Genomic DNA, 224,817 nt, shown 5'->3' with positions numbered 1-224,817 from the left:
GAACTACTCAGCGGTCCAGGAACAGCAGCATGATCAGCAACGCGAGCAGGACCAGGTCCACGACGACGCCGGACGGCTTCGAGTCGTACCTGAGCCTGGTGACCGTGGCGCCGACCATCAGCAGCCCGAGGCCGACGGTGGCCGCGTGGGCGATCCACTCCCAGGTGATCAAGCCGACGATCAGGCCTGCCGCGCCCGCCCACTCCAGCGCGCCGATGGTCCGCCACAGCGTCCCGCTCATCCGGAAATGGTCACGTGCCTCGAGTGACGTCTTCGCTCCGAACAGCTTGCCCGCGCCCGTAGCTGCGAACAGCAGGGCCAGCACGATCGACAACGCGATGGTCAACGTCATCCGGCGAGCATACGGTTTGCGCGCACCCGTACCCTGTACCCACAGGCACCGATCCGGCCATCACCGGGGAGCCTCCGGAAGAACGGGTTCAGCGAACCTCAGTAGAACCGGACGGGACCGGCCCGTCACAGCCGAAGAACGAGAGGCTCGCCCGTCGCGGGTGAGCAAGCGGGGTGGTACCGCGGCCCGCCGAGCCACATCGGCGCGTGTCGTCCTCGCGTGTCCTTCATGACCGCGAGGAGCAGTGGAGATGGCCTACCCCAGGGCCGGAGCGAACGAGGTCCCGGCGCAGCCGTCCTTTCCGAACCTCGAGCAGGACGTGCTCGGGTACTGGAAGGACGACCAGACCTTCCAGGCGAGCATCGACCGCAACCCGGCCGGCGACAACGGCGACAACGAGTTCGTCTTCTACGACGGCCCGCCGTTCGCGAACGGTCTGCCGCACTACGGGCACCTGCTGACCGGCTACGTCAAGGACGTCGTGCCGCGCTACCAGACCATGCGCGGCAAGCACGTCGAGCGCCGGTTCGGCTGGGACACGCACGGCATGCCCGCCGAGTACGAGGCGGAGAAGCAGCTCGGCATCACGCAGAAGCACGAGATCGACGAGCTCGGCATCGAGAAGTTCAACGAGGCGTGCCGCACGTCCGTGTTGCAGTACACGGACCAGTGGCGCGACTACGTGACGCGCCAGGCCCGGTGGGTCGACTTCGACAACGACTACAAGACGCTCGACCTCGACTACATGGAAAGCGTCATGTGGGCGTTCAAGGCCTTGTGGGACAAGGGCTTGATCTACGAGGGCTTCCGGGTGCTCTGGTACTGCTGGCGTTGCCAGACGCCGCTGTCCAACACCGAGACCAAGATGGACGACGCCTACCGCGAGCGGCAGGACCCGGCCGTCACGGTGGCGCTGCGCCTGGAGTCCGGTGAGAAGGCCCTGGTCTGGACGACCACGCCGTGGACGCTGCCGAGCAACCTCGCCGCCGCCGTGCACCCGGACGTCGACTACGTGACCGTCGTCGGCTCTGACGGTGACAAGTACCTGCTCGCCGAGGCTCGTGTTGCCGCGTACGCGCGTGAGCTGGGCGAGGAGCCCGAGGTCGTCGCGCGCTTCAAGGGAACGGAGCTGGTCGGCAAGAAGTACCTGCCGCCGTTCGACTTCTTCGTGGGCCGCGAGAACGCGCACCAGGTGCTGACCGCGGACTACGTGACCACCGACGACGGCACGGGCATCGTCCACATCGCGCCGGCGTTCGGTGAGGACGACAAGGTCGTGACGGACGCGGCGGGCATCGAGGTCGTCGTGCCGGTCGGGCCGGACGGCAAGTTCACCGCCGAGGCGGGCCCGTACGCGGGCGTGCACGTGTTCGAGGCGAACAAGCAGATCATCCGTGACCTGCGCGAGGCAGGCCTGCTGCTGCGCCACGAGACCTACGACCACCCGTACCCGCACTGCTGGCGGTGCAACAACCCGCTGATCCAGCGCGCGCTGTCGGCGTGGTTCGTCGCCGTGACGCAGTTCAAGGACCGGATGGTCGAGCTCAACCAGCAGATCAACTGGGTGCCCGGCCACATCAAGGACGGCCAGTTCGGCAAGTGGCTCGAGAACGCGCGCGACTGGAACATCTCGCGCAACCGGTACTGGGGCTCGCCGCTGCCCGTGTGGACCTCGGACAACCCCGAGTTCCCCCGCACGGACGTGTACGGGTCGCTGGACGAGCTGGAGCGCGACTTCGGCGTGCGCCCGGACAACCTGCACCGGCCGTTCATCGACGAGCTGACCCGTCCGAACCCGGACGACCCGAGCGGCAAGTCGACGATGCGGCGCATCCCGGACGTGCTCGACTGCTGGTTCGAGTCGGGCTCGATGTCGTTCGCGCAGGTGCACTACCCGTTCGAGAACGCGGAGTGGTTCGAGAACCACTACCCCGGCGACTTCATCGTCGAGTACAACGGGCAGACGCGCGGCTGGTTCTACACGCTGCACGTGCTCGCGACGGCGTTGTTCGACCGGCCCGCGTTCCGCGACTGCCTGGCGCACGGCATCGTGCTCGGTGACGACGGGCAGAAGATGTCCAAGTCGCTGAAGAACTACCCGGACGTCAACGAGGTCTTCGACCGCGACGGCTCGGACGCGATGAGGTGGTTCCTCATGGCGTCGCCGATCCTGCGCGGCGGCGACCTGGTGGTGACCGAGCGCGGCATCCGCGACGCGGTGCGCCAGGCGGTGCTGCCGTTGTGGAACTCCTGGTACTTCCTCGCCTTGTACTCCAACGCTTCCGGGCGTGAGGGCACGTGGCGCGTCGACTCGAAGAACGTGCTGGACCGGTACGCGCTGGCGAAGACGCACGACCTCGTGCGCGACGTCCAGGCGGCGATGGACGTCTACGACATCTCCGGCGCGTGCCAGATGGTGCGCGAGTACCTGGAAGTGCTGACGAACTGGTACGTGCGCCGGTCGCGGCAGCGGTTCTGGGACGGCGAGCAGGACGCGATCGACACCCTGCACACCGTGCTGGAGGTCGTCACGCGCGTGGCGGCGCCGCTGCTGCCGTACACGACCGAGGTCGTGTGGCGCGGGCTGACCGGTGGGCGTTCGGTGCACCTGACGGACTTCCCGTCGGTGTCCGACCTGCCCGCCGACGACGCCCTGGTGGCGGCGATGGACGAGGTGCGCGACGTGTGCTCGACGGCGTTGTCGTTGCGCAAGGCGAACAAGCTGCGCGTGCGACTCCCGCTGGCGCGCCTGACGGTCGCTTCGCCGGTGGCCGGTTCACTGGAGGACTTCGCGGAGATCGTGCGCGACGAGGTCAACGTCAAGGAGGTCTCGCTGACCACCGACGTCGACGCCTACGGCCAGTTCCAGCTCGTGGTGAACGCACGCGCCGCCGGCCCGCGGCTCGGGCCGAACGTGCAGAAGGTCATCAAGGCCGTCAAGGCAGGCGACTGGTCCGAAGTGGACGGTCGCGTGGTGGCCGCGGGTGTCGAGCTGTTCGAGGGCGAGTACGAACAGCGTTTGGTGGCAACGGATCCGGCGGCCACGGCAGCGCTGCCCGGTGGTGCGGGCGTGGTCGTGCTCGACACGGTCGTGACGCCGGAGCTGGAGGCCGAGGGCGTCGCGCGTGACCTGGTGCGCGTGGTGCAGCAGGCGCGCAAGGATGCTCAGCTCGACGTGTCCGACCGGATCACGCTGACGCTGGAGCTGCCGGACGCGGTCCGTTCTGCGGTGGAGCCGCACCTGCCGTTCGTGCAGTCGGAGACGTTGACGTCGTCGGTGGTGTTCGGTGAGGGCACTTCCGAGGGGTCGGTCGGTGACGGGCTGAAGGTCAAGGTCGCGGTCGCCAAGGCGTAAGTACGGCGCTACAAGGCGGCGTGTGATGGGTTCGCCCGTCACACGCCGCCTTTTTGATGCAACACCTCGTGCCGAGGCGGACACCTCCAGCTGAACGGTCGATCTCTCGAGAGGGGTGGCACGTGGTTGCTGGGGGATGGCGCCTGACGGTGGGCGCCGCGGTGTTGATTTCGAACGTGTTGGTCGCACCCACCGCCGTACGGGCGGACACGGGGTGCGACTGGTGGATGAAGAGACTGCCGGTTCCGGCGGGTGAGTCCTCCGTCGGTCAGCTCTCCGGTGAAGGCGACTGGCTGGCTTCTGCCGGGGGCGAGTCGGTCGTGATCTGGCACCGCGAGGTCGCGCAGACGGTCGAGTTCCCCGTGTCCCGGTCCACCCCCGACATCAACCGGCACGGTGTGTTGATCAGCCACGGTGAGGACGGCGTGTGGCGTGGTGAGGAGAAGCTCGAGGAGCTGCCCGGCAGGGCGTCGACCGTGCACTCCATCAACGCCGACGGCGATGTGGCGGGCACGTCCGGAGGAGCGTTGGCGGTGTGGCCGGCGGGGTCGGTCTCGCCGCGGCTGCTCGACGGCACCGACGACGGACAGCAGTGGTGGCTGGGAGGAATCGACGATGAGGGCAACGTTCTCGGTGGCTACAGGTTGGACGTCCCACAGCGCCACTACGTGTGGAACCGGGAGGGCGAGCGCACGGAACTTGAGCCGCTGGAGGGGCACTACCAGACGTTCGCCACTTTGATTCGTGACGGCCGCATCTACGGGACGTCTGCGGCACAGGGTGACTGGCAGGGAACCTCTGTCGAGTGGAACCTGCGGGGCGAGGTCGTCCGCACCATGGAAGGCGGCCCCGTGTTCGCCGCCAACGACGCCGGTGACGAGGCCCTGCACTGGGAAGGGACCGCGGTGCGACGGGCGAACGGCCGTGTCGACCGGTTGTCCTACCCCTTCACCCTCGCCTTCCCGAGCGTGCTCGCCGAGAACGGTGACCTGTACGGCGGGCAGTACTACGAGGGTCCCGCCAAGGTGTTCTGCCGCTGACGCTTCATCACCACGCCGAACGCCCGCCGCACCAGCCGCACCCGGGGTGACCACCGCGCCGGTGCGGCGGGCTCGCGTCCGGCTGCTCGCTCGAAGTTGTCGAACAGGTCCTCCAGGCACGCGTCGTGCAGCCAGCGGATCACCAGCGCCCAGCGCAGGCGTGCCGCGAAGCCGAAGTCGCCGATGAGCTCGTGCCGCACGACCGTGCCCGACGCCGAGAGCGTGTGCGTGCCCGTGAGCTCGGTGAACTCGAAGCTGATCGACTCGCCGGGGGTGAACGCCGTGCAGCGGTAGCGGATCGGGCCGTGGCCGCCGTCCGCGCCGACGCCGAGCGGGCGGTCGAACTCCTGCTTGCCCCACGCGGGCGGCCAGAGCTCCTGGATCCGTTCGACGAACGGGCCCGCGGGCACACCGAGGTCGCGGACGTGGACGTTTCTGATCATGACTGAACCCCTTCCATACGCTGCCGTATGTTCTGAAACGTACGGTAGCGTATGGAAGCGTGGTGCGGAGGAATCGCGACGACTGGACTGAGACAGCGCTGAGAGCGTTGGCGGAAGGCGGGCTGGGCGCCGTCGCGATCGAACCGCTGGCGGCACGTGCGGGCGCCACGAAAGGCAGCGTCTACCACCACTTCCCGAACCGGGAAGCGCTGCTCAAGGCCACGGTCGAGCGGTGGGAGCGGGAGCACACCGAGAAGGTCATCGAGCTGGTCGAGGCCGAGGCGACCCCGCACGACAAGCTCAGGACGTTGTTCAGCACCGTGCTCGACCGCACTCGCAAGGGATCGGTGGAGATGGCGTTGCAGGCGGGCGCGGAGCACGAGGTGATCGCGCCGGTCCTCCAGCGCGTCACGCAACGGCGCCTGGACTACCTGACCGAGCTGTTCGAACAACTCGGGTTCGACCGCGAGCACGCGAAGAAGCGCGCACTGATCGCGTTCAGCCTCTACCTGGGACAGGTCCAGATGTGGTCGACGCTGCCCGGCCTCGTCGAACCGGTGCTCGACGAGGCCGTGCAGGTGCTAACGGCGCATCACGCGGCGGTCGCCCACAACGTGTAGGCGATCACGTCCGCGTTGCGGTCGAGAGCCGTGGCGTTGATGTTGGACGTGGTGTCGCAGGACGCGTGGTAGCAGCGGTCGAAGGCCTGGCCGGCCGTGCCGCCCCACTTCTGCGCCTGGGCCGCGGTCTTGCGGCCCTCGGCGCCGGTGAACGTGCCGCCGATCGGGATGCCCGCGCGGGCGAACGCCGCGTGGTCGGAGCGGCCGCCGACGCTGGTCAGCTCCGTCTGGACGTTGATCGACGTGAAGCCCGCCTGCAGCCGCTGCTGCAGCGCCAGCGAACCGGAGGGCTGACCGGAGGCGCTGTAGACGAAGTAGCCGGGGTTCGGCGAGCCGGTCATGTCGAAGTTCAGGTACGCCTTGATCTTCGACTTGTCGGTGGACGACAGGGAGTTCACGTAGTTGGTCGAGCCGATCAGGCCGCGCTCCTCGGCGCCCCACCAACCGAACCGCACGTGCTTCGTCGGCTGGAAACCGGTGGCCTTCATCTGGAGGGCGACCTCCAGGATGGACGCGGAACCCGAGCCGTTGTCGTTGATGCCGGGGCCCGCGGTGACGCTGTCGAGGTGGCCGCCCAGCACGACGACGTTGTTCGCGTCGCCGCCGGGGTAGTCCGCGATCAGGTTGTAGCCGGTGGCGCCGCCGTAGGTGAACGACTGCACCCGCGTGGTGAAGCCCGCCGCGTCGAGCTTGCTCTTCACCCAGTTCACCGAGGCCAGGTACCCCGGACGTCCGTGAGCGCGGTTGCCGCCGTTGGCGTTCGCGATCGACTGGAACTGGTTGAGGTGGGCTCGCACGTTCGCGACGTTGATGTTCGGTGCTGCCAGGGCCGCCGGAGCGGCTGCCTGTGCCGTGGTTGCTCCGGCCACCGTCAAGGCGGCCGCCAGTGCGATCAGGATTCTCATGGTTCAACTCCAGTGCAGGGTTGGGATTGAGCCACTGATCAACATGCTCCTGTGCGCATGAGCCCGGTAGAGGAGAACGGCGGGTTGTTGTGACGCGTCGGATTCGTCCAATTCGGTGGTGATCAACGAGAATGGTCCGGGTGGGTGACGTGACGGTCGTTCTGGGCGTCGGCGCGGCCGTGCTGCTGATCTCCGTGGTCGCGGTGCGCGTGTCGACTCGACTCGGTCTGCCCTCGTTGTTGTTGTACCTCGGCATCGGCGTGCTGCTCGGCGAGTCCGTGGCCGGCATCAGGTTCGACGACGCCGACCTCACCCAGTCCCTCGGCATCGCGGCTCTCGTGCTGATCCTGAGCGAGGGCGGGCTCACGACCCGTTGGCAGGCCGTGAAGTCCTCGCTGTGGTTAGGTGTCGCACTGTCCACAGTGGCCGTTGCGGTGAGCGTCGCCGTGACGGGAACCGCGTTGCACTTCCTGCTCGGCCTCGACTGGCGGATGGCGTTGCTGTGGGGCGCGGTGCTGTCGTCCACCGACGCGGCCGCGGTCTTCAGCGTCCTGCGGTCGCTGGGCGTCGGGGCGCGGCTCACCGGCGCGCTCGAACTGGAGTCCGGCCTCAACGACGCGCCGGTCTACCTCGCCGTCGTGCTGCTGGCGTCGTCGGACCGGATCTCGTGGACCGCACCGCTGCTCGTGGTCTACGAACTGGTCGCGGGCGCGCTCATCGGTGTCGCGCTGGGCTATCTCGGCGGCGCTGGGCTGAGACGTGCGGCGCTGCCCGCCACCGGCCTGTACCCGCTCGCCACCGTGGCGGTGTGCGTGATCGCTTACACCGCAGGCGATCTCGCGCACGCGTCCGGGTTCCTCGCCACCTACGTGGCCGCGCTGGTGCTCGGCAACGCCCGCCTGCCGCACCGCGCCGACACCCTCTCGTTCGCGGAAGGGCTCGGCTGGCTCGCGCAGATCGGGCTCTTCGTCCTGCTCGGCCTCTACGCGTCACCGTCGCGGCTGCTCGACGTGCTGGTCCCGGCGTTGATCGCGGGTGTGGTGGTGACGTTCCTGGCGCGGCCGCTGTCCGTCGTGCTCGCCGCGCTGCCGTTCAAGGTGCCGTGGCGCGAGCAGGCGTTCCTCTCGTGGTCGGGCCTGCGCGGCGCGGTGCCCATCGTGTTCGCGCTGATCCCGTTGATCCAGGGCGTTCAGGGCGCGCGCGAGCTGGTCGACGCGGTGTTCGTGCTGGTCATCGTGCTGACGGTGGTGCAGGGCACGACGTTGCCGTTCCTGGCGCGGCGCCTCGGCCTGGTGCGCGCGGGGGAGCCGCAGGAGGTGCAGGTCGACTCCTCGCCGTTGGACGAGCTGGGCGCCGAGCTGCTGCAGGTGCACATCCAGCGCGGGTCGAAGCTGCACGGCGTGTACATGTCCGAGCTGAGGCTGCCGACCGGCGCCACGGTGAGCCTCGTGGTGCGCGGCGGGAAGAGTTTCACGCCACAACCGACGACGCGGCTGCAGACCGAGGACCAGTTGCTCATCGTCACCACGGAAGAGGCGCGCGAGGCCGCTGAGCGGCGCGTTCGTGCCGTGGACCGGGCCGGTCGCTACGCCCGCTGGAAGGGCGAGACCGGCGAATAGTCGGTCTCCGAGGCTTCTCACGATGTGATCGGGTGTCGACGCGCTCGGTGACCCTCCGCTAACGTCGTCGGCAGGTCATGAGAGCCAGCGTCAAGCCCAAGCTTGCTGGCCGGCAACCCTCCAACCGCGGTGGGGTGCCCTTGGTGAGGACCTGGTCCGGCGCGTGGGGCGCCGGTCAAGCGCGGGCCTTCGCGACACGGGGCCCCTGGCCTCGGAGGCAGCTCGATGACGCTCGCGATCACCAAGACCACCAGCACTGCGGTTCCGGCTGTCGTCGGCGCTGACCTGCGCGTTCCACTGGTCACCGGAGAGCGCGTCACCTACGCCAACCTCGACCACGCGGCGAGCGCGCCGTGTCTGCAGGAGGTGCGCGACGCCGTCGACGAGCTGCTGCCCTGGTACGCCAGCGTGCACCGCGGCGCCGGGTTCGCCTCGCAGGTGTCGACCCGCGTCTACGAGCAGGCGCGTGACCGCATCCGCAGGTTCATCGGGGCGCACTCGTCCGACGCCGTCGTCTTCACCCGCAACACCACGGACTCGCTGAACCTGTTGGCGCGCAGCGTTCCCAAGAACACCGCCGTCGTCCTGTTCGACAGCGAGCACCACGCGGCGCTGCTGCCGTGGCGCGGTCCGAACGTTCAGCGCATTCCCGCACCGTCTTCGTCTGGCGCCGCGATCGTCGCGCTGGACCGGGCGTTGGCCGCCGCCCCGGTCGGCCCTCGGCTCGTGATCGTCACCGGGGCGTCCAACGTCACGGGTGAGCTGTGGCCGGTCGCGGAGCTCGCGAAGGTCGCCCGCCGGCACGGCGCGCGGATCGCGCTCGACGCCGCGCAGCTCGCCCCGCACCGCCCGGTCAACGCCCGTGAGCTGGGCGTCGACTACGTCGCGTTCTCCGGTCACAAGATCTACGCGCCGTTCGGTGCGGGCGTGCTGGTCGGTCGCGCGGACTGGTTGCAGCAGGCCCAGCCGTACCTGGTCGGCGGCGGTGCCACGTCGAAGGTGACCGACCACGGCGACCGGCTCGGCGTGGCCTGGTCCGCGGTGCCGGAGCGGCACGAGGCCGGCAGCCCGAACGTCGTCGGCGTGCACGCGCTCGCGGCGGCCTGCGAGATCCTGTCGCGGCACTGGGAGCAGACGGTCGCGCACGAGCAGGAGCTGCTGGCCCGCCTTCGTGAAGGGCTGCGCACGATCCCCGGCTTCCGCGAGCTGTCGATCCTGACCGACGTCGACAAGGTCGGTGTCGTGAGCTTCACGATCTCCGGCTTCGACGCGGGCTTCCTCGCGGCGGCGCTGTCCGCGGAGTACGGCATCGGTGTGCGGGACGGCGCGTTCTGCGCGCACGTGATCGTGGGCCGCCTGGTCAAGCAGGTCGGGTCGCACGAGGACCGTGCCGTGCGCGCGTCGATCGGCCTCGGCACGACGGTCGAGCACGTGGACCGGTTGGTCGCCGCGCTGCGCACTCTCGTCACCGAGGGGCCGAAGTGGACCTACACGCAGCGTGACGGACGGTGGGTGCCGGAGGACGACGGCCGAACCCTGCCGCCGTTCCTCGCGTAGTCCCTGTAGTGGACAATGACCTGGTGAGTGACGAGTCCAAGGCCGCCGAGAAGGCTGCTGCCGACCCTGCGGAAGAGCAGGTCAGCGCGCCGGAAGCGGTCGAGGAACCCGCGGCGGCACCGGACGACGCCACCGAGGAGTGGGCGGAGAAGGCTTCGGAAGAAGCCGCCGGGAAGGACTCCGGCGACGACGTCGTCGAGCCGGAGTTCTCGATCACCGGATCGCTGCCGGAGCCGAAGACCAAGACGCTCGCGGTGCTGGCGGGCGGTGTGCTGGCCCTGGATGTGCTCACCAAGGTCGTGTCCGTGGCGTTCCTCGAGGACTCCGGCCCCATCAAGCTGTTCGGCGGGGTGCTCTACCTGACGTTCGTCCGCAACCCCGGTGCCGCGTTCGGCCTGGCGGAGGGCATGACGTGGATCCTGGCGCTGATCGCGCTGGGAGTCGTCGGGTTCATCGCCTGGATCTCGCGCAACCTCCGCTCCCAGGGCTGGGCCGTCGGCCTGGGCCTGGTGCTGGGCGGTGCCGTGGGCAACCTGGTCGACCGCCTCTTCCGCGAGCCGGGGCCGATGCGCGGTCACGTGGTGGACTTCCTGTCGCTGTTCGACCCGTACGGCCGTGTCTGGCCCGTGTTCAACCTCGCCGACATGGCGATCGTCGGCGGTGGCGCGGCGATCATCGTCCTCGCGCTCAGGCGGCACGACTACGACGGGACGATTCACAAGGACGCTCCGGTGCCCGTGGAGTCCGACGGTCTGACGGAGCCGAAGTAGCTGGTCCTGATAGGTTCAGCAGGTTCTGCAAGGAGAAGAAGGTCGAGGCCCCGCGCGTGAGCGGATACCGAACGCTGCCGATTCCCGACGGTCTGGACGGCATGCGCGTCGACGCCGGCCTCGCGAAGCTGCTGGGTCTGTCCCGCACCGCCGTCGCCGCCATCGCCGACGCCGACGACGTGCTGATCGACGGCCGTGTCGTGGGCAAGTCCGACCGGCTGACCGCGGGCGCCATGCTCGAGATCACGCTGCCGGCGCCGCCGCAGCCGATCACCGTCCAGGCGATCCCCGTCGAGGGCCTGGTCGTGATCCACGAGGACGACGACATCATCGTCGTCGACAAGCCGGTGGGTGTCGCCGTGCACCCGTCGCCTGGCTGGACCGGCCCGACCGTGGTGGGCGGGCTCGCCGCCGCCGGTCACCGGATCGCCACGTCCGGCGCCGCCGAGCGCCAGGGCGTCGTGCACCGGCTCGACGTCGGCACCACGGGCGTGATGGTCGTCGCGAAGTCCGAGTCCGCGTACTCGGCCCTGAAGCACGCCTTCAAGGAACGCACCGTCGACAAGGTCTACCACGCGATCGTCCAGGGCCACCCGGACCCGATCAAGGGCACCATCGACGCGCCGATCGACCGGCACCCGAAGCACGACTACAAGTTCGCCGTGATGAACTCCGGCAAGCCGTCCATCACGCACTACGAGGTGATCGAGGCCTTCCGCGCGGCGTCGTTCGTCGAGGTGCACCTCGAAACCGGCCGCACGCACCAGATCCGCGTGCACTTCTCGGCTCTGCACCACCCGTGCGTGGGCGACCTGACCTACGGCGCCGACCCGACGCTGGCCAAGCGGCTCGGGGTGACGCGGCAGTGGCTGCACGCGCGCCAGCTCGGGTTCCACCACCCGGCCGACGGGCAGTGGGTCACGTTCACCTCGGAGTACCCGGAAGACCTGGCTTCGGCGTTGGAGAAGCTGCGCGAAGAGGGCTGATCGCGTCTGGGTGAATCACCGGTTGACGAGCTTTCGTCTGATGTTGATCGGTGCTCCTTGACAGTGCCAAAGCGGTCGTCGCCGCTGGGCCGCGACGGGTCGTCTGGCTCGGCGCGTACGGCACGGGTGCGTCCGCCCCGCTCGTGATGAACGGCGCATTCGTTCACCTCAGGTGGACGAATGCGCCGTTCATCACCTGGCCAGGTGCTTGGCGTGGGGCCTCGGCCCTGCGCTAGTCCTCGACGGTCCAAACGAGAGTGTTGAGGTCGACCTCGGGCCGGACGCTCCACCGCACCTGGATGACGTCGGTCGTGTCGGGCAGCACGAACACCGTGTGCCCACCGGCGGTCTCACCGGGCTGCACGCCCAGCTTGTGCGCCGGCCGCGACGACAGCGAGACGGGAGCCTTCGTGACGGTCTCGCCGGTCTTGGTCACCAGCACGAGGTACATGTCCGGCAGCGAGGTGTACGGCACCTGCGAGGTGTTCGTCACCTCGGTGTGCACCACCACGGCCCGTTCGCCCTCGGCGAGCTTGTAGCCGGCCGCCGTGAAGAGGAAGTCGGCCGGGTCCACGACCTCGACCAGCTGGATCGACAGGTGCGCGCCCTCGAGGCTCTCGGCTTCCAGGGCAGAGCCGATCTTGCCGGTGCGCGAGACGGGCCTGGGCTGCGGCTGGTCCGCGCGGACCCACCCGGCCGTCTGCGGAGGGCCCCAGGTGGCCTGGGGCTGGGCCGGGAAGGGCTGGCTCGGCGGGTTCGGCGGGCCGTAGGGGACCTGGTGCGGGCCGCTGACGTGGTGCGGGCCGCTCTGGTGCACGGCGTACGGGCCGGACGAGGGCGGGCCCATGTAGTTGCCGTACGCGGCGGCGTTGGCGAGCGCCCGGCGCAGCCCGTTCGGGTCGCACTCGACGCCCACCAGGAGCGGGAGGCCGCTGCCCGACAGGGTGATCAGTCGCATGGCGGCCTCGCGCGGGTCCATCCCCAGGCGCTGGGCGATCTCGTGCACGGCGGCTCGGCCCGACTCGGCCAGTACGGCGAGCAGGCGAGCGTCTACGGGATCAGGGGCCACCACGAATTGAACGCTACCTCCCGCTCGAGATCTCCGCGTCACCGCATGGCAAGTTGGAGATCACGGTGGCGGACCGCGGGTCGATGAGTGTCGTGGGCCCTGCGGCGAGATAGGGTTGGCGGATCCGGATTCGCGTCCTTCCCACGCGTCCGTTCGATCTCCTGGAGGTACGGTGTCGGACTCGTTTGTGCATCTGCACGTGCACACCGAGTACTCGATGCTCGACGGTGCGGCCAAGCTCAAGGACATGTTCGCCGAGTGCGAGCGCATGGGCATGCCCGCTGCGGCGATCACCGATCACGGCAACATGTACGGCGCCTACGACTTCTTCAAGCAGGCGACCGCGGCCGGGATCAAGCCGATCATCGGCATCGAGGCGTACATGGCGCCGGAGTCGCGGTTCAACAAGAAGCGCGTGCTGTGGGGTGACCCCGGACAGAAGGCCGACGACGTCTCGGCCAGCGGTGCCTACACGCACCAGACGATCTGGGCGCGCAACGACGAGGGCCTGCACAACCTCATGAAGCTGTCCAGCCTCGCCTCCACCGAGGGGCAGCTGGGCAAGTGGCCGAGGATGGACGCGGAGCTGATCGCCCAGCACTCCGCCGGGCTGATGGCGACGACCGGGTGCCCGTCGGGCGAGGTGCAGACCCGGCTGCGGCTGGGGCACGAGAAGGAAGCTCTCGAGGCTGCTGCCAAGTGGCAGGAGATCTACGGCAAAGAGAACTTCTACATGGAGATCATGGACCACGGCATCGAGATCGAGAGCCGGGTCCGCGGTGGGTTGCTGGAGATCCAGAAGAAGCTCGACATCCCGTTCGTCGTGACGAACGACTCGCACTACACGTACCCGACGGACAAGGAGACGCACGAGGCGCTCCTGTGCATTCAGACCGGCAAGACGCTGCAGGACCCGACGCGGTTCAAGTTCGACGGCACGGGTTACTACCTGAAGTCGCCGGACGAGATGCGCGCGGTCGACTCGAGCGACGCGTGGCAGGAGGGGTGCCGCAACACCCTGCTGATCGCGGAGAAGGTCGACACGACCGGCATGTTCGCGTTCAAGAACCTCATGCCGCGGTTCCCGGTGCCCGAGGGCCTGACCGAGGACCAGTTCTTCCGCGACGAGGTCTGGCGCGGCATGCACCGCCGGTTCCCCGACGGCGTGGACGAGGAGCACACCAAGCAGGTCGAGTTCGAGATCGGCGTCATCCTGCAGATGGGGTTCCCGTCGTACTTCCTCGTCGTCGCGGACTTCATCAACTGGGCCAAGTCCAACGGCATCCGCGTCGGTCCGGGCCGTGGTTCGGCCGCGGGCGCGCTGATCGCGTACGCGCTGGGCATCACCGACCTCGACCCGTTGCCGCACGGCCTGATCTTCGAGCGGTTCCTGAACCCCGACCGCGTCAGCCCGCCCGACATCGACATCGACTTCGACGAGCGCCGGCGCGGTGACGTCATCCGGTACGTGACGGAGAAGTGGGGCAAGGAGAACGTCGCCCAGGTCATCACCTTCGGTACCATCAAGGCGAAGGCGGCCATCAAGGACTCGGCCCGCGTCCTGTACGGCCAGCCCGGGTACGCCGTCGCCGACCGCATCTCCAAGGCGATGCCGCCCGCCGTCATGGGCAAGGACATCCCGCTGTCCGGCATCTTCGACTCCTCGCACAAGCGGTACGCCGAAGCGTCCGAGGTGCGCGGGCTCTACGACACCGACCCGCAGGTCAAGGAGATCATCGACACCGGCCGCGGGCTCGAGGGCCTGATCCGCAACGCCGGTGTGCACGCCTGCGCGGTCATCATGTCCGCGGAGCCGCTGACCGACCACATCCCGGTCTGGATGCGCCCGCAGGACGGGTCGATCATCACGCAGTTCGACTACCCGACCTGCGAGACGCTCGGCCTGCTGAAGATGGACTTCCTGGGCCTGTCGAACCTCACCACGATCGACGACTGCCTGCGCAACATCGAGCTCAACGGCAAGGGCAAGATCGACATCACCGACGGCAACCAGGTGCCGCTGGACGACAAGAAGACCTACGAGCTGCTGGGCCGCGGCGACACGCTGGGTGTGTTCCAGCTCGACGGTTCGGCGCTGCGCGACCTGCTGCGGCTGATGAAGCCGGACAACTTCGAAGACGTCTCGGCCGTCATCGCCCTGTACCGGCCGGGTCCGATGGGTGCGAACTCGCACACGAACTACGCGCTGCGCAAGAACAAGCTCCAGGAGATCACGCCGATCCACCAGGAGTTCGTCGAGTCGCTCGCGGAGATCCTGGACACGACCTACGGCCTGATCGTCTACCAGGAGCAGGTCATGGCGATCGCGCGGAAGGTCGCGGGCTACACGCTGGCTCAAGCGGACCTGCTCCGCCGCGCGATGGGCAAGAAGAAGAAGGAGATCCTCGACAAGGAGTTCGAGGGCTTCGAGAAGGGCATGATCGACCAGGGGTACTCGAAAGAGGCGATCAAGACCCTCTGGGACATCCTGGTCCCGTTCGCCGACTACGCGTTCAACAAGGCGCACTCCGCCACCTACGGCGTCATCGCGTACTGGACCGCGTACCTCAAGGCGAACTACCCGGCCGAGTACATGGCCGCGCTGCTCACCACGAACTCCGACAACAAGGACAAGTCGGCGATCTACCTCGCCGAGTGCCGCCGCATGGGCATCACGGTGCTCCCGCCGGACGTCAACGAGTCCGAGCGCGAGTTCGCCCCGGTCGGCGCCGACATCCGCTTCGGCCTCGGCGCGATCCGCAACGTCGGTGCGAACGTCGTCGACTCGATCATCAAGGCCCGCAAGGAGAAGGGGAAGTTCGTCGACTTCTCCGACTTCCTGCGCAAGATCGACGCCACGGCCTGCAACAAGAAGGTCGTCGAGTCGCTGATCAAGGCCGGTGCGTTCGACTCGCTCGGCCACCCGCGCAAGGGCCTGCACATGGTCCACGTGGACGCGGTCGACGCCGTGATGATCACGAAGAAGGAAGAGGCCAAGGGCCAGTTCGACCTCTTCGGCGGCGGTGACGACGGCGACGAGGACATCGCGGGCGTGTTCGACGTCAAGATCCCCGCCGAGCAGTGGGAGTCCAAGCACCAGCTCGCGCTCGAACGGGAGATGCTGGGCCTCTACGTCTCCGGGCACCCGTTGAACGGCGTCGAGCACGTGCTGGAGTCCTATTCGGACGCTTCCATCGCCCGGATCCTGGAAGGCGACGTCCCGGACGGCACGCAGGTCACCATCGGCGGCATCCTCGCGTCGGTGATGCGCCGGGTGAACAAGAACGGCGAGTCGTGGGCCTCGGCCCAGCTCGAGGACCTCGCCGGTGGCATCGAGGTGCTGTTCTTCCCGAAGAGCTTCATGGTGCACGGCATGTCGGTCGTCGAGGACGCGATCGTGCTGGTCAAGGCCCGTGTCGCCAAGCGGGACGACCGCATCTCGCTGATCGCGAACGACCTGGTCGTGCCGGACCTGAGCGAGATCGGCAACCGCGCGATGCGGCTCAAGATGCCGGCCACGAAGTGCCGGCCGGAGATCGTCACGCAGCTCAAGGACGTCCTGCGGGCGCACCCCGGCTCGACCGAGGTGCACCTCAACCTGGTCATCAACGCCTCGCGCAACACGGTGCTGAAGCTGGACGACGCGCTGCGGGTGGCACCGACGCCGTCGTTGATGGGCGACCTGAAGGCGCTGCTCGGACCGGGATGTCTCGGATAGCTGAGAACTGCTCGCGAAACAGTGGCGAGCGATGAGTTAACGGGGTTAACTGGGTGAGGTGACGACACTCACCCAGTTGCCCGCCGACTACGTCCAGAACCCGCACGAAGTGCACGACAGGTTGCGTGCCGAGGGGCCCGTGCGAGAAGTCCACCTGCCGCGTGGACTCAAGGTCTGGCTCGTGACTCGTTACGAGGACGCCAAGATCGCCCTGACCGACCCGCGCATCAGCAAGAACGTGCAGGCCGGGGGACACGTCTTCGAGCTGCACTCGCCGCCGGACGCGGAGCGCCGCCAGCCGGACAACAGCTTCGCGGCGAACATGCTCAACATGGATCCGCCGGACCACACCCGGCTGCGCAAGTTCGTGATGAAGGCGTTCACGGCCCGGCGGATCGAGCTGATGCGCCCGCGCGTGCAGGAGATCGCCGCCGAGCTCATCGCCGAACTGAACGACGGCGACGAGGTCGACCTGCTGGAGGCCTTCGCGTTCCCGCTGCCGATCACGGTGATCTGCGAGCTGCTCGGCATCCCGATCGACAACCGCGACGAGTTCCGCGAGTGGTCGAACACGCTGCTGTCCTACGGCACGCAGGAGCAGATCGCCGAGGCGTCCGGGAAAATGGCGCAGTTCCTGATCGGGCACGTCAACCGTGTCGCGAACGAGGAACCGGACGACACGTTCTTCTCCGCGCTCGTGCACGCGGACGAGTCGGGGGACCGGCTCAACCACGCCGAACTGGTGTCGATGGCCTTCCTGCTGCTCGTGGCGGGCCACGAGACGACGGTGAACCTCATCGGCAACGCCGTGCTGGCGCTGCTGCGCAACCCGGACCAGCTGCAGATCCTCAAGGACCGCCCGGAGCTGATCCCGGCGAGCACGGAGGAGTTCCTGCGGCTGGAGGGCCCGGTGAACATCGCGACGTTCCGCTACACGGCCGAGCCGGTGGAGCTGGGCGGCGTCACGATCCCCGCCGACGAACTGGTGATGGTGTCGCTGATCGCCGCGAACCGGGATCCGGCGAAGTACGAGAACGCCGACCAGCTCGACGTGACGCGGTCGGCGCAGGGGCACGTGGCGTTCGGCCACGGCATCCACTTCTGCCTGGGCGCGCCGCTGGCCCGGCTGGAGTTCGACGTGGCGCTGACGCAGCTGCTGGCGCGGTTCCCGAAGCTGGAGCTGGCCGCCGAGCCGGAGACGCTGGTGTGGCGGGACAGCACGCTGATCCGCGGTCTGCACACCCTGCCGGTGCGTCTCGCTTAGTGTTCGGTGCGTGGACGACCTGCTGAAGCTCGACCAGACGCACGTCTGGCACCCCTACGGCCCGATGCCGGGCACCCAGGAACCGTTGCTCGTCTCGGAGGCCTCGGGTGTCCGGCTGACGCTGGCGGACGGCCGGGAGCTCGTGGACGGCATGTCGTCGTGGTGGGCGGCCATCCACGGCTACCGGCACCCGGTGCTCGACGAGGCCGTCACGTCGCAGCTCGGCCGGATGAGCCACGTGATGTTCGGCGGGCTCACCCACGAGCCCGCCATCCGGTTGTCCGCGAAGCTCGTCGAGATCACTCCGGAGCCGTTGCAACACGTCTTCCTGTGCGACTCCGGCTCGGTGTCGGTCGAGGTCGCCGCCAAGATGTGTATGCAGTACTGGCGCTCGCTCGGTCGGCCGGAGAAGCGGCGGATGTTGACATGGCGCGGTGGGTACCACGGCGACACGTTCACGCCCATGTCCGTGTGCGATCCAGTAGGCGGTATGCATTCGCTCTGGCGTGGAATCCTGCCCGAGCAGGTTTTTGTAGACAGTCCACCGGCCAAATTGGACACTGCATACATTCAGCATGTGGCCGACACCATCGAGCAACACGCACACGAGCTCGCCGCGATCATCGTCGAACCGGTCGTGCAGGGTGCCGGCGGTATGCGATTCCACGACCCGCGTTACCTGCACGTTCTTCGTGAGCTCGCGTACACACACGACGTGCTGCTGGTGTTCGACGAGATCGCCACGGGTTTCGGCCGCACCGGCGAGTTGTTCGCCGCGGACCACGCGAACGTCAGCCCGGACGTGATGTGCCTCGGCAAGTCGCTGACCGGCGGCTACCTGTCGATGGCCGCCACCTTGTGCTCGTCACGGGTGGCGGACGGGATCAGCAAGGGCGAGGTGCCGGTGCTCGCGCACGGGCCGACGTTCATGGGCAACCCGCTCGCGTCGGCGGTGTCGCTGGCGTCGATCGACCTGCTGCTGTCCCAGGACTGGAAGAGCGAGGTCAAGCGCATCGAAACCGGGCTGACGAACGGACTAGCGCCCGCACGCGCGTTGCCCGGCGTTCGGGACGTGCGCGTGCTGGGCGCTATCGGTGTCGTGCAGCTCCATGAGCCCGTTGACATGGCACGAGCCACCAAGGCGGCTGTGGACGCGGGGGTGTGGCTGCGGCCGTTCCGCGACCTGATCTACACGATGCCGCCGTTCATCAGCACGGACGACAACGTGGCGACGATCTGTCAGGGCGTGATCGCGGCGGCGAGCTGAGTGTCGGTCGGCTCGACCAGGAACTCGCCGTTCGGGAGCACGACGACGGGGATCTGCTTGCGGCCGGAGATCTCGATCGCCTTGTCCCGCGCCGCGTCGTCGTTCTCGACGTCGACGTAGGTGAACGGCACGTTGTTGCGGGTCAGCCACGACTTGGCGCGGCGGCAGTCGCCACACCACTCGGCGCCGTACATCACGATCGGTTGCTCACTCATGGGATCACCCTATGCGCCCGCCGCCCCGTTGCTCGGCGCACGCGGGGACCCTGCGTGCGCTCTGAGTGCACGAAAGCTCCCCGCGTGCACTCCGTGAGCGGCCTGTGAGGCCCTGTGAACCCGGCAAGGCCTAAGGTGAGTGCCTGTGAGCGTGCTGGTGATCACCGGAACCGGGACCGAGGTCGGTAAGACCGCCGTCACCGCGGGCATCGCGGCGCTGGCCAGGGCAGAGGGACGGCGGGTCGCGGTGCTGAAGCCCGCGCAGACCGGTCTGCTGCCGGGCGAGCCGGGTGACGTGGCCGAGGTGGCGCGGCTGGCGGGCGACGTGACGACCCGTGAGCTGGCCAGATATCCCGACCCGCTGGCGCCGAACACCGCGGCCAGACGCGCGGGGATGGCCACCGTGCACCCCGCGGACGTCGCCAAAGCCGTGACGGAGCTCGACGAGACCCACGACCTGGTGCTGGTCGAGGGCGCGGGCGGGCTGCTGGTGCGGTTCGACGAGAGCGGGTCCACCCTGGCCGACATCGCGTGGGCGGTGAACGCGCCCGTGCTGATCGTGGCGCAGGCGGGGCTGGGCACGTTGAACGCGACCGCGCTGACGGCCGAGGCGCTGCAACGGCGTGGCATCGAGTCGCTCGGCGTCGTCGTCGGCAGCTGGCCGTTGCACCCGGACCTCGCCTCGCTGACGAACCTGGCCGATCTGCCCGACGCGGCGGGTGGCCCGTTGCTCGGCGCGCTGCCCCACGGTGTGACGAAGCTCGGTTCCGTGGACTTCCTGTCGGTCGCCAAGAGATCGTTTTCACCCTGGTTCGGCGGTGAGTTCGACCCGGAGACGTTCGCGGCTCAGTTCGCGGTCCAGTGACCTACATCGCTCCACGCTGAAGGATTCAGTGAGGCAGACTGCTCGCCAGGCCACAGGAGGAGGAGAGACCGTGACCGCAGCTCCGGAACAGATCGACGTGCTCGACGAGGCTCGTGAGCAGGTGCTCGAACGAGGTGTCGGACTGTCCGAAGCTCAGGTGCTCAAGGTGCTCGAGCTGCCTGACGACCGGATCCCCGAGCTCCTGGCGCTGGCGCACGAGGTGCGTGAGCGCTGGTGCGGCCCCGAGGTCGAGGTCGAGGGCATCGTCTCGCTCAAGACCGGCGGCTGCCCGGAGGACTGCCACTTCTGCTCGCAGTCGGGCCAGTTCCCGTCGCCCGTGCGCTCGGCCTGGCTGGACATCCCCGGCCTGGTCCGCGCGGCCAGGCAGACCCGCGACACCGGTGCGACCGAGTTCTGCATCGTCGCGGCCGTGCGCGGCCCGGACAAGCGGCTGCTCTCGCAGGTGCGCGACGGCATCAAGGCCATCCGCGAGGACGGCAACGACATCCAGATCGCCTGCTCGCTCGGCATGCTCACGCAGGAGCAGGTCGACGAGCTCGTGGCGATGGGCGTGCACCGCTACAACCACAACCTCGAGACGGCCCGCTCGCACTTCCCGAACGTCGTCACCACGCACTCCTGGGAGGAGCGCTGGGACACGTTGAGGATGATCCGCGACGCCGGCATGGAGGTCTGCTGCGGCGGCATCATCGGCATGGGCGAGTCGCTTCCGCAGCGCGCGGAGTTCGCCGTGCAGCTCGCCGAGCTGGAGCCGGACGAGGTTCCGCTCAACTTCCTCATCCCGAACCCCGGCACGCCGTACGAGAACTACCCGGTCGTCGAGGGTGCCGAGGCGCTGCGGACGGTCGGCGCGTTCCGGCTGGCGCTGCCGCGCACGATCCTGCGGTTCGCCGGCGGTCGTGAGCTCACGTTCGGCGACCTGGGCGCGAAGCAGGGCATGCTCGGCGGCATCAACGCGATCATCGTCGGCAACTACCTGACGAACCTCGGCCGTCCCGCGCAGCAGGACCTCGACATGTTGGAAGAGCTGTCGATGCCCATCAAGGCGTTGAGCCAGACCCTGTGATGACGACCGTGTTCTGTTCTTTCTGCGGCAAAGAGGAAGCCGACGGCGACCACGCGTTCTGCCGTCAGCGGCTGTCCGTGATCGACCCGCCGCGGTACTGCTCGGAGTGCGCGCGCCGCATGGTCGTCCAGGTGACCCCGGACGGCTGGGCGGCGCGCTGCAGCCGTCACGGAGAGATCACCTCGGCGCGGTAGTAACCTCTCGCGAATGGACGAGAAAGCAGCGCCGGTGCGCATCGAACCCGTGCCGGAGCCGCCGTACGTCTACGTCTACGTCCGGCCCCGGCCGAAGGTGGTCGTGAAGCGGGACCTGCTGCCGGGCCTGGTGGTGCTGCTGACGACGTTCGCGTTCGGGCTGCCCGCCGCGTACGTGTGGTCGTGGCTCGCCCCGGCCCAGCTCAAGATCGTCTCGGCGCAGGACAACAAGTTCTACCCGATCGGGGTCGAGAGCTACCACCGGCTCGACGCGCTGATGGTGTTCGTGCTGATCGGTCTCGGCGCGGGCGCGATCACCGGTATCGCGGTGTGGCTGCTGCGGCAGCGGCGCGGGCCGGTCGTGATGCTCGCAATGACGGCGGGTGCGTTCGCGGCGGCGTGGTTCGCGCAGTACCTCGGCGGATCGCTCGCGGCGGGCAGGTACCCGATGCCGTCGACGATCAAGCCGAACGACACCCTGCTGGTGGCGCCCGCTCTCGAGACGTGGTGGGGAATCCTGGCGTGGCCGCTGGCGGCCGCGCTGGCGTACGGCTGCTGTGCGGCGTGGAACGGCCTGGACGACCTGGGGCGGCGCCTCGGCTGAGGCACCGCCCTCGAGCGACCTACCCCACTCGGTAGGCGAAGTCCGGCATGTCGGTCACGAACATCTGACCCGGCGCGTGCGTGATCGCGAACGGCGGCTTCGACTTCATCAGCACCGCCTGCGGGGTCACGCCACACGCCCAGAACACCGGCACGTCACCGGGTTCGTGCTCGACGGCGTCGCCGAAGTCGGGTTCGTCGATGTTCCTGATCCCGAGCATCCGCGGATCGCTCGCGACCGGAGCCCCGTGCACGGACGGCATCAGCGCCGTGACCTTGTGCGCGATGTCCACAAGGGACTCCGGAATCCACCGCATCGACACGACCATCGGCCCGTGCAGCCGGCCGGCGGGCCGGCACTGGACGTCCGTGACGAACATGGAGACGTTCTTCTTCTGATCCACGTGCCGCAGCGGCACTCCCGCGCTCTCCAGTGCGGTCTCGAACGTGAAGCTGCAGCCGATCAGGAACGTCACCAGGTCGTCGCGCCAGTACTCGGTGGCGTTCTCGGGTTCTGCCGCGAGCTCGCCGTTCTCCCAGATCCGGTACCGCGGCGCGTGGGTGCGCACGTCCGCGTCCTGCTTGAGCGCGCTGACCGTCTCGCCGGCGTCCAGCACGTCGAGCACCGGGCACGGCTTCGGGTTGCGGTGGGTGAAGAGGAGGAAGTCGTACGCCCAGTCCTTGGGGATGGCGATCAGGTTCGCCTGCGCCTGTCCCGGTGCTTGGCCCGCTGTCGTCATTCCAGCTCCTTGTTCACCGTCTCCGGCAGCCAGAACAGCGCGATGACCGCGATCCCGTACGCCGCCGCCCCGAACAGCATGGCACCGCCGATGCCGAGTTTGTCCGCCATGAACCCGACCGCTCCGGGGAACAGCGCACCGAACGCGCGCCCGAAGTTGTAGGTGAAGCCCTGTCCCGTGCCGCGCAGCCGCGTGGGGTAGAGCTCGGACAGGTAGCTGCCGAAGCCGCTGAAGATCGCGCTCATGCAGAACCCGAGCGGGAAGCCGAGGAACATCACCAACGTGTTGGCACCGTTGGGAATCTGCGTGTACGCGACGATGAGCAGCGCACTGGCGACCGCGAACAGCGTGAAGGTCTTCTTGCGCCCCAGGTAGTCCGTCAGATAACCGCCGCTGACGTACCCGATCCACGCACCGGTGATGAGGAACGCGAGGTAGCCGCCGGTACCGATGATCGTGAGCCCGCGCCCGGTCTGCAGGAACGCCGGCAGCCACGTGGCGAGCGTGTAGTAGCCGCCCTGGACACCGGTCGCGAGCAGCGCGGCGAACAGCGTGGTCTTGAGGATGCCGCCCTGGAAGATCTTGGGGAAGGTGCCGCTCTCCTTGGGCTGCTCCTTGGTCTCCGGCGCGTCGTCGACGTTGCGGCGCACGTAGAAGATGAGGATCGCGGGCAGCGCACCCGTCCAGAACATGATCCGCCACGACCACGCCGGATCGGCCAGCGAGGCGACCAGGGTGTTGATGATGACGGCGAGACCCCAGCCCACCGCCCAGGCGCTCTGGATGAACGCCACGGTGCGCCCGCGGTACTTCGGCTTGCAGTACTCGGCCACGAGGATCGCGCCGGCCGCCCACTCGCCGCCGAAGCCCAGACCCTGCAGGGCGCGGAAGACCAGCAGCGTCTCGTAGTTCGTCGCGAAGCCGCACAGCACGGTGAAGAACGCGTACGCCGCCACCGTGATGATCAGCGTCTTGGAACGGCCGAACCGGTCGGCCATGATGCCCGCCACCGCGCCGCCGATGGCGCTCATCAGCAGCGTGCTCGTGCCCAGCAGACCGGCTTCGGCCTTGGTGAGGCCGAAGTAGCCGGTGATCGCGACCAGGCTCAGGGGCAGGACCCAGTAGTCGTACGAGTCCAGCCCGTAGCCGCCGAACGCGCCGATGAACGCGCGCTTCCCCTTCTGGCCGAGACTGCGGAACCAGGCGAAACGGCCTGTGTCCTCGGTCGTGGTCGTGCTCATGCGACACCTCGCAGCGTGGTGGAGGAGTGGTCGAGTGTGATGTGGCCCTCAGGGTAAGGATTGTTCAACAATCCCACAAGGCCACAATTCAACGATCCGACGATCGGCGGTGCTGGGGTGGGCTGGGTGCAGGGGCAGGTGCTGGGCTGCGGAGGTTGCCGAGTGAGCGCGTTGCGAGGACAAAGATGATCTTCGTTGAGGCTGGACGCACGGCGATCGGTAGCGGAAACGCGGTCGTAGTGGCAAAGATGGTGATCGTGACCGCACAAGGCGACTGGACTCTGTACCAGTGGCGGAAGGTCTCCTCGCTGCATGCAGAGGACGCCGCCGACGGCGACAAGAAGGGCCGATGCACCGGGACGATCCGCTCCTACGCCTACCGGTACTACCCACCGGCGTCAACGTTCTACGAGCGGTGCATCGGACTGGCGTGGTGTTCCGACTGCCGGGCTTGGTCGAGCGCAATGGTGCACGTACCCCGAGACAGAGTCATGGACGACCCGCTGGCCGGCCTCGCCCCCGAGGAGCGCGACAGGCTGCACCGCAAGGAACGCGAACTGGTACGGCATCTGGATCGCATGGTCCGGCGCGGACTGCTGTAGCAGTTCCTCATTGAGATCACCCCGGTGTCTTGCGGCATCTTCCACGTGTGGCGCGATAATCGATTTGATGTGGACTACGGTGGTTGACGAAACATTTCCGCCTCCGCCGCTCATCCTATGTGTGCATGTTGGATGAGCAGCTCATACGACCTGTCGAGGCGTATTCTCTTCAGGGGTGAATTTCTTCCTTTCGTGGACCATGTCCTGCGTCTTGGGTAGACTTTTTGCGGTGCGGCCGGCTCTGCCGCACACTGGGGAAGCAATTTGTTCAGGGGGAAATTGTGCGACGGTTTGTTTTTGCATTCCTGGGAATCTTGGCAGCAGTCGGTCTGATTTCGGCCGGTCCTGCGAACGCTTCGGTCACGTCCGGCTCCGGTGGCGTCTCCGCGGAGTGGTTCGGCGCTGAGCACGTCACGGTCAGCACCTCGACGAACTGGGGCGGCTGGGTCGACGGCAACGGGCCGGACAGCTACCAGGCCGTGGGCGTCTGCAACAACGGGACGGTCCGCTACGGCACGGTGAGGTGGGCCGGTGACCGCCGGGGTTCCTTCGTGTACTGCTCCAGCGGGTTCGCCGGGCGCTACTTCGCCAAGATCTACGCCTAGCGGTCTCGAACCGCGGCCGGGCGGCTCGTGCGGTCGCCCGGCTCAGTTCGGGTTCGGCACGTGCCCGAAGTCCGTCAGCGGCACCGGAACCGCCTTCAACGCGCTGAGGATCCCGGTCTCCCGGTGCAACATCCGCCGGACCAGCCGCAACCGCCGCGCCGGCGACCGCTCCTCCAGCAACCGCTGCCGGTCCTCCACCGGCAGCAGGCAGTCGGCCGCCAGCAGGTACGACAACGCGCCGAGGTCGACGTCGTCGTCCGGCGACGACCAGTCCTCCCGGTGCCACGCCGCGCCGCAGTACCGCTCGTGCGCCGCGCGCGCCCCGCGTTCCAGGATCGGCACGACCTCGCGCGCCGCCTCGGGCACCGGGGAGTCGTCGAGGTAGTCGACGTGCGCCAGCAGGTACGGCGCCGTCGTCGAGTCCACGTCCAGCAGGCGGAAGCGGCGCACTCCGCGCGTCACGATGTCGAAGCGGCCCTCGGGCAGCGGGCGGGCGTCGAGCAGGTCGGCCGAGCAGCCGATGTCGCGCAGGGAGCGGACGTTGTCGGCGCCCACCTCCCAGCCCTCCTTGATGCACACGACGCCGAACGTGCGGCCGAACAGCGAACCGGTCATCAGGTCGACGACCAGCTGCCGGTAGCGGGGCTCGAAGATGTGCAGCGGCAAAGACGCCCCCGGCAACAGCACCGTGCCCAGGGGGAAGAGCGGAAGCGTCTCGGCCACGCGTCCACGTTACGGGGTGCCACTCCCGCCCGCCGGACGGCCGGATCCCGGCGGCCTCAGCACGGCGAACGGATCGGTCACCTTGATTCCCTTGGCGCTGAACCGGAACAGGGCCGCCGGACGGCCGCCGGACGGGCCGGGGGGAGCCGTGCCGCCGGTCGGTTCCAGCAGCAGGCGGCGGGAGAGCACGCGCTGGAGGTTCGTGGCGGACACGCGGTAGCCCAGGGCCGCGGAGTAGTGGTCGCGCAGCAGCGAGATGGTGAACTCCGGTGGTGCCAAGGCGAAGCCGAGGTTCGTGTACGACAGCTTCGAGCCGAGCCGGTGCCGTGCCCGGTGCACGATCGAGGCGTGGTCGAACGCCATCGGGGGAAGCTTCTCCACGCAGTGCCACGACGTGTCCGCGGGCACCTCGGGGTCGACGTCCGAGGGGACGAGGCCGAGGAATGCGGTCGCCACGACACGTGGGCCGGGCACGCGGTCGGGGGCGCTGAAGACGGCCAGCTGCTCGACGTGTGACAGTTGTCGCACATCGACTTTTTCGGCCAGCTGACGGCGGATGGAGGACTCGACGTCCTCGTCCACCCGCAGCTCCCCACCCGGCAACGACCAGCGGTGAGTGTGCGGCTCCCGTGCGCGCTCCCACAGCATGACCTGGAGTGACGCACCTCTCACTCGCAGAACAGCTGCCAGAACTTCATGTCCCACGCCCGCCACTCGGCTGATACTATCGGCGACGTTTTCGACCAATAGGCGAAAACCTGGATCCGAGGAGGCAGCGATGGTCGCTACCGCAACCGTGGAGCGAACCGCGTCAGGTGTGTTCGGTGGAGTCGAGCCGGACGCGGCGTGGCGAGACGAGGTGTTGCGGCTCGCGAAGGAGCGTGACGCCGTCATCCTGGCGCACAACTACCAGCTGCCGGAGATCCAGGACATCGCCCACCACACCGGCGACTCCCTCGCGCTGAGCCGGATCGCGGCCCAGTCCGACGCGCAGACCATCATCTTCTGCGGCGTGCACTTCATGGCCGAGACCGCGAAGATCCTCAGCCCGGAGAAGACCGTGCTGATCCCGGACGAGCGCGCGGGCTGCTCGCTCGCCGACTCGATCACCGGTGCGCAGCTGCGCGAGTGGAAGGCGCAGCACCCCGGCGCGGTCGTCGTGTCCTACGTGAACACCACCGCCGAGGTGAAGGCCGAGACGGACATCTGCTGCACGTCGTCGAACGCCGTCGACGTGGTGCGCTCGATCCCGGCCGACCGCGAGGTGCTGTTCTGCCCGGACCAGTTCCTGGGCGCGCACGTCAAGCGCGAGACCGGCCGCGAGAACCTGCACATCTGGGCGGGCGAGTGCCACGTGCACGCCGGCATCAACGGTCCGGAGCTGGCCGAACGCGCCGCCGCGAACCCGGACGCCGACCTGTTCATCCACCCGGAGTGCGGCTGTGCCACGAGCGCGCTCTACCTGAGCGGCGAGGGCATCGTGCCGTCGGAGAAGGTCAAGATCCTCTCGACCGGCGACATGATCACCGCCGCGCGCAGCACGAACGCCCGCAAGGTGCTCGTCGCAACCGAGGTCGGCATGCTGCACCAGCTGCGCAAGGCCGCGCCGGAGATCGACTTCCGCGCCGTCAACGACCGTGCGTCCTGCACCTACATGAAGATGATCACGCCGGCCGCGCTGCTGCGTTGCGTGCGTGAGGGTCTGGACGAGGTGCACGTGGACCTGGAGACCGCCAAGCGCGCGCAGGGCGCCGTGCAGCGGATGATCGAGATCGGCCAGCCCGGCGGCGGTGAGTGATGGCCGCGCGCTGGGAGGCGCGGGCCGACCTGATCGTGGCCGGTACGGGCGTGGCGGGTCTCACCGCCGCGTTGCGGGCTCGTGAGCTGGGACTTCGCGTCCTGGTCGTCACGAAGGCCGCGGGCGACGACGGCAACACGCGCTGGGCTCAGGGCGGCGTCGCCGTCGTCATGGAGGACCAGCACGACCCCGGCGACTCCGTTGCGAAGCACATCGAGGACACGCTGACGGCGGGCGCGGGACTCTGCGACGACGCGGCGGTCTCGGCGATCATCTCGGACGGACCTGCCGCGGTCGCCCGGTTGCGCGAGCGCGGTGCCGTGTTCGACGCGAAGCCGGACGGCCTGCTGGAACGCACCCGCGAAGGCGGCCACAGCGCGTTCCGCGTCGTGCACGCCGGCGGTGACGCGACCGGCGCCGAGGTGGAACGCGCGCTGCTCAAGGCCACTGTGGACGGACGGGTTCCCCTGCTGGAGAACCACGTCGCGGTCGACGCGGTCAAGACGCCGCTCGGCGCGGTCGCCGGTCTGCTGGTGCTCGACGGCAACGGCGTGCCCGGCGTGCTCACCGCTCCCGCCGTGCTGCTCGCGACCGGTGGCATCGGCCAGATGTACCAGGCGACCTCGAACCCGTCCGTCGCGACGGGTGACGGTCTCGCGCTGGCTCTCCGCGCCGGTGCGCTGGCGGCGGACGTCGAGTTCATCCAGTTCCACCCGACCGTGCTCTACACCGGACGCGGCGCGCGGGGCCGATGCCCGCTCGTCACGGAGGCCGTGCGCGGCGAGGGTGCCGTGCTGGTCGACGCGACCGGCGCCCGCGTGATGAAGGGCGTGCACCCGCTGGAAGATCTCGCCCCGCGTGACGTCGTGGCGGCCGCGATCACCCGGCACATGGCGCTGGAGCCCGGTGGCGTCGACGACCACGTCTTCCTGGACGCGACGGCGTTGCACGACATGGCTTCCCGCTTCCCGACCGTCCACGCGGCCTGCGTGTCCGTGGGCATCGACCCGGCGGTGGACCCGATTCCCGTCGCCCCCGCGGCACACTTCGCCTGCGGCGGTGTGGTCTCGACCGTCGACGGACGCACCGGCGTCACCGGCCTGTACGCCGTCGGCGAGGTCGCTCGCACGGGCCTGCACGGCGCGAACCGCCTGGCGTCCAACAGCCTGCTCGAAGGCCTGGTCTGCGGCACCCGTGCCGCCGAGGCCGTGGCCGCAGACCTCGCGGTGGGGTTCATCGCGCCCGTTCGTGCGGTGGATCCCGTGCTGCCCACGGCTCCGGTCGCCGACCGGGACATGCTCCAGCGCGTGATGTCCCGTTACGCCGCGATCGGCCGTGACGCGGAAGGCCTCGCCGTCGTCGGCTCGGTGCTCGACGTGTCCACTGTGGACAAGCAGCTCGAGTCGCGCGAACTGGTCGAGGACGCGGCACTGACCCTGGCCGCACGCGCCCTGATCGCCGCGGCCCAGGAACGCACCGAGTCGCGCGGCTGCCACGTCCGCACGGACTTCGTGGAGCGGTCCGAGGCGTGGCAACGCAGTCAGCTCGTCCGGCTCACCCCGACCGGCCAGCCCGTGCTGGCCGATCCTGTTCTGGCAGAGGGTGTCGCATGACCATCGACTGGGACGACGCGAACCGGGTCATCCAGCTCGCGTTGGAGGAGGACCTCCGCTACGGCCTGGACGCCACGACGCTGGCGACCGTGCCGGAGAAGGCGGTGGCCACCGCGGAGATCACGCCACGCGCGTCCGGCGTGCTGTGCGGTGTTTCCGTTGCGCGGGCGGCGTTCCAGCGCTACCTGCCGGAGATCGAGGTGCTCTCGGAGGCCTCCGACGGGGACAAGGCGGTGCCCGGCGAGCCCGCACTGGTGCTGAGCGGCCGCACCCGCGGCCTGCTCACCGTCGAACGCACGGCGCTGAACCTGATCTGCCACCTGTCCGGCATCGCCACGCAGACCGCCCGCTGGGTCGACGCGATCGAGGGCACCGGCGCGGCGGTCCGGGACTCGCGCAAGACGTTGCCAGGACTCAGGCTGCTGCAGAAGTACGCGGTCCGGTGCGGTGGCGGCGTGAACCACCGGATGGGCCTCGGTGACGCGATCCTCATCAAGGACAACCACGTCGCCGCGGCGGGTTCGGTGGGAGCCGCGATCCGCGCGGCCCGTGAACACGCACCGGAACTGCTGATGGAGGTCGAGGTCGACAGCCTCGAGCAGCTCGACGAGGCGATCGCCGAGGGCGCGGAACTGGTGCTGCTGGACAACTTCACGCCGGAGCAGTGCGCTCAGGCCGTTGCCCGCCGGCCCGAGAACGTGAAGCTGGAGGCGTCCGGCGGGCTGACTTTGGATGTGGCGCGGGCATACGCCGAGACGGGCGTGGACTATCTCGCGGTGGGCGGTCTCACGCACTCCAGCCCCTCGCTGGACCTCGGCCTCGACCTGCGCTGAAAGCGCACGCGGGGAGCTTTCGTGTTCTTCTGCAGCACGGAAGGTCCCCGCGTGCGGTTTGCGGCGCGGGTCAGGACGGGTAGCGTCCGGAGGCGAACGGCAGATCCGGTTCGTCGGGGTCGATGGCCGTCATGATGCGCGATCCGATGGCGGCGAGTTGGCGGGCCTGAGCCTTGGTCAGCGGGTCGAACACCAGGCGCCGGACCTCTGCGACATGTCCAGGGGCGCTCGCCACCACCTTGTCCACGCCGTCTTCGGTGAGGATCGCGAGCGTGTAGCGCCCGTCCTCGGGATCAGGTGTGCGGCGCACCCATCCTTTCGCCTCCAGGCGGGCCACGGCCTGCGACAGGCGTGACAGCGAACCCTCCGCGAGCCGGGCCAGCGAACTCATCCGCAGCGTGCGGCCGGGCGCCTCCGACAACACGACGAGCACGGTGTACTCGAAGAACGTCACGCCCGCATCGCGGCGCAGCTGCGAGTCGAGAGCGGGCCACAGCCGTGCCATCAGACCTATCAGCGCCAGCCAGGAAGTCCGTTCCTCGGTGGTGAGCCAGCGCGGTTCCCCGGTCGTCGTCATGCCGGCACAGTACCTCAGATCACTTAACTGCTGAAGTGATCGTGTGCGCACTTCACTTGACGATTGAAGTGATCGACCTCTATGTTCACTTCAATCGTTAACTGAAGTCGCGACGGATCACGTTGGACGACAAGGGAATCCGCAAACCCGATCACCTTGCCTGAGGCAAGCGGCCTGTCTTGTTGTCCACCAGACGTCTACGTCGGTCCGCTCGGCGCACTCATCTGGTGACATCAACGTCACCACCTGACCGGTTGGGAGACCGTCATGAACGACACGTTCGTCACCATCAGCCCCGTCCGCCGTGGCGGTGTCACGATCGCGGTGGGCCTCGTCGTCGCAGCAGCCGTGGCCACCGCGTTGAACGCCGCCATCGCGACCATCGCCGTGGCTGCAGGTGCGTCCTCGCAGTTCCAGGCACTGCAGCTGCCCACCTACGCCACCTTCACCGTCATCGGCGTGCTCGCCGGCGCTGCGGGATGGGCCGTCGTCCGCGCCAAGACGCGCAACCCTCGGCGGGTCATGCGCGTGCTCGCCCCCGCCGTCGTGCTGGTCAGTTTCGTGCCTGACGTGCTCGTCGGCGTTTCCGGAGGGCTGCCCGGTGCCAGCTGGGGCGGCGTCGTGGCCCTGATGGTCATGCACGTCGTGGTGGCCGCCGTTGCGGTCGCCGTCTACGCGCGCATGTTGCCCCTGCCCGCAGACCGCTCCTGACGCCGGCGGCCAGTGCCTGACCTTCCGCCCCAACCGTCCCGAGCGGTGGATCTTCTGCTGATTGCGAAACGGAGTAGCAATGACCGCACGACTTGCCGTGCGCGCCGAGCGCGCCTTCGACGGGGAACGGTGGATCCGGGACGGTGCGCTCGTCCTGGCCGAGAACGGCCGGATCGTCGCCGTCGAACCGGCGACGGCTCCCGTCCCGTCCGGCTGGCAGGTGGTGGAGCACCCCGGCAGCACGTTGCTGCCCGGACTGATCGACGCACATGTGCACTTGAGCGGTGACGGTGAATCCGGTGCGTTGGACCGGCTGGCCGACTACCGCGACGCCGAACTGGACAGCGTCGTCGAGACCTCGTTGCGCGCCCAGCTGGCGGCCGGGGTCACGACGGTGCGAGACCTGGGTTGCCGCCGCTTCGCAGTGCTCGGCTGGCGGAACCGGCCGGGACTGCCCGCGGTCGTCGCGTCCGGGCCGCCGATCACTGTGGCTGGCGGGCACTGCGCGAACATGGGCGGCGGCGTGAGCGGCACCGCGCAGCTGCGGGCGGCTGTCGAGGAACGCGTCGAGCGCGGTGCTGACGTGGTCAAGATCATGGCCAGCGGTGGGGTCATGACGGCCGGCACCGATCCGTTCCAGCCGCAGTTCTCACTGGACGAGTTGCGCCTCGTCGTCGACCAGGCCCACGCCGCCGGACTGCCGGTCACCGCGCACGCCCACGCGCTGGCCGCGGTCGAACTCGCCGTCGCTGCCGGTGTCGATGGAATCGAGCACTGCACCTGTGGAAGCCGCGACGGGTTCCGGCTGCCGGCCGGACTGCTGAACTCCCTGGCCGCCCTGCGGATCGCGGTGTGCCCGACACTCGGCGGTGTCCGCGTCCCCAGCCCGCCTCCGCACCTGCTGGAGTTTCTGCGCGGTGTCGGTCTGCTGCCGGAACAGGAGCGGCATCGGGTGGCCCGCTTCGTCGAAGGCGGGGTCCGCCTCGTCTCCGGCAGCGACGCCGGTATCGGCGAGTTCAAGCCCCACGGTGTGCTGCCCACCTCGATCATCGCGCTGGCCGAGGCGGGAGCCGGGCTCGACGCGGCACTCGCGTCGGCCACCGCGGTGGCGGCGGACGTGTGCGGGCTCGGCCGGAGCAAGGGCCGCCTCCGCGCCGGATTCGACGCAGACCTGCTCCTCGTCGACGGCGACCCGTCCGGCGACCTGACCGCGCTGACCCGCCCCGCCGCCGTCGTGCTGGCCGGCCAACGGGTTTCCGGTCACGCCGGCAGTGCCGCACAGGATGCCGGCGTGCTCACCGGCAGCACGACGGCTCACGCACGCGACTGACCGCGCCGGAGCCCAGCGCTCACTCGAAGGCACAACCCGGATTCGGCTCGTCGCGCGACAGCGGCGTGCCGGCCGGGTTCACGTACAGCACCTCCAGCACCATCGGCTCGGTGCCGAGGTTGCGTCCGATGTGCACCTGGTGCGGGTGCTCGACCAGCGTGTCACCGCGGCGGTTCACGAAGGTCGTCGTGCAGTCGGACTCGGTCCGGGTCAGCACACCCTGCTTCACGAAGGCGTAGAGCGTGCCGTCGTGGTGGTGCCAGCCGGTGCTGCCACCGGCGTCGATGGTGATCTCGCGGAGGACGTAGTCGCGGTCACCGGCGGTCCACTGGGCGAGGATCTTGCCGGTCACCCCGCGCGAGGGCGTCGCGTTGGCAACGCCCGAAAACAACAGCAAAGCGGCCACTACAGCCGAAACGATGCGCATGAGGATCAACGTAGCCGTCGGTTCGCCAGCACGGGCAGCACCTCGCGTGCTTGTTCCACCGCCGCGAGATCGAGGTCCACGGCCGCGACGGACGGCTGCTCCGAGAGCTGCACGACCACGTTCCCGAACGGGTCGGCGACGGTCGAGTACCCGATCCCGGTCGGCGCGGACGAACCCAGGTCGCCGGGGTAGGCCTGCCCGCACGCCACGACGAACGACGTGCAGTCCAGCGCGCGCGCCCGCACGAGGAGCTCCCACTGCTCCTTCTTGCCAGGCCCCGCGCCCCACGACGCCCCGACCAGCACCGCCGACGCACCCTTGTCCGCCAGCGCCCGGAAGAGCTCGGGAAACCGGATGTCGTAACAGGTGGCCACGCCCAAGGTGACCCCGTCGACCTCGAAGGTCACGACGTCCGAACCGGGCGCGACCGTCCGCGACTCCTGGAACCCGAACGCGTCGAACAGGTGGATCTTGTCGTAGCCGAGGTGGATGTCAGGCCCGGTCACCAGCATCGTGTTCGTCACGCGGTCGCCGGACGGCGTGAACATGCCCGCCACCACCACGACGTCGTGCTGTGCCGCGATCTCGCGCACGGCAGACGCCCACGGACCGTCCAGAGGCTCCGCAACGGGCCCTAGAGGCACGCCGAAGCGGCACATCGTCGCTTCCGGCAGGAGGACGACCCGCGCTCCGTCGGCTCTGCGCACCGCGTCGCGGACGAACTCCAGGTTGGACCTGGGGTCGGTGGTGGAGCTGATCTGACTCACGGCGATCCGCATGGGGCTCACTGTAGGGTCCGACTCGTGCGTTCCCCACTGCTCCTCGTCGTGTTGCTGGCCGTCGCGGGCTGCACCGAGACCGCCACTCCCCGCCCGGACGGTGGGTCGAACGGCACGTCGATCGTGCTCGCCGACCGCGACGAGCCGGCGACGCTCAACCCGTTGCTCGGCTACGGCGCGCAGGGCGTGTCCAAGATCTACGACGGGCTCGTCGAGCACCGCCAGGACGGTTCGCTGGGGCCGCAGCTCGCCGCCGACCTGCCGGAACCGGCTGCGGACGGGCTGAGCTGGACGGTGAAGCTGCGCGGCGACGTGAAGTTCACCGACGGCAGCACGTTCGGGGCCGAGGACGTCGTCGCGACCTACACCGCCGCGCTGCAGAACCCGGTCAAGGAGCGGTTCAGCACGCTCAAGAGCGTCGAGCAGGTCGACCCGTCCACGGTCCGCTTCAACCTGACGCAGCAGCACGCCGCGTTCCCGCACCTGCTCGTGCTCGGGATCCTGCCCAGCGAGCAGGCGCGGCCGGACGGGCAGCCCGTCGGCACCGGCCCGTACAAGGTCACCGACTGGAAGAAGGGCGACCGGCTGCTGCTGGAGGCCAACGACAGCTACTTCAACGGCGTGCCGAAGGTCAAGAAGGTGACCGTCGTCTTCGTGACGGACGACAACCAGCGCGCGCGTCGCATGCAGGACGGCGAGTTCGACGGCACGGTGCTGCCGCCCAAGATCGCGGAGCCGTTCGCGGGGAAGTCCGGCCTGACCGTCCAGTACCACCGCAGCGCCGACTACCGCGCCGTGCGGCTGCCCGCGGCCAACCCGGTCACCGGCAACCCGGCCATCCGCCTCGCGCTGAACTACGCCACCAACCGCCAGGGCATGATCGACAGCTTGCTGGACGGCAAGGGCACCATCGCCTACACGCCCGTGCCGGACGCGTTGGCCGAGGAGTTCGACCCGACCGCGAAGTTCCGCTTCGACAAGACCGAGGCGGCCCGGCAGCTCGACGCGGCCGGCTGGGTCGCCGGCGGGGACGGCATCCGGGTCCGCGAAGGCGTGGCGGCCCGCTTCACGCTGATGTACCCGCTCGGCGACGACCTGCGGGCCGACCTGGCCACGGCGTTCGCGGCCGACGCCAAGGCCGTGGGCGTGGACGTGCAGCTCGCCGGTCTGTCGTGGGAGGCGATCCGGCCGCGCATGGGCCAGGACGCGCTGCTGTACGGCGAGGGCTCGCCGTTCGACCCGGACCTGATGCTCTACGACCTGCGCGGCCAGGGCAGCCCCGCCGCCGACGCGGCGCTGGAGAACGGCCGCAAGCTCATCGACCCCGCTCAACGTGCGGTGGCGTACAAGCTCTTCCAGCAGGCGTACATCGCGGCGCCGTCGATGGTGGTGCTGGTCTTCCCCGAGCACGCGTACGTGATGCGCGACTCGTGGAACGGCTACCAGGCCGTGGTCGACCCGAACTCCTACGGCGCGCTGGCCTGGGGGCCGTGGTGGAACCTGGAGAAGTGGGAGCCTAAGTAGTCCTGGCGTTGATCTCGCGGACGGCCTGCGCAGGGTCGTCAGCCCAGAACTCGACGCGCTCCACCTGCTTCGGTCCGGTCTTGCCGAGGTCGACCAGTTGCGGCTCGTGGAACGGCACCGACACGTTCGTCCTGGTCAGCGACTGGATGACGAGCGCGTCACCGATCACCTCGACGCTGCGCCGGCCCTTGTGGGTGCGCTCGGCGACCTGTGCCGCGCCGAGGTCCGCGGTCGGGATGCGCCAGTCGAAGAACCCGAGCTGGCGCAACCTCAGTTCGTCGGCGGAGACGGTGTGCGGCTGGCGGTGCAGCACGTAGAGAGCGCCCACACACACGACGGCGTTCAGCACGCCGAGCACGATCAACGTGATGAGCAGCCACGGGATGTCCAGGGCAAACGCGACCAGTGCGATCCCGACCGCCGTGATGATCAGGAACCGCAGGTACCGCGGGCGCATGCGCTTGCCGTAGGGGATCTCCACCATGGAGATGAGCCTATTTTCGCAGCGCGCGAACCATGCCGTCGGGGTCGTCGGTCCAGAACTCGATCTTCGTCACCTCGTGCACGCCACGGCGTCCGAGGTCGATGTCCTGCGGCTCGGTGAGGTCGACGCGGACGTTGGTGGAGTTGGAGATCTCCAGCACGAGCGTTCCGTCCACAACGGACCGGGTCTTGTTCAGCGACCGGCTGGTCAAGCCCTGCGTCACGGTTCCGATGGCGGCCAACGGGATCCGGTACTCGAACTCGCGCGCGTACCGCAGCCACAGGTAGTCGTCGTCGATCTCGTGCTTGAACCTGTGGAGCATCCAGAGCAGCCACGCGAGCAGGCCGGCGCTCAGCAAGCCGAACGCGAGCAGCACGGCCCTGAGCCAGAACCAGGGCACCACGAGGTCGACGAGCAGGATTTCCACGGGTGTCAGTACGAGGAAAACCCACAGGAAAGGTCTTAGTTGAGCGCTGTACCCGAACGAGCGAACCCCCATGCACTCCATGGTGGCAGAGTTGGGTGAGTGAGTGACCTGATCTTCTTGGACAGCGCCGGTTCGTCGATCCCGCCCGCTCCCGTCGTGGACGAGGTCATCGGGCATCTCCGCCGGGAAACGGAGATCGGCGGATACCGTGCCGCCGCGGAACGCCGGGACGATCTGGAAGCGGGTTACGGCGTCCTCGCCGAGTTCTTCGGGTGTCACCCGTCCGAGGTCGCTTTCACGGACAGTGCAACTCGATCATGGCTGGCGGCGTTCGACGCCGTGCCCCTGGAAGCCGGGGACCGAATTCTTGTCACCGAGGTCGAATACGGTGGCAATGCGATCCCGGTGCTGCGCCGAGCGGCGGAGACCGGGGCGAGTGTCGAGGTCATCCCTTCCGACATCCGCGGACAGGTCGATCTCGACGCCCTGAACCTTGACAACCGAGTCAAGCTGATCTCGCTCGTGCACGTGCCGACGAACAGCGGCTTGGTCAACCCGGTCAACGACATCACAGCGGCGGCTCGTGAGGTCGGTGCACTGGTGTTGCTCGACGCCTGCCAGTCGACCGGGCAGCTCGATCTGCGTGGCCTCGACTACGACATGTTGGCGTGTACAGGTCGTAAGTGGCTGCGCGGACCGCGCGGCACCGGTGCGCTGGTCGTCCGCGACGAGGTGCGGGAAAGGCTCCGGCCGCGGCTGGTGGACCTGCACAGCGGCGTCTGGACCGGGCCGATGGAGTACCGGCTGCGCGACGACGCTCGGGTGTTCGAGCTGTGGGAGTGCAGCATCGCCGACCGGCTCGGCATGATCGCGGCCGCGCGGTACGCCCTCGACAAGGGGCTGGACGTGATCGAGGCCGAGGTCGCGGATCGTGCCAAGCGTTTGCGCGAGGGTCTGCGGGCGATCGGCGGGATCACGGTCCGGGATCTCGGCGAACGTCAGGCGGGCATCGTCACGTTCACGTCGGACCGCGTGCCGGCGATGGAGCTGAAGGACCGGCTCTGGGCCGAGAACGTCGCCGTGACGGTGTCGCAGCGGGGTTCGACGATGATCGACATGACGAAGCGGGGCCTGGACGAAGTAGTGCGGGCGTCCCCGCACTACTTCGTCACTCCCGAGGAGATCGATCAGGCGCTGGACCGGATCAGCAGGATCCTCCGATGACCCGCTTCACGCAGTCCGAGTAGCTGACGAACAGGTCGACGGCGCGGTCGTTGCGAGACGTCTGCGCCGCGATGACCGTGTCACGCGGGTAGAAACCGTTGAGGCCGCCGCTGCTCGGGTACATCTCGTAGGTGTACGACCAGATCTTGTGGACGCCCCACATCCAGTCGTCGATGGTGCCGTCGGTGATGTACAGGTCGCTCGCCTGCTCCGGCGTGTAGCCGTTCAGGGCGGCCATCTGCCGGCCGAGCGTCTGGAAGGCGCGTGCCTCCTCGGCGTTGAGACCGGTGTCGGTGTCCGCGTTGGTGTAGCCGTACGGCCACAGCACGAGCTCCGAGAACGAGTGGAAGTCGATGTTCGTCTTGATCTGCTGGACGCCACCGACGACGCGCGAGTTCACGAAGTTCTTGATGACGTTGGTCTCCGGCGCGGAGAAGGCCGCCGTGCCGCGGTAGGTGTCCGACGTCGAGCTGCCGCTGGAACCGCCGCAGCAGCCCCACTTGTAGCCCCAGTTGCGGTTGAGGTCGGTGCCGTTGCCCTGGCGGTTCTTGCGCCAGCCGCGGAACGATCCGGTGGCGATGTCGTACTCGACGCCGTCCGGGTTCACCATCGGGATGAACCAGATCTCGCGGGTGTCCACCAGGTTCTTGATCGCAGGGGTGGCGTAGTTGTCGGTGTAGCGCTTGATGATCTGCAGGCACTGCTCGACCGTCAGGTGCTCACGGGCGTGCTGGTTGCAGGTGAAGATCACCTCGGGCTCGCTCTCGTCGGTCGCGACGTTGTCGCTGACCTTGAGGGCCCAGATGTCCCGGTTCTGGTAGCTCTTGCCGATGCTGCGCAGGCTCGCGAGCGTCGGGTGGTCGCGGACCGTCTGCTGCAGCTCCGCGGTCATCTCCGCGAAGTTGTGGTAGCCGGTGTAGCCCGACGGGAAGTCCTGGGTGCCGATCTGGCCGGGCTGCGGGTCCTTGAACTCGACCTTGCCGAGGCTCTTGAGCTGCTGCTCGAAGTCGCCGACGTACTTGAGCGGCAGCCCGGTCGCCTGCAGGGCCTTGTACTGGGACTTGTCCGCGACGACCGACATCGTGGTGAGCTTGGTCGCGCCGAGCACGTCGACGCCGGTCTGGGCGATCTGCGTGCGTTCGGCCGAGGTGTTCGCGGTGACTTCCAGCAGATAGCGGCCGGAATCGGCGGTGCTGGGCGTCGCCATGCCCGCGACCAGCACGGGAAGGCAGACTGCGAGCACTGCGGCGATCTTGCCGCGGCTCTTGCTGAACATCGTTCCTCCATCATCAGCAGGGGTTTGCGACGGAGTGGTGCTCGACTGAGCGTGGCTGTGCCGTCACGGGGTGAGGTAGCGCCGTTAGCGGGCTGACCGTTGACAGAATTCGGCAGGAACTACCCTGTAAGGCATGCTCAGCCGCATCGACCTGCGAGGTCGCACCACGACTCCTGCTCAGCTGCGCGCCGTCGTGCCGCGCGCCGAGATGGACGTGGACGCGGCGCTGCATCAGGTGCGTCCCATCGTGGAGGCGGTCGCGGCTCGGGGCGTCGAGGCAGCGCTGGAGTACACGGAGAAGTTCGACGGCGCTCGTCCCGCTTCCGTCCGCGTGCCCGCTTCGGCGATCTCGTCCGCTTTGGCGTCGCTGGACCCGGCCGTGCGCGAGGCGCTGGAAGAGGTGATCACCCGCACTCGCCGCGTGCACGCCGACCAGCGCCGCACCGACACGACGACGCAGGTCGTGCCCGGCGGCACCGTCACGGAGAAGTGGGTGCCGGTCGGTCGTGTCGGTCTCTACGCGCCAGGCGGTCTGGCCATGTACCCGTCGACCGTGGTGATGAACGTCGTGCCCGCGCAGATCGCCGGTGTGGAGTCGCTGGTGGTGTGTTCGCCGCCGCAGGCCGAGTTCGGTGGCCTGCCGCACCCGGCGATCCTGGCCGCCGCCGCACTGCTCGGCGTCGACGAGGTGTGGGCCTTGGGTGGCGCGCAGGCGCAGGCGCTGATGGCGTACGGCGGCGTGGACACCGACGGTGGCGAGCTGGCTCCGGTCGACGTCGTCACCGGTCCCGGCAACATCTACGTGGCGGCGGCCAAGCGGCTGCTGCGCGGTCTGATCGGCATCGACGCGGAGGCGGGGCCGACCGAGATCGCGATCCTCGCCGACTCGACGGCCGACCCGGTGCACGTGGCCGCCGACCTGATCAGCCAGGCAGAGCACGACCCGCTCGCCGCCTCGGTGCTGGTGACCGACTCCGTCGAACTGGCCGACGCCGTGGACGTCGAGCTGGAGCGCCAGATCAGTGCCACCAAGCACGTCGAGCGGATCCGCACGGCGCTGGGCGGCAAGCAGTCCGGTGTCGTGCTGGTGTCCTCTGTGGACGAAGGCGTCCGGGTCGTCAACGCGTACGCCGCCGAGCACCTGGAGATCCAGACCCAGGACGCGCGTGAGGTGGCGGGGCGGATCCGGTCCGCCGGCGCGATCTTCGTGGGCGCGTACTCGCCGGTGTCGCTCGGCGACTACTGCGCCGGCTCGAACCACGTGCTGCCCACGGGTGGCTGCGCGCGGCACTCGTCCGGGTTGTCCGTGCAGACGTTCCTGCGCGGCATCCACGTGATCGACTACTCCGAGGAAGCACTGCGCGAGGTCGCGGACAAGGTCGTCGTGCTGGCCAACGCGGAAGACCTGCCCGCGCACGGGCAGGCTGTCACAGCGAGGTTCTCTCGATGAAGCCTGTTGTCGGCGCGCGGGTGGAGCTTTCCGACCTGCCCCTGCGCGAGGATCTGCGCGGCCGCACGCCCTACGGTGCGCCGCAGCTCGACGTGCCGTACCGCCTGAACACCAACGAGAACCCGTACGCGCCGACGGACGCGCTGGCCGCGGACGTGGTCGCGGCCGTCGCGGAGATCGCGGGTGAGCTGCACCGGTACCCGGACCGTGACGCGGTGGCGCTGCGGGAGGACCTGGCGGCGTACCTGACCGAGGCGACGTCGGTGACGCTGACGTCCGAGAACGTGTGGGCCGCCAACGGGTCCAACGAGATCCTCCAGCAGATCCTGCAGGCGTTCGGCGGGCCCGGCCGGGTCGCGCTGGGCTTCGAGCCGTCGTACTCGATGCACCCGATCATCGCCGCGGGCACCCGCACCGAGTGGTCGCCGACGCCGCGCCGCCAGGACTTCTCGCTGGACGTGGAGAAGGCCGCCGCGGTGATCGCGGAGACGCGGCCGGACGTCGTCTTCGTGACGTCGCCGAACAACCCGACGGGGCAGTCGATCCCGCTGGACGACCTGCGCCTGCTGATCGCGTCCACGACGGGCATGATCGTGGTGGACGAGGCCTACGCGGAGTTCTCCCCGCAGAAGAGCGCGATCGAGCTGCTCGACGAGTACGGCTCGCGGCTGATCGTCTCGCGCACGATGTCGAAGGCCTTCGCGTTCGCCGGCGGCCGTCTCGGTTACCTCGCCGCCGCACCGGCCGTCGTCGACGCGCTGCAGCTGGTGCGCCTGCCGTACCACCTGTCGGCGCTGACCCAGGCGGCGGCGCGGGCATCGCTGCGACACGCCTCGGAAACGCTGGGCTCGGTCGCACTGCTCGCGGCCGAGCGCGACCGGGTGGTGTCCGCGTTGACGGACATGGGTTTCCAGGTCGTCCCCTCGGACGCGAACTTCGTGCTGTTCGGCTGGTTCGAGAACGCGCGCGAGGTCTGGAAGTCCTATTTGGACCACGGCGTGCTCATCAGGGACGTCGGAATCGCGGGTCACCTGCGGGTGACCATCGGAACGCCCGAGGAGAACGACGCTTTCCTCGCGGCCAGCAAGGAGGTCAGCCGGTGAGTCGTGTGGGCAAGGTGGAGCGCACCACCAAGGAGTCGTCGGTCTACGTGGAGATCGACCTGGACGGCACCGGCCAGGTCGAGATCAGCACCGGCGTGCCGTTCTACGACCACATGCTCACCGCGTTCGGCGTGCACGGCTGCTTCGACCTGATCGTCCGCGCCACCGGTGACACGCACATCGACGCCCACCACTCGGTGGAGGACATCGCGATCGTGCTGGGCCAGGCGCTGAGGGAAGCGCTGGGGGACAAGAAGGGCATCCGGCGTTTCGGCGACTGCTGGATCCCCATGGACGAGACCCTGGCGCACGCCTCGGTAGACGTCTCCGGCCGCCCCTACACCGTGCACCGCGGCGAGCCAGAGCAGTTCAACTCATTCGTGATCGGCGGCAACTACCCGTTCGTGCTGAACCGGCACGTGTTCGAGTCCCTGGCCTTCCACGCCCAGATCGCTCTGCACGTGCGCGTCGAGTACGGCCGCGACCCGCACCACATCGCCGAGGCCGAGTACAAGGCGATCGCGCGTGCCCTGCGCGCAGCCGTGGAGCCCGACCCGCGCGTCGGCGGCATCCCGTCGACCAAGGGCGTGCTCTGATGCCGAAAGAGGTCGTCGTCATCGGCCTGCTGGCCCTCGCGGGCTTCCTGGCCGGTGGCGTCTACTCGACGTGGAAGACCGCCAAGTTCATGGCGATCGTCCTGCTGGTGCTGCTCGTGGTCGCGGTCGTCGGCGCGGTTCTCTGGCTGATCTAGTCCCGAGCCCTCAGAATCGAGCGCGTGGGCGAGCCTGACTACGACGCGTTCATCTCGTACAGCCGAGCTCTCGACGGGACCCTCGCCCCGACGCTGCACCGCGGTGTCCAGCGGTTCGCGAAGCCCTGGTACCGGCTGCGCGCCCTGCGGGTCTTCCTCGACGACGCCAGTCTTTCGGCCAACCCCGGCCTGTGGACGTCGATCGAGGAGGCCCTCGGCAGGTCGCGGTGGCTGATCCTGCTGGCCTCGCAGGAGGCCGCCGCGTCGGAGTGGGTCGGCCGCGAGCTCGAGTGGTGGCTGGAGCACCGGTCCGCGCAGCGGATCCTCGTCGTGCTGACCTCCGGCGAGTACTCCCAGGCCGTGCCCGCCGCGGTCCGCAGGGCGCTGGGTGAGGAACCGCGCTGGGTCGATCTGCGCTGGTTGCGCGAGGCCGACCAGGTGGACGAGTCGAACCCGCGGCTGCGCGAGTGTGTCGCGGACATCGCGAGCGCCGTGCGCGGGGTGCCGAAGGACGACCTGGTCGGGGAGCACGTCCGTCAGCACCGCCGGGCCGTCCGGTTGGCACGGGGCGCGGTGGCGGCGTTGGCGGTGCTGATGGTGGGTGTGCTGGTCGCGGCGTTCATCGCGGTCGGCCAGCGCAACGACGCCGTCGCTCAGGCCCGCACCGCCACGGCCCGCGGTCTGGCGTCGGCGGCGGTTGCGAACCTGCGCACCGATCTCGCGTTGAGCCAGGTGCTGGCCGCCGAGGCGTACCGGGTGGAGCCGAACCCGCAGACGCGGTCCGCGCTGTTCTCCGCGTTGACCGCGTCGCCGCAGCTCGACCGGTACCTGCAGGTGGGTGGTGAGGTGTCCGCGCTGGCCGCGTCGGCGGACGGCAAAGTCGCGGTCGCGGGCACTCGGGACGGCCGCGTCGTGCGGCTGGAGCTGTCGTCGGGCCGGCGGGCCGAACAGAAGGTCGGGTCGCGTCCGGTGACCGCGGTGGCCGCCTCCGCGGACGGCGGTGTGGTCGCCGCCTTCGCCGCGGGTGGTGCGTTGCGTTGGGACGTTTCTGGCGCCACGCAAGCGATCGACACGCCCGACGAGCTGTTCGACGGTCTGGTGGCGGTCTCGCCGTCCGGACGCTTCACCGCCGTCTACAGCACGGTCAGGGTGGACGTGGACCTGGACGGGCGCACCCGCGGCCACCGGGTCCTCCACGACGGGCAGACGGGCCAGCGAGCTGAGCGGGGCGACACGACCTTTCCGCTGGACGCGCTGAGGATGCCCGGCGAGGACGTGCTGGTGGAACAGTCACTTCGCGACTCGGTCCGGCGTGATCGGGCGACCCTGGACGTCAGGGCGGCCGCCGAGGGCAACACGTTGCCGGCCAACGCTTTCTGGGTCGGGCTCTCGGGCAACGGCGACTACTTCGGCTACTCGATGGAAGGCAGGGGCAGTCTCTGGCGCACGACCCAGCCGACCGAGAACGTGGAGGTGCGGGGAGGCAGGGGCAACCCGTCCGCCGTGGCGATCACCAACGACGGTGCGCGCATGGCCGTCGCGGACACCGGCACGATCCACGTCTACGACACCACCGGCCCGCACGCGGGCGAGCGGACGCAGCTCGAAGGCAACACCGAGACGCCGTTCGCGGAGTTCCTGGGCGACAACAACCACCTCCTGTCGGCGTCACGCGACCGGCTGGTCGTCTGGGACCTGACTCGCAACACGCGCATCGGTTCCGTTCTGCCGACGCGGGTTCCGCTGTCGTGCAGGGCTTGTCCACCGCCGCGCATCTCCGAGTCGCACGGGAAGTTCGCGGTGGCGGTGAGCGGCGAGATCGTGGTCGGGTCGCACTCCGAGCCGGTCGCCTCCGGCAGCGTGTTCGGGCCAGTGGTGTGGAGCGCGGACGGCGACGAGGTCTTCGTCGTGACGGCACCGGAAGGCATCGGGGAGACCTGGGAGGTGCGCGACGGGCTGCGCCGGGCAACGCGGTGGAAGGGCGACGTCGCGGCCGACTTCGTCCTCGCCATGGGGGTGTCCGCGGACAACCGGCGGCTGGTCACCGTGAACGAGCGCGGTGACGTGCAGGTCTTCGAGGGCGACGAACTGTCTTCCGTTCGCACGATCTCGCTGGAACGGGCTGTGGAGCAACAGGGTTGGCCGCCCGACAGCCACATCGCTGCCGTGAGCGCGGACACGACGACCGCCGCCGTCGTCACGTCGGACTCGGTGGTGCTCATCGACACGACGACGGGCACGCGGCGCGACCTCGCCGGAGGAAAGGCCGACGCCGTGGCGTTCACCAGCGACGGCCTCGTGGTGCAACGGGCGGGCACCGTCGAGGTCTGGGACGCGACGGGTGGTTCACGGCGGCGCGAGATCCCGCGTGATCCGAGCTACCTGCCTGGCATCGCCGCCGACCCCGGTGCGACGCTGGCGGCGCAGCTGCGGCGGGACTACGTGTTGGCCGTGACCGACCTGGTCACGGGCGAGTTGATCGGCCAGGTGCCCGTCGCCGGCGAAGCCGAGAGGTTCGGGCGGGTCGGCATGGCGTTCGCGGGGGAGCACGCGGTCGTCACCGCGGTCTCGGACACCCCGCTGTTCCGGTGGGACCTCTCGGAGGAGAACTGGGTGCGCGCGGCCTGCGCGTCGGCGGGGCGTGACCTGACGACCGACGAGTGGCGGCGCTACGTCGGCACGTCGCCGCCCGACGACCTCACCTGCGGGTGAGCACCCAGTGGAACGTGGCCGGGTCCGGTTCGTGCATGGTCACCACGTCGTCGACGACGATCTCCATGTGCTCCGCCAGCAGCGTCCGGTTCCGCTCGGGTGTGTTGCTGCCGAAGAACATCTCCACGCCGAGCCAGGTCTCGGTGACGTCCGGCGTGCCGGTGCCGAGCGAGGCCAGGAACAGCCCGCCGGGCTTGAGCCAGCGCGCGATCTTCGCGATCAGCCCGGGCTGCTCGGCCCGCGGCACGTGCAGGATCGAGTAGAACGCGCAGATGCCGTCGAACGAGCCGTCCGGGAAGTCGAGCGCGGTCATGTCCGCCTTCTCGAACCGCGCCGCCGGCACGTTGGTGCGCGCGAGGTCGATCTGGTGCTGTGACAGGTCGACGCCGAGCACGTCGTGACGTTCGGCGAGCTTCTCCGTGCACGGAACGCCAGCGCCGCAGCCCAGTTCGAGGACTTGCGCCCCGTCGGGTAGCCGGCGGTCGAACTCCGCGAGGTAGTGCAGGCGCGGGTCGTCGGCGATGCGCGCCGACCAGGCGAGGTAGTGCTCCGCGGCGGCGTCGTAGCCCTCCTCGACGACGCGCTTCACGCCGGGCTCAGGTAGCGCGCGGGCACGTGCTGGGTGAGCCACACGCCGTTGGTGCTGAGCCGGAACTCGTGGCCGTCCTCGTGCATCGTCTTCGCGTCGACCGTGAGGATCAACGGCCGTCCGCGCCGCGCGCCGACCCTGCGCGCGGTCTCGCGGTCGGGGGAGAGGTGCACGTCGTGGCGCGACATGGGGCGCAGGCCGTCGCGCATGATGTCGTCGAGGAACTGCGCGACCGTGCCGTGGAACAGGGTGTCCGGCGGGGTGGCGGTGGGCAGGCCGAGGTCCACCTCGACGCTGTGACCCTGGTTCGCGCGGATGCGGTCGCCGTCGATCGTGAAGCGCTTCTTGTCGTTCCTGTCGACGACCTCGCGCAGATCGGCCTCGGTGACGCCGAGCGCGGTCAGCAGGTCGGCCACGGGCACCCAGCCCGCCGGGTCGAGGGTGAGGCCGACGCGCTCCGGCTTGTGGCGGAGCGCTTTGGACATCCGCTTCGAGAGGCGGATCATTCTGTCTTCTTCCATTTGCCCCTCAGGAAACCACACCGCGTCCAGCCGTTTAGAGCGTGCCGCCTTCGAGGACCGGCTTGAGCTTGGGCGCACCGGGTCCGTGCGAGGCCTGTTCGTCGTCGATGTTCTGCAACGCGCAGCTGCGCAACGACAGGCAGCCGCACCCGATGCAGCCGTTCAGCCGGTCGCGCAGGCGGAACAGGGCGTCGATGCGGGCGTCGAGCTCCGTCTTCCACGAGCGGGAGAGCCGTTCCCAGTCCGACTTCGTGGGAGTGCGGTTGTCCGGCAGCTGGGCCAGCGCGTCGCGGACGTCCTCCAGGCTGAGGCCCACGCGTTGCGCGGTGCGGATGAAGGCCAGGCGGCGCAGCACCGAGCGCTGGTAGCGCCGCTGGTTGCCCGCGGTGCGGACGGAGGCGATCAGGCCCCTGTCCTCGTAGAAGCGCAGGGCGGTGTGGGGAACGCCGCTGCGTTCGGCGACCTGGCCGATGGTCAGCATTTCCGGCAACTTGCTCACCGGATCATCGTAACCGCTTGACCTCCAGCTTGGTCGAGGTTGAACAGTTGGTGCCATGCAACGGATACCAGGGCTCTTCGCGAGGATGACCGGGGACGAGAAGCACGAGTGGGCGGCGGCCTCCACGATCGACGTGCTCTGGGTCCTGTACGACCGGGTCCTCAACGTCACGCCCGCCACCGTCGACGACCCCGGCCGCGACCGGTTCCTGCTGTCCAAGGGTCACGGACCGATGGCCTACTACGCGGTGCTGGCGGAAAAGGGGTTCATCGACGAGTCCATTTTGGACGACTGGACGTCGTGGGACAGCCCGCTCGGCCAGCACCCCGACCGCATCCTGGTGCGCGGTGTCGAGATCAGCAGCGGCTCGCTCGGTCACGGCCTGCCGATCGCCGTCGGCACCGCGATCGGGCAGCGGATCGCGAAGAGCGAGGGGCGCACGTTCGTGCTGGTCGGCGACGGTGAGCTGGACGAGGGCAGCAACCACGAGGCCATCGCGGTGGCGGCACGGCTGGGCGTCGCGAACCTCACCGCCATCGTGATCGACAACGACAACTCCATGCACGGCTGGCCCGGCGGCATCGCGAGGCGGTTCGCGGTCGAGGGCTGGCAGACCACCGAGATCGACGGCCGCGACCACGAGGCCATCTTCACCGCACTGACCGAGCCGCACGACCGCCCGCTCGCGGTCGTCGCCAAGATCGAGAAGAGCTACTGATGACCATGCGCGAGGCCTTCGTCCGGACGGTCAACGAGGGGATCGAGAACGACCCGCGGGTCACCGTGGTCACCGCGGTGATCTCCGCCGGCAACTTCCCGCAGGAGAACGAACGCGTCGTGGACGTCGGGATCCGCGAGCAGACCATGGTGGGTGTGGCGGGCGGTCTGGCGCTGGCGGGGCTGCGGCCGGTCGTGCACAGCTACGCGCCGTTCCTCGTCGAACGGCCGTACGAGCAGATCAAGCTCGACATCGGTCATCAGGACGTGGGCGCGGTGTTCGTGAGCATCGGTGCGTCCTACGACGACCCCGTGTGGGGCCGCACGCACCAGTCGCCGGGCGACGTCGCGTTGTTCGACACGCTTCCCGGGTGGACTGTGCACGTGCCGGGACATCCGGACGAGGTCACGCCTCTTCTGCAGCAGGCACTGAAGGACGACAACCGGGTCTACGTCAGGCTTTCACTGCACGAGAACACGCAGGCGTATCCGGTGGGTGAGGGATTCACCGCGCTGCGTCACGGAAAACGCGGTGTGGTGCTCGCCGTCGGCCCGATGCTCGACCGCGTCCTCAAGGCCGTCGACTCCGAGAACGCCGACCTCACGGTGTTGTACGCGTCGACGATTCGACCGTTCGACTCGGACGGACTGCGCAAGGCGGTGCAGGAGACGGACCACGCGGACGTGATGGTGGTGGAGCCGTACCTCGAGGGGACTTCAGCCCATCTGATTTCCGATTCGCTGCAACTAATTCCGCACCGTGTGCGTTGTATAGGCGTCAAACGACACGCAGAGCTCCGCAACTACGGCACGGCCGAGGACCACGACGCCGCGCACGACCTGGACGTGGTCGGGTTGGGTAGCGCTGTGCGGAGTTTCTTCAGGGGGTGAAGAAACATGTTCGCAGTCATGGGGGATGACTGGACCGGCGCGCCTTCCCGCGCCGTTTAGGACGATGCGGCCGCACGCGGCAGGGGCGTGCGGCCGCATCCTCCGTCTGGACGCTTTGCGGTACGCCCTCCTCCGCCCGCCGGGGCGAGGAGGAATGATGTTGCACGTGAGAATGCTGATCTGGACGCCGTTGAACGCCGCCGAGCTCCAGAAGGCCATGCACAGCGGCAACGTGGGTCCCGCGGCGCTCGTCCCGGTGCAGTCCGGCACGGTGCTGCTGCCTCCGCCCGGCACCAGGCTCAACGAGGCCGCGTACATGACGAACAGGGTGCGCAAGATCGCGGGTGGGGCCGCCCTCGCGGTGTGGAACGACGACGCCGCGTTTCTCTACCTCTTCACGACCAGCCTGGGCCGCGCCTCGATGTGGGGTTCGCGCGAGGCGATCCTGCGGTTGTCGGCCCAGGCCAAGCAGTCGGGCCCGGTCGGGATGTTCTTCGACCGCGCCACCGGGGGCCTCGTCAACCTGCGCGAGAAGGAGAAGTGGCAGCTCGACGCCATCGACAAGCTCGCGGTGCTGCACCCGGCGGCGGGCCGCAAGGCTCCGCTCGAACGCATCCGCGACTTCGAGAACGGCGCGAACGCGATCCCCGACTTCTTCCGGGCGGCGGGACTGCCGGAGGTCGCGCAGGTCGCCGAGCTGACCGAGCAGGGCCGTGCGGACATCGTGCTGCAGACGCTCGAGGCGCCGCACGCGCAGAAGTGGCCGCTCGCGTTGTTCCTGCCGTTGATCGTGCTGACGGCGTTGGTGACGATGCTGTTCAACATCCCGGCCGTCGTCTACTACGTCATCGGCGCGCTGCTCATCGTGCTGCTGGCCGCACTGATGGTCGCGCTCCGGCGGCAGCTCGTGCGCCGGAAACCGATCAACACCGTGTTGCCGGTCATACCGGTTACGCAGGGTGCCGTCCCCACCGACTAACCTGGTCGTCGTGGCACGTGTCGTCGTACTTGACTATGGCTCCGGCAACCTGCGCTCCGCCGAGCGCGCGCTTCAGCGGGTCGGCGCCCATGTCGAGGTGACGTCGGACCCGAAGGCCGCGCGCGAGGCGGACGGTCTGGTCGTGCCCGGCGTCGGCGCGTACGCGGCGTGCATGGAAGGCCTGAACTCGGTGCGCGGCGCCCGCATCATCGGCGAGCGCCTCGCCGGTGGCCGGCCCGTGCTCGGCATCTGCGTGGGCATGCAGATCCTGTTCGAGCGCGGCATCGAGCACGGCGTGCTGACCGAGGGCTGCGGCGAGTGGCCCGGCACCGTCGAGCGGCTCGAGGCGCCGATCGTGCCGCACATGGGCTGGAACACGGTCCGCGCGCCGGAGGGGTCGCAGCTCTTCGCGGGCCTCGACGAGGACACCCGGTTCTACTTCGTGCACTCCTACGGCGTGCGCAAGTGGGAGCTGGAGCCCGCGGACCACATCAAGGCGCCGCTCGTGACGTGGGCCGACCACTCCGGCGACGAGTTCGTGGCCGCGGTCGAGAACGGACCGCTGTGGGCTACGCAGTTCCACCCGGAGAAGTCCGGCGATGCCGGGGCGCACCTGCTGAAGAACTGGTTGACTAGCTTGTCGTGATCACACGACTGCTGACGGTGACCGCGATCGTGGCTGCCACCGTCGCCGTGCCCGGTGGCGCGCTCGCGGCACCGGCTCCGTTCCACGACACGTTCGACAACGCCGTGGACGCCGATCCGGCCTACGGCCTCAACGACAACCTCGTGCAGCGCCAGGGCACCGGTGCCGTCACGTACAGCCGGGTGTCCGGCAGGTGGAACACCGGTGACGTGCCACGGCCGTGGTTCGCGCAGGTCAACCACCCGAACCACCGCGGCAAGCTGTCGATGCACCTCGGCACCACGGCCGTGCGCCTCGATGCGCCGTCCACCGGGTCGACGATCTCGGCGACGCTGACGCCCGTAGCGGGTGACCGCACGTCCGGCGACTGGTCGTCGATCGCGCTGAGCTCGTCCGCGAACAGCTGGGGTTATGTGTCCAATGCGGACATCGACCTCGGCTTCCTGGTGCGCGCCAACGGAGGCGTGCAGGTCTTCCGGTCGGGGAGTCCGATCGTGACGCTGCCCGCGTTCGCCGCGGCCAGGAGCGACGGCTCGTTCGACGTGGAGCTGAAGCTGACCGGGCCGGAGCTCGGCCTGACCGTCAACGGGAACCACCGGGCGATCACGCTGGCCACGCCGGTGCCGACGGGCAGGCTGTGGGTCTACCTCGGCCGCTACTCCGACAACGACCAGACCGTCAGCCTCGTGGACGATCTCGACGTCGAGCGTCTGAACTCCGACGACCTGCGCAAGGCTCCCGGCTCGGATCTCCGCTACTACGGCTACTTCGCGGCGCGGATCACTCAGGCCGGCGGTAACCACCTGCCGGAGGTGCGCGGCCGCGGCAACCTCAACTGGGTCCAGATCAGCGACGTCGACACCTACCGCCCGGAGGTGCTGCAGGACTGTGCTCCGGCGGGTTGCGTCGTCTACACGGGCAACGAGTTCTTCGACTGCGACGCGGCCGGATGCCCGCTGCACCCGAACGCGGCGGCGCGCTGGCAGGTCCTCGCGGAGAAGGTGCGGCCGTACCTCGACCGTGTCGCCGGTTTCGTGCTGCAGGACGAGCCGTTCCACCACGGGGCGCGCTTCGCGGACGTCGAGTACTCGGCGCAGCAGATCAAGAACACCTTCCACGACAAGAAGGTCATGCTGATCGAGGCCGGCCCGAAGATCGACGACACCTTCACCGTGCCCGTCGCCGTCGACTGGGTCGGCTTCGACGAGTACTGCATCGGCTACGGCGAGCTCGAAGCCCGCATGGCCGAGCTCGAGGAGCGGGCGCCGGGCAAGGAGCTGTTCCTGCTGCCGGAAGCGGCACCCCAGTCGTGGTGCGCGGACAGGACCGATGCCGATCTCGAAAGCACCCAGTACGCGTACCTGGCTCTGGCGAAGGAGCACCCGCGGTTCGTCGGCATGATGGTCTTCGGGCCGTGGACGGGCGTCGGACCTGCCGCGACGGGACCGGGCACGCCTGTCCCGTCGAAGTTCCCGCGGGCCACCGACGCGCAGGAGCGCGTGGCAGCGCTCGTGCTGGGGGAAGCTAGGCTGAGCGGGTGACGTTCACACTCCTCCCCGCTGTTGACGTGGCCGACGGCAAGGCCGTGCGCCTCGTGCAGGGCGAAGCCGGTACCGAGACGAACTACGGCGAGCCGCTCGACGCGGCCCTGCAGTGGCAGCGCGACGGGGCGGAGTGGATCCATCTGGTCGACCTCGACGCCGCGTTCGGGCGTGGCTCGAACCGCGAACTGGTCGCCCGCGTCGTCGGCGAGCTCGACGTGAAGGTGGAGCTGTCCGGCGGCATCCGCGACGACGCGTCGCTGGAGGCCGCGCTGGCCACCGGTTGCGCCCGCGTGAACCTGGGCACCGCCGCGCTGGAGGACCCGGAGTGGTGCGCGAAGGCGATCGCCGCCCACGGCGAGAAGATCGCGGTGGGCCTGGACGTCCGCATCACCGAGCAGGGCCACCGGGTCAAGGGCCGCGGCTGGACGTCGGACGGCGGTGACCTCTGGGAGGTCCTCGACCGGCTCGACCGCGACGGCTGCGCGCGTTACGTCGTCACGGACGTGTCGAAGGACGGCACGTTGAAGGGCCCGAACCTGGAGCTGCTGAGCGAGGTCTGCGCCCGCACCGACGCCCCGGTGATCGCGTCCGGCGGCGTGTCCAGTGTGGACGATCTGGTCGCGCTGGCGAAGCTGTCGCGCGACGGCGTGGAGGGCTCGATCATCGGCAAGGCCCTGTACGCCGGTGCTTTCACGCTCCCGGAAGCACTTGCTGCGGTCCGTTGACGACCTTCTCGACGTGAGCGGCCGCGGCGGCGTGCGTGACACCGGTGTTGTGCAGCACGTCAGCCGCGGTCCCTTCTTCTTCGAGCAGCACGCCGAGCAGGATGTGCTCGGTGCCGATGAACATGTGACCCATCCTGAGTGCCTCGCGCACGGCCAGTTCGAGGGCCTTCTTGCAGTGCGTGGTGTACGGCTGCTTGTCCGGCCGTTGCTTGGCCTCGGTGTCGAGCCGGTTCAGCACGGCGATGCGCGTGCTGCCGTCGCCTGACTCCAGCTTCGAGATCGTCTTGGCCGCGAGGCCGCCCGACTCGTCGAGCAGGCCGAGCAGCAGGTGCTCGGTGCCGATCCGCTCGCTGAACCGCGCGTGGTGCCTCGCTAGCGCGATCACCCGGCGTGAGCGCTGGGTGTAGCGCTCCATCGACGGCTTGCTGAGCTCCGGCGACTCCTTGGGCACGAACCGCTTCTGCGCGGCCTGCTTCGTGACGCCGAGGCTCTCGCCGATCTCGGCCCAGCTCGCGCCGCCGCGGCGTGCCTCGTCGACGAAGTGGCCGATCAGGTGGTCGCCGAGCTCGTTCAGCTGACCGCTCATCTCGACGGCCTTCGCGAGGCGCACGAGGGAGTCGTCGGCCTCCCGGGCGACCGTGACGATGAGGTCGGTCAACTGGATCATGCCGTCAACTCTAGGTTGACGCTGAGCGTCGGGTCAACCTCAGGTTGACGCGGGCGTGATCTCGATGCCGATGGTGCCCGCGCGACCGCGGCGCAGCTTGCTGCCCGTCATGGTCAACCAGCCCATGAAGCCGTACTTCTTCACGATGCGCGCACGGACGTCGTCGCTCGCGTCGTCGTCGAGCAACCTTGCGCGCGCCTTGACCGACACGCCCTTCGGGTTGCCCTTGAAGTCGCACGCCCCGATCTCCACGTCCCCGCTGCGCCGGATCCGCTTGACCTTGCCGGTGTCCTTGGCGCTCCAGGCGTAGATCACGTCACCGCTGCCGGGCGCGACCCAGACCGGCGTGGGCACCGGGGTGCCGTCCTTGCGGAACGTCGTCAGCAGCAGGTACTGGCCCTGGCCCAACTCGGTGATCATGGTGTCCAGCGTAGTCCCGAAACGGCTGCTTGTAGGCTTTCCCGCATGTCAGTCGCTGTCCGCGTGATCCCCTGTCTCGACGTCGACCGGGGCCGGGTGGTGAAGGGTGTCAACTTCACGAACCTCGTCGACGCGGGCGACCCGGTCGAGCTCGCCAGGGCGTACGACGCCGAGGGTGCCGACGAGCTGACGTTCCTCGACGTGACGGCCTCCAGCGGTGACCGTGAGACCACCTACGACGTGGTGCGTCGCACGGCAGAACAGGTGTTCATCCCGCTCACGGTCGGTGGCGGCGTGCGCAGCCCGGAAGACGTCAACAAGCTGTTGCGCGCGGGTGCGGACAAGGTCAGCCTCAACACCGCCGCGATCGCACGGCCGGAACTGCTGCGCGAGTGCTCCGAGCGCTACGGCGCGCAGTGCATCGTGCTGTCGGTCGACGCGCGGCGCGTGCCCGGCGGCACCGGCTTCGAGGTCACCACGCACGGCGGGCGCACCGGCACCGGCATCGACGCCGTGGAGTGGGCGGCGCGCGGCCAGGAGCTGGGCGTCGGCGAGATCCTGCTGAACTCGATGGACGCCGACGGCACCAAGGCCGGGTTCGACCTCGAGCTCATCGAACTGGTGCGGCGCGAGGTCGACGTGCCCCTCATCGCGAGCGGCGGTGCCGGCGCGATCGACCACTTCCCGCCCGCGGTCGCCGCTGGTGCGGACGCCGTGCTGGCGGCCAGCGTGTTCCACTTCGGACAGCTCCGCATCAGCGAGGTCAAGGACGGCCTGCGCCAGGCCGGCGTCGTGGTCCGATGACCCCCGTCGAGGTGCGGGTGGCCTCGACGGTCGCGTTCGGCGGTGCGCTGGTGTTCTTCGCGGTCGGCCTGGTCCTGTGGCGCTCGACCGGCGACGCGGACGTGCTGAAGCTGCCGTCGTTCATCGCACTCGTCGAACTGCCCGTGGCGGCGGCGTTGTTGTTGCGCCTGCGGTTCATGCACTACCCGGCGATGGTGGTGTTCGTCCTCGTCACGTTGCTGCACCTGGTGATCGTGCTGGCCGACGGACCCGCGTGGGCCCGTGTGGCGTCCGGAGTGCTGTCCGTCGTGCACATCTACGGAGTGGTCCTGCTCAACACCGGACCCGCTCGTGAACACCTGGGAGGACCCCGTTGAGCAGCCCGCTCGATCCCACCATCTCCGCCCGGCTGAAGCGCACGCCGGACGGCCTGGTGTGCGCGGTCGCCCAGCAGCGCGACACCCGTGAGGTGCTCATGGTGGCGTGGATGGACGACGAGGCGCTGCACCGCACGCTCACGACCCGTCGCGCGACCTACTACTCGCGCAGCCGCCAGCAGCTGTGGGTGAAGGGCGAGACGTCCGGGCACACCCAGTACGTGCACGAGGTGCGGCTGGACTGCGACGGCGACACGCTGCTGCTGATCGTCGACCAGGTGGGCGCGGCGTGCCACACGGGGGACCGGACCTGCTTCGACGCGACGGTGCTGCTGACCGACGCCGGCTAGGGCCACTGTCGAAGTCGAGCGGCTCAGACAAACCGAACCTATTTTTTTGGCGCGAAAAGCACGTTCGGGCCGATAGATGGCCCGAACGTGCTTTTCGCGCCAAAACAACAGGCGCGGTTGTCCGGTGCGGTTAGTCCAGGTCGCCGGTCAGGTAGCGCTGCATGTTCGGCGCGATCGCCTTGACCACGGTCTCCACGTCCGTCGACGCCAGCGGTTCGAAGTGCACGACGTACCGGACGATGCCGAGCCCGACCATCTGCGTGGCACACAGCGTGGCGCGCAGCTCGCGTTGCTCGGCGCCGATCTCGGTGAGCAGGTTCTTGAAGATCGCGTTGACGAAGAACGACTTCAGCGCGTTCGCCACCTCGGGCTGGCTGGTGACGCTGCGGATCAGCGCGGCGAAGGTGCCGCCGCCGGTCGCGTCCCACACGGTGACGAACGTGCGGATGATGCGCTCACCCGCCTGCTCCACCGGGCCGTCGAGCAGGCGCTTGAGGATCTCGGAGGGGTCGAACGGGAGTTGCAGCACGGCCTGGGCGAACAGGCCCTCCTTGCCGCCGAACCAGTGGTTGACCATGGCCGCGTCCACGCCCGCCTTGGCGGCGATCGCGCGGACCGTCGCGCCGTCGTAGCCCTTTTCGACGAAGACCTCTCGTGCTGCTGCGATGAGGGCGGCTCTGGTGTCCTCCCCCGCGGCGCGGCGGCCTCGGCGTTTCTGGTTCACTTGCTCCACAGGGCCATAGTTCAACAGATGTTGAATTTATGCAACAATTGTCGGCATGGTGAGCGTCATCGGGGCCGTGGCCGCCGCTGGTCTGGGGGCCGTGAGTCCCACGCGTGAGGAGTTCCGCGAGCTCGCGGTCAACCGCCGGGTCATTCCGGTGGTCCGCAAGCTGCTCGCGGACGCGGAGACCCCGGTCGGTCTGTACCGCAAGCTGGGGGCCAACCAGTCCGGCACGTTCCTGTTCGAGTCGGCGGAGAACGGGCGCTCCTGGTCGCGGTGGTCGTTCATCGGCGTGAGGTCCTCCGCGGCGCTCACGGCGACCGGTGGTGAGGCGTTCTGGACCGGCACGCGGCCCGTTGGCCTGCCCGACGGCGGCGACCCGCTGCTGGCGCTGCGCGAGACGGTCGAGGTGCTGCGCACGGACCCGTTGCCCGGCCTCCCGCCCCTGACCGGCGGCATGGTCGGCTACATCGGCTACGACGCGGTGCGGCGGCTGGAGCGGCTGCCGAACATCGCCGAGGACGACCTGAAGCTCCCCGAGCTGGTCATGCTGCTCGCGACCGACCTGGCGGCGCTCGACCACCACGAGGGCACCGTCACGCTCATCGCGAACGCCATCAACTGGGACGACTCGCCCGAGCGCGTCGACGAGGCGTACGACGACGCGGTGCGCCGTCTCGACGAGATGACCACGGCGCTGCACACGCCCGCGCCGCCGACCGCGGCGGTGTTCACGCGGCCCAAGCCGGAGTTCCGGCGCCGGCGTTCGCAGGCCGAGCACTTCGAGGCCGTCGAGAAGGCCAAGGAGGCCATCCGGGCCGGTGAGGCGTTCCAGATCGTGGTGTCGCAGCGGTTCGAGATCGACACGGACGCCGACGCGCTCGACATCTACCGCGTGCTGCGCACGACGAACCCCAGCCCGTACATGTACCTGCTGCGGCTCGACGGGTTCGACATCGTGGGCTGCAGCCCCGAGTCGCTGGTGACGGTGCGCGACGGCAAGGCGACCACGCACCCGATCGCGGGCACCCGGTGGCGTGCGGAGGACCCGGAGGAGGACGCACTGCTGGAGAAGGACCTCCTCTCCGACCACAAGGAGCGCGCCGAGCACCTGATGCTCGTCGACCTCGGCCGCAACGACCTGGGCCGCGTCTGCAAGCCGGGTTCCGTGCACGTCGTCGACTTCTTCAAGGTCGAGCGGTACAGCCACGTCATGCACATCGTGTCGACCGTGACCGGTGAACTGGCTGAGGGCAAGACTGCCTACGACGCGGTCGCCGCGTGCTTCCCGGCCGGGACGTTGTCCGGTGCGCCCAAGCCGCGCGCGATGGAGCTCATCGAGGAGCTGGAGCCCACGCGGCGCGGCCTCTACGGCGGCGTCGTGGGCTACTTCGACTTCGCCGGGGACGCGGACACCGCCATCGCCATCCGCACCGCCCTGGTGCGCGACGGGGTGGCGTACGTGCAGGCCGGCGGCGGCATCGTGGCCGACTCGGACCCGCTCGCCGAGGACAACGAGTGCCTGAACAAGGCGGGCGCGGTGCTGGCCGCGATCGCCACCGCCCAGACGATGGCCCCAGCCGTTGAAAATTAGCCGCTCTGTCGGACGCAGTCCTCTGTGGATCGCCGCGCTCCTGCTCGTGGGCGCGGCGGGTGCCTTCTGGGGTGCGGGTTCGGTGCCGGTCGCGTTGCTCAGCCTCGCGTCCGTGGCCGCGGTCGTCGCGTTGAGCGGGGTGGCACGCCGGGTGCTCGGGGCGTTGCTGATCGTGGTCGGCATCGCGGCCGCGTTCTCCGGGCACTGGCTGGCGATCGTCGGCGGCGTGCTCGTGGCGGGCTCAGGCGTGCTTCAGGTGCTCCTGGGGGCGCGCATGCCGAAGATCGGGGTGGGCGGGCAGAAGACCCGCGCGCACGACCCCGAGACGGACATGTGGCGCGCGCTGGAGCGCGGAGATGATCCGACTGACGACAGGACGCCCGGCGGAGCTTCCTCGAACGAGTGAAGATCATTCATCGGCGTTCACGCATGTGACACGCGCACAACCCCGGCTAGCTGCGTGGACACCGAACCCCCGGTGGCTGGGTCGTTACTCCGCCGGGGTTAGCATCCCCATAGCGGGAAGGGGAGCAAGACTGTGACGGTTCTCGAGTCGATCCTCGAAGGTGTGCGTGAGGATCTCGCCGCTCGCGAGGCTCAGTTGTCCTTCGACGTCGTCAAGGAGCGCGCGGCCAGGACCGCCCCGCCGCTCGACGTGATGTCAGTGCTGCGCGGTCCGAACGTGGGTGTCATCGCCGAGGTCAAGCGCCGCAGCCCCTCCAAGGGCGCGCTGGCGGAGATCCCCGAGCCGGCCGAGCTCGCGGCCGCGTACGAGGCGGGTGGCGCGTCGGTCATCAGCGTGCTGACCGAGCAGCGCCGCTTCGGCGGGTCGCTGGCCGACCTCGACGCCGTCCGGCGGACGGTGAAGATCCCACTGCTGCGCAAGGACTTCATCGTGTCGCCGTACCAGGTGCACGAGGCGCGCATGCACGGTGCGGACCTGGTGCTGCTGATCGTGGCGGCGCTGGAGCAGAACGCGCTGGTGTCGCTGCTCGACCGGGTCGAGTCGCTCGGCATGACGGCCCTCGTCGAGGTGCACACGGCCGAGGAGGCCGACCGCGCCCTGGAGGCGGGCGCGTCCGTCATCGGCGTGAACGCGCGCAACCTCCACACGTTGGAGGTCGATAAAGACGTTTTCGGCAGGATCGCTCCCGGACTACCCTTCGAGACGATCAAGATCGCCGAATCGGGCGTGACCGGCCCTGGCGACCTGATGGCTTACGCCGGCGCGGGTGCTGACGCGGTGCTCGTCGGTGAAAGCCTGGTGACCAGCGGCGACCCCAAGGCCGCCGTGAACAAGCTGGTGACCGCCGGCTCGCACCCCGCGTGCCCGCGGCCCAGTCGATAACAGCGCTAGAGGAGCTATCCGATGGGCCAGTTCACGCCCACGCCGCACGATCCCGACGCACGTGGCCACTTCGGCCCGTGGGGTGGCCGGTTCGTCCCGGAGGCCCTGATCGCGGCGGTGGACGAGCTGGCCGCCGAGTACGACAAGGCCCGCCTGGACCCGGACTTCGTCAACGAGTTCAAGCGCCTGCTGAAGGACTTCGCGGGCCGCCCGTCCCTGTTGACCGAGGCCCCGAAGTTCGCGGAGCACGCCGGCACGCGGGTCTTCCTCAAGCGCGAGGACCTCAACCACACCGGTTCGCACAAGATCAACAACGTGCTCGGCCAGGCGTTGCTGACCAAGCGCATGGGCAAGAAGCGCGTGATCGCCGAGACGGGCGCCGGCCAGCACGGCGTCGCGACGGCCACCGCGTGCGCGCTGCTCGGGCTCGACTGCGTCGTCTACATGGGCGAGGTCGACACCGAGCGCCAGGCGCTCAACGTCGCCCGCATGCGCCTGCTGGGCGCCGAGGTCATCCCGGTGAAGTCCGGCTCGCGCACCCTGAAGGACGCGATCAACGAGGCGTTGCGCGACTGGGTCACCAACGTCGACGAGACGCACTACCTGCTCGGCACGGCGGCGGGCCCGCACCCGTTCCCGTTGCTGGTCCGCGACTTCCACCGCGTGATCGGCATCGAGGCGCGTGAGCAGATCCTCGAGAAGGCGGGCAGGCTGCCCGACGCGGTCGTCGCCTGCGTCGGAGGTGGTTCGAACGCGATCGGCATCTTCCACGGCTTCATCGACGACACCGACGTCCGGCTGGTCGGCGTCGAGCCCGGCGGGTCCGGCCTCGACAGCGGCAGCCACGGCGCCACGCTGACGGCCGGCACGCCCGGTTCGCTGCACGGCGCGATGTCGTACGTGATGCAGGACGACGACGGCCAGATCACCGAGGCGCACTCGATCTCCGCGGGCCTCGACTACCCCGGCGTGGGCCCCGAGCACTCGCACCTCAAGGACATCGGCCGCGCCGAGTACTTCCCGGTCACCGACGACGAGGCCATGCAGGCCTTCGCGTTGCTCTCGCGCACCGAGGGCATCATCCCGGCGATCGAGTCCTCGCACGCCCTCGCGGGCGCGCTCAAGCTCGGCCCGGAGCTCGGCCCCGACGGCTTGCTGATCGTCAACCTCTCCGGTCGCGGGGACAAGGACATGGACACGGCCGTGAAGTACTTCGGCCTCGCGGACGGGGGACAGGCCTGATGTCGGTGTCTGAGGTTTTCGCTTCCGCGCGTGCGGAGTCGCGTGCCGCTCTGATCGGTTACCTGCCCGCGGGCTTCCCGACGGTCTCCGGTTCCAAGGACTACCTCCATTCGATGGTCGAGTCGGGTTGTGACCTCCTCGAGGTCGGCCTGCCGTTCTCCGACCCCGTGATGGACGGCCCGACGATCCAGGCCGCGGCCGAGCAGGCGTTGTCCGCCGGGTTCCGCGTGCGCGACCTGTTCGACGTCGTGGCCTCCGTGGCCGACGCCGGTGGCCGTGCCGTCGTGATGACCTACTGGAACCCCGTGCTGCGCTACGGCGTGGACGCGTTCGCGCGCGACCTCGCCGCGGCAGGTGGCCTCGGGATCATCACGCCCGACCTCGTACCGGACGAGGCCGACGACTGGATGGCGGCTTCGGAAGCCCACGGCCTGGACCGCATCTTCCTCGTCGCGCCGTCGTCGACGGAGGAGCGCATCGACATGACCGCGCGCGCCTCCTCGGGCTTCCTGTACGCCACCGCGGTCATGGGCGTCACGGGCGCCCGCGACGTCGTGTCGTCCGCTGCCCCCGAACTGGTCGCGCGGGTCCGTGAGCACACCTCGATCCCCGTCGGCGTCGGGCTGGGCGTGCGGTCCGGTGCACAGGCCGCGGAGATCGCTGGGTTCGCGGACGGCGTGATCGTCGGGTCGGCGTTCGTGTCGGCCGTGGCCGAGGGTGACGGCGCCGTGCGTGCGCTGGCGGCGGACCTGGCCAAGGGCGTGCGGTCGGCTGCGGCGACCGTCTGATCCTCCTTTCTCGTGGAACCGCTCGGCCTTCGGGTCGGGCGGTTTTGCTTTGTGGTCGGCGGTGTGGGCTTTGCGGTTGGGGGCTGCGGGTCGGGCGATTCTGCTTTGCGATCGGCGCTTCGGGCCGGGTGGTTTGCTTGTGGAGTCGGCGCCGCGGTCCGGGCGAGGCTCAGCGGTGTGTGCCGCCGCGAGCGCACTGCTCGGCGCGGGCCGCCCAGTTGCCGTGTGCCGCCGCGAGTGCGCTGCTCGACGCGAGCGACCCAGTTGCCGCGTGCCGGTTCCGCAATCGAGCTCAAGCCGATGCGCCTCGACGCGAGTGGTGACCACGCACATCGCGGCAGCGTTTGCCGGTGCTGGCCTTCCGGGGCCGCCTGGCGTCCTCGATCGCGCATTCCCTGGTGAAACCGGCTCTGCAGCGCCGGCTTCACGTGTTGTCGGGTGGCGCGGTTTACAGCTTTGAACGGTTGAACACTGTGCTCGCCATCGAGTTGGTTGTCGGGATGGCGGGTATTCAGTTGTGGGTTCCGTGCCTCCTTTCGGACCCTTTACCTTCCTCCAACAGCATGACACACATTCGAACACCTGATCGAGTGAATCTCGGTCGATTGGGCTCAAAACCCCGTTCGACCACCTGCTTGACCTGCGATCGTGGCGCTATGCACAAGCCAGCTCCCACCACGGCGTGCCACACTGGTACTCGCCGGGCGGTTTTCGGAGGTGATGCCCTGTGGCGGCTCCAGCAGAAACGGCACCAGCCAAGTACCTGTTGCCGCGGCACGTGGGCCCCTGGTCACTCGACGACGTCCTGTCCCTGCCGGAGGACAACAGCCAACGCGTCGAGCTCGTCGACGGGATGCTTCTCGTGAGCCCGCTGGGGTCGTACGCCCATCAGCAACTGGTGGGCCGCTCGTTCGCCGCGTTGCTCAACGCCTGTCCGCGCGACCTCGAGGCGACCGTCGAGCTGAACGTCCTGCTTTCCAGCGGGCGATTGGTGATCCCGGATTTCACGGTGGTGAGGCCGAGGGAAGCGGGCGTCATGTTCCCGGTTTCCGACGTCGTGCTCGTCGGCGAGGTGTTCTCACCGAGCACAAGGCTGAACGACGAGGGCCTGAAGCGCAGCCTGTACGCCCAGGCGGGAATCCCGTACTACCTGATGGTCGATCCTGAGCCGGGAGTCGTCGAGGCGACGCTGCTCGAACTGCAGGGCGAAGAGTACGTCGAGATCGCGACCAGCGAGGACGGCGTGCTGGAGGTCGAGCGGCCGTTCCCGGTCACCATCAGGTTCTAGCTAGTAGTGCTTCGTAAGGTTGCACTGACCTGCAGGTATGCGAACGGATCGGCTGTTGGACGCGCACCGCGAGCTCTGCGGCGAGGTGGCGCTACCCGCTCTCGCGGCCACTACCAGCAAAGTTGGCAGTAGTTAGCGTGATCAGTAAACGATTACATTCGCCGCTAAGTACAGCCAACTGACGGACACGACACCGTGAGAGCGCGACTACTCGCGCTTTTGCTGCCCAGACTCCTGGTCGACCTGACAAAGCACTACTAGCTCACGAATCCGGCGCGCTGAGTCCGCGAATGCAGTCTGGTGAGCCGAGTCCTCCGGGCCCGCGAGCCCACGAACCCGGCCCAGACCGAGCGCACGACCTCGCCGGACCGAGCCTGCACACGCCGCACCCCACAGGCCCCCGCCCCAGCCATGCACCACCCACAACGCGCGAATCTGCGCCGCCAGCGCGTCCTCAGAGCACACGCGCGCACCGGCAAAACCCCTCGTCAGCCCAGGTGCGCGCATCACGACGTCGACCACCGCAGTCGATCTCCGGCACCACGCCCGCGCCACCGCCAGGGTTCGGGCCGGTAACGATCGTGCGTCCGAACGAGACCCACACGAGGCCACCGGTACGGTGGGCCACGTGTTGAACGGGTTGAACGCCGTCCTGGCCACGATCCCGAGCCCAGACCGTGGTGTTTGGTACCTCGGTCCGCTCCCCATCAGGGCCTACGCGCTGTGCATCATCGCCGGCATCATCGTCGCCATCTGGTGGGGTGAGCGCCGCTGGGTCGAACGTGGTGGCATCAAGGGTGAGGTCACCGACATCGCCGTGTGGGCGGTGCCGTTCGGGCTGGTGGGTGGGCGGCTCTACCACGTCATCACCGACAACCAGAAGTACTTCGGGCCGGGCAAGAACCCGCTCGCGGCGCTCGAGATCTGGAACGGTGGTCTCGGGATCTGGGGTGCCATCGCGCTCGGTGCGGTGGGTGCCTGGATCGGGTGCCGGCGCAAGGGCATTCCGTTGCCCGCGATGGCGGACGCGCTGGCGCCCGGCATCGTCGTGGCGCAGGCCATCGGGCGGCTCGGCAACTACTTCAACCAGGAGCTCTACGGCGGCGACACGACGTTGCCGTGGGGCCTGGAGATCTACCGCCGCGTCACGCCTGAGGGGCGTGAGGACGCGCTGGCCGGTGTCGCCATCGACCACACGCCGATTCAGGTCGTGCACCCGACGTTCCTCTACGAGCTGCTGTGGAACCTCGGTGTCGCCCTGCTGATCGTGTGGGCCGACCGCAGGTTCCGGCTGGGTCACGGGCGGGTGTTCGCGCTCTACGTCGCCGGCTACACGGCCGGGCGGTTCTGGATCGAGCTGATGCGGACGGACGAGGCGACGCTCATCTTCGGCACGCGGGTCAACGTGTTCGTGTCGGCGTTGGTGTTCCTCGGTGCGGTGGCCTACTTCGTCATCGCCAGGTCGCGTGGTGAGCGTGAGGACGTTGCGGCCCTGCGTGGCACTCCGGCTGAAGACGTCGAAGACACCGCAGCCGAACCGGCCGAGGAAGCCGACGTCGTCGAGAACAAGGACGACGCCGAGAAGAAGAACTCCACGGAGTCCGTCAACTCCCCGGAGACCGTCAAACCGGAGTGATCTGTGCGCGTGCTCGTCGTCGAGGATGACGACCGGGTGGCCAGAGGCCTGCTGACCGCGCTGCGGCACGCCGGCTACGAGGTGCATCGGGTGGCCACGGCCGCCGACGCGCTGCGTGCCGCGCCCGCCGACGTGGTGTTGCTCGACCTCGGCCTGCCCGACGGGGACGGCCTGGACGTGCTGCGCGAGCTGCGGCACCGTCCGGGCACCGCCGTCATCACCGTGACCGCGCGCGGTGAGGAACGCGAACGCGTGCTCGGACTGCGGGCGGGTGCCGACGACTACGTCGTGAAGCCGTTCGGCACGTCCGAGCTCCTCGCCAGGATCGAGGCCGTGTTGCGCAGAACCCGCACCCATCGGGCGGAACCGGAGAGCGAGGCGCCGGTCCAGGTCGGCGCGCTGGAACTCTCCCCGACGACGAGAGCCGTCACGCTCGCCGGGGAGCCGCTGTCGCTGACCCGCAAGGAGTTCGACCTGCTCGCCCTGCTCGCGGCCCGCAAGGGTGAGGTCGTGAGCCGCGACTTCATCGTCGACCAGGTGTGGCAGGCGCACTGGGAGGCGCCGTCGCGGACGCTGGACACGCACATCGCGGCGTTGCGCGGGAAGCTCGGCGGGCACGTCAAGATCGAGACCGTGCGGGGCGTGGGCTACCGGCTCGCCACGTGACGAGTCTCCGAGAGACATCCACAGGCACGTGCGGAACAATCGCAACCGATGCTCCGCCGACTGCTCGTCATCACCGTTCCGCTGCTCGTCGCCCTGGTCGCGGCGCTGGGCATTCCCTTGGCGTCCGCGGTGGTGCAGCGGGAAACGCAGACCACCTATCTCGACCGCCTCGGTGACGCCAGCAGGTTCGCCTCGCTCGGCGAGAGCGCGCTGCAGTCGGACCGGCTGGAGGCGCTGAGTCAGGAGATCCAGCGCTACGACGCCCTCTACGACGTCCCGGTGGCCCTGGTCAGCGCGGACAAGCGGATCCTGCTGGCCTCACGTCTCGGCTTCAACCCCACCGCCGACCCCGAGGTCACGAAGGCCCTCGACACGGCGCTGAACGGCGGCATAAGGCCCGAACCCGACTACACGGGCTGGCCGTGGCGCACCGGGCCGATGGTCGTCGTCGAACCGGTCGGCAGGGACAGTGAGGTGGTGGCCGCGGTCGTCACGATCTCGCAGACCCAGGGCCTGAGGCACGAGGTGCTGCGTCAATGGGGGCTCATGGCGCTCGCGGGCCTCGCCCCGATGCTCGCCGTGGTCGCCGCCGCCTGGCCGATGTCGCGGTGGGTGCTCCGGCCGGTCAGCAAGCTCGACGAGGCCACCGCCGCCGTCGCCCAGGGCAACCTCGACGTGCGGGCGGACGAGGTCGGCGGCCCGCCGGAGCTCCGCCGGCTCGCGAAGAGCTTCAACACCATGGTCGACGTCGTCGGCAGAGCCCTGAACAGGCAGAAGGCGTTCGTCGCCGACGCCTCCCACCAGCTGCGCAACCCGCTGGCCAGCCTCAGGCTCGCCGTGGACAACCTCGAACCGCACGTCCGGAGCGAGCACGGCAGGGAAGCGCACCAGATCGCGGTCGAGGAGGCCGAGGAGATGGGCCGCGTGCTCGACACGCTGCTCGCGGCCACGCGGCTCGACAGCGCCCGGCAGACCGAGCCCGTCGACATCGACCAGCTCCTCGCGACCCACAAACCGGCGTGGCAGGCGCTCGCGAGCCAGGCCGACATCACGTTGAAGATCGACATGCCGGCCGGGCTCACCATGCAGGAGCCGCCGGGCGGCCTGGGCAGCGTGCTGGACGAGCTCGTCAGCAACGCCATCCGGCTCGCCAACGCGACCGAGGTCCGGGTGACCGGCAGCCCCGGCGAGCTGCACGTCATCGACAACGGCGACGGCCTGAACGACGAGGAACGCGAGCAGGCGCTGCACCGGTTCTGGCGGGCCACCAAGCACCAGAACATTGCGGGCACCGGGCTGGGCCTCGCAATCTGCGCCGAGCTCATCGAGTCGGCGGGCGGCACGCTCACCCTGCACAACGCCCACCCCGGCCTGGACGTGAGGGTGGCCCTCAGCGCTTCACGGAACGGAACCACCGCATAGCGCCGTCGTGCAGCGGCACGAGGCCGGTGGCGATGCCGGTGCGCACGTTGATCCGCGACGCCTCCGGGTGGCCCTCCACGATCCGCGCCGTCTCGGTGAACACCGTGCGCGTCACGACCTCGACCACGTCCGCGCTCAGCGACTCGCGCGCCAGCAGCAGGTTCGGCACCGCGAACGTCGGGTTCGCCACCACGCCCTCGTAGGTGGTGCTGGGGATCGTCGCCGGGATGTACGGCCCCTTGTAGGCGTCGGCGAACTTGATGGCCTCCGCGGCGATGTCGATCAGCCGCACCTTGCCCTTGAGGTCGGTGATCGCGGGCGTCGGGATGCCGGTCAGCGCGAGCATCGCGTCCAGCGATCCGTCCGCGACCCGCCGTGACGCCTCCGAGTGCGCCATGCGTTCGGCCATTGTGGACACGTTGAACGTCTTGAGCATCCGCGTGGAGGTGAACTCCGTGCCGGAACCGGTGGGGCCCAACGAGATCCGCTTGCCCGCCAGGTCGGAGAACGTGTGGATCGGCGACGAGATCGGCACCGCGATCTGCATGAAGCTGTCGTAGAGCCGCCCGACCGCGCGGACGCTCTGCGGGTCGTCGATCGGATCCAAAGAGGACAGTGCGAGCTGTGCCTCGCCGGAGCGCAGCAGCTGGAGGTTCTCGACCGACGCCGCGGTCGGGATCGCCGTCACCTTCGTGCCGGGCAGCTGCTCGGCCAGCGCGGCTGCCAGCGCCCCGCCGACCTCGCGGAAGACCGCACCCTCCGGCCCCGTCGCGAGCACCAGTTCAGCGGGCGCGTCGACCCTGCGCGGGGTACACCCGGCGAGGGCCAGTCCGGCCCCTAGCAGAAGTGTGCGACGGCTGAGCGACACCGGCGAAGCCTAGCTGTTACGTCAGGGCTGTCTGAAGTTTCCTGACGTCGGCTTGTCGGGCCCTGTGGCGCGGCCCACCCTCCTACCAACGCGAAGTTCAAGGAGGAACCGTGGCGACCACGACCACAGGCCGCAAACCGATCTACAAGCACCTGTACTTCTGGGTGCTTGTCTCCATCGTGCTGGGCGCAGCAGTGGGCTTCCTGTTCCCGAAACAGGCGGCCGAGATGAAGTGGCTCGCCGATCTGTTCGTCAACCTCGTCAAGGTCGTCATCGCGCCGACCATCTTCGCGACGATCATCGTCGGCATCGCGGGCCTCGGAAACCTCGCCAAGGCGGGCGGGCTCGCACTGCGGACGATCCTCTACTTCACCGCGATGACCACGGTGGCGCTCGCCATCGGCCTCATCGTCGTGAACGTCGTGGCGCCGGGTCACCACGGCGGTGAGATCGAGCTCAACGCCAAGGCCGCGGACGCCACGCTGAAGTCGGCGGCGAGCGCGGAGACCGGTGTCACCGGCTTCATCCTCAGCCTGATCCCGAAGTCGTTCGTCAGCGCGTTCACGGACGGTCAGTTGATCCAGGTCCTCGTCATCGCGATCCTCGTGGCCGTCGCCGTGGCGGGCATGGGTGAGCGCGGCGCCAGGGTCGTCTCCGCGATGGAGACCCTGTCCAAGGTCATGTTCGGCATCATCAAGATCGTCATGTACGCGGCGCCGATCGGTGCGTTCGGTGGCATCGCCTACACGGTCGGCAAGTTCGGCGGCGGCATCCTCAGCAAGCTGCTGTGGCTGATGGGTTCCTTCTACGCCACCTGTTTCCTGTTCGTCGTCATCGTGCTCGGCATCGTGGCGCGGATCGCGGGCTTCAGCCTGCTGAAGTTCCTTCGCTACATCAAGGACGAGATCCTGATCGTCCTCGGCACGTCGTCCAGCGAGTCCGTCCTGCCGCGCATGATGGTCAAGCTGGAGGCGGCGGGCGCGCAGAAGTCGGTCGTCGGCCTCACCATCCCGACCGGATACTCGTTCAACCTCGACGGCACGTGCATCTACCTGACCATGGGCGCGATCTTCATCGCCCAGGCCACCGGCCACGACGTGTCGATCGGTGTCCAGATCGGCCTGCTGCTGTTCATGCTGATCGCGTCGAAGGGCGCGGCGGGCGTCACCGGCGCCGGCCTGGTCACGCTGGCCGCCTCGCTGCAGGCCTTCGAGGCCCACTCGGCCATCCCCGCGGTCGGCATCGCGCTGATCGTCGGCATCGACCGCTTCATGTCCGAGGCCCGCGCCATCACCAACGTGATCGGCAACGGTGTCGGGTCGCTCGTGGTCGCCGCCTGGCAGAAGGGGCTTGACAAGGAGCGCCTCAACGAGGTGCTGAACAACCCGGACCTCGTCGACGTCGACGACCTGCTCGAGAAGCAGCACGCCGAGTCCGACAAGGTGGCGGCTGCTCACTGAGACGTCCGTGACCGGAGGCGTCTCTTCCCGCCTCCGGTCACGCGACCAGACCTCCATGTATGCCGAGGTCCCGTTCTCCCGCATGCGGCGCGGGTGAACGGGACCTCGGTCTTCACGCGGTCTTTTGCGCCTGAACGACGGTGGTGAGCGTCCGCTAACTGAGATGACAGAGCGCTGAGCAGCGAAAACACTGGGTTACCCAGTGGATCCAGTGTCAAACCGTGATTGTCGCGCAGCTCTCATCAAGCTGGTTGATGTTGAACGTTCGGTTACGCTTACCCGGCTGTAACGAACGCCGACGTTGGCCGCAATGTCGCTCCGCTGCGGGGAATCGTTACACATCCATGACCTAGATCACCCATTGGCGGGTGTCGCTGGGTTTCGCGGCTGTTAAAGTCGCGTCAACACGCGGGCCATCGTCGTCCCGTGCTCCCACCTGTTGGTTCGAGGTCTGAGCACGAGGACTTTGTTCTTTCGCGAGGACGACGAAGGAGGTCTGCGCAGTGATCTTCTCCGCCATCCCCGGCCCCCAGGGTCTCTACGACCCCGCTGATGAGCGCGACGCCTGCGGTGTCGCCATGGTGGCCGACATCCAGGGCAGGCGTTCCCACGGCATCGTGAGCGATGCCCTGACGGCGCTGGCGAACCTGGAGCACCGGGGTGCCGCCGGTGCCGAGCCCACGTCGGGTGACGGTGCCGGCATCCTCCTGCAGCTGCCCGACGAGTTCCTCCGCGCGGTCGTCGGCTTCGACCTGCCGGAACGCGGGCAGTACGCGGCAGGAATCGCTTTCCTTCCGTTTGAAGCCGAAGAACGTGCTGCCGCGATGCAGCAGATCGAGCGCATCGCGCAGGAGGAGAACCTCGTCGTTCTCGGCTGGCGCGACGTGCCGGTCGACCCCGAGAAGGCGAACGTCGGCCCGACGGCGTTGTCGGTGGCGCCGCACTTCGCGCAGCTGTTCGTGAAGGGCACGCGCGACGAGTCCGGCATCGCGCTGGACCGCCTGGCCTTCTGCCTGCGCAAGCGGGTCGAGCACGAGGGCAGCGTGTACTTCCCGTCGCTGTCCGCGCGCACGATCGTCTACAAGGGAATGCTGACGACCGAACAGCTGCCGGCGTTCTTCCCCGACCTGCACGACGAGCGCCTCTACACGGCGATCGCGTTGGTGCACAGCCGTTTCTCCACGAACACCTTCCCCTCGTGGCCGCTCGCGCACCCGTTCCGGTTCGTCGCCCACAACGGTGAGATCAACACCGTCCGCGGCAACCGCAACCGCATGCGCGCCCGCGAGGCGTTGCTGGACAGCGACCTCATTCCCGGCGACCTCGCGCGGCTGTTCCCGATCTGCGACCCCGAGGGGTCGGACTCGGCTTCGTTCGACGAGGTGCTGGAGTTGCTGCACCTCGGCGGACGCAGCCTGCCGCACGCCGTGCTGATGATGATCCCGGAGGCGTGGGAGAACCACGCCACGATGGACCCGAAGCGCCGTGCGTTCTACCAGTTCCACGCTTCGCTGATGGAGCCGTGGGACGGTCCGGCCTGTGTCACGTTCACCGACGGCGAGATCGTCGGCGCGGTGCTCGACCGCAACGGCCTGCGTCCCGCGCGCTGGTGGCAGACCGCGGACGGCCGCGTGGTTCTGGCATCCGAGACCGGTGTGCTCGACGTGCCGTCCGACCAGGTGGTCGCGAAGGGCCGCCTGCAGCCGGGCCGCATGTTCCTGGTGGACACCACCGAGGGCCGGATCATCGACGACGAAGAGCTCAAGTCGAACCTGGCCTCGGAGCAGCCCTACGACGAGTGGCTGCACGCCGGCCTGCTCGACCTCGCCGACCTGCAGGACCGCGAGCACGTGTTGCAGAGCCACGAGTCCGTCGTGCGCCGCCAGCTCACCTTCGGCTACACCGAGGAGGAGCTGCGGATCCTGCTCACGCCCATGTCGGTCTCGGGCATGGAACCGCTCGCGTCCATGGGCACGGACACCCCGGTCGCCGCGCTGTCGCAGCGTTCCCGGTTGCTCTACGACTACTTCGTGCAGAACTTCGCCCAGGTCACGAACCCGCCGCTGGACGCGATCCGCGAAGAGATCGTCACGTCCGTCAAGCGCGTGATGGGACCTGAGCAGAACCTGCTCGACCCCGGCCCGGTGTCGTGCCGCCACGTCACGCTGGACTACCCGGTCATCGACAACGACGAGCTCGCGAAGCTCATCCACATCAACGACGACGGCGACCTGCCGGGCTTCGCCTGCACCGTCCTCTCCGGACTGTACGAGGTGGACGGTGGCGGCGAGGCGCTCGCCGCGGCCATCGAGCGCGTGCGTCGCGAGGCGTCGGAGGCCATCGCGAACGGTGCTCGCACGCTGGTGCTGAGCGACCGCGACTCGGACCACCGGATGGCGCCGATCCCGTCGCTGCTGCTCGTTTCCGCGGTGCACCACCACCTGGTGCGCACCAAGGAACGTCTGCGCGTCGCGCTCGTCGTCGAGTCCGGCGACTGCCGCGAGGTCCACCACGTCGCCGCGCTGCTGAGCTACGGCGCCGCCGCGGTGAACCCGTACCTCGCGTTCGAGACGATCGAGGACCTGATCAGCCAGGGCGCCATCACCGGTGTCCCGGCGCACAAGGCGATCCGCAACTACGTCAAGGCGCTCGTGAAGGGCGTCCTGAAGATCATGTCGAAGATGGGCATCTCGACCGTCGGCGCCTACACCGCGGCGCAGATCTTCGAGGCGGTCGGCCTGTCCAACGACCTGCTCGACGAGTACTTCACCGGCACGCAGTCCAAGCTCGGAGGTGCCGGCCTGGACGTGCTCGCCGAGGAGGTCGCGCTGCGCCACCGCCACGCGTTCCCGGACAACCCGACCGACCGCGCGCACCGCAGGCTGGAAGTCGGCGGCGAGTACCAGTACCGCCGCGAGGGCGAGCTGCACCTGTTCACGCCGGAGACGGTGTTCCTGCTGCAGCACGCCACGAAGACGCGCAAGGAGGACGTCTTCCGCCAGTACACGGCGGAGGTCGAGCGCATCTCGAGGCAGGGCGGCACGTTGCGCGGCCTGTTCAAGTTCCGCACCGAGGGCCGCACGCCGATCCCGATCGACGAGGTCGAGCCGGTCAGCTCGATCGTCAAGCGCTTCAACACCGGCGCCATGTCGTACGGCTCGATCTCGGCAGAAGCGCACGAAACCCTCGCCATCGCGATGAACCGCCTCGGCGGCCGGTCCAACTCCGGTGAGGGCGGCGAGGACCGCGAGCGCCTGTACGACCCGGAGCGGCGTTCCGCGGTCAAGCAGGTCGCGAGTGGACGGTTCGGCGTCACGAGCGAGTACCTCGTGAACTCCACGGACATCCAGATCAAGATGGCGCAGGGCGCGAAGCCCGGCGAGGGCGGTCAGCTGCCCGGTTTCAAGGTCTACCCGTGGATCGCGCGCACCCGGCACTCCACGCCGGGTGTCGGTCTCATCTCGCCGCCGCCGCACCACGACATCTACTCGATCGAGGACCTGGCGCAGCTCATCCACGACCTGAAGAACGCGAACGAGCAGGCCCGCGTTCACGTGAAGCTGGTCTCGTCGATCGGCGTCGGCACGGTCGCCGCGGGTGTCGCCAAGGCCCACGCGGACGTCGTGCTGATCTCCGGCTACGACGGCGGCACCGGTGCCTCGCCGATGAACTCGCTCAAGCACGCGGGAACGCCGTGGGAGATCGGCCTCGCCGAGACCCAGCAGACGTTGCTGCTCAACGGTTTGCGTGACCGCATCACCGTCCAGGTCGACGGCGCGATGCGCACCGGCCGTGACGTCGTCGTCGCGGCGCTGCTGGGCGCGGAGGAGTTCGGCTTCGCCACGGCACCGCTGATCGTCGCGGGCTGCGTGATGATGCGCGTCTGCCACCTCGACACGTGCCCGGTCGGCGTCGCCACGCAGAACCCCGACCTGCGCGCCCGCTACACCGGTCAGGCCGACCACGTCGTGAACTTCTTCGAGTTCGTGGCGCAGGAAGCCCGGGAACTGCTGGCGGAGCTCGGGTTCCGCACGATCGACGAGGCCGTCGGTCACGCGGAGCTGCTCGACAAGGACGAGGCGATCGAGCACTGGAAGATCGAGGGCCTGAACCTCACCCCGGTCTTCGAGGTGCCGGAAACCCCGTACCCGACGGCGAAGCGCAAGATCCGCGACCAGGACCACGGCCTGGACAAGGCCCTGGACCGCACGCTGATCCAGCTCGCGGAGGCGGCGCTGGAGGACGCGCACCAGGTCAACCTGGAGCTGCCCGTCCGCAACGTCAACCGCACGGTCGGCACGCTGCTCGGCGCCGAGGTCACCCGTCGCTACGGCGGCGAGGGCCTGGAGGACGACACGATCCGGGTGAAGCTCACCGGGTCCGCCGGGCAGTCGCTCGGCGCGTTCCTGCCGCGCGGCATCACGCTGGAGATGGTCGGCGACGCGAACGACTACGTCGGCAAGGGCCTGTCCGGCGGGCGGATCATCGTGCGGCCGCACGACGACGCGCCGTTCCGCGCCGAGGACCAGGTGATCGCGGGCAACGTGATCGGCTACGGCGCCACGTCCGGCGAGGTCTTCCTGCGCGGCCGTGTCGGTGAGCGGTTCTGCGTCCGCAACTCCGGTGCGCTGCTCGTGGCGGAGGGCGTGGGCGACCACGCGTTCGAATACATGACCGGTGGCCGGGCAGTGGTGCTCGGGCCGACCGGGCGCAACGTCGCGGCCGGCATGTCCGGTGGTATCGCGTACGTGCTCGACCTGGACCCGTTGTCGGTGAACCAGGAGATGGTGCAACTGCAGCGCCTCAGTGCCGAGGACCTGCGTTGGCTCAAGGACGCCGTCACCAAGCACCACAAGCACACCGGCTCTGCCGTCGCTGCTTCGCTGCTCGGTGACTGGACTCGGCGAGCCGGTGCGTTCACGAAGGTCATGCCCGGCGACTACCAGCGCGTTCTCGAGGCCATGCGCCTCGCTCGCGCCGAGGGCCGGGACGTTGACGCGGCTGTCATGGAGGCGTCTCGTGGCTGATCCACAGGGTTTCATGAAGTACACCCGGTCCGACGCGCCGAAGCGTCCGAAGCCGGAACGCTTGCAGGACTGGAACGAGGTCTACCTCGCCGAGGCTCCTGAGGAGCGCAACGCCGCCGTGCGCACGCAGGCGACGCGGTGCATGGACTGCGGCATTCCCTTCTGCCACAGCGGAACCGCGGGTTGCCCGCTCGGGAACCTGATCCCGGAGTGGAACGACCTGGTGCGCCGCGGCGACTGGGAGCTCGCCTCGGACCGCCTGCACGCCACCAACAACTTCCCGGAGTTCACGGGCCGGCTGTGCCCGGCGCCGTGTGAAGCGGCGTGCGTGCTGGCGATCTCGCACGACGCGGGCGGTGCGGTCGCGATCAAGCGGGTCGAGGAGACCATCGCGGACATGTCGTGGGAGAACGGCTACGTCCAGCCGTCCCAGGCGACCGTGTCCTCCGGCAAGCGTGTCGCGGTCGTCGGTTCCGGCCCTGCCGGTCTCGCCGCCGCGCAGCAGCTGACCCGTGCCGGGCACGAAGTCGTCGTCTACGAACGGGACGACCGTCTTGGCGGGTTGCTGCGGTACGGCATCCCCGAGTTCAAGATGGAGAAGAAGGTCCTCGACCGCCGTCTGGCTCAGCTCCGCCGCGAGGGCACCAAGTTCGTCACCGGTTGCGAGGTCGGCGTCGACGTCACGGTCGAGCAGCTGCGTGCCGAGTTCGACGCGGTCGTGCTGGCCGTCGGCGCTCTGCGCGGCCGTGACGACAAGACGACCCCTGGGCGCGAGCTCAAGGGCGTGCACCTCGCGATGGACCACCTGGTCCCCGCGAACCGCGCCTGCGAGGGCGACGGCCCGTCGACGATCTCGGCCGAGGGCAAGCACGTCATCGTCATCGGCGGTGGCGACACGGGCGCCGACTGCTACGGCACCGCGACCCGCCAGGGCGCGCTGTCCGTGACGCAGCTCGACCAGTACCCGCTGCCGCCCAGCGTCCGCGACGACGACCGCTCGCCGTGGCCGGTGTGGCCGCACATCCTGCGCACCTACCCGGCCCACGAGGAGGCGGGAGAACGCCGCTTCGCCGTGGCCGTGCGCCGTTTCGTCGGCGACGAGGACGGTCACGTGCGCTTCATCGAGCTGCAGCAGGTGCGCGTCGAGAAGGACTCGTCCGGCCGCCGTTCCGTGGTGCCGCTGTCCGACGAGGTCGAGATGCTGCCCGCGGACATGGTGCTGCTGGCGATCGGCTTCGAGGGCGTGGAGCACATGCGCCTGCTCGACGACCTGGGCATCTCGCTGTCGGCGCGCGGCACGATCTCGTGCGGCTCCGACTGGCAGACTTCGGCACCCGGTGTGTTCGTCTGCGGCGACGCCCACCGCGGCGCGTCCCTGGTCGTGTGGGCGATCGCGGAGGGCCGGTCCGTGGCCAACGCCGTGGACAAGTTCCTCACGGGCTCGTCGAACCTGCCTTCGCCGGTGATCCCGAACCAGCTTCCGCTCGCTGTGGTCTGACAACGGAGTCCGACCCGCGGGGAGCAGCATGACGCCCCGGCCGACAACGACGTCGGCCGGGGCGTTCGCCTTTCGTGCGAGCATTGCCGGATGGCGCGCGTCTACGTCTCGTCGACCTGCACGGATCTGAAGGAGCACCGCGAGGCGGTGCGTTCGGCGATCCGGCGGCTGGGACACGAAGACGTCGCCATGGAGTACTACGTCGCCGAGGACAAGCGGCCGGTCGACAGGTGCCTGGAGGACGTTCGGTCCGCTGACCTGTACATCGTGGTCATGGCCTGGCGCTACGGATTCATTCCTCCCGGCCACGAAACGTCGATCACCGAGCTGGAGTACCGGGCCGCGCTCACCGCCGAGGTGCCGTGCCTGGCGTTCGTGCTCTCCGACGAGGAGGCGTGGCCGCCCAAGCTCATGGAACGGTCGCCGAAGGTGGACGAGTTCCGCGACGAGCTGACGCAGAAGCGGATCGCCGGCCTGTTCGGCTCCAAGGACGATCTCGCCCGCCAGGTCGCCGAGGGCATCCAGAAGTGGGAGCGCCAGGACAGAACCGTCGAGGCCGGTGTCGACTGGGACGCCTACCGGCAGGCCGTCGTCGACCGCTACCGGCACGTCCGGCTCTCGGTGATCGCCGGTGCCCAACACGACCGGATGGCGCGCATCCCGCTCCTCGACGTCTTCGTCCCCCAGCAACTCCGGTCCGGTCGTCCGCACTACGACCTGCCCGACGAAGAAGGTGGCGGTGTCCCGGCGCCGGCGGAGGACAGCGTCGCCGTGCTGGGACGGGAACGCAAGCAGGTGATCCTCGGCGGGCCGGGCAGCGGCAAGAGCACCCTGTTCCACGCCTCCCTGCTGGCGATCTCCGACGTGGCGGGCGACGACCGGTGGGTTCCGCCGTCGTTGCAGGACCTGCCCCTGGTCCTGCTGATCGAGCTGCGCGAGTACGTCCTGTTGTGCAGCCAGGACTTCGTGGCCTACCTCATCGCCGGGATCTGGGAGAAGTTCAACGTCCGCGTCGGTGAAGCCCAGTTGGTCGACGCTCTGCACAACGGTGCCGTGGTGTTCTTCGACGGCCTCGACGAGATCTTCGAACCGGCCGCGCGGGCACGGGTGATCGAGCAGTTCCGCGCGTTCACCGGCAGGTTCCCGCACGCGCGGGTCGTCGTGTCGTCGCGGATCGTCGGCTACGACGAGAGCGAGCTCGGCTTGGCCGGGTTCGAGCACTACACGTTGCTCGACTTCGGACTGAAGGAGATCCGCGAGTTCGTGCCCAGCTGGTACGAGCACTACACGTTCGAGGGCGACGAACGCGACGCGGCCGGACTGATCCGGCGCATCACCGACAACGCCAGGTTGCTGGAGCTCGCCGGAAACCCGTTGCTGCTCACCATGATGGCGGTGATCTACAAGCACCAGGACCTGCCGGAGAAGCGCTGGCAGTTGTACGAACGGTGCACCGCGGTGCTGCTCGAGGACTGGGACGTCAAGCGGAAGAAGATCGACAGCAAGGAGCTGCTGCCGCTCGACTTCCGGCTCGGCGGCGAGCAGAAGGCCGAGATCCTGCAGAACATCGCGAGGACGATGGTGCAGGAGCGCAGCGGCGCGGGACACGAGCTGAACGCGATCGCGTACCTGCCCCTGCGACGCATCATCGGGGACTACCTGAACGTGCAGTACGGGAAGCCACCCGGCGAGGCGCAGGCGATCGCCGTGGAGATCCTGAACCACCTGCGGGAAAGAACGTTCATCCTCGCGGAGACCGGTGACGGTGTCTTCGGCTTCGTGCACCGGACGTTCATGGAGTACTTCGCCGCGAAGCACGTCCTGGCCGAGTTCACCGGGAAGAAGGCGGACTACGGCTGGCTCAGGGAATCGGTGTTCCGCGCGCACTGGCGTGCCGACCACTGGCGCGAGCCGTTGTTGCTGTTGTCGGCGATGGTGGCGGGGCACGGGTTCCCGATCAGGGAGATCGTCACCGCTGTCGCGTCCGAGCCCGATCTGTCCGCCCTGCCTTTCGCGGCTCGCTGTCTCGGTGAGGCGGGGACGGTTCCGGCGGAGGACCAGGAATGGGCGACGGGCCTTGCCCACGACCTGGTGGAGAAGGCGGCGGCCATCTCGCCGAAAGCCGAGTTCGGCCGTCGTCCTGAATACGTCGCCGAAGTAGCGTCCGCATTGGCTTCGCTGGCCGGTTTCGTGACCATCTCGGAGGCCACGAAACGCCGGATTCAGAAGTACCGGGCTGCCTCCGTGGTCGGCGATCGGATCGTCGGGTTCCAGCTGGAGCTGGCGATCGCCTCACGTGCGGAACGCCGCCGCGCCGCTCTGGCAGGGCTGGGGGACGAGGACGAGGCGGTGCGGAGGGCCGCGGTCGCCTCGTTGGATCGCGAGTCGGGGGACGAGGAGATCTACCAGGCGTTCGTGGAGCAGCTTCGGAAGGAACGGTACGTTCGCGTCCGTGAGCCGCTCATCACGGCGATCGATCGGGGATGGCCAGGGCGCCACGACGTGCTGGAGGCCATCGCGCTGCGTGCACACGTGGAGACCTCCATCAGGCACCTGGAGTGGGTGACCGAACACCTCGCCACCGCTTGGGCAGGCGATCTGAACGCGCGTGAAGTGGTTCTGGGTCTGGCCAAGTACAGGCGTCTGTCCTATTACGACACTCGCGTCAGTGTCGGACGAGCCCTGGTGAAGGGATGGGCGAGCACGCCAGGTTTCGAACGCTTTCTGCTGGACCGAATCGGTGTGAGAGCAGGCGCCCAACGCGGTGCGGCGATCAGGGCGTGCGCCATGGTGAACCTGGAACTTCTGTGCGGCTGGTTTTGGCAGAACCCAGGGGACTACAACGATCTCACCACCATGCTAGATGGCGCGGGATCCGCTGACGAGGTCGTGGCCTGGCTCAGAAGCGTCGCGCGGAGCCACCCGCACGGGCGTTTCCGGGTCATGGCGAGCCTGGTGCTGGACCACCTGATCGATCATTCCACTCCGTGAAACACGCACACACTTTCGGGTGAATCTGTGGTGTGAGGCGGTGATCTATGTCTTCTGTTAACCATCGCGTCATCCGCTCGGGTAAAACTGGAAGAGGTAGATCAACTCGGACGGGGGTGAGCCATGCGCAGCGTTCTGCTCGCGGTCGTGGTCGCCCTGTGCGCCGTGCTGACACCCGCGGTCACGCCCGTGGCGATCGGTGCGCCGCCGCCGAAGTCCAAGACGTCGGTCCCCAAGGAGGAAGCGCCCCGCGAGGAGCGTGAGACCAACAGGTTGCGCGTGCCTGCCGCCGTCGAGCGGACCGCGCCGGCGACACGCAGGCCGGTCGAGGCCGTGGCGGTCGCGCCACGCCCTGACGCCGTCGTGGTCCCGGTTTCCGAGGCCGAACCCATAGCCGTGTGGCGCACACCTCCTGCACTGCAGGTGTTCCGGAACTGATCGGTGCCCGCCTTTTCCGATCAAACCGAACATTTTTTCTAATAGCAGTGAGGGATTCCCATGGACTTCCATCGCTTTGTTCAGCATGCCCGCGCACACGCCGGGTCGCGGTCGCGGGCCGTCGGCAAGAAGCTCGCCGCGGGGCAGCAGCCCACGACGATGTTCATCACGTGCGCCGATTCGCGGATCGTCACCGCGGCGATCACCGGCGCCGAGCCCGGTTCGTTGTTCGAGCTGCGCACTGCGGGCAACGTCATTCCGCCCTACTCGTTGACGGCACCGTCGAGCGAGATGGCCACGATCGAGTTCGCGGTGTTGCAGCTCGGGGTCAGCGAGATCGTGGTGTGCGGCCACTCGCACTGCGGTGCGGTCGGCGCGCTGCACGGGGGTGGCATCGACCACCTGCCCGCGATGCGCGGCTGGTTGCGGCCGAGGGCACCGCGCGAGGTCAGCGACCCGGCGATGCGCTCGGAGGGGCAGGCGCACGTGCGGGCGCAGCTGGACGTGTTGCTGGCTTACCCGTTCGTGGCCGAGAAGGTCGCGGCCGGGGCGTTGCGGGTGCACGGCTGGTTCTACGACATCGAGACAGGCGAGGTTTCCGCCTGTGCCGAGCACGCTTTCCTGCCGCTGTAGGGGTTTCGAGAACATGAAGAGGTATTGGGCCGACCTCGGTGCGTCGGTCGTCGTGTTCCTCGTGGCGCTGCCGCTGTGCGTTGGCGTGGCGGTGGCGTCCGGGGTGCCGGCCGAGCTCGGGATCGTGACGGGAGTGGTCGGCGGCATCGTCGTCGGGCTGCTGCCGGGGAGCACGATGCAGGTGAGCGGGCCGGCTGCCGGGCTGACGGTGCTGGTGGCGGATGCCGTTGGCAGGCACGGGATCCAGGCGCTGGGCGTGATCGTCCTCGGCGCCGGGATCATTCAGGTGGTGCTGGGCTTAGCCAGGTGCGGGCGGTGGTTCCGCGCGATCTCGCCGTCCGTGGTGCAGGGCATGCTCGCCGGCATCGGGTTGGTGCTGATCTTCGGGCAGCTCAAGCATCTGGTGGTGTCCCCGGTCGCGTTGGCGCTGGGGCTGCTCACCGTCGTGATCATGCTTTTGTGGCAACGGAGTCCGCTTCAGGTCGTGCCGGGCATGCTGGTCGGCGTGGTCGTGTGCACGGCGCTGGCGTCGGTGTTCGCCTCACAGGTGGCGCGCATCGAGGTCGGCGAGCTGTCGACGGACGTGCACCTGCCGGACTTCTCGTTGCTGGACACCGGAGTCATCGGCACGGCGGTCGTGTTCGCGCTCGTCGCGTCGGCGGAGAGCATGTTCAGCGCGGCCGCGGTCGACCGGATGCACAACGGTCCGCGCACGCAGTACAACAAGGAACTGGTCGCTCAGGGCGTCGGCAACACGATCTGCGGTCTGCTCGGCGCGTTGCCCATGACCGCGGTGATCGTGCGCAGTGCGGCCAACGTGTCGGCAGGGGCACGCACCAAGGCGTCCAGGGTGCTGCACGGCGTGTGGTTGCTGCTGTTCGTGGTGTTGCTGCCCGGACTGCTGACGCTGATCCCGATCGCCGTGCTCGCGGCGGTGCTGGTGCACGCCGGGTGGAAGCTGCTCGGGCTGAAGCAGGTGGTCACGTTGTGGCGCACGGACAAGGCCGAGGGCGCGGTGCTCGTGCTGACCGCCGGGCTCATCGTCGCCACGGACCTGTTGACCGGCACCGTCGTCGGTCTGCTGGCCGCGGTCGTCAAGACGGCCTGGGAGGTGTCGCGGCTGTCCGTCACCGTCACCGCAGACGGGGTCGCGCTCAAGGGGAACGCGACGTTCCTCCGGCTGCCGCGGCTGCTCGACGAACTGGAGCGGGTCGACCGCGAGCACGTCCGGATGGACCTGAGCGGCGTGCGGCACCTCGACCAGGCCTGCGGGCAGGCCATCGACCAGTGGGTGGACGAGTCACGCCGGGCGGGCAGGACCGTCGAGCTGGTCGGGAGGTAGTCAGCGGGGCTGATCACGTCGGGCGTTGATCTCCGCCAGCGACCGCTGGAGGGCTTCCTCCATCCGGCGTGCCAGCGGCTCGGCTTCCACGTCCAGTTCGTCCTCCGGCAGACCGAGCTTCTGGCGGGCCTCGCGGCGGCCGGCGGTGATGACGTCGGGCTGGTCGGCGGGGTCCTGCCGGGCGACCGCGAGGTCGTACCAGACCAGCGCCTCCTCGAGCTCGCCGCGTTTCTCGAGCAGGAAAGCGACGTCGCCGAGGACCTCCGGGGACTCCGGCCAGGACTTCCGCAAGGCGTCGAGCTGAGCTCGTGCCTCGTCCTCCCGGTCGAGCCTGAACAGGATCTCGGCCAGTGCGACCCGTGCGCGATCGGTGTTCTCCCCACCGATGGCCTCGTCCAGCAGCTTGATCGCCCGGCCGGGGTTTCCTGCCCAGCGCCAGGCGTCCGCCGCCTCCAGCAGGAGGTCGTCCCGGTCCTCCGGGTCGTCCTCGAGTTCCTGTTCGAGGCGGCGAGCTTTGTCCGCAGCGTCCATTTGGAGCAATGTACTCCGTGCGCGGGACGGCGCCGCGACCGTGGGGGTCGCGGTCGCGGCGCCGTCATTCAGGTGGCCTCTAGTGGCTCGTGAACTGGCCGCGCACCGCTCCGCCGGGGAACGTGCCCGTGTGGATGTTGGAGTAGAAGTCCTTCGGCGACTTCTTCAGCGCGTCCAGCGCGGCCTGGTCGACCCCGCCGACCGTGCCGGACACCGCGAAGATGCCGTTCGGCACGGCGGTGCCGAAGAACGTGATCTTCACCGGGCCGTTGACGCCCTTGGCGCCCTGGTGGACGTGACCGAGCGTCGGCGCGTCGATGTTCACCCACGCCAGCGAGAAGTCGACACCGGTGCCGTTGGGCTGCACGAACGTGACGGCCTGGCCGTCCGGGTCGCCGACCTTCGGGCCGTTCTGCACCGGCACCTCGTTGCGGCCGTTGGAGAACGCGCGGAGCTTGCCGCCCTTGATGATGTCGAGCGGGTTGACGTGCTTGCCGAGCGGCTTGAGCTGGGCGCGCACGGCACCGCCGGGCCGGTCGGTGCTGTGCAGGTTCAGGTAGAAGCCCGCGGGGTTCTTGCGGATCTCGTCGGCGAGCTTCGGGTCGACGACGGTCTGGCCGGCGGCCGCGGACAGCGTCTCCGGCATCGGGGTGGCGAAGAGGTTGACCTTCACCGGGCCGTTCTGGCCCGACACGCCCTGGTGGAGGTGGCCGAGGGTGAGCTGGGCCGTCTTCTTCCACTCCAGCGCGAACGTCACGCGGTCGCCGCGCACCTCGACCAGCGCCTTCGCGGACCCGTCCTCGTCACCGACGGCAGGGCCGCCGGGGGTGGGGACCTCCTGCTTGCCGTCGAGGTCGGCGGAGAAGAAGAACGGCTTGCCCTTGACGGGGCTGGGCTTGGGCTGGTCGGACGTGGGCGGTGCGGGCGCGGGGTTGTGGCCGCCGTGTTCGCCGCCGCCGGACTTCGTGGCCGTCGGCTTCTCCGCGGTACCACCGGCGTCGACGTTCAACGCCGGACCGTCGGCGGTGAAGTTCTGGAACGCCGAACCGCCGTTCTTCACGACCACGCGGACCTCGATCGGCCCGCGGCCCGGCTTGACGGTGAAGGTGCGCGACTCGCCCTTCTTCGCGCCGTCGAGGCACCGGCCCTCGAGGGTGTCGGCGGCGCAGAACGTGGCCTCGTAGCCGGCGGTGTTGGTGATCTTCACGGTGACGGCGTCCTGGGCAGCGGACGCCGGTGTCACGACCGCTGCGGTGAGCGTGGCGCCCAGAAGGCATGCGGCAGCGACGTTTTTGTTGCGAGACATGGGATGTGCTCCAAGGCTCCTCAGTGGGAGTCGGGGGGTCTGGCGGACCCGACGCCACCAACACGGACGTCGATCGAATTCGGTTCAACGAACTTCCCGACTGAACCGAACCACGTCTCAACACGTGTCGACGGCGGAACAGGACGCACCCGCTAGGAGAAGAAGATGCGTGCACGTATGGGAATTCTGTTGCTGACCGCCCTGCTCGCAGGGGTCACAGCCTGCGGAAACGAGGCACCGCAACAGGAAGTTCCGGTCAAGGCCGAGGTGAAGATCGCGCAGTCCGACCTCGGCCCGATCCTGGTCGACCAAACGGGACGGACGCTCTACGCATTCACCAAGGATGAAACCAAGTCCAGCGCGTGTGACGCGGACTGCATCGCGGTGTGGCCGGCGCTCACCGCCGAGTCCACTGTGGACGCAAAGGACGGTGCTGACGCGAAGCTGGTCTCGCGGGTCGACGAGAACTCGCAGGCCGTTTACGGAAAGTGGCCGCTCTACTACTACGTGGGAGACCAGGTCGCCGGTGACGTGAACGGGCAGGGCGTCGACGACGAGTGGTTCGCGATCGCGCCGGACGGCAAACTGGTCAGGAAGAGCTGATGAACATTGGGCCGTTCGGGTGTATGCGGCTAACGGCCCTGTGGGAAGTGTCGACCCAGCAGATGAACCAGTAGGGGGCGACACATGACCAACACGGCCGTGAAGACGGGTTTCGACGCGACGTTCCTCGGCACGGACGCCGGGCTCCCGGTCCTGACCGACTCGGGAGCCTCCGACGCGGTCGAGCTCGACGGCTCGACCACGATCGACTACACGCACTTCTCGCTCGCGTTGAGCATGTCGCGCAAGTTCGCGATCTGGGTCGCGTGGAACATCGACGGCGGTGCGCTGAAGGCCCTGAGTCGCAGCAACATCCCGTTCATCAAGGACCCCCGCGTGCCGGAGGAGTTCCAGACCGGCGACGAGCTCTACCGCGACAACAGGCTCGACCGCGGCCACCTCGCGCGCCGCGCCGACCTGTGCTGGGGCCCCAAGGCGGAGGCGCAGAAGGCGAACAGGGACTCGTTCTTCTTCACGAACATCACGCCGCAGATGGACGACTTCAACCAGAGCGCGAAGGAAGGGCTCTGGGGCCGGCTGGAGGACGCGGTGCTCGCCGACGTCGACGTGGACAACCTCAGGGTGAGCGTCTACGGCGGTCCGGTCTTCAACGCCGACGACAGGGTGTTCCGCGGCGTCGCGATCCCGCGCGAGTTCTACAAGGCGATCGCGTTCGTGGTGAACGGCGAGCTGCGGTGCAGTGCATTCCTGCTCACGCAGAACCTCGTCCTGGCCGAGGCACTCGACCTGGACGAGTTTCGCGTGTTCCAGGTGTCGGTGGCCGAGCTGGAGAAGCGCGTGAGCTTCACCTTCCCGGCCGAGCTGCACGCCGCGGACACTGCGGCGGTGCAGCTGCTCGACGAGTCCGAGCGCAAGCCGCTGGACAGCCTCGGCGACATCAAGTGGTGATGCGCACAGACGGCAACGCCTGACGCAGCTCTTCCAGCCGGGACAACGACTCCGGCTGGTGCACGACGAGGTGTTCCAAGGCCGGCAGCACGCGCAGGTCGTCCGCCGCCGGCACGCCGAACACCTCCAGGGACGTGACGGTCGGCCACCGCTGCAGCCCCGCCAACGGGTAGGGCGGGCGGTGGTCGATCGCGAGCTCGCGCAACGCGGGCAGCTCCGGCAACGCGGTCAGCCCGTCGTCGGTCGCCGAGTCGCGGATCTGCAGGCGCCGCACCGCACCGCCGTCCAGCGACGCCAGGTCGACGCGGCTGAAGTGCAGGTGCAGCTCGTCCAGGTCCTTCACCGGCGACAGGTCGATCCGTCCGAGCGGACGGCACCGGCTCAGGTGCAGCTCTTTCAACGAGCGCGAGCCGGCCAACGGCGAGAGGTCGCGCATCACCTCGTTCTGCCACAGCTCCAGCCGGTGCAGCGACGGCATCGCGCCCAACGGGTCGAGCGGGTTGATGTTGCCGATGCACCGCACGTACCGCAGCCGTTCCAGGTGCATGATGAACTGGATCCGGTGCCAGCCGCGGACATCGACCCTGCGGTCACCGAAGTCCACTTTGGACAGCACGGTCCTGGCGTACTTCTCGGCGTCCGGCGTGTTGCGCCACGCCCGCAGCAGCTCGTCGATGACCATCGCGTGGTCCACGGCCACGAACTCCGCGATCCGTTCCCACGCGGCCTCACCACCGATGTTCGCGAGCGTCCGCACGACGTAGGCGGCTTCCTCGGTGGCTTCGGGGCCGGGCAACAGGTCCACCACGAACGACCCGGCCTCGGACAACGCGTCGGCGTGCGCGAAGCTGGTCGGCGGGATCAGCACGGCGGCGGCGAAGGTCACCTGTGTCCGTGCCGTCTCCGGCTCGATCACGTCCGCCTGCTCCAGGCACGCCAGCGCGAGCAGCCGCAGCTTGTCCCGTCCGCGCTCGTCCTTGCGGGTGTCGTCGTTGCCCGCCAGCAGGTCCATCAGCACGCGGGCCCGTTCGCGCGGCCGGGCGTGCGCGACCGCCATGACCACCACGTCGTGCCACTCGTCGAGATGCGCTCTGTCCACCAGCAGGTTCAGGTCACCGGCGTCGACGACCTCCTTGGCCGCCAGGTAGTCGCGGAACGTCCGGTGCACGAACTGCACCCGTTCGGACGGCACCTCCCGCAGCAGCCCCGCCCGTTCGAGCAACCGCTGCATCGCGTCGTCCGGGTCGATGTCGTGCGACCGCAGCCCGCGCATCGCGTTCCCGAGCCGGTGCACCGCCTCCGACCGCGGCACCGTCAGCTCCCGGTTGCGCACCAACGAGTACGCGAACCGTTGCAGCAGAACGAGTTGCTCCTCCTTGGAGAACGACGGCAGCGCCAGCCCGCGGTCCTCGTCCCACCGCACCAGCAGCAGGTCCAGCGCTGCCTCGTACAGCGACCGCCGATCGCGCGGCAGGTGCATGTTGCGGTCCTGGTGCAACGCGCAGAGCAACCCGGCCAGCAACGGACTCGACGCGAGCCGGCGCAGGTCAGGCCGCTTCGCCAGCGTGGTCACGAGCCGTGCCTCGCACTCGGCCAGCCACAGCAGCGCGTCCCTGCTCAGGCCCGGTTCGTCGCGGGCAGCGGTGTGCCAGGCCTCCACGAAGTCGCGAACACCCTTGTCGCTCAACGGCAACAGGTCGAACGCCGTGAAGCCGCAGTCGTCCAGCCAGTCCTCCGGCACGGCGGCCGGACGGGTGGTGATCGCGTACCGGGCCTCCGGATAGGCGTTCACCAGGCGGACGAGCCACTGGCGCGCCTCTTCTCGCCGTTCCGACACGAGCTCGTCCACGCCGTCGACGAGCACCAGCGCGCGACCTTCCCTGAGCCGCGCGGTGACCCACCCGGCAGGTTTCTCCTCCTCGATCATCGAGGCGGTCGACGAGATGAACTCCTCCGGCTTCGGCAGCGTCGAGTACTGCCGCAGTGGCACGAAGAACGGCACCAGCCCGAGCCACTCGTTGCCCGACGTCCGCGTCTCGCCCAGCGCGTTCATGGCGAGCCAGCGCAGGAACGTCGTCTTGCCCGCGCCCGCGCCACCCCTGATCAGCACCCGTGGCGTGTCCGCCAGCGCGGCCGCGACGGGCAGACCGGCGCCGGTGAGCTCGTCGGTGTCGCCGACCCGTGCGACGGCCAGCGACACGTAGGAGCTGTCGAAGGAGTGCCGTCGCGGCACCCGTCCGCGGGACACGCCGAACAGCTCCAGCCCGCCCAGCGAGTGCGCGACCTGGTCGGCGTAGCGGTCCTCGAAGTCCCGGTGTGCCGCCACGACAGCCAGTTGCTGCTGGTCCGCGAGGCGGGCCACGGCGTCCGCGGTCGACCTGCCGATCCGGAACATCTCCACGGCGAGGCGCCGCGCGTACTCCGGTTGCGACCACACCAGTTCCACGACGGCGACGCAGACCCGCAACAGCACCGCGTCGTAGACGGCCGTCGCGTGATCGGACAGACCGGCCGCGCGCCGGATCTTCTCCGACTCCGACCGCACGCGCGCCCGCAACGACTCGGGCGTCAGCATCACCCGAAGTGCGTCGTCGTCGCGCAACGGCAGCGCGGCCTCGATGGACTCGCGCACCGCGTCCACTGCGGCCCGCCACTCGTGCTCCTCAACGGTGCTCAGCTCGCCGCGCGCGAGCTCGCTGCCGACGCGTTCGACGAGCGGTCCCGGTCTGGTCAGCTCCCGTTGGCGCTTCTTGTTCCTGGCACCTTTGTGCACGACGTCGAAGAGACCGACCAACACGCGCTCCAGCACGGTCTCGAGCACCATCAGCAGTCCGGCGGAAAACGGATCGGCCACACCGCCAGTATCGGCACACGTCGTAGTTGCCCACTGACTTTTCGTTCACAGGCAACCAGGAATTCATCAAGCGGTTCGCGGGACACCGCGACTCGCGACCGACATGACCGCGAGCCGGAACGCCTCCACCACGAGCTCGGCGAGGTTCTCCGGCGGCACGGAGGGCGCGGATCGTCGTACTTCGGCCAGTGCGGGTTCCGCGTGCGGCCGCAGTGCGGACACGGCCTGCACGAGCACACTCACCGTGTGCCCGATCGGCGCACCCGTTCGCCCGGCGGCGAGCACGGCCCGTGCGTTGGGCAGCTCCAGCGACCCGTCCGGCAACTGCGTGACGACTCCGCAGTCGATCGCGGCGTGCAGCAGCTCGGCGTTCTGGCGCAGCGCGCACACGAGCACGTCGCCGGCGGGAAGGAACTGCCGCAGCACGAGATCCGGTGCCAGCAGCGCCCTGATCGCCTCCAGCGGCAGCCCCCTGTGCTGCAACCGCAGCACGGTCCGCATGCGCGTCAGGTGGAAATCGTCGTACATCGGCGAACGGCCCAGGCGGTTCGGAGCCGGCAGCAGGCCACGTGCCTGGTACGAGCGGACGGTGCGGGTGGTCATGCCGATCTCGGCGGCGAACTCGTCGATCGTCATCTGTGCGGCGGCGTGCTTCGACGTCACCGCCACCACTTCCAGATTTGGCGCATTGAGTTTTCCCCCTGTTGTCTCAGGCCCCCCGGGAAGAGCGCAACGTTGGGCCTGCCCCTGGTGAACAAGTCTCGCATCGCGTTTATAAGACCGGCATAAGTTGGTCTGGCCCCTCGGGTGATCAAGTGGAAGGACTTTCTTCCCTTGCTGCGCCGGGATGTCCTGCTGTGCTAGGCGAAGTCGCGTGGAAGTTTCTCGTTCCATTTCTGGGTGCGAGCACGTTGTTCGGATGAGGCTTTTCCGTGTTCTGCCGCCCAATCAAGCAAGAGGGGAAGCCAGATGTCCGCAATCAAGCGAATGACGAGTGTCCTGCTGATGGTGCTCGCCGTGTTCGGTGGCGTCGCCACGATGAACGCGGCGGCCGCGGTCGCAGCACCGGCCGCCACGCCGCAGGTCGTCCAGCAGACCGGCGACGAAGTCGGGACCCAGGCGACGTACCGGTGTTCCTGGACGGCGACGGCACAGCGGGTCGACGCGAACTGCTCGGTCGTGAGCGGCCAGGTGCGTTTGTACGGCCGGTGCTCCAACGGTGGCACCTACTACACCCCGTGGGTCGGCCGCGGCAACTGGCACCTCTGGGTGACCTGCGGCAGCTACCGGCTCCTGTCGTTCGGTTTCCAGAGTCGCGGCTGAACCGGTCCCATCGGCACACCGCACCCCCGGCGCTCTCCCGCCGGGGGTGCGGCCATTCAGGTGGTCGCGAGCGCCTCGGTGGGGGTGAGCCGAGACGCTCGCACCGCCGGGTACAGACCGGCGAGCACGCCGACCACGACGGCCGCGCCCACACCGCCCGCGAGCGCGGTCAGGGGGAGCACGGCAGGCCATCCCTGCGACGCGGAGTAGACGGCGGTCGCCGCCACCCCGATCAGCAGGCCGATACCGCCGCCGATGCCCGCGAGCACGACGGCCTCTGCCAGGAACTGACCGCTGATCTGCCGCCTGCTGGCACCGAGCGCGCGCCGCAGCCCGATCTCGCGGCGCCGTTCGAGCACGGAGATGACCATGGTGTTCGCCACCCCGATGCCCCCGACCAGCAACGCCACCCCGCCCAGCCCGAGGAACAGCCCCGAGTACGCCTGCTCGACGAGCTGCTGGGCGGCGAGCGCGTCCGACGGCCGGCTGACCAGCACCTCGTTGGGGCTCTTCGGGTTGGCCGTCCGTCCGAGCACCGACTTGACGGCTTCGACCGCGCGGTCGTCGGCCCGCACGTAGATCTGGCCGGGCGTGCCGTCGAACCCTAGGTGCTTCTCGGCCGCCTTCCACCCGACCAGCACGGCGTTGTCGACCTCGAACGCGAGCGGGTTGGCCGCGAGCACGCCGACCACGGTGAACCAGCGGTCCTTGATCCAGACCGAGGGGGCGGGCAATCCGGGCCTCAGCTCGGTGCCGAGCACCTGCGCGGCTCGCGCCCCGAGCACCGCCACGGGGAACGCCTCGGTCGCCTGGTCGAGGAACCGCCCGGTGCGCACGGATCCGCCGAGCACCGGCAGCAGGTCGAGCCGTGCCGCCTTGACGCTCAGCCCGCCGGTCTCCTGCGCGGGCACCAGGTCGGTGCGCCGCACGGTCGCGTCGGTCTCGCCGGTCGCGCTCACCTCCCGCACCGGCCCGATCCTCCGGATCATGTCGACGGCCACCGGGGGGAGCTTCGCCTTGCCGCCGGCGATGTTCGTGCCGGGTACGACAGTGAGCAGGTTCGGGCCCAGTGCGGCGAGTTGGGCGCGCAACGCGGCCTGGTTCGACGCCGGGATGCTCACGACCGCGATGAGTGCGGCGATGCCGATGGCGATGCCGAGCGCGGCGAGGACCGTGCGGACCGGGCGGGTGCGGACGCCCACCGTGCCGAGGCGGAGGACGTCGCCGGGTGGCAGGCGGGTGACGCGGGGGAGGGGTACTTCAGGCACGGCCGCCTCCCGTGTCCGTCCGCAGCTCGCCGTCCAGCATCTCCACCCTGCGCGGCAGGCTCGCCGCGATCTGCACGTCGTGCGTGATGATCGCGATCGTCGTGCCGTCGGCGTGCAGCTCGCGCAGCAGCCGCAGCACCTCGGCGCCGGACTTCGTGTCGAGGTTGCCGGTCGGTTCGTCGGCCAGCACGATGCTCGGCCGGTTCACCAGCGCCCGTGCGATGGCGACCCGCTGCTTCTCGCCGCCGGACATCTCGGTGGGCAGGTGGCCGGCGCGGTGAGCGAGGCCGACGCGGGCGAGTGCCTCGTCGGCCGCGGCCCTGCGGTCGCGGGCGGGGACGCCCCGGTACACCAGTGCCGCCATCACGTTCTCCCTCGCCGTGAAGCCCTCGGTGAGGTGGAACTGCTGGAAGACGAAGCCGATCCACCACGCCCGCAGCGCGGACAGCCGCCGGTCGGTCAGCTTGCCGGTGTCGTGGCCGTTGACCAGCACCGCGCCTGTCGACGGGCGGTCGAGCGTGCCCATCAGGTGCAGCATCGTGGACTTGCCGGAGCCCGACGGGCCCACGATGCCGAGCATCTCGCCCGCGTCGACCCGCAGGTCGCACTGCCGCAACGCCAGCACGCCGCCGCGGTAGGTCTTCGACACCCCCGCCAGTTCGAGGACCGGGCTCACGACGTCGTCACCACCGTCATGCCCTCGGTGAGGCCGTCGCCGGTGATCTCGACCATCCCGCCGGCGAACATCCCCGTGCGAACGGCCAGGTAGCGGCTCTTCCCGCTCTCCACGACCTCGACGGCGTACCCGCCCTCGCGCACGGCGAGCAGCGCCTGCACCGGCACGGCCAGCACGTTCTCGCGCTTCTCACCGTCGAACTCGACGGTGACGCGCCCCGGCTCGGCAGGCGTCGCATCGTCCAAAGTGACCGTGGCGACCGGTTTCGACTTGTCCTCCACGGTCTTCACGGCGACCTCGCGCACCGTGCCGGCGGTGTCCTTCCCACCCGGCAGGTACACCTTCACCTTCGCGTCCACCCGAGCCAGCCGCCGCTGCGCCTCCGTGAGCTCCACCGACACCAGCCGGTCGAGGCCTGTCACGGTCAGCAGCGGGCCCTCGGCGGGGGCGCCTGGCTGCGCGGTCACCGCGTGCACCCGGACGGGACCGGTCATGACGATCACGTCGCCGGGCTGCACGACGCCGGTCTGCTCGGCCTTGAGCGACTTCTGCCAGCGCTTCACCGCGCTCGCGGTCCTCGGGCCGAACTTTCCGCTCGCCGCCCCGAGCTCCGAGTAGCCGAGAGCGAGGAGGTTCTCCTGGAGCATCTTCACGTCGTCACCGTCCGGGACGCCGTTGCGCATCTCCCGGTACAGGGGCGTCCCGCCGAAGAACACCGGCACACCGACCGCGTTCACCTCGTACAGCACCTTTCCGCGTTCGAGCTGTTCACCGGCCACCGGAAGACGCGTGAGCGTGCCCGGCCTGCGTCCCGTCACCGCAACCGGCGTGCCGGTGCCCAGGTCGCCGTCGACCTTGATCCGGTCGATGAGCGTCGTGCGGGTCACCTGCGTGGTGGCCGGCGGCGGGACGGGCGGTGCGGACGACGCCGGTGCCGAGACCAACCGGGTGAACGTCACCGCTCCCGCCGTCCCGGCGAACGCGAGGACGACGGCGATCCAGACCGTCCGCTTGCGCCGTCGTCTCCTGGCGGCGGACGGCCCGGCCTCCTCGGTCATTTCGTCGAACCGGAGGAGCCGGGGGCGTCACCGCCGGTCTTGGCCGTGCAACGCCGGATCTTCTCCTGCACGGCCGGGTCGTGGACGTCGACGCCGTCGGGCAGCTTCGCGGCACCGTCCCCGCCGTCCTCCGGCTTCGGGTCCGGGTACTGCACGCCCTCGTCGCGCATGCACTTGGCGAACTTGCGCGCCTGCTCGAGCTGCTCGGGGTTCATCGGCTTCGGGTTGCCGCCGTCGGGCAGGTGCTGGCGGCACTTCTCGTGGGCCGCGCGCTGCTTCTCCTGGTCGACCTGCGGCGCCGTGCCCTGTTGCGCCGTGCCCTGGCCGGTCCCGTTGTTCGGGATTTCCTGGGACTGCAGCTCGGCGCCGTTGTCGCGCATGCATTTGGAGTACGCGTCCTCGCCGGCAGGAGCAGTGTTCGATTGCGTGCTGCCCGGAGCGGAGGCGACATTCGGGTCGGAGTTGCCCGCGCACGACGTCAGCAATGCGGTGAGCACAATCGCGCCGATCAAGCCGGCAGTTTTCATGATTCCCCCTCAGGTTGTTTCCTGCGGATGGCTGAATGTCTACCGGGCGGGTGATTCCGCCACCGTAAGTGCGGATGCTTATGGCCGTCTTATGGGCGTGCGCGTCACACTTGGCACGGAATAAGGGGGTCGGGTTTGCGAATCCTGGTGGTCGAGGACGAGGAGATGCTCGCCGACGCCGTCGCGGAGGGGCTGCGACAGGCGTCGATGGCGGTCGACGTCTGCGGCGACGGTGAACAGGCGCTGGAGTACATCGCCGTGAACCGGTACGACGTCGTCGTGCTGGACCGGGACCTGCCCGGCGTGCACGGCGACGACGTCTGCCGGGCGATCATCGACCACGGCAGCGACACCCGCGTGATCATGCTGACCGCGTCGGGTGACGTCGCGGACCGGGTGCACGGACTCGGCATCGGCGCGGACGACTACCTGCCCAAACCCTTCGTCTGGGCGGAACTGCTGGCGCGCGTGCAGGCGTTGGGGCGGCGGGCGCGGCCCGCGTTGCCACCGGTGCTGCGCCGCGCGGGCATCAGCCTCGACGTCGGGCGGCACCAGGTGTTCCGCGACGAGAGGTTCGTCAACCTGTCGCGCAAGGAGTTCGCCGTGCTGGAAGTGCTGATGCGCGCCGAGGGTGCGGTCGTCAGTGCCGAGGAGCTGCTGGAGAAGGCATGGGACGTCAACGTGGATCCGTTCACCAACGCCGTGCGGGTCACGATGATGACCTTGCGCCGCAAGCTGGGCGAACCGCAGGTCATCCGCACGGTGTCAGGGGTCGGTTACCAGTTGCGCGACTAGCCGCGCGGATGTCGGTCAAGCTGCGGCTCGCGCTGATGTGCGGCGGCCTGTTCCTGCTCGGCGGCGCGATCCTGCTGGCGACCAACTACCTGCTGGTGCGCAACGCGTTGCCGGACACGACCGAGGCGCCTCCCGGCCTGTCCACGGACGACCTGCCCGCGCCCGACCCCGGTTCCGCGCCCGTGGTGGGCAGCTCCGGCACGGACCTCTCCCAGTACCGCCAGGAAGTGCTGCAGACGCTCGTCGTGCAGTCGGGGGTGGCGCTGGCCGTGATGGCGGTCGTGGCACTGGCCCTGGGGTGGTTCGCCGCCGTGCGGATGCTGCGCCCGGTGCAGGAGGTCGTCGCGACGGCGCAACGGCTGGAGGCGGACAGCCTGCACGAGCGGATCAGGATGCCCGGCCCGCGCGACGAGCTGACCGAGCTCGCGGACACCTTCGACGGGATGCTCGACCGGCTCGCCGCGTCGTTCGACAGCCAGAAGCGGTTCGTCGCCAACGCCTCGCACGAGCTGCGCACCCCGCTCGCCACCCAGCGCACGATGATCGAGATCGCGATGGCCCGCCGGAACGCCGGACCGGACCTGCGGGACCTGTGCGAACGGCTGCTGGTGATGAACGTGCGCACCGAGTCGCTCATCGAGGGACTGCTGCTGCTCGCCCGCAGCGACCGCGGCCTGGAGCACGAGGACCCGGTGCAGCTCGACGACGTGGCGCGCGGTGTGGTGGACAGCCGCAGGCACGTCGCCGAGCAGGCCGGAGTGCGGCTGGAGGCGGCGTTGTCGCCCCAGATCGTGTCCGGTGATCCCGTTCTGCTGGAACGGCTCGTGGTCAACCTCGTCGACAACGCCATCACCTACAACCACCCCGGCGGACTGGTTTCCGTGCGCACAGGAGGGGATTCGGCCCTGCAGGTGTGCAACACCGGACCGGACGTGCCCGCCGACCAGGTCGGCTGGCTGTTCGAACCGTTCCGCCAGCTGCGCGAGCAACGCGCGGGATCCGGCCGCGGTGTCGGGCTGGGGCTCTCGATCGTCGCGTCGATCGCGAAGGCGCACGGCGGGTCGGTGCGGGCGGTGCCACGTCCGGGCGGTGGGCTGGAGATGGCGTTCGCGGTGCCCTGACTCAGATCGCCGGTGCGGCGACCTTCCGGACGTGACCGATGTCGAACTCCCTGCTCGTGCCGTCCTCGCAGTCCGCGCTCAGCACGCCCTCCAGGTGCTTGGTCGGCACGATCACGTACGTCTCCGTCCTGCGCGGCCCGCTCGCGTATCTGATCTCGACGCGGCTGCCGTCGACCAGTGCCGTCGCGAGGATCAGCACCTCCTCGTCGCGCAGGAAGACGTTCTGGTCGCGCAGCATCCGTGCCGCGTTCGCACGCGGCGTGCCTCGCCCGACGCTCGGCCTCTCCTGCTCCACCAGCCTGATCGCGAGCTGCGTCAGCTCCAGGTCGTCCAGCTCGGCCCGCCACCACCGGTCGGACCGGCGTTCGCCGCGGGCCGTCGCCCGCCGCCGTTCCACTCGCTCCACAATGGACTGATCACCGGCGTCCAGCCCGGTCGGCGCGTACCCGGCTCTGCGCAACGCCTCCAGCGTCTCCGTCATCGGCCTGGCCGACGCCAGCACGGTCGGCGCGAGGAACCGCAGCTTCAGCGACGTCAGCCGCTTCGACCGGGAGATCTCCTGCAGCAGCGCGGGATCCTCCGCCCGCACGCAGCTCGCCACGTCGGTCACCGTCAGCTGCCCGTGGCGCCGCGCCACGTCCTGCACCTGGTACTCGATCACCTGCGGCAACGGTGCTTCCGACACCGCGGCCAGCTTCGCGAGCACCTCCTGCGCGGACAACCCGCTGTCCAGCGCGCGCCGCACCGACCCGGCGGACAGGCGCCACACCCGTGCGGCGTCGTTGTCCTCCAGGTCCGCCACCAGGTTCAGCGTCGCGCTCAGCTCCGGTGACGGCAGACCGTTCACCACCGCGGTCATGTCCGTCTGGAACGCGGCCTTGTCCTTCGCCGCCGGCATCAACCGAGTCGCCGCCGCCTCGACGTCACCGCTGTCGAGCACCGCCACGCCCAGCGGCGTGAGCGCGCCGCCGGCCACCAGCCCGAGCGACTCCATCTCGGCGATCACCGCCGCGGTCGCGCGCGGGTCGTGCACCGCGGGGCGTTCCCACACCAGGTCGGCGACCAGTTCGTTCAGGTCGGTGAAGGCTTCCCGGGCCGAGAACCGTTCCAGCACGCTGCGCCGCAGGAGCAGTCCGGCGGCACCGGTGTAGTCGCGCAACGCGGCCCGCGCCTGGTCGGGTTCCGGCCGCCAGTCCATCCGGCCCCACGCGTTCACGAGCGTCGCGAGCCGGACGCCGGGCTGCGAGTCCAGCCAGTCGTCACCCTGCCTGGTCGGCAGCAGCCGGGACCGTTCCACCCCGACCAGCTGCGCCTCGACCGCGAGCTCCAGCCACAGCCGCAGCACGCCGTCGGTGACCCGCAACGCCCGCGCGACCCGCCGGATCTCGACCGTCGCCACGCCACCGGTGTAGCGGGCGTCGAACGTGTCCTGCTCGCAGTGCGCCAGCAGCCGTGCCACTCCGTCCACAGTGGACATGGCTGGCACGATCGGTGAGATCTCGGAGGCCTTGCGCTTCCCCGGCGCCTTCGGCCGCACGGTCAGCTGATCGCGCACCGCCCCGCCGGCCCGCACCGAGTTCACCGCGACGAGCTTCGGCCCGTCCGGCCAGGCCAGCGCGCGTTTCTTCAGCTCGCCCAACGCCCGTTCGAAGTCGTCGACCGAGCACCGCAGCTCGGTGCACACGGTGTCGACGGTCCCGAGGTTGCCCTGCGCCACGATCGCGCCGAGCACGTCGATCGCGCCCTGGTCGAGCGTGTCCTCGGCGGCGCGGACCGAGTCGGAGTCGGTGAGCTGGGTCGCGAGGTCCTTCAACGTGCGGATGTAGCGGTCGGCCACGTCACGCCGGTGCACGAGTATCGCGGCCACCTCGTCCGGCTCGAGTTGGTGGAGCCAGGTCGCGAGCGCGTTGATACGGCGTGGCATTCATCGGATTATGGCGGTGGTTGTGTGCGCTCAAACGAATTTTCACGCGTTCGGGCGGTCGGCCTAGGCTGTCTCGGTGACGTTCAGCGGTTTCGGCGAGTACGCCATTGACTTCTACGACGGCTTGGTCCTCGACAACTCGAAGGCGTACTGGGACGACAACAAGGAGACCTACCTGCGCGACGTGCGGGGCCCGATGGAGGCGCTGCTCCTCGCGCTGGAGAAGGAGTTCGGCGAAGGCAAGGTCTTCCGGCCGTACCGGGACGTGCGGTTCGCCAAGGACAAGACGCCGTACAAGACGAACTGCGGCGGCGTCATCGAGAAAGGACGCGGCGGCGGCGCGTACTACGTGCAGATCAGCCCGGAGGGACTGCTGACCGGCGGCGGCTCGTTCCACATGGCGTCCGACCAGCTCGCCCGCTACCGCGCCTCGGTCGACGCGCACGGCGTGCTGCTGCGCAAGATCGTCGACAAGCTGGTCAAGCAGGGCTGGGAGCTGTGCGGCGACGTCATGAAGTCGAAGCCGCGCGGGTTCGCCGACGACCACCCGCACCTCGACCTGCTCAAGCACCGGTCGATCTACGTGCGCAAGATCTGGGAGCCGGACGACGTGCTGCACGAGCCGGGGTGCCTCGACCGCGTGCGCAAGTCGTGGCGGCAGCTCAAGGACCTCAACGCGTGGTGCGAAGACCACGTCGGCGTGAGCGAATCCAGGTCGCGGTAGCCCAGCCGAGCCCGATGCCCGCCACGTCGACCAAGGCGTCGAGCCAGTCGCCGCTGCGGTGCAGAGGCGTGATGAGTTCCTGGAGAACCTCCGAAACGCCCGCGTAGACGACCAGCAGCGGCAGAATGTGAGCAATTCTCGCGTAAAGGCCGGTGAACGCCAGCAGCGCGAACAACAGCGTGTGGATGACCTTGTCCGTACCAGGCGGCGCGGTCGGCACACCTGACTCCGGGGTGAACAAAACGACGACACTGAGCAACGCCGCGACTACGAATGGCAGCACTCGACCCATGTCTGAACATTACCCACGGGTAGTTCGGGATCGGTCCAGGAACGAGGGCTACTCTCTCTAGACGTGAGTCGACGCGCAAAGATCGTCTGTACCCTCGGTCCCGCCACTGGCACGCCGGACAAGGTCCGCGACCTGGTAGCGGCCGGTATGGACGTGGCCAGGATGAACTTCAGCCACGGCAGCCATGCCGACCACAAGCAGGTCTACGACATGGTCCGTGCGGCAGCCGACGAGTCGGGCCGCGCCGTGGGCATCCTCGCGGACCTCCAGGGCCCCAAGATCCGGCTCGGCCGGTTCGCCGCGGGTCCTGTCGACTGGAACACCGGCGACGTCGTCCGCGTCACCGTCGAGGACGTCGAGGGCACGCACGACCGCGTGTCGACGACGTACAAGGAGCTGGCGAAGGACGCCAAGGTCGGCGACCGCCTGCTCGTGGACGACGGCAAGGTCGGCCTCGTGGTCGTCGACGTCGAAGGTTCCGACGTCGTGTGCGAGGTCACCGAGGGCGGACCCGTCAGCAACAACAAGGGCCTCTCGCTGCCCGGCATGGACGTCTCCGTGCCTGCGCTGTCGGAGAAGGACATCGAGGACCTCGAGTTCGCGCTCTCACTGGGCGTGGACTTCATCGCCCTGTCGTTCGTGCGCTCGCCCGCGGACATCGACCTGGTCCACCAGGTCATGGACCGTTCGGGCAGCAAGCGTCTCCCGGTGATCGCGAAGATCGAGAAGCCGGAGGCCGTGGACAACCTCGAGGCCATCGTGCTCGCCTTCGACGGCGTCATGGTCGCCCGCGGTGACCTGGGCGTCGAGCTGCCGCTGGAGCACGTGCCGCTGGTGCAGAAGCGGGCGATCCAGATCGCCCGCGAGAACGCCAAGCCGGTCATCGTCGCGACCCAGATGCTCGACTCGATGATCACGAATTCCCGCCCGACCCGCGCCGAGACGTCCGACGTCGCGAACGCGGTGCTCGACGGCGCGGACGCCCTGATGCTGTCCGGTGAGACCTCGGTCGGCCGCTACGCCATCGAGTCCGTGCAGACCATGGGCCGCATCATCGAGGCCGTCGAGACCGAGTCGGTCGTCGTGCCGCCGCTGACCCACGTCCCGCGCACCAAGCGCGGCGTGATCTCGTACGCGGCCCGCGACATCGGCGAGCGCCTCAACGCCAAGGCCCTGGTCGCGTTCACGCAGTCCGGTGACACGGTCCGCCGCCTGGCGCGCCTGCACACGCACCTGCCGCTGCTGGCGTTCACGCCGGAGCCCGCGGTGCGCTCGCAGCTCGCGCTGACGTGGGGCACCGAGACGTTCCTGGTCCCTCGGGTGGAGTCCACCGACGAGATGGTCCGCCAGGTCGACACGGCCATGATCGAGATCGGCCGCTACCAGGCGGGCGACCTGATGGTGGTCGTCGCCGGATCGCCTCCCGGCACCATCGGCTCGACCAACCTCATCCGGGTGCACCGGCTGGGCGAGGACGACCACGCGTAGTGGCTGGCCTCTCAGCCTGATCCGTAGTTGTGCCGGCCCCGCCCCCTCATACTGGACGTGTGAGGGCGCGGGGCCGCGCCGTGTCCGTGCCGCTAGGAGTTCTGTCGTGACTGAGGCCGCCCGTGCCGCCGCTACGAGCCCGTCGGGCCTGAGCGGCCAATCCGCAGTGGACGACCTGGTCGCGTTGCTCGACCTCGAACGCATCGAGGAGAACATCTTCCGCGGTGTGTCGCCCGCGGAGTCACCGGTGCGTGTCTTCGGCGGACAGGTCGCGGGCCAGGCCCTGGTGGCCGCGGGCCGCACCGTGCCGGTGGAACGCCGCGTGCATTCGCTGCACTCGTACTTCATCCGCCCCGGCGATCCGCGCGTGCCGATCGTGTACGAAGTGGACCGCATCCGCGACGGCCGCTCGTTCACGACCCGGCGAGTCGTCGCCGTGCAGCACGGCAAGGCGATCTTCGCGCTGTCGGCGTCGTTCCAGCTGGAGGAGCAGGGCGTCGAGCACTCCTCGGACATGCCGTCCGTGCCGGACCCGGAGTCGCTGCCCACGTGGACCGAGTCGGCCGAGGGGTACGGCCTGCACACGTCGAAGTTCCCGCGCCCGATCGACGTGCGCTACGTCACCGAGCCGCCGTGGGAGTCCCGTGAGGACGGTCCGGGCGAGGCCGCTTCCCAGGTGTGGATGAAGGCCGACGGCAAGCTGCCGGACGACCCGATGCTGCACATCTGCGTGATGACCTACGCGTCGGACATGACGTTGCTGGACGGAGTTCTGGCCAAGCACGGTGTCTACTGGGGACTGGACAAGGTCCTCGGCGCCTCGCTGGACCACGCGATCTGGTTCCACCGGCCGTTCCGCGCGGACGAGTGGCTGCTGTACGACACCTCTTCGCCGTCCGCGTCGGGCAATCGCGGGCTGGCGACGGGCCGGTTCTTCTCGCAGGACGGGCAGCTGGTGGCGACCGTGGTGCAGGAGGGCCTGATCCGGGTGATCAAGCCGTCACCCGACGAGGCCTAGTACGCCAGTTCGAAGAACCACGCTTGTGAGTGATCGCATGGAGGGCCTCCAAGCGCGAGGCTGATGGGAGCTGGTGGCGAAAGAGGCTCTCAAAGGCGGAAGAAAGGTGTTCACGTGGATCTGCGGCGGGATCACCTGGTGAGCCTGAACGAGTGGGACGCGATGCCAGAGGACATGTGTCGTCGTCATGAACTCGTTGATGGAGCCTTGCAAGTGATCGCTTCACCCTTCCCGCGGCATCAGCGTGCTGCTTTGAGACTCACCTACTGCCTGGATGAGCAACTGCCGGATCATCTGACCGCGGTGATCGATGTTGACGTTGCGCTCAAGTCCGGCGAGCGAGCGACGGTGCGCAGGCCGGATGTCGTGGTTCTGTCCGTCGAGAACTACGGCGACGGAGACCGTCGTCTCGATGCCGCGGACGTTCTGCTCGTGGTCGAGGTCATGTCACCGGGTTCGAAGCGAACGGACTTCGTGGTGAAACCGGCGGAGTACGCGAAGGCCGGGATCGCACACTATTGGATCGTCGAGCTCGGTGATCCGTTCAGCCTGGCCGCGTTCGAGCTCGTCGACGGTGTTTACGAGTATGTCGACGGTGGCACGGGCACGGTTGAACTGACCAGGCCGGTACCGCTGAAGATCGATCTCGACGCGCTGTTGCGACGGCGTTAGTCCGTGCGACGCCGCCGGTGAGTCGGCCTCAGGTTCGCCGGCGGCGTCAGCGCCCGCGTCTCCACCCGTTCCAGCACCACCGACGAGGTCAGGTTCCGCACCTCCGTCCGTGACGCGATCTTGTCCATCAGGAACGCCTGCAGGTGCGTGGAATCCGCCACCGCGATGTGGATCAGGAAGTCGGCCTGCCCGGACACGTGGAAGATCGACCGCGTCTCCGGCTGAGCCATCACGAACGCGCGGAAGGCCGCCACCACGGGCCTGGTGTGCGGCCGCACGTTCACCGAGATCACGGCCTCCAGCGGCAGGCCCGTCGTGGCCGGGTCGACGACGGCGTGGCACCCCGTGATGACACCCAGGTCGCGCAGCCGCCGCACCCGTTGCAGACACGACGAGGGCGCCAGACCGACGATCTCCGCCAGCGCCCGGTTCGGCAGCGTCGCGTCGTTCTGCAACTCCTCCAGGATGTGCCAGTCGACCGAATCCAGTTCGGCTTGTTCGCGCATAACCGAACATCGTACTGACCAGCTGGAACGGAGCAGAACGAAGCACGACGATCGGCGCCATGCACATCGCGTGGACGTCGTTCCTGGTCGCTCTCCTGATCATCATGATCGTGCCGGGGCCCGACTTCGTCCTGATCATGGGGAACGCGGTGCGCAGCCTGCGCAAGGGCACCGAGGCGGCCCTCGGTGTGATCACCGGGCTCCTCGTCCACGCCACGCTCGCCACCCTCGGGCTCTCCGCGCTCGTCGCCGCGGTGCCGACGGCGCTGCTCGTGGTCAAGGTGATCGGCGCGCTGTACCTCGCCTACGTCGGGTTCATGACCCTGAAGACCGCGAACGAGGCGACCGAACACCGGCAGGGCAGGGGCAACGTGTTCCTGCGCGGCCTGCTGTGCGACCTGTTGAACCCCAAGGTGATGCTGACGTTCCTGAGCCTCATCCCGCAGGCGATGGACCCGAACAGCGCGCCGTTGCCCCAGGCCGCTCTGCTGAGCGCCGTCACGGTCGGGGTTTTCGCGCTGTTCTGGGTCATCGTGGTGCCGTCCGCGCGTCAGCTCGGCAACCTGCTGAGCAAGCCCAAGATCCGCGCGACGTTCGAGCGGGTCTGTGGGACCGCTCTCATCGGGATGGCGGCGTCAGTCCTGGCTGCCTGAGTCCCAGGAAACGGAAAGCTCGTCCCGGGTTCCGAACCGGACCAGGTGCCGTTCCACGACGTCGCGCAGACGTGCCGTGTCCTCCTCCGAGGAAGACACGACTCGCATTACCAAAGCGTCCTCCGTGGCTTCGAACTCGGCCAGGCCGGCGGAGAACCGCACGAACCCGCGAGAGTCCTCCCAGGACCCTTCGAGGTCCTTGTGCGTGAAGTGCTTCACCAGCTGTGATCCGTACCTGGAGGCACGGTCGGTCGCCGAGCGTCCCACGCTCGTGAATTCCGTCATGGAGCCAACTTACGCCTAGCCATACGTATCGCGGCGTGACGCGGTTCACCTGGCAAAACGGAGTCTGAGAACACCCTGTGACATCTCGCGAAAAAACGGAGAACACGGCAGGCTGTCGCGTATGACGGAAGGCAAAGCACGTATCGCGGTCACCGGTCTCGCCACCATGGGCAGCAACCTCGCGCGCAACCTCGCGCGGCACGGCTTCAAAGTCGCCGTGCACAACCGGACGCCCGCGAAGATGAAGGCCCTGCTGGACGAGCACGGCCACGAGGGCGACTTCGTCGGCGCCGAGACGCTGCAGGACCTGGTCGACAGCCTGCAGACGCCGCGCCAGATCATCATCATGGTCAAGGCCGGTGGCCCGACCGACGCCGTCATCGACGAGCTGAGCGGGCTGCTGGAGCCCGGCGACATGGTCATCGACGGCGGCAACGCCCACTACGCCGACACGCGCCGTCGTGAGGCCGCGCTCAAGGAGAAGGGCCTTCTCTTCGTCGGCGCCGGCATCTCCGGTGGCGAGGAGGGTGCGCTCAACGGCCCGAGCATCATGCCCGGTGGCCCCGCCGAGTCGTACAAGCACGTCGGTCCCGTCTTCGAGGAGATCGCCGCCAAGGTGGACGGTCAGCCGTGCTGCGTGCACGTCGGGCCGGACGGTGCCGGGCACTTCGTGAAGATGGTGCACAACGGCATCGAGTACGCCGACATGCAGCTGATCGCCGAGGCGTTCGACCTGCTGACCCGCGTCGGCGGCATGGCGCCCGCCGAGATCTCCGACGTGTTCACGCAGTGGAACTCGGGCGACCTGGAGTCGTACCTGGTCGAGATCACCGCCGAGGTGCTCAAGCACGTCGACGCGAACGGCACGCCGCTCGTGCAGGTCATCGAGGACGCGGCGGAGCAGAAGGGCACCGGCCGCTGGACCGTGCAGGAGGCTCTGGAGCTGGGCGTCCCGGTCACCGGCATCGCCGAGGCCGTGTTCGCGCGCAGCCTGAGCGGCCACACCGACCAGCGCAAGGCCGTGCGCGACGCGTTCGGTGCGAGCGAGGTCGTCGCCAAGCCGGACGCCGAGCTCGTCGACGACGTGCGCCAGGCGCTCTACGCGTCGAAGGTCGTCGCGTACGCGCAGGGCTTCGACATGATCCGCGAGGCGTCGAAGAACTTCGACTGGGACATCGATCTCGGTGCGATGGCGACGATCTGGCGCGGTGGCTGCATCATCCGCGCGCAGTTCCTCAACCGCATTCGCGAGGCGTACGACAAGAACGCGAGCCTCGCGTCTCTTTTGGTGGACAACTACTTCCGCGACGCCGTGCAGAACGCCGAGGCCGCTTGGCGCAGGGTCGTGGTCCGAGCGGTCGAATCCGGTGTGCCGACTCCTGGCTTCGTGTCCGCTTTGGCCTACTACGACGGACTTCGGTCGGAACGTCTGCCTGCCGCGCTCGTCCAGGGACAGCGGGACTTCTTCGGTGCCCACACTTATCGCCGCGTTGATCGCCCCGGTAGCTTCCACACGTTGTGGTCAGGCGACCGGACTGAGGTGGATGCGTGAAATTTCGTTTGCTGGGGGCAGTCGTCGCAGCGGCGACAGGGTTGACCCTGACGTCCAGCGGCGGCGCGGTGGCGGTCGACAACGAGGCGCTGACCCGCGACCTCGACGCGATCCTCGCCGACCCCGGGCTCAAGGGCGCCGACGTCGGTATCACCGTGCGCGACGCCAACACCGGTGAGGTCGTCTACACGCGATCGGGCGGAAGGCGCTCACAGGTCGGATCCAACCTGAAGGTGCTCACCACCACGGCCGCGCTCGACCTGCTCGGGCCGGACTACCGGTGGAAGACCGAGCTGCAGTCCTCGGGTGCCAAGAACGGGTCGACCCTGAACGGCGACCTCGTCCTGCGCGGCACCGGCGACCCGACGATGTCCGCGACGCGCTACAAGGCGCTCGCGGACACGTTGAAGGCCGGCGGTGTCACGACGGTCAGCGGTGCGCTCGTGCTGGACGACACGGCGTTCGACTCCCAGCCGTACGGCCTGGGCTGGGCGTGGGACGACGAGCCGTTCTCGTACAGCGCGGAAACCTCGGCGCTGACGCTGTCGCCGGACGCGAAGTTCAGCGCCGGCACGGTGGTCGTGCGCGTGAAGCCGGGTGCCTCGACGGGCGCTCCGGTTCAGGTGAGCGTCGAGCCCGCGAACGACCAGGTGCAGATCGTGAGCACCGCGACCACCGGCGACGGTGGCGTCTCGATCGAGCGCGAGCACGGCACGAACGTGATCAGGGTCAGCGGTTCGACGTCCGTCGAGACGACGGCGCTCTCGACCGTCAAGGACCCGACCGGACTCGTCGGGTCGGTGTTCCAGAAGGCGTTGGCGCAGAACGGGATCCAGGTCCAGGGCGGGGTGCGCAGGGGCAAGGCGCCGCAGGGTGCCGGTGTCCTCGCGTCCGACCAGTCGATGACGCTGGGTCAGCTGATCAACCCGTTGCTCAAGAACAGCAACAACATGCTGGCCGAGGTGCTGGTGAAGTCCGCTGGTGGCTCGTTCTCCAACGGCGTCAACCAGCTCAGCCGCAAGTGGGCAGGTCTCGGCATCGACCCGAACTGGGTCGAGATCTTCGACGGTTCCGGCATGTCCAGGATGGACGAGATCTCGCCGGACGACCTGACTTCGGTGCTGATCAAGGCGAAGACGAAGCCCTGGTTCAGCACCTGGTCGTCGTCGCTGCCGGTGGCGGGCCGCGACGGCACGCTGGTCAACCGGATGAAGGCCACCTTGGCCGAGGGCAACGTGCAGGCCAAGACCGGCTCGATGTCCGGTGTCTCGGCGCTGACGGGTTACGTCACGACGCAGAACGGCAGGCAGCTGGTGTTCTCGATCGTGCAGAACAACCTGGTGCTGTGGTTCAGCCCCAAGACCGTCGAGGACAAGGTCGCCGTGCGGCTCGCGTCCGAAGGCGGTGCCGCGGTGGCCACGCAGAAGGCCGAGCCGAAGATCGAGTCGGTTCCGCAGCAGCGCAAGGCTCCGGCGCAGGAGCGCACCAAGGTCCCGGCCAAGGAGCGCTTCGACGTCGAGTGCTCGTGGATCGGCACCTGCTAGTCGCTTTCGAGATGAACGGCGCATTTGTTCACCTCAGGTGGACAAATGCGCCGTTCATCGTTTTCTAGGCGGGAGAGGGGACGGGCTCGAGCCCGTTGCGGTCCGGGTCGACGAGGTAGACGCGGGCGTTCGAGATGTCGAAGTACATGCCCTTCAACGTCAGCGTGCCCGCGGCGATCGCCTCGCGCACGCTCGGGTAGCCGAGCAGGTTGTCCAGCTGCTGCGCCACGTTCGCGACGGCGAGCCGGTCGGCCACCGGCAGTTCCGCGCAGCCGTGCGACATCGGCGCGTGGAACCGGATCAGCGACGGTTCCGCGTTGCGCAGCCACGAGTGCAGGTGCGAGCCGCGCGAGGCGGATCCGTTCACCAGCGCCTTCATCGCGCCGCAGTCGGAGTGTCCACACACGACGATCGAGCCGACGTTGAGCACCTCGACCGCGAACTCGATCGCCGCACCGACCGACCTGTCGTCGGCCGACGACATCGGCACCAGGTTCCCGATGTTGCGCACGCAGAACAGGTCACCCGGCCCCGACGTGGTGATCAGGTTCGGCACCACGCGGGAGTCGGCACACGTGATGAAGAGCTGCTGCGGCCGCTGCCCGCGCACCGCCAGCTCGTGCAGGAACGGCCGCACCAGCGGTGCCGAGCGTCGTTCGAACTCGTGCATGCCCAGGAGCATGGGATCGCTCTCGGCAGAGGACCGTTGCGCGGGCAGCGTCACCGCGTCCGGCGTGCCCTGCCAGTGCGACCACGGCGCGAACCAGCGGGGCAGCGGGCCCGGCAACGTCTTGCGGCGCCCCGGTTTGCCGCGGTTCGCGCGGTCGTACCACGTGTCGTGCACCTCGTCGACCTGCACGTGGCCGCCGAGCCGTTCGTAGCCCTCGCGCCAGTCGTTGATCGCCTCGTACGACGCGTGGTCGAGGTAGTCGATGTGCAGCTCCAGCACCACGGTCTGGCCCAGCGGCAACCTGCGCAGCTCGCGCACGAGCCGGCCGACCCCGAGGAACACCAACGATCCGCGCACGCACACCCGGTTGCCCTCGACACGCACCGAACAGTGCGTCAACCGGTACAACGCGCGCAGCAGCGCGATGGCGAGCCCGACGACGACACCTTCGAGCAGTCCGAAAAGGACGACACCGAGCGCGGTCGCCGCGTACACCGAGAACTCGCCGTGCTTCCACAACGTCCGCATGCGCGCGATCGACACGAGCTTGAGCCCGACGACGAGAAGCACGCCCGCCAGTGCCGCCAACGGGATCAGCTCCAGGGCGGGGGCGAACGCCAGCACCGCCACCGCGATCCACACGCCCTGGAAGACGGCGGCGTACCGGGTCTTCGCGCCCGCCGCGATGTTCGTGGAGCTGCGCGCGAGACCACCGCTGATCGGGAACCCTCCCAGCGCACCCGCGAGCACGTTCCCCGTGCCCTGTGCGATGAGCTCCTTGTCCAGCCTGGCCCGCGGCCCGTCGTGCAAACGGTCCGTCGCGACCGCCGACAGCAACGACTCCATGCTCGCCACCAGCGCGACCGTGACGATCGCAGTGACCACCGCCCCGACGCTGCCCCGGGGCATCTCGGGGAACACCAGCGCGTGGCTGTCCGGCAGGGCGACCCGAGCCACGTCGAGGTGCAGCACGAACGCCGGCCCTGTCGCGGCGGCGACGGCGATCAGCGGCGCGGGAACGAGCGACGTCCGCGGAACCCGTGGCCACAGCAGCAAAGCCGCGATCGCGACCGCACCGGTCACCAGCGACCCGACGTGCGAGCTCGCCAGCACTTCCGGCAGCAGGGCGAGGTTCGTCGGCACGGACGACGCCGCCGTGCCGCCCAGCACCACCACGAGCTGCCCGACGGCGATGGAGATGCCGATGCCCGCGAGCATCCCGTGCACGACGGCGGGGGACAGCGACATCACCAGACGACTGATCCCGGTGAGCCCCAACGCGAGCTGGAGCACCCCGGCGGCGAGCGTGATCGCCGCCGTCGCCGCCCACCCGAACTGCGCCACCAGCCCGGCCACGATCACCACGAGCCCGGTCCCGGGCCCGCTGATCTGCAACGGCGCGCCGCTGATCGCGCCGACGACCACGCCACCGACGACGGCCGAGATGATCCCCGCCATCAGCGGCGCGCCCGTCGCGTGCGCGATGCCGAGCGACAACGGGATCGAGATGAGGAACAGCACGAAGCTCGCGGGGAGGTCGTGCCGGAGGATCAGTGGTGGGCCGTGCGGGGTGTGCTCGCCGGCGTTGGACCTCTGCAGGTGGTTCATCGGGTTCCTCTCCTGGAATGACGGCATGGCCCTGTGCGCGCAGCACAGAGCGAGGGGGAAGGGGATTCGCTAGGGGCGCCCTAAAGGCAGCAGACGGCGCGGCCGGACGGCATCGAGCGCGTCGGCGCGGTCATGCGGGGTCGGCACGGGAACACCTCCGTGTCGGCACAGGCATCGAGGGTCGTGATCAGGCCGCGTCGCCACCATGATGACGGCGGAATCGGTGCTGTGACAGATCTTTCAGCCAACCGTGTTGATCTTGGCCGCACACGTCACGCGAGGTGATGACGCGGTGCCGCGGCCGTCGGTCGGACGGGTGCACCGCGGGGCCGGTGCCGCGAGGCGGGCGCGAAGAAGGGCCGGCTCCGGTCGGGGGGTGCGGAGCCGGCCCAGGTCGCGACAGTCCCGAAGAACTATCGAGTTTCGAAATTCAGCCTACCGAGCGCAGGTGCTTGCCGTGTGAAGTCTCCTGGCCGACCACGGTCAGGATCAGCTGCGCCGAGAGGTAGGCGCGGCACGGTGCGGGCAACCTCCTGGAGAACCAGCCGCGCTTGCAGGTCGCGCACCGGCCGTGCTCGTCGGGCTGGTGCTCGTCCAGCAACGCCTTGACCACCGCGACCACCCTCGGGAGCTCAACCCTGGCGAGCACGAGGGCGGTCTGGTCGTCACCGCGCTGGGCCAGATCGGTGAGCGTGGCCAAGTGGGAGTGCAGCGACTTGTCCAGTTGGCTGAACACCGTGACGGCCATCAGGCTCAGAGCTCCAGTCCTTGCGTGAGCAACCCATGCAGCCTGGCGCGCGCCACATGAGAACTGCAAGTTGCAGTACACGAATGGATGACGTCCCTTTGCGGCTCGCTGGTTTGCTCTCAAACTGAGAGCGACCAGGAGGTGTGGATGGCACGGGGTAGCAGCCCGACCCTGCGCAAGCGACGGCTCGTGAGCGAGCTCCGGCGCCTGCGCGAAGCGGCCGAGCTGACGATCGAGGAGGTCGGAGAGCGACTGGAGTGCTCCGCTTCCAAGATCAGCCGCATCGAGACCGGGCGCGTGGGGGTGAGCCCGCGTGACGTGCGGGACATGCTCGCCGCCTACGGTGCGGACTCCTCCACTCTCGACGAACTGGTCCAGCTGGCCAGGGAAGCCCGCCGCAAGGCGTGGTGGGACGAGTTCGGCGACATCGTGCCCGGTCGTTACGTGGGGTACGAGGCCGACGCGGACTCGATCAGGACCTATCAGGGGCTGATGATCCCCGGCCTGCTGCAGTGCGAGGCGTACACGAGGGCGTTGATCTCCCAGGTGCTGCCGGACGCGAGCACCGCGGAGATAGACCGGCGAGTCCGGTTGCGCAAGGCACGGCAGGCCTTGTTGAGCGAGGACGACCCGTTGCGCCTGCACGTCGTGATCGACGAGGCGGCCCTGCGCAGGCTCGTCGGCGGCACCGGGGTGATGCGTTCCCAGATGGCGCGTCTTCTCGAAGTCGGTGCAATGCCGAACGTCACGATGCAGGTCGTGCCGTTCAGCGCCGGTGGTCATGCTGCGATGGACGGCCCGTTCGTCATCCTGAGCTTCCCTGAGCAGCTCGACCCCGACGTGGTCTACATCGAAAGCACTAGAAGTGGCGTCTATCTGGAACAACAGTCTGACGTCCATTGGTACGCCGAGATGTTCGAGCGTTTGGTGAAGTCCGCCCTGAACTCCGGGGATTCGGCAACCCTGATCACAGAGATCGCTCGCACTCTCGCGTGACTGCGACCGGGAGTGAACAGACAGTGGAGAGCTTGCGTTGGCGCAAGAGCAGCCGTTCGTCCGCCGGTGGGCCCGAGTGCGTGGAGATCGCGCTCGTGCCGGCAGGTGCGGCTGTCCGTGACAGCAAGAACGCGGACGGAGCGCGGCTGAGGTTCGGCGACGCCGGGTGGGGGACCTTCCTCGCCGCGGCGAAGACCGGCTCTTTTGTCAGCTGATCGACAGACACAGCGGAAGGCCCAGGCTGGATCATCCAGTCTGGGCCTTCTCGTGTTCAAGGGGACGTGGGCCGGCCGGCGTTCCGCCGCCGCGGGCTGGATGCCCCTTGCACGCCGGCCGACCCACGTCGATCATGGGGAGCAGCGGGTGATCCGCTGTCCGGTCCAATCTTCCCCGACTGCCCGATCTCCGGTTTCCGTTGATCTCGCCGTCTGTGGTTGGTTGGACACGCTAAGCGTAAGAATGCCTTCTACAGCACGACTGGAGCCCGACTGAAGTGATCTTCAAGCTCCAGGTGGCCACCAGGCGAAGGACAGATCGGTGACGCACGGCGAGGAACCCCTGCGGTTCGAGGTTCTCGGCCTTCTCCGGGTCGTTCGCGCAGGTCAAGAGGTAGATCTCGGTGCGGCGAAACAGCGCGCCGTCCTCGCGGTGCTGCTGTTGGCGCGCAACACCCCGGTGAGTCGTGGCCAGATCATCGAGGCGGTCTGGGGCGACAACGTGCCATCCAGCGCGGTGAACCTCGTCCAGACCTACGTGGCCGGGCTGCGCAGGGCGCTGGAGCCGAGCCGCGCGCGCCGGGCTCCCGCCGAGCTGCTGACGTCGGTGGGCGACGGCTACCTGCTGCGCGTCGAACCGGGCGCCCTCGATCTCGACGTCTTCGAACGTCAGGTGCTGCTCGCGAACCGCATGCGGGCCGCCGGTGATCTCGCCGGAGCCGCGGTCGAGCTGGATGACGCGCTGGCGTTGTTCCGCGCGGAACCGCTGGGCAGCGTCTCGGGTCTGTTCGCCGACGTCGAACGCGGTCGTCTCGTGGAACGCCGGCTCGCGGTGCTGGAGGAACGCGCCGAGCTGGGGCTCGCGATCGGGCAGGGCCCTGAGCTGGTCTCGCAGCTGAGCTCGACGGTCGTCGAGCACCCGTTGCGCGAACGCGGCCACGGCCTGCTGATGCGCGCGCTGGTCCAGGCGGGACGGCAGGCCGAGGCGCTGGCCGCCTACCGCGAGGCCCGCCGCGTGCTGATCGACGAGCTCGGCGTCGAGCCGGGTCCCGAACTGCGCCGCGTCCACCAGGCCGTGCTGGCCGGGGTCAGTCCCGAACCCGAACGCGCGCCGGTGCGCGTGCCGCCGCAGGCCTCGCCTCCGGAACCGGCGCCGGTCACGATCCCGGCGCAGCTCCCGCGGGCGCCCGTCGCACTGGTCGGCAGGGATGCCGAGCTGGCGTTCATGGACGACGTGCTGCGTGGTCACGACGGCCCGGTGCTGCTGGTGACCGGTCCGGCCGGTGTCGGCAAGACCGCTCTGGCCCTGCACTGGGCCCACCGGGTCCGCGAGGAGTTCCCGGACGGCCAGCTCTACGTCGACGTGCACGGCTACGACCCGAACCGTGAGCCGCTGGAGATCGGTGAGGTGCTCAACCGGTTCCTGCGCGCGCTGGGCGTTCCGGCCAGCGACTCGCCGGTCTCGGTGGACGAACGTTCGGCGTTGCTGCGCACGCTCCTGGCCGACCGCCGGATGCTCGTGATGCTCGACAACGTCCGCAGCTCCGCGGACCTGCTGCCGTTGCTGCCGGGCGCGCCCTCGTGCGTCGTGGTGACCTCTCGGCGCCGGCTCGTCGGGCTCGTGGCGCAGGTCGAGGCGAAGCTGGTCGAGCTCGACATGCTCGACCCGGACGCCGCCGTCGACGTGCTGGGCCGGATCGCGGGCCGATCGGACATCGAGGCGGGTGCGTTGCGCGAGCTGGCCGAGTTGTGCGACGGCCTGCCGCTCGCGTTGCGCATCGCCGCGGCCCGTCTCGCCGTGTCGCCCAAGCTGCGCGTGGCCGAGCTCGTCGAGGAGCTGCAGGACGAGCAGGGCCGCCTGGCCGCGCTCGGTCTGGAGGACGGTGAGGGCACCGTGCGGGCCGCTCTGGACGCGTCACGCCGTGCGCTGCCCGCGGTGCCTTCACGGCTGCTGGCGATCGTCGGGCTGCACCCCGGCCCGGAACTGACACCGCACGTGGTCGCCGCGATGGGGGACGTCCCGCTGCTGGAGGCCCAACGCGCGCTGGACGCGTTGACCGCCGCGAACCTGTTGTCCGTCAGCGAACCCGGCCGGTACGTGGCGCACGACATCGTCCGCGTCTACACCAAGACGCTGGCGGGTGAGCTGTCCGAACCGGAACGCCGTGCCGCCACCGGCCGCATGCTCGACTTCTACCTGCACTGCTCGGACCTCGCCGACGGAATGCTGCCGATCAACCGCGGCAGCGTGCTGGTCGCGCCAGAACACCGGCCCGTCCACGTGCCGGCGCTGTCCGGTGCCGCGGACGCCATGGCGTGGTTCGACGCCGAGCGCGCCAACCTGATCGCCGCCACCGAGCACGCCTCGGCGTCCGGCTGGCACGTCCACGCCTGGCAGCTGCCGTACACGCTGTCGCGGTACCTGTGGCTGCGGACCGAGCGCGAGACCTCGTTGCGCATCACCGAAGCCGCGTTGCAGGCGGCGATAGCGCTGAACGACGACGACGCCCGGTTCGTCATGCAGTTCAACCTGGGTGTGGCGTTGTTGCAGTTCGAACGGTACGACGAGGCCCTCAACGCCCAGCGCGGCGCCCTGGAAACGGCCCGCCGCAAGGAAGACGTGCACCAGCAGGCCCGCGCGCTCACCACCGTCGCGGACCTCCTGCAGGACCTGGGTCGCGCCGCCGAGGCCGAGGAGCACTACCGCGAGGCCATGGAGATCTCACGCATCGCCGGGTCGAAGTGGACCGAGGCCAACGCCCACCACCACCTGGGCCTGCTGTACCTCGCGACCCAGCGCTTCGACGACGCGATGCCGTGGCTGCGCGTCGCCCTGCGGATGTACCACGAGGTGGGCGAGCAGTGCGGTGAGGCGGCGTGCCACACGGACATCTCCACGGCGTTGCTGGAGACGGGCGACACCGAGGGCGCGCTCTCGTCGGCACGCACGGCGCTGGCCGTGGCCTGCGACGCGGTCTCGCCGTACCACCAGGCGCTGGCGCACGACCGCCTGGCCGCGGTGTTCGACCGGCTCGGGGCGGCGGGGGCGGCGGCGCACTGGCAGCGTGCTTTGGCGTTGTTCACCGAGCTGGGGGCGCCTGAGGCGGACGGCATCCGGGCCCGGCTGGCCCGTGCCCGAGCAGTGACCGTGGGCTGAAGATGAACGGCGCATTTGTCCACCTCAGGTGAACAAATGCGCCGTTCATCGACTGGGTAAGGGGTTCCCTGCGCGGAACTGCGTGATCGTCCGATGCCTGAGGTGCGGCCTCAGGACGAACCTCGTCGTCATGAGCGAATGGACCCCTGAAGCAGTCAAGGCGGAGATCGAGTACCGGCGCGGCACCGCGATCTGCAACTGGCAGCGGTCGAACGACCGCTCGCCGTCGTGGATCCGGCGAGTGATCCACCGCACCTCTGGGAAACACAGCGGCGTCGGGGCATGACCTGTGCGAGCATGCCCCTTGTGGCGCGTCTCGGTTCCGGAATCCCGTTGGTCGCGCGCGATCGCGAGCTGGACCGGTTGCGCGCCGCGTTGGCACTGGCCGGGGAGGGCACCGCGGGGGCGGTGCTGCTCGCCGGTGACGCGGGCGTGGGCAAGACGCGGCTGGTCGACGAGCTCGCGGCCGGTGCCGAGGACACGCTCGTCCTCATGGGACGGTGCCTGGACGCGGGCGAGACCGGTCTGCCGTACCTGCCGTTCGCCGAGGCGCTCAGCTCGCTGAAGGACACGGCGAACCGGCCGGCGCTTGCGATGTTGCTGCCGCAGCTGGCGTTGCCCGCCGAACGCGAGCCCGGCACCGAGGGCATGATCGCGCCGAGCCTGATCCCGGGGCGCCGGCCCGAGCAGGACGTCGGTCAGCTCCAGCTCTTCGACGCCGTGCTCGGCCTGCTCGGTGATCTCTCCGAACGTCGTCGCGTGCTGCTGGTCGTCGAGGACCTGCACTGGGCGGACGCGTCGACCAGGTACCTGTTGTCGTTCCTGTTGTCCCGCCTGCGTTCCCAGCGTCTGCTGGTCGTCGGCACCTACCGCGCGGACGACCTGCACCGCAGCCATCCGTTGCGCCCCTTGCTGTCCGAGCTGGTCCGGCTGCCCGCCGTCGACCGCCTGGACCTGTCGCCGTTCAACGCCGCCGACGCCCGCAGGTTCGTCGAGGCGCTGTCCGACGACCTGCCGGAGGACGTCGTCCAGCAGGTCGCGGAACGGTCCGAGGGCAACGCGTTCTTCGCCGAGGAGCTCATCGCGGTGGCCACGTGCGACGACAGGTCGTTGCCGTCCGCGCTCGCCGACGTGCTTCTCAGCCGCGTAGAACGGCTGAGCCCCGAAGCCCAGCACGTCATCCGCGTCGCGTCGGTCAGGGGCCGCCGGGTCCGCCACGACCGCCTCCGCGAGGTCGCCGGCATGACGGACATCGCGCTCGACACGGCGTTGCGCGAGCTGGTCCAGAACCACCTCCTCGTCGTGAACGACGACGAGGTCTACATCTTCCGCCACGCCCTCGTCCGCGAGGCCGTCTACGGCGATCTGCTGCCCGGCGAACGCGTGCGGCTGCACACCGCCTACGCCCACCACCTCGCCCAGCACCTCGACGAACGGGGTGCCGCCGCCGCGCTCGCCCACCACGCCTTCCAGAGCCACGACCTCGCGCAGGCGCTCACGGCCTCGATCAAGGCGTCGCGGGAGTCCGAACGGGCGGGTGCGCCCGCGGAGTCGTTGCAGCACCTGGAAAAGGCGCTCAACCTGTGGAACGCGGTTCCCGCGGAGGACCGTCCGTCCGATGTGGACGAATCCGTGCTGCTGCGCAGGGCGTCGTGGGTCGCGGGCACGGCCGGTCAACCGGAGCGGGCAGTCGCTTTCGGCCGCAGTGCCGTGAAGGCGCTCGACGGGCAGTCGCCGGAGGACCAGGCGGAGGTGCTGCTCCGGCTCGCCCAGGCGTTGTCGGCGGTCGACGGCAACGACGAGGAGTACCACGAGGTGATGACCAGGGCGTGGGAGCTGATGCGCGACCGCGACCCGAGCCCCACCCGCGCCAGGACGCTGGCCGGCATGGCGGCGCTGCTCCGTCAGCAGCGCAACGGAACCGAGGCCCGGGAGTTCGCCGAGAAGGCCATCGCGGACGGCGAGAAGGTGGGCGCGGTGGGCGCCGTGGCGGACGCCCTGGGCACGCTCGGTCTCCTCGACGACTACGTGGACCGGCACGAGGAAGCGCGGATCAACTTCGAGCGGGCGATCGAGATCGCCCGCGGGGTCGGCGCGGTCAACACGGAGCTGCGCGCCCGGTACTACTTCGGCCTGATGTACTACGACTCGGGCCAGCTCGCCGAGGCCGCCCGCGTCTACAACGAGGCGGGGGAGCGCGCTCAGGAGACCGGCCTGACGTGGAGCATGTTCGGCCTGGAGATCCGGATCCTGCAGGTCCTCGTGCACTACTACGTCGGTGACTGGGACTACGCGGCCTGGGCGAGCGAACCGCCCGGCATGTCCGTCTCCTCCACGGTTCTCGCGCGTCTGGCCGCCGCCGCCACGCACCTCAGGGTCTCGCGCGGCGACCTGGCCGAGTCCGAGCGGATGATCACCGAGCTGCGCCAGGACTGGCACCGCGACATCCAGATCGCCCTGATCACCGGTGGCACGGGCGGTGAGCTCGCGTTGTGGCGCGGCCGTCCGGAGCTCGCCGTCGAACGCGTGGCCGACGCTCTGGAGTGGACCCGCAAGCTGGGTGGACCGTGGGTGCTCGCGGACATCCGGATCGGCGCGATCGGCATCACCGGCTACGCCGACATCGCGGCCAAGGCCCGTCGCAAGCGGGACGCCGAGGCGGAGGCGCAGGCCGTGGAGGGCGGACGCAAGCTGGCGGAGCACGTCAGGCTGACCGCGAAGCACGGCGTCCCGCGCACCGGTTCCCTCGGACCGGAGGGCAGGGCGTGGCTGGCCCGCGCGATGGCGGAGGAGTCGAGGCTGACCGGCGCCGGCGATCCCGAGCTCTGGCAGGCCGCCGTCGACGGGTTCGCGTACGGGCTCGTCTTCGAACAGGCCGTGTGCCGGTGGCGGCTCGCGGAGGCGTTGCTCGGGGCGGACCGCCGGGAGGAGGCCGCCGAGCAGCTGCGCCTGGCCGACGAGGTGGCCACCAGGTTGAAGGCGGCGCCGTTGCAGGAGGTCGTCGCGTCGTGCGCCAAGCGGGCCCGGATCACCCTCAGGGCCGAGGAGCCGGTGCGGGAGCAGATCGACCTCTTCACCCCTCGTGAACGTGACGTGCTGGCGCTGGTCGCGTCCGGCCGGACGAACCGCGAGGTCGGTGAGGAGCTGTACATCAGCGAGAAGACCGTGTCCGTGCACCTCTCCCGGATCATGGCCAAGCTGGGGGCGTCGCGGCGCGCGGAGGCCGTGGCGATCGCGTACGACCGGGGTCTGCTGGAATAGCGCTGGTTGTCATACCTCAGGCTGATGCGCAACGCGTCGCCGAGTTGATGTCCGCGTACTCGGCCTCCTCATAGCTTCTTCCTCATCGAGGAACATCCCCTGTGAGGAAGGCAAGCGACATGTCTGCACTGGTGTCCGAGGTCGGCACCCGGACCGCCGCGGCGGCCCACAACCTGGTGAAGGTCTACGGCAAGGGTGACACCGCGGTGCGGGCGCTCGACGGCATCAACGTCGCGTTCCAGGCGGGGAAGTTCACCGCGATCATGGGCCCGTCCGGTTCCGGCAAGTCCACGCTGATGCACTGCCTCGCGGGACTGGACACCGTGGACAGCGGCGCGATCCACATCGGACAGACCGAGATCACCAAGCTCAACGACAAGGACCTGACCAAGCTGCGCCGCGACCGCGTCGGCTTCGTGTTCCAGGCCTTCAACCTGCTGCCGACGCTGACCGCCGAGCAGAACATCCTGCTGGGCCTGGAGCTCGCCGGCCGCAAGCCCGACAAGCAGTGGTTCGACACGATCGTCAACGTGCTCGGCCTGCGCGACCGCCTCACCCACCGCCCGACCGAGCTGTCCGGTGGCCAGCAGCAGCGCGTCGCCTGCGCGCGTGCTCTGGTCGCCCGTCCTGAGGTCATCTTCGCCGACGAGCCGACCGGCAACCTGGACTCGCGCAGCGGTGCCGAGGTCCTCGACTTCCTGCGCATGTCGGTCCGCAAGCTGGGCCAGACCGTGATCATGGTGACGCACGACCCGGTGGCCGCGAGCTACGCGGACCGCGTGGTGCTGCTCGCCGACGGCCGGCTCGCGGGCGAGATCCTCCAGCCCACCACCGAGTCCGTCGTCAACGCCCTCACGCACCTGGGGGCGTGAGGTAGATGCTGAAGACCATCCTCGCGGGCCTGCGCGCCCGCACGGCGCGGTTGGTGCTGTCCAGCATCGCCATCGCGCTCGGCGTCGCGTTCGTGACGGGCACGCTCGTGCTCGGCGACGCCGTCGAGGCGCAGACGAGGGACAACTTCGCCCGCAGCGCCCGCAACGTCGACGCGGCCGTGCACCTCCCGGACAACAGCCAGGACCAGGAGAAGGGCATCCCGGCCGACGTCCTCCAGAAGATTCGCGCGACGCAGGGTGTGGCGGGCGCGGACTCGCGTGAGTTCAGCAGCGCGGCGCTGATCGGCAGCGACAACAAGGCACGCAACGCACTGCTGCAGCCGTTGCCCACGACGGAGAAGCTGCGCGACCTCGACCTCAAGGACGGCAAGTTCCCGGCCAAGGCCGACGAGGCCGCGATCGACGTCAAGACCGCGCAGACGGCGAAGCTCAAGGTCGGCGACAAGCTCAAGCTGATCGAGAACGAAGTCGAGCACACGTTCACGATCGTCGGCACCTACCAGCAGGGCGCCAGCAGCATGTCCATGTCCGGCAGCGACCACGTCGTGGTCACGCCGGAGGGCCTGCGCACGGTGATCCCGGACCAGCGGATCTACGAGATCGTCGCCGTCGCCAAGGACGGCGTGACGCAGCAGCAGCTCGTCGACAACATCACCAAGGCCATCGGCACCGGCTACGAGGTGCAGACCGGTGAGCAGCTGACGCAGAAGACCCTGGAGTCGGTGGGTGACGCCGCCGGCGACATCAAGTCGTTTCTCCTCGCGTTCGCCGCGATCTCGCTCGTCGTCGCGGGCATGGTCATCTACAACACGTTCACCATCCTCGTCGCCCAGCGCACGAAGGAGCTCGCCCTGCTGCGCTGCGTCGGTGCGGAACGCGGCCAGGTGTTCCGCAGCGTGCTCGCCGAAGCGGTGTTCATGGGGCTCGCGGCGTCCGTGCTGGGCATCCTCGGCGGCCTCGGCGTCTCGGCCGGCCTGCAGGCGCTGGTGGGCACGGTCGGCGGCCCCGGCGGCGGTGACGTCGAGATCCGCCTGCCGATCTCGTGGGTGACCATCGCCGCCGGCTTCGGCGTCGGCGTGGTCGTGACGGTGCTGGCGGCCGTGCTCCCGGCCCGTCGTGCCACGAAGGTCGCCCCGGTGGCGGCACTCCGCTCGCAGCCGGACAGCCACGACGACGTCGCCCGCACCGGCAAGGTCCGCGTCATCGTCGCGTCGGTGATCGCGCTGATCGGCGGCGCGGCCGTCTACCTCGGTCTCCAGCAGGAGAAGGAGGAGCCCGCCATGTTCATCACCGGCGGCGCGACGATGGTGCTGCTGCTGGCCGTGCTCCTGCTCGGACCTCTCTACGTGCCGCTGGTGAACCGCCTGTTCGGAAAGGCGCTGCACGGCGTCCCGGCGAAGCTGGCCTCGGCCAACGCGGGCCGCAACCCGAAGCGCACCGCCGCCACGACGGCCGCGCTGATGATCGGCGTGACCATCGTCGCGATGGTCGCGGTCGTGGCCGGCAGCGGCCGCCAGACCATGAACGAACAGGTCGACAAGCGGTTCCCGGCGGACTACGAGGTCAGCTCGAACGTCTACAGCCAGCCGTTGACGCCGAAGTTCGCCGACGAGCTCGCGAAGGTGAAGAACGTCGCGAAGATTGCCCCGGAGGTCATGGCGTTCGGCGAGTCGGACAAGCTCAAGTACGCCGACGTGACCGGCTACCCGGCCGACGCCATCGGTTCGCTGGTGCGCCCCGAGCTCGCCGGCGGCACGCTGACCGGCCTCAAGGACAACGAGATCGCCCTGCGCGAGCGGGACGCGAAGGACTCGGGCCTGTCGGTCGGCTCTTCGTTGAAGATCAACGACAAGGACTTCAAGGTCGTCGCGTTGATCAAGGACAACAGCTACGGCGCCGGCATCGTGACACTGCCCGCGGTCCAGGGCCTGCTGAAGGAACCGCTGAAGGGCTACCAGAAGCTCCTGGTCAAGCTCGCTCCCGGCACCGACATCACGGCCGCCCGCGCCGACCTGGAACGCGTCATCGCGACGTCGCCGGTCGCGGTGCTGAACTCCGCGGCCGAGACCAAGGCCGAGCTCAACGCGCAGATCGACCAGGTGCTGCTGTTCATCTGGGCCCTCGTCGGCCTGGCGCTGATCATCGCCCTGTTCGGCATCGCGAACACGTTGACGCTGTCGGTGCTGGAACGCACCCGCGAGTCCGCCCTGCTGCGGGCGCTGGGCCTGACCAGGGGCCAGCTGCGGCAGATGCTGGTGGTCGAGTCGATCCTGATGGCGCTGATCGGCGCGGTCGTGGGCGTCGTGCTCGGCGCCGGGTTCGGGTGGCTGCTGGTCGAGGCGATCTCCAACTCGGAGTTCCAGATCAGCTTCTCCATCCCGTTCGGCCAGATCGGGATCATGCTCGGGCTCGCGGTGGTGGCGGCTGTGGTGGCTGCTGCTCTGCCGGCTCGCCGGGCGGCCAGGAACTCCGTGGTCGCGGGCATGGCGGAGGCGTAGGACACCCCGCCTGGCCCCATGCGTCGGGGGCCACGGGTCAGGCGGGTTCGGGCGTGCGGAAACAGGGGCCGCACGGCCGGGGGATCGGTGGAGGTCCGGTGCCGTCGGGGCGCCGGGCCTTCACCACTTTTCCGCATCGCGGACTTCGCGATGAGTACGCGGGGAGCTTTCGTACTCTCCTGGCGCACGCGGGGCCCCCGCGTGCCCCAGAAGGTAACGCGGGGCTCCCGCGTGACTTTGGGGGTTACCCACCGTGAGGGTTAATTAACTCAAAGTTGCCGAAAAAACTTCGAGGGTGCGCGTCACTTTCGGCCCGAAAGCCCCTCTACCTGGGGTGAGGGACGACCGGAGCGAGGGCCCGGTCGTCCCTCTTCGTCGTCTCCGATGAGTGCGCGGGGAGCTTTCGTACTCTCCTGCCGCACGCGGGGGCCCCGCGTGCGGCAAAACGGCCGGTCGAGACGCCCCCCGGTTCCGGTCCGGGTTTTTGTTGCCCGCCTCCACAAAGTTACGGAACGATGTCGAGCGCTTGACACCCGCGCCTCTCCGGTTGAGTGTGAGAGCGCTCTCACAACAGTCAGCTGCGCCGATGGCGCCGCCCGTCGAGGAGGACGGATGAGCAGAAGGCTGGTCGGCAGCGTCGCTGCGACCCTCGTGATGGTTCTGGCCGCGGGATGCGGCGGGAGTTCCGAGGCCAATGGCAAGATCGAGCTGTCGCTTGGCCTGTTCTCCGACTTCGGCTACGACAAGCTCATCGAGGAGTACCAGGCCGCGCACCCGAACATCAAGATCGAGCAGCGCAAGGTCAAGATGGAGCAGCACAACACCCAGCTCGCCACGCAGCTCGCGGGTGGGCGTGGCGCGGCGGACATCGTCGCGCTCGAAGAGGGTGTCGTGAGCCAGTTCCGCGCCTCCAAGGACAAGTTCGTGAACCTGGCGGAGTACGGGGCCAAGGACCTCAAGGACCAGTGGGCCGGCTGGAAGTGGAACCAGGGCACGGCCGACGGCGGTGAGTTCGTGCTGGGGCTGGGCACGGACATGGGCAGCCTCGGCCTCTGCTACCGGCGCGACCTGTTCGAGGCGGCCGGTCTGCCGACGGACCGCGAGGCCGTCGCCAAGCTGTGGCCGACCTGGGCCGACTACGCGAAGGTCGCCGACCAGTTCACGGCCAAGACGCCGAACGTGAAGTTCGTCGACACCGGCCGCAACGTCTACAAGGCGATCCTCGACCAGACCGAGGAGGGCTACTTCGCGAAGGACGACTCGTACATCGCGGAGTCCAACGACAAGGTCAAGACCGCGTTCGACACGGCGGCGGCGCTCGGCACCAAGCAGCAGACCGGTGCGCTCGAGCCGTTCAGCCAGGACTGGAACGTCGCGCTGAAGCAGGGTTCCTTCGCCACCACCACGTGCCCGGCCTGGGCGCTCGCGCTCATCAAGGCGGGTGCCGGTGACGCGGCGGCCGGCAAGTGGGACGTGACGACGGCGCCCGGCGGTGGCGGCAACTGGGGTGGTTCGTTCCTCGCGATCCCGAAGCAGGGCAAGCACCCCAAGGAGGCCTACGAGCTGGCCAAGTGGCTGACCGCGCCCGAGCAGCAGAAGCGGATCTTCAAGGAGACCGGCAACCTGCCGAGCCAGCCGAAGGTGTACCAGGACGCGGACGTGCAGGCCACGGTCAACGAGTACTTCAACTCCGCTCCGGTCGGCAAGATCTTCGCGTCGTCCGCCGAGTCGCTGAAGCCGACCTACCGCGGCACCAAGGACTCGAAGGTCGGACCGGTGTTCGGCACCGCGCTGACCCGCGTCGAGCAGGGCAAGCAGTCCGCTGCTGACGCCTGGACGCAGGCGCTGAAGGAAGCTACGGACGCCGCCAAGTGACGGTGACCCGCACGGAGACCGAGGCGGCCCCGGCCGTCTCGGTCCCTTCTTCTGGAGAACCGAAGCGCTTCAGGCTGAACAGCTGGGACACCAGGTACACGCCGTACCTGATCATCGCGCCGTTCTTCTTGGTGTTCGGCATCTTCGGGCTCTACCCGTTGGTGTACACGGCGTGGGTGTCGCTGCACGACTGGCAGCTGATCGACGGCGACCAGGGGTTCGTCGGGCTCGCCAACTACGTCGAGCTCTTCCACGACGCCAAGTTCTGGAACGCGCTGTTCAACACGCTGAGCCTGTTCGTGCTCTCGACGGTGCCGCAGCTGCTGGCGGCGCTCGGCCTCGCGGCGCTGCTGGACCGCGGCCTGCGCGGACGTGCGTTCTGGCGCGCGGGCGTGCTGCTGCCCAACGTCATCTCGGTCGCCGCGGTGGCGCTGGTGTTCGCGCAGTTCTTCGGCCGCGACTTCGGCATCGTGAACTTCCTGCTGGGCCTGGTCGGCATCGACCCGATCGACTGGCGAGCCGAGACGTGGGCCTCGCACCTCGCGGTGTCCACAATGGTCATGTGGCGCTGGACCGGCTACAACGCGCTGTTGTACTTGGCGGCCATGCAGTCGGTGCCCAAGGACATGTACGAGTCGGCCACTTTGGACGGTGCGTCGCGCTGGCGGATGTTCTGGTCGATCACCGTGCCGTCGATCCGGCCGACGATCCTGTTCACCGTCGTCACCTCGACGATCGGCGGTCTGCAGCTGTTCGCCGAGCCCGCGTTGTTCGACCCGGGGTTCGCCGCCAACAACTCCACCGGTGGTTCCGACCGGCAGTTCCAGACGCTGGTGCTCTACATGTACGAGAAGGGCTTCCGGCTGTTCGACGCCGGCTACGCGGCCACCGTCGCGTGGATGCTGTTCCTGGTCGTCCTGCTGGTCGCGGTCGTCAACTTCTCGCTGACGCGGCGCATCGCGGGCAAGGGGTGATCGCTCGATGAAGAACGCAAAGGCAGGCCCGCTGCTCTACGGGTTCCTGGTCGCCGTACTGGCGGCTTCGGTGTTCCCGCTGTACTACTCGTTCATCGTGGCGTCGAAGGACAACTCGGTCCTCGGTGACAAGGTGCCGCCGCTCGTTCCCGGTGGCAACCTCTTCGAGAACATCAGCCGGGTCTTCGACACCGTCGACTTCTGGCTCGCCATGCAGAACTCGTTCATCGTGGCGGCGACCGTGGCGATCTCGAACGTCGTGCTGGGCACGCTCGCGGGTTTCGCGTTCGCGCGGCTGCGGTTCAAGGGACGTGACTCGCTGTTCCTGCTCGTGCTCGGCACCGCGATGGTGCCGACGCAGCTCGGCGTGATCCCGCTGTACATGCTGATGTCGGACCTCGACTGGTACGGCACGTTGCAGGCGGTCATCGTGCCGGCGCTGATCGGGTCGTTCGCGGTGTTCTGGATGCGCCAGGCGTGCGAGGAGACCGTGCCGCACGAGCTGATCGAGGCCGCCCGCGTCGACGGGTGCTCGGTGCTGCGGACGTTCTGGCACGTCGGTTTCCCCGCGGTGCGGCCCCAGGCGGCGGTGCTCGGCATGTTCACGTTCATGACCGCGTGGAACGACTTCTTCTGGCCGTTGATCGTGCTGGACCCCAACGACAGCCCGACGGTCCAGGTGGCCCTGTCGACGCTGGCCAGCGGGTACTACACGGACTACTCGCTGATGCTCGCCGGCGCCTCGCTCGCGGTGCTGCCGGTGATCGCGATCTTCGTCCTGCTGTCCCGTCAGATCGTCGGCGGCATCATGCAGGGCGCGGTGAAGGGATGAGTGAATGACGACCGACTCGGAGGTCGAGGTCGGGCGGGAGGTGCTGACCTTCCCACCGGACTTCCTGTGGGGAGCAGCCACCGCGGCGTTCCAGATCGAGGGTTCGACCACAGTGGACGGTCGTGGCGCCTCGATCTGGGACACGTTCGCGGCGACGCCCGGCAAGGTGCTGGCCGGTGACACGGGTGACCCGGCCTGTGACCACTACAACCGGTACGAGTCCGATGTGGACCTGATGAAGTCCCTCGGGCTGGCCGCGTACCGGTTCTCCGTCGCGTGGCCCCGGATCCAGCCCAGCGGCAGCGGCGCGGTGGAGGAGCGCGGTCTCGCGTTCTACGACCGGCTGGTGGACTCGTTGCTGGAGAAGGACATCCAGCCGCTGGTCACGCTGTACCACTGGGACCTGCCGCAGGTCCTGGAGGACTTCGGCGGCTGGCGCAACCGCGACACGGCCTACCGCTTCGCCGACTACGCCGCCGTCGTGCACGAGCGGCTCGGTGACCGGGTGCAGGCCTGGACCACGCTGAACGAGCCGTGGGTGTCGGCGTTCCTGGGCTACGGCAACGGGATCCACGCGCCCGGCGTCACGGACGCGGTGGCGTCCCTGGAGGCGGCGCACCACCTGCTGCTGGCCCACGGCCTCGCGACGCAGGCGTTGCGCGCGCAGGCACCGGAGTCGCACCGGCTGTCGATCGTGCTGAACTTCAGCACGGTCTACGGAGACGACGCCGAGGCCGTGCGCAAGGTCGACGGGCTGCAGAACCGCATCCTGCTCGACCCGGTCTGCGGCCGCGGCTACCCGCTCGACGTCCTGCAGGACACGTCGTGGCTGGGCGACTGGACGAACGTGGTGCGCGACGGCGACATGGAGACCATCGCGACCCCGGTCGACTGGATCGGCGTGAACTACTACAGCCCGACGCGAGTCGCGCCCGCCGACCCGGACTTCGTGCCCGCCGGGCCGCACGCGGGCCTGCGCGGCGCGACCGTCGAGCCGCCGCAGGGCGAGCTGACCGGGTTCGGGTGGGAGCAGAACGCCGACGCCTTCACGGAGTTGCTGGTGCGGTTGTCCCGCGATGCCGGCGGAGTGCCGCTGGTGGTCACGGAGAACGGCTCGGCGTTCCCGGACGTCGTCGACCCGATGGGTCGCGTCGTTGACGTCGAGCGGACCCGCTACCTGGTGGACCACGTGCGCGCGGTGCACCGGGCGATCTCCGAGGGCGCGGACGTCCGCGGGTACCTCGCGTGGTCGTTGCTCGACAACTTCGAGTGGGCGGCCGGGTACTCGCAGCGGTTCGGGATCGTGCACGTCGACTTCGAGACGCAGCAGCGCACGGTGAAGGAAAGCGCAGTCACGTTGTCCCGCATCATCGGGCAGAACGGTCTTCCCGCGCACGGCTATTCGATTTGACGGTGGGAGCGCTCTCTTTATGGGGCGAAAAGCACGTTCGGGCCGATAGATGGCCCGAACGTGCTTTTCGCGCCAATCAGCGGCGGCGCAGCACCCGCGGGTCGGCGTGCAGGTTCTCCGCGAGCCTGATGGTGATGAACTCGTTGTTGTCCGGCTTGCCCGGTGTGCGGCCCGACGACGACGGGAAGTTGTTGTCGTTGAGGACCGCGATCGTGCGGTCGTCGAGGATCGTGACGTCCTCGATGGTGACGAACGGGAACTTGAACGGATCGGCCTGCCCGCCGACGTGCTCGGGGTTCGCGAGGTTCAGCAGGTCGGCGACCATCGTCTTGTCGAGCTTGCCGTCGTTGTTCCGGTCGCGCTTGTCCGCGAGGTAGACGCGCTTGACGATGGCGTCGACGCCCTGGGCGCTGTCGCGTTCGATGATCAGCAGCCGGTTGTTGTCGACGGCGATGGCGTCACCGATCGCGAAGTTCGCGTTCTCCAGCTGGTACTTCCAGGTCTTGCCGGTGAAGGCGTTGCTCGCGATGTCGAACTCGTTGAGCCGCAGCGTGCCCGGCTCGTCACCGGCGACGGTGCCCTCCAGCAGCGCGTTGATCGTCTTGCCGTCGGGGGACAGCGTGATGCCCTCGAACCCCTTGCTGCCGCCCAGGTTCGGGTTGCCGGCGGGGTTCTCGGGAGCACGCACGCCCGGCAGCGGCACGGGCGGCGCGAGCAGGCGCCCGGCGCGGTCGAAGTGCAGCAGGTAGGGGCCGAACTCGTCGCCCATCCAGTAGCTGCCGTCGGCGACCCTGGTCACCGACTCGATGTCGATGTCCGCACCGGTGATCACCCGGTCCGGCCTGGTCAGCGGGAACGGGATGTGGCCGCGCGGGTCGGTGAGCGTGATGCCGCCGACGACGTCGACCGCGCCGGTGGAGAAGTCCGGCGCGATGCGGTTGATGCGCAGGAGCCAGTCCGCGCTGTTGGCCTTGGTGCCGTACCCGTTGTCCGAGATGGCGTCGAACGTGCCGTCGCTGTTGCGGACCAGTCCGCTGAAGCCCTGGATCGGCTGGTCGGCGAACGGCGGCGTGATCCCGTTGATCGGGCTCGTCCCCAGTGCGGCGCCGCTCGGTTCGCTGCCGGGTAGGTAGGTCTCCGCCGGCAGGAAGGCGAAGTTCGTCAGGGTGGCCTGCCGCGGTGCCGGTTGCGGTGCCGCGGTGGTCGGTGTGGCCAGGGTGGTCACGGTGAGCAGGGTGAGGCTCACGGCCAGTGTTCTCCTCATGCGGCGACCCTAGTGCGCCTTTTACCCGCAGTTCGCATCCAGGCAACAGGCCCCGGGAACTCTGGAGGCATGACCACGACCTGGCGCATGCGCTTCGAACTCAGCGACAGCCCCGGCGCGCTCGCCCGCGTCACCATCCGGCTCGCCGCGGCCGACTGCAACGTCCTCGCTTTGCACGTGATCCCCGTTCCCGGCGGCGTGCTCGACGAGATCGTCGTGCGCGCGGGCGAGGGCGTGCTCCCCGCCGACCTCGTCGAGGCCGTGCGCAGCGAGGGCGGCAAGTGCGTCGGCATCACCAGCGCGGACATGCGTGACCTCGTGGACGAACCGACGGCCGTGTTGCGCGCCGCCAAGACAGCGCTTTCCGATCCGGACATGACCGCCGAGGCACTCCGCCAGGTGCTGGCCGCCGACTCGGTGACCTACGGCGAGGCCGCCGAGGGCCAGGTCCAGGTGGGAGACATGGTGGTCCGGCGCGGCTGGACCAGGTTCACCCAGGTCGAACTGGCACGTGCGCAGGCGTTGCTCGACCTCGTGGAGGCCCCCGCACCCGCCGTGCGCGGAATGCTCAGCGACGACGGCGTGGCACTGGTTCTGCGCCCCGGAGCACCGTCGGACGAGGACGCCGTCGCCGCCCTGCACACGCGTTGTTCGATGAGGACGATGTTCAACCGCTACCACTCGGGCCTGCGCACCGTCCCCCGCCGCTGGCTGCACCGCCTGCTCAACCCGCCGCGCGGCACCACGATCCTCGCCCAGTGCGCCGACCAGGTGGTCGCGCTCGGCCAGCTCATCCACACCGGCACCCCGGACTGCGCCGAGGTCTCGTTGCTGGTGGAGGACGCGTGGCAGCGCCGTGGAGTCGGCACCGCAGTGCTGGCCGCACTCGCCTCCGACGCCCGCGCGGCCGGCTACGCCGAGCTCGTGGCGTGGTGCCTGCCGTCGGAAACCGCCCTGGTGCGAGCGGCCACTCGTGCGGGCCTCGATGTCACGACACGCCGGGAGGACGGCCTGCTCCGGGTTTCGATCGCGCCGCGCGGGCGTGCCCTGAAGACACCGATTGCAACGGTTGCGGCTGAAAAAACGCGATGAACAGCGCGGAAACCCTCCTCGGAGATCGCTTGCAGCTAAGCTGCCAGCGGCTCAAAAGGTTTTCATCGAGGAGTGGTGGTGCACGTGTCCAACCACGCGCGTCCGACGCTGGAGGACGTGGCCGCGAGGGCTGGGGTCAGCCGCGCAACGGCGTCACGAGTGCTGAACGCGTCACCGCGCGTCAGCCCCGAAGCGCTGGAGGCCGTGAACGCCGCAGTGCTCGCCCTCGGCTACCAGCCGAACCGCGCCGCGCGTGCTCTCGTGACTCGCCGCACCGGCGCCGTCGCCGTGGTGTTCTCCGAGCCGGAACCCAAGATCTTCGACGACCCGCACTTCGCGCGCCTGATCCGTGCGGGGGCGCGCGCTCTTGCGGACGTGGACGTGCAGATGGTGCTGATGCTGGTGCACTCGCCTGATGATCAGGCTCGAGCGCACCGGTTCCTGGCCGGCGGGCACGTTGACGGGGCTTTGGTGTTCGCGCCGCACCGGAACGATGAGCTCGTCTCGATCGTGAAGAAGCTGCCGCTGCCGGTGGTGTACGCGGGTAAGCCGTGGGGGTCGTTGCGGGGGATGCACCTCGTGGACAACGACAACGAGGGCGGCGCTGTCCTGGCCACTGAGCACCTGAAGTCGCTGGGGCGTCGGAAGATTGTTCACGTTTCCGGGCCGTTGGACGAGTTGTCCGCCATTGATCGGTTGAACGGGTTCAGGACTGCGCTTGGTCTGGACGACAAGGCGGTGGCTCGGGTGGTTGAGAATGGTGGGTTCACTCGGGAGGGTGGACGTAAGGCCATGTCCGCCTTGTTGGCCAAGGTGCCTGGGTTGGATGCTGTTTTTGTGGCCTCGGACTTGATGGCTGCTGGGGCGTTGGAGACGTTGCACGAAGCTGGGCGGCGGGTGCCTGAGGATGTTGCTGTCGTGGGGTTTGATGACCATGTGGCGATTGCTGAGCACACTTCGCCGCCGTTGACTTCGGTGCGGCAGGACTCGGATGAGCAGGTCAAGCACATGGTGGAGCATCTGATGAAGTTGCTTCGGGATGAGACGGTCAAGTCCAAGAAGCAGATGTTGCCTACTGTGTTGGTTCGGCGGGAGTCTGCGTGATTTTTGGGGGCGCGTCCGGTTGCGTTGGCCGTCTCCCTGACGCGTTGGCGGCTGCCGGTTTCGTGTTCGTGCGTGGTCCTGTTGCGATTTGACCTTGCGGGTGCGTGCTTGGGCTGAGGGCTCTGCCCTCAGACTCCCGACACTCCCAAAAGAGCCCTCCAGCGCCATCCGTGGGTTGATGGCGCGCCTGTTGGGTTGGGCGGCTTGCTGTTGCGTAGTTTGGTTGCGCCGGGTCGCGTGGTCGGGCGGATGGCTCGCCGCGGCTTCGCCATCGGCCTGCGGCTCGCTTCGCCCTCGCGATTTCTGTCAGACCTCGCCGCTGAGTTGGGTCGCGGGGGACTCGAAATCCAAGGGGACGCCTGCGTCAGCCTGCCTGCGAGCTGCGGCTACCCCAGGTTCTTGCACGTTGGGGGCGGTAGCGGGTTCAGCGGGCTGCACGGCCAACCCGGTGGGGTGGTCGTGGTCGTCGTGGTTTCCGCCGGTGGGGGTGGCGGGGCCGGATTCGTCGCGGCTGGGGGTGGGGTGGTCTTCTTCGGGGGCTGCGCTGTGCTCGGCGTCGGGCTGCTGGAGCTCGGCGGGGCGCTGCTGTCCGGGGTGGAGCTCTCTGTGGAGCTCGGGGGAGTGCTTGAGGCTGAGGTGATCCAGCTGGACGACGGGGTTCTGGCGGGGTCGCCTTCGTCGTTCACGCCGTGGACCGCCATGCCCACCAGCACTCCGAGCAACGCGGATCCGAGCACGGCGGAACCGCCTGCGGCCCACAGTGCGCGCACAGCAGTCCTCCTCGATGCTCATGGGTGGAGTCTCAGGCGATCACGCTCCTGGCGGCAGATTAGCGGGTGGACCGGGCGCAGGAGAACGCTCACCTGCTTGCCTTATCGGCTCTTTGATGAGCCCGGTTGAGTGATGGCCGTCACTGATCTGTGATGCGGGCCAGTACCAAACTGGCCCCGGAAAGGCCTGCCACCAGCACGGTTCCGGTCAGGTGCCACGTCGGAGCGTCACCCGAGCAGGTGAACACATCTGTAAAGCGTTCTGTTGAACACGTTACGAACGGGACTGAGGACAGCGCTATTGAGGACGCTGCCACGCCGCCCAGAAGGGCGGAGCCGAAGGTGCGCATGAGCGGGAACGCGGCGTTGGCCGTGCCGACGGCCGCGATGGCGAAGAGGAGTGGGACCGGTCTGGGGAACAGGCCCGTCAGGGCGCAGCCGACCATCAGGACTCCGAGCACGGCCTGGCCGATCCTCGCCTGTGTCGCCACGGCGGCACCCTAACAACTCCGTAAGCTCTTTTCGGTCCGGTTTGGGTCATTGTTTTCGGTATGCGCCATCGTCGATTCCTGATCCCCGTCGCAGTCGTGCTCGTCGTCGCCCTCGGTGTCGGGTTGTACCTGTTCCAGCCGTGGCGGCTCCTCACGGTGAGGGAAACGCACGACGCGCTGCTCGTTCCCCAGTCGACGGGCCAGTCGACGGGCCAGCCGACCTCGCAGTCCACGGCTGCGTCGGTGCCGTCCAGCGCGCCGGCGCCCGTTGCGGAAACGGCTCGGGAGGTGGCGGCCGGGGAGTGGCGGTCGCTCGAGCACGCGACCACCGGCAAGGCGAGCCTGATCAAGTTGCCTGGTGGTGGGCATTCGGTGCAGTTCGCTTCGCTCGACACCAGTGACGGGCCCGACCTGTACGTCTACCTGTCGCCGCACCCGTCCAGCTCGCCCGAGAAGACATTTGGTCAGGGATTCACGAGCCTGGGCAAGTTGAAGGGAAATCGTGGCGATCAGGTGTACGAAATTCCTTCAGGTGTGGACGTGTCCACCATTCGGAGTGTCGTGATCTGGTGCAAGAGGTTCTCCGCGGGGTTCGCTGTAGCACCGTTGGAACAAGCCTGAAACATGTCGATCAACGGTGCTCCCTTCGCACTATTGACTTTCCTGGTCTAGACCACATAGCGTTAACGGAACGGACACAACATCGTCCCTTGCCGATGGGCGTGCGGAAGCCCTGTTGGTGAGGAGCACGGCTCACTGGGTGGGCCCACTGCGGCGGTGACGCGACTCCAACTCTCCCCGGAGCCGCGCCACCGCCGTTGGCGTTCTACTGTGGTTCGTGCACACCAGGACCGTGGCGATCCATTACGTGCGCGCTGCCCTGCGCGCCTGTCCGGAGCCGTCCGTTGTTCTGGCAGGGGCGGGAATTCCGGCGAGTCTTCTCGCTGACGACCGTGCGCGCGTCACGCCCGCTCAATACACGAAGTTCATCCAGACGCTCTGGGAAGTTCTCGACGACGAGTTCATGGGTTTCGGGCCGCGGCCGTCGAAACGCGGCACGTTCGCGATGATGTGCCTTCTCGCCGTGCACTGTCCAGATCTCGAATCGGCGTTGCGGCGCGGTCTCGCCTTCTACTCGCTCTTCGACCAGCCGCTGCACCTGGCGCTGGACGGCGGACGCTTCACGCTCGAGGTCCCCGGCGACCCCGACCACTTCCTCACCGAGTCGCTTCTCGTGCTGTGGCACCGGTTCTCGTCGTGGCTCATCGGGCGCCGCATTCCGTTGCAGGGCGCCGAGTTCGCCTACCCCGAACCCGCGCACGCCGCCGAGTACCACCTGATCTTCGGGTGCCCGCTGACGTTCGACGCGCCCGCCACCACGATCTCGTTCGACCAGAAGTTCCTGCGCATGCCGGTCGTGCAGGACGAGGCGGCGCTGCGGCGGTTCCTGCGGCACTCGCCCGCGGAGTTGTTGTCGCGCAGGGACCACGGCGCCGACACGGCGGGGCACGTGCGGCGGTTGCTCGGGCGCGGGGTGAGCGGGCTGGAGGCCGTGGCGGCGCAGCTCGGAGTGTCGGCGCCGACGTTGCGCCGCAGGCTCGCCGCAGAGGGGACGTCGTTCCGCGAGGTGCGGGAGCAGTTGTTGCGCGACCAGGCCGTGGCGTCACTGGTGCGCGGTGGCGAGTCGGTGGAGGAGTTGGCGCTGCGCCTCGGGTTCTCCGAGGCGAGCGCCTTCCACCGTGCCTTCAAGCGGTGGACCGGGTCCTCACCCGGCTCCTACCGCGCCTAGAACTCGTCGCGCTCCCGCAGCGAGGCGGGCGGGCGGAACCGCTCGCCGTAGGTGTCGGCGAGGTAGTCCGCGCGCTCGACGAACGCCTGCACGCCGAAGGAGTTGATGAACTGCAGCGTGCCACCGCTCCACGGCGCGAAGCCGAACCCGAAGATCGAGCCGATGTTCGCGTCCGCCACCGACGTCAGCACGCCCTCGTCCAGGCACCGCACCGTTTCCAGCGCCTGCACGAACAGCAGCCGGTCCCGCACGTCCTGCTCGGAGACGCCCGCGTCCGCCTTCGCGTACCGGGTCGTGAGCTCGGGCCACAGGAACTTCTTGCCGCCCTCGGGGTACTCGTAGAAGCCGGCACCCGTGGACTTCCCGCTGCGCCCCAACGACACCATCTCGCGGATCAGGTCGTGGGCAGGGCTGTCCGACACCAGCGACGGGTCGTCGGCGACCGTCTGGTCGTGGATCTTCAGCTGCAACGACAGCGTCACCTCGTCCGACACGGCCAGCGGGCCGACCGCCATGCCGGCCTTGCGGGCGACGTTCTCGATCAGCGCCGGCGCCACGCCTTCGGCCAGCATCGTGATCGCCTCGACCACGTACGTGCCGAACGTCCGCGAGGTGTAGAAGCCGCGCGAGTCGTTGACCACGATGGGCGTCTTGCCGATCTGCCGCACGTAGTCCAACGCGCGCTGCAGGGTCTCCTCGGACGTCTTCTCGCCGCGGATGATCTCCACGAGCCGCATCTTCGGCACGGGCGAGAAGAAGTGCAGCCCGATGAACCGCTCGGCGTCCGGGACCGCCGTCGCGAGACCGGTGATCGGCAGCGTCGAGGTGTTCGACGCGATCACCGCGTCCGGCAGCGCCTGGGACTCCGCGGCCGCCAGGACCTTGTTCTTGAGCTCGCGGTTCTCGAACACGGCCTCGATGATCAGGTCGCAACCCGCGAGGTCGTCGTCGGAGTCGGTCGGCTTGATGCCTTCCAGGCCCCCAGCGCCCTTCTGGGCGGCTTCGAGGGTGACGTCCTTCAGAACCACCTCGATGCCCGCTTTCGCTGACACCTCGGCGATTCCAGCGCCCATCATGCCCGCGCCGAGCACGCCCAGCTTCGCCACGCGCTTGCCCGTCGACGACGCGCGGCCGTTGACCTCGTTGAGGTTGAACCAGAACGCCGTGATCATGTTCTTGGAGACCTGACCGGAGGCCAGTTCCACGAAGTAGCGGCCCTCGATCTTCAGCGCCGTGTCGAAGTCGACGTAGGCACCCTCGACGGCCGTCGCCATGATCTTCTCCGGCGCCGGGTACACGCCGTGCGTCTTCTTGCTCAGCACGGCGGGCGCGGCGGCGAGGATGCCGTAGGCGTTGGGGTCACCGAACTTCAGGTCCGGCACGCCGGCGCCCTGCACGTCCCACGGCTGCACCGGCGCCGGGTTCGCCAGGATCCACGCGCGGGCCTCGGAGATCAGCTCCTCGCGCGTGTCCACGACCTGGTGCACGATCCCGGCCTGCAACGCCCGCTCGGGCCGGAGCTGCTTGCCCTCCATGAGCAACGGCAACGCCTTCTGCACACCAAGCAGCCGCACCATGCGCGTCACGCCACCGCCGCCGGGCAACAGACCCAGCGTGGCCTCGGGCAGGCCGACGCGGATGCTGTTGTCGTTCAACACGATCCGTCGGTGCGAGGCGAGCGCGATCTCGAAACCGCCACCGAGCGCGGAACCGTTGATCGCGGCGACGACCGGCTTGCCGAGCTTCTCCAGGCGCCGCAGCTGGGACTTGAGCTCCTCGACGCCTTCCAGCGCCTGGGAGGCGTTCTCCGGCGTGATCGCGATCAGCACGTTCAGATCGCCGCCCGCGAAGAAGGTCTTCTTGGCGGACGTGATGATCACACCGGTGATCTCGTCGGCCTCGAGCTTCGAGACCGCGTCGCCCATCAGGTCGCGGTACTCCTCGTTCATGACGTTGGCGGAGCCGGACATGTCCATCGTCAGGGTGACGATGCCGTCGGAGTCCTTCTCGTAGTGGAACGGCATGCCTCAGACCCTCTCGATGATCGTCGCGATGCCCATGCCGCCGCCCACGCACAGCGTGGCGAGGCCGCGGCGCAGGTCCCGGCGCTCCAGTTCGTCCAGCAGCGTGCTCAGGATCATGCAGCCGGTGGCGCCCAGCGGGTGGCCCAGCGCGATCGCGCCGCCGTTGACGTTGACCTTGCCCTCGGGGATGTCCATGTCCCGCAGGAACTTCAGCACGACCGACGAGAACGCCTCGTTGACTTCGAACAGGTCGATGTCCTCGACCGAGAGCCCCGCCTTGTCCAGCGCCTTGCGCGCGGACGGCGCCGGGCCGGTCAGCATGATCGTCGGCTCGGTGCCCACCACGGCGACGGAGACGATCCGGGCGCGCGGCGTGAGTCCCAGGGCCTGGCCGGCGGCCGCGGACCCGATCAGCATGGCGGCGGCACCGTCGACGATCTGCGACGAGTTGCCCGGCGTGTGCACGTGGGTGATGCGTTCGACGGTGGGGTAGCGGTCGATCGCGACGGTGTCGTAGCCGAGGTCGCCGTGGAACTGGAAGCTGGGCTTGAGCTTGCCCAGCGACTCGACGGTGGACTCGGGACGGATCGTCTCGTCCTCCTTGAGCACCACGGTGCCGTTCTGGTCGACGACCGGCACCACGGAACGCTCGAACCAGCCGTTCTTCTGCGCCTCGAAGGCACGCGCGTGCGAGCGGGCGGCCCACGCGTCGACGTCCGTGCGGGAGAAGCCCTCCAGCGTCGCGATCAGGTCGGCCGACACGCCCTGCGGCACGAACGACAGGTCGAAGTTGGTCGCGGGGTCGATCGCCCACGCGCCACCGTCGGAGCCCATCGGCACGCGCGACATCGACTCGACGCCCCCCGCCACCACGAGATCCTCGAACCCGGACGCGACCTTGGCCGCGGCGAGGTTCACCGACTCCAGCCCGGACGCGCAGAAGCGGTTGAGCTGCACACCGGCCGGGCGCTGGTCCCAGCCGGCGGCCAGCACCGCGGTGCGGGCGATGTCGCCGCCCTGCTCGCCGAGCGGTGACACCACGCCGAACACGACGTCGTCCACCGCGGAGGTGTCGAGGGAGTTGCGTTCGGACAGCGCGCGCAGCACACCGGCGGCCAGCTCGACGGGCCGGACGCTGTGCAACGACCCGCGCTTGCCCTTGCCGCGCGGCGTGCGCACCGCGTCGAAGATCAAGGCTTCGCTCATGCACCCACGCTAGGCCCGGCCTCTCCACCTGGCCATGACCGTGAAGGGTGACCGATTAGCTCACGACGAACTCCATGTGCTCCGGCTCGTCGGCGTCCACGAACCCCAGCCGCTTGTAGAGGCGTCGTGCAGGCAGGTTGTCGTCGTACACCTGTAGCCGCACGAGCTTCCAGCCCTGGTCGGCCGCCCACTCCAGGACCGCTCTGACCAGCGCTTCTCCGACGCCGCGGCCGCGGTGGGAGGACCGCACCCACATCGAGTACAGGTGCAGGCCGCTCGGCTTGCCGAAAGCACCGACGAGGCCTGCGGGGTCCGGGTCGAGTGCGACGAACCGCGGGCCGTCCTCCAGCTTGCGGCGCCAGTCGGCTTCGGTGAACGCCTCCTCGCGGGCGAGCGTCGAGCCGAACCCACTCGGATCCGAGCCCAGCGCCTCCAGCCGGATGTCGCGCCAGAGCTCCCAGTCGTCCGGCGTGACCTGGTGGATCTGCATACCGAGCAGTCTGGACGACCGGGGTGGGAATTTCGCTCAGTTTTTCGGGTGACGGCCTGGCGCGGCGGTCATGGCGTGGACCACCGCCCGGTGGTTTCGTGGAACGCATGGCAGAGCGTCGATCGCGGTGGATGGACAGCGACCTGGACCAGTTGCGCCAGCTCGCCCGCACGTTCATGGAGAAGGAGGTCGCGCCGCACCAGGAACGCTTCGCCGAGCAGAAGCAGGTCGACCGCGACCTGTGGCGCAAGGCCGGTGAGCTGGGGCTGCTGTGCCTGAGCATCCCCGAGGAGTACGGGGGCGGCGGCGGCACGTTCGCACACGAGGCCGTGCTGCTCGAGGAACAGGCACGCGCCGGTGACAGCTCGTGGGGCAACAGCGTGCACAGCGGCATCGTCGCCCACTACCTCAACTCCTACGGTTCCGAGGAGCAGAAGCGGCGCTGGCTGCCCAAGCTCGCGTCCGGCGAGTACGTCGGCGCGATCGCGATGACCGAACCCGGCGCCGGCTCCGACCTCCAGGGCATCCGCACCAGGGCCATCAGGGATGGCGACGAGTACGTCATCAACGGCTCGAAGACGTTCATCACGAACGGTGCGCACGCCGACCTGGTGATCGTCGTCGCGAAGACCGACCCGTCGCAGGGTGCTCAGGGCATCTCGCTGATCGTCGTGGAGAACGACATCCGGCGCGGCCGCGTGCTCGACAAGGTCGGCATGAAGGGGCAGGACACCGCCGAGCTGTTCTTCGACGACGTGCGGGTCCCGGTCTCCAATCTTCTGGGTGACTCCGAAGGTCTGGGGTTCATCCAGCTCATGCAGCAGTTGCCGCAGGAACGGCTGATCATCGGCGTTTGCTGCATCGCGGGCATCGAGGCCGCCGTCGAGGTGACGCTGAAGTACGTGAAGGAGCGGACAGCGTTCGGCAAGGAGCTGATGAAGTTCCAGAACACCCGCTTCAAGCTCGCCGAGTGCGCGACCGAGGCGGCTGTGACCAGGTCGTTCATCGACGAGTGCATCGAGAAGCACCTGCGGGGTGAGCTCGACGTGCCGACCGCGGCGATGGCGAAGTGGTGGGCCAGTGACCGGCTGGGCAAGGTCGTCGACGAATGCGTGCAGCTCTTCGGCGGCTACGGCTACATGAACGAGTACCCGATCGCACGTGCCTGGTCCGACGCCCGCGTGCAGCGGATCTTCGGCGGCACGAACGAGATCATGAAGGAAATCATCGCGAGGTCCCTGTGAGCGGGCCGCTGGCAGGACTTCGCGTCATCGAGCTCGCGGGCCTCGCGCCCGCGCCGTTCGGCTGCATGGTGCTCGCGGACCTCGGCGCGGACGTGATCCAGGTGCACAAGCCGGGGAGCCGGACGACGGTCCCCGGCGACTTCCTGGGCCGCAACCGGCGCTCGATCGCGATCGACACCCGCAGGCCGGAGGGCGCCGAACTGGTGCTGGGCCTGGTCGAACGCTCGGACGTGCTGGTGGAGGGCTTCCGGCCAGGAGTGACCGAACGGCTGGGCATCGGGCCCGCGCAGTGCCTCGCCCGCAACCCGCGCCTTGTATATGGACGCATGACCGGCTGGGGCCAGGACGGTCCGCTCGCCGACCGGGCCGGGCACGACATCAACTACATCGCCGTCGCGGGTGCGCTGGAGCCTTTGGGACGGGCCGGTGGGCCGCCCTCGTTCCCGATCAACCTGCTCGGCGACTTCGGCGGGGGAGGGCTGCTGCTGGCCCTCGGCGTGCTGGCCGCACTGTATGAAAGGGAGCGCTCCGGGCGTGGGCAGGTCGTGGACGCGGCCATGGTCGACGGGGCGGCGTTGCTGACGACGTTCCTGCACGGGATGAAGAACGCGGGCATGTGGTCCGGTGCGCGCGGCGAGAACATGCTCGACGGCGGCGTGCCGTTCTACGACGTCTACGAGGCCGCGGATGGGCAGTTCGTGGCCGTGGGCGCGCTGGAGGAGAAGTTCTACGCCGACCTGGTGCGCGTGCTGGGCTTGGAGGACGCGCCGTCGCGCAACGACCCGGCGAACTGGCCTGAGCTGCGGGAACGCATCGCGGCGGCGGTGAAGACGCGCTCTCGTGACGAGTGGGCCGACCTGGCGCGGGAGACGGACGCGTGCCTGGCTCCGGTGCTCACGCCCGAGGAGGCGGCGCGTCACCCGTACAACGCAACGCGTGCCACGTTCGTGGACGTCGAGGGGGCGCTGCACCCCGCGCCGGCTCCGCGCTTCGACCGGACGCCGACGTCGGTTCCGACGCCTCCGGTTTCGACCGGGGTGCACACCGGGGAAGTGCTTGCCGACATGGGTGTGGCGGATGCCCAAATTATGGAACTGCGGCGGTCAGGAGTAATTGGCTGAATGCTCGGGTGCGCATTAATTGCGACACGACGACGTGACAGAGCGTGATGCCGGCGGTTCGGCATACGGGTGAGACCCGGTACAACAGTGTCTGGTCCAAGCTGTGGGATGCGAGGGTGTCCGTGTTCACCTCGTGCCCAGGACATCGGCGCTGGACAGAGAGCTCTTTAGCCGCCATTCGGGTGACATTCCCCGTCATGTAGGCGTGTGCCGCTGGTGGATCCCGGGAACAGTTGGGCGTGGTCGTTGTTCATCGCATGGGTGAATGAGGGACCATGACGGGTGACACGGGCGGTCCGCCGCTCACCCTGTGAACGACATGGACGGAGAGGTACCTGTGAACCTCAAGAAGGTGCTAGTGCTGGCGGGCGTCGCGCTGGTGCTGTTCCTCCTGATCACCCAGCCCGAGCAGTCCGCTGCCGCGGTTCAGCAGGTCCTCGGGTGGCTGCGACAGGGCGCGGAGTCGATCATCACCTTCGTCAGGAGCCTCTTCGGGACGGCAACCCCCGTCGCCTAGTGACTCTCGGTGATCCTCGGCCGTTCGGACTGAGCCGGATGGGTGGAATGAGGCCAATCACGCACTGGTAACGGGTGTTCTGGGGATTCAGGGTCTGGCGATTGTCAGACCTACCGAATACCTTCCGCTGCAATGGCCGATCCCCGACCGACGAGGAGGCATGGATGGTCGAGGACTCCGGGGTCCACGAGCTGTTGAAGCAGTGGGCGGCTGAACGGTCTGATGACGCAGAGATGCAGGAGGTGAACCGGATCAAGAACGCGTGGCTCGCGGAGGCTCCCCCCTCGGCGCCAGGCATCCCAGTGCAGCGGGGTGCCGCACGGAGCGGGTCGCGTGGCTTGGTCAAGGTCGACTCGGCGGATCCGGCCTACGTGGCCGCGATGCGCAAGCGGGCGCCGGAGGCACCCGAGGCACTGCTCGCCGCCGCGGCGAGCTACTGGCAGCTGGTTGGTGACGTCAGCGAGGCCGAGCAGTGGTGGGACGCGGGCATCAGCCCGTTGGACCAGCGTGCGCTCGACTACCGCGCTGCCGGCCTCAGCCCTGCCGACCTCGGGAGGCGCCTGGGACCGATGACGGTTCTCCAGCACCTTCGCCGTGGTTCTGCCGCGGCCTGGTGCGTCGCACGTCTGCAGAGGCAGCGCCGGGACGGCGTGGCGTAGGGCGCAACGAACGGGAGGGGTGTGCTCGCGGGAGCGCTCGCCGAAGTTCGTTCCGCGTGTTTTGTGGGGGCCGAGCCCCCACACCCCAGCCGGGGCAAGCCCCCGGACCCCCAACCGGGTCGGCCTCCTTATGCGGAGGCCCTACCCAAGTGATGTACGGGGCAGGCTCTCGGAGGCGGGAGCCCTACCCAAGTAGGCTGGAGGTCGTGCGCGGCCTCCTCACCCCTCAGCGAATCTTGATCGGGCTCGGCTGCCTGGTCGCTCTGATCGCCTGTTGCGGGCTCGCGTGGTGGCAGTGGCAGCGCTTCGAGTCCGCCAGCGGCACGTTCCAGAACCTGGGTTACGTGCTCCAGTGGCCGCTCTTCGGCCTCTTCCCCCTCTTCATGGTGTGGCGCTTCCGCCGCCTGTCGCGCCAGCGCAGTGACGAGGCTCTCTCCGCGCCGGAGCCGGTTGTCGCCGCTCCTGAGCCGGTGACTACCGTTGACGCCGTCAAACCCGCGCCTGTCGAGCAGTTCGACGACGAAGAAGACGCGGAGCTCGCGGCCTACAACCGCATGCTCGCGGACCTCAACGCGCGGGACGGTCGTTGAGCGAAGGCGGGCAGATGAAGGGTGCGTTGACCCGGTTCAGGGTCATGGCTTACGTGGTCGGTGTCTTCCTGCTGCTCCTGGTCGTGGCGATGGTGCTCAAGTACGCCGCGGACATGGGCGGGTTCATGAAGGTCGTCGGCCCCGTCCACGGCTTCCTCTACGCCATCTACCTGGTGATTTCCGTCGACCTGGCGCTCAAGCTGCGCTGGTCGATCAAGGGCACCGCGCTCGTGCTCCTCGCCGGCACCGTGCCGTTCCTGTCGTTCTGGGCGGAGCGCAAGGTGGTCGAGAAGACTGCGCAGGGCGTGCCGCTGTGACGTTTGGCCTGCTAGCGTCTGGGGCTACCAACTGAACACGGCCGTCGATGTCGCGCGGGAGAGCTCACTTGAGTGTGGGCGCCGAAGGAGCAACTCCTCCCCGGAATCTCTCAGGCACAGATACCGCACGACGAAGGCAACTCTGGAAAGCAGGCCCATCGGCCTCGCCCACGGTGCAAGTCGCGTTCCGCGCGGCGAAGCTCTCAGGCTCATGACAGAGGGGGAGGCTGCTCTGGAAGAGGAGTCTCCGATGGACCGTGTCATTCTTCTGTTGCCTCAGCCGGCCTGGTCCGGCTCTTCGGCGCACCCTGGAGGAGCGTTCTGATGTCCCGCCTCACGCCTCTGAACGCCGAGCACGAGCAGCTCGGCGCGATGTTCACCGACTTCGCGGGCTGGCGGATGCCGCTGCGCTACTCCAGCGAGCTCGCCGAGCACCACGCGGTGCGCACCACCGCGGGCCTGTTCGACCTCACGCACATGGGTGAGATCGTGCTGACCGGACCGCAGGCCGGCGAGGCCCTCGACTACGCGCTGGTCGGCCACATCTCCGCGCTGGCCGTCGGCAAGGCCCGCTACACGATGATCACCCAGGCCGACGGCGGCGTGATCGACGACCTGATCGTGTACCGGCTGGGCGACGAGGAGTACATGGTCGTCGCGAACGCCTCCAACGCGGCCGTGGTCGCCGAGGCACTGGTGGAGCGCGCCGCCGGTTTCGACACCGTCGTGACGGACTCCTCGACGGAGTACGCGTTGATCGCGATCCAGGGCCCGAAGTCGGTCGAGATCCTGTCGGGCCTGACCGACACCGACCTCTCGACGGTCAAGTACTACGCCTCGTACCCGTCGTCCGTCGCGGGCGTGGACGCGCTCCTGGCCCGCACCGGCTACACGGGTGAGGAGGGCTTCGAGCTGTTCCTCGCGCCCGCCGACGCCCCGGCCGTCTGGAACGCGCTGCTCGAGGCCGGTGCCGCGCACGACCTCAAGCCGTGCGGCCTCGGCTGCCGCGACACGTTGCGTCTCGAAGCCGGAATGCCGTTGTACGGCAACGAGTTGACGACGTCCCTCACGCCGTACCACGCGAACCTCGGCCGCGTCGTGAAGCTCGACAAGCCGGGCGACTTCGTGGGCCGCGACGCGCTGACGAAGGTGTCGGAGTCCGGTGTGGACTCGGTCCTCGTTGGACTGAAGACCCCCGAGCGCCGCGCCCCGCGCCACGGTTACGCGGTGCTGAACGGCGACGAGGTCGTCGGCGAGGTCACCTCGGGCGCCCTCTCCCCGACGCTCGGCTACTCGGTGGCCATGGCCTACGTCACGAAGGCGAGTGCCGAGCCGGGCACCCAACTGCTGGTGGACGTCCGCGGCAAGAAGCAGCCGGTCGAGGTCGTCGCACTTCCGTTCTACAAGCGCGCCAAGTAATAGGGAGATCCTCAGATGTCCGAGCAGTTCAACGCCTCCCTCGCGGAGTACGACCCCGAGGTCGCCGAGGCCGTTGCCGCCGAGCTGGCGCGCCAGCAGGGCACCCTCGAGATGATCGCCTCGGAGAACTTCACGCCCGTGTCGGTGTTGCAGGCACAGGGTTCCGTGCTCACCAACAAGTACGCCGAGGGCTACCCCGGCCGCCGCTACTACGGCGGCTGCGAGCACGTCGACGTGGTCGAGCGCTTGGCCATCGAGCGCATCAAGTCGCTCTTCGGCGCCGGCTTCGCGAACGTCCAGCCGCACTCGGGCGCGCAGGCCAACGCGGCCGCGATGTTCGCCCTGCTCCAGCCCGGCGACACGATCCTGGGCCTGGACCTCGCGCACGGCGGCCACCTGACCCACGGCATGCGCATCAACTTCTCCGGCAAGCTCTACAACGTCGTGCCGTACCACGTCTCCGACGAGGACGGCCGCGTCGACATGGCCGAGGTCGAGCGCCTCGCTGCCGAGCACCGCCCGAAGCTGATCGTCGCCGGCTGGTCCGCCTACCCGCGCCAGCTGGACTTCGCCGAGTTCCGCCGCATCGCCGACTCGGTCGAGGCCTACCTGATGGTGGACATGGCCCACTTCGCCGGCCTGGTGGCCGCAGGGCTCCACCCGTCGCCCGTGCCGCACGCGCACGTCACCACGACCACCACGCACAAGACCCTCGGCGGTCCCCGCGGCGGCGTGATCCTGTCGAACGACGCGGACATCGCCAAGAAGATCAACTCGGCGGTGTTCCCGGGCCAGCAGGGTGGGCCTCTGGAGCACGTGATCGCGGCCAAGGCGGTGGCGTTCAAGCACGCCGCCTCGCCGGAGTTCGCGGACCGTCAGCGGCGGACGCTGGAGGGGGCGCGGATTCTCGCGGACCGTCTGTCGCAGGCGGACGTCGCGGCTGCTGGGGTGAAGGTGCTGACCGGGGGCACCGATGTGCACCTGGTTCTGGTCGACCTGGTCTCGTCCGAGTTGGACGGGAAGCAGGCTGAGGACGTGCTGCACCAGATCGGGATCACGGTCAACCGCAACGCTGTTCCCAATGACCCTCGGCCGCCGATGGTGACGTCTGGGCTTCGGATTGGTACGCCGGCGTTGGCCACGCGCGGGTTTGGCGAGGTGGACTTCGCTGAGGTTGCTGATGTGATTGCTGAGGCGTTGAAGCCTGGGGCTGCTTTGGAGGAGCTGCGGGGGCGGGTTGAGGTTTTGGCGGCCAAGCATCCGTTGTACTCGACGCTCTGAGTCCTTGGCGTTCTGAGCGTTCGGGTTGTTGAGTTTCTGATCTTGTCGGACCCCCTGAGCAGCGTTTGGGCTCAGGGGGTCCTCCTTTTGGGGGGACGCCTGCGTTAGCTTGCGCTGGCCGCGTTTTCGGGGTGCGCCTGGTTGCGTGGGCCGTCTCCCTGTTGCGTTGGACGGATACGTGCGCAGGGCATGCGGTTCGGCGTCGCCTCGCCTTCGGCCTCGACTTGAGCTCGTCTCGCCTTCCGCGCGGCCCTGAAGAGAAGGGCGCCACCTCTTGGCGGCGCCCTTCTGCCTTTGAGCGAAACGACGGGAACCCCGGCCCCTTCCCCAGGGCCGGGGTTTCACCGTGTCAGGGTGTTGTGTGTCTCAGATGGACCGTCCTAACGGGAGATTCAGGCTGCCGGTGCCGTCACGCCGGGCGGGAGGCACTCGACGTTGCGCTTGCCGTCGGGCTGGATCACGAACCAGGTGCCGCCAACGCCCTGGCCCTTCCAGGCGCCCGGCTTCGGGTCCTGGGAGTAGGCGTAGAGCGCCCAGCCGTCGATCGCGACCTGCTTCTTGCCGTCTGCGCGGGTGATCAGCGAGACGAGCTTCGAGTCGATGCCCTCGACCTGCGGAATCGTGTCCGACAGCAGTGGCGGCCACGTCACGGCGCACTGGTTGTTGCAGTTCGACTTGCCTTCCGGCTTCGGGGTGTCCTTGTCGAAGCGGTACATCGTGCGGCCATCGCCGTCCTGGACGACCATGCCCATCTTGTCGACGGCCTTGCCTACCAGCTTCAACGAACTGACCGGAGCTGCGGCCGGCGGCTGCGCTGCGGGAGGCTGCGCGGCCGGGGTCTGGGCCTCCGGTGCCTGCTGCTGTGGGGATTCGGGTGCCTGAGCTGGCTCCTGGAGTACCGGGGGCTGACCCACGTCGCCGTAGTCACCGAGGACGCCCAGGTCGGTTTCGGTCTGTGCCACCGGCTTCGAGTTCGTGCCACTTCCCGTGGCGCTCCAGACACCCAGACCCAGCACAACTGCCAGCCCCGCGGCGAGCCCGATGGCAATGCGGTTACGTCGGATCACACTCATGTCCTCCTGTTCCGTCGTTCGCTCTATCGAGGCCATACGGGCCCGGTTGCGTCTCGGTTCAGAAACGAACCGAACCTCTTGTCGGCTCGAACGTCTGGCGGAGCCAGGTCGTGCGGGAGGTGCAGGGTGGTCGTCGCTGGTCAGCTGGCAGGAATGGCCGAGAGGGTGCTGGGTGCGCCGCTGCCGATCGGAATTCGGGCGTGGGACGGGAGCGTGGCGGGGCCTCAGGACGGGACCGTGCTCGTGATCCGGTCTCGGGACGCTCTGCGGCGGCTCGTGTGGAGGCCGGACGAGCTCGGGCTCGCGCGGGCGTACGTGAGTGGCGAGCTCGACGTCGAGGGGGATCTCGCCGTCGGGCTGTCGCAGATCTGGGGGCTCGTGCGGCGTGGGGTCACGCGGCGGCCGAAGGTGGTGGAGGTTGCGAAACTTGCATTGCGGTTGAAAGTGATCGGGCCGAACCCGGACGCGCCGAAGGAGGAGGCGCGGTTGCGGGGTGCGCTGCACACGAAGAGCCGGGACCGGGACGCCATTTCGCACCACTACGACCTGAGCAACGACTTCTACCGGCTCGTGCTCGATCCGAGCATGGCCTACTCGTGTGCGTACTTCACGTCCGATGAGGACTCGCTCGCCCGGGCTCAGCACAACAAGCTCGACCTGGTCTGCCGCAAGCTCGACCTGCGGCCAGGGATGCGGCTGCTCGACGTCGGGTGCGGGTGGGGATCGATGATCATTCACGCGGCGAAGCACTACGGCGTGCACGCGACCGGGGTGACGATCTCCGCTCAGCAGCGCGAGCACGTTCTCGGGCGGATCGAGGCCGAGGGGCTGCGGGGGCGGGTCGAGGTGCGGTTGCAGGACTACCGGGAGGTGCGGGACGAGCCGTTCGACGCGATCTCCACCATCGAGATGGGTGAGCACGTCGGCGAGCGGAACTACCCCGAGTACGCCTCGGCGTTGCACCGGTTGCTGAAGCCTGAGGGGCGATTGTTGTTGCAGCAGATGTCGCGCGGGCGCAACGCTCCTGGCGGTGGTGCGTTCATCGAGTCGTACGTCGCGCCGGACATGCACATGAGGCCTGTCAGCCAGACGACGGCGTTCCTGGAGGCCGCTGGGCTCGAGATCCGTGACGTGCACGCGTTGCGCGAGCACTACGTCTGGACCGTGCGGGCATGGGCGCAGACATTGGAGGACCGGTGGGACGAGGTCGTCGCGCTGGTCGGGGAGGGGCAGGCGCGGGTGTGGCGGCTGTATCTCGCGGGTGGTGCGCTGACCTTCGAGGAAGGGCGGATGGGCGTGGACCAGATCCTCGCGGTGCGCAGGAGCGAGAACGGGCGCAGTGGCATGCCCCTGGTGCGTCGTGAGCTGGTGGCGCGATGAGCTTCCTGATCAGTCTGGTCGCGGTGTTCCTGCTGCTCAGCGGCCTGTTCCTGTACGCGGACGCGCGTCGGCGGTACGACCTCATCGACTCGGTGTGGGGGCCTGGGTTCGCCGTGATCGCCGTGATCACGTTGGTGTTCGCGGAGGGCGAACCAACTCGGCAGTGGATCATCACTGTGCTGACTGCGGTGTGGGGTCTACGCCTGGGCGTGCACATCTTCGTGCGCAACTCCGGAAAGGACGAAGATCCGCGGTATCAGGACATTTTGAGGCGTGCCAAGGGAAATCCGCGTTTGCGGATGTATCGCGTCTACCTGATCCAGGCCGCGCTGATGTGGGTCGTGTCGTTGCCTGTGCAGGCCGCGCAGCACCTTTCGGCCCCGTTCGGAGTGCTAGATTGGGTGGGCACTGGCGTGTGGATGGTCGGCTTCGCCTTCGAGGCCGTTGGTGACTGGCAGCTCTCCCGGTTCCGGGCGGATCCGGCGAACAAGGGCGCCGTGATGGACCGCGGACTGTGGCGCTACACAAGGCATCCGAACTACTTCGGTGACGCTGTCGTGTGGTGGGGCCTCTACCTGTTCGCGTTGCACTCGTGGCTCGCCGCGCTCACGATCATCGGTCCGGTGATCATGACGTGGCTGCTCGCGAAGGGCACCGGAAAGCCGTTGCTGGAGAAGGACATCGTGTCCCGTCGGCCCGGCTATGCCGAGTACGTGCAGCGGACGAGCGGGTTCGTTCCCCTGCCTCCGAGGAGTCGCGTGAGTTAGTGGCGTGCCACGGCGGCGCTGTCGGTGAGTTCATGCTCACCAGGACGCTTTGCGGCGGCCAGGACCGAGGTGTGCGGCGGCGCCACGATGCGTCCGGCTGAGCGCGAGTTCCCACGGCAGCGTGGCGAGCACACGTCGTTGGCGGTGCGGTGCCGTTCGGGCTGTGTCGTGCCAGGCAGTGCACGTCACAACGCCCGTGTCGTCGGCGTGCGCGGGTTAGTGTGGCCGGGTGGGCAACGACATCTCCTTCCCGCGCCAACAGGCGCGCACCCAGCGGTTCACCGTAGGCGCACCCAGGACCTTCGCGGTGTCGTCAGACGGGGAACGTGTCTTCTTCCTGCGTCCGGCCACGGCCACGAGCCGTGCGAACGGGCTCTGGGAGCTGAACACGTCCACCGGCGTCGAACGGCTGCTCGCCGACCCGGCGACGCTGCTGAGCGATCCGGAGGACCTGCCGGCGGAGGAGAAGGCACGTCGCGAGCGCACGCGTGAGTCCGGCGCGGGCATCGTCGGCTACTCGCTCTCCAAGGACGCCTCGGTCGCCGCGTTCGCCCTGTCCGGTCGCCTGTTCGCGGCCGACCTGGTGAGCGGCAGCGCCCGTGAGCTGCCGACCGGGGGTGGCGTCGTCGACCCGCGCGTCGACCCGACCGGGCAGCGTGTGGCGTACGTCACGCGTGGCACGTTGCGGGTGGTCGAGCTGGACTCGGGTGAGGACTACGCCGTCGCCGTCCCGGACGGCGAGGACGTGACGTTCGGCCTCGCCGAGTTCATCGCGGCCGAGGAGATGTCGCGCTACCGCGGCTACTGGTGGGAGCCGGGCGGCAAGCGCCTCATCGCCGCGCGCGTGAACAACGCCCCGGTCCAGCGCTGGTACATCGCCGACCCCGCGAACCCCGGCACCGCTGCCACCGAGATCGCCTACCCGGCGGCGGGCACGACCAACGCCACGGTGTCGTTGCACGTGGTGTCGCTGGACGGCACCTTCGTTCCGGTGCTGCTGGACTTCGACTACCTCAACGACGTGCACTGGTCGTCGGGTGGGGCGCCGCTGATCACCACGCAGACCCGTGACCAGCGCACCCGCACGATCTACTCGCTGTCCCCCGACACCGGTGCCGTCACCGAGATCGCCGTCGAGACCGACCCGACGTGGCTCGAGGTCACCGACGGCGCTCCGGCGTGGACTCCGGACGGCCGCCTCGTGCGGATCGTCGGTTCCGGCGACGAGTACGCGCTGCAGGTCGGCGACGACGTCCTGACCAGCGGTCTGCAGGTGCGCCGGGTGCTCGACATCGCGAACGACTCGATCCTGGTCGCCGCCTCGGCCGACGACCCGACGCAGACGCACGTCTACGCGGTCGGCGAGACCGTCGAGAAGCTGTCCACTGAGGACGGTGTGCACTCCGCGATTCGGGGCGGCGACACGGTTGTGCTCGTGTCGGCCACTTTGGACAGCTTCGGCGCACGGGTGAAGGTCGGTGACCACGAGATCGAGTCGTGGGCCGAGACCCCGGTGCTCAAGGCGTCCCCGCGGATGCTGACCCTGGGCGAGCGCAACCTCCGCGCGGCGCTGCTGCTGCCGACCGGTCACGTGCCGGGCACCAAGCTGCCCGTGCTGATGGACCCGTACGGTGGTCCGCACGCGCAGCGCGTCGTGTCGGCCCAGAACATCTTCCTGGCCTCGCAGTGGCTCGCCGACCAGGGCTTCGCGGTCATCGTCGCCGACGGCCGCGGCACCCCCGGCCGCGGCCTCGCCTGGGAGCGCGCGATCGCGTACGACTTCGCCGGCGCCACCCTCGAGGACCAGGTAGAGGCCCTGCACGCGGCCGCGGCCGTCGAACCCGACCTCGACCTGACCCGAGTCGCGATCCGCGGCTGGTCCTACGGTGGCTACCTGAGCGCGCTGGCCGTCCTGCGCCGCCCGGACGTCTTCCACGCGGGCATCGCGGGAGCCCCGGTCACCGACTGGCGCCTCTACGACACGCACTACACCGAGCGCTACCTCGGCCACCCCGACGACAAGCCCGAGGTCTACGACTCGAACTCCCTCATCGCCGACGCGGACAAGCTCTCCCGCCCGTTGATGATCATCCACGGCCTGGCCGATGACAACGTGGTGGCCGCGCACACCCTGCGCCTGTCCAACGCGCTGCTCGCCGCCGGCCGCCCGCACACCGTGCTGCCGCTCTCGGGCGTCACGCACATGACCCCGCAGGAACAGGTCGCCGAGAACCTGCTGCTCCTGCAGGTCGAGTTCCTCAAGCAGTCGCTGAGCTGAGAACGGGTGGGACCGGCCCGAGCGGCACTCGCGGGCCGGCCCCACTCGATCATCTGGCTCGCGGCCACCGCCTGTGCGGCCGTGGCGCGTAATCGGGTTGCCGGGGCAGGCACGCGCCCGCGAGGGTGATCCACGTGCAGTCACGTGTCGCGCTGGTCACCGGCGGGGGTTCGGGAATTGGGGCAGGCATCGCCGCGGAGCTGGCGGGCCTGGGGCATCGGGTCGCTGTCGTGGACCGGGTCGCCGAGGCCGCGGGGGAGGTCGCGGACCGCATCCGCGGCGAGGGCGGGTCGGCGGTCGCCGTGCCGTGCGACGTCAGCGATCCGGACGCGGTCGCCGCTGCCGTCGCCGAGGCGACGTCGGCGCTGGGGCCGGTGGGGATCCTGGTCAACAACGCGGGTTTCGCGAAGGACAACTCGGTCCTGGACATGCCGCTGGCGGACTGGGACGCGGTGGTGGACACGCACCTGCGCGGCAGCTTCCTGATGCTTCAGGCCACCGCGCCGGCCATGCGTGAGGCCGGGTGGGGACGCATCGTCAACATCTCCAGCATCTCCGCGCTCGGTGACGACGAGCGGGTCAACTACGTCGCCGCCAAGGCCGGTCTGGAGGGGCTGACCCGTGCCGCCGCACTCGACCTCGCGCCGCACGGGATCACGGTCAACGCGGTCGGCCCCGGCGTCGTGCAGACGGCCATGACCGTGGTGAGCGCGGCCAGGGCGGGCCGGACGCTGGAGGAGCACCTGCGCGTGCAGGCGCGGTCGATTCCACGCGGGCGGATCGGGACGCCGCACGACATCGCCCGTGCCGTCCTGTTCTTCGCCGCCGAGGACGCCGACTTCGTGACCGGCCAGGTCCTCTACGTCAGCGGCGGGCCGCACGGATGATGGGAAGGAGCGCGTAGTTCACTCGTCCGGCGCTCACACGGAGAGAACGTGACCATCGAGTACCGGATCCTCGGCCGGCTGGAGGTGCTCGCCGACGGCGTCGCGGTGCCGGTACCTGCCGGGCAGTGCCGAGTACTGCTGGCAACGTTGTTGTTGCGCCCCAACCTGAACGTCTCGATCGCCGAGCTGGTCGATCGGCTGTGGGACAGCGAACCGCCGTCGCCGGACCGTGCGCACAAGTCGCTCCAGATGGTCGTGATGAGGTTGCGGCAGGCCCTGGGCGAGGCCAACTGCGTGCGCAAACGTGCGCGGCGGCGGCTACCTGGCCGAAGTCGAGCCGGATCAGCTGGATCTGCTCAGGTTCCGCGAGCTGGCGAGTGCCGGCGACTTCGCGGCCGCGGTCGGCTTGTGGCGTGGTCCCGTGCTCTCCGACGTCACGTCCGACGCGGTGCACCAGCACGACGTGCCGCCGGTGACCGAGGAGTGGTTGCGGGCGCTGGAACAGCGGATCGAAACCGATCTCACTGCGGGCCGGACCGGCGAGCTGGTGGCTGAACTGCGCTCGCTCACCGGGCAGCACCCGTTCCGCGAGAAGTTCTGGGGTCAGCTGATGCTGGCGCTCACCCGATCCGGGCAGCAGGCGCAGGCGTTGCTCGCCTACGAGCAGGTCCGGGTGCTGCTGACGGACGAGCTCGGGGTCGACCCCGGCAGCGAGCTCAAGGCCGTGCACCAGCAGGTGCTGTCCGGTTCCGCCGCGGTGTCCGGTTCGGTGCCGCGTCAGCTGCCGGCCGCGACGTCGCGGTTCGTCGGCCGGTCCTCGCAGCTGCACGGTCTCAGCGAACTGGCCGGCGCCGACGAGCTTTCGGCGCTCGGCTGAACGAAGAAGGGCGCCTCCCGCGAACGGGAAGCGCCCCTCTCAGGCTTCAGGCTCAGGCCAGCGACTGACGCACCCGGTAGGGCGGAATGCTGTTGCCCACCAACGCCAGGTCGTCGATCGACTCGGGCTCGTACCCGGCCGTCTTCAACCTCTCGACCATCAGCGCGGTCGGGTCCTCGACGACGTCCGCGCGGCCGAACAGGTACGCCCACTCGTGCTCGTCCGAGCCGTAGTACGCGACAGTGTCGAACACCTCGTTGAACCGCTGCCAGGAGCGGATCAGCGTGGTGTTGCGCCACATCGTCTGGCAACCGGACTGGTTGACGACGACGCCGCCGGGACGCAGCAGCGCCTTGCACATGCGAAGGAAGTCGGCGCCGTACAAGCGGTTGTGCTGCGCCTCCTCCTCACGCTCGTCGGGCAGGTCCACCAGCACGATGTCGTACTTCTCCGACGTCGTGCGGATGTACTCGAACCCGTCGATGTACTGGACGCGGATCGGGCCCTCGCCCTTCTCCGCAGCCGCCAGCTCCTCGAGCGTGTAGCCGTACGGCAGGTGCTCTGCGCACAGCTTCACGGCCTGCTCGTCGATGTCGATGTGGTCGACGACGGTGGCGCCGTGCTGAACGGCCATCTGACACACGACACCCTCGGAGGAGCCGATGACCAGCACGCGCTCGACGGTGTCGGCCAGCAGAAGCGCCGGCACCATCAGGGCCTCGTGGTAGGTCAGCTGGCTGAACTCCGTCGACTGGCGGTCGTTGTCGCAGAACAGCGACACGCCCTGGGCCGTGCGGGCGATCACCAGGTGCTGGAAGTCGGTCTTGGTGTCGACCAGCACCTCGTCCACGCGCCAGTGGCGGGCCATGCCATCGGCAAGCGGCTCGTTGATCGTGTTCACGCGGCGTGCTCCTTGATGCCACGAGTGACGAGATCCGTGCTCACGTGAGCGGCGCCCAGGGCGTCAGCGAGTAGCTGGACGGCCAGCGCGGGTTTCGCACGAGTACCGCAGGTGAACACGTCGACGAACACCGAACCCACTTCGGGATAGGTGTGGATCGAGGCATGGGACTCCGACAGCAGAGCCAGCACGGTGACTCCTTGAGGATCGAACTTCTTGGAGATCACCTCCAGCACAGTTGCGTCGGCCTGCGTGAGAACCTCACCGAGGGCGTGCCGCAGGAACTGCTCGTCGTCGAGCAGATCGGCGCTCACACCCGAAAGCTCTGCAAGTACGTGCTGTCCCGCGAACAAACCGACGGTCTCCTCGGTCTGACAGGGCGCTTCGGACATCAATCACTCCAAACTATGTGAATTGCAACGGACTTCAGATGCAGTACGTGGCCAACGGCGGGAAGCCGTTGAAGCACACGGACGAGTAGGAGGAGGTGTAGGCGCCCGCGTGGAGGATGTCCACGTGGTCACCGGCCTGCAGATCGAGCGGCAGGTCGTAGCGGGTGTGCTGGTAGATCACGTCGTCCGCGTCGCACGTGGGACCGGCCAGCACGATCGGGCCCGTCGGGGAACCGTCGCGCGAGGTCCGCAGCCGGTACGCGATCGCCTCGCCCTCTGTCTCGGCGAGGCCCTGGTAGCGGCCGATGTCGATGTACACCCAGCGGCGTTCGTCCGAATAGGACTTCCGCGACACCAGCACGACGGAAGAACGGATCATCCCGGCCTCGGCGGAGATCGCACGGCCGGGCTCGATCATCACCCGAGGACGCACAGCGCCGAAGTGCCGCGCGATCGAAGCCTCGATGGCAGAGGCGAAAGCCTCGAGCGAGGGAGTGGAAGCCTGGTACACGGCCGGAAGCCCGCCGCCCAGGTTCACCGTCGACGTCTCGATGCCCTCCGCGCGCAGCTTGGCCGCGATCAGCGCGGCGTCGGCGATGCCGGAGTCCCAGCCGTCCACGGAGAGTTGTTGCGAGCCTGCGTGGAACGCGACACCGAGAGGAACGAGTCCCAACTCGTGCGCGAGCCGCAAGAGATCCGTCGCCATCTCCGGATCGCAACCGAACTTGTTGCCGAACGGGTAGGTGGAACCCTTGCTGTGCACGAGGATTCGCACCAGGACGGACGAACCGGGCGCGTGGGAGGCGACGAACCGGACGTCCTGCTCGCTGTCGGACACGAACATCCGCACCCCGCGCGAGTAGGCGTACGCGATGTCCGCGGCCTTCTTGATGGGGTTGCTGTAGGAGATCGACGACGGTGCGGCGCCCCGCGCCAGGCACAGGTCGATCTCCGCGGGCGACGCGACGTCGAAGTGTGAACCCTCCGCGACCAGCGTGCCGACCACGTCGGACTCGGGGTTCGACTTGACGGCGTAGAAGATGTCGACGGACGGCAGTGCCGTGTGGATCGCCTGGTAGCGCGCGCGGATCGTCTCGAGGTCGATCACCAGACACGGTGTCGACGGGTTCTCCTGGTCCAGGAAACGCCGAATACGAGCCTCTGCCTCGTAACGCCGGTCGACGGCGAAGCTCTCGGTCATTTCCCCAGGGTTCCCCCTTCATCCGCCTCGCGGTCCGTACGCGGGCACGGCCGTCCACTCTACGGCCTCGACACCGCAAGTGCGCAATCCGTCGGGCCGAGTGTGATTTACCCAGCAGACTTCAGTTCGATCATCGTGATGTCCGGCGGCGCGCCCACCCGCACCGGCGGCCCCCAGAAACCCGCGCCACGACTGACGTACAGCCACGTGTCGTCCACCTTCGACAGCCCCGCGACGCTGGGTTGCTGCAAGGGAACGACGAAATTGAACGGCACCATCTGCCCGCCGTGTGTATGACCGGACAACTGCAGGTCGACGCCACGTGAAGACGCGTCGGCGACCTGCACCGGCTGGTGCGCCAGAAGAACGAGAGGGTTGTTCGGGTTCCGGCCGTTCAGCGCCCGCTCGAAGTCCGGCCCGTCGCCGTAGGACTTCCCGGTCACGTCGTTCACGCCGGCGAGCTCGATGCCGCCTGCCACCGTCAGTCCCTCGTTGCGCAACGGGTTCACGCCGAGCTTGTCCAGCTCACGCAGCCAGGGCTCGTGACCGGAGAAGTACTCGTGGTTGCCCGTCACGAAGAAGCTGCCGTGCCTCGACACCAGGTCCCGCAACGGCGCCGCGGCCTCACCCAGCTCGGCGACCGTGCCGTCCACCAGGTCGCCGACGATCGCGACGAGGTCCGGCTGCTGCTCGTTGATCATCCGCACGATCCGCTCGGTGTGCGAACGCCCCAGCAGCGGGCCGAGGTGGATGTCGCTCACGACCGCGATCCGGAAGCCCGACAGCGACGCCTGGAGCTTGTCCAGCGTGACCGGCACGGTCAGCAGCTGCGGCGCGCCCAGCGCCTGCGTCATGCCGTAGCCGACCACGCCGCTCGCCGCGATGCCCGAACCGATCGCCACCGACCGCGCGATGAAGAGCCGCCGCGACGGGTCCGGCACGACCTCGACCGGCTCGACGGGCTCGGGCCCGGCGCCGACGGCCACCGGCGAGAGGGTGGTCGCGCGCCGGAGCAGGATCCGCCGCGGGATCTCCGCGATGCCCAGCGCGATCACCAGGTAGAACAGCAGCGCGAGCCAGACGAACCCCGGCCAGGCGAAGAACTTCCCGTACTCCGGCGGCACCCTCCGCGTCACGACCAGCGCGCTCATCAGCAGCGCGAACGCGCCGACGACGGCGATCGTGCCGATGCGGCGGCCGAGCGTGCGCGGAAGCGTCGTGTTCACGACCAGCCGGCGCCACAGGTACAGGTGGCCCAGGGCGGTCGGAACTCCGAGGAGCAACAGGAAAATCACGACATCAGTATGCTTTTCGCTCTTGCCGGCGTGATCGTCGGAGGGGCCGCGGGGGAGCGCGCTCACAGTCGGCACGCGAACCGTCACGGGCGGTGGCACCCTGAATTCGTCCTCAGGTCGATGCAACCCGCCGGGCGCGAGGTGGCGTGACTAACCCGGCACCGCAGAAGGGGGAGACCTGATGAGTGATCGGGACGCCGCGTTCCAGGAGTACTTCGCGGCCCGTTCCGACGCCATGCGCGGCACGGCATACCTGCTGTGCGGCGACTGGCATCGCGCGGAAGACCTCGTGCAACAAGCGTTCACGAAGCTGTACCTGGCCTGGCGCCGGGTGCAGCGGCACGAGGCGCTGGACGCCTACACCAGGCAGATCGTGGTGAGGACGTTCCTGTCCGAGCGACGGCGCGGGTGGTTCCGGTTCGAGTCGGCGAGTGACGACATCACCGACTCGGCCGCTCCGCCAGGGATCTACCCCGAGGAACGGATGGTGCTGCTGGAGGCGTTGGCGAAGGTGCCTCCGAAGCAGCGTGCGTGCCTCGTCCTGCGGTACTGGGAGGACATGTCCGTCGAGCAGACGGCCGTCGTCCTCAAGTGTTCGGAAGGAACGGTCAAGAGTCAGGCCGCGCGGGGGCTGCAGACGCTGCGCGGCCTGCTCTCGGAGCAGGAGAGGGTTCGATGAACGAACAGGACCTCAAGAGGGCTTTTCAGGATGTGGTGGTGGCGAGCAGCCCGCCGCCGGCCATGGACCCCGGACGGGCGCTCGACGCGGCCCGCAAGGCCAGGTCGAGGCGGCGGTCGTCCATCACGGGAGCCGTGGTCGCGGTGCTCGTGGTCGGTATCGGTCTCGGGTCGGCGTTCGCGCTGAACCCGACCGGCACGACCGAGGCCATCATGGGTGCCGGGCCGAGCAGTAGCAGCAGCAGTAGCGGCAGCAGCAGTAGCAGCAGCTCGACGGTCCAGTGGCCGAACGGGCAGACCGACCGCACGGCCACCAACGGGCCGCAGGCGGACCGGGCGAAAAGGCTGCTCGTCGAGCTGAAGGCCGTGCTGCCCGCCGGGTACGAGGCCCCGCAGCTCAAGTACAACGACCCCTCGTACCAGAACCTGGACATGCAGCGAACCCAGTCGCAGGTGATGTCCAACCACGGGGAGTCGCCGGAGGTGTGGCAGTACTGGGCCACGACGCCCGTGCGCAAGGACGGCAAGGTGGGGTGGCTGAACGTCGAGGTGTCCACGCCCGACCCCAAGCTGTCCACTGACCCGTGTGCGCTCGCCAAGGCGTTCTGGGGCATGGGCGGGCCGTGTCAGGTGTACGACGTCAAGGGCGCCAAGGTCGGTGTCGTGCAGAGCAACCCGAGCGGTCGTGACCAGTTCGACAAGTGGGCCACCTACCTGGCTCCGAACGGGCAGCTCGTGACGATCGCGGAGGACGACAAGTACCTGGGTGGTGGGTACCCGGAGCTCGCCGGCCAGGTCTTCACCGAACAGCAGCTGGCCGAGCTGGCGACCGATCCGCGGTTCCGCGTCGGCAGCTGAGTTCGTCTCGCGTTCTGAGGGCGGTCACGTGTTGTCGTGACCGCCCTCTCTCGTTGCTCTTTTCGGGTGTTTTGGCAGGTAGAGTGCCGTCCTGCAATGCGGACTCTCCTCATCGACAACTACGACTCGTTCACGTTCAACCTCTTCCAGCACCTCGCTGAGGTGAACGGCGTCGAGCCCGAGGTCGTCCACAACGACGACCCGCGCTTCCGGCTTGCCTCGCTGCGGTCGTTCGACAACGTGGTGATCTCGCCGGGCCCCGGCCGACCGGGCAACCCCGCCGACTTCGGCGTCTGCCGCGCGGTGATCGAGCACGCCGGCATTCCGTTGCTGGGCGTGTGTCTGGGCCATCAGGGTCTGTGTCTCTCTTACGGCGCGGTCGTCGGCCCTGCGCCTGTGCCGCGCCATGGGATCGTTTCCCCGGTTACACACACGGGCGTTGATGTGTTCGCAGGGCTGCCGTCGCCGTTGAACGTCGTGCGGTACCACTCGTTGGCCGTGACGGAGCTTCCTTCTTCTTTGGAGGCCATCGCGTGGAGTGATGACTCCGTGCTGATGGGTGTGCGCGCTCTCGACCGACCCGCGTGGGGTGTGCAGTTCCACCCGGAGTCGATCTGCACCGACTTCGGCCGCGAGATGCTCGCGAACTTCGCCGCGCTGACCCCGACGAGGACGTCCGCGGTGCCGGAACCGCTGCTGGTTCGCCCAGAGCCTCAGAAGCGCCCTGTGCACGTCCGGAAGCTCGCCGTGGCGGCGAATGCGGAGGAGGCGTTCGCAGCCCTCTACGCGGCCTCTGAGACGGCGTTCTGGCTGGACAGCGGCACCGGCGGCCGGTTCTCGTTCATGGGTGACGCCTCGGGGCCTCTCGCGCGCGTCGCGCAGTACTCAGTGCCGGACCAGGTGCTCACCCTGGACGGCGTGCGGCTGCCCTGCTCCTCGTTCTTCTCCTGGCTGGACGACGACCTGTCGTCGTGGGGCGTCGAACAGCCAGACGTGCCATTCGACTTCGCGCTGGGTTGGGTGGGGTACCTCGGCTACGAGCTGAAGGCGGAGTGCGGCGGCGACTTCGCACACCGCGCGGAACAGCCCGACGCGTCGTTCGTGTTCACGGACCGTGCGGTGGTCATCGATCACGTTGATGATTGTGTCTATTTGCTGTCGCTGACCGATGACTCCTGGTTCGCCGACGTTTCGGCCGTTCTGGCGGATCTGACGCGTTTGGACGAGCCTTCGCGGCCTGTCGTGTCCGACGTGACGTTGCGCCATCCGCGTGCGCACTACCTGAAGCTGATCAGCGCGTGCCAGGAAGCGATCACCGCCGGGGAGACGTACGAGGCGTGCTTGACGAACATGATGTCGTGGCGTGCCTCGCTCTACCCGTGGGACACTTATCGGCTGCTTCGTGCCGCTAATCCCGTTCCGTTCGGGGCGTTGCTGCGTTTCGGTGACCTCTCCGTGCTCAGCACGTCACCCGAACGATTTATCAGGGTTGACCGAGATGGCGTCGTCGAGTCGTCGCCGATCAAGGGCACACGTCCGCGAGGTGTTGATGCGGCGGACGACGAGATGTTGCGCACGGCGTTGGCCCGTTCGGTCAAGGACCGGGCCGAGAACCTGATGATCGTGGACCTCGTCCGCAACGATCTCGGCACGTGCGCGGAAGTGGGTTCGGTCGAGGTGACGCGGTTGTTCGACGTCGAGACCTACGCGACCGTCCACCAATTGGTGAGCACCGTGAGGGCCAGACTTCGCCCGGACAGTTCTGCCGTCAGATGTGTTCGAGCAGCGTTTCCCGGTGGTTCCATGACCGGTGCACCGAAGATCCGAACCATGCAGATCCTTGATGGGTTGGAAGCCGGTCCACGTGGGGTGTACTCGGGAGCGCTCGGTTACTTCTCGCTCAACGGAGCAGCCGACTTCAGCATCGTCATCCGAACGCTGGTCGCGAACGGCGACCAGGTCAGTTTCGGTGTCGGCGGAGCTGTCATCTCGCTGTCCGACCCTGACGAGGAATTCGAGGAGACAGCGGTCAAGGCCACTGCCGTGTTACGCCTGTTCGGAGCGCACTTTCCCGGTCGTTGATCCCGCGTTCCGGATGGAGAACGAGTGCGAATCCAACAGGATCGTGTTTGATCCTTGGTGGTTAACACGTCGGCCGGCAACCCGGCCGACGTGTGGAAACCTCGCGTGTTCGCGCAGGTCAGGAGGCGTGTGCTTCCTGGAACTGCACGACCAGGTTCTGCGGAATGCGACCGCGGTCCGAGATCTGGTGCCCCTGCGCGCGGGCCCAGTCACGAATGCGCTGCGCCTCAGCCTTGTCGCTGGCCTTCACCGTGGACTTGCCGGTGCCCTTGCGCTGCTTGCGGCCCCCCGCACGACGAGCCTTGGCGACGAAGTCCGCCAGCGACTCGCGAAGCCGCTCCGCATTTCCCTTCGACAGGTCGATGGCGTACTCGACACCGTCAAGTGCGAAGGTCACGGTCTCGTCGGCTTCTCCGCCGTCGAGGTCGTCGATGAGTTGGACGACGGTCTGCTGTGCCACTGTTCCTCCGTTGGGTACTCACATAGCACGCGGATCCTCGACGTAACCACGTGCTCCGACAACACCATAGTCCACATGACGAAAAACGGCGAACCTTTCGCCGCTAAAATGTGACCCCAACCCCCCGGTCGGGTCATTTACCCCGGTAAACCGCACGGGTGTTATGGGTCCAAAATGTGCTGCTAGTCGTCTCACTTCGGACCGTTGCTGGGCTTGCTGGCCGCTTCACCATTCCCGCTGACGGAGCAGCGTTGCACATAACGCACCCCCATCCGGTGCAGGTATCCTCGACATACCCGCCAGGGGTAGGGAAGGTCAGGAGCCGATGCACGGGTACACCGCGGACAAGGACGCATACCTCAAGCGACTGCGCCGCATCGAGGGACAGATCCGCGGCCTCCAGCGCATGGTCGAGAACGACGAATACTGCATCGACGTCCTCACTCAGATCTCCGCCGCCACGAAGGCGCTGCAGGCGGTGTCGCTGGGACTGCTCGACGAGCACCTGAAGCATTGTGTGGCCCAGGCGGCAGCCGAAGGTGGCCCGGTGGCCGAGGAGAAGCTGGCCGAGGCGTCGGCGGCGATCGGCCGTTTGGTGAAGTCCTGAGGGGTCCCCACAAGAAACCTGTTGGGGTGATCCGCTAGAGTTCACCCCGCTACGCCCCCGTAGCCCAATCGGCAGAGGCAGCGGACTCAAAATCCGTCCAGTGTGCGTTCGAGTCGCACCGGGGGCACGTGCAACGTCTACACAGGAGCCTGTGACCGTGCTGGTCACGGGCTTCTGTGCGTCCTGGGACATTTCGTCGATCCTTTCCGCAGCTCCGGCGATGGCGGTGAGCCGGTCGGCCGGCAGTTTGATGGTCAGAGTCACGTAGTTGCTGTCCGGATGTAGCCGGATGGTCAGTTGGGTGGTGTCGAACAGCTTCCGCAGCAGCTTCTCGGGTGCCTTGGACAGGTCGATCCGTAGCTGTGGGAGTGCGTCGATCAGGTTGACGTCCTCTTCGCTGGGCTTGGCGGGCTCGGCCTCGTCGATGGCGTCGAGTTCGCCGACGGCGGCCAAGGCGGCCTGTTTCTCGGCCTCCAAGTCGTTGTAGCTCTGGCGCAGTCCTCGGCTGAACGGATCATCCGGATCGCCGCTCTGTGCCTGGCGCAGGATGGTGTCTTGGCGGCGAGCTATGTCGGCAATGCTGCGTTGTAGTCGCCCTCGTTGGGCCTGCCGTTCCTGGGTTTGCCGGTCATCGACCGTGGCGAGTTCGGCGGCGAGGATGGCTCGGCGGTGTGGGCCGAAAACCCTGTCGGCGTAGAACGCGGCAATCGCGTCGAGCAGCTTGCTCTCGCGGATGTAGACCGTCTTGGCGTGGTTGGGGTAGTTGTCAGGGCGGCCGCGGTTGTTGTTGCGTGGCCAGCACAGGTAGTAGGCGCGCTCGCCGCGCTGGCTGCCGAACATCCGGCGCCCGCAGGAGTCGAACACCATGCCGCGCAGCACGTATGTACGGGTGGTCCCGGGGTGGCTGTTCAACTCGTTGTCGGCGCGCGAGCCTCGCTTGACCTGCCTCCGAGCGTTGAGCTCGTCGAACATCCACTTCGGAATCAGCGGTTCGTGCGCGGGCTCGGTGGACCAGACCCACTTGACCGGATCGTTGATTTTGCCGCGTCGTGAGCGGGAGGCGCGGCGGTTGAACACCTGGTAGCCGGTGTACTTGGGATTGCGCAGGATCTCGTAGACGCTGGTCTTGCCCCAGGCCCCGCGTGCCCGGACCTTGCCGGGCGGCACGGGTGGCGGGTACTTGGCGGGGTCGGCATTCAGACGGTCTGCGATGGTGTCGTAGCCGAGACCTTCGTGATAGCGCCACGCGGCCATCTGCGTGACAGTCTCGCCCTGCAGGCCGTCGGGCTCGAGCCGTGTCTTGGTCTGACCCTTGACGGCCTTGGTGGGGTTGGGGTGGCGGTAGATCTTGGCCTTGTAGCCGTACGGCGGTTTGCCGATGTTCCAGCCTTCGCGCACGTGCGTGCACAGTCCGCCCCAGGACTGTTCGAGGGTGTTGAGGACCTCGTACTCGGCCACCGACTGGTTGATCCGCCGCTGCAGAATTCGCTGCGCTCGACTCCCGGCCAGTGTGATCGGTTCGTTGGAGGCGAACAGCGGGACCTCGACTCGCTCCAACTCCCGTTCGATCGAGAGGCCCTCGAAAGTGCGGCGGGCGACTCGCGAGACGCTCTCGCAGATCACGACATCGAACCGGCGGCCTGGATGAGTGGCTTCGTCGAGCAGGTCGGTGACCCCGCCGTCACGAGCGATCGGGATGTCGTAGCGCTCGTAGTTCTCACCACGGCCGCGTTGGTCGAGTTCCATGCGGCCTGACTCGACGTCGTAGAAGTGCGCGACGATCACCCACGACTCAGGGATGGCAGCCTTGCAGTTTCCGAGTTGCCGCAACATGGATTGGCGCGGATCCTGCTGGTCGTCCGTGGACGTTCGAGCAAGGAAGGCGACTCGGACTTCGTTGCGCAGCAAGGCTGTCGGCATGCCGAGTGGCGAGACCGCGTAGTCCGACAACCCTGACGGCCCGGACGGCACCACAGTGAGCGCCGCGGGGAACCGTGCGGCCAGTGCCGGTGCGGGCGGGTCTATTTCGGGGTTGTTCGGCGTGTTCATGCAGCCTCCCGTTCTTCGGGCTGTTCAGCGCGTTCCTGGGTCATAGCCCAGTCGAGAAGGTCGTGGATCACGGCGTTCAGCTCGCCGTGCAAACGATCGCCTTCGGCGCCACTCACGTAGCGCACGTGACCGGAGAAGGTCCAGTTCTTCGTGCGCTTTCCTGTCCCATCATACCGCCATACGACCTGGTCAGGGATGTCATGGGGCGGGATTTCGATGTCACCATCGGGTGCTTTTCGAGGCAGTGGAACAACATTTGCCTCGTCGTGCGGTTGGGGGTCCATGGTTGGCACCTCCAGATGCCCGTGAGCACGCTCCTGGTGCGCGTGATGTCGCGGGCGGTTGTTCGGCAGGCCAGGTTGTGGCGTCGAACAGGACGAGCCAACCGGTGGGCCTCGACTCCCCGACTGCACTTCGGCACCCGTCGGGGCCGGCGATCACCGGCTGTGTGGTCATGTCCGGACGTTGTTGCCCTCGGTGAAGCGAGACAAGCAGCGAGACCTGGGCGAGACGGGCCGTCTCGTCGTAGTCTCGCTGTCCCGCTTGCGGTCTCGCTGGTGGCGAGACGGATGGGCGTTCGACGCGAGTCCGGAACACGTTCGTGGGCAAGGAACTTCAGGTGGGTCAGGTCATGCTGCATCCAGATGAGTTGTCAGCCGCGTGGTTCGTGGCGCGAGGTCGGCGAGCGCGCGGCGACGGGTGTGGCCGACCGGCAGCCACAGGGTGTCCACGATGGACGGCGAGGCGGGCGCGATGTGGAAGCCGGGCGCGGCGAGCTGGTCGCTGGGCAGGGTTGCTACAGGCACGGGTGCCTTGTGCGGCCAGCGTTGTGCGAGGGCGACATGGAAATTTCGTTCGCGGCTGGTGCTCGGGAGCTGGAACAGGACGGGCTTGCGGATGCCGGCGTCGGCCAGCTCAGCGTACTTGCCGACTTTCTCCACCAGGGTCTCGATGGTCTCAGTCCCGGTGTCGTGTTCGTAGAAGAACTCGAGTGTGCCGTCGGCGGCGGTGTATTCACCGTAGGCGTCAGGGCGGACGACTCCGGCGCAGGTTTCGGCGATCTCGTTTTCCGGCCACCACTCGCGCAGAGAACACTCGGGCTGGTGCCGGGCGTGCCCGGCCAGGGTGGCGAAGAAGTCGTTGACGCCGAGCCGGTGTTCGGTGTGGGTGGAGTGCGCGAGTCGAAGCACGGTTTCGGTGACCGTGGCAGGGCGCGGCTCCGGTGGCGGCGGCGTGCACGATAGCGCCGACGGGGCCGAGGGTGTAACGCCACGGCTGGGAGCCGGGCCAGATGTCGCGGCGGAAGCGCGCGAGCACGCCGCGTTCGTGCAGCACGGCGAGTCGGGAACGGGCATGGGAGTAGGAGCCGAACACCAGCCGGGCAAGCTGCAGCGCGGTGAGCACCCGATGCCGTGCAAGGTAGGAAATCACCTCGGCGTCGCGGGCGGTCAGCCCGCGCGACTGCTTGAGTACGTCGGCCCGGCTTGCCGGGCCGACCTCCACCCTTGGCGGTGTATGTGGATGGATCCTTGAATGTCGGGAGACGCGCACTCTTCCTCCACTCCTGCCGTGTACTGCGGAAAGGTCGGTGTAAGGGCGGTCAGTCAGTGGGCCAGTCATAGGTGGCTCGTTGGCTGGCCGGTGGTTGGCCTGCTGAGTGGCCCACCGATTGACCTGGCACCAGCCGATCGACACGGGGCGCTGCGCCAACGTGTCGACGGCGAGTGGCGCGGACGCGCTGCTCGGCGGTCAGGCCGGTCCGTTTGCGTGCTGTGACCCGGAGTTGTTCAGCACGGCCTGGGATCGACGGAGGCAGTGGTTCTGTAGCGAGCGTGAAGGGTGGTACGTCGTGTCCGTGGTGGACGGTGCGAGCCAGGACCTCGAACGCGGGACGCCGGGCCAAGTCACGTTCGTCGAAATAGGGTGCCACGTGTCGCGCGAGTTTGGTCGCGTCGTTCGGTGAGACGGTGAACAGCATTTTGTTGCGAGCGTTGGCATCCACCGCCTCCCGCACATCCGCCGGCAGCTGCGCGAGATGCTGATGCGCCAGCACGAGCGAGAGCCGGTAGCCGCGAGCCTCGGCCAGCGCGTCGTCCACACCGATCGGCATGTGCAGGAAGTTGTGGCACTCGTCTACCACGACAGTGGCGTCCCTGCGGTCGTCCGGCGCCAGGGCGGCACGGCGCGTGGCCGCGGACCACAGCCCGGACAGCAGCAGCGACCCGACCAATTGGGAAGCATGCTCGCCGATCTCGCCCTTCGGTAGCCGGGCGATGAGGATGCCACCGTCGAGGATCTCGGTGAGGTTGATCGTGGAGGCTGCGGTGCCGAGCAAGTCGCGGGCGAACCTTCGGGACAACACCGACCGCAGCCGCGACAGCACCGGCCCCGCGAGTTGGTTGCGCTGCCCCGCGGACAGGGCGTCGTAGCCTTCCCAGAACCCGTCCAGCCCCTCCGGCTCCCCGTACTTCGTGAGGATGGCGCGGCGGAACTCCGGCCGTGTCAGCACCGGGATCACCTCGGCCAGCGTGGAACCGGGCCTCCTCACCAAGGTCAGACAGGCGGCACGGAGCACGTCGTCCATCCGCGGTCCCCACCAGGCGGCGTAGAGGCGGCGGAACACACCGACCACATTCTCGGCGGCCCACTCCCGCCCGGTCTCGCCGTCTCGCCGCACCGTCTCGCGGTCTCGTAGTGAGGTCTCAGTGTCTCGTCCCGGTGTCTCGCCGGACTGGTCGAGCGGGGCGAGCACATTCCACGCCGGAGGTGCCTCGGTCTCGGCGGGGTCGAGAATCACCAGTCGGTCCCCTGCCGACGCAGGGAGCCGGTCGAGCACGTGGCGGGCCAGATCCCCCTGGCAATCCAGCAACACGACGCCGCGCCCGGCATCCGCTTCGGCGAGCACGTGGTTGGCCAGCCAGGTCGACTTGCCCACGCCGGTCACGCCCTGGACGTGGACGTGGTGGCGGGCGTCCTCCACCCGCAACGCGATTCCCTGGGGCGGGCCGTCATTGGCGACCCCCAGCGGCTTCGGCGTCTGTCGGTCCGGATGATTCGCGGGAACGAGCCACAGGCGCGTCGACCGGCGTCGACCTGCAGGTGCGGAGTGGTCAGGCTGCGGCATCGTGGCCTCCTTCGTCCTGCCGGGGGCGGCGGGGGTTGAAGCGGGGCAAGTCTCGGCGGGGCCGCCGGATGCGGGCGGTGGCATCTGCGATGCCGTACTGCGACGGCTGCTCGGGCAGGTGCCACAGTGCGGCGGCCTCGTCGAGAGTGACCAGGAACCGGTCTCGGCGACGTCCAGGCAGCCTCTGCACCAGTTGCCGCTCCGCGCGGTGAGCTGGACGAGTGGCCAGGATGGCTGCGGGCGCGGCCAGGTCGTAGCCGTTGACGAGCTCGTTCACCCCGCGCCGCCGCAACCGTCGTGACACCGGCGAGCTCACCGCCAAGCGCAGAGTCGCCTGCAGATGCGGACCGTGTGCTTGCTTCGCCGCTATCGCTTTGCGGTACGCGGCGACCGCCGGATCCTCCGGCGTGCTGGTGCCTGCGGATGCTTCGTGGCTGTTCGCCGAGCCTTTGGTGAGCAGCGCGTCCGCAACCGCGAGGAAGATCAGGAACGGCGCTTTGAGCAAGCCGAGCGCGATCCGTGCCCACCAAGGCCGCCCCCGATCACTACGTGGGCGGCCTGTGCGGGCTGTGGACACGATGAGCTGCACACACGCGGATTCCGCCTCGCCGCGGTCGGCAAGCGCGGCGAGCACGCTGTGCAGACTGTCTACCTCGGCGACCTGTCGTCGCGTGGTGCGGAAGGGATCCAGCAACGGTGCCCACGGACCACCGCGCGGCAGCACGTGCACTGCCGTCGCCCGCCCCCCGCCGGTGCCCAGCAGTTCGGGCGGGGTGTCGGTGACGGTCGCACGGGCACCGGGCCAGCACCGCCCGATCACCTCGGCTACCGACGACGCCGACAACGCCGGAGGCACCCACACACCCACGCGCATCCCAGTGGCATCGGCGACGAACTCCAGGGCCAGGTGCCGCGGCGCCACCCTCGGCGAGTGCGCGACAACAGACCCGCCAGCGCCCTCCACAGCCCGCGCGCACCGTCGGCAGGCATCACCGCGGGCGGGGTGATGCTCACCCACGATGCCCTCTCGGCCGCCTCCGCACGGGCACGCCGCAGCACCACGGCGAGCAGCGCGCCCACAGTCAACACCGCCACGGCCACCACTACGAACAGCGGCCACCAGGCTTGGACAATGCGCCAGGCCAGGCCTGCGGCGTACGACAGCCACGCCCACAGGCTCGGCGGATCGCACAGGAACGACGCCACCGGCGAGTCCGCGGCCGTGCACTTGTCCGATGTGGACGCGGACCAGACTGACAGGGCGTGATGATCAGTAATGGGAAGATTGTGTGATGACATGACGTCTCGACCTTCACGTGCACGGGAATGCGTCGTGTTCACTGGGACAGCCGTCCGTGCGGCGGTGCGCCGAGATGCAGACAGCCCCGCACGTGTGGATGGCGCGGGCGTGTCGCAGCGGCGAGATGTCGGCGGACGAAGACGAGAGATCAGGAGCGCGGCCAGATCCGGCAGGGTCTCCACGGTCATCGAGGAGGGCCGGTTCCAGAAGGCCGGGACATGAACTCCTCTACCGCGTCTGGCGTCAGACCCAACTTGGGTTGGTGCCGCGACCCTGCGCCTACCGTGGCGCTCCACGTCACCGGGACACTCGACTCCAAGCGCCCCTGCAGCGGGGGCCGCCCGGCCGGTCCAGCGGTGACGCCTGCCTTGTGATCACTTGCTGCGCGCGTTAAAATCCTCCCGGCGGAACCTGCACATCAAGCGATCCGAGCTAGGACCTTTCAAGGTAGCTCGGAATCGGAGTAGTGTTCAATAACCCATTCGGGTGAATGTTCTGCTTGGTGATCTCACGCGCTCTCGCAGGCGTACGTCGCCTGACTGAAGTGCCCCATGGCCACGTGGATGCGGGTCGCCTGTTCGGTGCCGAACCCACCAATCCGCACGGCATTGCCGTTCCGTGGTTGGACGATCAGCACGCGGCGACGCGTCAGCCGAACGTCCTGAATCTCAGCCCAGCTGAGCTCCGCGCCGCGCCACTCCAGACCTTCGGGGGAGATCACGATCATTGGTCCCCGCACTGCGCGCCAGACAACGCTGGCGACCACCACCCAGGACGCGATCGCCGCACCGGTGGCGAGGGCGTCGTCCTGGAACGCCGACGAGCTGTACACGAAGGTGCCGACGCACCCGAGCAGGAAGACGAAGAACAACCACACCCGCCGTTGCCCGCCAAAGACGCGAACCGTGCGATCGGGTTCCGCTGGGCTGTCAGGACGTTGATAGCGCACCGGCTTGCGCCGAGACTTCCGCCGCTCGGGCAGCAGCCGCCAGGCGACCGCGATGTACAGGTAGAACCAGAGAACGCCGAACGGCAGGAGCAGGATCACACCCCAACCCGCGTACGGGCGTTCCGGATACAAATCGCCGCGCCTGAACCCAGTGCCTGCAACTTCCTTGCCGACGAGCTCGGGGTTGAGAAAGCCTCGCGTAGTCGCGGTCACGACGTTGCCATTGACCTTGTTCGTGACGGTGGCGCGGCACTCGTAGACGTAGCCGAACCCACGCAGGGTGACTGGGCCGTGCCGGTCGCACGACGTGGCGACGATGATGTGGCTGGCTTCGCTCAGGTCTTCGGTTTCGACCTTGTTCCAGAAGTGGTTGAAGATCGTCGCGCCGAGCAGGTACCCGAGGACGGGGATGATCAGGAAGGCGAAGATCCGGTGCAGGATGCGGACCGCTTTCATCCGCCGTTGGCCTCCTTGCGCTTGTCTTCCTGCTTCTCCTCTTCCTCTGCCCTCAGGTCGCGCCACGTCCGCCAGCCGCCGCCGTCCTTGGCCTTGTCCTCCCAGTCGTTGAACTTGGTGGACTCCTTGGTCGCCTCGACTCCCAGCTTGGGCAGGAAGTCCGCGGGCGCGCTCTTCATGCCTTCGACCGCGACCTTCCTGGCCTCGCCCAGGGCGTCCTTCGCCATGCCGGTGACGGAGAAGTCCGCCATGCTGCGCCGGATGTCCGCGTCGATGCCCTTCTTGAGGACGTTGACGAAGTCGTCGCCGCTCTTGGAGAGCGCGCGGCGTTTACGGCGTCTGGACCGCGTCGTAGAACGACTTCGCGAGTTCACGCAGTGGCCCCCTGCACTCCTGCGACCTCGGCGCGGGCTTGTCCGCAGGTTTGTTCTCGAGAATCAGCACGGCGTTGACGTCGAGGATCATCAGCATGCAGCTGTCCTTGTCCTTCGGCGTCAGCCACTTCGCCTTCTCACCCACCTCCACGTCCTCGGCCGCACCGTCGTCGGCCGGATCGGCGCCAGGCTTGGACGTCACGTCGTACACTTCACGAGCCTTGAGCGCTCCTCTACCTGGACCGGCAGGCCCCGAGATGTCGCTCTTCCCGTCTTGCCACGCCGACACCTGCAGGTTCACCCGCGGCCAGTCCGGGATGCGCTGGAACTCACATCCGGTGAGAATGTCGGACACCGAGGGATCCTCGTTGCCGGACCGGAACGGCGGTAGACCCGTCACCCTCTGAGTCACCTGCTGGCAGGTTGGCAGTGCCGTGTACTTGGCGCGAACGGGCGCAGGCGATGTCGCTGGGGTCGGCGACGTGCTGGACATGCCCTGCGGCTTGCCGCTCACCGCGTCGCCACCAGTACACGCCGCCGCACTCAACGCGAGCACTGCCACGCCCACGATCCCAGTGGCTCGATTCACTGCGCCCCCAGACCCTTCCACACGTCCTCTTCCGGATCGGCTTCCTCTGCACGAGGGCGACGCTTGGACGGGCTCGCCGGTGTCATACCTCGATCCGAGGTGAGCCCGGCATCGCTGAACACCTCCCACAAATCTTGTTGGAGCTGCCCGACGTTAGCCCGAGAGACCGCTGCGGCGTCCGCTGTCAGTCCGACCAACGCCCTGTTGCGGATCTGCAGTGTCACGAGACCATACGGACTGCGTAGTGTTGTCACCTGGAGTGACACCTTGTCGGCGTTCTCCCTGGCTTCGCGCAGCTGCCGGCCAATGGCGGCCTGTTCTACCTTGACCTGAGCCAGCCACGTCTCCAGATCAGGCATGCCGGACCAGCTCTGAAAGCTGACCGGTTCGGGTTCGGCACGGTGCTCGCTCCGTGGCTGCCGTTCGACGGTGGCGGCGATCCGCACAGCGTCGAGGTAGGTCGTCATCAGCGCTTGGCCGAACTCGGCGGCAGGCAGCCGTGTCTGCCAGCTGCTGCTCACGTCGAACCGCAGCACCTTGGCGTCCGGGTCAACGACCACCCACAACGACCGTGAAGGATCGCTCACCTTGTACTGGTCCGCGGGCACCGCCGGGAGCTCCGGGGGTGGTGACGTCCTGGTTGCGGCGATGGGCGGCAGGTGCAGCTCGGCCAGTTTCAGGTTGCGCAGGTGTTCTTCCAGCATGTTGTCAGGTCACCGCCTGCGGCCAGGATCCCTTGGGGAAGGCTGGATTGTTGGTGCGCGTGCTGACCATGTCGCGCATGAAGGCGACCGTGTTGGTGTAGTACTCCACGCTGTCGCCGAACACCGTCACAGCCGAAGCGACCAGATCACCGCAGATCTCGGCGGCGTCACCGATCGCTTCCAACGCACCGATGATCGTGCCTGCGGAGATCAACGCGGACACCGCTTTGGCGACAAAGTTGCCGATCCTGTCCGCGTAGGTGTTGAGCAGCTTGATGTTCGTCTGGGCGACCTGGATCAGCCACTTGCTGATGGCCTCAGCTTTCGGCGCGAACTGGTCGAGAGCCTTCTGCTGCCGGGCGAGCACCTGCGAGTTGTAGTAGGTGGCGGCCGGGCCGGTCCACTGGCCGAAGTACTTGTTCTCGCTCTGGTCTCCCGCGCGGGCAGCGATGTCCGAGACGGGCTTCTGCATCACGGTGAGCCAGTCGAAACTCGCCTGGATCAACGCGATGACCGGAGCGTGGTGCTCCAGGAAGCCCAGCATCACCCTGGCGAACTTGTCGACATAGTCACGCAGCTCGTTGAGCGCACGATCCAGCCCGCCGAAAAAGTCCGGTGCCAGGTAGATGAGCGGGTTGGTGTTGATGTTGTGGACACCCTTGTTGAAGTTGTCGATGAGAAGGTTCACCGCCTCAGCTGCCAGGCGGAACGCATCGTTCAGTGCCTGGATCAACGCTGGATAGTGAGACGCTTCAGGGTTGCTCATATTCCCAGGTTCCCCTGAATCTAGTAGACCTGATCCAGGTCAAGCTCGACAAGCTCTTCGTTGTGTTCGTACGTCTCCGCTATCTTGATCAAGGTTCCGCCGATCTCTCTGAACTCTTTCTCCGCCTCGGCGGCGAGCTTCTCCATGTAGGACCGCATGTCCTCGTACAAACTCTGCAGCTCTTCAGGAGGCGTTGGCAGGTTCAGCGGAAAAACCGCGAACGTGACCGCGTCCGCAGCGAAGAACGCCAGTGGAGACAGCGTAAGTCCGGCCAGCCCGCTACGCACAGATCCCATTTCGGAGGCGAACTCATTCCACTTGGCGGCTTCCTTGCGCACCGCCGAGGTCACCACCTGATAGCCGGTCATCAGCCCTCCTTGTCCAGCTTGAACCACTCGGCACACTCTTCAGGACGTCGCCGTCATTCGCCGAGTACCGGAGGAGCCACGAGCGTGTCGTTACCGAAGATCTCGTCCGGATCTGGCTCGAGCAGATAGGACGGGGACGTCCGCTCGATGTCCTCATCACCCTGCCCCTTGGCGGCACCCGCTCCGATGCCGCCCATCGCGCCGCCACCAGCGCCACCGCGCCCGGCAGCACCACCAGCGGCCGTGCCACCACGTCCTGCCGCACTCTCGCTGCCCGGCATGACGCCCGCGGACCCGCCAGGGCCGAAACCCTTGGCAGTATTGGGATTGCCGAGGGCAGCACTGCCGCCAGGAAGCCGTCCGCCACCCGTGCCGCTGCTGCCACCGCGTCCAGCCGGCCCGCCGCCGGCTCGGCCGCCAGGACCGCCCTGGGTGCTCCTGGATCCGGAGTTCGGGCCGGCCAGCGGTCCACCGAGGTTGAGATTGGTGTTACCGCCCAGCTGGTTGTTACCGCCCTGATTGCCCAGGGGAAGGCCGTTGCCGCCGAGGTTGTTGTTGAGACCGCTGGGGTTCGTGGTGTTGTTGCCCGTCGTCCGCGGCGCCGTCCACGACGTGTTGGTGGTGTCGTTGCCGATTCGTGGGGGCGGCGTGTTGCCCTGACCGGTGAAGCCGGGGTTCGGCGCGATCGGCGGCCTGCCGGGATCGGCCGGATCCTTCGGCGGGGCAGGTGGCTCGGGTGCGAACGCGGGTTGGGCCGCGGCGGTCTGCGCCACCGTGCGGTCGTAGGTCTCCACAGCCCGCGCCGCCTGCTCGTGATCGGCCTGCTGTTGCTGGAACGCGGCCTTGTCCGCCGCCGCCTGCTGGACGAACTGGATCGGATCGGTGATCGACATCAACCGCTCTCGCGACGCCGCCGCGTTGTACGGCTGCGCAGGTGGTGGCGGCATGTTGTTCTTCGCGTCGCTCAGTGCCCGCGCTTGTTGCGTGAACAGCGTTCCCGCCAGCTGTGCGGCGGTGCCGGTCTCCGCGGCCCGGTTGCCCATGTTGGCCAACGCCTGCCGCGCACCGTCACCGGCCTTACCTGTCCAGTTCGTCTCGCTGTCCCCGATCGCGGCGGCGACGTCGTCGTTGAAGGTCGCCAGTTCGTTTCCGATCTGGGTCCAGATGTCGCTGATCTCGCCGATTGCGCCGGGATCGCCCCCGTTGCTGACCGAGTCGTGCAACTGCTGGTGCGGAATGCCGATGTAGTGCGCGTCCGGCTGTGCGGGAGCGGATCGGGTCAGCACCTGACCTTTGAGCTGTGCCGCCTGCGCATCCAGCATGTCGTCCACCCGACCTGGCGCCTGCGCCAGACCGAGGACCACGCCGATGAACGGGCCATAGCGCACTTGCATCTCGGCGTTGACCTGCTCCTGCACCTGCTGGCCGGTCTGCACCTCCGAGTGCCGTTGCACGCCGTAGCGCGAGTACACATCGGATGGTCTTCCTGGCGCTCCCTCGTTCATCCCCCGCACCCCTCTCAGCAACAGCCGCTACGGCAACTTCGGCTCGACCAGCTCAGCGATCTTCAACGCCAACGGGCACGGATCGGTTGAGGCACCTGCGTTCAGGACGACGTCGACCCGTGACGAGGAGTCGACGCCCAGATAGACGCCACAGCTCCCCGTCGCGCCGAGCAGTTGTTTGGCCTGGTGGCCACCAACCTTGATGTCTTTGATCTCGCCGCCGTTCGCCTGGACACCGGCCAGCCCGACATTCGTGCGGATTCCCACTGAGAAACTGCCCCGTTTCGGAGAGAACTCGCATCCTCTCGACGAGCCGATGTTCTCCGGAGCGGGTTCCTCGTCAAGGGGCCCTACCACTTGCTCAGCTTCGCTCTTGGTGAGCAGGCTGCAAGGGTCGGTATCCGCCAACGATCCACTGGTCTTGGTCGAAGTCGACGAGCTCGTAGTACTTGGACCGTTGGTGTCAGAGGTGGGCTTGGGATCGCCAGGGGTTGAGCCTGTACAGGCGGTGAGTACGACCAGAGTGGCAACGGCCAGAGTGGTCAGGATGATCCGAGAGTTCACGAGTTGCTTCCCTGGTTGATCAGGCGGAGTAGGTGGGGCCACCGGCCCTCTTGATGCCTTGCTTGGCGTTCTCATCGGTCGCCTGATAGGTGGCCATCGCCCGCTCGACGTCGGAGCGCATCCGCTCCAAGTCCGCTTGAAGCTTCTTCGCGGCGGGAACGAAGCCCTGTGCCGGGTCGGCCGCGATGCTGGCCAGGAACGGCTTGTACACCTGCGCGGCCGGAGTGGTGCCCAGCGGCGGCTCCTGGCTGAGGACTTCCGACTTCCGGAGAGCCTTGTCGACACCCTTCAGCATTCGGTCGATAGCCTTGATCAGAGCTTCGCCGCCGGATTCGTTTACACCGACACCCGCCGCGACCGAGGCCGAAAAGCTGGCCGCCGAGTCGCTAATCCCCTGCATACCGGCGAAGAACGCCTCAGGCATGACCAGTCCCCTCCCTAACGCTGCGTCGTCTTACGGTAACAAGTAGTCGCAGCCCTGTCCGGCGGATCCCACGCATTGTGTACGCCGCCGGTTCCTCTGGGTTACCGGTTCGAATTGACGATCCTGGCGACGTGACGCTCGAGGGCTGCCTGATCGGCGGGGGTATACGTGGCCGTCAGGCGTCCGTCCTGGCCGGTGGCGGGGATCACCGCGTACCTCCCGACGTCGGTGTCCAGGTAGTTGATCGTCCCCAGGTCGGTCTCCTGCTCATTGCGGCCACGCGCGGAGACCTGCAGATAGCCGGCGCCCAGTCGTGGGCGGCGCAGGATCTCCTCGGCAGCTGCTCGCTGCCCGACCGGCGACGGTGCGGCCGCCTTCACCGGGGATCTGAAGGTCTGTTCGGAGAAGTCCTCCTCCAGTCGCCTCCGACCTGCTGGAATCGAGGTATCGGCCACCGTGACGGACACCCCTGGGCCGGGGCGCATCGGAGGCAGCAGTCGCACCAAGCGAGGCACAGCCGCATCGGGCTGGCAAAGCCGGAAGACGATCGCGTTGTCCTGCTGCTCCGCGACCACGCCCGTCCGGTCGTCGGTGACCGCGAGTGCCACAGGCTGCGTGTCACCGGCGGTACCGACCAGTGCGATTACAAGATGCCCGCGGGCGAACACATGCAACGCCTGCACCAGTTCCGGCGCGAACTCGCCGTCGCGGACCAGCCCTCGCTCAATGAGGTCCCGGTGTACGGCCTCGATCAGCCGGACCCGGTCCTCACGCGTGGTGCCGTGATGCGGAATGGCGAACGGGAACCGCCGCAAATTGATCCGCAACGCCTCGCCGAGCACATCCAGCGCCGCGAACGAACAGACGATCTCCCCCGACACCCCTGAAACCCACCTCTCGCTGTCCGCGCCGCTCCCCACGGTGCGTGACCGCGCGACATACTGCCAGTCGAACACCCATCAACAGAGCGTTACCACTCCGACTCAGTCGAAGATCTCACCCGGTTGGCGCAGCCTCACCCGCCAGATCAGAACGAACACGAGCGCTCGTCACAGTTCAGCGATCGCCTCGGCGACGAGCTCGAGCGACTCGCCTTCGGGCAACGCTGTCTGGTGCAGCTTCTCGAATCGCTGCGCACACTGCTCGATCAGGTCCGTGTCCTCCACGTACTCGCCCTTGATGAACGTCTCGAAGTACGCCACGTCGTTGTGCTGGCGGTGGGGGAATCTGAGCAAAGTGAACGGCACGCCCATCGCCGGATACGCGCCTGTGCCGCGCGGAACGATCTTCAGGGAGACGGACTCCAGCTCGCTCATCTCCATCAGGTGCAGCAACTGTGCCTTCATCACCCGCGGTCCGCCGACAACCGGCCGGAGCACGGACTCTGGGAACACGGCTTGGACATTGAGCGGATCCTTGTCGCAGAGTCGGCTCGACCACGAGTCCCTGACCGCTGCCTGCAGCGCCGCACGGTACGGATCGTCGACCCGTACCGCGAAGTGCGCGTAGTCGGGGAGCTGGAGCAGCGGCGGAATAAGATCAGTGGTGAACGTCCGCAGCACCGTCGCTTCGAACACTAGATTGGCGAGGTCAGCCGTCGGGTCGAACAACACCGCACTGCCATCGAGCACGCGGGTACGCGCCTGTTCCGCGTGCTGCGACAGCTGGACGACGGACTGCCATTCCGAGGCCGGCACCTTGTAGACGTATCCCAGCGCCATGATGTCGAGCACCGCGGACGGCTGCATCGCGTTCTCCATCATGGACAACTTGGCGCCGCTGAAACCCACGCGCTGCCCTGCCTCGGTCAGGCTGAGCTGCAGCTCGTTGCGCCACCCGGCCAGCTGTCGCCCGATGGCGCGTTCGAGCGTCGTGGCCCGGAAGTCCTTCGGCATACCCGTGTCATCCCATGTCCGCCGTGTCGCCCAACTCCTCGAACGGCACGAAGCTGCAGCCACGCAGCTCGCGGACCAATGCCGCTGCGACCATCCAATGAGTCAGCGGATCACCGTAGGTAAGACGAACGGCATTGACCGCAACGGGCGCGAACACACCTGGCCGGTAGAGCGTGCCCCAGACACCCACGACCGCGAACTCCCGAACACGAACAGCCACAGCGCCGCGCCGAAGCGCGGGGCACAGTCGCATCGACGTCCCCACGCACCGAGCACAGACCGGCGGGTCCACCGAGGCCGCACCTTCAGGCCAACCTGGCCAGTCCTCGCGGAAATCCCGCATCAACCACAGGACACCTTCCGACGTTCGATCCGCCGGCCCCGAACACACCTGGCACAGCAGCTCACGCATCGCTCGCCGCTGCCGAGCCGGATGCACCCTGGCGAACTCCGGCCTTCCCTCCAGGGGACGCTCCGCCACTCGCGCCCACAAGACACCCTGTCCGTCCCGATCACCCAGAAGCTCACGGGCGTAACCGACACCGCGGCCATCTGGACGCACCGCCAAGTCACACCGCAGGTCCTGCTCAGCAGACCGCGCGGTCACATACGGCGCCACAATGCGGCCAGGCTGCAGTGTTCGAACCTCGGTCATCGTCACTCGGTTCTCTCGTGCTCGTCGTCGTCAATCCTGTGTTGTGCAACGGGTTTGGTCATCCCGCGCTGAGAGCTGCATGCGCCACCGTTGCGAAATCCGGAACCGACACGCCTGCTGGTCCTGTGAGCCATCGCAACCGGTGCTGCCCGAACCGACTCGGCGGAAGATCGACGCAGCGCCCGGCGCGGACGTGGTCGACGCCAAGTTCAGCGAGTTCCGGCCGAGCTGTACCCGTGTTCGGTGCGACGACAAAGACCCAGCGAACGCCGTGGTCATCGGGCGACTCGAACAGTGGCACGGAGTCGTCTAGAGCCACGCGCACCCTTTCGCCGAGTGCCCTGGGCATGCCCAGCGCATCCACACTGCGGCCGGACATGAGCCATACGCCAGAGCGGTACACGCCGACGGCCCAGCCGTGCTCGTCCTGATAGGACTGAGCGGCGGCCTCGTACTCGGTCTGTGGACCCTCTCGCGTGCCGATACCAAGGCGAGTTGCGTTGTGGGCGAAGGACATTGGTCACCTCACGATTGCGGGTAGGAGAAGGCGAGGAGCCAGCCGCGACGTCGGTGGCGGCAGCTCGTCCAGGCCGTCCAGCACGTCGCAGAGCGTTCCCGTAACCAGCCAGCACGCCTGAGGTCGACGGCCGTCGACCACCGACTCAACGAGGAAACGCCCGGCCTGGGCGTCCGTGTCCGACTTGACCCGCAGCACGTCGAGCCACTCGCTGTGGCAAAACGAATAGATCAGCTCCACCAGTTCATGTGGCGGGTTCAATGAGCGGACAGTGTCGAAGGACCAGCCCCGCTCCTGGTGCAAATGCCGCAAGCGCTGCAGCTGGGTGATCACGCCGAGAGCGCAGGCGTTCACAGCTCGGTCCTCGACAACGCATGACGGCCGTGGCCGGCGGGATGGAACAGAGCGATCTGGGCCTGCAGGAACACCCGGCACGGCACCCGCCGCCGTCGCCACCACCGACCCGCTCGGCGGCACTGCCGGCAGAAACCGTTCTCGTCCGGTGCATGCCCGCCGAACAGCGCGTCGAAGGCGTCGACGATCAACGGCAACTCACTGCGAGCGATGACCAGTGCGGCCTCGTCACCGCCGTCTGCGGCCACGTTCTTCACGGTCGCCAGGTAGCTCGTCACTTTGCGATGCAGTTCGTCGAAGACCACGTCCATCACCCCGACACCCCTTCCGCTGAGCCTGGGGCACTTCTGCTTGGGCCGACGGGGCTGCAGGGGCGCTTCACCACCACGCGACGGCCCAGCCCCGTGCAAGGGGCCAGCAGCCCCGCCGACACATGCAAGATATAACGTGCAGTCGCACGGTAGGCATAGCCCAATTGAGTCTAACTCGTGCAACTGCGCGAGTTAAGGGCGCTTGGCTCACTGCATGGCAGCCGCACCAACTCGAGCCAAGAAGCGCCTCGGCCAGCACCTCGCGAACCTCCGCGATGCAGCCGGCAAGTCACTGCTGCACGCAGCGAAGGAGCTCAAGACCTCCGACAGCACCATCAGCCGGTACGAGTCGGGACATGTGCTGCCGAACTGGGCGAGCGTCGCCGCTCTGTGCACGTTCTACGGTGCCAGCGACCAGGACCGCGACGTCGCAGCCCGACTGTGGGAAGACGCGAGCGACGAGCCTCCGCGGGTGCGCCTGCCTGCGGGTTCGACGAAGGCGTTCCGCACGTTCATCCGAGCGGAACTCGAAGCCGACAAGGTGCGCACCGTTCAGTCGCTGGTCGTGCCCGGCCTGATCCAGGTGGAGCCCTACGCCCGTGCCATCCATACCGCTGCTCACAGGTTCTACAAGCAGGACGCACGGCTCGACAGTTTCGTCACCTCTCGCCTCAACCGGCAGAAACGGCTGGAGAACGGCGAACTGCAGCTTCACGCGCTGATCGACGAAGCTGTCATCGAGCGCGAGGTTGGCGGCCCAGACGTGATGGAGCAACAGCTTCACCATCTGCTGACAGTGGGTGCACGGGGGAACGTGACCTTGCAGATCATCCCCAAGGCTGCTGGTGCCTACGGCAGCATGTCTGGGCCATGCACGATCATCAGCTTCCCGAGTCCGGCCGATCCGTCGGGCGTCTACCTGGAATATCCAGCCGGAGGCGCGTGGGTGGACAATGAAGCTGACGTAGTCCGCTTCACCACCATGTTCGACGACGTGAGCCTCGTTGCGTTGTCGCCCACAGAGACGGCAGCGCGCATTGGCCGACAGATAGGGGCGCTCGGCAGACAATGAGCAGCAACTCCATGTGGCGCAAGAGCAGCTACTCGGGAGGAGGCGCCAACGAGTGCGTGGAACTTGCCGTCAGAGCGAACGACGTCGGTGTCCGCGACTCCAAGAACCCAGACGCGGCGATGCTGCGGTTCCAGCGCACGGCGTTTGGCAGCTTCATCAACGAACTGCGGAACGGTGCAGATCCGGGCTAGCGGCTGCACAGGACGGACGGCTCACGGGCAGTCCGTCCTGTGTCCAGTGCCCTCGCGTCCCGCGCACTTGTCTGGGATGCGTGGCAGGTGACCGGTCGAACGCCAGTGGCATCGCTGATGCAGCCTGACCGCAAGGATGCATGGGATGACGAGTAGCCTCCGTTGCGTCGCCAAAGGATCAGAGTCAGCGGATCAACACTCTGACGGCGCGAATGATGTTGCTGAAGTGGCACTGCTGAAGCCGATGGGCCCGATCGGCGTCGCGTGGGCGGCCCCAGACCCATATGGAGCGTCAAGTAGGCGATGAACGTACAACGGCCCCAACAGGTCGATCCGTTGGTCAGCAACCGGATGAGTCGTGTCCGCAGTCGGGATACGAAGCCGGAACTCGCCGTACGATCCGAACTCCATCGGCGGAGCCTCCGGTTCCGGGTGCATCAGCGTCCCGTAGAGTCGTTTCGTCGGACGGCGGACATCGTGTTTCGTCCAGCAAAGGTGGCCGTCATGATCGACGGATGCTACTGGCACGGATGTCCCGACCACCATCGGCCTTCTACCAAGAATGCGACCTTCTGGCGGGAAAAGATCGCATCCAATCTCAAACGCGATCAGGAGACGAACGAGACCCTGATCGCGGCCGGGTGGCTGGTTCTGCGGTTCTGGGAGCACGAGGACCCGATCAGTGTCGCGGATCGAATTCAAGAGCTGATCATCTCTCGGCGCGCAAGCCTTCAGCGCAAGAGTCGATGATTTCTCTCTTGCGCACGATTTCCCATGCCTGCCGAAGGTTCTCCTCGCGGGTGTCACGGGTGACTTCGCCAACGTACTTGACCGTTGTCCTGCCGTCGCTCGAATAACGCAGGTTCGCATAAATCCGACGTCTTTTCGGTTGTCGTTTCAGCTCAATCGAAGCGCGCACCTCTCGACCATCCGGGAGGGCTATTAGTCGTGCGTCGCGCCCGCCAGCCGCACGGTCTTGCTCCAATGCCACATCCCGCGCCGAACGCCGCCCTTGTGAATTGTCCGGCTTCCACGCGTGCTCATCAGGAATTTCATGCCGCCAAAGCGGATGCACCATCATTCCGCCCAATCGACGTCGAGATCAGGCCGTAGGGCTCGCGCGATCGCCTTAGCGAAGACCGTTCCAAGGTCGACCGGGACGGCATTGCCCAACTGGCGCATCTGTTCACCGCGCGGCCCAGCGAATTTCCACGTGTCGGGGAAGGTCATCACCCTTGCGGCTTCGCGTACGGTCATGTAACGGTGGGCGCCGTTGTCCTCCAGAAGGACGGTCTCACCACCGGGCACGCCATGGACGCCAGCCTTGACAGTCTTGGCTGGACGATCGAGAAGGTTCGGGGTATGGCCTTTGTAGATCCGCGCTCCAGGCCACCCGATGTGGTGGTGATATCCCTTTCGCTCCTTGCCTACGATCGGCTTCGGCAGGTCACCGATAGCGTCACGCAACGTGACCCACGGCGCTTTCCCGTCGTCGGTAGCTTCTCGTCGCCGAGCACGCTCGATGAGTTCTTCGTTCGGTGCTAATCCTCGTTCCGTCCAATAGCTGCCATCGAGCTGACTGAGAAACAGTGCAGCCTCGCTGTACTGTTTCCTTGGCTCCTTCCAGTCCACGGCGAGATCCTTGCGGAAGGCGACGATGATGATCCGTTGCCTGATCTGCGGTACGCCGTAGTCGGCGGCGTTCACGGGGATCGGTAGGACCTCATAACGTTGGGAGAGGTCGCTGCCGTCTTTCTTGAGCGCCCGACGAAGACGCGCGTCGTGTTTGAACCAGGACTCGTTCTCCTTGCGCTCCTCGAAGGGAGCGCGTAGTTCGTTGAGGATGTACTCAAAATACGGCGCGAACGAGGGCCTCAGCAATCCTCGAACGTTCTCACACATGACCGCCTTCGGGCGCGTTTCTCGAACGACCTCGAACAGCGCTGGAAACATGTTCCGCTCGTCCTCGTGGCCCTTCGCCACGCCACCCAAACTGAAGGGCTGGCAGGGTGGGCCACCGGCGACGACATCGACCTTCTCGACTAGTTCCTTGAAAACCTCATCCTTGACGGCCGTGCGGACGTCCTTCTCAATCAGCGGCCACGGCGAATTCAGTGCCTCGGGAACTGGATCGCCCGCATTCCAGTCCTTAGCCCCGTTGAGCCGAAGCGTCTCGCAAGCGCGCTTGGCGATCTCGTTGGTGAGGAGATGACGAAAACCGGCGCGATGCATCCCCTGGGCGAGGCCGCCGCCGCCGGCGAACAGCTCGATGCTGGTCCCCACCTCGCGGTGCACTTGACTCGCGCTGATGGATACCGCGTCGTCCGTGGCTTTGACGTCGAACAAGGTGTCGATTGGCTGAGGCACCGGCTGACTGTACCGCGGAGAGATGATCATGTCCCGGGGGCGCGCCGAATGGCCGTTGGTTGGATTCACAGTTCGATGTGCTCCACCTGGAGCCTGCAACGATGGGCGATGCGTCGATGCAGGGCCTTCCTGTCGGCCGATACCGGCTTCTCGAAGGTTTCCGTCACGGCGAGCACCCAGGAGCGATGGTCGTCCGACTCGACGGCCTCGAGAGCAGCCCAAAGCAAGTGTTTGAAGTTGTCCGAGTTACCCCAGGTAATGACGCGGGGTTCAGCTTCCTCATGCTTGGGGGGATGGACCACCATCCGCATCGGTTTCTCTGTGATGGAATCCGGGTCAGGGACCCACTCGGGAAGTGTGAGCTGCACGATCTTCTCGGCGAGCCGCCGTCGCTCTGCGGCGGGATCGTGGTCCTCGCAAAGCAGTCGGGCGTGAGATCCGTGGCCGATTTTGGCACGGGGCCATTCCTTAACCGGTCCGTCCTTGATCCAGTGCCGTGGGTCATCATTGAAGTTCGCGATGACGCCACCGATCTCTGGATCGTTGACCCAGAGATCGTATTGTCGGGTCCTCTCGCGCGAGCTCAGTTCGTCCCAGTCGATCGCTTGCATGTCGGCGTAAATGCGGCGGATGACACGGTCACGCACGTCCTTGGGTAATGCCATGGGGTCAGTTCACACTCGCTGATACGTCGGGGAATTGCAGGCGGACCTCGTCGGCGGAGGTCTCCAGGTCAGCGGCATCACGAATCCACTGATCGAGGAGAGAGCCCGCCGAGGCATCGGTGAATTCGATCTTGTTCCCCCTGGCGAGGGGCAAGCTCAGCGTTTCAGTATCACCGACGTCGAGCGACCGTCGCAGGCGCAGTGCGGCGGCGACACGACGAATGTCGGAGACGAAGTCGAGGGCGAGCAAGGACTCCTTACCGTCGCGCAGGCGAAGGCCGCGACCAAGCTGCTGGACGAAGATTCGGCGGCTGTGCGTGACGCGAAGGAAGGCGATGATGTTGACATCGGGCACATCGACTCCCTCGTTGAACACGTCCACGGTCGTCAGGATCGGAACGCGGCCCAACCTGAAGGAGTTCAACAGGATCTGCCGATGTTGTTTGGGGACCCCGCTGTGCAGTGCCGCAGCCCGTGCCCAAACGGGATCAGAGGCGGCGAGGAGTTCCGCCATACGTTCGGCGTGTTCGATCGTCTGGCAGAAGACGATGCCGCGGGGTTCGTGCACTCCCCGCCACGCCTCGCGCAGGTGATCGATGATGATCTCGTCTCGCTGGGGCAAGAACAGCTTGCTGTTCAGCTCCCGGATCGTGTGGCCCTGCTTGCTGGCAGCCGCCACGAAGTCCCAGTCGAGATTGTCGACGAATAGCTGGTAGTCGACCTTGACCAGATGACCTTCGCGCATGCCCTCCTCAATGCCCATCGTGAAGCTGGCGGCACCGAAGTGCTCCTCGATGTCGAACTTGTCGCCCCTCCAGGGCGTCGCGGTGACACCGAACTGCAGTGCTCCGTCACAGGCTTCGAGCAGCATCTGGTACATGCCCGCAGCGCCGACGTGATGGGTCTCGTCTACCATGATCAGGTTTGGCTTGTAGCCGTTGGTGACCAGTCCGAGCGCAGAGTCGACGGTCGTGCAGGTCACTCCGTCGAACGTGACGGGCTTCCGCTCACTCGTGAGGACTTGTGTGGGGACCGTCTTGGGCAGGTGACGCCACAAGGACCGTTCGAGTTGTTCAACAAGTTCGCGCATGTGCGCGACGACGAGGACCCGATCGTTTGGATGCTCATCGAGGTGCTGGCGAATGATCTCTCCGCCGACGACGGTCTTGCCGAGCCCAGTGGCGAGAACCAACAGAGCACGTTGGCGCCTCGCGAGGTCTTCCCTCAGCCTTGCGATAGCGCGTTCTTGATACTTTCGGGGCCGTAGTCGTGATGGAACGTCGGTCGACATCCGCTCGCCGATCGTGGCCAAGGTCTTGCCGTTCCACACGTCGATCTTGATCCCGACCTCGTCGAGGACCTTTTGTCGGCTTTCCGCACTCCTGCTGAGCGTCCCGTTCGTGGCCAGCACGCACTTGTCGGCCTCATAGCGGGTCTTGGCGCGCTCGCAATCGTCGATGCCAGCACGATCAACGGTGCCCCGGCTCGTCCATTTGGACTGGACGACCCACTGCTGACCGTTCCGAACGGCCAGGAGGTCAGCTCCTCCGTCATCGCGGCCATCCACCAACCGCACGTCAGCGAAGCCGAGATGCCACAGCGCCCGTTCCAGGGCGTGGGTCAGTCCCCGTGGACCGTTGGCCAAGAGCGTTCGGGAGTCCAGGAAATTGGTCATCGCTCGGGCGCCAGTTCGTCGAGTAGGAGCTGCATGCTCAACCGCGTGCGCTTGAGACGTAGTTCGCCAGGGTTGTACTGCTGGGCGAGAGCGGCGACATCGGCCAGCAGTGAGGTGACTTGGGAGACGGACTGCCGCTTGCCGGCGGCGGAGGTGACCCCGTCGTAGGGAGACCGGAAGACCTTGCCATCGAGGAACATCTCCGGCATCTCCTCGACCAGGCGCACGAGGAACAGACTGGGCGCATAGCGCGCGAACGGTGCCTCATCCATAGGCCCTGAGCCCCGGCTGCCACTGGCGATCATGGCGTTCTCGGTGGCCACGAGTTCGTCGTCGGTGAGGTACTGGAACGCTCGCTCTGGTTCGTCCTCGATCTCGGCCGCCATGCGGTTCCGAACCTCACCGAGAAGGTCTTCGGCCTGGGTCTTGATCGTGCGCACGTCGATCGCGGTGTCCTGCATCGACTTGTCCTTGATCATCGAAATGATCTCGGAGACTGACAAGTCGGACCCCGCCCTGGCCCGCAGCAACCCCGCCAACTCGGTGACGATTGCGTCCTCGTAGGACCATCCGAATCGCACGAAGAGCGCGTGGCGTCGATTCACGAACGCCGTCGCGGACCCTCCCGAGCCGGGAACGACCCGGGCGGCGGTCTCCTTGCCATTGGCGTCCAGCAACTGCTGGTCCAACGAGAGCGCCTCGACCTTCATAAACCCAAGGTCGGGATGCCCGAGGTCGCCGGCCAGTTCTGCGATGGGCCTGCCTTCTTCCTTGTATCGCGCGATGCGCCGCTGGTCAGTCTCCGGCTTCGGCGCGGGTGGCTCGGCAGGGGGAGCCGGTGCCGCACCGGTGGCCTCCGGGCCATCGTTGGGTTCATCCAGCCCGAGCGCGTCGTCCACCGCCGTCTCGTCGACCGACCCACCTTCGGCAGGGTCGGGCTTCGGGCGCGCAGCCTCAGCCTTGCGCCTCTCGTGTTCGAGAACCTGTTCCCACCACTTCTCATCCGTCTGGTTTTCGGTGATCCCCTTGTGGAATTCTTGCCCCCAACGCCAGGCGGTCGAGTGGACTGCCTTTTGGCCATCTCCGGGGATCAGGTAGCGTTTTCCTGGGTCGTTCCGTCGAAAGCCGCGGTGGAGCCGAGCGAGAGGGCTGTTGTTCGGCTCGTGCCAGCCGAGGTCCTTGGCTTTCTCGGGCAACATGGGGCCTCGTCCGCGGAGAAACTCAATCGCTCGCCGCCACTGCGGGTCCGACTTGTCGAAAGTGTCCTTCTTGTAGTCGACCCGTACGTGATCGAGGTGGATCTCACCGACGATCCGCCCACCCTGGCCCAGTTCGATCGGGTACTCCCTGATGACACGGGAGGTCGGGTCGTTGATGTCGGTCCACTGGAAGATGTCTTTATAGTTGGTAAGGATCTTGCGACCATTGCGAAGGAAGTCGATCCCGAACTCATCGTTGTCAAGGTAACGCTGAATTCCGACCCATCCATGCATGCGCCGTGCGCGCGGTTTGAGGTGCTCAGACTTCCCACAGTTCTCGCACTCATCAAGACCCTGCTGCTGCCAGTGCCCACAATCCAAACAGGCATCCGCGAGCGAGTAAGGTTCGTCGATCTCGATAACTGCGGGGATCTGCTCCGTCCGCGAACCACTGCCGTAGGTGACGCTCCTGTTCTTGCCCCACGCACAGTGGCGCCGAGGCTTGACCTCCACGCCTGCGACCCACAACTCGAACGGACGGTGCTCCAGCAGCCATCCGTAGACCCTGCCGAACTGGGCACGCAGGGCCTTCCCATTCCGCGCGAGCCAGTCAAGACGCGCGGGATCGAGCCTGCTGATTTCGATCTTGGTGCCGTGTTCCGAGGGGTCGTTCTTGGGCTCGACGATGTCCGGTACCTCGAAGTCGTCCCCGATCTCGTCAAGGTCGATCTCCACGCCGATCCAGTGCGGATCGCCCGCTCGGGTCGTCAATACGCGGGTCTTCCGCCCGAGTCGCGCCGTGCTCACGTTGAAACCCATGCCGAACAGTCCCAGCTTGTCGAACTGGTTGTTGCTCGACCAGCCGGCGCGGACGGCATCCGCGAGGCGTTCCCTTGTCATGCCCCGGCCGCTGTCTCGGACGACGATCTCAGCGTCCGCCGGTCGGCCGTTGGACTTCGGGAGCGTCACGCTGACCTTCATGCCCCCAGCCCACCGGATGTCAGCGGCGATGATCCCGTTGAAGTCGTCGAAGGCGTTGTCGATCAACTCCGCCAGACACTTCCACTCCTCGATCTCGATCTCACCGAGCATGCGGAGAATTCGCGCGGAGGGTGTGATCTGCACCTTGGACGACTCCCTCGAACGTGGTGGTTACGGGTATGACTCGATCAAGTCACCTGATCGTAGCGACCAGGCCCGACAAGATCAGCCACACTGTGCTCCGCCAGGAATAACAGGCGTAGGGTCTCCTGTCCGGGCTACCCCACGAACTAACCTGAATGTCGTATCGCCCGCACGTCATCGTTCGTTGCGCTTCGACAGGGAGGACACGGTCAGCCTGAGCAGCATGATCAGCGATGGCGGTGTCGGCGAGCCTCAGGAGACAGCTCGAGGGGCTCATCTCCAGCTCACCAGCTCACGTCGGCCGCGACCACCAGCCGCAGCCCGTCCAACCCGAGCAACCGACGCGGCAGCGCCACGTTCTAAGTGAGGCTCCCCTGATCATGATTTTTGCATGACTACGGATAGTGCGAGCCTCAGGTCCCCGATCAGCTCAACGCAGCCCAGCGTGTCGCCCGTAAGCCTCTCCACCACTTCCATGTTTGTGGCGAGGAACCGGGAAGCCTCTTCCAGCGGCGCTCGTCGTTCACCACGGCTACTCGGGCTGCGGATGACTTACGACATGCTCCCCGTCTGTCGCCACCTGCGTAGCACCTTGCGGCCGTAGTTGTTCGTGCCCGCGAGCCGGTCCAACTCCGCGCCGGTGGGTGCACGGCCTTTGGCTCGTTCGGTCACGAAGTACGCCCACATTCTCTGTTCGGCGGTCGGCTCCGTCGCCGGGCGAGCCTCGTTCGGGACCGCCGCGAGACGCACCACCGGTGCCGTCTCGACTCCGGTCTCACCCGTCTCGGCAGTGTCGGTGTCGGTCTCGTTCGTTGTCTCGGCGCGGTTCCGCCTGAGTGCATGGTTGAGCAGCTCGACCGCGAGGAGAAGTGCCAGTGGCGGACACGCCGCGACCGCCACAGCGAACACGCTCAACTCCGGGGCCGCGGCAACGTTGGCGCACAGCGAGAGCACGATACCGAACGCGAACGCCAGCCAAGCCTTCCAACGCCCGCCGCCGCGACCGGTCTTCCACAGTTCCACCGTCGCCGTGGTCAACAAGCCGTCCACGATCAGCGGCCAGATCGCTGCGGTTGTCTCGTCCGCGCCGAAGCGGAGCGCGAACTCGCGCCCGTGCCGGTACGAGGCGTATGCCGCGCCGAGCGCGACCAGAGCCGTGCAAGCGCACTGCACCCACAGCGAACGGTCCCGGCGAGCGGTGGCAGTCATCGTGCACCACCTGCTCGGTGCCCAGCCTCGATCGCTGCCCTGGCTGACTCGGCACACTCCCCGACGCAGGCGTGGACCTGGGAGCCGGTCACCGAGCGCCCAACGGGGACCGACGCAACCACGACCTGTAGGTAGTTCGCTCCGCATACTGGGCAGGCCAGGCCGTCAGCCTGCAGGTCCGTCAGGCCATGAATGATCTCGTTCGGGTTCATCGCGCATCACCGCCAGCGCGACAGCGGCGGCCACGTGGGACCTCCACGGTGGCGGAAACCTGCAGTTCACGGCGGGTGCGGGCGCGTGTAGACATTGTACGAGGCGCGCCGGGGGCATCGAAGGGCGAAGGGCGAGGTGTGTCTGCGGAAAGCGCAGACCCCTCGCCCTTCGAGTGTTTTCTGGGGGCCGAGCCCCCAGACCCCAGCCGGGGGCTTCGCCCCCGGACCCCCGGTAGGTTGCCCGTCGCGGCCAGGCTTGACCTCGCTCGCTCAGCCGCATCCTCCGCCTCGAGCAGCCTCGTGACGGGCGCGCGGCAGCGTGTCGTGGTGGGAGTCGCTCGGCCTGCCGCAGTTCCTGAACGGTCGCGCGTTCCGGTGTGCGGTGGTCAACGGCGGCGACGACTACTGGGTCGGGCTGACCCCGCCGGTGCCGTTCGACGCGGCCCTGGGCGTGTCGATGGGCGGGTTCGGCGTGCTGGACATTGCCTCGCGGCGCCCGCTGAAGGCGGTGAGCCCGGCGCTCTTCTCGACGTGGGAGGACGCCGTGCGGATCAACGGGTTCGCCTCGCGTGAGGTGTGGGAGCAGCACGAGCCGTTGCGGCACACGGCGGCCATCACGTCACCGGTCGGCGTGTGGTGCGGGCAGGAGGACCCGTTCCACGACCCGGCGCGGGACCTGGCACGGGCGGTGCGCGCGGAGGGGTCGTTCGAGCACGGCGGGCACGACGGCGGCTACTGGCGCCGCGTGCTGCCCGAGGCGTTGGGGTTCATCGAGCGCCGGCTTTGAGCTTCAGGCCAGTTCGCGGTCGAACACGTCCCGATGCAGGTGCACGAACGCGTGTTCCCGCCTGCTCTACTCGATCCGATCGGCGGGAGCAGCGCGCGACGTCCAGACCGCACGTTGCGGGGCGGACGGAACCGGGGCGGAACGTGTCCCGGGACGAAGGAGAGGACGTCCGTCTCGCCTGTGCGCCGGAGAAACCGGGGAGCTCCGCGAAAGCCCCTGCTCTCCAGCAGGGTCAGCGCGGACGCGGCGAAATCGGACCGGGGCCTGTGCACCTCGTTCCCCGACCGGAAGACACCGGAGGACAGGCGACCTCCGGTGAGCTGTTCGATCACCGGCGGGATTTTGCCATCGGGACGCGGATCACGGCCGTGCCCGCCTTCCGGTCGTGCCACGTCCGCGTCCCACGCAGGTCGAGCGCCTCCACCAGCGTCAGCACGAGCAGCACCAGTCCGCTCACCAGCAGCAGCGAGCCGACCCACCCCGCCGAGGCGACCTCCAGGTGCTCGCCGATGACGACCCACGGCTGCTGCCAGCCGAGGCCCGCCATCAGCGCGGGCTCCCGCCAGCCCAGACCGGTCAGCACGAGCACCACGCCCGCGCCGGGTAGCGCGGTCGTGACGAGCGTGCGGGCCAGCACCTGTCTGAGGCTGAGACCGGACGCGGGGCCCACGACCCTCAGACCCACGAGGGCCTTGCCGAAGGTGTTCACGCGCAGCAGCAGTGCGTCGTACACGGCCGCACAGAGCACCACCAGCACGGGTTCGTGGACCAACGGCCACGCCACGACCAGCACCAGGAACCAGTCGAGCAGACGGGCGAGCAGCCGACGAACGAGCATGATTCACGCTATGGCGGGAAAGTCCGTCATAAGTGGTCAGTTCATGGCCAGTTACCGCACGAACTCCGCGACCCACCTGCCGTTGTCGCGCCTGGTCGAACGCGAGGTCAGGCCATCGGTCGCGAACGCCTGGATTTCGGACGGCGTGAGCGGCCACGGCGGGCCGTCGGGCACCGGACCCTCGTCGCGGGCCACGGCTAGCACGAGCAGCTCCGACCCGGTCAGCCACGCGACGCGTTCGGTGGCTTTCGCGTGCAGGTCGACGGGCAGCGCCTGCACCGTCATGTTCTCCACGACCAGGTCGAACGCGTGGTGCCACTCCGCGGGCGGGTCGAGGAGGTCGGCGACCACGTACGTGACCTTCGAGTCCGGGTAGCGCGCCTGGACGGTCGCGATGCCGGTGGGGGAGATGTCGAACGCGACCACGTCGAAGCCGAGCGACGCCAGGAACTCCGAGTCGCGGCCGTAGCCACAGCCCACGACCAGGGCGCTCCGGCCGGTGCCGTCGACACCGTCGGCCCACTCGACGAGGTGCGGTTGCGGGTGGGGCTGGTCCCAGGGGACGGAGGCCGTGCCGGCCGCGGCCTCCGCGTAGAGATCTTCGAACCAACCGGTCGGGTTGGCTGCTTGCAGGCGTCGGTCATCAGCGGACATGACGGTGTTCTACCGCGCCGATCGCAGACCCACCCGGCGATTTTGCCGGTTCGGCAACGTCACTGCGCGGCGCGCGCCTGAGTCACGTAGTCGACCAGCCCGTCCTCGGCCGGCCACCCGATCTGCGCGCTGATCGACGCCTTGTTCTCGTCCCACGACCGCTGCGCCGCGGCCTGGATCGCCGCGTCGCCGCCCGTGAACCGGGCGCCCAGCGCGTCCCACTGCCGCGACAGCTCCACCACGCGCGGGTCGGTGGCGGGCGTGCCGTCGGCCATGTGCTGCCGCAGCTGCTTGACCAGCTCGAGCCAGGAGGTCTTCAACGCCTCCACGGCCTCGGGGCCCAGGGCGGCGGCGCGGGAGCGCAGGTCGGTGAGCTGGTCGGCGGTGAAGTAGCTCTCGTGCACGGACATCATCTCCAAAGTGGACAGGAGGGACTCGGTGGTGTGCCCGTCGAGCAGGGCGGTGAGCCGCGACCGCAGTGCCTCCACCTGCTGGGCCTGCGCGGTCAACGCGGCGAGCTGGGCCTGGAAGATCGGCCGCAGCGAGTCCGAACGCGACAGTGCCGACCGGACCTCGTCCAGCGAAAGACCGAGCTGGCGCAGCGATCTCACCTGATAGAGGCGCCGGACGTCCTCCGGGGTGTACCGACGGTGACCGGATGTCGTTCGCTCGGACGCGACGACCAGTCCGATCTCGTCGTAGTGGTGCAGCGTGCGGACGGTCAGTCCGCTCGCTTTGGCCAGGTCACCGATGCTCCAACGGGTCACGAGACGACCGTAGGACCTCCCGTGGCGTGAGGTTCAAGCCCTGAACACCCGATCGAGCGGATCAATTTCCGAACCGAATGCGCCGATGAAAACGAAGATCGGTCCCCAAACCAGATTGAGGAAAACTGTGTCTCGTTCCGGACTGTTCCGCGCCGCCGCCCTTCTCGCCGCCGGTGCGGCCCCGCTGCTCGCGGGCTCGGCCAACGCCGTGGAGGTGCCGCAGCTGAACGGTGGCCTCCCCGAGGTCGGCGCGGACAAGGTGATCTCCGACGCCACCGAGCACGCCAACCCTCTCGAGTCGGCCGGTGCCGTGCACCTCGGCCAGGTCAAGGCGCCCGTGGTGAACGACCTGCCCGCCGCGCCGGCCCTGCCCGCGCTGCCGGGTGCCGCGCAGGAGCGCACGGTGCCGAACCCGATCGCGCCCGAGCTCGGCACCCTTCCTGCCCTGCCGAACGCCGAGGCCCTGGCCGGCAACGCGCACGTCGGTGACCTGAAGGCCCCGAGCCTGTCCGACCTGCCGACCAACGGTGTCGTGCCGAACCCGAACGTGCTGTCGGGCACCTTCCCGACCATCAACGGCTGAGTCGTTCTGGATGAACGGCGCATTTGTCCACCTCAGGTGCACGAATGCGCCGTTCATCCGTCACGGGCCCATTTCGTGGACGAGTAGGGCTACGTACAGCGAGAGCACGGACTCCGGGTCCTCCAGCGACACGCCCAGGACCTGCTCGATCCGCGCCAGCTGCTGGTAGTACGCCGTCCGCGACAGGTGCGCGGCACCGGCGGCGGCGGACTTGTTGCCGCCGTTCTCGCACAGGCACCGCAGCAGCTCCACGAGCCGTGAGCCCTGCGCGGAGTCCCGTGCCAGCAACGGCCCCAGCTCGCGGTCCGCGAACGCCCGCACCCGCTCGTCCTCGCGCAGCAGGTGCAGCAGCCCGCGCAGCCGCACGTCGTCGAGCCGGTGGTAGAGCTGCGTTCCCGGCGCACGCAACGCCGCGCCGGCCACGTGCGCGGCCTCGCCCAGCGACCGCCTGACGTCCGTCGTGGTCGTCACGGTCGTGCCCACGGCGATCACCACTGTCGACGCCGCCGTGCGGTGGATCTCGCGCGCGACCTTGCGCAGCACCCCTTCCACGCCAACGGTCATCGGCACCGAGAGCAACGCACGGACAGACGTGTCGTCCACGACGCCGACCAGTGCTGCGACCGTGACGCGTCGTCCGGCCAATGCGGTCGCTTCTGCCAGATCACGCAGTACTTCTTGTGTAGCAAGCGTTTGCCCGTGCAGCACCGATATCGGCCGCACGGCCACACCGATCAGTTGCCGCCGTTCGAGCGGCACGCCCAGCGCCGCCGCCCGCGCGCCGAGGTCGGGTGCCTGCGGCGACTGGCCCAGCAGCTGTGCGAGCAACGTCCGGTGCGTCTGCCGTTCGAGCGATTCGCGATCACGCGCCACAAGGCGGTGCACGGCCAATGCGGACGCCGCGCGCTCGGCGACCACCACGTGCCGGTGCGGCGGCGGCTCCGGTGACACGAGCACGAGCCGTCCCCAGTCGGCGCCGCGCGCGCCGACGATCGTGATCAGCCACCCGGACTCGGTGTCGTAGGCGGTCCGTTCGGACACCGTGACGGCACGCGACCGCGCCGCCCAGTCGTCCAGCAGCGTCACGGGATCGTGCCCCGCCGCGTCGTAGGCGAGCACGTCGTGCCCGAGCGTCTCCAGCACCACCGGCAGCCCGGACGTGCGTGCCACCTCGCGCAGCACCTCGGCGGGCTCGGCACCGGCGACCGTCAGCGCGGTGAACGTCTCGTGCACCTGCTCCGCGGCCCGCAGCTCGGCCAGCTGGGCGTCCACGATCAGGCCCACGACCGCCTCGGTGACGGCCACGTACTTCGTCTCCTCGGACAGCGTGACCAGCGGTAACCCGTGCCGTTCCGCCTCGGTGACCAGCGCGGCCGGCACGTCGTCGCGCCACCGCCGCCCCAGTTCGACGACCAGTCCGGCGCAGCCGACGGCGGCGAGCTCCTCGACGTAGCGGGCGAGGCCCGACTCGGGCAGCATCACGCCGGTGGTGAGCACCAGCTCGCCGCCGCGCAGCAACGGCGCGATGTCTGCGATCTCCGCCACATGCACCCATCGGACACGTCGGCTCAGACCGGCGGAGCCCGCGACCAGACGCGGCTTTCCCTGTCTGATCACGGGGAGAGCGACGACGTCGGCCACTGTCGGGTACATGGACACAACGTAATGCCAACCAGCCGATCCGGGTACAGGTTGTGCATGGCGGCGAACCTGGCGTCCCAGCAAACTCCAGTGCAGGAGCTGACGCCTGGAGGACGTGATGGCCCACAAGGAGCTGCTGGCACGACACCGCGCGGTGATGCCGAAGTGGCTGGCCCTCTACTACGACGAGCCCATCGAGATCGCGAGCGCCAGCGGGCGCCGGGTCACCGACCGCGAGGGCACGACCTACCTGGACTTCTTCGCGGGCATCCTGACCAACGCCATCGGCTACGACGTCGCGGAGATCAGCGACGCGATCCGGGCGCAGCTCGACACCGGCGTCCTGCACAGCTCGACGCTCTACCTGATCAAGTCACAGGTCGAGCTCGCCGAGAAGATCGCCGAGTTGAGCGGCATCCCCGACGCCAAGGTGTTCTTCACCAACTCCGGCACCGAGGCCAACGAGACCGCGTTGATGCTCGCCACCCAGGCGCGCCGCAGCGAACAGGTGCTCGCCCTGCGCAACAGCTACCACGGGCGTGCGTTCGCCACGGTCGCCATCACGGGCAACCGCGGCTGGTCGGCGTCCGCGCTGTCGCCGATCAAGGTCAGCTGGGTCCACGGCGGCTACCGCTACCGCTCGCCGTTCAAGTCGTTGAGCGACGCCGACTACATCAAGGCTTGTGTCGACGACCTGCGCGAGATCATCGAGACCACCACGTCCGGTGACGTCGCGTGCATGATCGCCGAGCCGATCCAGGGCGTCGGCGGCTTCACCTCCCCGCCTGACGGCCTGTTCCGGGCGTTCAAGGACGTCCTGGACGAGTACGGCATTCTCTTCATCTCCGACGAGGTGCAGACCGGCTGGGGCCGCACCGGGGAGCACTTCTGGGGCATCCAGGCGCACGACGTGGTGCCGGACGCGATGACGTTCGCCAAGGGGCTCGGCAACGGCCTCGCGATCGGCGGCGTGGTCGCGCGCGGTGACCTGATGGACTCGATCACCGCCAACTCGATCTCCACGTTCGGCGGCAACCCGATCTCCACGGCCGGCGCGCTCGCCACGGTGAACTACCTGCTGGAGCACGACCTGCAGGCCAACGCGGCCAAGCTCGGCTCGCGGCTGCTCGGCGGCCTGCGCTCGCTCGCCGAGAGGTACCCGGTGATCGGCGACGTGCGCGGCAAGGGCCTGATGGTCGGCGTCGAGTTCGTCGGGCCGGAGGGCGAGCCGAACCCCGGCGCGGCCGGTGTGGTGCTGAGTGAGGCGAAGGCGCGCGGGCTGCTGGTCGGCAAGGGCGGCCTGTACGGCAACGTGATCCGGCTGGCGCCCCCGATGACGCTGACCGAGGACGAGCTGGAAGAGGCGTTGGGAATCTTGGCGCAGGCGGTGGAGAAGGCGTGATCAAGCCCAAAATGATTCAACACTGGATCAACGGCAAGCCCTGGGACTCGGCTCCCTCACGCGCGGGTGACGTCTACGACCCGGCGACCGGCAAGGTGGCGTCACAGGTCGCGTTCGCCTCGGTGTCCGAAGTGGACGCGGCGGTCTCGTCGGCCGCGGAAGCGTTTGCGTCGTGGCGCAACGCGTCCTTGGCGCAGCGCTCGACGGTGATGTTCAAGTTCCGGGAGCTGCTCAACGACCGCAAGGGCGAGCTCGCCCAGATCGTCAGCTCCGAGCACGGCAAGGTCGTGTCCGACGCGGGTGGCGAGATCCAGCGCGCGCTGGAGTCCGTCGAGTACGCGTGCGGGATCCCGCAGCTGCTCAAGGGCGGGTTCAGCGAGAACGCGTCCACCCGCGTCGACGTCTACTCGATCCAGCAGCCGGTCGGCGTGGTCGGCGTGATCTCGCCGTTCAACTTCCCGGCGATGGTGCCGCTGTGGTTCGTGCCGACGGCGATCGCGTGCGGCAACACCGTCGTGCTCAAACCGTCCGAAAAGGACCCGTCGGCGTCGAACTTCATCGCGTCGCTGTTCGCCGAGGCCGGCCTGCCCGACGGCGTGCTGAACGTCGTGCACGGCGACAAGGTGGCCGTGGACCGCTTGCTGGAACACCCGACCGTGAAGGCGATCTCGTTCGTCGGCTCGACCCCGATCGCCCGCTACGTCTACGAGACGGGCACCTCGCACGGCAAGCGCGTGCAGGCGCTGGGCGGCGCGAAGAACCACATGGTCGTCCTGCCCGACGCCGACCTCGACCTGGCCGCGGACGCCGCGGTGTCCGCGGGCTTCGGTTCGGCGGGGGAGCGCTGCATGGCGATCTCGGTGGTCGTGGCGGTCGGCCCCGTCGGTGACGAGTTGGTGGGGAAGATCAAGTCACGGATCGCCGACGTGAAGGTCGGTTCCGGCCCGTCGTGCGAGATGGGACCGCTCGTCACCGGCGTGCACCGGGACAAGGTGACGTCCTATTTGGACACGGGTGTGGCGGAAGGCGCGTCGCTCGTGGTCGACGGCCGCGAGCACCCGATCGACGGCGAGGCGAGCGGCTTCTGGCTCGGCCCGACGCTGTTCGACCACGTCGGCACGGACATGTCGATCTACACCGACGAGATCTTCGGCCCGGTCCTGTCGGTCGTGCGCTGCGAGACCTACGAAGAAGCCGTCGAGATGGTCAACACCAACCGCTACGGCAACGGCACCGCGATCTTCACCAACGACGGCGGCGCCGCACGCCGGTTCCAGAACGAGATCGAGGTGGGCATGGTCGGCGTGAACGTGCCGATCCCCGTGCCGGTCGCCTACTACTCGTTCGGCGGGTGGAAGGAATCGCTGTTCGGCGACGCACACGCGTACGGGCCGCACGGCGTGCACTTCTTCACACGGTCGAAGGTGGTCACCTCGCGGTGGCTGGACCCGTCGCACGGTGGGGTGAATTTGGGGTTCCCGCAGAACACGTAGAGCCTTGCTGGACGTCGGCTGCGGGCCGACGGGACCTACCTGCTTGCGCGCGCCGAGTAATGGTTCGTGCCGCAGACAGCCGGGCAGTTACCGTCGGCGCGTGACCGATCATCGCTGGTTCGAGCTGGAAGACCCCGAGGACTTCACCGAGTCCGAGCGCGCGTTCGCCGCTGCCCTGCGCGCCCGCGCCACCTCCTGGTCGGCGGAGAAGGCCTCGTCGGATCTCGTTCCCAGCGAGGACGGTCCGTTGATCGCGGCGGTGTCGCTCTCCGACGACGTCCTCTTCGAGGAGTTCGGGGTGCACTTCCACGGCGATCGCCTGGTGGGTGATCGGTTCGTCTGCGGTTGGGACCTCCCGGAGCAGCCGTCCGAGTACGGGCTCACGGCGGAGGGCACGATCGACGAGCTGGCGGCGGCGTCCGCGGCGTGGTTCGAGAAGCTGTTGAGCAAGCCTGTGGTGCTTTACGTGTGGCTGCACGACAACTACGCGTATGCGGCTCGCTATGCGTACGCGGACACCAACGAGACGCTGAGCCAGGCTTTCTACGAGCCGTACGCGCCGGACGGCGTGAAGGAGGCGTTGATCGCCGGGGGCCACGTCTTCGGCCAGGGCTGGCTGCAGACCGTCGGGCTGCCACCGGCGACGCTGTACGTGCGGGTGCGCGGCGTTCCCGAGGACGGCCAGATTCCCGCTCAGACCAGGCTGGCGGAGAAGAGGGGACCGATCTCCGGCGTTTGGTACGCGTAGCCGCGGGAGAGCCTTCGCGACGGCGGAAGGCTCTCCCGCGTGTGCGGCTCTACTTGCCGGCGCGCGCCGCCAACGCCTCCGGCAACGGGTCGTAACGGGAGAAGTGGCGCGTGAACGTCCCCGTGCCCGACGTCATCGCCCGCAGCTCGATTGCGTACCGCAGCAGCTCCGACGACGGCACCTCCGCACGGATCACCGTCCGCCCGCCCTCGTCGGCCTCGGTGCCGAGCACGCGGCCGCGCCGGCCGGACAGGTCGCCCAGCACCGTGCCCATGTGCTCGTCGGGCAGGCGGATCGCGACCTCGTCCATCGGCTCCAGCAACGTCGTGCGCCCGGCGGCCGCCGCTTCCTTGAGCGCCAGTGCGCCCGCGGTCTGGAACGCCGCGTCCGACGAGTCGACCGAGTGCGCCTTGCCGTCGACGAGGGTCACGCGGACGTCGACCACCGGTGTGCCGTCGTGCAGGCCCTTCTCCAGCTGTGCCCGCACACCCTTCTCCACGGACGGGATGAACTGGTTCGGGATCGCGCCGCCGACGATCTTGTCGACGAACTGGAAGCCCGAGCCGCGGGGGAGGGGCTCGACCACGATGTCGCACACCGCGTACTGGCCGTGGCCTCCGGACTGCTTCACGTGCCTGCCGTGGCCCTTCGCGGACCCCGCGAACGTTTCCCGCAACGCCACGCGCACCGGTTCGGTGTCGATCTCCGCGCCGCCCGCGCGCAGTCTGGCCAGCACGACGTCCGCGTGGGCCTCGCCCATGCACCACAGGACCATCTGGTGCGTCTCGGCGTTGCGGTCCAGGCGCAGCGTCGGGTCGCTCGCGACCAGGCGGTTGAGGTTGCGGGCCAGGTTGTCCTCGTCGCTGCGGGTGCGCGGCACGACCGCGACGGGCAGCAGCGGTTCCGGCATGTCCCACGGCGCCATCAGCAACGGCTTGTCCGGCGCGGACACGGTGTCGCCGGTCTCGGCGGTGGTCAGCTTGGTCAGCGCGCACAGGTCGCCGGCGACGCAGTACGGGACCTCGCGCAGGGTCGCGCCCAGCGGCGAGTAGATGTGGGCCACGCGTTCGTCGGCGTCGTGGTCCTCGTGGCCGCGGTCGGCCATGCCGTGGCCGGACACGTGCACTGGACGTTCCGGGCGCAGCGTGCCGGAGAAGACGCGGACCAGCGACACGCGACCGACGTAGGAGTCCACTGCGGTGCGGACGACCTCGGCGACGAGTGGCCCGGCCGGGTCGGCGGCCATGCGGGGCTGCGGGATGCCGTCCACTGACGTCACAGCCGGAAGTTCGTGCTCCAGCGGTGACGGGAACGCGCGCGCGATGCCGTCCAACAGTTCTGTGAGGCCCATTCCAGTTGCGGCGCACACGGGCATCACGGGGTGGAAGGAGCCGCGTGCGACGGCGGTCTCCAGGTCGGCGATCAACGTGTCCTGGTCGATCTCCTCGCCCGCCAGGTAGCGGTCCATGAGGGTCTCGTCCTCGCTCTCGGCGATGATTCCCTCGATCAACGCCGCCCGCTCGTCCGGGTAGTTCTCACCGGACGTCAGCAGCCCGACCAGCGAGTCGCCCTCCTGCATGTACAGCGGCACGACGCCCGCACCGAACGCCGCCTGGCACTCGATGACCTCGTTGCCGTAGTTCGCGCGGTGGTGGTCTGTGCGTGTGATGACAACGGCACGTGGCATGCCGACGAGCGCACACTCCTCCCACAGTGCGATGGTGGCCGCGTCGACGCCCTCGAAGGCGTTGACAACAAAAAGGGCCGCGTCCGCGGCCCGTAGTCCTGCCCTGAGCTCACCCACGAAGTCGACGTATCCGGGGGTGTCGATCAGATTGATCTTGATGTCCCCGTGCTGGATCGGGGCTACGGCGAGGCCTACCGATCGCTGTTGTCGCACGGCGGCCGGGTCGTGGTCGCAGACCGTGGTGCCCTCGGTGACCGATCCCGCGCGGTTCAGCACGCCGGTGGCGGCGAGCAGGGCCTCGGTGAGCGTCGTCTTGCCCGCACCGGACGGGCCAACGAGCACGACGTTGCGGACCTTGGCCGGGTCGTCCACAGCGACCGCGCCTGCCGGTGTCCCGTTGTCGGAGTTCTTGCTTCCCATGGCGACCTCCGTCAAGTCGTAGTGTTCGATCTCACACCCGTTCACCGTCCGGTACAAGTGCGGAGACCCGACTGGACGCCAACCGGCTCGCGAGTACGTTTCACGAACGAGCGAGTGACAGTGGTCACGACCTGCGGTTGATCGGAAAGTGGCCTTCTGGTTCCGGGCTCCAGTGGCTTGGGTGAGGTGGCCACGTCAGACGTAGGATGGGTTCACCAAGACTTCCCTCGTGAAAGGTTGCCCAGGTGAGCACTGATCAGGTCACGGGTACCGCCCGCGTCAAGCGCGGCATGGCCGAGATGCTCAAGGGTGGCGTGATCATGGACGTGGTCGACGCCACCCAGGCGAAGATCGCGGAGGACGCGGGCGCCGTCGCCGTCATGGCGCTCGAGCGCGTGCCCGCGGACATCCGCGCCCAGGGCGGCGTCGCGCGCATGAGCGACCCCGACCTGATCGACGGGATCATCAACGCCGTTTCGATCCCGGTGATGGCCAAGGCCCGCATCGGTCACTTCGTCGAGGCCCAGGTCCTCGCGTCCCTCGGCGTCGACTACATCGACGAGTCCGAGGTGCTGACCCCGGCCGACTACGCCAACCACATCGACAAGTGGGCGTTCACCGTCCCCTTCGTCTGCGGTGCGACGAACCTCGGCGAGGCCCTGCGCCGCATCACCGAAGGCGCGGCCATGATCCGCTCCAAGGGCGAGGCCGGCACCGGTGACGTCTCCAACGCCACCACGCACATGCGCAAGATCCGCCAGGAGATCCGCCGCCTGCAGAACCTCCCCGAGGACGAGCTGTACGTCGCCGCCAAGGAGCTCCAGGCGCCGTACGAGCTGGTCAAGGAGATCGCGCAGAACGGCAAGCTCCCCGTGGTGCTGTTCACCGCGGGCGGCATCGCGACCCCGGCCGACGCCGCGATGATGATGCAGCTCGGCGCCGAGGGCGTGTTCGTCGGTTCCGGCATCTTCAAGTCCGGCAACCCGGCCCAGCGCGCCGAGGCCATCGTGAAGGCCACGACCTTCTACGACGACCCGGACGTCATCGCCAAGGTCTCGCGCGGCCTGGGTGAGGCCATGGTCGGCATCAACGTCGACGAGATCCCCGAGCCGCACCGCCTGGCCGAGCGCGGTTGGTAGGGCTTCTCGAAGTGGGGCGCACCCGTCGCGGGTGCGCCCTTCGTCGTTTTCAGGCCGGAGAGAAGCAGTACGTCGTCTTGATCTCCGGGTACGCCAGCGCCAGCTGCGGGTCGCCCCCGCACGCCGCCTTGTCCACGGTGTTCGCGAGCACCTTCACCCGCACCGCGCCGAAGCTGCCGCAGTCCTTCTTCGGCGCGTTCGCCTGGAGCTGGGCAAGCGTGAAGTCGTAGCACTGACCGTCGGCGAACACCGGGATCAGGCACACCGACAGGCTCTCCAGCACGCTGATCTTCTGGTACTGCACGTACCCGTCGGTCGGCTCGCCGCACTTGTCCTTCGACGACGTCCCGACCTTGCTGACGGTGTAGTTGTGCTCGCCGCACGTGACTTTCTTGTAGTCGGGCTGGATCGAGGTCCCTGTCATCAGCACGCAGTCGCCGACCTCCGCGAACGGTGGCGCCTTCGACGTCGTGGTCGGCGGAGTCGTCGTTGTCGGGGCGGCGACCGGTTTCTGCGGGCGGTCACCGCCGCCGAACTCGATCGTGTCCTTCGTGGACAGCCAGAAGACCAGACCGCCCAACGCCAGTGCGAACACCGCCAGCACGGCCACGATCTTCACGCCCGCGCCGGACTCCCGGTGCGGTGCCACGGGGAGCATCGGCTCCGGCACCTCGTACACACCGATGGGCCTCGTGGCGGACGGGGGCGGCGGCGGCTGCTGCTCCGGGGGTGGGGCGTAGGCGGAGAACGGGTCGGTGCCGGGTGGTTCGTAGAGGTCCGAGGGTCTCGGACGCTCGGGTTCGTGCGGTGGTGTGGTCATGGGGTCCCCCAGGACTAGCGGCCGTAGGTGTCGGTGAAGCAGTAGGTGGTCTTGATCTCCGGGTACGCCAGCGCCAGCGCGGGCGACTCGCCGCACGCGGCCTTGTCCGCGGTGTCGGTGAGCACCTTCACCTTCACCACCTGGAGCCCGCCGCACGGCGCCGTCTGGAACTCGGCGTTCAGCGAGGCGGCCGTGAAGTTGTAGCACTGGCCATCGGTGAACACGGGGATCAGGCACAGGTTCACGCTCTTGCGACCCGAGTAGCCGTGGTACTTCGTGTAGGACTCACGGTCTTCGCCGCACTTCTCGCTCTGCGAGCCGAGCACCTTGCTCACCGTGTAGTTGTGCAGGTCGCCCTCGCAGGAGACCGGTTCGTACTTGATGTTGAACGATGCTCCTGACACCTTCGCGCAGTCGCCGACCTTCGCCTGCGGCAGGGCGGAGGTCGTGACTGTGGGGCTCGGGGTGGTGCTGATGGCGGTGTTGAGGCCGCCGTCCTTGGAGAACCAGTAGAGGACGAAGGACATCATCCCCAGCAGCAGCACACCGAGCACGCTCGCGATCACCAGTCCGACACGGGAGGCAGGCTTCGAGGGGGTGACGGGCGGTTGGGTGGGCGGTGCGGGCCACCCAGGTGGCGAACCGGCCGCCTGGGTGGGTGGCTGGGCGGGCAGTCCCGTGGGCGCGGCCCACACGTTCGCTCTTTCGCCGGGCCCTTCCGGTTCGCCGGGCCCTTCCGGTGTGGCGGGCCCTTCCGGCGTGGCGGGTGGGATGGGCGGAGTCGTCATGGATGCCCCCTCGGCGTGGACGCGGATGTGATCGTCTGGCCGACGCGAGCAGTCCCCCCAGACTTCCGCCCATCCTAGGACCTCAGGTCCGCACCGTCTCCGCCAATCCGGACAACGCGGCGGGCAGCGGCTCGTGGTGCAGCACACCGAGCCGTTGCGTGGCTCGGGTCAGCGCCACGTACAGCTCCGCCGCGCCGCGCGGGCCGTCGGCCAGGATCCGTTCCGGCGCCACGACGAGCACCGAGTCGTACTCCAGGCCCTTGGTCTCCGCGGCGGGCACCGTGCCGGGCACGCCGGGCGGGCCGATCACGACGCTCGTTCCCTCGAAGCCCGCCTCCACGAGCTCGAACTCCTCGATCGCGGCCGCCAGTTCGGACTCGGCGATCTGCCGCGCCCACGGCTGGACACCGTTGGCGCGCACCGATTCCGGCGCCTGCACGTCCGGCGCGAACTCGGCGAGCACGCGGGCCGCCACGGCCATGATCTCCGCGGGCGTGCGGTAGTTGACCGTCAGCGAACGGTACTCCCAACGGCCCTTCACGTACGGGTCCAGCATCTGGCCCCACGACGTGGCGCCCGCCGCCGCACGACGCTGCGCCAGGTCTCCCACCACCGTGAAGGAACGGCCGGGGCAGCGGCGCATCAGCACTCGCCAGTCCATTTCGGACAGTTCCTGCGCCTCGTCGACCACGACGTGCCGGTAGGTCCAGCTCCGGTCCGCGAGCGCGCGTTCGACGAGCGTGCGCTGGTCGTGCTCCTCGAAGCGCTCCGCCAGGTCCTGCTCCGTCAGCATGTCCGTGGCGAAGAGGTGGTCCTCGTCGTCCATGTGATCAGCGCGGCTGATCAGGCTGTCGAGCACCTCGGCGGCGTAGCGGGCCTCGGCCTGGCGTTCCGCCGCAGCCGCCTGGTCGACTGCCTGCTCGGTGCCGTCACGGCCCAGCAGGTCGTGCAGCTCGTCGAGCAACGGCACGTCCGAGACCGTCCAGGGCGAGCCCTCGGCGCGGTGCAGCGACGGGTCGCCGCCCGCCTCCGCCAGGAGTTCCGGCGACGCGTACAGCTCGCCCAGCAGCTCGAACGGCGTCATGATCGGCCACAGCGAGTCGAGCGCCGCGACGAAGTTGTCGTCGTCGGCCAGGTCCCTGGTCAGGCCTGCCCGCATCTCCTCCCAGGCGACCTTGTCGGACCGGGACATCCAGCCCTTCCCGATCCGGCCGATCGCGCGTTCGGTCAGGACGTACGTGACGATCTCGCGGAACACCTTGCGGGCCTCGTTGTGCGGCAGGCCGCTGTCACGCGCCTCCTGCCGGGCCCATTCGGCGACGTCCGCGGTGATCGGGACGACGACGTCCTTCATCCCGATGGGAATCGGCTCGGACGGCAGCTTCTGGCGCGCGGCGACGGCGGCCTTCAGCACGCCGGCCATCTTCAGCGAACCCTTGAGCCGCGCCACGTCCGGGGTGTCTTCGTCCACAGCGGACAGACCGGGCAGCAGGCCGCCGGTGGTCGTGAACACGACGTCGGACTCGCCCAGCGACGGCAGCACGCGGCCGATGTGGTTGAGGAACGCCGGGTTCGGGCCGACGACGAGCACACCGTGCCGTTCCATGCGTTCGCGTTGCGTGTACATGAGGTACGCGACGCGGTGCAGCGCCACGACGGTCTTGCCGGTGCCGGGACCGCCCTCGATCACCAGCACACCGGGGTGGTCGAGCCGGATGATCGCGTCCTGCTCGGCCTGGATCGTCGCCACGATGTCGCGCATGCCCTCGCCGCGCGGCGCGTTCAACGCCTCGAGCAGCGCCACGTCACCCTGCTCCTCACCGAGCCTGCCGAACACCTCGTCGGTGAACGCGGCCACGCTGCGGCGGCGGGTGAGGAACTGGCGGCGCCTGCTCATGCCCTCGGGGTTCGCGCCGGTGGCGGTGTAGAACGGCCGCGCGGCCGGTGCCCGCCAGTCGAGCAGCACCGGCTCGAAGTCGTTGTCCTCGTCGAACAGCCCGATCCGGCCGATGTAGGACTGGTCACCGTCGACGCCGTCCAGCCGGCCGAAGCACAGGCCGTAGTCGGCCACGTTGAGCCGCTTCATCTCGCGGTGACGGGCGCGCACCTCGTTGTCGCGGTCCATGGCGGTCTCGCCGGTGCCACCCAGTGCTGACTGGTACGCGGCCTTCACGCGCGCGCGTTCGGCATCGAGCCGTGCGTACAGACCGGCCACGTAGTCGCGTTCGGACTGCAGTTCTTCTTCGTAACCCACGTGATCCCCAGTGCGCCTGTGTTCTGGCATGAGCGATGAGTGTGAACGATGCACGGGGTCTTGTGGCAAGGCCCCCCGTCTGCTATACGGTTATAGGGGCAGGGAACGGAGATCCGTTCCCTCTTTTTCGTTTGCGGCCGGGGTTCATCATTGCCGTGTGAACCTGCCGTACCGCTGGGACCTCGTGACGCCCGACCAGCTCGGGTCGTTGCTCGACGGCACCGCCGAACCCGACACGTGGTACCTCGACGACCTCGCCGAGTGCTCCGGCAAGGTGCTGGCGCGCAGCGGAAACGGCGACCTCGTGTTCGTCGGACGGTCGCTCGACTCGATGTTCGACCTGCTCAGCGGAGCGTTGGAGGACACGGACCGCGTCCTGCACCGGTTGCCGTTCTCGTTCGAGCGCGGGCGCGGTCTCGCCTCCCCGGAGCTCACGCGCGCCCGCGAGATGCTCGCGGAGATCGGCGTCACGCCCGCCGCGCTGGCCAGGCGCGACCGGCCCGTCACGTTCGTCGACGTGGTGCACGCGGGCTCGACGTTCACGAAGCTCTTCGGGCTGCTCGACGACTGGATCACCGGGGAACGCGAGACGTGGCCTGCGATCCGGCGCAAGCTCCGGTTCCTCGGCGTCACGAGCCGCGAGAAGACCAGCCCGAACACGTGGCGCTGGCAGCAGCACGCAGAGTGGACGCGCTGCCTGCCCGCTTCCGCCGTGGTGAACGTGTCGCTCGACGAGTTCGTCTGGTCCTACTTCGGCAACCACCAGCCCAAGCTGACGTGGCCCTACAAGCTGCACCGGTGGCGCGAGTACCTGCCGGAGGCCAAGCACGACGAGCGCACGCGCCAGGCCCTGGCCGAGGCCGTGCACCTCGTGCAATCGGGGCGCACCAGGGAGGTCCGGCGAATGATCGCCCGCGCGATCGACGGCGAGCCCGCGCTCACCGAACCCTGGCTGCGCACGCTGTTCCGCGAACTGAGCTAGTTCGTGTGCTCCATCACCATCATCGCAGTCGTCCCCGGCTCCAGCGCCTTGCAGATGTGCGGCAGGTCCCCGGGATAGACGATGTAGTCGCCCGGTCCCAGTTCGACCGGGTCGTCCGCGAGCCCCGCCAGGCACCGCCCCGACGCCACGATCATGTGCTCGACGCTGCCCGGCACGTGCGGCTCGGACTCGCGCGCCCCACCCGGCTCCAGCGCGAGCCAGTAGATGTCGTGCTTGGTTCCCGGACGGCACGCGGCCAGCAGCGTTGCCGAGTAGTGCGCGCGTTCGGAGTGAATGACCGGGCCCTCGCCGGCGCGGATCACCTGGACGCGGGGCACGGCCGGTTCGACCAGGCGGCTGAACGGGACGCCCAACGCCACGCCCAGGGCCCACAGGGTCTCCACACTGGGGTTTCCGCTGCCGGACTCCAGCTGGGAGAGCGTCGACTTGGCGATTCCCGCCTTGCGCGCGAGCTCGGTCAGCGACATGCCGGTGCGATCCCGCTCACGGCGGAGGTTGGCCGCGATGAGGTCGAGTGGTGCGTTCGACACAGAAGTCCATCCGTTCGGCTTGACGAACACCCGTCTGGTGTTCATCGTAGTGGGTGATGCGTTCGATATGGCGAACTCTTGATGCTGTGCTCCTGCGTGACGTGGCCGCGGTGGCACTGGGTGCCGCGGTCACCGGTGCCTCCTTCGGCGCGATCTCGGTGAGCTCCGGCCTGGCGTGGTGGGTGCCGGTGCTGATGTCGGTGGCGATCTTCGCGGGTGGCTCGCAGTTCATGGCCGTGGGCATCGTCGCCGCGGGTGGCAGTCCTGCCGCCGCGGTGCTGGCCGGGCTGGTGCTCAACGCGCGGCACCTGCCGTTCGGGCTCGCGATCGGGGACGTGCTGGGCCGCAGCCCGCTCGCCCGGATCGTCGGCAGTCACCTGCTCATCGACGAGTCGACGGCCTTTGCCATGGCGCAGAAGGATCCCGCGAGAGCGCGGGCGGCGTACTGGGCGTGTGGCGTGGCGTTGTTCATCTCCTGGAACACGGGTGTGCTCGTCGGTGCGCTCGCTGGACAGGCGATCGGTGACCCGATGACGTTCGGGCTCGACGCGGCGTTCCCCGCGGCACTGCTCGCGCTCACGTTGCCGGCTCTCAAGGACGCGGCCACGCGCAACGCGGCGCTCGTGGGGGCTGCGATCGCGCTGGCGACGACGCCGTTTCTTCCCGCTGGTGTGCCTGTGCTGCTCGCGCTCGCCGGTCTGTTCGTGTTCAGGACGAAGAAGGAGGAGCCGTGCCCGTCACCGCGATCCTGATCCTCGCGGCCGGCACCTTCGCGATCCGGTTCGCCGGGCCGTTGCTGCGCGACCGCGTCACGTTGCCCGACCGAGTGCGCGAGCTGCTCTCGGCGAGCGCGACCGTGTTGCTGTTCGCGTTGGTGGCGATCTCGGCGTTGACGAGCGGCAAGCAGTTCGGTGGTTTCGCGCTCGCGATCGGCGTGGTCGTCGGCGGGATCGCGGCCTGGCGCAAACTGCCGTTCGTCGCGGTCATCGTGCTGGCCGCACTCACCACGGCCGGGTTGAGGTTTGTCGGAATTGCATAGAATTCAGTGCTTCCGCACGTGCGAAAAGAGCAGATTCGTGTGCACCTCCGTCACTTCCCGGCGACTGGTGAACTTGTCCAGCACCAGTCGTTGAAGGTGACCGACGTCCGATACCGCGACGTGCACCAGGAAATCTTCCGGACCTGTCACGTGTGAGAGTGCGAGAGTTTCGGGCAATGAGAGCACGTACGACATGAACGGGTCGACGATCTCCTTGGTGTGCGGCCGGATCTTCACCGCGAGCATCGCCTGGACGTGCCGTCCGAGCGCGTTCAGGTCGACCTCCGCGTGGTAGCCGGTGATCACGCCGCGCTCCCGCAACGCCCGGTGCCGGACCACCGCCGTCGACTGCGCGACGTTCACGCGTTCGGCCAGGTCCTTGTTCTGCAGCCGCGCGTCCTTCCGCAGCTCCCGCACGATGGCCTCGTCGATCGAATCCAGCACGGCTTCTCTCCCTTCCACCGAATCGGCTGCGGTTCATCGACCGCTCTGCCGATGAAGTCTCCACCATTCGGGCCATGACGCGCATCGAGACCATCGCAGTGCACGGCGGCCGCGACGACCTCGCGGAGCTCGGCGTGCACGCACCTCCCATCGACCTGTCCACCACCTACCCCGTGCCTGACCAGGCGCTCGGCGGGGAGGCACTGGGTGAGTGGGCGACGGGCGCGGCACGGGCCGGCTCGCCCGTGTACGCGCGGCTGCACAACCCGACGGTCGCGCGGTTCGAGCAGGCGCTCGCGTCTCTCGAGCACACCGAGGCCGCCGTCGCGTTCGGCAGCGGCATGGCCGCGGTGACCGCCGTGATCCAGGCAGCGTGCGTGATGGCCGGAAAGCCGCACGTCGTGGCCGTGCGGCCGCTCTACGGCGGCACGGACCACCTGCTGTCGTCCGGTCTCCTGGGCGTCTCCACCACCTACGTCGAAGCAGGTCTGGTGTCCTCCGCGATCCGGCCGGACACCGGGCTGGTCGTCGTCGAGACGCCGGCGAACCCGAACCTGGACCTGGTCGACATCGACCACGTCGTGCGCCAGGCCGGTTCGGTGCCGGTGATGGTCGACAACACCTTCGCGACCCCGATCCTGCAGAACCCGGCCCTGCACGGGGCCTCCTACGTGCTGCACTCCGGCACCAAGTACCTCGGCGGGCACGGTGACGTGCTCGGCGGCGTCGTGGCCTGCTCCGAGGACCGCGCGGCGGCGTTGCGGCAGGTCAGGATCATAACGGGCGCCGTGCTGCACCCGCTGGGCGGCTACCTGCTGCACCGCGGGCTCGCCACGCTGCCCCTGCGCGTCGAGGCGGCTTCACGCTCGGCGGCGGTCCTGGCCGTGCGGCTCGCCGAGCACGACGCCGTCGAGTTCGTGCGCTACCCGACCGCGTCGCTGCAGATGCGGGGGACCGGCGCGATGATCGCGTTCGGCGTGCACGGCGACCCGACCGAGGTCGTGCGGCGGCTGGGTCTGATCACCCCGGCGGTGTCGCTCGGTTCGGTCGACACGCTGATCGAGCACCCGTGGGCGCTCACCCACCGGCTCGTGCCCGGAGAAGATTTGCGGGCCTCGGGCGTTCCGGAGAATTTGCTGCGCATTTCAGTTGGACTTGAGTATGTGGAAGACATTTGGGACGACCTGAACGCGGCGTTGTGTGACGTCGATTACGTTAAGCCTTCCCCAAATGATTACTTGGCGATGAGCGCGGCTCACTAGGGTCCCGATGCATCAGCGCGTCGGGGCGCGGGAGGTTCCGACGCGAGCATTTTTCCGTTTCGGAAGGAACCTCCTCGTGAGTTCTGTGGAAACTGATGCGGACGGCTACACCAAGGCGTTGAGCAAGCGCCAGGTGCAGATGATCGCAATCGGTGGCGCGATCGGCGTCGGCCTCTTCCTGGGGGCGGGCGGACGCCTCGCCACGGCGGGGCCGTCACTGATCCTGTCCTACGCGTTGTGCGGTCTCGCGGCGTTCTTCGTCATGCGCGCGTTGGGCGAACTCGTGCTGCACCGCCCTGTCGCCGGCAGCTTCGTGGAGTACGCCCGCGAGTTCATCGGCCCGTGGGCGGGCTTCACGTCCGGCTGGATGTACTGGGTGAACTGGGCGATGACCGGCATCGCCGAGATCACCGCCGTCGCGATCTACATGCACAAGTGGTTCCCGGACCTGCCGCAGTGGATCACCGCGCTGGTCGCACTCGTCGTGCTGGTCGCGATCAACATGTTGTCGGTCAAGCTCTTCGGTGAGCTGGAGTTCTGGTTCAGCGTGATCAAGGTGACGGCGATCGTCGTCTTCCTGGTCGTGGGTACGAGCCTGGTCATCGGCAACGCGGACGTCGGCGGCACCACCGCGTCGGTGTCCAACACTCTCGGCCACGGCGGCCTGTTCCCGGCGGGCTTCGGCGTCGCGCTGATGACGTTGCAGGCGGTCGTGTTCGCCTACTCCGCCATCGAACTCGTCGGTATCGCGGCAGGGGAGACCAAGGACCCTGAGAAGATCATGCCGCGCGCGATCAACGGCGTGGTGTACCGGATCGCCATCTTCTACGTCGGTTCCGTGCTGCTGCTGACGATGCTTCTGCCGTGGGACCACTTCACCGGCACCGAGTCGCCGTTCGTGACCGTGTTCTCCGCGCTGGGCATCCCGGCGGTCGGCGACATCATGAACGCCGTGGTGCTGACCGCCGCGCTGTCGTCGTGCAACTCGGGTCTGTACTCGACCGGCCGGATTCTCAGGTCGTTGGCGCAGAAGGGTGAGGCGCCCGCGTTCACCGGTCGCATGAACTCCCGGCACGTGCCTTACGGCGGCATTCTCTTCACCGGTGCGGCTTATCTCTTCGGCGTGGTGCTCAACTACACCGTGCCCAAGGAGGCGTTCGACATCGCGATCGCGGTGGCGTCGCTGGGCGTGGTGTCCACGTGGGCCACGCTGATCATCTGCCAGATGCGGTTGCGCAAGAAGGCACTGGCGGGCGAGGTCGCGCGGCCGTCGTACCGGATGCCGGGCGCGCCGTACACGTCGTGGGGAACGCTCGCGTTCCTCGCGCTGGTGATCGGGCAGATGGCGTTCGCGGGCACGGCGGAGAAGATCGCGTTCTGGTCGATTCCGGTGCTGGCGCTGGTGTTGTTCCTCGGCTGGCGGTTCGTGAAGTCGCGCGAGCAGGCCGCGGCACAGCAGGAGCAGCTGGTCTCGGTCGACTGACACCAGCGTTGGAGAGGGTCTCCTCGACTGCCGTTGCGGCGGTGGACGAGGGGACCCTTTCCTGGTTGCTCGACTCGGATCCGGCGATTCGGTGGCAGGTGCTGCGCGATCTCTGCGACGTCCCCGCGGCCGAGTAGGACCGAGCGCGCCCGGATCGCCGTGGAGGGGTGGGGCGCTTCGTTGCTGTCCCACCGGGACGCGAACGGCCGGTGGACACCGACGCTGTACGGCGAGAAGTGGTAACTCGCCTGGCGGACGTGCCTCTGGCTCTGATGGCGTCTGCAAGTACCACCAACTCAACATCAACAGGCACTTCCCTACTACCAACAGGGCCGTGCCGCACAGCCGGCGACGAGCGGGTTGGGTGCAGGTAGCGGCGATTCGATCAAGAGTTGGTGGTACTTGCAGACGCACTCGGCACCAACGAGCCCCATGGATCGGACAAGACTCCTGGCCAGGGGCTTAGCGGTGACGCGGCTGCGCACCGCACCCCGGCAAGGTCTGGTTCGAACTGGAACCACGCGGAGCCCCCAGCCGGTGGAACACACTGCGGGCTCTGCGGGTGCTCCGTGCCCGGCACGCCCGTTCTTCTTGAGCACGCGGGGCCCCTTCGTGCACTCAGAGTGAACGAAAGCTCCCCGCGTGTCTTCAGGAAACGGGGTAGAACTGCGCGTACCAGCGTCGCAGCGCCTTGATCCCGCGCTCGTGCTGGAGCAGCACCGGACGGGCCTGGTGGACCTTGTGGTCCCAGATGCGGACCTCCTCCCGCACCTCGGCGAGCGCCTGCGTGCGGAAGACGAGCTTGAGCGCGGGCGCGAGGAACGGCAGCCCGGCGGGTTTGCGGACGTGGTAGAGCATCCGCAGCTCGCTCGTGCGGTCGTCGATCGGCGTGGTGAGTGCGATGGCGGTCAGCGAGAGCATGCTGCCGAACACCCGCACCACCATGACGCCGGGTCCGTACATGAACACGTCGAAGGTGTTGTCGACCTCCCAGGCCAGCACCTTCCGCGCGAAGCGGCCGCGGACCTCGGCGAACGGCCCGTCCACGACCAGGTTCTGCACCGGCGGTTCGCTCTGCCCGTGGATGAAGTGGAAGTGGGACTCGTCGACGATGTTCTCGCGCATCTCCTGGATGTGGATGCGTGCGGTCTGCACGTCGTCGATGGGGCTAGCGAACTCGCGGGCGGTGGCCTCGGGGATCTCCGGCACCTCCCAGGTCGGGTCCGGCCCGGTGTGGACGAAGATCAGCCCGCTGTGCTCCCGGACGTCGAACCCGCCGATCGACACCTTCGGCGGCCGGGCGGCGAACGGCGCGTGCGTGCACCGGCCGTCCGCGCCGAACCGCCAGCCGTGGAACGGGCACTCGACCTCCCCGTTCACCACCTTCCCGCCGACGCCGAGGTGCGCGCCGTAATGCGGGCAGTGGGCGTCACGCACCGCGGGCCGTCCGTCGGGGCCGCGGAACGCGATGAGCGCCCGGCCGAAGTAGTGCAGGGGCACGACCTTCCCGCGAGGGAGCTGGACGCTGCGCAGGACCGCGTACCAGCCGTGCGGCACGAACGGCATCGGGTACTCGTCGGCGCGCGGATCGCGGGGCAGGGTGGTCATGTGGTCATCGATGCTGGACACGTCAACGAGTTAACGTCGTTAACTCGACAGGATCGACGTCCGTCGGGAGGAAAAACGATCACTGCGCGCTGGGCTGAAACGCCCAGGGGCAACCACTGCCAACGGCCCCCGGCGCGTCAAATATGCTGGTGGACATGGTTGTCGCTGCCCCACCCGTCATCGGAGTGCTCGCCCTTCAGGGTGACGTCCAGGAGCACTTGGTCTCGCTGGCCAAGTGTGATGTCACCGCACGCCCCATCCGCCGTCCGGAGGAGCTCGACGAGCTGGACGGCATCGTCATCCCCGGCGGCGAGTCGACGACCATCAGCAAGCTGCTCGACAACTTCGAGCTGCTGGAGCCCCTGCGCGCGAAGATCAAGGCCGGCCTCCCCGCCTACGGGTCGTGCGCGGGCATGATCCTGCTGGCCGACAGCGTCCTGGACGGCCGCGAGGACCAGCACCAGCTCGGCGGGCTCGACGTCACGGTCCGGCGCAACGCGTTCGGACGGCAGATCGACTCCTTCGAGACGGACCTCGACCTGGCCGGCGAGACCGTTCACGCCGTGTTCATCCGGGCACCCTGGGTGGAGGCGGTGGGCGGCGACGTCGAGGTGCTCGCTACGGTGCCTGTTACGGCTGAAGCGGGGGACGCCGCCGGTAGGATCGTCGCGGTCAGGCAGGGCAACGTGCTGGCGACGGCGTTCCACCCGGAGCTCACGGGCGACGAGCGCGTTCACCGCCTGTTCGTTGACATGGTCCGAAGTTCGACGGAGGAGAAATGAGCGGCCACTCAAAGTGGGCGACCACCAAGCACAAGAAGGCCGCTATTGACGCCAAGCGCGGCAAGCTCTTCGCGCGGCTGATCAAGAACATCGAGGTGGCGGCCCGCACCGGCGGCGGCGACCCCGACGGCAACCCGACGCTCTTCGACGCGATCCAGAAGGCCCGCAAGAACTCGGTCCCGCTGGACAACATCGAGCGCGCCCGCAAGCGCGGCGGCGGCGAGGAAGCCGGCGGCGCCGACTGGCAGACCATCATGTACGAGGGCTACGGGCCCAACGGCGTCGCGGTGCTCATCGAGTGCCTCACGGACAACCGCAACCGCGCCGCCACCGAGGTCCGCACGGCCATGACCCGCAACGGCGGCTCGATGGCCGACCCCGGCTCGGTGTCGTACATGTTCAGCCGCAAGGGCGTCGTGATCGTGCCGAAGGCGGGCACGACCGAGGACGACGTCATGATGGCCGTGCTCGAGGCCGGTGCCGAGGAGGTCAACGACCTGGGAGAGGCCTTCGAGGTCGTCTCCGAGGCGGGCGACCTGATCCCGGTGCGCAAGGCTCTCCAGGAGGCCGGCATCGACTACGAGTCGGCCGAGTCGAGCTTCCTGCCGTCGGTCTCGGTGCAGCTCGAGGCCGAGGGCGCCAAGAAGATCTTCAAGCTGATCGACGCGCTGGAGGACTGCGACGACGTGCAGAACGTCTTCGCCAACTTCGACGTGTCGGACGAGGTCATGGCCGAGGTCGGCTGAGACCCGCACGCAACGAACGCCGGTCCTGCGGGGCCGGCGTTTTTTGCTTTCCACCGGTCGGCCAGGCGGGCGAACGCGACGGGCGGGTCCGCGTCGGTGCCCGCCCGGTCGCGGCCACCAGGCCGGCGAGGAGCGTGTCCTGACAGGTGGGGCCGGGGTCGAACGGGCCGCGCGTCGCGAGGAAGTGCGCGAAGAGGGTCGACACCGCCGTGCGTCGTGCTCGTCGACTGGCTGATGCCGCTGCTCGCTGCCGCGCCAGAGCGTGGCCCGCCGTCAGGACAGTTCTGGACCTGGACGTGCGCGGTCAGCTCGCGGACGAAGCGCTCGCTGCGTGTGGGAGGCGAATGTCGAACTCACTGGTGTCGAGCCAGAACTTCGTTGAGGAACGCATGCCAGGCGTCTGCCGAGACGGGCAGGTGGGTGGCAGGCGCCTTGCTGTCCCGGATGCCGACGCCGCGCCCGATCTCCACGCAGTCAGCACCGCTACCGCTGTAGCTGCTCTTGCGCCAGATGGTCATCAGTGGCCCTCCAAGATGCTGTCGATCACCGCCCTCGATTCTGCATCATCCAAAGCGACGGCAGCGAGGTGTTTGAGGGTGGTCTCGTAAACCTTGACGGTCTCGGCGTCGTCGAGGAAGAGGCAGCGGTTCAGAGTCTCCAGATAGACCACGGTCGGGTACTTCGGGAACTCCATCACGTAGAAGCCGCCCGACGTGCCTGCGTGCATTCCCGCCGACGCCGGGATGACCCGGATGCTGACGTACGTCCGCACCGACACCCTCAGCAGATGTGCCAGCTGCTCCCGCCAGACCTCCAGGCCACCCACCTGCAGCCGCAGGGCGAACTCGTGCACGTAGAAGACGAACTGGCGGCTTCCGTCGAGGATCTTCGCCCGCACACTCCTCGCCGCGGTGACAGCGGGGACGTCGTCGGCCTCGATCACGGGTGAGGCCTCGGTGACGACCTGGACGTACTCGGGAATCTGAAGCACGCCCGGCACCAGGGTCGGCGACCACGCGATGATCTTCTTGGCCTTCTTCTCGTGCTCGATGAAGGTGTGGACCTGGTCCGGCACACCGTCTTCGGGGAACTGGAGCCAGCCCTTCTCCCCGGACTCCAGGAACAACGCCACCAGGCGTCCCCGTTCCTCGGCGGTAGTGCGGCAGTAGGCGAGAAGGGCGATGACCTCTTCCTTGGTCACGCCGCCTTTGCCTGCCAACAGATCCGAGATCTTGGCTTCCTGCCAGCCGAGCAGTTCGGCGAGCCTGCGTTGCGTCAGTCCCGTGCGCTCGATGGCGGTGCGGACGCCGTTGCCGAACTCGCGGCCCACCACACTGGATTCTCTCTTGGGCATGGCGGAACGCTAGGAGTCGAGGTGGGCCGGACTCCATCGTTCACGGCCAAATCTGCCTGAAGGTGGGAGTCTTGGAGCAGCTCCAAGCAGGCATAAGGCACTGAAGAGGTGCCGTAGGGTGGAGTGCGTGCTTTCCGACGAAGACATCGAGCTGCGTGCCCGGCTGCTCTCCATCTCCGACCGGCACGGTCACGCCACCATCGTCGTGAACCCCGACGCCGAGGGCGCGGGGTACGTGTTCTCGGTGGGGGCGTGGCGGCGGTTCGGCGTGGCCGAGGCGGTCGTCATCGGGCTCGACCAGGGCATGGGCGAGACGCTGATCAACGCGTACGTGAAGCGGGCCAGCGGCGGTGAGCGGTTCGTGCCCGGCCAGCTGTACTTCGACTTCTTCGCGGGCGTGCCGATCACGTTCGAGCGGGTGTACAAGGGTTTCTACCCGGAGTTCTTCGGCAGCGCGTACCTGCTCTACGACGGGTCGGAGTTCGCGGCCGTGCAGATCATCGTGCCGACGCCGCAGGGGAAGTGGCCGTGGCAGCCGGACGCGCCCGAGGGTTTCCACGACCACCAGCTGATCCTCACCGAGAGCGGTCTGCCGGAGAGCTGGACGCCGGGGGTCACCGGGCCGTGACCGTCCACATCGGACCGATCGCGCGCGAGCACGCGGGCGAGGTCATGACGGTCCAGCGTGCCGCGTACCTCCAGGAGGCCCGCCGGTACGGAGCGTGGGACCTGCCGCCGCTCGTGGAGACGCTCGACGAGATCCGCGCCCACCTGAGCGACGGCACGCCGGCCCTCGGGGCGTTCGACGGGGCGAGGCTCGTCGGGTCGGTGCGCAGCCGGGTCGACGGCGACCGCATGGAGGTCGCCCGGCTGGCCGTCGCGCCCGACGTGCAGGGCGGCGGCGTCGGGCGGCGGTTGCTGCAGCACATCACCGCGCAGGCGCCGGGCGAGGTCGAGGTCGTCTGGCTGTTCACCGGCGCCGAGAGCGACGAGAACCTGAGGTTCTACGAGAGCGCCGGGTTCGTCCGCACGAGCGAGCACCTCGACGCCGTGGGCATCAGGTGCGTCACATTGGAGCAGAAGGTCATCTGAGGTTCAGGGACTGGTCACGCGCGACTGGCACGGTCTGGAAGCGGTCCACCCACGACCAACCACCGGTGCGGACGTCGATCACACGTCGGCTGATCCGTCCGGCACCCGCTGCCCCCGGCGCATCCGGCGCCGGGGGCAGCGTTGTGCGGAGACCAAAACGTTGTCCGGAGCTCGTTGTCCGGTCGTCCAGCTTCGACACCGGACAACGATCTACCTGTAGAAAGGCCGTGCGGTCGACCGCTTCCGGGGGATCCGGGAGACCGCGGGCCGGGGGAGGAGCGCCCCGCCTCGCAGGAGGCAGAGGGGGATGCGGGGCGGGGCGCTTCAGAAACTCAGTTCTCGTTGAGGAACTTCTGGGCCAGGGCCTCGCCCTGCGACGTGGCCTTCCCGTGGTCCTCGATCGGGGAGACCTTCGAGTTCTTGAAGTAGAGGTAGTGCACCGGGCCGTCGGTCCCGCCGCTCTCCGGGTTCGGGTTGATGCCGAGGTTCACCGCGGCCGCGTAGGACGCCTCACCGATGATCGCTTTCGGGCCCGTGTCGCCCACGACGGCGTACTCGACCCTGTTGTTGTAGATGACGGCCACGACGCCGCCGCCCTGAATGCCGAACTTCCGGTAGTCCCAGGTGCCGCTCGCACTGGGTACCACCACGTACGGGAGCTTGTCCGCGACCAGCGGCTTGCCCTTCGAGTCGTGGAAGGCGGTGTCGGGTTGGAACCACGGGTCGGTGTTCTCGTTGCACTTCGACGTCCGCTGGCCGTCGCAGTCGATGTCCAGGTCGGCCTTGTACCAAACCGCACCGTTCTTGCCGCAGACCGGGATGTTCGCAGCGGTCTCGGAATCGCTGCGGTACTTGCCGCTGGAGATCTGCTGGCACGACGTCAGCTCGGCGAGCAGCTGCGCGGCGCTCGGCCCCGCCGCCTGGGCGGCGGGGGACGCCACGAGGGAAGCGACGAGCGCGGACACGGCGAAAAGCCCTGGGGCGAGCTTGCGCATTTCCACCTCTTTCGACAGGGAACTTTCCTGACTGAAAGCGGCGGTGTCATCACTCTGCGCAACTCATGTCGCGGGTGTCAAGGCGCTAGGGCTTACGTCCCAGAAGTCCTATCAGTCGTGTTTGGTCGTCCGCGTCCGAGGCGACCGGAACCGGTGTGTCGAACAGCGGACTTTGGCTCCACTGCTCGATGTTCCGCTCCACGTACCCCAGAACGGTCGACGCCAGGTCGGGGTCGATGCGTTCGCTCGCGCCGATCGAGCGCGCCAGGTCCCACGCGTGGACGGCGAGGTCCGTGGTCATCTGCCAGCAGTACTCCTCGGCGTCGATCGTCCCCGACGACACGCTCACGGTCTTCGTCAACGCCGACGGCTCGAGCCACGCCTCGCGCGCCGCCGCGGCCGCGACCACCCAGGACACCAGCGGGTCGTCCCCGAGGTTGTCGTGGTCGAACCGGTCGCCGACCTGTTCGACCGTGCAGCCGGCGAGCAACTCAGGGGCCCAGAGCTGTTCGTAGACCAGGTGACCGACCAGGTCTCTGACGGACCACTCCCGGCAGGGCGTGCCGAGCACCCACTGGTCCGGTGCGATCGCCCGCACCCGCCGGTCGAACTCCGTCATGGCCACACCGTGCGCCTGGATCAAGTCCATCCCAGCAGTGCATCAAATCCCGCTCAAGCCCGCACCCCGGCGTGAGAGTTGGGCCACTCGGACGCAACCCGAGTTGTTAGCGGTACGAACGTTCGGCGTAATGTGCCACGGATCCGCCGTGACATCGTTGACACGAGAGGACGATGACGTGAGCGCTCCCAGCGCCAGCATCTCCGCGCAGGACAAGGGCTTCTTCGGGCACCCCCGAGGCCTGTCCACGCTGTTCTTCACCGAACTGTGGGAACGGTTCTCGTTCTACGGGATGAAGGCCATCCTCGGCCTCTACCTGTGGACAGCCGTCTCTGAAGGTGGCCTGGGCGTCGACAAGGCGCTGGCCCTGTCGGTGGTCGCCATCTACGGCACCGCGGTGTACATGTCCGGCGTGGCCGGCGGATGGCTCGCCGACCGCGTCTGGGGCGGCCAGCGCGCCACGTTCTACGGCGGCGTGCTGATCATGTGCGGCCACATCGCACTGGCGCTGCCGATCGGGATCACGGGCGTGTACCTCGGCCTGATCTTCATCGTCCTGGGCACCGGCCTGCTCAAGCCGAACATCTCCACCGTCGTCGGCGGCCTCTACGAGAAGCACGACACGCGCCGCGACGCCGGCTTCACGATCTTCTACATGGCGATCAACATCGGTGGGTTCGTCTCGCCGTTGATCACCGGCGCCCTGGCCGACGGCATCAGCTTCCACGCCGGGTTCGCCGTCGCCGCGGTCGGCATGGCGCTCGGCCTGGTCCAGTACCGCATCGGCCGCAAGAACCTGCGCGGTTCCGCCGCCGTGGCGCCGAACCCGTTGCCGCAGCAGGAGAAGGGTCGCGTCTACGGCCTCATCGGCGGTGTCGTGGTCGCGATCGGCGCGCTGGGCGTCGTGGCGTACCTGCTGGGTGGCGTCGAGGGCGTCATCCTGATGATCAGCATCATGTCGATCGTCCTGCCGATCACGTACTTCACCGTGATGTACCGCAGCAAGAAGACGCTGCCGGAGGAGAAGCCGCGCGTCCTGGCCTACATCCCGCTGTTCATCGCGGCCGCGATGTTCTGGCTGATCTTCGAGCAGAGCGCGTCGGTCATCGCGGAGTTCGCCGACTCCCACGTCGACAACCACGTGTTCGGCTGGGAGTTCCCGGTCGCGTGGTTCCAGTCGATCAACCCGATCATGATCATCGCGCTGGCGCCGGTGTTCGCCTGGCTGTGGCTCAAGCTCGCCGACCGCGCGCCGTCGACCCCGCGCAAGTTCGCCGGTGCACTCGTGCTCGTCGGTCTGTCGTTCGTGCTCATGTACTTCGCGAGCAACTCGGCCGCCGACGGCAAGGTGACGCCGCTGTGGCTCGTGCTGATGTTCCTGATCATGACCTGCGGTGAGCTCATGCTGTCGCCGGTCGGCCTGTCCGTGACGACGAAGCTGGCGCCCAGGGCGTTCGCCTCGCAGACGATGAGCCTGTGGTTCCTCGCGGTCTCGGCCGGCACCGGTGTGGCCGCGCAGCTCGTGAAGTTCTACACGACGAGCCCGTCCGCGTACTTCTTCACGCTGGGCGGCGCGGCGATCGTGCTGGGCGCGGCTCTCGCGGTGGCGACGCCGGTCATCCGCAAGCTCATGGCGGGCGTGGAATAACGATGAACGGCGCTTTTGTCCACCTCAGGTGGACAAAAGCGCCGTTCATCCAAAAGGCGAGAGGGAGGCCCGTCGCGGCGGCGGTGCGGCGGGTCTCCCTCTCACCTACAAGGATGCACTACGCAGATGTGTCATTGGGGCACGAACATTGCTCCAGCCGGGTGAAGTCGAGCACGTGCTGCGACGAATTTCGCCCCACGTCAGGTGTTCTTCACCGCCAGTGATCGTTTGGTTTCGTTCGCTCGAACCGGAAGTCGCAACGCGCCGCGGATCAGTTTCGACTTCCTGCGCGCCACCGGACCGTCCGGCGCCAGGTCCGGGAAACGCTTGAACAGCTCGTGCAACGCGACCGCTCCCTCGATGCGGCTCAGCCCCGCGCCGATGCAGTAGTGGATGCCCGCGCTGAACGCGAGGTGCTCACGCGCGTTGGACCGCGTGGGGTCGAACTTCTCCGGGTCCTTGAACACCCGCGGGTCGCGGTTGGCCGCCGCCAGCATGAGCATCACCGGCATTCCCTTGGGCAGGCTCACTCCGGCGAGTTCCAGGCGTTCCTTCGGCCAGCGGATCGTGTACTGCACGGGCGGGTCGAGCCGCAGGACCTCCTCGACGAACCCTTCCGCGTACTCGGGACTCTGCGCGAGCGGCGCGACGGTGTGCGGGTTCTCGAACGCCTTCAGCACGCCGTTGCTGATCAGGTTCACCGTCGTCTCGAACCCGGCGAACAGCAACAAACCGGTCGTGGCAACGAGATCCTCGCGGCTGAGGTCGGCGTGCTGCGTCACGAGGTGGCTGACGATGTCGTCCTTCGGGTTGCGGCGCCGGGAGTCCATCAGGCCGTCGATGAAGTCGTTGTACTCGATGATCGTCTCGTGCAGGTTCTTCAGCTGCTTGTGCGACCACACGCCGTCGAGCGTCTCCGCGAGCGAAGTACCCCACCGCGCGAAGGTCGCCTTGTCGTCGTCGGGCACGCCCAGCAGGTCCGCGATGACCTGGATCGGCACCTGCGAGGCGAACTCCTGGACCACGTCGAACCGGCCGTCCAGCCGGTCCAGGTACTGCATCACGATCTTCTGGATCGACGCCGTGCGGTCCTTGAGTGCGCGCGGCGTGAAGAACGGCTGCACGAGCTTGCGCAACCGGGTGTGGTTGGGCGGGTTCATCATCAGGAACGAGTCCTGCACCGGGTTGACGATCTTCTCGCCGTCCTTGACCAGCGTGATCGGCACCATCGACGCCTCGTCGAACGTCATCGTGAGGAACCTGTTGTCCCGCAGCACCGAGTCGCAGATCGCGCGCGACGGCGTGACGTACGCGCCCATGCGACTGCGGACCATGTCGCCCTTGGCGCGGATCTTCTCGTACATCGGATACGGGTCGCGACCCGGCGGCGAGGCGATGACACCCGCGTACGGGTCACCGAGCAGCGCGTAGCCGCGGACGAGCGTGCGCACCGCGAAGAACTGGGCGGCGGTCTTCAGCGTGGACGACATAGGTCCACCTTGAGGTTTATGTGAAGAACCTTCAAGAGCTGCGGCGGTGCCTGCGAACGGTTTCTTCTACCAGATCGAGTACAGGTTCCATGTCGTCGGCCGGAAGCCCCATCGCGAGGTGGGAGACGAGGCCTTCGAGCACGAGCTCCAGGAAGCTCGTCAGGACCGTCACGTCCACGTCGTCACGCAGGTTGCCGGCCTCGCGTTGCCGGATGAGCCGCTGCCTCGTCGCGGCCGTGAGCTGTTCGGACCGCTCGGCCCACCGCGCGCGGAAGTCCGGGTCCGTACGGAGCCTGCGCGAGACCTCCAGGCGCGTGCCGAGCCAGTCGGCCGCGTGCTCCTCGGTCCGCTTCTCCGGCTCGTCGAGCAGGTCGCGCATGACCTGGACGAGACCCTGCTCCGCCACGACGTCCGCCATGCGCAGGGCGTCGTCCTCGGCGAGCGCGAGGAAGAGCGACTCCTTGTCGCGGAAGTGGTGGAAGATCGCACCGCGGGAGAGTCCCGTCGCCTCTTCCAACCGGCGTACCGTGGCACCCTCGTAGCCGTGGCGTGCGAAACAGGCACGCGCGCCGTCGAGGATCTGACGGCGGCGGGCGTCGAGGTGGTCCTGGCTCACCCTGGGCACCTGTAGATGGTGTCAGGAGGAAGGTGGGAAATCCAATCCGTACGTACGGATTGGACGGCTCCATCCGTGTGATCTTCAGCGGTGATCACTTTCGTGTGGATCAACGGCCGGGCCTGCGCTGACACATCTCCAGTCACCAATATCCTCCTCCGCCATGGAGACGCAGGAGTACGTCAAGCTGTCGACGCTCGCGGAGCGCCTGGGATGGCAGCGGCGTGAGTCCACAGGCGTCCACGTGGTCGATCTGCTCCTCAGTCGCACGGTCTCGGACCTGATCGCCGCTCTGGCCGAGAACCGGGATCGGTAACGGGCCACGTCACGGGTTGCGGTAAGCGCTTTCCCGCACGTCGCTGAAGGGTTGACAGGACTTGTCACGTGGTGGTGTGATCTGCGCGACAGATAGGAAAGTTTCTATCCAATAACTGAATCCGCCGCCGCTCTGAGTGATCCCCCTACCCGTCTTGTGGGAGGCACAACAGTGGCACCGAGCAGAGGTCGGGCGTTTCGCGCGCTCGGCACGATGGGTGTTGCCTGCACAACAGCCATCGCAGTGATGTCGGTACCGGAGTCGGCCCTCGCGGCGCCGGTCCGGTACGAAGCGGAGAACGCGACGCTCTCGCAGGGCGTGGTCGAGTCGAACCACGCCGGCTTCTCCGGAACGGGGTTCGTCAACTTCGACAACGTCGCGGGGAGCTCGGTCGAGTTCACCGTGAACGCCTCGAAGGCGGGTCAGGCGAAGCTGGTCTTCCGCTACGCCAACGGAACCGCGGACAACCGGCCGGTCGACGTGAGCGTCAACGGCGGCCTCGCGGTCGACGAACGCGCCTTCGCGGGCACGGGCGCGTGGACGACGTGGACGTCGGTCGAGAACGCGGTGAACCTGAACGCGGGCTCGAACAAGATCAAGCTCACGTCGACGGGTGCCACGGGCGGACCGAACCTGGACTACGTGGAGGTCGAGGAGGCGACCGCGGCCCTGGAGCAGGAGGCCGAGAACGCGACGATCTCCCAGGGCGTCGTGGAGTCCAACCACGCGGGCTTCTCCGGCACCGGTTTCGTGAACTACGACAACGTGGTGGGGTCGTCCGTCGAGTACACGATCAACGCGGACCAGGCCGGTGAGCACGAGCTCACGTTCCGGTACGCCAACGGCACGACGACGGACCGCCCGGTCTCGGTGACCGTGGACGGCGCGAGCCCGCAGACCGTGTCGTTCCCCGGCACCGGCGCGTGGACGACGTGGCAGACGCGGACCGCGAGGGTCACGCTGCACGCGGGCGCGAACAAGATCAAGGCGACCGCGACGACCGCGAACGGCGGCCCGAACGCGGACAAGCTGTCCGCCGTGCTGGTCGGCCCGGTCGACAACGAGCCCCCGTCGCCGCCGAGGAACCTGCAGTTCGTCAGCTCGACGTCCACCACCGTGTCGCTGAAGTGGGAGGCGGCCACGGACAACGTCGGGGTCGTCGGCTACGACGTCTACCAGCACGGCCAGCACGTCACGAGCGTCGGCAACGTGCTCCAGGCCACCGCGACCGGCCTGCAGCCCGACACCGAGTACGACTGGACCGTCATCGCCAAGGACGCGGCGGGCAACGTCTCGCAGGCCTCCAACAACGTGCCCGGTCGCACGCAGCCCGCGCCGCCGGACACCGAGGCACCCACCGTGCCCGGCAACCTGCGCACGACCGGCAAGACCGCGACCAGCGTCGACATCGCCTGGAACGCCTCCACGGACAACGTGGGCGTCACCGGGTACGACATCTACGTCAACGGCGCGGTCAAGCAGTCCGCCGACGGCAACGCCACCTCGGCGACCGTCGCCGGTCTGACCACCGGCACCGAGTACGCGTTCCGAGTGCTCGCCAAGGACGCCAAGGGCAACAAGTCGGGGCTGTCCAACGAGATCAAGGTGACCCCGGCGGCCGGTGGGCCTTCCGGCACGCCCGAGCCCGGTGCCGTGTCCACGATCGCGTCCGGCGTGGACGTCGCGTGGGGCGTGGTGTTCCTGCCGGACGGTTCGGCGTTGTTCAGCGAGCGCAACACGTTCAACATCTACCGGCTCACCAAGAGCGGGCAGAAGACGCTGGCCGGCAAGATCAGCCAGGCCGTCGGCACGAACGGTGAGGGCGGCCTGCTCGGCCTGGAGGTCTCGCCGTCGTTCGCGACCGACCACTGGCTGTACGTCTACCACACGGCGTCCGAGGGCAACCGCGTCATCCGGATCAAGTACGAGAACGGCGCACTGGTGCAGAGCTCGTACCAGATCCTGTTGCAGGGCATGGCGAAGAACCGCTACCACAACGGCGGTCGCCTGCGGTACGGCCCGGTGGACGGCAAGCTGTACGTGTCCGTCGGTGACGCGCAGAACCCGGACAACAACCCGCAGAACAAGAACTCGCTCAACGGCAAGATCCTGCGCATCAACCTCGACGGCTCCATCCCGTCGGACAACCCGTTCGGCAACGCCGTCTGGTCGTTCGGCCACCGCAACCCGCAGGGCCTCGACTTCGACTCGAAGGGCCGGTTGTGGGAGTCCGAGTTCGGCGACTCCACGCAGGACGAGGTCAACCTGATCACCAAGGGCGGCAACTACGGTTACCCGCACTGCGAGGGGACCTCGGGCAGCTGTTCCGGGTACATCGCGCCGAAGAAGACCTGGTCGACGTCCCAGGCTTCGCCGTCCGGCCTGACGATCATCAACGACCACGTTTTCGTGGCCACCACGGTGGGTCAGCGGGTCTACCGGATGCGGATCGACTCGAACGACGCGTTGGTGGATCAGAAGGTGTACTTCCAGGGCACCTACAACCGTCTGCGCACGGTCGAGGTCGACCACGACGGCGACATCTGGCTGACCACGTCCACGGACAAGGACGGCACCGCGAACAACGACCGGATCCTGCTGATCGACATCCAGTACTCGGGCGGAGGCGGTGGCTTCAAGCTGACGTCCTCGGCGTTCGCGGACGACGCGATGATCCCGGCGAAGTACACGTGCGCCGGTGACGGCGTGGCGGGCCAGGACCCGTCACCGCCGTTGGCGTGGGGTGCTTCTACTGGTGCTGCCGGGTACGCCATCGTGTTCGCGGACCGCGTGAACAACGGCAACAAGCTGCACTGGGCGATCTGGGACATCCCGGCTGCCACGACCTCGTTCCCGGAGAATCTCGGAGCGGGCTTCACCGTTCCCGGTCAGGGCGGGGCGAAGCAGAAGGCGATGGGGTCCGGTGCGAACTCGCAGAAGTTCTTCGGGCCCTGTCCCGGTGGCTCGACCAACCCGTACACGTTCACGTTGTACGCGTTGAACACCGCGACGGTTCCGGGGATCACCTCGTCGTCGACGATGGCTCAGATCGAGACGGCCATCAAGAACGCCTCCACGGGCAACACCGTGCTGCGCGGGCGGTCGAACGCCAGGACGTGATTTTTTGAGCGGGAGCGGGCGGTCCTCAGCCGAGGACCGCCCGTTTCGTGCTGCGCGCGAGCCAGTCGCGGAACTTGGCCACGGGCCAGCCGCGTTCGTCGACGAGTGACGCGTAGTGCGCCGGGTCGTTGTAGATCCACACCACGTCGATCGCGGTGTCGAGGTCGCAGGCCAGCGGCCCGAGCCTGCCCGCCTGCTCGACCACCATCGCCGCACCCGCACGGCGGTTGCGCAGCAGCGTCGCCCACAGCTCCGCCGCCTCCGGGGGTCGTCGCCCGCCAGCGCCTCGTCCAGCACCTCGCTCAGCAGGGCGGGCTTGGACCCGAACGCGGCGAAGACCGTCGGCCGGGAAACGTCCGCGGCCTTGACGACGTCGGTCAGCGACGTGCTGCCGTACCCGCGTGCCACGAACAGCTCCGCGGCCGTGGGCCACGACCGCCTGCCTGGTGCGCCGCGCGCCCTCCTCGCGGACCTGCGACCTGTACTCGCGCTTCTTGACGTCGCCCACAGGCTGAACTGTCACGGTTGTCACCACGATCAGTGGAGCACCCGGTGCCGCGTTTGGCGCGAAAAGCACGTCCGGGCCATCTATCGGCCCGAACGTGCTTTTCGCGCCAAACAACAGGAGCGCCTCGCGCGTTGACGCTCGTGCGCACGCGTACACACGGGCACATCACTTGATCCGTAAGGATTTGAGGGCTGCAACTGTCAGACCCCGCGTGTAGCGTCGAACGCGCCATTCGATCACGGGGAGTGTGGCAGCGTGACTGCGTTGCGTGACCAACCGGCGCCGGCGAGGTTCGCCGATCGCGCCGAGGCCGAGGCTTACGTCGCCTCGGTCTGTTTCAAACACGGCCCTCCGAGGCTGTTCGGCGTGGAGCTCGAGTGGACCGTGCACCACGCCGAAGACCCTGCCCAGGTCCTCGATCGACACCGACTCGCCACCGCCCTCGGCGAGCACGCACCACCGACTTTGGTTCCAGACAGCCCCCAGAGGCCGCTTCCGAGCGGCACCCCGCTGACCGTCGAACCGGGCGGGCAGGTCGAGATCTCGACTCCTCCCTGCACCAGCCTCCCGGACCTCTTCCGCACGGTCGCCCAGGACATCTCCCATCTCACCGCCATGCTGGCGGACCACGGTCTCGTGCTCGGCGACCGAGGCGCTGACCAGCACCGCAGCCCCACGCGCATGCTGCAGGTGCCCCGGTACGCCGCGATGGAACACGCGTTCAGCCACGTCGGCGGCGACGGCATCGCCATGATGTGCAACACCGCCGGGCTGCAGGTGTGCCTCGACTTCGGCGAGGAGAAGCACCTCAAGGACAGATGGGCCGCCGTGCACCAGCTCGGGCCCGTGCTCATCGCGTTGTTCGCGAACTCGCCGAGCATCGGCGGGATGCACGAGGACTGGGCGTCGGCGCGCATGCGGACGCTCTACGGCACGGATCCCGTGCGCACCAGACCCAGTGCTGTGTGCGCCGATCCGGCCGCCGCCTACGCGAAACGCGTCGTCGACACCCCGGTGATCGTCGTGCGCGGGCCGAGCCAGAGCTGGGTTCCGCCACGCAGCCTGACGTTCGCCGAGTGGATCGACGGGGCGCTCGACCGCAGCCCCACGAGCGACGACCTCGACTACCACCTCACCACGATGTTCCCTCCGGTGCGGCCGCGCGGGTACATCGAGATCAGATATCTGGACACGCCCGCGCCTGGCGGGTGGATCGCGCCGAGTGCGCTGCTCGTGGCGCTGTTCAGCGACCCGTCCGTTGTGGACGGTGTGCTGGCGGCGACCGAACGGGCCGCCGGGCGGTGGCTCGTCGCCGCACGGCACGGGATGGCGGACGAACGCATTGCCAGAGCGGCGAAGGACGTCGTCGCGCTCGGCATCGAGGCGTTGCACCGCACCGGTCTTTCTCAGGATCAGATCAGCACCATCAGCCGGGAGCTTGAGGGGAAGCTGTGACAGAAGAACTCCGCGAGCAGGTGGCGGAGGAACTGTTGCGTTCGCGCGCGCGTTCCACCGCCTTGACCGATGCCGTCGACGAGCACGACCTCGTGCGGCAGCACTCGAAGCTGATGTCGCCACTGGTCTGGGACCTGGCGCACATCGGCAACCAGGAGGAGCTGTGGCTCGTTCGCGACGTCGGCGGTCGTGAACCGGTCCGCAGCGACATCGACGAGTACTACGACGCGTTCAAGTACGGCCGCAGCGTCCGGCCCGAGTTACCGCTGCTCAACCCCCGCGAGGCCCGCCAGTACGTCGGGGACGTGCGCGGCAAGGTGTTCGACGTGCTGGAGAAGGTGCCGTTGCAGGGCCGCCGGCTCGTCGAGAACGCCTTCGCGTTCGGCATGATCGTGCAGCACGAGCAGCAGCACGACGAGACGATGCTCGCCACGCACCAGCTGCGCACCGGCGAACCGGTCCTGCACGCGCCCGCACCGCCGCGCGGAAACCTCGTCGCCGCAACGGAAGCGTTCATCCCGGGTGGACCGTTCGAGATGGGCACCTCGGACGAACCGTGGGCTTTGGACAACGAACGTCCCGCGCACGCCGTCCACGTCGACGCGTTCTTCATCGACACCACCCCGGTCACGAACGCCGAGTACGCCGAGTTCGTCCTCGCCGGTGGCTACGACGACCGTCGCCTGTGGACGGAAGCGGGCTGGGAGCACCGCACCACCGCCAAGCTGACCGGCCCGCGCTTCTGGCACCGCGAGGGGAACTCGTTCAGCCGCACCGCGTTCGGCGTGACCGAGCCGATCGTGCCGGACGAACCCGTGGTGCACGTGTGCTTCCACGAGGCCCAGGCGTACGCGACGTGGGTGGGCAAGCGCCTGCCGACCGAGGCGGAGTGGGAGAAGGCGGCCCGCTTCGACCCGGCGACGCAGAGCTCGCGCCGCTATCCGTGGGGTGACGAGGAGCCGACCGAGATCCACGCGAACCTCGACCAGCGCCACCTGCGCCCGGCCCCGGCCGGCGCGTACCCGGCGGGCGCGTCTCCCGCGGGCGTGCACCAGCTGATCGGTGACGTCTGGGAGTGGACGTCGACGGACTTCCACCCGTACCCGGGCTTCGAGGCCTTCCCGTACCGCGAGTACTCGGAGGTGTTCTTCGGGCCGGACTACAAGGTGCTGCGCGGTGGCTCGTTCGGCACCGACAGGTCCGCGATCCGCTCGACGTTCCGCAACTGGGACTACCCGATCAGAAGGCAGATCTTCTCCGGCTTCCGCTGCGCCAGGGACGCCTGAGAGATGTGCCGCCATCTGGCTTACCTCGGCCCCGCCCTGCGCTTGGACGACCTGCTCTTCGACGCACCGGACTCGTTGGAGCGGCAGGCTTACGCGCCGCAGCTGATGCACGGCGGCGGCACGATCAACGTCGACGGCTACGGCGTGGGATGGTTCCCCGGTCCGATCAGGTACCGCCGCGCGGGCCCGATCTGGGCGGACGCCAACCTGCGCCAGCTCGCGATGACCACGCTGTCCACTGCCTTCCTGGCGGCAGTGCGGTCGGCCACCGTCGGCATGCCGGTGGTCGACCCGGCGTGCGCGCCGTTCACCGACGGCACCTGGTTGTTCAGCCACAACGGACGTGTCTCCGACTGGCCGGAGTCGGTCGCGGAGCTGGCGCGGACTGTGCCGGTGACCGACCTGCTCACGATGGACGCACCGGTCGACTCCGCTCTGTTGTGGACGCTGGTCAGGCGACGACTCGAAACCGGGAAGAACCCGGCGGACGTGCTTGTTGAACTCACCAAAGAAGTCGTGGCCGCCGCACCCGCGTCGCGCCTCAACTTCCTGATGACCAATGGTTCGGTGATCGTCGGCACGACGTGGACCCACTCGCTGTGGGTCCTGCACGACGGGGAGAGCGTCACGCTCGCCTCCGAACCGCTCGACGGCGACGACGCGTGGCGGGAGATCCCCGACAACCACGTGGTGGTCGCTGATCCATCCACTGTGGAGGTTCGACCGATATGACCGAGCCGGTGCTGGACGTTCATCTCAAACCGGAGGACGCCGCACACGCGCTACGTGCCGACGTGCGTGCCGGACTGACCGCGGCCCCCAAGTGGGTCTCGCCGAAGTGGTTCTACGACGCCGTGGGCAGCGAGCTGTTCGAGGACATCACGCGCCTGCCCGAGTACTACCCGACCCGCGCCGAACGAGAGGTGCTCGCCGACCGCGCGGGCGAGATCGCGGCGACCACCGGCGCGCACTCGCTGGTGGAGCTGGGGTCCGGTTCGTCGGAGAAGACGCGGTTGCTGCTGAGCGCGTTGCGGGAGCACGGCACGCTCCAGGAGTTCGTGCCGCAGGACGTCTCGGTGTCGGCGCTGACGGACGCGGCCCACGCGATCATGGCGGACTACCCGGGCCTGCGCGTGCACGGCGTGGTCGGCGACTTCACGCAGCACCTCGCGTTGCTGCCCGGTGAGTCGCCGCGCCTGGTGGCGTTCCTGGGCGGCACGATCGGCAACCTGATCCCGGAGGAGCGGGAGAAGTTCCTGCGCACGGTCCGCGACGTGCTGGAGCCGGGGGAGTGGCTGCTGCTCGGCACGGACCTCGTGAAGGACGAGGAGACGCTGGTGCGCGCGTACGACGACGCGCAGGGCGTCACGGCGGAGTTCAACCGCAACGTGCTGAACGTGCTGAACCGCGAGGTCGGCGGCGACTTCGACGTCGAGGCGTTCGAGCACGTGGCGTTGTGGAACGCCGAGCAGGAGTGGATCGAGATGCGCCTGCGCGCCCTGCGGGACATGCGGGTGACGCTCGCGGACCTCGGGCTGACCGTGGAATTCCACGCGGGCGAGGAGCTGCGCACCGAGGTGTCGGCGAAGTTCCGCGAGGACGGGGTGCGGCGAGAGCTGGAAGAGGGCGGGTTCTCGTTGCACCGGTGGTGGACGGACACGGAGGGCAGGTTCGCGGTTTCGCTCGCCCAAGCGGTGTAACGAGACAGACAACCATCCGTTAGGCGGGTACAAGCGGCCCACCGTCAGTGGTGGGCTGCATCGATGACCCTTGCAACTACGCGTGCCGTGCGCGTGGCGCTCGTCAGTGCGCTCGCGCTCGGCACGGTCGTTTCCGGGCTGGGTGCCGCATCAGCCCAGCCAGAAGCCTCCTCGACCACGAGACCCGCCGCCTGGGGGCCGTGCGCGGCGGACGTCCTCGCCGAGATCCCCGCGGCCCAGCGCGACAAGGTGAGCTGCGCCGTCCAGCAGGTGCCCGTCGACCACTCGCGGCCGCGCGGGGACTCCACCGGCATCATCATGATGAAGCGGCCCGCCCTCGACCCGTCGAAGAAGATCGGTTCGCTCTTCATCAACCCCGGCGGTCCCGGTGGCGCCGGCCTGATCTACAGCGCCTACGGCTCCAGCTTCTTCACGCCGGAGATCCTCGAGAAGTTCGACCTCATCGGCTTCGACCCGCGGGGTGTGGGCCGAAGCGCGCCGCTGCGCTGCTTCCGCACGCAGGAAGAGGCCGACGCGGTGAACGACGGCTGGTTCGCACTGCCGATCACCAAGGACGAGATCGCGAGCACGATCCGGCAGTCCAAGGCCTACACGGACTACTGCAAGATCAACGCCGGTCCGCTGCTCAACTTCATGTCGACCGAGGCCGTCGCGCGCGACCTCGACGTCATGCGCGAGGCCGTCGGCGACAAGCAGCTCACCTACGTCGGTTTCTCGTACGGCACGCTGCTCGGCGCGACCTACGCCAACATCTTCCCGCAGAAGTCGCGTGCTCTGGTGCTGGACGGCAACGTCGACCCGCAGCTGCGTCTGACCAACGGCGCGCAGTACGACCGTGAGCGCGCTCGTGGCTTCGAGATCGCGCTGGACGCGATGCTGAAGCGCTGCGACACCGTGGGTGTGGCGAAGTGCGCGTTCGCCGGTGACGCTCGCAAGAAGTTCGACAAGATCCGCGAGACGCTGCGCAAGGGCCCGACGACGTTGCCGGACGGCTCCCAGGTCAACCTGACCACGCTCGTCGGCCGCACGTCGAGCAACCTGTACAGCCCGTCGACGTTCAAGGCGCTGACGGCGTGGCTGCAGGCGATCCACGCGGCGCAGAACCCGTCGGCCGCTGCTGCTCTGGGCGTTCAGTCCGTTGTGGACGTTCCGGTGCTGAACAACCTCGGTGGCCGCGCGGACGTCCGTGCGTTGCCGGACACCCCGTACACCGCCGACGACTCGTACTACGCGGTGAACTGCACGGACAAGCCGTTCACGAAGTCGACCCGCAACTGGGCGACGACGGCGGCCAAGTGGGAGAAGGAGTCGCCGACGTTCGGCCGCTACCAGGCCGCGTCCGACCTGCTGACCTGCGCCACGTGGCCGACGCGCCACCCGGACCGCTGGATCGGCCCGTGGAACCGCAAGACGAAGAACCCGGTCGTCGTGGTGGGCAACTACTACGACCCGGCGACGCAGTACCTGTTCTCGCAGCGCATGGCCAAGCAGCTCGGCAACGCGCGCCTGATCAGCGTCGACGCCTTCGGTCACTGCATCCTCGGTGACTCGGCCGGCGCCGACGCGGCCGTGACGCGGTACCTGGTCGACCTCACGCCGCCGGTGAACGGCTCGGTGTACCAGCCGAACGTGCAACCGTTCGCCTGA

Annotated in this window: 211 protein-coding genes, 1 tRNA gene, 3 pseudogenes and 3 riboswitches; of the genes and pseudogenes, 126 read left to right on the top strand and 89 right to left on the bottom strand. The window is 68.3% G+C overall.

The features are described 5' to 3' along the window. Nucleotides 1-7: 7 nt before the first annotated feature. Complete coding sequence (locus ACFOWZ_RS17955) at nt 8-352, bottom strand: DoxX family protein (protein WP_382373846.1); 345 nt, start codon at nt 350-352, stop codon at nt 8-10. A 250-nt stretch (nt 353-602) separates the two neighbouring features. On the opposite strand from ACFOWZ_RS17955, the gene ileS reads away from it, so the two are divergent. Both ileS and ACFOWZ_RS17945 read left to right on the top strand, forming a co-directional pair. Then, nucleotides 603-3,707: an isoleucine--tRNA ligase gene (gene ileS, locus ACFOWZ_RS17950; protein ID WP_382373844.1), complete on the top strand. Its 3,105-nt coding sequence runs from the start codon at nt 603-605 to the stop codon at nt 3,705-3,707. A gap of 227 nt (nt 3,708-3,934) precedes the next feature. Beyond that, a complete protein-coding gene (locus tag ACFOWZ_RS17945) occupies nt 3,935-4,747 on the top strand; it encodes a hypothetical protein (protein WP_382373842.1) in 813 nt (270 codons plus the stop codon). Here the strand turns inward: ACFOWZ_RS17945 and ACFOWZ_RS17940 are convergent. Beyond that, nucleotides 4,714-5,190, bottom strand: coding sequence for an SRPBCC family protein (locus tag ACFOWZ_RS17940; protein WP_382373840.1), 477 nt, complete (start codon nt 5,188-5,190; stop codon nt 4,714-4,716). The genes ACFOWZ_RS17945 and ACFOWZ_RS17940 overlap by 34 nt on opposite strands. Nucleotides 5,191-5,252: 62 nt before the next feature. Between ACFOWZ_RS17940 and ACFOWZ_RS17935 the strand changes: the two genes are divergently transcribed. After that, nucleotides 5,253-5,810, top strand: coding sequence for a TetR/AcrR family transcriptional regulator (locus tag ACFOWZ_RS17935; protein WP_382373838.1), 558 nt, complete (start codon nt 5,253-5,255; stop codon nt 5,808-5,810). Here the strand turns inward: ACFOWZ_RS17935 and ACFOWZ_RS17930 are convergent. Beyond that, on the bottom strand, nt 5,783-6,715 hold the full coding sequence (locus ACFOWZ_RS17930) for a M28 family metallopeptidase (protein WP_382373836.1): 933 nt from the start codon (nt 6,713-6,715) through the stop codon (nt 5,783-5,785). The genes ACFOWZ_RS17935 and ACFOWZ_RS17930 overlap by 28 nt on opposite strands. Before the next feature lie 131 nt (nt 6,716-6,846). On the opposite strand from ACFOWZ_RS17930, the gene ACFOWZ_RS17925 reads away from it, so the two are divergent. From ACFOWZ_RS17925 to ACFOWZ_RS17910, 4 genes are all read left to right on the top strand, one after another. Continuing rightward, nucleotides 6,847-8,334, top strand: coding sequence for a potassium/proton antiporter (locus ACFOWZ_RS17925; protein WP_382373834.1), 1,488 nt, complete (start codon nt 6,847-6,849; stop codon nt 8,332-8,334). 73 nt (nt 8,335-8,407) lie between these two features. Beyond that, nucleotides 8,408-8,522, top strand: a riboswitch (SAM riboswitch). 37 nt (nt 8,523-8,559) lie between these two features. Continuing rightward, entirely contained in the window at nt 8,560-9,891 is a 1,332-nt protein-coding gene (locus tag ACFOWZ_RS17920; protein WP_382373832.1) for an aminotransferase class V-fold PLP-dependent enzyme, read from the top strand. Nucleotides 9,892-9,914: 23 nt separating this feature from the next. Beyond that, nucleotides 9,915-10,661 (top strand): signal peptidase II, encoded by a 747-nt coding sequence (gene lspA / locus ACFOWZ_RS17915; protein WP_382373830.1) that lies wholly within the window; start codon nt 9,915-9,917, stop codon nt 10,659-10,661. Between the two features lie 101 nt (nt 10,662-10,762). After that, a complete protein-coding gene (locus tag ACFOWZ_RS17910) occupies nt 10,763-11,647 on the top strand; it encodes an RluA family pseudouridine synthase (protein ID WP_382375071.1) in 885 nt (294 codons plus the stop codon). Nucleotides 11,648-11,879: 232 nt separating this feature from the next. Here ACFOWZ_RS17910 and ACFOWZ_RS17905 read toward each other — a convergent pair whose 3' ends face one another. Further along, a complete protein-coding gene (locus ACFOWZ_RS17905) occupies nt 11,880-12,719 on the bottom strand; it encodes an AsnC family transcriptional regulator (RefSeq protein WP_030471254.1) in 840 nt (279 codons plus the stop codon). A gap of 169 nt (nt 12,720-12,888) precedes the next feature. Between ACFOWZ_RS17905 and dnaE the strand changes: the two genes are divergently transcribed. The 3 genes from dnaE to ACFOWZ_RS17890 all read left to right on the top strand — a co-directional run bounded on the left by dnaE (nt 12,889) and on the right by ACFOWZ_RS17890 (nt 18,965). Continuing rightward, nucleotides 12,889-16,434: a DNA polymerase III subunit alpha gene (gene dnaE, locus ACFOWZ_RS17900; protein ID WP_382373828.1), complete on the top strand. Its 3,546-nt coding sequence runs from the start codon at nt 12,889-12,891 to the stop codon at nt 16,432-16,434. A 58-nt stretch (nt 16,435-16,492) separates the two neighbouring features. Next, nucleotides 16,493-17,698: a cytochrome P450 family protein gene (locus tag ACFOWZ_RS17895; RefSeq protein ID WP_382373826.1), complete on the top strand. Its 1,206-nt coding sequence runs from the start codon at nt 16,493-16,495 to the stop codon at nt 17,696-17,698. Nucleotides 17,699-17,762: 64 nt separating this feature from the next. Beyond that, a complete protein-coding gene (locus ACFOWZ_RS17890) occupies nt 17,763-18,965 on the top strand; it encodes an adenosylmethionine--8-amino-7-oxononanoate transaminase (protein WP_382375069.1) in 1,203 nt (400 codons plus the stop codon). On the opposite strand, the gene ACFOWZ_RS17885 is transcribed toward ACFOWZ_RS17890, so the two are convergent. Next, entirely contained in the window at nt 18,938-19,180 is a 243-nt protein-coding gene (locus tag ACFOWZ_RS17885) for a glutaredoxin family protein (protein WP_112273468.1), read from the bottom strand. The genes ACFOWZ_RS17890 and ACFOWZ_RS17885 overlap by 28 nt on opposite strands. Nucleotides 19,181-19,325: 145 nt before the next feature. Between ACFOWZ_RS17885 and bioD the strand changes: the two genes are divergently transcribed. From bioD to ACFOWZ_RS17865, 4 genes are all read left to right on the top strand, one after another. Next, entirely contained in the window at nt 19,326-20,045 is a 720-nt protein-coding gene (gene bioD, locus ACFOWZ_RS17880) for a dethiobiotin synthase (protein ID WP_030471249.1), read from the top strand. Between the two features lie 70 nt (nt 20,046-20,115). Beyond that, nucleotides 20,116-21,132 carry a biotin synthase BioB gene (bioB, locus tag ACFOWZ_RS17875; RefSeq protein WP_382373823.1) on the top strand — a complete coding sequence of 339 codons (1,017 nt, stop codon included), beginning with the start codon at nt 20,116-20,118 and terminating at the stop codon, nt 21,130-21,132. Then, nucleotides 21,132-21,326: a biotin synthase auxiliary protein BsaP gene (gene bsaP / locus ACFOWZ_RS17870; protein WP_382373821.1), complete on the top strand. Its 195-nt coding sequence runs from the start codon at nt 21,132-21,134 to the stop codon at nt 21,324-21,326. The genes bioB and bsaP overlap by 1 nt, the downstream gene beginning before the upstream one ends. Nucleotides 21,327-21,339: 13 nt before the next feature. Beyond that, nucleotides 21,340-21,930 (top strand): DUF2567 domain-containing protein, encoded by a 591-nt coding sequence (locus ACFOWZ_RS17865; protein ID WP_382373819.1) that lies wholly within the window; start codon nt 21,340-21,342, stop codon nt 21,928-21,930. A gap of 19 nt (nt 21,931-21,949) precedes the next feature. Here ACFOWZ_RS17865 and ACFOWZ_RS17860 read toward each other — a convergent pair whose 3' ends face one another. After that, the gene (locus ACFOWZ_RS17860) at nt 21,950-22,669 is read right to left on the bottom strand and encodes a putative hydro-lyase (protein ID WP_382373817.1); all 720 of its coding nucleotides are present in this window, start codon (nt 22,667-22,669) and stop codon (nt 21,950-21,952) included. Then, nucleotides 22,666-23,910 (bottom strand): MFS transporter, encoded by a 1,245-nt coding sequence (locus ACFOWZ_RS17855; protein WP_382373815.1) that lies wholly within the window; start codon nt 23,908-23,910, stop codon nt 22,666-22,668. The genes ACFOWZ_RS17860 and ACFOWZ_RS17855 overlap by 4 nt, the downstream gene beginning before the upstream one ends. A gap of 257 nt (nt 23,911-24,167) precedes the next feature. Between ACFOWZ_RS17855 and ACFOWZ_RS17850 the strand changes: the two genes are divergently transcribed. Continuing rightward, nucleotides 24,168-24,512, top strand: a complete 345-nt coding sequence (locus ACFOWZ_RS17850) for a hypothetical protein (RefSeq protein ID WP_382373813.1) — start codon at nt 24,168-24,170, stop codon at nt 24,510-24,512. A 314-nt stretch (nt 24,513-24,826) separates the two neighbouring features. Next, nucleotides 24,827-25,117 carry a hypothetical protein gene (locus ACFOWZ_RS17845; protein WP_382373811.1) on the top strand — a complete coding sequence of 97 codons (291 nt, stop codon included), beginning with the start codon at nt 24,827-24,829 and terminating at the stop codon, nt 25,115-25,117. Between the two features lie 42 nt (nt 25,118-25,159). Here the strand turns inward: ACFOWZ_RS17845 and ACFOWZ_RS17840 are convergent, their stop codons facing one another. Together ACFOWZ_RS17840 and ACFOWZ_RS17835 are read right to left on the bottom strand one after the other, a co-directional pair. After that, on the bottom strand, nt 25,160-25,840 hold the full coding sequence (locus ACFOWZ_RS17840; protein WP_382373809.1) for an LON peptidase substrate-binding domain-containing protein: 681 nt from the start codon (nt 25,838-25,840) through the stop codon (nt 25,160-25,162). A gap of 9 nt (nt 25,841-25,849) precedes the next feature. Further along, nucleotides 25,850-26,518, bottom strand: coding sequence for an NUDIX hydrolase (locus ACFOWZ_RS17835; RefSeq protein WP_382375067.1), 669 nt, complete (start codon nt 26,516-26,518; stop codon nt 25,850-25,852). Between the two features lie 100 nt (nt 26,519-26,618). Between ACFOWZ_RS17835 and nadA the strand changes: the two genes are divergently transcribed. From nadA to nadC, 3 genes are read left to right on the top strand one after another with little or no spacing between them, the layout of a single operon-like run. Then, a complete protein-coding gene (gene nadA / locus ACFOWZ_RS17830) occupies nt 26,619-27,638 on the top strand; it encodes a quinolinate synthase NadA (RefSeq protein WP_382373807.1) in 1,020 nt (339 codons plus the stop codon). After that, on the top strand, nt 27,638-29,251 hold the full coding sequence (locus tag ACFOWZ_RS17825; RefSeq protein ID WP_382373805.1) for an L-aspartate oxidase: 1,614 nt from the start codon (nt 27,638-27,640) through the stop codon (nt 29,249-29,251). The genes nadA and ACFOWZ_RS17825 overlap by 1 nt, the downstream gene beginning before the upstream one ends. Then, nucleotides 29,248-30,084 carry a carboxylating nicotinate-nucleotide diphosphorylase gene (gene nadC, locus ACFOWZ_RS17820; RefSeq protein WP_382373803.1) on the top strand — a complete coding sequence of 279 codons (837 nt, stop codon included), beginning with the start codon at nt 29,248-29,250 and terminating at the stop codon, nt 30,082-30,084. The genes ACFOWZ_RS17825 and nadC overlap by 4 nt, the downstream gene beginning before the upstream one ends. Before the next feature lie 70 nt (nt 30,085-30,154). Here the strand turns inward: nadC and ACFOWZ_RS17815 are convergent, their stop codons facing one another. Then, a complete protein-coding gene (locus ACFOWZ_RS17815; RefSeq protein WP_382373801.1) occupies nt 30,155-30,661 on the bottom strand; it encodes a MarR family winged helix-turn-helix transcriptional regulator in 507 nt (168 codons plus the stop codon). Between the two features lie 267 nt (nt 30,662-30,928). On the opposite strand from ACFOWZ_RS17815, the gene ACFOWZ_RS17810 reads away from it, so the two are divergent. Both ACFOWZ_RS17810 and ACFOWZ_RS17805 read left to right on the top strand, forming a co-directional pair. After that, nucleotides 30,929-31,372: a DUF6069 family protein gene (locus tag ACFOWZ_RS17810; RefSeq protein WP_382373799.1), complete on the top strand. Its 444-nt coding sequence runs from the start codon at nt 30,929-30,931 to the stop codon at nt 31,370-31,372. Nucleotides 31,373-31,451: 79 nt separating this feature from the next. Next, the gene (locus ACFOWZ_RS17805) at nt 31,452-32,702 is read left to right on the top strand and encodes an amidohydrolase family protein (protein ID WP_382373797.1); all 1,251 of its coding nucleotides are present in this window, start codon (nt 31,452-31,454) and stop codon (nt 32,700-32,702) included. 19 nt (nt 32,703-32,721) lie between these two features. Here the strand turns inward: ACFOWZ_RS17805 and ACFOWZ_RS17800 are convergent, their stop codons facing one another. Both ACFOWZ_RS17800 and ACFOWZ_RS17795 read right to left on the bottom strand, forming a co-directional pair. Then, nucleotides 32,722-33,129: a cupin domain-containing protein gene (locus ACFOWZ_RS17800; protein WP_382373795.1), complete on the bottom strand. Its 408-nt coding sequence runs from the start codon at nt 33,127-33,129 to the stop codon at nt 32,722-32,724. Between the two features lie 5 nt (nt 33,130-33,134). Then, entirely contained in the window at nt 33,135-33,908 is a 774-nt protein-coding gene (locus ACFOWZ_RS17795; RefSeq protein WP_382373793.1) for a carbon-nitrogen hydrolase family protein, read from the bottom strand. A 24-nt stretch (nt 33,909-33,932) separates the two neighbouring features. Here ACFOWZ_RS17795 and ACFOWZ_RS17790 point away from each other — a divergent pair, with 24 nt between their 5' ends. Beyond that, nucleotides 33,933-35,432: an ABC transporter substrate-binding protein gene (locus ACFOWZ_RS17790; RefSeq protein WP_382373791.1), complete on the top strand. Its 1,500-nt coding sequence runs from the start codon at nt 33,933-33,935 to the stop codon at nt 35,430-35,432. Here the strand turns inward: ACFOWZ_RS17790 and ACFOWZ_RS17785 are convergent. Together ACFOWZ_RS17785 and ACFOWZ_RS17780 are read right to left on the bottom strand one after the other, a co-directional pair. Continuing rightward, nucleotides 35,425-35,916 (bottom strand): hypothetical protein, encoded by a 492-nt coding sequence (locus ACFOWZ_RS17785; RefSeq protein ID WP_382373789.1) that lies wholly within the window; start codon nt 35,914-35,916, stop codon nt 35,425-35,427. The two genes, ACFOWZ_RS17790 and ACFOWZ_RS17785, sit on opposite strands and share 8 nt — an antisense overlap. Before the next feature lie 10 nt (nt 35,917-35,926). After that, on the bottom strand, nt 35,927-36,343 hold the full coding sequence (locus tag ACFOWZ_RS17780; RefSeq protein ID WP_382373787.1) for a hypothetical protein: 417 nt from the start codon (nt 36,341-36,343) through the stop codon (nt 35,927-35,929). 99 nt (nt 36,344-36,442) lie between these two features. Between ACFOWZ_RS17780 and ACFOWZ_RS17775 the strand changes: the two genes are divergently transcribed. Further along, the gene (locus ACFOWZ_RS17775; protein ID WP_382373785.1) at nt 36,443-37,567 is read left to right on the top strand and encodes an aminotransferase class V-fold PLP-dependent enzyme; all 1,125 of its coding nucleotides are present in this window, start codon (nt 36,443-36,445) and stop codon (nt 37,565-37,567) included. Here the strand turns inward: ACFOWZ_RS17775 and ACFOWZ_RS17770 are convergent. Beyond that, nucleotides 37,548-38,843: a M14 family metallopeptidase gene (locus tag ACFOWZ_RS17770; protein WP_382373783.1), complete on the bottom strand. Its 1,296-nt coding sequence runs from the start codon at nt 38,841-38,843 to the stop codon at nt 37,548-37,550. The genes ACFOWZ_RS17775 and ACFOWZ_RS17770 overlap by 20 nt on opposite strands. 133 nt (nt 38,844-38,976) lie before the next feature. Between ACFOWZ_RS17770 and hisD the strand changes: the two genes are divergently transcribed. Genes hisD through ACFOWZ_RS17745 form a run of 5 tightly spaced genes read left to right on the top strand, consistent with a single transcriptional unit; the run spans nt 38,977 to nt 44,859 of the window. Then, a complete protein-coding gene (gene hisD, locus ACFOWZ_RS17765) occupies nt 38,977-40,293 on the top strand; it encodes a histidinol dehydrogenase (protein WP_382373781.1) in 1,317 nt (438 codons plus the stop codon). Further along, nucleotides 40,290-41,396 carry a histidinol-phosphate transaminase gene (locus ACFOWZ_RS17760; RefSeq protein ID WP_030471231.1) on the top strand — a complete coding sequence of 369 codons (1,107 nt, stop codon included), beginning with the start codon at nt 40,290-40,292 and terminating at the stop codon, nt 41,394-41,396. The genes hisD and ACFOWZ_RS17760 overlap by 4 nt, the downstream gene beginning before the upstream one ends. Further along, the gene (gene hisB, locus ACFOWZ_RS17755; RefSeq protein ID WP_030471230.1) at nt 41,393-41,992 is read left to right on the top strand and encodes an imidazoleglycerol-phosphate dehydratase HisB; all 600 of its coding nucleotides are present in this window, start codon (nt 41,393-41,395) and stop codon (nt 41,990-41,992) included. Before ACFOWZ_RS17760 ends, hisB begins: the two co-directional genes overlap by 4 nt. Next, a complete protein-coding gene (locus ACFOWZ_RS17750) occupies nt 41,992-42,147 on the top strand; it encodes a hypothetical protein (RefSeq protein WP_382373778.1) in 156 nt (51 codons plus the stop codon). Before hisB ends, ACFOWZ_RS17750 begins: the two co-directional genes overlap by 1 nt. Nucleotides 42,148-42,171: 24 nt before the next feature. Next, nucleotides 42,172-44,859: a TIR domain-containing protein gene (locus ACFOWZ_RS17745; RefSeq protein ID WP_382373776.1), complete on the top strand. Its 2,688-nt coding sequence runs from the start codon at nt 42,172-42,174 to the stop codon at nt 44,857-44,859. Here the strand turns inward: ACFOWZ_RS17745 and ACFOWZ_RS17740 are convergent. The 3 genes from ACFOWZ_RS17740 to soxR are packed head-to-tail and all read right to left on the bottom strand — an operon-like array spanning nt 44,846 to nt 46,450. Next, nucleotides 44,846-45,448 (bottom strand): class I SAM-dependent methyltransferase, encoded by a 603-nt coding sequence (locus ACFOWZ_RS17740; protein WP_382373774.1) that lies wholly within the window; start codon nt 45,446-45,448, stop codon nt 44,846-44,848. The two genes, ACFOWZ_RS17745 and ACFOWZ_RS17740, sit on opposite strands and share 14 nt — an antisense overlap. Beyond that, nucleotides 45,445-45,969, bottom strand: a complete 525-nt coding sequence (locus ACFOWZ_RS17735; protein WP_382373772.1) for an RNA 2'-phosphotransferase — start codon at nt 45,967-45,969, stop codon at nt 45,445-45,447. Before ACFOWZ_RS17735 ends, ACFOWZ_RS17740 begins: the two co-directional genes overlap by 4 nt. A gap of 34 nt (nt 45,970-46,003) precedes the next feature. Then, nucleotides 46,004-46,450: a redox-sensitive transcriptional activator SoxR gene (gene soxR, locus ACFOWZ_RS17730; RefSeq protein WP_382375065.1), complete on the bottom strand. Its 447-nt coding sequence runs from the start codon at nt 46,448-46,450 to the stop codon at nt 46,004-46,006. A gap of 73 nt (nt 46,451-46,523) precedes the next feature. Between soxR and ACFOWZ_RS17725 the strand changes: the two genes are divergently transcribed. The 6 genes from ACFOWZ_RS17725 to priA all read left to right on the top strand — a co-directional run bounded on the left by ACFOWZ_RS17725 (nt 46,524) and on the right by priA (nt 51,970). After that, nucleotides 46,524-47,186 (top strand): thiamine pyrophosphate-dependent enzyme, encoded by a 663-nt coding sequence (locus ACFOWZ_RS17725; RefSeq protein ID WP_382373770.1) that lies wholly within the window; start codon nt 46,524-46,526, stop codon nt 47,184-47,186. Next, nucleotides 47,186-48,076 carry a transketolase family protein gene (locus ACFOWZ_RS17720; RefSeq protein WP_382373768.1) on the top strand — a complete coding sequence of 297 codons (891 nt, stop codon included), beginning with the start codon at nt 47,186-47,188 and terminating at the stop codon, nt 48,074-48,076. Before ACFOWZ_RS17725 ends, ACFOWZ_RS17720 begins: the two co-directional genes overlap by 1 nt. 157 nt (nt 48,077-48,233) lie before the next feature. Further along, complete coding sequence (locus tag ACFOWZ_RS17715; protein WP_382373766.1) at nt 48,234-49,055, top strand: hypothetical protein; 822 nt, start codon at nt 48,234-48,236, stop codon at nt 49,053-49,055. 10 nt (nt 49,056-49,065) lie between these two features. Next, nucleotides 49,066-49,701: an imidazole glycerol phosphate synthase subunit HisH gene (gene hisH, locus ACFOWZ_RS17710; RefSeq protein WP_382373764.1), complete on the top strand. Its 636-nt coding sequence runs from the start codon at nt 49,066-49,068 to the stop codon at nt 49,699-49,701. Next, nucleotides 49,698-51,242 carry a hypothetical protein gene (locus ACFOWZ_RS17705; protein WP_382373762.1) on the top strand — a complete coding sequence of 515 codons (1,545 nt, stop codon included), beginning with the start codon at nt 49,698-49,700 and terminating at the stop codon, nt 51,240-51,242. Before hisH ends, ACFOWZ_RS17705 begins: the two co-directional genes overlap by 4 nt. After that, nucleotides 51,239-51,970: a bifunctional 1-(5-phosphoribosyl)-5-((5-phosphoribosylamino)methylideneamino)imidazole-4-carboxamide isomerase/phosphoribosylanthranilate isomerase PriA gene (priA, locus tag ACFOWZ_RS17700; RefSeq protein ID WP_030471220.1), complete on the top strand. Its 732-nt coding sequence runs from the start codon at nt 51,239-51,241 to the stop codon at nt 51,968-51,970. The genes ACFOWZ_RS17705 and priA overlap by 4 nt, the downstream gene beginning before the upstream one ends. On the opposite strand, the gene ACFOWZ_RS17695 is transcribed toward priA, so the two are convergent. Both ACFOWZ_RS17695 and ACFOWZ_RS17690 read right to left on the bottom strand, forming a co-directional pair. Next, on the bottom strand, nt 51,936-52,637 hold the full coding sequence (locus ACFOWZ_RS17695; RefSeq protein ID WP_382373760.1) for a Clp protease N-terminal domain-containing protein: 702 nt from the start codon (nt 52,635-52,637) through the stop codon (nt 51,936-51,938). The two genes, priA and ACFOWZ_RS17695, sit on opposite strands and share 35 nt — an antisense overlap. Nucleotides 52,638-52,676: 39 nt before the next feature. Further along, nucleotides 52,677-53,057 carry a PPOX class F420-dependent oxidoreductase gene (locus ACFOWZ_RS17690; protein ID WP_382373758.1) on the bottom strand — a complete coding sequence of 127 codons (381 nt, stop codon included), beginning with the start codon at nt 53,055-53,057 and terminating at the stop codon, nt 52,677-52,679. 45 nt (nt 53,058-53,102) lie between these two features. Between ACFOWZ_RS17690 and hisF the strand changes: the two genes are divergently transcribed. Genes hisF through hisI form a run of 3 tightly spaced genes read left to right on the top strand, consistent with a single transcriptional unit; the run spans nt 53,103 to nt 54,567 of the window. After that, nucleotides 53,103-53,861, top strand: a complete 759-nt coding sequence (gene hisF, locus ACFOWZ_RS17685; protein ID WP_382373756.1) for an imidazole glycerol phosphate synthase subunit HisF — start codon at nt 53,103-53,105, stop codon at nt 53,859-53,861. Beyond that, nucleotides 53,858-54,217 carry a hypothetical protein gene (locus ACFOWZ_RS17680; RefSeq protein WP_382373754.1) on the top strand — a complete coding sequence of 120 codons (360 nt, stop codon included), beginning with the start codon at nt 53,858-53,860 and terminating at the stop codon, nt 54,215-54,217. The genes hisF and ACFOWZ_RS17680 overlap by 4 nt, the downstream gene beginning before the upstream one ends. Beyond that, nucleotides 54,214-54,567, top strand: coding sequence for a phosphoribosyl-AMP cyclohydrolase (gene hisI, locus ACFOWZ_RS17675; protein WP_382373752.1), 354 nt, complete (start codon nt 54,214-54,216; stop codon nt 54,565-54,567). Before ACFOWZ_RS17680 ends, hisI begins: the two co-directional genes overlap by 4 nt. Before the next feature lie 130 nt (nt 54,568-54,697). Here hisI and ACFOWZ_RS17670 read toward each other — a convergent pair whose 3' ends face one another. Continuing rightward, nucleotides 54,698-55,300: a TetR/AcrR family transcriptional regulator gene (locus tag ACFOWZ_RS17670; protein WP_382373750.1), complete on the bottom strand. Its 603-nt coding sequence runs from the start codon at nt 55,298-55,300 to the stop codon at nt 54,698-54,700. A 46-nt stretch (nt 55,301-55,346) separates the two neighbouring features. Between ACFOWZ_RS17670 and ACFOWZ_RS17665 the strand changes: the two genes are divergently transcribed. From ACFOWZ_RS17665 to ACFOWZ_RS17625, 9 genes are all read left to right on the top strand, one after another. After that, entirely contained in the window at nt 55,347-56,885 is a 1,539-nt protein-coding gene (locus tag ACFOWZ_RS17665; protein ID WP_382373748.1) for an anthranilate synthase component I, read from the top strand. Between the two features lie 46 nt (nt 56,886-56,931). Continuing rightward, on the top strand, nt 56,932-57,291 hold the full coding sequence (locus ACFOWZ_RS17660; protein WP_382373746.1) for a Trp biosynthesis-associated membrane protein: 360 nt from the start codon (nt 56,932-56,934) through the stop codon (nt 57,289-57,291). 132 nt (nt 57,292-57,423) lie between these two features. Beyond that, nucleotides 57,424-58,233, top strand: a complete 810-nt coding sequence (gene trpC / locus ACFOWZ_RS17655) for an indole-3-glycerol phosphate synthase TrpC (protein WP_382373744.1) — start codon at nt 57,424-57,426, stop codon at nt 58,231-58,233. 21 nt (nt 58,234-58,254) lie between these two features. Continuing rightward, nucleotides 58,255-59,475, top strand: a complete 1,221-nt coding sequence (gene trpB / locus ACFOWZ_RS17650; protein ID WP_382373742.1) for a tryptophan synthase subunit beta — start codon at nt 58,255-58,257, stop codon at nt 59,473-59,475. Beyond that, entirely contained in the window at nt 59,475-60,263 is a 789-nt protein-coding gene (trpA, locus tag ACFOWZ_RS17645) for a tryptophan synthase subunit alpha (protein WP_382373740.1), read from the top strand. Before trpB ends, trpA begins: the two co-directional genes overlap by 1 nt. A gap of 727 nt (nt 60,264-60,990) precedes the next feature. Further along, nucleotides 60,991-61,551, top strand: coding sequence for a Uma2 family endonuclease (locus ACFOWZ_RS17640; RefSeq protein WP_382373738.1), 561 nt, complete (start codon nt 60,991-60,993; stop codon nt 61,549-61,551). Between the two features lie 619 nt (nt 61,552-62,170). Then, on the top strand, nt 62,171-63,187 hold the full coding sequence (gene lgt, locus ACFOWZ_RS17635) for a prolipoprotein diacylglyceryl transferase (RefSeq protein ID WP_382373736.1): 1,017 nt from the start codon (nt 62,171-62,173) through the stop codon (nt 63,185-63,187). Nucleotides 63,188-63,190: 3 nt separating this feature from the next. Then, nucleotides 63,191-63,853: a response regulator transcription factor gene (locus ACFOWZ_RS17630; RefSeq protein WP_030471205.1), complete on the top strand. Its 663-nt coding sequence runs from the start codon at nt 63,191-63,193 to the stop codon at nt 63,851-63,853. A 48-nt stretch (nt 63,854-63,901) separates the two neighbouring features. Further along, a complete protein-coding gene (locus ACFOWZ_RS17625) occupies nt 63,902-65,275 on the top strand; it encodes a sensor histidine kinase (protein WP_382373733.1) in 1,374 nt (457 codons plus the stop codon). Here ACFOWZ_RS17625 and ACFOWZ_RS17620 read toward each other — a convergent pair. Further along, complete coding sequence (locus tag ACFOWZ_RS17620; protein ID WP_382373731.1) at nt 65,244-66,143, bottom strand: TAXI family TRAP transporter solute-binding subunit; 900 nt, start codon at nt 66,141-66,143, stop codon at nt 65,244-65,246. The genes ACFOWZ_RS17625 and ACFOWZ_RS17620 overlap by 32 nt on opposite strands. Before the next feature lie 110 nt (nt 66,144-66,253). Here ACFOWZ_RS17620 and dctA point away from each other — a divergent pair, with 110 nt between their 5' ends. From dctA to ACFOWZ_RS17585, 7 genes are all read left to right on the top strand, one after another. Continuing rightward, complete coding sequence (gene dctA / locus ACFOWZ_RS17615) at nt 66,254-67,603, top strand: C4-dicarboxylate transporter DctA (RefSeq protein ID WP_382373729.1); 1,350 nt, start codon at nt 66,254-66,256, stop codon at nt 67,601-67,603. 503 nt (nt 67,604-68,106) lie between these two features. After that, nucleotides 68,107-72,630, top strand: coding sequence for a glutamate synthase large subunit (gene gltB / locus ACFOWZ_RS17610; RefSeq protein WP_382373727.1), 4,524 nt, complete (start codon nt 68,107-68,109; stop codon nt 72,628-72,630). Further along, on the top strand, nt 72,623-74,128 hold the full coding sequence (locus ACFOWZ_RS17605) for a glutamate synthase subunit beta (RefSeq protein WP_382373725.1): 1,506 nt from the start codon (nt 72,623-72,625) through the stop codon (nt 74,126-74,128). Before gltB ends, ACFOWZ_RS17605 begins: the two co-directional genes overlap by 8 nt. Nucleotides 74,129-74,218: 90 nt before the next feature. Continuing rightward, nucleotides 74,219-77,119, top strand: coding sequence for a DUF4062 domain-containing protein (locus ACFOWZ_RS17600; protein WP_382373723.1), 2,901 nt, complete (start codon nt 74,219-74,221; stop codon nt 77,117-77,119). Nucleotides 77,120-77,242: 123 nt separating this feature from the next. Continuing rightward, entirely contained in the window at nt 77,243-77,557 is a 315-nt protein-coding gene (locus tag ACFOWZ_RS17595) for a hypothetical protein (RefSeq protein ID WP_382373721.1), read from the top strand. Between the two features lie 60 nt (nt 77,558-77,617). Beyond that, nucleotides 77,618-78,190: a carbonic anhydrase gene (locus tag ACFOWZ_RS17590; protein ID WP_382373719.1), complete on the top strand. Its 573-nt coding sequence runs from the start codon at nt 77,618-77,620 to the stop codon at nt 78,188-78,190. A 13-nt stretch (nt 78,191-78,203) separates the two neighbouring features. Then, nucleotides 78,204-79,532 (top strand): SulP family inorganic anion transporter, encoded by a 1,329-nt coding sequence (locus ACFOWZ_RS17585; protein ID WP_382373717.1) that lies wholly within the window; start codon nt 78,204-78,206, stop codon nt 79,530-79,532. Here ACFOWZ_RS17585 and ACFOWZ_RS17580 read toward each other — a convergent pair whose 3' ends face one another. Together ACFOWZ_RS17580 and ACFOWZ_RS17575 are read right to left on the bottom strand one after the other, a co-directional pair. After that, nucleotides 79,533-80,063 (bottom strand): tetratricopeptide repeat protein, encoded by a 531-nt coding sequence (locus tag ACFOWZ_RS17580; protein ID WP_382373715.1) that lies wholly within the window; start codon nt 80,061-80,063, stop codon nt 79,533-79,535. A gap of 79 nt (nt 80,064-80,142) precedes the next feature. Next, a complete protein-coding gene (locus ACFOWZ_RS17575) occupies nt 80,143-81,369 on the bottom strand; it encodes a CHRD domain-containing protein (protein ID WP_382373713.1) in 1,227 nt (408 codons plus the stop codon). A 165-nt stretch (nt 81,370-81,534) separates the two neighbouring features. Between ACFOWZ_RS17575 and ACFOWZ_RS17570 the strand changes: the two genes are divergently transcribed. Together ACFOWZ_RS17570 and ACFOWZ_RS17565 are read left to right on the top strand one after the other, a co-directional pair. Next, nucleotides 81,535-81,972, top strand: a complete 438-nt coding sequence (locus tag ACFOWZ_RS17570; RefSeq protein ID WP_382373711.1) for a COG4315 family predicted lipoprotein — start codon at nt 81,535-81,537, stop codon at nt 81,970-81,972. Nucleotides 81,973-82,056: 84 nt separating this feature from the next. After that, entirely contained in the window at nt 82,057-82,881 is an 825-nt protein-coding gene (locus tag ACFOWZ_RS17565; RefSeq protein WP_382373709.1) for a DNA/RNA non-specific endonuclease, read from the top strand. Here the strand turns inward: ACFOWZ_RS17565 and ACFOWZ_RS17560 are convergent. Together ACFOWZ_RS17560 and ACFOWZ_RS17555 are read right to left on the bottom strand one after the other, a co-directional pair. Further along, a complete protein-coding gene (locus tag ACFOWZ_RS17560) occupies nt 82,871-85,735 on the bottom strand; it encodes an NACHT domain-containing protein (protein WP_382373707.1) in 2,865 nt (954 codons plus the stop codon). The two genes, ACFOWZ_RS17565 and ACFOWZ_RS17560, sit on opposite strands and share 11 nt — an antisense overlap. 66 nt (nt 85,736-85,801) lie before the next feature. Next, nucleotides 85,802-86,398 carry a MerR family transcriptional regulator gene (locus ACFOWZ_RS17555; protein ID WP_382373705.1) on the bottom strand — a complete coding sequence of 199 codons (597 nt, stop codon included), beginning with the start codon at nt 86,396-86,398 and terminating at the stop codon, nt 85,802-85,804. A 324-nt stretch (nt 86,399-86,722) separates the two neighbouring features. Here ACFOWZ_RS17555 and ACFOWZ_RS17550 point away from each other — a divergent pair, with 324 nt between their 5' ends. Continuing rightward, nucleotides 86,723-87,058, top strand: a complete 336-nt coding sequence (locus ACFOWZ_RS17550; RefSeq protein ID WP_382373703.1) for a hypothetical protein — start codon at nt 86,723-86,725, stop codon at nt 87,056-87,058. A 56-nt stretch (nt 87,059-87,114) separates the two neighbouring features. Here the strand turns inward: ACFOWZ_RS17550 and ACFOWZ_RS17545 are convergent, their stop codons facing one another. Genes ACFOWZ_RS17545 through ACFOWZ_RS17530 form a run of 4 tightly spaced genes read right to left on the bottom strand, consistent with a single transcriptional unit; the run spans nt 87,115 to nt 90,587 of the window. Further along, complete coding sequence (locus ACFOWZ_RS17545; protein WP_382373701.1) at nt 87,115-88,326, bottom strand: ABC transporter permease; 1,212 nt, start codon at nt 88,324-88,326, stop codon at nt 87,115-87,117. Continuing rightward, on the bottom strand, nt 88,319-89,002 hold the full coding sequence (locus tag ACFOWZ_RS17540) for an ABC transporter ATP-binding protein (RefSeq protein ID WP_382373699.1): 684 nt from the start codon (nt 89,000-89,002) through the stop codon (nt 88,319-88,321). The genes ACFOWZ_RS17545 and ACFOWZ_RS17540 overlap by 8 nt, the downstream gene beginning before the upstream one ends. Beyond that, complete coding sequence (locus ACFOWZ_RS17535) at nt 88,999-90,060, bottom strand: peptidoglycan-binding protein (protein WP_382373697.1); 1,062 nt, start codon at nt 90,058-90,060, stop codon at nt 88,999-89,001. Before ACFOWZ_RS17535 ends, ACFOWZ_RS17540 begins: the two co-directional genes overlap by 4 nt. Then, a complete protein-coding gene (locus ACFOWZ_RS17530; RefSeq protein ID WP_382373695.1) occupies nt 90,057-90,587 on the bottom strand; it encodes a hypothetical protein in 531 nt (176 codons plus the stop codon). The genes ACFOWZ_RS17535 and ACFOWZ_RS17530 overlap by 4 nt, the downstream gene beginning before the upstream one ends. Nucleotides 90,588-90,722: 135 nt before the next feature. Between ACFOWZ_RS17530 and ACFOWZ_RS17525 the strand changes: the two genes are divergently transcribed. Beyond that, the gene (locus tag ACFOWZ_RS17525; RefSeq protein ID WP_382373693.1) at nt 90,723-91,382 is read left to right on the top strand and encodes a response regulator transcription factor; all 660 of its coding nucleotides are present in this window, start codon (nt 90,723-90,725) and stop codon (nt 91,380-91,382) included. 8 nt (nt 91,383-91,390) lie between these two features. Beyond that, the gene (locus ACFOWZ_RS17520) at nt 91,391-92,503 is read left to right on the top strand and encodes a sensor histidine kinase (protein WP_382373691.1); all 1,113 of its coding nucleotides are present in this window, start codon (nt 91,391-91,393) and stop codon (nt 92,501-92,503) included. 1 nt (nt 92,504) lies between these two features. On the opposite strand, the gene ACFOWZ_RS17515 is transcribed toward ACFOWZ_RS17520, so the two are convergent. Beyond that, on the bottom strand, nt 92,505-94,427 hold the full coding sequence (locus ACFOWZ_RS17515; protein WP_382373689.1) for a helicase-associated domain-containing protein: 1,923 nt from the start codon (nt 94,425-94,427) through the stop codon (nt 92,505-92,507). 76 nt (nt 94,428-94,503) lie between these two features. Between ACFOWZ_RS17515 and ACFOWZ_RS17510 the strand changes: the two genes are divergently transcribed. Further along, nucleotides 94,504-95,151, top strand: a complete 648-nt coding sequence (locus ACFOWZ_RS17510) for a DUF2461 domain-containing protein (protein WP_382373687.1) — start codon at nt 94,504-94,506, stop codon at nt 95,149-95,151. On the opposite strand, the gene ACFOWZ_RS17505 is transcribed toward ACFOWZ_RS17510, so the two are convergent. Continuing rightward, the gene (locus ACFOWZ_RS17505) at nt 95,099-95,443 is read right to left on the bottom strand and encodes a VanZ family protein (protein ID WP_382373685.1); all 345 of its coding nucleotides are present in this window, start codon (nt 95,441-95,443) and stop codon (nt 95,099-95,101) included. The genes ACFOWZ_RS17510 and ACFOWZ_RS17505 overlap by 53 nt on opposite strands. Nucleotides 95,444-95,506: 63 nt before the next feature. Here ACFOWZ_RS17505 and pyk point away from each other — a divergent pair, with 63 nt between their 5' ends. The 3 genes from pyk to ACFOWZ_RS17490 all read left to right on the top strand — a co-directional run bounded on the left by pyk (nt 95,507) and on the right by ACFOWZ_RS17490 (nt 98,621). Beyond that, entirely contained in the window at nt 95,507-96,931 is a 1,425-nt protein-coding gene (gene pyk / locus ACFOWZ_RS17500) for a pyruvate kinase (RefSeq protein WP_382373683.1), read from the top strand. 106 nt (nt 96,932-97,037) lie between these two features. After that, nucleotides 97,038-97,949, top strand: coding sequence for an acyl-CoA thioesterase II (gene tesB / locus ACFOWZ_RS17495; protein WP_382373681.1), 912 nt, complete (start codon nt 97,038-97,040; stop codon nt 97,947-97,949). A gap of 114 nt (nt 97,950-98,063) precedes the next feature. Further along, on the top strand, nt 98,064-98,621 hold the full coding sequence (locus ACFOWZ_RS17490; protein ID WP_382373679.1) for a Uma2 family endonuclease: 558 nt from the start codon (nt 98,064-98,066) through the stop codon (nt 98,619-98,621). On the opposite strand, the gene ACFOWZ_RS17485 is transcribed toward ACFOWZ_RS17490, so the two are convergent. After that, nucleotides 98,618-99,127, bottom strand: coding sequence for an Lrp/AsnC family transcriptional regulator (locus ACFOWZ_RS17485; protein WP_382373677.1), 510 nt, complete (start codon nt 99,125-99,127; stop codon nt 98,618-98,620). The genes ACFOWZ_RS17490 and ACFOWZ_RS17485 overlap by 4 nt on opposite strands. A 59-nt stretch (nt 99,128-99,186) precedes the next feature. Between ACFOWZ_RS17485 and ACFOWZ_RS17480 the strand changes: the two genes are divergently transcribed. Further along, nucleotides 99,187-99,780, top strand: a complete 594-nt coding sequence (locus tag ACFOWZ_RS17480) for a LysE family translocator (RefSeq protein ID WP_382373675.1) — start codon at nt 99,187-99,189, stop codon at nt 99,778-99,780. On the opposite strand, the gene ACFOWZ_RS17475 is transcribed toward ACFOWZ_RS17480, so the two are convergent. Next, complete coding sequence (locus ACFOWZ_RS17475) at nt 99,763-100,065, bottom strand: DUF2218 domain-containing protein (protein ID WP_382373673.1); 303 nt, start codon at nt 100,063-100,065, stop codon at nt 99,763-99,765. The two genes, ACFOWZ_RS17480 and ACFOWZ_RS17475, sit on opposite strands and share 18 nt — an antisense overlap. Before the next feature lie 121 nt (nt 100,066-100,186). On the opposite strand from ACFOWZ_RS17475, the gene gndA reads away from it, so the two are divergent. Continuing rightward, the gene (gene gndA / locus ACFOWZ_RS17470; protein ID WP_382373671.1) at nt 100,187-101,617 is read left to right on the top strand and encodes an NADP-dependent phosphogluconate dehydrogenase; all 1,431 of its coding nucleotides are present in this window, start codon (nt 100,187-100,189) and stop codon (nt 101,615-101,617) included. Next, nucleotides 101,614-103,161 (top strand): D-alanyl-D-alanine carboxypeptidase/D-alanyl-D-alanine endopeptidase, encoded by a 1,548-nt coding sequence (gene dacB, locus ACFOWZ_RS17465; protein ID WP_382373669.1) that lies wholly within the window; start codon nt 101,614-101,616, stop codon nt 103,159-103,161. The genes gndA and dacB overlap by 4 nt, the downstream gene beginning before the upstream one ends. Nucleotides 103,162-103,225: 64 nt before the next feature. Here dacB and ACFOWZ_RS17460 read toward each other — a convergent pair whose 3' ends face one another. Next, the gene (locus tag ACFOWZ_RS17460) at nt 103,226-105,439 is read right to left on the bottom strand and encodes a SulP family inorganic anion transporter (protein WP_382373667.1); all 2,214 of its coding nucleotides are present in this window, start codon (nt 105,437-105,439) and stop codon (nt 103,226-103,228) included. Between the two features lie 430 nt (nt 105,440-105,869). Further along, nucleotides 105,870-106,187 (bottom strand): hypothetical protein, encoded by a 318-nt coding sequence (locus ACFOWZ_RS17455; protein WP_030471169.1) that lies wholly within the window; start codon nt 106,185-106,187, stop codon nt 105,870-105,872. 147 nt (nt 106,188-106,334) lie between these two features. On the opposite strand from ACFOWZ_RS17455, the gene ACFOWZ_RS17450 reads away from it, so the two are divergent. The 11 genes from ACFOWZ_RS17450 to ACFOWZ_RS17400 all read left to right on the top strand — a co-directional run bounded on the left by ACFOWZ_RS17450 (nt 106,335) and on the right by ACFOWZ_RS17400 (nt 122,299). Next, a complete protein-coding gene (locus ACFOWZ_RS17450; protein ID WP_382373664.1) occupies nt 106,335-107,183 on the top strand; it encodes a helix-turn-helix domain-containing protein in 849 nt (282 codons plus the stop codon). A 23-nt stretch (nt 107,184-107,206) separates the two neighbouring features. Beyond that, complete coding sequence (locus ACFOWZ_RS17445) at nt 107,207-107,398, top strand: DUF397 domain-containing protein (RefSeq protein ID WP_382373663.1); 192 nt, start codon at nt 107,207-107,209, stop codon at nt 107,396-107,398. Nucleotides 107,399-107,720: 322 nt separating this feature from the next. Next, nucleotides 107,721-110,555, top strand: a complete 2,835-nt coding sequence (locus ACFOWZ_RS17440) for an AfsR/SARP family transcriptional regulator (RefSeq protein ID WP_382373661.1) — start codon at nt 107,721-107,723, stop codon at nt 110,553-110,555. Between the two features lie 130 nt (nt 110,556-110,685). Then, nucleotides 110,686-110,841 carry a hypothetical protein gene (locus ACFOWZ_RS17435; protein WP_382373659.1) on the top strand — a complete coding sequence of 52 codons (156 nt, stop codon included), beginning with the start codon at nt 110,686-110,688 and terminating at the stop codon, nt 110,839-110,841. A gap of 11 nt (nt 110,842-110,852) precedes the next feature. Continuing rightward, on the top strand, nt 110,853-113,816 hold the full coding sequence (locus ACFOWZ_RS17430; protein ID WP_382373657.1) for a helix-turn-helix transcriptional regulator: 2,964 nt from the start codon (nt 110,853-110,855) through the stop codon (nt 113,814-113,816). A 119-nt stretch (nt 113,817-113,935) separates the two neighbouring features. After that, complete coding sequence (locus ACFOWZ_RS17425) at nt 113,936-114,688, top strand: ABC transporter ATP-binding protein (protein ID WP_030471163.1); 753 nt, start codon at nt 113,936-113,938, stop codon at nt 114,686-114,688. Between the two features lie 5 nt (nt 114,689-114,693). Further along, nucleotides 114,694-117,207, top strand: a complete 2,514-nt coding sequence (locus ACFOWZ_RS17420; RefSeq protein WP_382373654.1) for an ABC transporter permease — start codon at nt 114,694-114,696, stop codon at nt 117,205-117,207. Between the two features lie 612 nt (nt 117,208-117,819). After that, nucleotides 117,820-119,082: an ABC transporter substrate-binding protein gene (locus ACFOWZ_RS17415; RefSeq protein ID WP_382373652.1), complete on the top strand. Its 1,263-nt coding sequence runs from the start codon at nt 117,820-117,822 to the stop codon at nt 119,080-119,082. A 74-nt stretch (nt 119,083-119,156) separates the two neighbouring features. Further along, the gene (locus tag ACFOWZ_RS17410) at nt 119,157-120,056 is read left to right on the top strand and encodes a carbohydrate ABC transporter permease (RefSeq protein ID WP_382375063.1); all 900 of its coding nucleotides are present in this window, start codon (nt 119,157-119,159) and stop codon (nt 120,054-120,056) included. Between the two features lie 7 nt (nt 120,057-120,063). Continuing rightward, nucleotides 120,064-120,888, top strand: coding sequence for a carbohydrate ABC transporter permease (locus tag ACFOWZ_RS17405; protein ID WP_382373650.1), 825 nt, complete (start codon nt 120,064-120,066; stop codon nt 120,886-120,888). A 4-nt stretch (nt 120,889-120,892) separates the two neighbouring features. After that, nucleotides 120,893-122,299, top strand: a complete 1,407-nt coding sequence (locus ACFOWZ_RS17400) for a GH1 family beta-glucosidase (protein WP_382373648.1) — start codon at nt 120,893-120,895, stop codon at nt 122,297-122,299. Between the two features lie 76 nt (nt 122,300-122,375). Here the strand turns inward: ACFOWZ_RS17400 and ACFOWZ_RS17395 are convergent, their stop codons facing one another. After that, on the bottom strand, nt 122,376-123,563 hold the full coding sequence (locus tag ACFOWZ_RS17395; protein ID WP_382373646.1) for an esterase-like activity of phytase family protein: 1,188 nt from the start codon (nt 123,561-123,563) through the stop codon (nt 122,376-122,378). Nucleotides 123,564-123,632: 69 nt separating this feature from the next. On the opposite strand from ACFOWZ_RS17395, the gene ACFOWZ_RS17390 reads away from it, so the two are divergent. Both ACFOWZ_RS17390 and ACFOWZ_RS17385 read left to right on the top strand, forming a co-directional pair. Next, nucleotides 123,633-124,655: a GNAT family N-acetyltransferase gene (locus ACFOWZ_RS17390; protein ID WP_382373644.1), complete on the top strand. Its 1,023-nt coding sequence runs from the start codon at nt 123,633-123,635 to the stop codon at nt 124,653-124,655. A gap of 84 nt (nt 124,656-124,739) precedes the next feature. Further along, nucleotides 124,740-125,759, top strand: a complete 1,020-nt coding sequence (locus ACFOWZ_RS17385) for a LacI family DNA-binding transcriptional regulator (RefSeq protein WP_382373642.1) — start codon at nt 124,740-124,742, stop codon at nt 125,757-125,759. Between the two features lie 910 nt (nt 125,760-126,669). On the opposite strand, the gene ACFOWZ_RS17380 is transcribed toward ACFOWZ_RS17385, so the two are convergent. Further along, a complete protein-coding gene (locus ACFOWZ_RS17380; RefSeq protein ID WP_030466702.1) occupies nt 126,670-127,020 on the bottom strand; it encodes a hypothetical protein in 351 nt (116 codons plus the stop codon). A gap of 60 nt (nt 127,021-127,080) precedes the next feature. On the opposite strand from ACFOWZ_RS17380, the gene ACFOWZ_RS17375 reads away from it, so the two are divergent. Then, a complete protein-coding gene (locus ACFOWZ_RS17375; protein WP_382373640.1) occupies nt 127,081-127,641 on the top strand; it encodes a DM13 domain-containing protein in 561 nt (186 codons plus the stop codon). 217 nt (nt 127,642-127,858) lie between these two features. Further along, the gene (locus ACFOWZ_RS17370) at nt 127,859-128,809 is read left to right on the top strand and encodes an AraC family transcriptional regulator (protein ID WP_382373638.1); all 951 of its coding nucleotides are present in this window, start codon (nt 127,859-127,861) and stop codon (nt 128,807-128,809) included. Here the strand turns inward: ACFOWZ_RS17370 and ACFOWZ_RS17365 are convergent. Genes ACFOWZ_RS17365 through ACFOWZ_RS17355 form a run of 3 tightly spaced genes read right to left on the bottom strand, consistent with a single transcriptional unit; the run spans nt 128,806 to nt 132,529 of the window. Beyond that, nucleotides 128,806-130,833 (bottom strand): 3-hydroxyacyl-CoA dehydrogenase NAD-binding domain-containing protein, encoded by a 2,028-nt coding sequence (locus tag ACFOWZ_RS17365; protein WP_382373636.1) that lies wholly within the window; start codon nt 130,831-130,833, stop codon nt 128,806-128,808. The genes ACFOWZ_RS17370 and ACFOWZ_RS17365 overlap by 4 nt on opposite strands. 3 nt (nt 130,834-130,836) lie before the next feature. Continuing rightward, nucleotides 130,837-132,039 (bottom strand): acetyl-CoA C-acetyltransferase, encoded by a 1,203-nt coding sequence (locus ACFOWZ_RS17360; protein ID WP_382373634.1) that lies wholly within the window; start codon nt 132,037-132,039, stop codon nt 130,837-130,839. A gap of 55 nt (nt 132,040-132,094) precedes the next feature. After that, nucleotides 132,095-132,529: a GNAT family N-acetyltransferase gene (locus ACFOWZ_RS17355; protein WP_382373632.1), complete on the bottom strand. Its 435-nt coding sequence runs from the start codon at nt 132,527-132,529 to the stop codon at nt 132,095-132,097. A 107-nt stretch (nt 132,530-132,636) separates the two neighbouring features. Between ACFOWZ_RS17355 and ACFOWZ_RS17350 the strand changes: the two genes are divergently transcribed. From ACFOWZ_RS17350 to glyA, 8 genes are all read left to right on the top strand, one after another. Further along, entirely contained in the window at nt 132,637-133,773 is a 1,137-nt protein-coding gene (locus tag ACFOWZ_RS17350) for an acyl-CoA dehydrogenase family protein (RefSeq protein WP_382373630.1), read from the top strand. Next, entirely contained in the window at nt 133,770-134,894 is a 1,125-nt protein-coding gene (locus ACFOWZ_RS17345; protein WP_382373628.1) for a CaiB/BaiF CoA transferase family protein, read from the top strand. Before ACFOWZ_RS17350 ends, ACFOWZ_RS17345 begins: the two co-directional genes overlap by 4 nt. 337 nt (nt 134,895-135,231) lie before the next feature. Then, on the top strand, nt 135,232-135,411 hold the full coding sequence (locus tag ACFOWZ_RS17340; RefSeq protein WP_382373626.1) for a hypothetical protein: 180 nt from the start codon (nt 135,232-135,234) through the stop codon (nt 135,409-135,411). A gap of 164 nt (nt 135,412-135,575) precedes the next feature. Then, nucleotides 135,576-136,070 carry a hypothetical protein gene (locus ACFOWZ_RS17335; RefSeq protein ID WP_030466693.1) on the top strand — a complete coding sequence of 165 codons (495 nt, stop codon included), beginning with the start codon at nt 135,576-135,578 and terminating at the stop codon, nt 136,068-136,070. A 206-nt stretch (nt 136,071-136,276) separates the two neighbouring features. Further along, entirely contained in the window at nt 136,277-136,660 is a 384-nt protein-coding gene (locus ACFOWZ_RS17330) for a hypothetical protein (RefSeq protein WP_382373623.1), read from the top strand. 14 nt (nt 136,661-136,674) lie between these two features. Further along, nucleotides 136,675-136,977, top strand: a complete 303-nt coding sequence (locus tag ACFOWZ_RS17325) for a DUF3817 domain-containing protein (RefSeq protein WP_166042693.1) — start codon at nt 136,675-136,677, stop codon at nt 136,975-136,977. A 45-nt stretch (nt 136,978-137,022) separates the two neighbouring features. After that, a riboswitch (glycine riboswitch) is annotated at nt 137,023-137,113 on the top strand. Nucleotide 137,114: 1 nt separating this feature from the next. Continuing rightward, nucleotides 137,115-137,202: riboswitch (glycine riboswitch) on the top strand. A gap of 99 nt (nt 137,203-137,301) precedes the next feature. Further along, nucleotides 137,302-138,396, top strand: a complete 1,095-nt coding sequence (gene gcvT / locus ACFOWZ_RS17320) for a glycine cleavage system aminomethyltransferase GcvT (RefSeq protein ID WP_382373621.1) — start codon at nt 137,302-137,304, stop codon at nt 138,394-138,396. Nucleotides 138,397-138,411: 15 nt separating this feature from the next. Beyond that, nucleotides 138,412-139,677 carry a serine hydroxymethyltransferase gene (glyA, locus tag ACFOWZ_RS17315; RefSeq protein WP_382373619.1) on the top strand — a complete coding sequence of 422 codons (1,266 nt, stop codon included), beginning with the start codon at nt 138,412-138,414 and terminating at the stop codon, nt 139,675-139,677. 392 nt (nt 139,678-140,069) lie between these two features. Here glyA and ACFOWZ_RS17310 read toward each other — a convergent pair whose 3' ends face one another. Then, nucleotides 140,070-140,750, bottom strand: coding sequence for a COG4315 family predicted lipoprotein (locus tag ACFOWZ_RS17310; protein WP_382373617.1), 681 nt, complete (start codon nt 140,748-140,750; stop codon nt 140,070-140,072). 153 nt (nt 140,751-140,903) lie between these two features. Between ACFOWZ_RS17310 and ACFOWZ_RS17305 the strand changes: the two genes are divergently transcribed. The 5 genes from ACFOWZ_RS17305 (at nt 140,904) to ACFOWZ_RS17285 (ending at nt 146,939) form a co-directional block, all read left to right on the top strand. Further along, nucleotides 140,904-142,130 (top strand): class I SAM-dependent methyltransferase, encoded by a 1,227-nt coding sequence (locus tag ACFOWZ_RS17305; protein ID WP_382375061.1) that lies wholly within the window; start codon nt 140,904-140,906, stop codon nt 142,128-142,130. Beyond that, nucleotides 142,127-142,897, top strand: coding sequence for a DUF1295 domain-containing protein (locus ACFOWZ_RS17300; protein ID WP_382373615.1), 771 nt, complete (start codon nt 142,127-142,129; stop codon nt 142,895-142,897). Before ACFOWZ_RS17305 ends, ACFOWZ_RS17300 begins: the two co-directional genes overlap by 4 nt. Before the next feature lie 229 nt (nt 142,898-143,126). After that, the gene (locus ACFOWZ_RS17295; protein ID WP_382373613.1) at nt 143,127-145,175 is read left to right on the top strand and encodes a S9 family peptidase; all 2,049 of its coding nucleotides are present in this window, start codon (nt 143,127-143,129) and stop codon (nt 145,173-145,175) included. A gap of 134 nt (nt 145,176-145,309) precedes the next feature. Further along, a complete protein-coding gene (locus tag ACFOWZ_RS17290; protein ID WP_382373611.1) occupies nt 145,310-146,062 on the top strand; it encodes an SDR family NAD(P)-dependent oxidoreductase in 753 nt (250 codons plus the stop codon). Nucleotides 146,063-146,366: 304 nt separating this feature from the next. After that, nucleotides 146,367-146,939, top strand: coding sequence for an AfsR/SARP family transcriptional regulator (locus ACFOWZ_RS17285; protein WP_382373609.1), 573 nt, complete (start codon nt 146,367-146,369; stop codon nt 146,937-146,939). A 52-nt stretch (nt 146,940-146,991) separates the two neighbouring features. On the opposite strand, the gene ACFOWZ_RS17280 is transcribed toward ACFOWZ_RS17285, so the two are convergent. The 4 genes from ACFOWZ_RS17280 to ACFOWZ_RS17265 all read right to left on the bottom strand — a co-directional run bounded on the left by ACFOWZ_RS17280 (nt 146,992) and on the right by ACFOWZ_RS17265 (nt 150,728). Continuing rightward, nucleotides 146,992-147,807, bottom strand: coding sequence for a spermidine synthase (locus ACFOWZ_RS17280; protein WP_382375059.1), 816 nt, complete (start codon nt 147,805-147,807; stop codon nt 146,992-146,994). Between the two features lie 29 nt (nt 147,808-147,836). Continuing rightward, on the bottom strand, nt 147,837-148,232 hold the full coding sequence (gene speD / locus ACFOWZ_RS17275) for an adenosylmethionine decarboxylase (protein ID WP_030466682.1): 396 nt from the start codon (nt 148,230-148,232) through the stop codon (nt 147,837-147,839). Between the two features lie 34 nt (nt 148,233-148,266). After that, a complete protein-coding gene (locus ACFOWZ_RS17270) occupies nt 148,267-149,433 on the bottom strand; it encodes a type III PLP-dependent enzyme (protein ID WP_382373607.1) in 1,167 nt (388 codons plus the stop codon). Between the two features lie 107 nt (nt 149,434-149,540). Next, complete coding sequence (locus tag ACFOWZ_RS17265; protein ID WP_382373605.1) at nt 149,541-150,728, bottom strand: metallophosphoesterase; 1,188 nt, start codon at nt 150,726-150,728, stop codon at nt 149,541-149,543. A 181-nt stretch (nt 150,729-150,909) separates the two neighbouring features. On the opposite strand from ACFOWZ_RS17265, the gene ACFOWZ_RS17260 reads away from it, so the two are divergent. The 3 genes from ACFOWZ_RS17260 to pabB all read left to right on the top strand — a co-directional run bounded on the left by ACFOWZ_RS17260 (nt 150,910) and on the right by pabB (nt 154,346). Beyond that, nucleotides 150,910-151,407: a SigE family RNA polymerase sigma factor gene (locus ACFOWZ_RS17260; RefSeq protein ID WP_382373603.1), complete on the top strand. Its 498-nt coding sequence runs from the start codon at nt 150,910-150,912 to the stop codon at nt 151,405-151,407. Next, entirely contained in the window at nt 151,404-152,264 is an 861-nt protein-coding gene (locus tag ACFOWZ_RS17255) for a hypothetical protein (RefSeq protein WP_382373601.1), read from the top strand. Before ACFOWZ_RS17260 ends, ACFOWZ_RS17255 begins: the two co-directional genes overlap by 4 nt. 96 nt (nt 152,265-152,360) lie before the next feature. Then, the gene (gene pabB, locus ACFOWZ_RS17250) at nt 152,361-154,346 is read left to right on the top strand and encodes an aminodeoxychorismate synthase component I (protein WP_382373599.1); all 1,986 of its coding nucleotides are present in this window, start codon (nt 152,361-152,363) and stop codon (nt 154,344-154,346) included. A 118-nt stretch (nt 154,347-154,464) separates the two neighbouring features. Here the strand turns inward: pabB and ACFOWZ_RS17245 are convergent, their stop codons facing one another. Next, the gene (locus ACFOWZ_RS17245) at nt 154,465-154,806 is read right to left on the bottom strand and encodes a histone-like nucleoid-structuring protein Lsr2 (RefSeq protein ID WP_030466676.1); all 342 of its coding nucleotides are present in this window, start codon (nt 154,804-154,806) and stop codon (nt 154,465-154,467) included. Nucleotides 154,807-155,131: 325 nt separating this feature from the next. On the opposite strand from ACFOWZ_RS17245, the gene ACFOWZ_RS17240 reads away from it, so the two are divergent. From ACFOWZ_RS17240 to ACFOWZ_RS17230, 3 genes are all read left to right on the top strand, one after another. Further along, the gene (locus ACFOWZ_RS17240; protein ID WP_030466675.1) at nt 155,132-155,413 is read left to right on the top strand and encodes a metal-sensitive transcriptional regulator; all 282 of its coding nucleotides are present in this window, start codon (nt 155,132-155,134) and stop codon (nt 155,411-155,413) included. 53 nt (nt 155,414-155,466) lie between these two features. Continuing rightward, nucleotides 155,467-155,540 (top strand) — tRNA-Leu (locus ACFOWZ_RS17235). A gap of 473 nt (nt 155,541-156,013) precedes the next feature. Further along, nucleotides 156,014-156,466 carry a hypothetical protein gene (locus ACFOWZ_RS17230; RefSeq protein ID WP_382373596.1) on the top strand — a complete coding sequence of 151 codons (453 nt, stop codon included), beginning with the start codon at nt 156,014-156,016 and terminating at the stop codon, nt 156,464-156,466. Here the strand turns inward: ACFOWZ_RS17230 and ACFOWZ_RS17225 are convergent. The 5 genes and pseudogenes from ACFOWZ_RS17225 to ACFOWZ_RS17205 form a co-directional block, all read right to left on the bottom strand. Next, a pseudogene (locus ACFOWZ_RS17225) lies at nt 156,416-157,159 on the bottom strand (recombinase family protein); the annotation flags it as partial. The gene ACFOWZ_RS17230 and the pseudogene ACFOWZ_RS17225 overlap by 51 nt on opposite strands. Before the next feature lie 299 nt (nt 157,160-157,458). After that, nucleotides 157,459-157,746 (bottom strand): hypothetical protein, encoded by a 288-nt coding sequence (locus ACFOWZ_RS17220; protein ID WP_382373594.1) that lies wholly within the window; start codon nt 157,744-157,746, stop codon nt 157,459-157,461. A gap of 345 nt (nt 157,747-158,091) precedes the next feature. Next, nucleotides 158,092-159,082: pseudogene (locus tag ACFOWZ_RS17215) on the bottom strand (replication-relaxation family protein). Beyond that, nucleotides 159,063-160,586, bottom strand: coding sequence for a type IV secretory system conjugative DNA transfer family protein (locus ACFOWZ_RS17210; protein ID WP_382373592.1), 1,524 nt, complete (start codon nt 160,584-160,586; stop codon nt 159,063-159,065). The pseudogene ACFOWZ_RS17215 and the gene ACFOWZ_RS17210 overlap by 20 nt, the downstream one beginning before the upstream one ends. Continuing rightward, complete coding sequence (locus tag ACFOWZ_RS17205; protein WP_382373590.1) at nt 160,573-161,508, bottom strand: hypothetical protein; 936 nt, start codon at nt 161,506-161,508, stop codon at nt 160,573-160,575. The genes ACFOWZ_RS17210 and ACFOWZ_RS17205 overlap by 14 nt, the downstream gene beginning before the upstream one ends. Nucleotides 161,509-161,517: 9 nt before the next feature. Between ACFOWZ_RS17205 and ACFOWZ_RS17200 the strand changes: the two genes are divergently transcribed. Beyond that, on the top strand, nt 161,518-161,853 hold the full coding sequence (locus ACFOWZ_RS17200) for a hypothetical protein (protein ID WP_382373588.1): 336 nt from the start codon (nt 161,518-161,520) through the stop codon (nt 161,851-161,853). Between the two features lie 541 nt (nt 161,854-162,394). Here ACFOWZ_RS17200 and ACFOWZ_RS17195 read toward each other — a convergent pair. The 14 genes from ACFOWZ_RS17195 to ACFOWZ_RS17130 form a co-directional block, all read right to left on the bottom strand. Then, complete coding sequence (locus tag ACFOWZ_RS17195; RefSeq protein WP_382373586.1) at nt 162,395-163,291, bottom strand: DUF6346 domain-containing protein; 897 nt, start codon at nt 163,289-163,291, stop codon at nt 162,395-162,397. Then, entirely contained in the window at nt 163,288-163,665 is a 378-nt protein-coding gene (locus ACFOWZ_RS17190; RefSeq protein ID WP_382373584.1) for a hypothetical protein, read from the bottom strand. The genes ACFOWZ_RS17195 and ACFOWZ_RS17190 overlap by 4 nt, the downstream gene beginning before the upstream one ends. Then, nucleotides 163,622-164,020 carry a hypothetical protein gene (locus ACFOWZ_RS17185; protein ID WP_382373582.1) on the bottom strand — a complete coding sequence of 133 codons (399 nt, stop codon included), beginning with the start codon at nt 164,018-164,020 and terminating at the stop codon, nt 163,622-163,624. Before ACFOWZ_RS17185 ends, ACFOWZ_RS17190 begins: the two co-directional genes overlap by 44 nt. A 230-nt stretch (nt 164,021-164,250) precedes the next feature. Beyond that, on the bottom strand, nt 164,251-164,958 hold the full coding sequence (locus ACFOWZ_RS17180; RefSeq protein ID WP_382373580.1) for a hypothetical protein: 708 nt from the start codon (nt 164,956-164,958) through the stop codon (nt 164,251-164,253). Nucleotides 164,959-164,962: 4 nt separating this feature from the next. Further along, on the bottom strand, nt 164,963-165,646 hold the full coding sequence (locus ACFOWZ_RS17175) for a hypothetical protein (RefSeq protein ID WP_382373578.1): 684 nt from the start codon (nt 165,644-165,646) through the stop codon (nt 164,963-164,965). 98 nt (nt 165,647-165,744) lie between these two features. Further along, nucleotides 165,745-166,092: a hypothetical protein gene (locus tag ACFOWZ_RS17170; protein ID WP_382373576.1), complete on the bottom strand. Its 348-nt coding sequence runs from the start codon at nt 166,090-166,092 to the stop codon at nt 165,745-165,747. Between the two features lie 53 nt (nt 166,093-166,145). After that, nucleotides 166,146-167,597, bottom strand: a complete 1,452-nt coding sequence (locus tag ACFOWZ_RS17165; RefSeq protein ID WP_382373574.1) for a hypothetical protein — start codon at nt 167,595-167,597, stop codon at nt 166,146-166,148. A 27-nt stretch (nt 167,598-167,624) separates the two neighbouring features. Continuing rightward, nucleotides 167,625-168,161, bottom strand: coding sequence for a DUF3558 domain-containing protein (locus ACFOWZ_RS17160; protein WP_382373572.1), 537 nt, complete (start codon nt 168,159-168,161; stop codon nt 167,625-167,627). 19 nt (nt 168,162-168,180) lie between these two features. Then, entirely contained in the window at nt 168,181-168,585 is a 405-nt protein-coding gene (locus tag ACFOWZ_RS17155) for a hypothetical protein (RefSeq protein ID WP_112272865.1), read from the bottom strand. 101 nt (nt 168,586-168,686) lie between these two features. Further along, the gene (locus ACFOWZ_RS17150) at nt 168,687-169,466 is read right to left on the bottom strand and encodes an ESX secretion-associated protein EspG (protein ID WP_382373570.1); all 780 of its coding nucleotides are present in this window, start codon (nt 169,464-169,466) and stop codon (nt 168,687-168,689) included. A gap of 168 nt (nt 169,467-169,634) precedes the next feature. Beyond that, nucleotides 169,635-170,480, bottom strand: coding sequence for a helix-turn-helix domain-containing protein (locus ACFOWZ_RS17145; RefSeq protein ID WP_382373568.1), 846 nt, complete (start codon nt 170,478-170,480; stop codon nt 169,635-169,637). 7 nt (nt 170,481-170,487) lie between these two features. Continuing rightward, complete coding sequence (locus ACFOWZ_RS17140) at nt 170,488-170,892, bottom strand: hypothetical protein (protein ID WP_382373566.1); 405 nt, start codon at nt 170,890-170,892, stop codon at nt 170,488-170,490. A 763-nt stretch (nt 170,893-171,655) separates the two neighbouring features. Further along, the gene (locus ACFOWZ_RS17135) at nt 171,656-171,985 is read right to left on the bottom strand and encodes a hypothetical protein (protein ID WP_382373564.1); all 330 of its coding nucleotides are present in this window, start codon (nt 171,983-171,985) and stop codon (nt 171,656-171,658) included. 17 nt (nt 171,986-172,002) lie between these two features. After that, nucleotides 172,003-172,317, bottom strand: coding sequence for a hypothetical protein (locus ACFOWZ_RS17130; RefSeq protein WP_112272854.1), 315 nt, complete (start codon nt 172,315-172,317; stop codon nt 172,003-172,005). 214 nt (nt 172,318-172,531) lie between these two features. Here ACFOWZ_RS17130 and ACFOWZ_RS17125 point away from each other — a divergent pair, with 214 nt between their 5' ends. From ACFOWZ_RS17125 to ACFOWZ_RS17115, 3 genes are all read left to right on the top strand, one after another. After that, nucleotides 172,532-173,389 carry a helix-turn-helix domain-containing protein gene (locus ACFOWZ_RS17125; protein ID WP_382373562.1) on the top strand — a complete coding sequence of 286 codons (858 nt, stop codon included), beginning with the start codon at nt 172,532-172,534 and terminating at the stop codon, nt 173,387-173,389. Continuing rightward, nucleotides 173,386-173,580 (top strand): DUF397 domain-containing protein, encoded by a 195-nt coding sequence (locus ACFOWZ_RS17120; protein WP_382373560.1) that lies wholly within the window; start codon nt 173,386-173,388, stop codon nt 173,578-173,580. Before ACFOWZ_RS17125 ends, ACFOWZ_RS17120 begins: the two co-directional genes overlap by 4 nt. Nucleotides 173,581-173,883: 303 nt before the next feature. Beyond that, nucleotides 173,884-174,330: a very short patch repair endonuclease gene (locus ACFOWZ_RS17115; RefSeq protein ID WP_382373558.1), complete on the top strand. Its 447-nt coding sequence runs from the start codon at nt 173,884-173,886 to the stop codon at nt 174,328-174,330. A gap of 327 nt (nt 174,331-174,657) precedes the next feature. On the opposite strand, the gene ACFOWZ_RS17110 is transcribed toward ACFOWZ_RS17115, so the two are convergent. The 5 genes from ACFOWZ_RS17110 to ACFOWZ_RS17090 form a co-directional block, all read right to left on the bottom strand. After that, on the bottom strand, nt 174,658-175,947 hold the full coding sequence (locus ACFOWZ_RS17110; RefSeq protein WP_382373556.1) for a DNA cytosine methyltransferase: 1,290 nt from the start codon (nt 175,945-175,947) through the stop codon (nt 174,658-174,660). Nucleotides 175,948-176,012: 65 nt separating this feature from the next. Further along, the gene (locus tag ACFOWZ_RS17105; RefSeq protein ID WP_382373554.1) at nt 176,013-176,612 is read right to left on the bottom strand and encodes a hypothetical protein; all 600 of its coding nucleotides are present in this window, start codon (nt 176,610-176,612) and stop codon (nt 176,013-176,015) included. A 4-nt stretch (nt 176,613-176,616) separates the two neighbouring features. Continuing rightward, nucleotides 176,617-178,287, bottom strand: a complete 1,671-nt coding sequence (locus ACFOWZ_RS17100; protein WP_382373553.1) for a DEAD/DEAH box helicase family protein — start codon at nt 178,285-178,287, stop codon at nt 176,617-176,619. Beyond that, complete coding sequence (locus tag ACFOWZ_RS17095; RefSeq protein ID WP_382373551.1) at nt 178,284-180,611, bottom strand: ATP-binding protein; 2,328 nt, start codon at nt 180,609-180,611, stop codon at nt 178,284-178,286. Before ACFOWZ_RS17095 ends, ACFOWZ_RS17100 begins: the two co-directional genes overlap by 4 nt. A 552-nt stretch (nt 180,612-181,163) precedes the next feature. Continuing rightward, complete coding sequence (locus ACFOWZ_RS17090) at nt 181,164-181,820, bottom strand: DUF2637 domain-containing protein (RefSeq protein WP_382373549.1); 657 nt, start codon at nt 181,818-181,820, stop codon at nt 181,164-181,166. 531 nt (nt 181,821-182,351) lie between these two features. Between ACFOWZ_RS17090 and ACFOWZ_RS17085 the strand changes: the two genes are divergently transcribed. Continuing rightward, nucleotides 182,352-182,819 carry a hypothetical protein gene (locus ACFOWZ_RS17085; RefSeq protein ID WP_382373547.1) on the top strand — a complete coding sequence of 156 codons (468 nt, stop codon included), beginning with the start codon at nt 182,352-182,354 and terminating at the stop codon, nt 182,817-182,819. A 328-nt stretch (nt 182,820-183,147) separates the two neighbouring features. Here the strand turns inward: ACFOWZ_RS17085 and ACFOWZ_RS17080 are convergent, their stop codons facing one another. The 3 genes from ACFOWZ_RS17080 to ACFOWZ_RS17070 are packed head-to-tail and all read right to left on the bottom strand — an operon-like array spanning nt 183,148 to nt 185,078. After that, a complete protein-coding gene (locus tag ACFOWZ_RS17080; protein ID WP_382373545.1) occupies nt 183,148-183,657 on the bottom strand; it encodes a hypothetical protein in 510 nt (169 codons plus the stop codon). Nucleotides 183,658-183,708: 51 nt separating this feature from the next. Beyond that, nucleotides 183,709-184,311 (bottom strand): class I SAM-dependent methyltransferase, encoded by a 603-nt coding sequence (locus ACFOWZ_RS17075; RefSeq protein WP_382373543.1) that lies wholly within the window; start codon nt 184,309-184,311, stop codon nt 183,709-183,711. 59 nt (nt 184,312-184,370) lie between these two features. Next, on the bottom strand, nt 184,371-185,078 hold the full coding sequence (locus tag ACFOWZ_RS17070; RefSeq protein ID WP_382373541.1) for a MerR family transcriptional regulator: 708 nt from the start codon (nt 185,076-185,078) through the stop codon (nt 184,371-184,373). Nucleotides 185,079-185,205: 127 nt separating this feature from the next. On the opposite strand from ACFOWZ_RS17070, the gene ACFOWZ_RS17065 reads away from it, so the two are divergent. Beyond that, nucleotides 185,206-185,661: a hypothetical protein gene (locus ACFOWZ_RS17065; protein ID WP_382373539.1), complete on the top strand. Its 456-nt coding sequence runs from the start codon at nt 185,206-185,208 to the stop codon at nt 185,659-185,661. A 60-nt stretch (nt 185,662-185,721) separates the two neighbouring features. Here the strand turns inward: ACFOWZ_RS17065 and ACFOWZ_RS17060 are convergent, their stop codons facing one another. After that, nucleotides 185,722-187,314, bottom strand: a complete 1,593-nt coding sequence (locus tag ACFOWZ_RS17060) for a PucR family transcriptional regulator (protein WP_382373537.1) — start codon at nt 187,312-187,314, stop codon at nt 185,722-185,724. Nucleotides 187,315-187,420: 106 nt separating this feature from the next. Here ACFOWZ_RS17060 and ACFOWZ_RS17055 point away from each other — a divergent pair, with 106 nt between their 5' ends. The 3 genes from ACFOWZ_RS17055 to ACFOWZ_RS17045 all read left to right on the top strand — a co-directional run bounded on the left by ACFOWZ_RS17055 (nt 187,421) and on the right by ACFOWZ_RS17045 (nt 190,945). Then, a complete protein-coding gene (locus tag ACFOWZ_RS17055) occupies nt 187,421-188,704 on the top strand; it encodes an aspartate aminotransferase family protein (RefSeq protein WP_382373535.1) in 1,284 nt (427 codons plus the stop codon). A gap of 11 nt (nt 188,705-188,715) precedes the next feature. Beyond that, nucleotides 188,716-190,197 (top strand): CoA-acylating methylmalonate-semialdehyde dehydrogenase, encoded by a 1,482-nt coding sequence (locus ACFOWZ_RS17050; RefSeq protein WP_382373533.1) that lies wholly within the window; start codon nt 188,716-188,718, stop codon nt 190,195-190,197. 100 nt (nt 190,198-190,297) lie between these two features. Continuing rightward, entirely contained in the window at nt 190,298-190,945 is a 648-nt protein-coding gene (locus tag ACFOWZ_RS17045) for a hypothetical protein (protein WP_382373531.1), read from the top strand. A gap of 49 nt (nt 190,946-190,994) precedes the next feature. On the opposite strand, the gene ACFOWZ_RS17040 is transcribed toward ACFOWZ_RS17045, so the two are convergent. Then, nucleotides 190,995-193,052 carry an elongation factor G-like protein EF-G2 gene (locus ACFOWZ_RS17040; RefSeq protein ID WP_382373529.1) on the bottom strand — a complete coding sequence of 686 codons (2,058 nt, stop codon included), beginning with the start codon at nt 193,050-193,052 and terminating at the stop codon, nt 190,995-190,997. A gap of 245 nt (nt 193,053-193,297) precedes the next feature. Between ACFOWZ_RS17040 and pdxS the strand changes: the two genes are divergently transcribed. Next, entirely contained in the window at nt 193,298-194,191 is an 894-nt protein-coding gene (pdxS, locus tag ACFOWZ_RS17035) for a pyridoxal 5'-phosphate synthase lyase subunit PdxS (protein ID WP_030466183.1), read from the top strand. A 49-nt stretch (nt 194,192-194,240) separates the two neighbouring features. Here pdxS and ACFOWZ_RS17030 read toward each other — a convergent pair whose 3' ends face one another. The 3 genes from ACFOWZ_RS17030 to helR all read right to left on the bottom strand — a co-directional run bounded on the left by ACFOWZ_RS17030 (nt 194,241) and on the right by helR (nt 198,053). Next, nucleotides 194,241-195,011, bottom strand: coding sequence for an LppU/SCO3897 family protein (locus ACFOWZ_RS17030; RefSeq protein ID WP_382373527.1), 771 nt, complete (start codon nt 195,009-195,011; stop codon nt 194,241-194,243). Nucleotides 195,012-195,025: 14 nt separating this feature from the next. Next, nucleotides 195,026-195,799 carry an LppU/SCO3897 family protein gene (locus tag ACFOWZ_RS17025; RefSeq protein ID WP_382373525.1) on the bottom strand — a complete coding sequence of 258 codons (774 nt, stop codon included), beginning with the start codon at nt 195,797-195,799 and terminating at the stop codon, nt 195,026-195,028. An 82-nt stretch (nt 195,800-195,881) separates the two neighbouring features. Further along, nucleotides 195,882-198,053, bottom strand: coding sequence for an RNA polymerase recycling motor ATPase HelR (gene helR, locus ACFOWZ_RS17020; RefSeq protein ID WP_382373523.1), 2,172 nt, complete (start codon nt 198,051-198,053; stop codon nt 195,882-195,884). A 157-nt stretch (nt 198,054-198,210) separates the two neighbouring features. Between helR and ACFOWZ_RS17015 the strand changes: the two genes are divergently transcribed. Continuing rightward, nucleotides 198,211-199,035, top strand: coding sequence for a hypothetical protein (locus ACFOWZ_RS17015; protein WP_382373521.1), 825 nt, complete (start codon nt 198,211-198,213; stop codon nt 199,033-199,035). Here ACFOWZ_RS17015 and ACFOWZ_RS17010 read toward each other — a convergent pair. Continuing rightward, the gene (locus ACFOWZ_RS17010; RefSeq protein ID WP_382373519.1) at nt 199,032-199,631 is read right to left on the bottom strand and encodes a helix-turn-helix domain-containing protein; all 600 of its coding nucleotides are present in this window, start codon (nt 199,629-199,631) and stop codon (nt 199,032-199,034) included. The genes ACFOWZ_RS17015 and ACFOWZ_RS17010 overlap by 4 nt on opposite strands. 11 nt (nt 199,632-199,642) lie before the next feature. Between ACFOWZ_RS17010 and ACFOWZ_RS17005 the strand changes: the two genes are divergently transcribed. Both ACFOWZ_RS17005 and ACFOWZ_RS17000 read left to right on the top strand, forming a co-directional pair. After that, nucleotides 199,643-200,338 (top strand): AzlC family ABC transporter permease, encoded by a 696-nt coding sequence (locus tag ACFOWZ_RS17005; protein ID WP_382373517.1) that lies wholly within the window; start codon nt 199,643-199,645, stop codon nt 200,336-200,338. After that, on the top strand, nt 200,317-200,625 hold the full coding sequence (locus ACFOWZ_RS17000) for an AzlD domain-containing protein (protein WP_382373515.1): 309 nt from the start codon (nt 200,317-200,319) through the stop codon (nt 200,623-200,625). Before ACFOWZ_RS17005 ends, ACFOWZ_RS17000 begins: the two co-directional genes overlap by 22 nt. Nucleotides 200,626-200,628: 3 nt before the next feature. Here ACFOWZ_RS17000 and ACFOWZ_RS16995 read toward each other — a convergent pair whose 3' ends face one another. Beyond that, nucleotides 200,629-201,069, bottom strand: coding sequence for an Lrp/AsnC family transcriptional regulator (locus tag ACFOWZ_RS16995; RefSeq protein ID WP_030466175.1), 441 nt, complete (start codon nt 201,067-201,069; stop codon nt 200,629-200,631). 74 nt (nt 201,070-201,143) lie between these two features. On the opposite strand from ACFOWZ_RS16995, the gene ACFOWZ_RS16990 reads away from it, so the two are divergent. Both ACFOWZ_RS16990 and ACFOWZ_RS16985 read left to right on the top strand, forming a co-directional pair. Beyond that, nucleotides 201,144-202,331, top strand: coding sequence for a trans-sulfuration enzyme family protein (locus ACFOWZ_RS16990; protein WP_382373512.1), 1,188 nt, complete (start codon nt 201,144-201,146; stop codon nt 202,329-202,331). Nucleotides 202,332-202,470: 139 nt separating this feature from the next. Beyond that, nucleotides 202,471-203,814 (top strand): amino acid permease, encoded by a 1,344-nt coding sequence (locus ACFOWZ_RS16985; protein WP_382375057.1) that lies wholly within the window; start codon nt 202,471-202,473, stop codon nt 203,812-203,814. 648 nt (nt 203,815-204,462) lie between these two features. Here ACFOWZ_RS16985 and ACFOWZ_RS16980 read toward each other — a convergent pair. Next, nucleotides 204,463-205,443, bottom strand: coding sequence for a Rieske 2Fe-2S domain-containing protein (locus ACFOWZ_RS16980; protein WP_382373510.1), 981 nt, complete (start codon nt 205,441-205,443; stop codon nt 204,463-204,465). A gap of 134 nt (nt 205,444-205,577) precedes the next feature. Between ACFOWZ_RS16980 and pdxT the strand changes: the two genes are divergently transcribed. Next, entirely contained in the window at nt 205,578-206,204 is a 627-nt protein-coding gene (gene pdxT / locus ACFOWZ_RS16975) for a pyridoxal 5'-phosphate synthase glutaminase subunit PdxT (protein WP_382373508.1), read from the top strand. After that, nucleotides 206,201-206,950: a YebC/PmpR family DNA-binding transcriptional regulator gene (locus ACFOWZ_RS16970; RefSeq protein ID WP_382373506.1), complete on the top strand. Its 750-nt coding sequence runs from the start codon at nt 206,201-206,203 to the stop codon at nt 206,948-206,950. Before pdxT ends, ACFOWZ_RS16970 begins: the two co-directional genes overlap by 4 nt. A 353-nt stretch (nt 206,951-207,303) precedes the next feature. Here ACFOWZ_RS16970 and ACFOWZ_RS16965 read toward each other — a convergent pair whose 3' ends face one another. Further along, the gene (locus tag ACFOWZ_RS16965; RefSeq protein WP_382373504.1) at nt 207,304-207,468 is read right to left on the bottom strand and encodes a DUF397 domain-containing protein; all 165 of its coding nucleotides are present in this window, start codon (nt 207,466-207,468) and stop codon (nt 207,304-207,306) included. Then, a complete protein-coding gene (locus ACFOWZ_RS16960) occupies nt 207,468-208,304 on the bottom strand; it encodes a helix-turn-helix domain-containing protein (protein ID WP_382373502.1) in 837 nt (278 codons plus the stop codon). The genes ACFOWZ_RS16965 and ACFOWZ_RS16960 overlap by 1 nt, the downstream gene beginning before the upstream one ends. A gap of 127 nt (nt 208,305-208,431) precedes the next feature. On the opposite strand from ACFOWZ_RS16960, the gene ACFOWZ_RS16955 reads away from it, so the two are divergent. Further along, a complete protein-coding gene (locus tag ACFOWZ_RS16955) occupies nt 208,432-208,932 on the top strand; it encodes a DUF4262 domain-containing protein (protein WP_382373500.1) in 501 nt (166 codons plus the stop codon). Next, the gene (locus ACFOWZ_RS16950; RefSeq protein WP_382373498.1) at nt 208,929-209,396 is read left to right on the top strand and encodes a GNAT family N-acetyltransferase; all 468 of its coding nucleotides are present in this window, start codon (nt 208,929-208,931) and stop codon (nt 209,394-209,396) included. Before ACFOWZ_RS16955 ends, ACFOWZ_RS16950 begins: the two co-directional genes overlap by 4 nt. Before the next feature lie 332 nt (nt 209,397-209,728). Here the strand turns inward: ACFOWZ_RS16950 and ACFOWZ_RS16945 are convergent, their stop codons facing one another. Together ACFOWZ_RS16945 and ACFOWZ_RS16940 are read right to left on the bottom strand one after the other, a co-directional pair. After that, nucleotides 209,729-210,391, bottom strand: coding sequence for a glycoside hydrolase family 75 protein (locus tag ACFOWZ_RS16945; protein WP_382373496.1), 663 nt, complete (start codon nt 210,389-210,391; stop codon nt 209,729-209,731). Nucleotides 210,392-210,476: 85 nt separating this feature from the next. Further along, complete coding sequence (locus ACFOWZ_RS16940; protein ID WP_382373494.1) at nt 210,477-211,010, bottom strand: TIGR03086 family metal-binding protein; 534 nt, start codon at nt 211,008-211,010, stop codon at nt 210,477-210,479. A 178-nt stretch (nt 211,011-211,188) separates the two neighbouring features. On the opposite strand from ACFOWZ_RS16940, the gene ACFOWZ_RS16935 reads away from it, so the two are divergent. Then, on the top strand, nt 211,189-212,658 hold the full coding sequence (locus ACFOWZ_RS16935; protein ID WP_382373492.1) for a peptide MFS transporter: 1,470 nt from the start codon (nt 211,189-211,191) through the stop codon (nt 212,656-212,658). Nucleotides 212,659-212,858: 200 nt separating this feature from the next. Here the strand turns inward: ACFOWZ_RS16935 and ACFOWZ_RS16930 are convergent, their stop codons facing one another. Both ACFOWZ_RS16930 and ACFOWZ_RS16925 read right to left on the bottom strand, forming a co-directional pair. Next, complete coding sequence (locus tag ACFOWZ_RS16930; protein ID WP_382373490.1) at nt 212,859-214,148, bottom strand: cytochrome P450; 1,290 nt, start codon at nt 214,146-214,148, stop codon at nt 212,859-212,861. 31 nt (nt 214,149-214,179) lie between these two features. Then, nucleotides 214,180-214,773 (bottom strand): TetR/AcrR family transcriptional regulator, encoded by a 594-nt coding sequence (locus tag ACFOWZ_RS16925; protein WP_030470246.1) that lies wholly within the window; start codon nt 214,771-214,773, stop codon nt 214,180-214,182. A 154-nt stretch (nt 214,774-214,927) separates the two neighbouring features. Here ACFOWZ_RS16925 and ACFOWZ_RS16920 point away from each other — a divergent pair, with 154 nt between their 5' ends. Continuing rightward, nucleotides 214,928-215,080 carry a hypothetical protein gene (locus tag ACFOWZ_RS16920; RefSeq protein WP_382373487.1) on the top strand — a complete coding sequence of 51 codons (153 nt, stop codon included), beginning with the start codon at nt 214,928-214,930 and terminating at the stop codon, nt 215,078-215,080. Nucleotides 215,081-215,326: 246 nt separating this feature from the next. After that, on the top strand, nt 215,327-218,200 hold the full coding sequence (locus ACFOWZ_RS16915; protein WP_382373486.1) for a PQQ-dependent sugar dehydrogenase: 2,874 nt from the start codon (nt 215,327-215,329) through the stop codon (nt 218,198-218,200). A 354-nt stretch (nt 218,201-218,554) separates the two neighbouring features. Here ACFOWZ_RS16915 and ACFOWZ_RS16910 read toward each other — a convergent pair. Then, nucleotides 218,555-218,608: pseudogene (locus ACFOWZ_RS16910) on the bottom strand (hypothetical protein); the annotation flags it as partial. Between the two features lie 355 nt (nt 218,609-218,963). On the opposite strand from ACFOWZ_RS16910, the gene ACFOWZ_RS16905 reads away from it, so the two are divergent. The 5 genes from ACFOWZ_RS16905 (at nt 218,964) to ACFOWZ_RS16885 (ending at nt 224,817) form a co-directional block, all read left to right on the top strand. Further along, a complete protein-coding gene (locus tag ACFOWZ_RS16905) occupies nt 218,964-220,163 on the top strand; it encodes a glutamate-cysteine ligase family protein (protein ID WP_382373484.1) in 1,200 nt (399 codons plus the stop codon). After that, entirely contained in the window at nt 220,160-221,449 is a 1,290-nt protein-coding gene (egtB, locus tag ACFOWZ_RS16900) for an ergothioneine biosynthesis protein EgtB (RefSeq protein ID WP_382373482.1), read from the top strand. Before ACFOWZ_RS16905 ends, egtB begins: the two co-directional genes overlap by 4 nt. Before the next feature lie 3 nt (nt 221,450-221,452). Continuing rightward, nucleotides 221,453-222,181: an ergothioneine biosynthesis protein EgtC gene (gene egtC / locus ACFOWZ_RS16895; RefSeq protein WP_382373480.1), complete on the top strand. Its 729-nt coding sequence runs from the start codon at nt 221,453-221,455 to the stop codon at nt 222,179-222,181. Beyond that, nucleotides 222,178-223,149 (top strand): L-histidine N(alpha)-methyltransferase, encoded by a 972-nt coding sequence (egtD, locus tag ACFOWZ_RS16890; RefSeq protein WP_382373478.1) that lies wholly within the window; start codon nt 222,178-222,180, stop codon nt 223,147-223,149. The genes egtC and egtD overlap by 4 nt, the downstream gene beginning before the upstream one ends. 63 nt (nt 223,150-223,212) lie before the next feature. After that, nucleotides 223,213-224,817 carry an alpha/beta hydrolase gene (locus ACFOWZ_RS16885; RefSeq protein ID WP_382373476.1) on the top strand — a complete coding sequence of 535 codons (1,605 nt, stop codon included), beginning with the start codon at nt 223,213-223,215 and terminating at the stop codon, nt 224,815-224,817.

Source organism: Lentzea rhizosphaerae (assembly GCF_042649515.1).
Taxonomy (GTDB): domain Bacteria; phylum Actinomycetota; class Actinomycetes; order Mycobacteriales; family Pseudonocardiaceae; genus Lentzea; species Lentzea aerocolonigenes.
The sequence above is the reverse complement of the archived record's forward strand: the minus strand, read 5'-3'. Positions and strand labels throughout refer to the sequence as shown.

Coding starts and splice junctions, on each gene's coding strand:
- ACFOWZ_RS17805 (WP_382373797.1), top strand. CDS start 31,452: ATGACCGCACGACTTGCCGTGCGCGCCGAGCGCGCCTTCGACGGGGAA.
- ACFOWZ_RS17105 (WP_382373554.1), bottom strand. CDS start 176,612: ATGGCATTACCCAAGGACGTGCGTGACCGTGTCATCCGCCGCATTTAC.
- ACFOWZ_RS17785 (WP_382373789.1), bottom strand. CDS start 35,916: ATGGTGGAGATCCCCTACGGCAAGCGCATGCGCCCGCGGTACCTGCGG.
- ACFOWZ_RS17170 (WP_382373576.1), bottom strand. CDS start 166,092: ATGACCGGCTATCAGGTGGTGACCTCGGCGGTGCGCAAGGAAGCCGCC.
- ACFOWZ_RS17945 (WP_382373842.1), top strand. CDS start 3,935: ATGAAGAGACTGCCGGTTCCGGCGGGTGAGTCCTCCGTCGGTCAGCTC.
- ACFOWZ_RS17040 (WP_382373529.1), bottom strand. CDS start 193,052: ATGGGAAGCAAGAACTCCGACAACGGGACACCGGCAGGCGCGGTCGCT.
- ACFOWZ_RS17010 (WP_382373519.1), bottom strand. CDS start 199,631: ATGAACACCAGACGGGTGTTCGTCAAGCCGAACGGATGGACTTCTGTG.
- ACFOWZ_RS17005 (WP_382373517.1), top strand. CDS start 199,643: ATGCGTTCGATATGGCGAACTCTTGATGCTGTGCTCCTGCGTGACGTG.
- ACFOWZ_RS17475 (WP_382373673.1), bottom strand. CDS start 100,065: ATGACGGAATTCACGAGCGTGGGACGCTCGGCGACCGACCGTGCCTCC.
- ACFOWZ_RS17125 (WP_382373562.1), top strand. CDS start 172,532: ATGGCAGCCGCACCAACTCGAGCCAAGAAGCGCCTCGGCCAGCACCTC.
- ACFOWZ_RS16985 (WP_382375057.1), top strand. CDS start 202,471: ATGATCGCAATCGGTGGCGCGATCGGCGTCGGCCTCTTCCTGGGGGCG.
- ACFOWZ_RS17280 (WP_382375059.1), bottom strand. CDS start 147,807: ATGGCCCGCCACTGGCGCGTGGACGAGGTGCTGGTCGACACCAAGACC.
- ACFOWZ_RS17770 (WP_382373783.1), bottom strand. CDS start 38,843: ATGTTCAGCAAGAGCCGCGGCAAGATCGCCGCAGTGCTCGCAGTCTGC.
- ACFOWZ_RS16960 (WP_382373502.1), bottom strand. CDS start 208,304: ATGCCCAAGAGAGAATCCAGTGTGGTGGGCCGCGAGTTCGGCAACGGC.
- ACFOWZ_RS17425 (WP_030471163.1), top strand. CDS start 113,936: ATGTCTGCACTGGTGTCCGAGGTCGGCACCCGGACCGCCGCGGCGGCC.
- ACFOWZ_RS17030 (WP_382373527.1), bottom strand. CDS start 195,011: ATGACCACACCACCGCACGAACCCGAGCGTCCGAGACCCTCGGACCTC.
- ACFOWZ_RS17405 (WP_382373650.1), top strand. CDS start 120,064: ATGAAGAACGCAAAGGCAGGCCCGCTGCTCTACGGGTTCCTGGTCGCC.
- ACFOWZ_RS17530 (WP_382373695.1), bottom strand. CDS start 90,587: ATGAAAACTGCCGGCTTGATCGGCGCGATTGTGCTCACCGCATTGCTG.
- ACFOWZ_RS17600 (WP_382373723.1), top strand. CDS start 74,219: ATGGCGCGCGTCTACGTCTCGTCGACCTGCACGGATCTGAAGGAGCAC.
- ACFOWZ_RS17535 (WP_382373697.1), bottom strand. CDS start 90,060: ATGACCGAGGAGGCCGGGCCGTCCGCCGCCAGGAGACGACGGCGCAAG.
- ACFOWZ_RS17350 (WP_382373630.1), top strand. CDS start 132,637: ATGGCAGAGCGTCGATCGCGGTGGATGGACAGCGACCTGGACCAGTTG.
- ACFOWZ_RS17375 (WP_382373640.1), top strand. CDS start 127,081: ATGCGCCATCGTCGATTCCTGATCCCCGTCGCAGTCGTGCTCGTCGTC.
- ACFOWZ_RS17760 (WP_030471231.1), top strand. CDS start 40,290: ATGAAGCCTGTTGTCGGCGCGCGGGTGGAGCTTTCCGACCTGCCCCTG.
- ACFOWZ_RS17210 (WP_382373592.1), bottom strand. CDS start 160,586: ATGCCGCAGCCTGACCACTCCGCACCTGCAGGTCGACGCCGGTCGACG.
- ACFOWZ_RS17485 (WP_382373677.1), bottom strand. CDS start 99,127: ATGCGCGAACAAGCCGAACTGGATTCGGTCGACTGGCACATCCTGGAG.
- trpA (WP_382373740.1), top strand. CDS start 59,475: ATGTCGGTGTCTGAGGTTTTCGCTTCCGCGCGTGCGGAGTCGCGTGCC.
- ACFOWZ_RS17055 (WP_382373535.1), top strand. CDS start 187,421: ATGGCCCACAAGGAGCTGCTGGCACGACACCGCGCGGTGATGCCGAAG.
- ACFOWZ_RS17885 (WP_112273468.1), bottom strand. CDS start 19,180: ATGAGTGAGCAACCGATCGTGATGTACGGCGCCGAGTGGTGTGGCGAC.
- ACFOWZ_RS17355 (WP_382373632.1), bottom strand. CDS start 132,529: ATGCAGATCCACCAGGTCACGCCGGACGACTGGGAGCTCTGGCGCGAC.
- ACFOWZ_RS17665 (WP_382373748.1), top strand. CDS start 55,347: ATGGTGAGCGTCATCGGGGCCGTGGCCGCCGCTGGTCTGGGGGCCGTG.
- ACFOWZ_RS17260 (WP_382373603.1), top strand. CDS start 150,910: ATGAGTGATCGGGACGCCGCGTTCCAGGAGTACTTCGCGGCCCGTTCC.
- ACFOWZ_RS17825 (WP_382373805.1), top strand. CDS start 27,638: ATGGCCGCGCGCTGGGAGGCGCGGGCCGACCTGATCGTGGCCGGTACG.
- ACFOWZ_RS17075 (WP_382373543.1), bottom strand. CDS start 184,311: ATGTCCGCTGATGACCGACGCCTGCAAGCAGCCAACCCGACCGGTTGG.
- ACFOWZ_RS17680 (WP_382373754.1), top strand. CDS start 53,858: ATGACCCCCGTCGAGGTGCGGGTGGCCTCGACGGTCGCGTTCGGCGGT.
- nadA (WP_382373807.1), top strand. CDS start 26,619: ATGGTCGCTACCGCAACCGTGGAGCGAACCGCGTCAGGTGTGTTCGGT.
- ACFOWZ_RS17925 (WP_382373834.1), top strand. CDS start 6,847: ATGGTCCGGGTGGGTGACGTGACGGTCGTTCTGGGCGTCGGCGCGGCC.
- ACFOWZ_RS17595 (WP_382373721.1), top strand. CDS start 77,243: ATGCGCAGCGTTCTGCTCGCGGTCGTGGTCGCCCTGTGCGCCGTGCTG.
- ACFOWZ_RS17060 (WP_382373537.1), bottom strand. CDS start 187,314: ATGTACCCGACAGTGGCCGACGTCGTCGCTCTCCCCGTGATCAGACAG.
- ACFOWZ_RS17515 (WP_382373689.1), bottom strand. CDS start 94,427: ATGCCACGCCGTATCAACGCGCTCGCGACCTGGCTCCACCAACTCGAG.
- ACFOWZ_RS17140 (WP_382373566.1), bottom strand. CDS start 170,892: ATGCGTGAGCTGCTGTGCCAGGTGTGTTCGGGGCCGGCGGATCGAACG.
- ACFOWZ_RS17450 (WP_382373664.1), top strand. CDS start 106,335: ATGGCACGGGGTAGCAGCCCGACCCTGCGCAAGCGACGGCTCGTGAGC.
- ACFOWZ_RS17305 (WP_382375061.1), top strand. CDS start 140,904: ATGGCCGAGAGGGTGCTGGGTGCGCCGCTGCCGATCGGAATTCGGGCG.
- ACFOWZ_RS17920 (WP_382373832.1), top strand. CDS start 8,560: ATGACGCTCGCGATCACCAAGACCACCAGCACTGCGGTTCCGGCTGTC.
- glyA (WP_382373619.1), top strand. CDS start 138,412: ATGTCCGAGCAGTTCAACGCCTCCCTCGCGGAGTACGACCCCGAGGTC.
- ACFOWZ_RS17720 (WP_382373768.1), top strand. CDS start 47,186: ATGACCATGCGCGAGGCCTTCGTCCGGACGGTCAACGAGGGGATCGAG.
- ACFOWZ_RS17690 (WP_382373758.1), bottom strand. CDS start 53,057: ATGATCACCGAGTTGGGCCAGGGCCAGTACCTGCTGCTGACGACGTTC.
- ACFOWZ_RS17240 (WP_030466675.1), top strand. CDS start 155,132: ATGCACGGGTACACCGCGGACAAGGACGCATACCTCAAGCGACTGCGC.
- ACFOWZ_RS17420 (WP_382373654.1), top strand. CDS start 114,694: ATGCTGAAGACCATCCTCGCGGGCCTGCGCGCCCGCACGGCGCGGTTG.
- ACFOWZ_RS17575 (WP_382373713.1), bottom strand. CDS start 81,369: ATGTCTCGCAACAAAAACGTCGCTGCCGCATGCCTTCTGGGCGCCACG.
- bsaP (WP_382373821.1), top strand. CDS start 21,132: ATGACGACCGTGTTCTGTTCTTTCTGCGGCAAAGAGGAAGCCGACGGC.
- ACFOWZ_RS17865 (WP_382373819.1), top strand. CDS start 21,340: ATGGACGAGAAAGCAGCGCCGGTGCGCATCGAACCCGTGCCGGAGCCG.
- ACFOWZ_RS17520 (WP_382373691.1), top strand. CDS start 91,391: ATGTCGGTCAAGCTGCGGCTCGCGCTGATGTGCGGCGGCCTGTTCCTG.
- ACFOWZ_RS17115 (WP_382373558.1), top strand. CDS start 173,884: ATGAACGTACAACGGCCCCAACAGGTCGATCCGTTGGTCAGCAACCGG.
- gcvT (WP_382373621.1), top strand. CDS start 137,302: ATGTCCCGCCTCACGCCTCTGAACGCCGAGCACGAGCAGCTCGGCGCG.
- ACFOWZ_RS17335 (WP_030466693.1), top strand. CDS start 135,576: ATGGTCGAGGACTCCGGGGTCCACGAGCTGTTGAAGCAGTGGGCGGCT.
- pdxT (WP_382373508.1), top strand. CDS start 205,578: ATGGTTGTCGCTGCCCCACCCGTCATCGGAGTGCTCGCCCTTCAGGGT.
- ACFOWZ_RS17460 (WP_382373667.1), bottom strand. CDS start 105,439: ATGAACCACCTGCAGAGGTCCAACGCCGGCGAGCACACCCCGCACGGC.
- ACFOWZ_RS17855 (WP_382373815.1), bottom strand. CDS start 23,910: ATGAGCACGACCACGACCGAGGACACAGGCCGTTTCGCCTGGTTCCGC.
- ACFOWZ_RS17435 (WP_382373659.1), top strand. CDS start 110,686: ATGAGCGAATGGACCCCTGAAGCAGTCAAGGCGGAGATCGAGTACCGG.
- hisF (WP_382373756.1), top strand. CDS start 53,103: ATGTCAGTCGCTGTCCGCGTGATCCCCTGTCTCGACGTCGACCGGGGC.
- ACFOWZ_RS17815 (WP_382373801.1), bottom strand. CDS start 30,661: ATGACGACGACCGGGGAACCGCGCTGGCTCACCACCGAGGAACGGACT.
- hisD (WP_382373781.1), top strand. CDS start 38,977: ATGCTCAGCCGCATCGACCTGCGAGGTCGCACCACGACTCCTGCTCAG.
- ACFOWZ_RS17725 (WP_382373770.1), top strand. CDS start 46,524: ATGCAACGGATACCAGGGCTCTTCGCGAGGATGACCGGGGACGAGAAG.
- ACFOWZ_RS17585 (WP_382373717.1), top strand. CDS start 78,204: ATGAAGAGGTATTGGGCCGACCTCGGTGCGTCGGTCGTCGTGTTCCTC.
- ACFOWZ_RS17195 (WP_382373586.1), bottom strand. CDS start 163,291: ATGAAAGCGGTCCGCATCCTGCACCGGATCTTCGCCTTCCTGATCATC.
- ACFOWZ_RS16940 (WP_382373494.1), bottom strand. CDS start 211,010: ATGACGGAGTTCGACCGGCGGGTGCGGGCGATCGCACCGGACCAGTGG.
- ACFOWZ_RS17100 (WP_382373553.1), bottom strand. CDS start 178,287: ATGACCAATTTCCTGGACTCCCGAACGCTCTTGGCCAACGGTCCACGG.
- ACFOWZ_RS17360 (WP_382373634.1), bottom strand. CDS start 132,039: ATGAGCGAAGCCTTGATCTTCGACGCGGTGCGCACGCCGCGCGGCAAG.
- ACFOWZ_RS17155 (WP_112272865.1), bottom strand. CDS start 168,585: ATGCCTGAGGCGTTCTTCGCCGGTATGCAGGGGATTAGCGACTCGGCG.
- ACFOWZ_RS17415 (WP_382373652.1), top strand. CDS start 117,820: ATGAGCAGAAGGCTGGTCGGCAGCGTCGCTGCGACCCTCGTGATGGTT.
- ACFOWZ_RS17050 (WP_382373533.1), top strand. CDS start 188,716: ATGATTCAACACTGGATCAACGGCAAGCCCTGGGACTCGGCTCCCTCA.
- ACFOWZ_RS16920 (WP_382373487.1), top strand. CDS start 214,928: ATGGAGACGCAGGAGTACGTCAAGCTGTCGACGCTCGCGGAGCGCCTG.
- ACFOWZ_RS17735 (WP_382373772.1), bottom strand. CDS start 45,969: ATGGAAGAAGACAGAATGATCCGCCTCTCGAAGCGGATGTCCAAAGCG.
- ACFOWZ_RS17130 (WP_112272854.1), bottom strand. CDS start 172,317: ATGGACGTGGTCTTCGACGAACTGCATCGCAAAGTGACGAGCTACCTG.
- ACFOWZ_RS17270 (WP_382373607.1), bottom strand. CDS start 149,433: ATGACCGAGAGCTTCGCCGTCGACCGGCGTTACGAGGCAGAGGCTCGT.
- ACFOWZ_RS17180 (WP_382373580.1), bottom strand. CDS start 164,958: ATGCTGGAAGAACACCTGCGCAACCTGAAACTGGCCGAGCTGCACCTG.
- pabB (WP_382373599.1), top strand. CDS start 152,361: ATGCGGACTCTCCTCATCGACAACTACGACTCGTTCACGTTCAACCTC.
- egtD (WP_382373478.1), top strand. CDS start 222,178: ATGACCGAGCCGGTGCTGGACGTTCATCTCAAACCGGAGGACGCCGCA.
- ACFOWZ_RS17300 (WP_382373615.1), top strand. CDS start 142,127: ATGAGCTTCCTGATCAGTCTGGTCGCGGTGTTCCTGCTGCTCAGCGGC.
- ACFOWZ_RS17395 (WP_382373646.1), bottom strand. CDS start 123,563: ATGAGGAGAACACTGGCCGTGAGCCTCACCCTGCTCACCGTGACCACC.
- gndA (WP_382373671.1), top strand. CDS start 100,187: ATGACGGAAGGCAAAGCACGTATCGCGGTCACCGGTCTCGCCACCATG.
- ACFOWZ_RS16970 (WP_382373506.1), top strand. CDS start 206,201: ATGAGCGGCCACTCAAAGTGGGCGACCACCAAGCACAAGAAGGCCGCT.
- ACFOWZ_RS17860 (WP_382373817.1), bottom strand. CDS start 22,669: ATGACGACAGCGGGCCAAGCACCGGGACAGGCGCAGGCGAACCTGATC.
- ACFOWZ_RS17455 (WP_030471169.1), bottom strand. CDS start 106,187: ATGGCCGTCACGGTGTTCAGCCAACTGGACAAGTCGCTGCACTCCCAC.
- ACFOWZ_RS17810 (WP_382373799.1), top strand. CDS start 30,929: ATGAACGACACGTTCGTCACCATCAGCCCCGTCCGCCGTGGCGGTGTC.
- soxR (WP_382375065.1), bottom strand. CDS start 46,450: ATGCTGACCATCGGCCAGGTCGCCGAACGCAGCGGCGTTCCCCACACC.
- ACFOWZ_RS17145 (WP_382373568.1), bottom strand. CDS start 170,480: ATGCCGAAGGACTTCCGGGCCACGACGCTCGAACGCGCCATCGGGCGA.
- ACFOWZ_RS17120 (WP_382373560.1), top strand. CDS start 173,386: ATGAGCAGCAACTCCATGTGGCGCAAGAGCAGCTACTCGGGAGGAGGC.
- trpB (WP_382373742.1), top strand. CDS start 58,255: ATGGGCCAGTTCACGCCCACGCCGCACGATCCCGACGCACGTGGCCAC.
- ACFOWZ_RS17940 (WP_382373840.1), bottom strand. CDS start 5,190: ATGATCAGAAACGTCCACGTCCGCGACCTCGGTGTGCCCGCGGGCCCG.
- ACFOWZ_RS17165 (WP_382373574.1), bottom strand. CDS start 167,597: ATGAACGAGGGAGCGCCAGGAAGACCATCCGATGTGTACTCGCGCTAC.
- ACFOWZ_RS17890 (WP_382375069.1), top strand. CDS start 17,763: ATGCCGGGCACCCAGGAACCGTTGCTCGTCTCGGAGGCCTCGGGTGTC.
- ACFOWZ_RS17090 (WP_382373549.1), bottom strand. CDS start 181,820: ATGACTGCCACCGCTCGCCGGGACCGTTCGCTGTGGGTGCAGTGCGCT.
- ACFOWZ_RS17800 (WP_382373795.1), bottom strand. CDS start 33,129: ATGCGCATCGTTTCGGCTGTAGTGGCCGCTTTGCTGTTGTTTTCGGGC.
- ACFOWZ_RS17625 (WP_382373733.1), top strand. CDS start 63,902: ATGCTCCGCCGACTGCTCGTCATCACCGTTCCGCTGCTCGTCGCCCTG.
- egtC (WP_382373480.1), top strand. CDS start 221,453: ATGTGCCGCCATCTGGCTTACCTCGGCCCCGCCCTGCGCTTGGACGAC.
- ACFOWZ_RS17400 (WP_382373648.1), top strand. CDS start 120,893: ATGACGACCGACTCGGAGGTCGAGGTCGGGCGGGAGGTGCTGACCTTC.
- ACFOWZ_RS17795 (WP_382373793.1), bottom strand. CDS start 33,908: ATGCGGATCGCCGTGAGTCAGATCAGCTCCACCACCGACCCCAGGTCC.
- ACFOWZ_RS17325 (WP_166042693.1), top strand. CDS start 136,675: ATGAAGGGTGCGTTGACCCGGTTCAGGGTCATGGCTTACGTGGTCGGT.
- ACFOWZ_RS17430 (WP_382373657.1), top strand. CDS start 110,853: ATGCCCCTTGTGGCGCGTCTCGGTTCCGGAATCCCGTTGGTCGCGCGC.
- ACFOWZ_RS17080 (WP_382373545.1), bottom strand. CDS start 183,657: ATGCTCGTTCGTCGGCTGCTCGCCCGTCTGCTCGACTGGTTCCTGGTG.
- ACFOWZ_RS17220 (WP_382373594.1), bottom strand. CDS start 157,746: ATGGACCCCCAACCGCACGACGAGGCAAATGTTGTTCCACTGCCTCGA.
- ACFOWZ_RS16930 (WP_382373490.1), bottom strand. CDS start 214,148: ATGTCGTCCACGCTGAAGACCGCCGCCCAGTTCTTCGCGGTGCGCACG.
- ACFOWZ_RS16915 (WP_382373486.1), top strand. CDS start 215,327: ATGTCGGTACCGGAGTCGGCCCTCGCGGCGCCGGTCCGGTACGAAGCG.
- ACFOWZ_RS17255 (WP_382373601.1), top strand. CDS start 151,404: ATGAACGAACAGGACCTCAAGAGGGCTTTTCAGGATGTGGTGGTGGCG.
- ACFOWZ_RS16990 (WP_382373512.1), top strand. CDS start 201,144: ATGACGCGCATCGAGACCATCGCAGTGCACGGCGGCCGCGACGACCTC.
- ACFOWZ_RS17390 (WP_382373644.1), top strand. CDS start 123,633: ATGACCACGACCTGGCGCATGCGCTTCGAACTCAGCGACAGCCCCGGC.
- ACFOWZ_RS17695 (WP_382373760.1), bottom strand. CDS start 52,637: ATGATCCAGTTGACCGACCTCATCGTCACGGTCGCCCGGGAGGCCGAC.
- ACFOWZ_RS16885 (WP_382373476.1), top strand. CDS start 223,213: ATGACCCTTGCAACTACGCGTGCCGTGCGCGTGGCGCTCGTCAGTGCG.
- ACFOWZ_RS17025 (WP_382373525.1), bottom strand. CDS start 195,799: ATGACGACTCCGCCCATCCCACCCGCCACGCCGGAAGGGCCCGCCACA.
- ACFOWZ_RS17550 (WP_382373703.1), top strand. CDS start 86,723: ATGACGAGTGTCCTGCTGATGGTGCTCGCCGTGTTCGGTGGCGTCGCC.
- ACFOWZ_RS17310 (WP_382373617.1), bottom strand. CDS start 140,750: ATGAGTGTGATCCGACGTAACCGCATTGCCATCGGGCTCGCCGCGGGG.
- nadC (WP_382373803.1), top strand. CDS start 29,248: ATGACCATCGACTGGGACGACGCGAACCGGGTCATCCAGCTCGCGTTG.
- ACFOWZ_RS17570 (WP_382373711.1), top strand. CDS start 81,535: ATGCGTGCACGTATGGGAATTCTGTTGCTGACCGCCCTGCTCGCAGGG.
- ACFOWZ_RS17955 (WP_382373846.1), bottom strand. CDS start 352: ATGACGTTGACCATCGCGTTGTCGATCGTGCTGGCCCTGCTGTTCGCA.
- ACFOWZ_RS17930 (WP_382373836.1), bottom strand. CDS start 6,715: ATGAGAATCCTGATCGCACTGGCGGCCGCCTTGACGGTGGCCGGAGCA.
- ACFOWZ_RS17750 (WP_382373778.1), top strand. CDS start 41,992: ATGCCGAAAGAGGTCGTCGTCATCGGCCTGCTGGCCCTCGCGGGCTTC.
- ACFOWZ_RS16965 (WP_382373504.1), bottom strand. CDS start 207,468: ATGACCATCTGGCGCAAGAGCAGCTACAGCGGTAGCGGTGCTGACTGC.
- speD (WP_030466682.1), bottom strand. CDS start 148,232: ATGTCCGAAGCGCCCTGTCAGACCGAGGAGACCGTCGGTTTGTTCGCG.
- ACFOWZ_RS16945 (WP_382373496.1), bottom strand. CDS start 210,391: ATGCGCAAGCTCGCCCCAGGGCTTTTCGCCGTGTCCGCGCTCGTCGCT.
- ACFOWZ_RS17910 (WP_382375071.1), top strand. CDS start 10,763: ATGCGCGTCGACGCCGGCCTCGCGAAGCTGCTGGGTCTGTCCCGCACC.
- ACFOWZ_RS17580 (WP_382373715.1), bottom strand. CDS start 80,063: ATGGACGCTGCGGACAAAGCTCGCCGCCTCGAACAGGAACTCGAGGAC.
- ACFOWZ_RS17505 (WP_382373685.1), bottom strand. CDS start 95,443: ATGGGTCGAGTGCTGCCATTCGTAGTCGCGGCGTTGCTCAGTGTCGTC.
- ACFOWZ_RS17715 (WP_382373766.1), top strand. CDS start 48,234: ATGTTGCACGTGAGAATGCTGATCTGGACGCCGTTGAACGCCGCCGAG.
- ACFOWZ_RS17565 (WP_382373709.1), top strand. CDS start 82,057: ATGACCAACACGGCCGTGAAGACGGGTTTCGACGCGACGTTCCTCGGC.
- ACFOWZ_RS17365 (WP_382373636.1), bottom strand. CDS start 130,833: ATGCCGTTCCACTACGAGAAGGACTCCGACGGCATCGTCACCCTGACG.
- ACFOWZ_RS17480 (WP_382373675.1), top strand. CDS start 99,187: ATGCACATCGCGTGGACGTCGTTCCTGGTCGCTCTCCTGATCATCATG.
- ileS (WP_382373844.1), top strand. CDS start 603: ATGGCCTACCCCAGGGCCGGAGCGAACGAGGTCCCGGCGCAGCCGTCC.
- ACFOWZ_RS17590 (WP_382373719.1), top strand. CDS start 77,618: ATGGACTTCCATCGCTTTGTTCAGCATGCCCGCGCACACGCCGGGTCG.